Here is a 221,673-nt window from a genome sequence, read left to right on the forward strand (position 1 = left end):
TGGCGGAGACGGTTTCGGCCATCAGCAGCCAGCGCCCGTCATGCAGCTTGGCCTCGACGGTGCGGTAGGGGGTCTTGCCCCGGCGGGAGAAGGCCGATGTGAGCCAGACATCCATGTCCGGCGCGTCGATGACCAGGCCGCGCCCGGCCAGCGCATTCCGCCGCATCAGCTCGGCCCAGGTGGGGCTTTCCCCCTCCGCGACCGCATAGGCCTGCCGGTACGCCGGGTTGGCGTAGCGTAAGCGATCGGCGCCGTCGAAAACCGCCACAAGTAGCGGGCTCTCATCGTGGAGGTGACGCAGGTGGGCGGACAATTCATCCATGGTATCGAGGACCATAGCCGAGAACGTGGCGGTGCGGGAGCGGGAAGCGTGGCCGTGATGCGGCGATGCACTGCGACACGATGATCGGCATCGCGACCGCGCCACCCGCATGGCTGCCGTGGCCGCGCCGGGCTTGCATTCGCCGGCGAAGTCGCCCAAGAACCCCGGCCCTCGAGAAAGACGCGAACACACGCCCATGACTCCCAGCGGCGGCCCCTGCGGCCTGGATTTCGGCACCTCCAACACCACGCTGGGCACCCTGGCCCAGGGCGCGCCCGCCCTGTGCCCGCTGGAAGGGCGCCACGTGACCGTTCCGAGCGCCGTGTTCTTCGGCGCCGACGGCCTCACCCGCATCGGCCGCGCCGCCATCGACGCTTATGTGGAAGGGGTGGAGGGCCGGCTCATGCGCGGGCTCAAGTCCGTGCTCGGCAGCGCCCTCATCGACGAGACCACCCTGGTGGGCCGCGAGCGGGCGCCCTTCCGCAAGGTGATCACCGCCTTTCTGGCGGAGGTGAAACGCCGCGCCGAAGCCACCGCCGGCCGCCCGCTTGATGCCGTCGTGCACGGCCGCCCGGTGCATTTCGTGGATGCCGACCCCGAGGGCGACCGCAAGGCCGAGGACACCTTGCGCCAGATCGCCACCGAAGTGGGCTTCTCCCACATCGCGTTCCAATACGAGCCCATCGCCGCCGCCCTCGATTACGAGCAGCAGATCAGCCACGAGGAACTGGCGCTGATCGCCGACATCGGCGGTGGCACCTCCGACTTCTCCATCGTGCGCATCAGCCCCGAGCGGCGCCGGCAGGTGGAGCGGGCCGACGACATCCTGGCCAATGACGGCGTGCGCATCGGCGGCACCGATTTCGACCGGGTGCTGAGCCTGAAGACGCTGATGCCGCTGCTGGGCTTCGGCAGCCCCATGAAGCGCGCCAATCTGGACGTGCCCTCCTCCTATTTCCACGATCTCGCCAGCTGGCACTCCATCAACCGCATCTACGAGCCCAAGATCGCCCGCGAGATCCGTGAGGTGAAGCGGGAGGCGCGGGAGCCGGAGCGGCTGGAACGGCTGGAACAGGTGATCGAGGAGCGGCGCGGCCATGCTCTGGCCGGGGCGGTGGAGGCGGCCAAGATCGGCCTCGCCGAGACCCCTCATGTGGAGATCCCGCTGGACTGGATGGAGGCGGGCCGGGCCCTGGGGGTGAGCCAGGCCGAGCTCACCGGCACCACCGCCGAGCTGGCGCACCGCATCGCCGCACGCATCGATTCCCTCTTGAAGACCGCCAGCCTTGGCCGCGAGCGCATCGACGCCCTGTTCCTCACCGGCGGCTCCACCCGCCTCGCCCATGTGCGCGCGGCCATCACCGCGGCCCTGCCCGGCGCCCGGGTGGTGGAGGGCGACACCTTCGGCTCGGTGGGCATCGGCCTCACCATCGAGGCCGGTCGGCGCTTTGGCGCGGGCCAAAATTGAAATCGCAAAAGAAAAGGCGCGCGCCGAAGTGCGGCACGCGCCAGAAAAATAGGGAACCTTTTGGCGCTCAGTGCGCGGTGATCGCGGCGTAGGTCGAAGCCGGGATGCGGAAGAAGCCGCGGCCGTTGGACAGCGCCTGGTAATAGGTGGAAGCGCCGGCCAGCAGGCGCTCGTACCACGCCTTCGGGCTCACGCCGTCCGGGCAGCTGTCGATGGTCCACACTTCCGCGTTGGGCTGGAAGCGCACGTGAATGAGAACGCTCTCGGCGGTCTGGGCAACTTCGGACATGGAAAGCTCCTTGATGAACAAAGGGGCCGCCAGGGGCAGGCCGGATCAAAGAAGGCCCGCCTTCGGTGCGGTTCCGGCCACGCAATCGGCGCCGCGCGGAGGGCGGAGATCCTCCGTTTTCGAGACTAGACGCAGGCCATCGCCCAAACCTTGATCACGATCAAAAACCGCGCATCGCCCCATGCCAAGGGACTCGCCCCCCTTTGCCGGCAGGCTGGAAACCCCGCTACAATGGCGCGTCCGCCTGCCGTGAGGCCTGCATGCGCCCGTTCCCCAAAGCCCGCGTGGATGCCCTGTGCGACGGCATCTTCGCCTTTGCCATGACCCTGCTGGTGGTGGACATCCGCCTGCCGGAGGGGCTCGCCGTCACCACCTCCGCCGAGCTGGCGCAGCAGCTCACCCGCCTCACGCCCCAGGCGGTGGCCTATGTGATCTCGTTCTTCGTGCTGGCGGCGGAATGGCGCGCCACCATCGCCATCCGCCACGATACCGAGGCGGTCTCCGGGCGGGCGCTGCAGGTGTGGCTGTGGTTCCTGCTGTTCGTCACCATGGTGCCGTTCTCATCGGCACTGGTGGGACGCTATGGGCACCTGCCCCTTGCGGTCTGGGTCTATGCCTTCAACATGGCGGGCCTCGGCCTGCTTTCGCTGCCCCTGCATCGCATGGAAGTGCCCGCCGCCGTGCGCACGCAGGGCAGTGCCGGCCAGCGGCGCACCTTCCTGTTCATCGGCTCGGCGGTGGCCTCGGTGCTGGTGAGCCTGTGGGCGCCGAACTATGCCATGTACGCCTATCTGCTGAACGCCCTCGGCCGGGTGCCGCCGTTCCGCTGACCCCTCAGCGCCGCCGGGCGCGGGGTTTCGGGTTGGCCGGCCCCTTCGCCGGGCCTTTGGCCCCCTTCGGCCAGCGCACCGGCCAGGTGGCGAGGTGGTCCACCAGCTCGAACAGGCCGAACTCATCCTCCAGCCCCGCCACCTTGCCGGCCACCGAAATGCCCGCCGCCCGCACGCTGTCCGGATCACCGGACACCAGAGGGTGCCAGAACGGCAGGTCCTTGCCCTCGTCCAGCAGCCGATAGGCGCAGGTGGGCGGCAGCCAGGAGAGGCTCGCCACCGCTTCCGGCGTCAGCCGCACGCAATCGGCCACCTGTTCGGAGCGGTGGGCATAATCGGCGCAGCGGCAGCTGTCCCTGTCGAACAGGCGGCAGGCCACATCCGTATAAGCGATGGCGCCGGAATCCTCGTCCTCGAGCTTCACCAGGCAGCAGCGGCCGCAGCCGTCGCACAGGCTCTCCCATTGCTCGGTGCTCATGGCCGCCAGAGGCGTGGTGCGCCAGAACGGTTTCCCCGTCTCGGGCGCGGCATCGGGTGGCGGAGCGGCTGGCGCAGCGGCTGGCGTCTGGGCGGGCGATCGGCTCATGGCTCCCTCTAAAGCATTTTCGAGCGCGCTGGCCACCGGTTCGCGTGAAGAAAATGCGGGAGGTCCATCAGCGAGAACCATCCCGCTGCGGAAGACCTCCCCGTGGACGCGCTACGGGGAGGGCAGATGACGCGCGGCGCCTCAGCCCAGATAGCCGCCAGCCTTGAGATAGGCGATGATCTGGTCGGCCATGGCCTCGGGCGCGGTGGCGCCGGCCTCCAGGCGGATCTCGGCGGCCTCGGGCGCCTCATAGGGGCTGTCGATGCCGGTGAAATTCTTGATCTGCCCGGCCCGCGCCCGCTTGTAGAGCCCCTTCACGTCGCGGCTTTCGGCCACCGCCAGGGGGGTATCCATGAAGATCTCGACGAACTCGCCCGCGCCCATCAGCTCGCGGGCCATCTGACGCTCGGCGCGGAACGGCGAGATGAACGAGACCAGAGTGATGAGGCCGGCATCCACGAACAGGCGGGCCACTTCCGCCACCCGGCGGATGTTCTCCACCCGGTCGGCGTCGGTGAAGCCGAGGTCGCGGTTGAGGCCGTGGCGCACATTGTCGCCATCCAGCATGTAGGTATGCCGGCCCTCGGCATTGAGCTTCTTCTCGACCAGGTTCGCCACCGTGGACTTGCCGGCACCGGAGAGGCCGGTGAACCACAGCACCACGGGCTTCTGCCCCTTCATGGCGGCGCGGCTGTCCTTGGAGACGTTGAGCGCCTGCCAATGCACGTTGGTGGCGCGCCTCAAGCCGAAATCCACCATGCCGGCGCCGACCGTGAGGTTGCTCATGCGGTCGATGACGATGAAGGCGCCGGTCTCCGGCACGTCGGCGAACGGATCGAAGGCGATGGGATCGTGGGTAGCGATATTCACCACCGCCACCTCGTTGAGGCCGAGGGTCTTGGCGGCAAGGCGCTGGAAGGTGTTCACGTCCAGCTTGTGCTTGATCTCGGTGATCTGCGCGCCCACCGTGCGGGTGCCCATCTTGATGAGATAGGGCCGGCCCGGCAGCAGCGGCTCGTCATGCATCCAGATGAGGTGGGCGGCAAACTGGTCCGACACCTCCGGCCGGTCGGCGGCGGCCGCCAGCACGTCGCCGCGGGAGACGTCCACCTCATCGGTGAGGGTCAGGGTCACCGCCTCGCCGGCGCCGGCCTCCGCGAGGTCCCCGTCCTTGGTGACGATGGATCGGATGCGGCTGGTGGCGCCCGAGCCGGCCACCACCACCGCATCCCCCGGCCGCACCAGGCCCGACACGATGGTGCCGGAGAAGCCGCGGAAATCGAGGTTCGGCCGGTTCACCCACTGCACCGGCATGCGGAACGGGCGCGCCAACGCGTTGCTCGCCACCTCCACCGCCTCCAGATGCTCCAGCAGGCTGGGGCCGGAATACCAGGGCGTGTTGGCGCTGCGGGTGATGACATTGTCGCCGAAGCGGGCGGAGAGCGGAATGGGGACCAGGGTCTCGAAGCCGAAATCGGCCGCGAATGCGGCATACTCGGCCACGATGGCGTCGAACCGCTCCTGCGAGAAATCGACGAGGTCGATCTTGTTGACCGCCAGCACCACGTGCTTCAGGCCCAGCAGCTTGACGATATAGGAGTGGCGCCGGGTCTGGGTGAGGATGCCCTGGCGGGCATCCACCAGGATCACCGCCAGATCGGAGTTGGAGGCCCCCGTCGCCATGTTGCGGGTGTACTGCTCGTGCCCGGGCGTGTCGGCGACGATGAATTTGCGCTTATCGGTGGCGAAGAAGCGATAGGCCACGTCGATGGTGATGCCCTGCTCGCGCTCGGCGGCGAGGCCATCCACCAGCAGAGCGAAATCGAGGTCGTCCCCCACCGTGCCGTGCTTGCGGGAATCCGAGGAGAGGGTGGCGAGCTGGTCCTCGAACAACAGCTTGGTGTCGTAGAGCAGCCGGCCGATGAGGGTGCTCTTGCCATCATCCACGCTACCGCAGGTGAGGAAGCGCAGCAGGCTCTTGTGCTCCTGGGCGGTGAGATAGGCGGAAAAATCGGCCTGGATATCGGGCTGAATATCGGGCTTGGCGGTCATCAGAAATAGCCCTCCCGCTTCTTCTTCTCCATGGAGGCGGCCTCGTCATGGTCGATGAGCCGGCCGGCGCGCTCGGAGGTGCGGGCGGTGAGCATCTCGCGCACGATCTTTTCCAGGGTGTCGGCGTCGCTCTCCACCGCCGCGGTGAGCGGGTAGCAGCCCAGCGTGCGGAAGCGGATGTGCTTCATCTGCGGCTGTTCGCCGGGGGCGAGCGGCAGGCGCTCGTCATCCACCATGATGAGCTGGCCGCCCCGCTCCACCACTGGCCGATCGGCGGCGAAATACAGCGGCACGATGGGGATGCGCTCGGCCAGGATATATTGCCAGATGTCGAGCTCGGTCCAGTTGGAGAGCGGGAACACGCGGATGCTCTCGCCGCCCTTCACCCGGGTGTTGTAGAGGTTCCACAGTTCCGGCCGCTGGGTCTTGGGGTCCCAACCGTGGTTGGCGGTGCGGAAGGAGAACACGCGCTCCTTGGCGCGGCTCTTCTCCTCGTCGCGGCGGGCGCCGCCGAAGGCCGCATCGAAGCCGTGGGCGGTGAGCGCCTCCTTCAGGGCCTCGGTCTTCATCACATGGGTATAAAGGGAGGAGCCGTGCTCGAACGGGTTGATGCCCTGCTTGAGCCCCTCCTGATTGGTGTGGACGATCAGCTCGAAGCCCAGTTCCTTGGCCATGCGATCGCGAAAGGCGATCATCTCGCGGAACTTCCAGGTGGTGTCGATGTGCATCAGCGGGAACGGCGGGCGCGAGGGATAGAAGGCCTTCACCGCCAGATGCAGCATCACCGCCGAATCCTTGCCGATGGAATAGAGCATCACCGGATTGCGGAACTCGGACGCCACCTCCCGCATGATGAAGATGGACTCGGCCTCCAGACGCTTCAGATGCGTCATACGCTCGGACGACATCGACCCGGTTGCTCCTTCATGCCGCGACCCACCCCGCCGCGATTTCACTTGACCTACACGCCCATCCCGGCAAAATCCACACAAAATCGGCATGTAGAAATATATTACAGAATATTTCTGATTTTTAGAAGCTCAGCGCGTGAAGCCGGCCACCAGCTCCACATGGGGCGAAAAGCGGAACTGGTCCACCGGCATCACCGGCCCCAGCCGCCAGCCGCCAGCCGCCCGCCACCAGGGTGCGGGCATCGCGGGCGAAGGTGGCCACGTTGCAGGAAACATAGACCAGCCGCTCCAGCTTGGACGCGGGCGTGCGGTGGGCCAACTCATGAGCCTGGGCCTCCGCCCCCTGGCGCGGCGGATCGATCACCACCGCCTCGAAGGCCGCCAGCTCCTGCGCCATCAAAGGGCGGCGGAACAGGTCCCGGGCCTCGCCGCTCACCGTCTTCAGGCCGGGGGCATGGCTCGCCTGCATCATCGCCGCCACCGCCGCGGCATTGCTCTCCACCCCATGCACCCGGGCGCGATCCGCCAGCCTGAGCGCGAAAGTGCCGACGCCGCAGAACAGATCCGCCACCGTGCGGGCACCTTCGGTGGCCTTCACCACGGCGGCGCTGAGCACCGCCTCGCCCTCGGCGGTGGCCTGCAGGAAGGCGGCGGGCGGCAGCGCCACCCGGGCCGCGCCCATGGCCAGCACCGGCGCCGCCCGCTGGAGAACCAGCTCGCCATGGCGGGTGAGCCGGGCGAGATTGAAGCGCTCCGCCAGCTCCGCCACCGCGCCCAGCAGCGCCGGCGGCAGCGGGCCCGAGCCGCGCACATCCATGTCGAGGCCGGTGTCGGTGGCGATCACCTGCAGATCCAGCGGCTTCTTGCGCGGGGCCAAGGCCGCCGCCACCGCCTGCGCCGCAGGCAGCGCCCGGGCGAGGCTCGGCGCCAGCACCGGGCAGGCATCGAGCGCCACCATGGCGTGGGACTTGCGCTCGGCGAAGCCCACCACGGTGCGCGTGCCATATTGGCGGGCATGGAAGATCACCCGCCGCCGGCCGGCGCCATGGGCATCCACCACCGGCAGAATGTCCGCCTCCAGCCCCTCGCGCTTCAGCGCCTCCTCCACCAGGGTGCGCTTCCAGGCGAGGTAGGGGGCGAGCGACCAGTGCTGCAGCAGGCAGCCGCCGCAGCGGCCGAAATGGGTGCATTCCGCCTCCACCCGCTCCGGGCTCGGCTGCATCAGCGCGACGATGCGGCCGCGCTCGCCCGCCACCTCGGCCCGCACCCGATCCCCGGGCAGGCCATAGGGCACGAACACCGGGCCGGACGGCCCCTCCGCGACGCCATCGCCCTGGGCGCCCACGCGCCGCACGTCCAGTTCCAGCACCGCGTCACTCACGCTCGTTCCGCTCCCAACAGAAATTCCACATTGCCGTCACCGCCGGTGATGGGCGAGGCGATCCGCCCGGTGACGCGCCAGCCCAGCGCCGCCACCGTGGCTGCGATGTCCGTGCACACCTGCTCGCGCACCGCGTCGTCGCGCACGATGCCCTTTTTCAGCGCCTCGCGACCGGCCTCGAACTGCGGCTTCACCAGCGCCACCAGCCGCGCCCGCGGGGCGGCGAGCGCCAGCGCCGCCGGCAGCACCTGCTTCAGAGAGATGAAGGACACATCCACCACCACCAGATCCACCAGCCCGCCGATGGCCGCCGCATCGAGGCTGCGGATGTCGGTGCCCTCCATGAGGGTGACCGCCCCATGGCCGCGCAGGCGGGCGTGGAACTGGTCCCGTCCCACATCCACCGCCACCACATAAGCGGCACCGGCCCGCAGCAGCGCCTCGGTGAAGCCGCCGGTGGAGGCGCCCACATCGAGCGCCCGGAGGCCTGAGGGATCGAGGGCGAAGGCCTCCAGCGCCGCATTGAGCTTCAGCGCGCCGCGCGAGACATAATCATGCACCGGCGCCGCCTCGATCCGCGCCTGCGCGTCCACCTCTGCGGAGGCCTTGGCCACCACCACCCCGTCCACGCGCACCAGCCCGGCGGCCACGGCGGCCTGGGCCCGCGCCCGGCTCTCGAACAGCCCGCGTTCCACCAACAATCGATCGATGCGCATCACCCGCGCCTTCTGTGTCCCCGTCCGGCTCCCGTCCGCCGGCGCGGAAGCTGGGGCGCCCCCGCGACGTCAAGCCGTGCCACGGCGCGTCGCAAGCCGGCGAGGGCCGTGATATGCGAAGGTGTCGAGCGACGCAAATTGACAAGCGCTGCAGTTCCCGGCGGAATGCGCCCAGGTCGCGGCAAAGTTGTCTGCGCCGCGCGGACACGTCGTGGATGGCGGGCCGGGATGGGGAATGATGCAGCAGTCGATCGGGGCGCAGACCGGCAACCACACCACGCGACCATGCCGGCGCACCGCACCGGACCATCCTGCCGCGTCTCGAACGCCCATTCCGCCCGGCGGCGGCCGCGCCCGCGCGACCAGGACCATGGGCCTGCTGGCGGGGCTGGTCGCAGGCAGCCTCGGCCTCGGCGCTCTACCCGCCGGAGCGGCGCGGGAACCGGCGAGCCAACGCGCCACCACCCCCAAGGACAATCGCGTCTGGGTGCTGGCCCGGGCCGACGACACGCTGGTGCTGCGCTATGGTGCGCCCGGCGCGGCCGACCCCGTGTTCGCGGTGGCCTGCCAGCCCAGCGCCGGGCTGCTGCAGTTCACGGTGGAGGTGACATCCGCCAAGATTCGCTCCGGCGACGGGGTGGCGGTGGCGCTGCAGGTGGGCAAAAGGCGGCTGGAGCTGGCCGCGTCCGCCTTCCGTGGCGCCACCGACGGCCAGGTGGTGGCGGAGGCCGCGGTGGCCTTGGAAGACCGGGTGCTGGACCTGTTCGCCGATGGCGACATCCTCACCGTGCGCCTGCCCGGCTCCAACACCGCGTTTCCCTTGGCCGGCGCCAAGGCCAAGGTGGTGGATTTCCGCCGCGCCTGCCTCGGCCGCAAATGAACCGGCGGCGGCGCGCGACCTGCTGTTTCTGTCCCGCGCACCGGCCCTGATCGGCGCGGTCTCACTGGAGCCTGCATCCATGCGTCGCCCCTTCCACCCCCTTGCCTTGCGCGCTATTGCCTTGCGCCCACTTGCCCTGCGCCCACTTGCCCCCCGCCTGCGGCGCGCCGGCCGCGCCGCCGCCGGTGTCGCGCTGCTGATGGCCCTCACCCTGCCGGCCGCGGCGCAGGAGAAGATGACCTGGCACACCCAGGACGGCAGCGACCACGCCGCGCTGGTGTTCGGCGTGCCCGAGAGCGAGGAGGTCATGGTCTTCTTCCTCTGCAAGCCGGGCGCGGAGGGCGTGACCGTGCAGAGCATGATCGGCTCCAAGGGGCTGGAGCGGGAATCCGCCGCCCGCCTGGTACTGTCCGGCTCCGGCGTGAAGAAGACGTTCGCCGGCAAGGCCATCGGCCATGACGAGAACACCCATGTGGATGTGGAGGCGCCGGCCCGGATGGCCGACGTGAAGGCGCTGCTGAAAGGCAGCGGCCTGCTCACCATCGAGGTGAAAGGCGCCCGCCAGCAGGTCGCCCTCACCGGCGCCAAGGCGGCCCTCGCCCAGTTCGAGACGGCCTGCAAGGGCGAGCGCTGAACCGGCCAGACCGACACGCCCGGAGGCCGGGGCGCGTGGACCGCGCGCCCCGGCCTCAGCGGTGCGTGTGGCCGCAGCCCGGGCCATGCACATGCCCGGAATGCTCATGTTCGTGATGCTCATGCTTATGGCCATGATCATGCGCGTGGGCGTGATCATGAGCGTGCCCGCAGTCGGGCCCATGCACATGCTCCGGTGACGGCACATGCTCCGGTGACACCTTCACGGGAGCCGCCTCCGCAGCATGATGCGCGTGGCCGTGATGGCCATCCTCATGATGGTGATGGTCGTGGCCATGATGCGCGTGCTCATGGGCCGAGTGTTCATGGGCGGGGTGCTCATGGGCGGGGTGCTCATGGGCCGGGTGCTCATGGGCCGGGTGCTCATGCTCATGATGCTCATGCCCATGATGCTCGTGCCCATGGTGATGCCCGGCGCCGGCGGCCTCCAGGGTGGCCTTGTCGGGACGGAACGGGCGGGTCACCGGCGTCGCGCTCACGCCGAGGCCGCGCAGGGTCTCCATCAGGGCGCCGTCGGCGGGGACATAGAGCGCGGTCTCGGTGCTCTCCGTGGGCAGGTGCCGCTGGCCCAGCTGCCACGCCGCCTTCAGGAGCCGGGCCGGATTGGGGCTTGTCACCTCCATCAGCGCCTCGGCGGCGGCGCGCACGCGCACGAGCCGGCCATCCTCCAGCTTCACCGCATCGCCGTCATCGAGCGCCACCGCCTTCTCGAGCTCCAGCGCGATGGCGAGGCCACCCTCGGTGGTGAAGGCGAAGCGGCGGCCCTGGCGGGCGCGGTGATCGAGGGTGACCGCGTCCGCGACCTTTTCGTCGCGGACGGCGGGACGGCGGACAATGGCAGTGGCACGGATCATTCATTCAACTCCGGCGCCACCGGCCCGCCGGGTGCGGATCAGGCGGCGCTGCTGTCGCGATTCTGGTTCGTCTCGAACAGGAACCACAGACGCTTCTCGGCTTCGTCCACATATTGTTCGAGCAGGCCGGCGGTGGCAATGTCGTCGGCGGCATCGCACACCGCGTGGGCGGCGCGGATGGTCTTGATGACCGCCTTGTTGTCCGCCATCAGCTCCTCGAACATGGCTTGGGGCGTGGTGAAGCCGGCTTCGTTCTCCTTGAGCGAAGTGAGCTTCAGGATCTCCCCATAGGAATGGATCGTAGGCGCCCCCAGCTTGCGCACCCGCTCGGCCAGGGGATCGAAGGTGGCGGCGATGCTCTCCGCCTGTTCGTCGAGCATCAGATGATAGTCGCGGAAATGCTTGCCCGAGACGTGCCAGTGGAAATTCTTGGTCTTCAGATGCAGCACGAAGGCATCGGCCAGCACCTTGTTGAGAGCTTGTGCCACCTTGGCCACGTCAGCGGGGGCGAGATCCGTGGGGGTGGCAAGGGCGGGGGTCGCCTTCGTCAGCGAGCGCACGACAGCCATGGGAAAACCTCCTTCCAGAGATGAACGCAAGGGTCAGCGCCAAGGGGCACGCAGGACTGGAAACGCGGAACTGGAAACGCGGGACTGCGCGCCCGGATGAGCGCCTGCCCCTTCAACGCCCTTTGGACGGCAAGGTTCCGCGCTGCGGCATCAGATCGCCATCAGCCGGCGCACATCGTCACCATCGAGGCCGCGGCGGTCGCCCGCGGCCACCACCTCGCCGCGGTCCATCAGAATGAAGCTGTCGGCCAGCTCGCGGGCGAACTCGAAATACTGCTCCACCAGCACGATGGCCATGTCGCCCTTGTCGCGCAGATAGGAGATGGCGCGGCCGATGTCCTTGATGATGGAGGGCTGGATGCCCTCGGTGGGCTCGTCCAGAAGCAGCAGGCGGGGCCGCGTCACCAGCGCCCGGCCGATGGCGAGCTGCTGCTGCTGGCCGCCGGACAGATCGCCGCCGCGCCGCCTCAGCATGGAGTTCAGCACCGGAAACAGCTCGAACACCTCGTCGGGCACATATTTGTCCTTGGCCGCCAGGCGGGCATAGCCGGTTTCCAGATTCTCCTTCACCGACAATAGCGGAAACACCTCCCGCCCCTGCGGCACGAAGCCGATGCCCCGGGCCGCGCGATCCGGCGTGGAGAGGCGGGAGATTTCCTCGCCGCTGAGGGTGATGGAACCGGAGGCGATGGACCGTTGCCCCATGATGGCCCGCAGCAGCGAGGTCTTGCCCACCCCGTTGCGCCCCAGAACGCAGGTGACCTTCCCCGCCTCGGCGCTGAGCGACACCTTCTTCAAGGTGTAGGCGGCGCCATAATAGAGATCGAGATTCTCCACCTTCAGCATGCAACGCGCTCCCGGCGGGTATCGGATCCGAACATCAAAGCCGTCTCGCCCCTCCAGCCGCCGCGAGCGGGAGGGTGCGAGCCGGCGGCCCCTGCCACTGCAAATCGCCCCCGCGATCGCAGGCGGACCAGGCGGCCATCGCCACAGCCACCGCAAGCCCTCTCCCGCCTGCGGGGGAGGGTTGGGAGGGGGAAAGCAGCGCTTTCGGCCCGCCGCACCGGTCGGCCGGGAGCGCTGGCGCCCGAGCGCCAAGCTGCGCCTGAACCCACAGCGTCCAGCCCCCTCCCCGGCCCTCCCCCGCAAGCGGGAGAGGGAGGAACGGGGCAGATGGCCCCTGCCACTGCAAATCGCCCCCGCGATCGCAGGCGGACCAGGCGGCCATCGCCACAGCCACCGCAAGCCCTCTCCCGCCTGCGGGGGAGGGTTGGGAGGGGGAAAGCGGCGCTTTCGGACCGCCGCACCGGTCGGCCGGGAGCGCTGGCGCCCGAGTACCAAGCTGCGCCTGAACCCACAGCCTCCAGCCCCCTCCCCGGCCCTCCCCCGCAGGCGGGAGAGGGAGCGGCCGGGCGCAAGCGGAAACCGGCGGGATCGAGCGGGCCAAGCTGGCGACAGCAAACAGAGAGCGGCGCGACCATGGCTCACCGTCCCAGATAGACTTCGATAACGCGGGGATCGGCGCTCACCTGGTCGAGGGGGCCCTCGGCCAGGACGGAGCCTTCGTGCAGCACCGTCACCTTCACGTCGAGGTCGCGCACAAACTGCATGTCGTGCTCCACCACCACCACCGAGCGGGTCTTGGCGATCTCCTTCAGCAGCACCGCCGTATCCGCCGTTTCCTGGTCGGTCATGCCGGCGGCGGGCTCGTCCACCAGCAGCAGGCGCGGCTCCTGCGCCAGCAGCATGCCGATTTCCAGCCACTGCTTCTGCCCATGGGAGAGATCGCCGGCGCGGCGGAAGCGATGATCCTTCAGACGCACCCGCTCCAGAAGCTCGTCCACCCGCGCGCTCTCATGGGCGGTGCGATGCCAGCGGATGTTGGCGAGGGCGCGCCGGTCGGCCTTCACCGCCAACAGGATATTGTCTTCCACCGTGTGCATGTCGAACACGGTGGGGGTCTGGAACTTGCGGCCGATGCCGAGCTGGGCGATGGCCGCTTCGTCGAGGGTCGTCAGATCGTTGATGCCGGCGAACAAAGCGGTGCCCGTATTGGGCCGGGTCTTGCCGGTGATGACATCCATCATGGTGGTCTTGCCGGCGCCGTTGGGGCCGATGATGGCCCGCATCTCCCTGTCGCCGATCACCAGCGACAGAGCGTTGAGCGCGCGGAAACCGTCGAACGAGACGGTGATGGCATCGAGATAGAGCAGCGCCGAGGTGAGCGCCTGCGGATCGCGCACGGGATGATCGACGGCGAACACGGCATCGTCCACCTCCAGGGAGATGGCGCCGGGAGATTTCACCGCATCGGAGGCGATCTCACTCATGGCGTGCTCTCCACCGGCACGGGTGGCCGGCGCCGCAGCCGGCCGGAGATCTGGGCACCGAGGCCCAGAACCCCCTTGGGCAGGAACAAGGTGACCACCACGAACAGGGCGCCGAGGGCGAACAGCCAGGCATCGGGCAAAACGCCGGTGAACCAGGTCTTGCCCGCATTGACGATGAGCGCGCCGAGCGCCGCCCCCACCAGCGTGCCGCGCCCGCCCACCGCCACCCAGATCACCATTTCGATGGACTGGGCGGGGGCGAATTCCGACGGGTTGATAATGCCCACCTGCGGCACATAGAGCGCCCCGGCCACGCCGGCCAGCATGGCCGAGAGGGTCCAGGCGAGCAGCTTGTAATTCTCCACCCGGTAGCCGAGGAACCGCGTGCGGCTTTCCGCATCGCGCACCGCCACCAGCACCTTGCCGTATTTGGAGGTGACGAGCGCCCGGCAGGTCAGATAGCCCAGCGCCAAAGCCAGCGCCGAGGCCACGAACAGCACCAGCCGCGTCTGCGGCGCCTGGATGGAAAAGCCCAGGATGTCCTTGAAATCGGTGAGGCCGTTGTTGCCGCCGAAGCCCATGTCGTTGCGGAAAAAGGCCAGCATCAGCGCGAACGTCATGGCCTGGGTGATGATGGAGAGATAGACCCCCGTCACCCGCGAGCGGAAGGCGAACCAGCCGAACACGAAGGCGAGCAGCCCCGGCACCAGCAGCACCATGAGCGCGGCGAAGGGAAACCAGTCGAACCCCAGCCAGAACCAGGGCAGTTCCTTATAGTTCAGGAACACCATGAAATCCGGCAGAACGGGATTGCCATAGACCCCGCGCGGGCCGATCTGGCGCATCAGATACATGCCCATGGCATAGCCGCCGAGGGCGAAGAAGGCGCCGTGCCCCAGGGAGAGCACGCCGCAATAGCCCCACACCAGATCCACCGCCACCGCCAGCAAGGCGTAGCTGAGATATTTGCCCAGGAGCGGGATCATGTAATCCGGCACGTGCAGCGGATTTGTGGGCGACAGCAGCAGGTTGGAGGCCGGCACCAGCACCGCTGCCGCCAGCACGATGACGAGGAAGATGCCGCCGGTGCGGTCGATGATGCGGGTGCGGTTCACCGGCGGCCTCCCCCTGTGGCAGCGATGAACCCGCGCACGCCGCACAGCTCAAACCGCCCCGTCGCCCTCCGGCTTGACCGGAGGGCCCAGGCTTCGGCCCGACGCAGAGAGCCGAGGGCGCGCTGGGTGCTCCGGTCAAGCTGGAGCACGACGGCGGGTGGGGGGAGCGCGCTGTTCACTGCGGACACGCCGTCTCTCATGATTCCACCGCCCGGCCCTTGAGCGCGAACAGGCCGCGCGGGCGCTTCTGGATGAACAGGATGATGAAGACGAGCAGCGCGATCTTGCCCAGCACCGCCCCGGCGAACGGCTCCAGAAGCTTGTTGGCGACACCAAGGGTGAAGGCCCCCACCAAGGTGCCCCAGAGGTTCCCCACCCCGCCGAACACCACCACCATGAAGCTGTCGATGATGTAGCCCTGGCCGAGGTTGGGGCTCACATTGTCGATCTGCGAGAGCGCCACCCCGGCGATGCCGGCAATGCCCGAGCCGAGGCCGAAGGTGAGGGCATCGATGCGGCCGGTGCGGATGCCCATGGCCGCCGCCATGCGCCGGTTCTGCGTCACCGCCCGCACATAAAGGCCGAGCGAGGTGCGCTTCAGCACCAGCAGCAGGGCGACGAAGACCAGCAGCGAAAAGACGATGATCCACAGCCGGTTATAGGTGATGGACATCTGTCCCACCTGGAATGCGCCGGACATCCAGGAGGGGGCGCCCACCTCCTGGTTGGTGGGGCCGAAGATGGAGCGCACCGCCTGCTGCAGCATCAGGGAGACGCCCCAGGTGGCGAGCAGGGTTTCCAGCGGCCGGCCATAGAGGAAGCGGATCACCGTGCGCTCCAGCACCACGCCCACGAGGCCGGTAAACAGGAAGGCCGCCGGCAAGGCGATGGCCAGCGACCAGTCGAACAGATGGGGCGCGCTGGAGCGGATGACATCCTGCACCACGAAGGTGGTGTAGGCGCCCAGCATCACCATCTCCCCATGGGCCATGTTGATGACCCCCATCACCCCGAAGGTGATGGCGAGGCCGATGGCGGCGAGCAGCAGCACCGAGCCCAGCGAGAGGCCGTACCAGACGTTCTGCGCCACCGCCCAGAACTTCAGATCGCGCTCGATGGACACGATGCCGACCTGCGCGGCGCTCTTCACCGCCGCCGGCGCATCGGCCGGCACGGTGCGCAACAGGCCGAGCGCCTCCTGGTCGCCCCGGTCCACCAGAAGCTTCACCGCCGAGAGGCGCTCCGCCTCCGGCGCTGCGGGAGAATTGAGGAGGATGGCGGCGCGGGCCTCGGCGAGGGCGGCCTTCACCTGCGGCACGCCCTCCCGCGCCAAAGCGGCATCAAGGGTCGGCAGCACCGCCGGATCGCGCGACTTGAACACCGCGGCCGCCGCCTCGCGCCGGCGGTCGGCATCGGCATCGAGCAGCGACAGGGCCCCCATGGCCGCCTCGATGGCGCGCCGCACCCGGTTGTTGGCCCGCACCGGGCTGAGATCGACCGGCGGGCTCGCCACCGGGGCGCCGGTGGCGGCATCGCGGATCGCGCCGGCGGGGGTACGGATGAACACCGCCTTGCTGGCCCCGTCATAGAGCAGCCGCCCGTCCGCCAGCGCGTCCACCACCGCCGCCGCCTGCGGGCTGGGGCTGGTGGCGAGTTCCGCCAAAGCAGCGGCGGTGTCGGCATAGCGATCGGTGGAGAATTTCCCGAGGATGGCGGCAAAACCCGTGTCGGCGGTCACCGCAGGGGGCGCCCCGGACGTCACCGGCACCGCAGGGGTCACCGGCGCCTCGGGCGTGCCCTGGGCTCGGGCCGCTCCGGGGGCGGCCAGCAGCAGCGCCAGCAACAGCAACGGGCCCAGCCCCGATGCCAGGGCGGCAAGCCGCCCGCCGCGCATCGGCGAAAGGAAACGTCCGAAAAGGAGACTTCGCTCGGCAGAAACTGGCACCACGCGCTCGCTCCAGATCAGGCGCTCCGGACGGGGCGCGATGGGGGCATCCGGTGAGATCGAAACGCCGGGCGCCGGCGTCGCACCCGGCCGCCGCGACCCGCGCGCCACCGCTGGACTGCGGCGGGGAGCCGGCTGCGGCCGGGTGGCCGTTGTGCGCCCTCTCCCCGGGCAGGGGGGAGAGGGCTGGGTGAGAGACCACCGCCGCAGCCGAGAGCTTTGCCGCGGAAGCCGGTCCTTCGCCGTGCCCCGACACCCCCCACCGGGAGGGCCCCGGAACTCACCCCGGCGAACCCTGGGACGGCGCCACAAGGGCGCCCCCCGGTTCTGCTCCGCCCGTCCTGCGGCCACCGCACCCGGGTTCACGCCGGCTGCGGCGGCGCTTTGACAGCGCCTTATTTGGCGGCGCCCAGGCAGACGTTCTTCACGGTGTCGTAGTTGCCGCAATTATACTTCACCCAGTCGGCCACCAGGTTTTTGGAGCCATCCAGGTAACGCGACCAGGCTTCGCCGGGGATCAGGTCCTTGGTCTTCCACACCACGTCGAACTGGCCGTCGCCCTCGATCTCGCCGATGAAGACGGGCTTGGTGATGTGGTGGTTGGGCAGCATCTCGGAAATGCCACCGGTGAGGTTGGCCTGCTTGATGCCCGGCAGTGCCGCGATCACCTTGTCGGGATCGGTGGTGCCGGCCTTCTCCACCGCCTTCACCCACATGTTGAAGCCGATGTAATGGGCCTCCATGGGATCGTTGGTGACGCGCTTGGGATCCTTGGTGAAGGCGTGCCACTTCTCGATGAAGGCCTTGTTCTCCGGCGTGTCGATGGACATGAAGTAGTTCCACGCCGCGAGGTGGCCGAGCAGCGGCTTGGTGTCGATGCCCGCCAGCTCTTCCTCACCCACCGAGAACGCCACCACCGGAATGTCGGTGGCCTTGACGCCCTGGTTGGCCAGCTCCTTGTAGAACGGCACGTTGGCATCGCCATTGATGGTGGAGACCACCGCCGTCTTCTTGCCCTGGGAGCCGAACTTCTTGATGTCGGACACGATGGTCTGCCAATCGGCATGGCCGAACGGCGTGTAGTTGATCATGATGTCCTCGTCCTTCACCCCACGGGACTTGAGGTAGGCTTCGAGGATCTTGTTGGTGGTGCGGGGATAGACATAGTCGGTGCCGGCCAGAACCCAGCGCTGCACCCCTTCCTCGTTGGCGAGGTAGTCCACCGCCGGAATGGCCTGCTGGTTGGGTGCGGCGCCGGTATAGAACACGTTGCGCTCGCTCTCCTCCCCCTCGTACTGCACGGGGTAGAAGAGAATGTTGTTCAATTCCTTGAACACCGGCAGCACCGATTTGCGCGAGACCGAAGTCCAGCAGCCGAACACCGCCGCCACCTTGTCCTTGGTGATGAGCTCGCGGGCCTTCTCGGCGAACAGCGGCCAGTTGGAGGCGGGGTCCACCACCACCGCCTCGAGCTTCTTGCCCAGCACGCCGCCTTTCTTGTTCTGCTCCTCGATGAGCATCAGCATCACGTCTTTCAACGTGGTCTCGCTGATGGCCATGGTGCCCGACAGCGAATGCAGAATGCCCACCTTGATGGTGTCCTCGGCGCGTGCGGCACCGATGCTGCCCGCCACGGCAGCCACCGCCGCCAGCGCGCCCAGCCCCCGGGCTGCCCTCTTGAACATACCGAGCATGCGCGGTCTCCCTCGTCCGTTTCTGGCCTGACCCGCCCCTCCTGGCAGCAAGGGGTGTGCCAAAGAGCGTCGACGCAACGGCCTTCGGAGCAAGACGGTAAAGCTGAACCGGCATGGGCCCGGGACAGGCGCTGCAGGCCAGAAATCTGCCGGAAAACTGCCTGTAAGTAAGGCATATGCCCAATTCTTGACGAAATGCGCGTGCCCGCAGGGCCCCCGGCGGCGATGGATCTGTCTCGCGGTCGGGGACGGCGGGCCCGCTGGGGCGCCACGCGCCGCATGCCCCCTCTTGACGCGCGCCACCGGGCAGACTTCCGTGCGCCGGAACGATGAGAAGGAGCAAGGCCGTGGACGATCTGATTGCGGGGTACCAGCGCTTTCGGGAAGTGGCCTGGCCGGGTCGCAAACAACTGTTCGAGCAGCTCGCGGCCAAGGGTCAGAAGCCGGAAACCCTCGTCATCGCCTGCTCCGACAGCCGCGTCGACCCGCAGATGATCTTCGATGCCGGCCCGGGCGAGATGTTCATCGTGCGCAACGTGGCGAATCTCGTTCCGCCCTACCAGCCGGACGCCAATTATCACGGCACCTCGGCGGCCATCGAATTCGCGGTACGGGTGCTGAAAGTGAAGCATGTGGTGGTGATGGGCCACGCCCAGTGCGGCGGCGTGCATGCCCTCTTGGAGGGCGCCCCGCCCCAGGCCGGCGACTTCATCGCCGAATGGATGACCATCGCCGAGCCCGCGCGGCGGGAAACCGAGGCCTCCGGCCTGCCGGAACCGGAGCGGCATCGCTTCTGCGAGCAGTGCTGCGTCAAGCTCTCGCTCGGCAACCTTTCCAGCTTCCCCTGGGTGCGCGAGCGGGTGGCTGCCGGTGATCTCGCCCTGCACGGCGCCTATTTCGGCGTCGCCACCGGCAAGCTCGAGCTTTTACAGGATGACGGCGGCTTCAAAGCCGTCTAAGCCCACACCATCCCGCGACGGCGCCGCGCGCCGTCGCGGGATTGCGGCACACGCTGACTTTTTCGAGGCGCCCCCGTTTCGAGGCGCCCCCGTTTCGAGCCGCCCATTTCGAGCCGCTCCATGCGCATCCGTCTGGGCGCGGCGCAGCAGGTCGCGCACGGTGGTGATTTAATACTGTCACAAGCCCCAGGCTAGACAACTCCCGCCCGGCTCCCCGACCTCAGGGAACCGGGTCTCTTGCGCCGGCTGGGCCCGCCCACCGGAGCGCCGCCCATGGATCCTCCGCGCGGGGGTCCGTTGTCGAGATCTCGTGCGGATCGCGGGGGGCATCCCTGCGACAGGAGGCGTGAGGATGAACATGGACAAGGTCCGCACCGACACGGTCACCACCGCGGCCTCCGCCGCGCTCGCCAGCCGGCTCGGCCAGGAGCACGTGGCCGACATCGTCGAGCTCCTCAATTCCAAGCCCCCCGAGGAGGCCACCGAGCTGGTGGCGGCCATGCCCCTCACCTGGGCGGTGGAGGTGCTGGACCAGCCGCAGTTCCACGATGCCTGTGAGGTGATCGAGGCGCTGCCGCAGGAGAAGGCCGTGGCGCTTCTGGAAGGCATGTCGGCCGACCGGGCGGTGGATATGCTGCGCTGGGTGAGCGACGACGCCCGCACCCGCCTGCGCGAGGGCCTCACCCCCGAAACGCGCACCGCCATCGACCACCTGCTGACCTATCCCGAGGGCACCGCCGGTTCGTTGATGACCACCGAGTTCGTCAGCGTGCCCGGCGACTGGACGGTGCAGCAGACCCTGGACCACATCCGCGCGGTGGAAGGCAGCCGCGAAACCATCTACGCCATCTATGTGCTCGACCCCCTCACCCGCCGGCTGTTGGACATCGTCACCCTGCGGCGGCTGATCTCGGGGGCGCCGGATGCCAGCATCCGCAGCGTCGCCCAGCCCTACGCCCCCATCTCCGTCAGCGCCACCCTGCCGCGGGAGGAGGTGGCCCGCACCATCTCCAAATACGACCTTCTGGCCGCCCCGGTGGTGGACAGCACCGGCCACGTCATCGGCATCGTCACCGTCGACGACGTCATCGACGCCATGATCTCGGAGCAGACCGAGGACGTGCAGCGCATGGGCGGCATGGAAGCCATCGACGAGCCCTATCTCGACATCTCCTTTGCGCAGATGATCAAGAAGCGCGCCGGCTGGCTGTGCGTGCTGTTCCTGGCGGAAATGCTCACCGCCTCGGCCATGCAGGTGTTTTCCGACGAATTGGAGAAGGCCATCGTGCTCGCCCTCTTCATCCCGCTGGTGATGAGCTCGGGCGGCAATTCCGGCTCGCAGGCCACCTCCCTCATCATCCGCGCCCTGGCGCTGCAGGAGGTGAAGCTGAAAGACTGGTGGCGCGTGGCCCTGCGCGAGTTGCCCACCGGCATCGTGCTCGGCGCCATCCTCGGTGTCATCGGCATCATCCGCATCACCATCTGGCAGGAAACCGGCATCTTCGACTATGGCGAACACTGGACGCTGCTGGCGGTCACCATCGGCGCGGCGCTGGTGGGCATCGTCACCTTCGGCTCCATCACCGGCTCGCTGCTTCCCTTCATCGTCAAGCGCGTGGGGTTCGATCCGGCCTCCGCCTCGGCGCCGTTCGTCGCCACCCTGGTGGACGTGACCGGCATCGTCATCTACTTCTCGGTGGCCTGGGTGTTCCTGCACGGCACCATTTTGTAAGGCGGCGCCCGAAGCGGATGGAGGGCGAGATGGCGCAATCCGATCTGCCCGCCCTCGCGGTGGAAGCCCTGCGCAGGGCCCTGGCCGAGGCGGTGGCGGACATCGACCCGGCGGCGATGGTCGCCGTCAGCTCTCCCTGGCGCGCGCCCGAGAACGGGCTGTTCCTTCATCTTTACGATCTGGAGCCGTGGCGCGATCCCGCGCCGAAGCCACAGGCGCCCCTCCGCCCTGCCCCCTCCTGGCGGCTGCGGCTGCTGGCGGGGGCCTTCGGTCCCAGCGATCTCGCCATTCACCGGCTGATCGGCGCGACGACGGCGCAGCTGCTGGCCCAGCCCGTCATCGCCCCGGAGCAGCTGCAGGCGGCGGCCGTCGCCCTCGGCCTCGCCCCCGACGCGGCCGCCCGACGCGCCCACGTGCGCCTGCAGCCCCTCGACATCGCCGCCATGACCGCGTTGTGGCAGCGCTTCGCGCCCATGCGCTACAGCCTCTCCCTCGGGGTCGAGATCAGCATTCCCTGAGCCTGTCAGCCGGAATATTTTACCTTCTCAGAATACGATTGATGGTTGCCGCAACTTGCTGCAACCTGAAGGTAGCGCCCAGCGTATTGGGGCGGGATCGGTCGTTATCCCCCGGAGGCCTGCGAGACGGCCCCAGTTTCTGAGGAATGCTTCGTTATGATGACCGCCATCACTGCCATTCTCATCGTCGTGGCTCTGGTGTGGATGATGCGCGTGGAAGCGCGCCTGCGTGAGCTGTTCGACCGGCTGGAGCGCCAGCGTCCCGCCGAGCGCAGCCAGGAGCCGGTGAAGTTCTTCTGAACCACCGCGGCGACCAAGGCGGCCCGCCGCGGCCTGCCGATGCAACTCGGCGCCGCCGGCGCACCGACCGACACCACCACCCCAGTGCCCTGTCCCGCACCGCCTTCTGGCAACAGCGCGCCATCACGGGAGCCGGCGAATCGCACCATCCCGCATCCCCAAGCGTTCAGGTCTGGCGCAAGGGGCGGAGGCAAGGGGCGGGCGCAGTCGGGCGAGTGAGTCGGCCGGGGGCGTAGGGCCAGCCGCCGGCTGCTCGGCCTGGCTCCACACCCCGCTGCCAGCACGCCGATTCGCGCACGATTCGGCGCGTCTGCCGGCGATTCGCACTCACGGGCCTGAATGCCCGCGGGTGCGAGCGGGACCCGTGTCCGCGCGGATCTCCTGCCGGAACATTGCCGCGCAAAAGGCAGCCTTTGCTCGGCCTTGCGAAAGATGAAGAGAGAAATCGGGAAAGGCGAGGCTAGAAACCTCGATGCTGCCCGCGTGGGGAAGGCAGACTTTCCGCAGCCCCCATCGGGAGAAGACTGCGATAACTGGTCGGAGTGGCAGGATTTGAACCTGCGACCCCCACGTCCCGAACGTGGTGCGCTACTGCATATGGCTTGAAAAACAACGAAATTTTATCGATCTACGCCGACTAAATCGCATTTTGTTCACGGTGTTTCTGTCGGCAATCTGTCGGCGTTCACCTGTCGACGGAAGGGGGCGGAGACGATCACATTGGGCAGGGGTAGTGTCTCAGCTCGAAACACGCTCCAGGGCGCACTTGCATTTGTAAGTTTTTCTGTTGACGCCGGCGAGCGCATCACTTATAAAAATAAGTGTCGGGGGCGGGACGGCCCGCCCCTCCAGAGGGGAGACCTCAGATGACCACCTACATCGCGACCATCCGTCACCACTCGATTTCCCGGGCCCGGGAAATCACCATGACCTGCTCGCTGTCCGCCGCCAAGCGCCGCGCGACGATGGAATTCAGCGGCGAACAACTCGACTATGAAGTTGTCATCTTTGATGTTTCTCGTGACGAAATCGTGTCACGTCGCCGCATCCGTGACCGCAAGTGGCGGGACGCCATTTGACACTCCCCCGCCGCTCCCCTGCGGAGCGGCGGCCTAACCAAAGGGGCAACCATGCCTGCGGACAACCTCATTCGCGCCGCGCTCGACGTCACTGGCTGGTCACAGGCAGACCTTGCGCGAAGGCTCGGCGTCCATAAACAGACCGTGCAGGATTGGGTGCAAGGGCGGATGCAGCCAAGAGGCGGTGTCTATGTCGATCTGCACCGCGAGCTGATCCAGATGCAGGTTGAGATTGATGCTCTGCTGGACAAGCTCAACGCGCGCAGTGCGGAAAGCTGATGGCCCGTGCTGCAACCATCATCGGCCACACTGAGGATGTGTGGGGAGACCCATGGGCGGTGCGCGAGGCGCGGCCAACGGACCTCGGGTTTGACCTGCAACTGGGATGGCCGGCGCTGGCGCCGCGCGGGAAAAGCGGTGCTGGTGGCCCCCGGGTGATCATCACCCCAGCACTCGCCCGCCATATGGAGCAAATCCGGCAGGCCCCAGGCGTCCACCGCCTGCCCATCGGCAACACTGCAGTGAAACGGATTCGGCGCCTGCTTGGCCACCACCGGCACATGGACCGGGCAAAATGGTGGGAGGAGCGGGCCGACGATCTCGCCGACCTGACGATCGCCGATTTTGCCGCCCGCCACAACGTCTCGGCCGGGGCGATTGTGCACGCCCGCCACGCCCTGTTCGGCGCCACCCTCCGCCCCGCTTACTGGTGGCAAGCCGAGGACGTCGCAGCCATCATCCGGAGCGACACCCCGACCTCCGTGGTGGCCGATGCCCTTGGGCTATCCGCCGGCGCGATCCGCCGCCTGCGGGCTGCGCTGCGGGCCGCTACTCCCCAAACGCCCCGATGGAGCACGGCAGATCCCCGCGCCGGGCCGCCTCCCCCTGCCTTCTGGGCTCGACTACGCTCCACAGGTACGCCCCATCGGCCAGCAGCCGGGCCACGTCCGCCGTGGTGAGCTCGATGCGCTCCACGGGCTGATCCGGCCGGGCGATGGAGAGGTAGGCATGGTCGCCGGCCTCCCAGTTGAGGTGGACGGTGGTGCGGGTCATCGCGGCACCCACGCGAAGAGCGTGCCGAGCTTGGCGAGGAAGCCGCCGGCAGCGCCGATCAGCATCGCCACGCCCACCAGCAGCCACCGCGCGCCGCGAGCCTGCTGCAAAAGGGTGTGGAGCTCCTCCAGCTGGGTCGCCATCTTCTCGACGGTCTGGGACACATGCTTCAGATCCGCCTCCAGGCGGATCACGCGGTCGCGGGTGTCTGTTTCCGCTGGCGTCATCACTTCCACCCGCACAGCTTGCCGCCGACAGCGTTGTGCGCCTTCGCCTGCCGGATCGTCTCGTTGGTGTCGGCCTGTGACCACCGGATTGGTTCGGCGGACCGGCAGAACACGTCAGTCCCGCCGGAAGCCGTCGTCGTTACGCAGCCGCCCAGGGTCAGCGTTGCGGCGGTCAGCGTCAGCGCGAGCAGCGCTCGCCCGCTGGACATTACGGTCGGCATCGGCTTTCTCCTTGGCAGCTTGGGTAGCGGCTCCGGTGCGTTCACCGGAGCGCCGGGCAAAGACGAGGGCGCCGGCGGCAAGGGCCGCGAGCGCAGGCTTGAGGCCGAACGTCCGCCAGACGGCGACGAAACCGGCGAGCGTGGCAGCAGCGATCAGGGCGAGCCGCCAGTCGCCGTCGCACCAGCCGATCACGAGCCCGAGGAGGCCGGCCATCCCCGGGAGGATCCAGGCGGAGGCAAGCGCCGCCGCCCAACCACCGGAGAGGAGCGCAAGGAAGGCGGTGATCATGCTGCCGCTCCGCCCAGCCAGGACGGCAGCTTGTCGGCCGCCTTCATGCGGGAATAGATCGCGTAAAGCGCACCGATGAGGATCAGCGCACCGATGGCAACCCCGATAGCGGACCCGGCCGAGAAGTGGCCGTCCGCCTCATCGAGCTTGCGGGCGAGATCGTCGGCGGATGCCGCCAGCATGATGGCGCCGCCGCCGGCGGCAGTAGCCGAGCCCTGCATCACGCCGGACTTGCGCAGGGGCTCGTCTTCCACCGGCGCCTCAGGGATCACGTTGCCGGCGGGCTCGGGCGCGTCATCATCGCCGGCAGCTTTGGCGTCCGCCTTCTTCCATAGGTCCACCTCGGCCTGCCGTCGCCGCACGAGGCCGCGCAGGGTCTGCCCCTTGCTCTTGGTGTAGAGCATCATGCCAGCGGGAGCCGCAGAGTAATCCCCGGCGTTCAGCTTCTTCACAAAGGAGGCCGAGAAAATCGCGCCCGTGTTGAAGTCGAACGACACCAGGGCCGCGAACTGGTTGTCGGAGATGGGGACCTTCACGGCGCGGGAAACCCGATCCTCGCAGTCGTCCAGATCGACGTTCAAGATGTCGAGCGCCTCAGCCTCGGAAACCCGGAGGCCCTTCTTGATCTTGAGCGGGTGCTTGGCGCTGTTGGTGTGTCCATAGCCGATGGTCAGCGTGCCCTTGGGGGTACCGCCTTCCCACTCGGCATAGCCATACTTGCCCTTGGTCGGGCGCAGATCGTCATAAACGAACGGTACGAAGCTCTCGAAGCTCTTGATGAGATCGATGCCAGCGGCGTTGGTGTCCCGGTGAGCCATGGTTGGTCCTTTCAGGCAACAAAAAAGCCGCCCTGGTGGGGCGGCCGGTTGAGGTCAGGCGGTGAATGGGCGGGCTATTCCCCTGAGGGCGTGCCCCGTCATCGTCGAAGTCGGATCGCCCGCCTCTGGTCACTCGTTGGCGGGCCAAGCAGCCGCGTCGATCTGTTCTGTGGTGGTGATGGTTCCCGCTGCGATCTCCGCTGCAACAGTCGTGTAAGTGGAAAAACACGACGCGACATGGGCTCGGACGGTTGTCGCTATGGTGATCACCATTTCCGCGCCAAGCTCATGGGAGGTTCCGTCCTTCGCGATCCATGTCGTGGTGAAGGAGGTGTCCGCCTTAGCGGATGCCTCGGCCTCATAGATCAGGCTGCGGTCTTCGCGACTGCTCTTCACGACAAAGCCGAAGACAGGGACGCCTCCAGTTTCTTTCACAAACCTCATGGCTCCAGCATATCGGTAAAGATATTCGATCGTCGGGGAAGCAACTTTTCGTGTGAATACGCCATCAATCACCTCATCCCCGACCATGGAATCATCGGGAGCTATAACCCCATTTCCGAAGAGTTTCTCCCAACCAGAGTCGGCGATAATAATTTCTTCGACGACGCCATTTTTAATCAGGGCTACTCGGCTCATGCTCCAGCTCCTTACCATTCAATGACAATAATGATGCCGCTACCGCCGCCCCCGCCCTTCGTGGTGGACATTCCAATTCCGCCGCTTCCGCCGCCTCCACCGCCGCCGAACCGGCCACCATACCCATCTTCGTTGTAGAGCCCGCCGCTTCCTGCACCGCCGAACAGTCCAGCGGCACCAGCGCCCGTGCCGCCACCATTCACGGCGGCGCGATTTCCTGCATTGCCTGTCTGCCGATATTGGCCAACAGTGCCAGCGGTTGATCCACCCAAGGATGTTTGCCCGGACCCCTCTGTGAAGTCGTAGGTGTTGAAACCTCCTTCACCGGGGGCCGCTGTGACAAGCGTCCCGAATGACGTCATCCCGCTTCCAGCGCTGCCCGCATGACCATCTACGGGGACGCCGCCAGCCGCGATGGTGCACGTGACTGACGTCACCCCATCAAGGCTGATAAGGCTCGCGGAAAAGCTCCCAGCACCGCCACCACTGGCGACATTCGTTAGAGCGTTTGTACCACCTCCAGCCCCGCCCGCTCCCTGCACGAGGACGACCGCGTAAGTGGACCCGGGTCTCTTTGTCCACGTGCCGCTTGAGGTAATACACGTCATACGCGGGCTTGATGTAGCCACGGCCTCCGCCGGCACATCAACCGCGCCGACGAGCACCCAATTGTAGCCGTCTGAACAGACCGTATAGACGCCCCCTGCGGGGATGATCATATCCGCAGATAGGGATGCCCCCGGCCCCTGGAAGACCCCCGCATCCTGGGTCCTGATTTTCTGCGCGGAGACACTATTCGCCCAGAATGTGTAGTTCACGCCTCCGTTCCCGATGGGGGTCGGAAGGCGTGTCACGACTTGAGAGGCGGCAGTGATCTCGACGAACTTTCCAGAGTCAGCGGTCGTCAGGATCGTGCTCGCGGTCAGCGTTGTTGATGTGGTCTGGAGACCCGCCGGAGCCTTCAGGAGACCCGTCATTGTCCCGCCTGACTTCAGCAGGTACCCTGACAGATCCACCGTGTCCGGAAGGTTGTCCTCGATGATCTTCTTGAGGGCGAGTTCGTAGTTGGCGAGCAACGTGGTCTGGTCGCCATCGTCAAGAGCGTCGTATCCAGCAGCCGCGATAAAAGCGCCGATCATCGCGGCAATTGAACTGGTCTGTCTGAGTGGCTTATTCACCTGCTGGCTTAGAGCGACACCCGCCGCGAACCCGGTGAGGCGCGCCGCGAGAGAATTGTATGCGCTGGTAGAGATTGCATTCGCCCCGGTCGCCGTGCCGAAGGGCAGGTAGTCATTGGTTGCCATTGTTCACTCCGGCAAAGAAAAAGGCCGCCCTGCGGCGGCCCGGTCGGGTCAGAAAGGACATTTCGTTACGATGCGAACACGCAGCTCGGCGTCGCCGGCTCGATCGCGTAGGCGCTGAAATCCGGTGCGGTCACGCCGTCCGGCCAGAGCAGGTTGACCAGATCGCCAGAGGCGCCCGCGGAAACGCCCATGTCGGCCAGGAACGACAGGTGATACCGCGCCCCCTCATAGAGCCCGCTGGAATAGAGCTGCTTCCCGTCCTGGTCCTGCTCCGTGTCGAAGCCCAGCAACGAGCCAAGCGTGAAGATCGCCTCCGCCCGATCAGCAAAGCGCAGATAGATGGTGGTCATGTGTCCTCTCCGTAAACATGCGCCTGAGCCTGGATTGCAGCGGAGCTGCCCTTGACAGGCCAGACCACAATCTCGGCGATCCGATGCACGGCGCCCGCCGCATATCCGGTCAATCCGCCCAGATAGACAGCATCAATGGCGGCTCCAGATGCTCTTGTCCCGGATTGGACCGCACCGCCGTTGAGGGCCGTGACCGTGCCGCTCGCCCCCCAACCGGCCGCAATGCCGAACTCGCCGGGGTAGGATGCGACAAGACTGAGCGCATCGATGCCGGCGTCTGGCCGCGCCGGGGTGATGACCTGCATGGTCGCTGTTGAAGACATCCGAATGAATGCTTTTGTTACCCCGCCTCGCGCCCATGAGACGACATCCTGCAATAAGCTGTAGGTTCCGAGCGATCCACGCCAGACCAGACTGTTAGGCCCGACACCAGATCCGCCAAGTACGCTCGCCGCCGCGCTCGACCACGCGCGCACATCCGTGGTGCGGGTCCTCGCCGACGTGGTGGTCTCGATATAGCTCGAAGCAATTGCCCCCACCTCGATCTGCGCCATCGTCACGCTGCCGCTAAAGGACAAGGTCAGCGTCGCGGCCGTCGATGTAAACGTGTAGGTCGTGCGCACGTAAGCGCTGGTGCCGGCCACCGTCGCCGAATGAGCACCAGACAGGGTAACCGTGCCGCTCCCCCAAAAACTCAGCGTGTAGAGGATGGCCGTGGTCGACAGCAAGAAGTCGACAGTCGGCGCGGCGCTTGGGAAGAGCAGATTGACCGCCGGCCCCTCGCTCAGGTCCCGGCGCGCGCCGGTGGACCAGTCATAGGCCACCGCGTTGGCGGCCACGGCCAGCGGCCCGCCATCCGGCCCCACCACAATTTTGGCTTCACCCACGCGGGGGAAGAGCGCCGCATGGGTGGTCTCGCTCGAAGAGACGATGCTGCGGCCCGACACGGCGTCCGACCACAAGACCGGGGCTGTGCTGTCCAGCAATGCCGGCGTCCACATGTCGTGGACCAGCGTCGCGGCGGTGGCCGGGTAGTCGTTCCACACCTCCGCCACATCGTAGTCCACATAGCGCGCATGGGCCGAATAGGCGCTGGTCTGAGCCGCGGCGGTGAACGTGAGCGAGCCTGTTGTGCTGGTTGCCGTGACGTCCGTCGTGCTGAGAATGGAGCTGTCCGTGACCTTCCTGTTGGTGACGCGATAAGTCCGGCCGACAACCGCCGTCCATGTGAGGGCGATGTCATAGCTATCCTGCGTGGGCCAGGATGCAGCGAGGCCGGTCGGGGCAGAAGGACCGCCTGAAAGGGCCGACATGTTGACGCTATAGGCGGTGACAGGTCCCGGTTCCGTCCCCGAATAGGTCCGCTTGACCGAGATGCTCGCCCACCCTCCAGGGGCGCCATTCGCCGCGATCTGAGCAGCGCCTGTGAAGGTCCAAGACGCCGTAGGGCCGGAGGCCGTGACGGAATTGGTGCTCAGCACCGTATTGTCCGTCACGAGGTAGTTGATCACCTCATACGTGGCGCCGGCTTCCGCATTCCAGCTGAAGACCACGTCCCACCCTGTTCCACGAGCGGATGAGAGACCAGTCGGCGCAGTGGGGTAGCCGGAGAGCGCTGTCGGGTCGATGGTCAGGCTGGCTGAAAGACCGTGCACGCCACCAGACAAGACCTTGTAGACCACGACATAGGCGGAAACGCCATAATACTCATAGGCGTCCTCTTGTTCGGACGCTGTGAAAGTCCACGTCCCAACACCGCCCGAAACGACCACATCATTGACGCTGATGACCCCGTTGGTTTCGACATTGACGTTCACCACCTGATAGGTGTCGCCGTTCGTGCCTGGCCATGTCACGATCTCATCGTATCCATTGAGGCTCGGGGTCAGAACGGGAGCTGCGGTCTGCGTCCAGGTCGGGGGGCTGCCGATCCGATCAAGAGGGGTCGAGATGGCCTCGGCTAGTTGGGCCGCCGTCGCGTGATAGGTCGTCTCGTTGAAGTGCAGCCACTGGTATTGCGTCCCGCCGGCCGGCGTCGGGCCGCTATCCGGGGTGTAGCCCTCATAGGTCTCCGCACCTGGGCACCATGTCCCAACATAGGTGTAGGTCTGAGCCGAGGCGATTTCGAGCTGCTTGGCCCGCACCTCGGCATAGATGTCGCCAATCACCTCGGTCGGGTTCGTGTCTTCCTCATCCAGGCTCCAGAATGCCCGCATGATGGGCTGGAAATAGATGGGGAGGTTGGCGTTTCCTGAGGCGGTCCGGATCGCCGCGAAAATCGCCTCGGTCGCGGATTTGTAGCGCGCCGGGGTGGACGTTCTCCCCGTCCCGGTCGGGTCGCCCTGGTTGGCATTGTAGATCGCCGAGGCGTCGTTCTGCCCCTGGTCCCACACGAAATCATCGAGGGGGACGCCAAGCGCATCAATGATCGCAATCGCCTCGGTGAGGCGCGGGCCGGCGGTGGCGCCGTCCACGTCCCACCAGTAATTGACCCCGTCCACCGGGTCGTCATCGGCCAGCTTGTCGGCCGCCGCCGAGCCCCACGCCATCTGCACGGGGATCACCTGCACGTCCCTCAGGCCAAGGGCGCTCGCGATGTCCCGGCGCATCGCTCCGGCGGAGACAAGATCTCTCCGCCCACCAGCACCAGACAGGGTGGTGAAATGACCAAGAGCAAGAGACTGGCCGCCGATGCCGATCGCCTTCTCGACAATCGCCGCGTTGTCCAGGGTGGGGGCTCCACCACCGGAGATCATGTGATCGGTCGTGTCGGCATAGACGCGCCACGTCACATAAGAGGGAGGGAAGCCCCAATCCGGGCAACTGTCCTCGACCGGATAATCGACCGACACGCGGCCTGCAACAGGAGTGGGTCCCGTCAGGGTGTAGGTTCGCTTGACCGTGCTCCCGCTCATGATCTCCACCACATAGGTGTGAGCGGTTGGGTCCTCTTGCGTCGGGGCGAAGGAGATGACCACGTCCCCCCAGCTGTTTGAAAGCAGCTGGAGGTCAGCCGGGGCTTCCGGGTCGGAGGAGGCAGAAGACCTGTAGATCGTCGTGGGGCTTTGGACGCCTCCGGATGTCTGGTAGACGTCCAGTCTGACGGAAACGCCAGCGAACCCATAGAGGGCAGTCTGGTCCTCCGCCGAGAAGACGAAGCTCGCGCTATCCGTCGTTGCCGTGATCGTCGTGGTGCTGATCGTTTCGCCGGTCAGGACATTGATGTTTTCGACGACGTAGACATTCCCCGAAACGGCATCCCAAGTGACCGTGATGTTGGAGCTTTCGTCCAGGGCATAGGTGAACCCTGATGGCGCGTCGAGCAGCGTCCAGGCCGGCCGGTCTCCGATCCTGTCGAGGGGAGTGGCGATCGCCTCTCCAAGTTCCAGGGCCGCGGCGTGATAGACCGTGCTGGTGTAGTGGATCCAGCCGACATTATCCGTCTCTTGGACGTAGCCGGAGAGCAACTCAACGCCCGGCGTCCAAGTGCCGATCCGCACATTCGCGTCAGCGGCGGCAATCGCGACCTGCGCGTCACGAACGGCTTTGAAATAGGTCCCATTTACCTCATAGGTGTCTGGCTCATCGCCCCACCACCCACGGCCAATCGTCTGGAGCCAGATCGGCAGGGAGGGGTTGCCAGCGGCGGCGCGAAGGCCCGCGAAGATCGCCTCGGTCGCGGCCTTGTAACGGGCCTGGGACGATGTGCGCGGGGATGCGTCCGAAGACATCGCCGAAGCATCATTCTCACCCTGGGCCCACACGATCGCCGCGAGATCAACGCCAAGCGCGGAGATGATGGAGGCGGCCTCAGTCAGGCGCGGGCCAGCGGCATCCCCATCCAGGTTCCACCAATAATTCACGCCAGATGACGGGTCGTCATCGGCCAGCTTGTCCGCGGCACTGGAGCCCCAAGCTATTTCGACGGGGATCACCTCGACGGCACGAAGCCCAAGCCGCGATGCCACATCCCGCCGGAGCGCCCCAGCTGAAACGAGATCCTTGCGCGCGCCCGTCCCGCTCAAGGTCGTGAAATGAGCAAGCGCATTTGACTGTCCTGCGAAAGCGACCGCCTTCGTGACCAAGCCCACGTTATTGACGGTGATGCTGTCATTCAGGACCGTTTTCGCGGTCGATCCATCCACCCTCACCTGCCACTTGAGGTAGGTCGGCGGGAAGCCCCAATCCGGGCAACTGTCCTCGACAGGATAATCCACCACCACCCGGCCGCTCACCAGTTCCGGGCTCTCCACCGTGTAGGTGCGCTTGATCGTAGATCCGTCGAGGATTTCGATGGTGTAGCTGTGACCAGCCGTGTCCTGGCCGGGGGCGAAGGACAGGACCACGTCGCCCCAGCTGTTCGCGACCATCTCCAGATCGGTCGGGAATACCCACGTGATAGCGTCCGGCCCGGCATCGGCGCTATCACCCAGATCCCCTATGAGCTGGCCTGTCCGGGGGATCCACCCATCGCGCCAGACCTGAGGACGGGCCCACACGCATACCTCAGCGATGCCCCAGTCCAGCGCCTCATTGATCACCATGGTGATGCGCGGCCAGATTGTTGAGGCGGTGCTCGCCAGAAGGTTGAACCCCCCAAAATACTGGATCTTTCCGAGCGGATACCCCAGGGTGTCCGTCCCCGCAGTCAAAGTGCGGGCGTGGTTCTCCCAATCCGCATCGATGATCCAGTCATAGTCCTCCAGCTGGAGGACATCGAAGGCGGGATAAGACCATGACGAAACAGGGAGATTGAGCCGCGTGACAATCTCGCTGGTGGGAGACAGGATCTGCGGCGTGAACAACAGGATATAGGTCGTGGCGTCGGGATAGACCGCCTTGACTTCATCCCGCAGCCACAGAGTGGAATCCCCCAGCTTCCCCGACAGCCAGTCGAGATAGGGGCCGTGGGCACCGACATCTTCCGTGATGGATGTCAGGAGCGGCGTGGGGACCGCGAGCCCCGTCTCCGAGGTGTAGAGCGCCATCGTCGTAGCGTCATAGATGCAGGGGCCGCCATCGGTGTAAGAGCCGTCCCACCACCACGGCTCGCCGATCTGATAGCGGACCGAGCCCCCAGCGGCCTCCAGGGCGCTGCACATCCACAGGGCCACGGACTTGAGATAGTCCATAGCCTCAGTAACGGTGGGCGCGACAAGAGTGGACGGGGGTTCCCATCCCGTCCGCGCTCCGGCACCGGTGGAATCACGCTGCTGCCACGCCTCCGGGCACATCGCCGCGAAGATTTCGTAGCTCTGCGAGATAACCGGATCGTACCCGGCATCGACAAGCCTCTCGAACAGGTCCTGATACCACATGCGGACGGGCGTCGAGACAGGCTGGGCGGGGTCAACGAGGAAGGACCCGGCAGTTTCGTCCCAGGTCAGTTCATGGAGATGCGACGCCCCGATGTAAATGACGTACTGGCCGGAATATCCGGTCTGGGAAAGGCCGGTGACGATCCTTTCCGGGGTCAGGGGGTAGGCGTCATCACCACCATCACACATGCGCACCTGGTGCGATCCGATGATGAGGAGGCGTTGGATCATGCTCGTGTTTTCACCGGATACCTTCAGGTTGGTCACGGTGAAGACGACATCGATCTTCTCATCCAGGGGGTCTGAGCTGTCCTTGTCGAAGTCGCTCGGGGCAAAGCCGATGCTGAACTCGGAGATGCGGTGCCAGGGGATGACGACGCGCTGCGAGGCATCGTTCGGGTCGAACCCGCCAAGGACGGGAGCACCAGAGAAATCGAGCTTGATGTGTCCCGCGTTGATGGTCCCTGACGTGAGGTAGTTCGCGAGGCGGATGTAATAGACCGTGTCCGTGTCATCGGTCACGGTCATGGTGAGGCCGGCGGCTTCGGATTCGCTCCCGCTTGTCGCCCCGTCAATCCCCGTCAGAACGAAGTCGAAATCGAGGATGCACCCGGTGTAATTGGGAGAGGTGTAATACCCGAGCCCCCTGTGGCTCCATTTATCCTCGCTCTGCCACTTCAGGCCGACAAGATCGCTCTTCGCCCTCAGCGTGGCATAGAGCGTCATCCCCGCTGAGCTGGTGGAAATGAGCGACGCTGAAGCCGTCAAGGGGAGGTCGATAGTCCAATAGGCCGGGGCGAACCTCTGAAGGGTCGTTTCATATTCGTCGTCATCCGAGCACAGGACGCTGTCGGCATCGACCACCCATGAGCCTGTGTCGAAGCCGGCCACATATTCGCTGTCCGTGTCGAAGCCAAAGGCCGGGGTTCCTTCAATGGAGGGGACCACCGTGTGCATTGTCACGCCAGCCGGCTTGAACTCCACATATCGGCCAGCGAAAATGGAGAACATCACCATGATGGGCCGCTTGCCGGCGATGCAAACCACCATGCTCATGTCCTGGTTATCCAGGATGAAGGGGAAGCTCTCCGTGGTCCCGTAGAAATCCAGAATCGCGGCCCGCGCGGTCCCGATCGTCCCGTCCCAGGTGTTGACCTTGATCTTCAGCCGAATGAGGGCGCGATAGGTATCGTCATCCAGCTCATAGAGGCCCTTATCCGGGTCATAGGGCCCCTTCCAGATGCCCTGGTCAAACCCTAGCCCCTCGGTGTCGAAGGAAAACCAGACGCTGATCAGACACGTCGAGATGGTCCTGGAAACCCCGACCCAAGCGCCGACTGCGTCAAGTTGAACACCGACAGCGTCATCCAGATCGAACGCAGACGGAAGCTCTTTGAGGAAGGCCTGGGCGTTCGCAACCGGGTCAACCGTCGCCTCGATGGTCGAAACGAACTTCGGCTTCCCCCGGTGCTCCGACGTGATGAGGTCGGTATAATCCGAGGTCGTGAAGGGGGCGTCGGCCATCAGCTCACCGTGATCGTGATGTCAGGGGTGGTGCAGGTCGGCGCTTCAGCGAAGGCCATGGTGAGGTTCGACGTTCCCAATGCTCCCCCATCTCGGGAGATGGTCAGGGCCTCGACTTCAAAGGTTGAACCATCTGAATCGTTGGAGAGGTTGGCCGGCACATAGAGGCGGGTGATGTAGACCTCTGCCCCGAAGTCGAGGCCGGTCAGATAGGAGACGATCGCTTTCTTGATCTTGGTCTCAATGGCCGTCGAATATCCAGTGAGGGCCTTGATGGTCACGGCCACGGAAACGGTCACATAGGTCGGCCGCATGAAGCGGACCTTATGCGGCACGCCATAATCGTCGGTGACGGTTTCCTCTGTGGCCCCATAGGTGCCGCAGCCGGGCCCCTTCTTGGCATAAATGGTTTCCGCGATGGTCTGGGCGTCTCCACCTTCGACCACCAGGGCGATGGAATGCCCGGGGATGCCATTCTCGTCTTCGCCGTCCCCATCATTCTCGATCCCGCCACAACGGGAAACGCCATCGATGTCGGCCACGGCCCCGACGAGCCCCCGGAACACGGTCTGAGACGGGATCTCAGTGGAGGCCGCCTGCCTCCGGCGCAGCGCGGCATCGGTCTCCACCGGGTCGCCGCGGTCCGCCGCCGAAGGGTTGGTGACGGTCTGCCAACCTCTTGTCGGCGTGCCGATGTTCGTGATGGTTCCAGACAGGGCCGAAAGGTCCCCCTCTTCGGAGGCTGTGGCCGTTACGGTGATCTGCCCTGCTGACGGGATGGTCACGCTTTCGGGCAGCATCCACTTGGTGCCGGCATCATCCGTGGCATAGCCGCTGGTGATGGTGGTCCCGGCCGTTCCACCAAGCAGCAGGTCCACCGTCGAATAGGAGGCGGATTGGCGGGTGATGCCATTGATCTTCACCATCCGGCTCAGGCCTTCCCCCTGGGCTGAACCCGGCGGGAAAGCATTATAGGCCGACACGCACATGGCGTTCGCGTCGTGGAAAGCCGTCGCCAGGATGCCCAGCCACTGCCCGTCTTGAGAGTCGTTCTCGATATAGATGTCAGACCCGTAGATGGACTTGTATTGAGCGGCCAGCCACGCCTGGATTTCCGTCAATGTCGGGGCCGTAATGCCCGTCGAATCGATGGTGCATGTGATAGCCATCGTCGCTCCAAACGGAAACGGACCGGCGCGAGCCAGCCCGAAAATCTCAAGGATGTGTGGGGCGCCTTAGAGCGGCGCAGTCACCGTGATCGTCCCGTAGTCCGTGGTGACCGTCGCTGAGACGGTGAACTTCCGGGTGTCGGGATCGAATGTCGAAGAATAGGCGTCCAGGGAGGACACCCCCTCAGTTCCCATGATGCGCTCGCGGATGGCGGCGTCACGGGTTCCAGAGGTGTGCTTCCCGAGGATTTTGGTGTCGTAAGGCGTTCCATCGGATGTATCGAGGAACCATTCGCCAAGGCGGAGAAGGAGCCGGGTCTTGATCGCCTGTGCGGGGGCTTCCGGGACATCGCGCCAGAAATTCGAGGCGCTCCGGCCGAACGTCATGTCGCCCGAACTGTCGAGCTTCCTATATCTCAACGGAAGCCCTCCCCTCGCGATCATGAATTTCTGTAGTCATACCACCGCGAACACCTTAGTGGAAGGCCCAGCGACGGTTACGACAGGAGAACCCCCGTCGCCCCCAAGATTCACCCGGGCTTCCGTGACCTTCACCGTCATTTCGTTGTTCTTAAGGACGGCGAGCTGATCGGTGATGGTGACCGAAACATTCTCGACGGTGAGGGACGTCTGTCCATTCTTGAAATCGAAGACCGTCTTACCATCGTCTGAACGCAACTGCGTCGAATCCTCGGACGGATTGGACAATGCGTTCTTGTCGCTCCGGAAGCCAGGGATGCAGAAGGCGTTCGAAAGGTCATGCATCCGTGTGTCGATGATCTGCTGTTGGCCGCCATTCTGCTGCCACACGTCCGGGGAGCGCGAGGCCATGACCGCCAGCACCTCGTCGCCCTCCTTCAGCGGGAAGGTGAGCGAGAGCCCGCCGCCCGAGGGGAAATGGATCTTCACATCGGGGATGACCGGCTTAGACACCCATTCCATGGTGCCGTCGGGCTTGCGGATGGCGGCCTTCGTTGTGGGCTGTAGATGCGCCGTTTGCGTCTTCCAGTCCACCGAGACGATGGTACACGGCTCTGCGGTATGGACCTCAGCAAGGCGGGCTTCCACAATAGTTTCCACTGCCTCTCGGATGTCCTCATAGCGGGTCCTGGCATCCATGCTCTGCCTCAATTGGATGTATAAGCTGTTATATCAGCAACACTTTCCTGCGCAACTCTCTTGCTGACAAATTTTCCGTTCAGTGGGATACCGACGATGTCGGAATACCACTCCGTTCCTCTGGTATCTCCGACATGGGAAAGAAACACGATCTTGTAGAGCCCGTCAGCTGCGATGCTATTTTGGAGCCAGCTTGCATCGCGTATTTCCGTCTGGGTAGATGTCAGCGTCAGCTTTGTGCGCTGGATACTAGCCTCATCGATCTGCACACTGCCACCGACTTCCAGCCTGGGGTTGAGCAGGCACCGGGCTTCCACGCAGCCATCCATGGTCTGCACGGGCATCCCGATCATGCCTGTTCCCGAGTTCAAGACGACGGTGTTGCCCTCCAGCGCCTCAGTATATTTGACGATCTGGAGCTTCCCGCCCTTAATCCACCAATTCGCCCCGACTGTTTGGCAGATCGATCGGAGCTGATGACGGACCATTCCAAACATAGCCCGGCCGCGGGGCATCTTCACGGAGCCAAGGTCCGGGATATTGCCTGCGGTGATGCCGTATGGCTTGAGCGCTTCTAGGCATGCGTCGATCTGGTCCTTGAACGTGTGACCAGAGGCTAGGGTCTTAGACATCATTGCATAAGAGTATGCGGTCTGTTCGGTGCGGGCCTGGATGTTGAAATAGGTATCGACGGGCGTCTCACGCGCGGGTCCGCGCTTCTGAACGATCTGCCCGTCAAAGATCGTGGCGAAGTTCCCGTCATAGCCGGCCTCTAGGGTGAGCTTCGCGTATTCAGTTTTGCTGATCTTGTTCGCCGTCGCATTGGACAGATTCGAAATAGTTGCGTCCGCTCGCCATGGCGTCGATCGCGTCGCCATCTCGACGTTGAAGCGGATGCGAAGATCGGAAACGTCGATCGCCTCGCTGCCCGTGCCGACATAGAGCCGGCATTCCCTGATCCACTGCCGCGTCATGCGGGGATCCAGTACAGGTGGGACGTGTCGCCCAAGCTGGAGAAGGTCGGCACTGCATCCTGGTCCCCGTCAGTGGCCACATAGAGCGAGCCGCCAATCCCGAGATGCTTATAGGGGGCGAGGAGATCGGCGCCCGTCACCAACGAGATGCCAGCCACGAGGGCGGTCCCATCCTCAGATGCGATGTCGAGAACCCATCCCGCCTCATAGGCCGCCCTCCATTGGAGGGTCAGTTGATAGACGGTGTCGTTCAGTGTCACGGATAGCGTCTGGTTAGACGCTGGCGTGATGGGGATTTCATAGGTGGTGGCCATCGGTGCTCCAAAGGAACGGCCGCCCTGTAGCGGCATCCATCTTGCTATCATTTAATGCTTGCATAAAATTCAAGGCACGCTATCATGCTTGCATGAACAGCAAGCACCAGAAGACCCTATCCGCCGTCTTTGCTGAACCCGCTTCCGGCACCATCGAGTGGGCGGGGATCGAGAGGCTTCTGGTGGCTGTTGGCTGCAAGGTGATCGAGGGCTCAGGCTCTCGCATCAGGTTCGAGAAGGATGGGAAGGTCGCGTCCTTCCATCGCCCTCACCCTGAGAAAGAGGCCAAACGCTACCAAGTTCGCGATGCCCGCGCCTATCTGACGCTTCTAGGAGTCGCCCCATGAGCACAATGTCGTACAAGGGCTATCAGGCCCGGGTCGAGTTCGACGCCGACGACGAAATCTTCGTCGGCCACCTCGCCGGCATCAATGATATCATCGGCTTCCACGCTGACACGGTAGAGGGGCTCAAAGCCGCCTTCCACGAAGCCGTAGACGATTATGTCAAGACCTGCGCCAAGGTCGGTAAGGCCCCGCAGAAGCCCTACTCTGGGAAGGTGATGTTCCGCATCTCCCCCGAGGTGCATGCCAACGCGGCCCTCGCGGCTGAACTGGCGGGCAAGAGCCTCAACGAATGGGCGGAAGAAGCCCTCGCTGCTGCCGCGAGTAAGGCGGCGTGACCCATGGTGAAGGGCGGCCGAAGCCGCCCCGTCCTATTCAGGTGATCTTCGAGAGCGCATTGCGGATAATCTCTCCGTCAATGGTTTTCTCGACGGCCTCCCACCACGCGTCGATCTCAGCATTGTCCAGATCGCAGTATGCCGCCCAATAGATGGCGTCAGGCATGCCTGGGAATGTACGAGCAACCACGGCCATTTCAGGCTCGCCATTGGCGCGCGCCTGCTTGATGACCTCGATCACCTGGGCGAGCACCTGTTCATGAATTTCCTTGCGCGGGGCCATCACGCGGCCCTCGCCGCCGGGCTCATCAGCTTCGCCAGCTTGGCGAGGCCGCGCGGCGTCACCCGCACTTGCTCCACCACCTTCTCACTGCCATCCGCCTTGAGTACGGTCGTGACCTTATGCTCCAGGTCTCCGGCATTCACGCGGGACTGGTAGCCGACATCATGGGCAGTGCCGGGGCGCTTATAGACCCAGCCATGAGCGCGGAGGTAATCGAACAGATCCTTTGGCCGAACCTGTAGCGCCTTCGCCGCGTCAGTAATGCACAGCGAGCCATCCGCCGTGGCGATCCGGTCGAGTGCAGCGACCTTCTCGCCCTGCTCTTCCACCTTGGCCTCCAGCGCCAGCACCTTTTCCGAATAGGTGAGGAGGAGCCCGCGCATGGCCGCCGGGTCGTTCAGAACCTGGATGGGGTCAATGGGCTTCACCTCGCGGGCCACCCGCTCGCATTCGATGAAGTGGGCGCGGGCCTTCTTGCCCTGGTCGTTGCGCTCCACCATCGACAGCTCCTTCGCCATGTCGAGGGTGATGGCGTATTCCTTGGAGGGGCGGCCCCCGGAAGGGTTATTTCCCGTTTCGGAAAAAACCTCAAAGTCGCGCCCCTGCTCGAAACCGTACTGCGCAATGCGCTCGGTGATCCACGCGGCGAATACCTTCCCCACTTGGAGGAAGGCATGCAGTTCGCGGGCATCGACGGCGCGCACCTGCCGGCCGCCCAGCTCGAAATCGTGGACGCCGGGCTTGCTTTCCTCGGCGGGGGTGAGCAAATCGTTGGTTGTCATCTGCGGCACCTCATTTGCCGTTGGTGAAAATGCTGCCGCCTTGCAGGGCGGCGGTGTGATCGGCAGCGGCGGGGGCTTGGTTTACGAGGCCCTCCCCCGTCGCTGCTTCGGCGCCCAGGAGGGCGCGTTCGAGGTGAAAGATCGCCTCGGAATTCATTGAACGATTGCTGGCCTGAGCCACCACCTTCAGCCTGTCTCGGAGACCGGGGGGAAAGCGCAGCATGAACTGATCCGCTCCCCTGCTCGCCACTGTCATTTGCACCTCCGCAATAGGACTACGGACATACTGGTATGCCCGACATACGATTGCGTCAAGCGAAATCATATGTCGGTGCTACGTGCGCGACAGAATAGGACCGCAGATGACATCCCGCGTCCCCAGCCGGGGATCAGACCAATTCAACCTTCGCTTCCCGGATGGGATGCGGGACCGGATCAAGGAGGCCGCAGAAGCCAGCGGCCGCAGCATGAATGCCGAGATCATCGCACGCCTCGAAGCGAGCTTCGCCCCCAGGCAGCCCGGCGATGAGCAGATCGCGGCCCTAGGAGAGCGCCTCGACGACGTTATAAGGATGATGACGGAACGTGGGCTGATCCCGCCCAAGCCCGGCTCCACCTCAGATTGAACCTGGGGTATGGCGCACCACTAGTTACGGGGAGGCATCATATGCAGTCGCGGTTGTCCTGGGTCGCTCTCTCCTGCGCGCTCGCGCTGCCGTCCATTCCGGCGCGGGCGGCGGACAGGCCCATCCCACAATTCAGTGTCGAGGCGAATTGTGACGAAGCTGCCTTAAACCCTCGCAACGAAGGCGACTACAAGTCGATCTACTCCAAGTGCATCATGCGAGAGCAAGAACAGTATAATGCTGTGAAAATGATTTGGAACACGGTTGAAAATCGGGTCGTTGATTATTGCAATGGAGCCTACGGCAACATCGGTACAAGCCCAAATTTTAGGATCAAATTCTACGAGGTCTACCTAGCGTGCCTTCAGTATTTTGGGCCCGGATACTTCGAAGGCAAGGAGCAGCGCGAGCAGGTGCGGAAAGACTTCCAGTTCCAGCGGTAATCCCCACCCGCTCCCGACTCCATCTCCGATTGAAGCTTGGGCTATGGTGCCTGCCTCAGTTCTTCCCCAGCAGGGGCTGTGCCCACTCGGCTCGCTCGCGGTGGAGCGGCTGTCCCATGAGCACCCGGCCAAAGGCAGGGTCTCCACCATAGTGGCGGGTGACGATGTCGGAGAGCACGCCTTCCAGAGCCTTCCCGAAGTCGGGGGCAATCCCGCGCTCGACCCTCACATTCGCGGACACGATCGCCTGATAAAGCTCCGACGCCAGGGTCAAGTCGAACGGCAGCTTGGGGCTCTGCGGCAGGTCGGAACTGGACAGTGCCCCTCCCGGCTGCGGCAGTGCCCGCCGATGGGCCTTGACCTTCACCGGCTTCAGTTCGCCCTTCAGGTAGGCGTCGAACACCTCCACCATCTGGATAGTGACCTCGGTGGCGTCGGCCGTCTCGGACTTGGTGCAGAGGTAGAGGGCCTGCTTCTTGTTCAGCCAGTATGTCTTGCCGGGGCGGCCACCCTTGGGACCGGTTTCATCCACGGTGGATGAAACCCCACCGAACCGTTGCAGCGCCTCGATATGACGCTCCACCAGATGTTTCATCTTGATCTGCGCGCCGTACCCCAGCGCCTCGGCGAGACGCTGGTGCGCGATGCGCGGCTCGTGGTTCACCGTCGTGTTCAGATCGGCGAGGGTGAGAGCGGTTCCCATCACGCGATCTCCCTCACCTTGCGCGCCGCGCCGCCGGCCAGGATCGGGCGCTTCGGCTCGGTCTGGACGGGAGCCGCGCCGTGATCCGGTCCGAGGATTGCCGCCTTCAACAGCATCAGGGTGAAGGTCGCCGCGTCTTCGGGACGGCGGCGGGGTGTGGTAGAGGTGTGCGCAGCCTGTGCCATGGCTATCTCCCTTGGCTTGGGTCAGGGCCGGATGAGAGGTGGTGCTCTTGTCCGGCCCGTCTGTTTCTGACATTATAAACCTATTCGGAGGTTGTCAATGTCAGAAACAAAAAACCGAGGGGGGAGGCCGCGCATTGACGCTACGCCCATCACCGTACGTGTCCCTCCCGAACTGCTTTCCGCCCTTGACGCCTGGATCGCGGCGCAGCCAGACCCCAAGCCATCCCGTCCCGCCGCCATCCGCGCCTTCGTTGAGGCCGGGCTTCATATGCTGGGGAAGGATGACTCCACTCCCGATTGAGCTTGAGCTATCGTGCCTGCCCTATCGCTCGGGGGAGGCGACGTGAATGTCATATGCGCAGATCGCCGCTGCAATTTTCGTCGCGGCCATTCTGCTTGCAGCGCGCCTCCATATGCGGAGGCTTAGCCGCTCAAAGCAGAAGCCCATCAGCGATCTCAATCCAACGCCCTACGAATTGCGCCTCGCCAACCGACGCCCTATCCCACCCAAGAGGGCCGGACTGTCACCCCCGGAACAGGAGGCGGAGAAGGCGCGATTTGCCTATGAGATGCGGCTCCGAGGGAGTGTAGCGTTTGACCGGACGAAGAGCCGGGCGGAATACATCGGCAGCAAAGGTTACAGATGGAGGAGCGCCGGAGATAGCGATGTGTGCGACATCTGCGCCAAGAACAACGGAAAATTCTTCAAATGGAACGCTCCCCCACCCTGCGGGCCTCCGGGGACACACTCTCTCTGCCCGGATGGACATTGCAGGTGCTACGCAGAACCTGACATCCCAAACTGACGCATGCCGGAGCCGCCATGATGACCAAGAAAATGGTAATCGGTTATATCTTGGTGAGCATCGCCGCCGGAGGGGCATCAGCGGGTGAGCTGGCACCGGGGGCGGATGACCCAGGCATCATGGGGACTTGGTCCACGAATTGCCGCAAGCTTCCCGTCACAGAAACGTTTCATGTCGACATCGACAGCATCCAAATCGGAGATCGCCACTGCGTCTTCGTTGATTGGAAAAATACCGTTGTGGGCTGGTATTCGCCGCTTGCGTGTTCAACGGAAGGCAAAATAAACGCCGGTCATTTTCTCGTACAAAAGAAGTCTCCGGAACAAATTGCCGTCGATTTTGATGGGCTAAACGAAACGTTCTCCAGGTGCGACGTGCCATCTTCTCCCGCTGCCGCGGCGCCCAAGGATATCAGCGCTCGCCTTAATGGCGATTGGGCGCGCGACCGCAAAGCCTGTGCCCTCTATAAGTCGGGAGAATTCGATAAGCCCGGGCACGACACGGCGACGCTAAGCCGATTTGGCGTCGCCACTGTCGAGAACGGCAAGTTTGAAATGTGGGCCAGTCCAGTTAGGTGCCAAATATCCTTGAACGGCAGCCCGGACGGCGGGAAATACGACGTCTCGGCGCAGTGTCAGGTGAAGGACTATCCGACACGACCTGCAACCGGGTCTGTCACTTTCCGCCCATCGGGCGCCGCAAACCTAGAATTGCACGGCGCCGACTTCGGCCTCATCAAGCTCATCAAATGCGGTCAGGAATAGTGCCTCCTCACGCCACATTCGCGCCTGCCGTCACTCGTTCGACCAATTGGACAGGGTGTAGGACGATTCAGTTACCTGCTTCGTCCCGGTGTTCGTCGTCCCCGAAGTCCGCGCCGCATCGGACTGGGTGCTCGACGAATTCGTCGCCACCGTACTGGTGCTCACAATCAGCACCTCGCGCAGCAGCACCCTGGCAAAAAGCGCATATTGCGTGGCGGCCGACGTGCTCACCTCGATCCCGGTGATGAGCATGTTGGAGTAGGTGCGCTTGGAGGTGGTTGCCGTGAACGGCTCGCGCGCCGTTTGAAGGGTGAGCAGGCCCTCTTGGATCAGCCGGGAATAGCCCTGGTAGTTGCCAGAGTCCGACCACCCGCACCGGAGCTCCACCTCCTTCGGCATCATGAAGGCATGATCCGAGATGGCCGCGCCCTTCTCCACCGGATGGTTGGTGATGAAGAGGCTGTCGCGGCTCACCTCTTCCACCACCACGTCAGGGGTGATGCCGCCGATGGAAGCCCCGGCGGAGATGAGGATCTGCGCCGTCGTGTTCAGGACGGCTTCAACGATGTTCGCCATCAGGCCGCCGCCCTTTCCACCTGATCCGTCAGGCCCTTGTTCACGCGCATCTGGGCGGTGGCCACCTCAGCCGTGGTGCGTGTCGGATCGGGGTCCCCGTGCACGATGATCTCGGTTTCTTGGTCGGCTGCCAAGTCGAAGGTGTGCGATGTCGATCCGAGAGGCGGGGCATAGAGGCTCTGCTTGTCGGGGATGGCGGATGGCACGTCGATATTGATCTTCGGCCGCTCGGGCTCTTTCGCCTTCGTGCTGAGGTCGAACTCGCGCATACGCTTCGCCCATCCGACATCAGGCCCTTCGATGCCGAACCTCTCCCCGCCCGCGGAGAAGGTCCCTGGGCCCCCGGCAAACCCCACCGTGCCGCTCGCGTTGCCGGTGGCGTAATTCGAGATGTTGGACCCGCCCAACACCGCGCCCGTCATCCCCTTGTACTTTTCTCTGTACCGAGGGTCGACCATGAAGCGCTGAGCCTTGCTGTGGGTAATGCCGGGGAAATAGCTCCCCGATAGCGTCTCACGCAGCGTTTGCCCGCGCGCGGATGCCCGGTTCATGATCGATTCCATGAATGCCTGCTGTGCGGCCGCCCCTTGGCTCCCAACTTCGGCCTCGGTGTAGGCGGCGAGGCGCGCCGCGACATCCGGGTCTTCCAGCTCCTTGGCGAACCGCTTGCGGGCATCAGCCAGCGACATGGCGGGCTCGCTGGAAGCCGGCGTTGCGTCCGCCCCCGGCTGGCCCGATCCACCGCCCTCTCCTCCCTCACCGCCCCCGTAGCCGAACATGCGCCCGATGAAGGACTTCGCCCGGCTGAAGAAGCCTTGCTTCTGCGGAGCCGCCTGGCTGCCGCCGCCCTGTGCTGGGGCCGCCTCAGCCTTTCCAGGCGTGAGAGCCGCGATCAATGCGACAATGCCGGCGATGATCAGACCGATAGGCCCGAGCATCCCGGCCACCGTCGCGGCGAGCCAGCCCCCGCCGATGATCTCCACTGCCCGCAGGAAGCCATCTGCGCCGGTCATCCACTCGAGGAAATCCAGGAGCCCCTGCCCCGTCCCGAAAACAGCCTGCGACCATTCCTGCACCTTGGCGAAGAGGTCAGACATCGCCGCGACCAAGGCCAGACATACCGCGACAATTTTGTCCTGGTGCTTCTCAAGCCACGCCTTCAGGTCGTCAATGATCGGGATCAGAGCCGGGCCGATGGACAGTGCGATTTTGCCCAGCATCGCATCGAAGGTCATGAGCAGCCGGCGCCACCCAGTCATGATCAGTGTGGAGCTGATGCCCGCCTGCTTCCCATCCACGCCGAAGCGCTTCATCGCCTCCTTTTGTTCCTGCCGATACCGCTCAATCTTGTCGGCGTTGGACCGCAGGTTGAAATAGTCCTCCTCCGAGATCCCGAAGAGATCGGCCGTGCGGGCCGCGGTCGGGTAATCCTGGATCTTGTTGATGGCGGCCATGGTGTCGGCGAACACCGCGGCATTGTCGCGGAGCCTCCCGTTTTCCTTGGTCCTGACGCCGAGGTTGTTCAAGGTGCCGATGAGTGCCGGGAACCGCCGCAGGTGCGAGGCGAAGGTGTCGAGAATGTCCTCAGCCCGACCGCCGCTCACGCCGGTCTGCTTCAGCGCATAGGCGAGTGCCCGCACCTCCTCCACAGAGGTCCCCGCCCGACCAGCCATGGAATTCAGATGGTCGAGGCCAACGGTGGTCTCGACGAACACTTCCTTGGCCTTGCGCTCTAGCCGATCGAGGAATGCCCCGGCTTTGAGAACGGCGGCCTTCGCCTTCTCGACAGTCCGTTCCCAGGCCGATACGTCGCTCTCCTTCAGGTCGTACCCGAGAGAGACGAGGAATTCCTGGATGGTTTCCATGGGTCTCGCGCTATGCGTGGGGTGTTAACTCGAATTCTACCACCTGTTCGATAGAACCCACGCGGGAGGTGAAGCGGATCGAGCGGATTTCCGATCGAAATGCTTCAAGCACGTCCGTGGCGTCGAAGGAGGGTGAAGATGTCGTCTGAGCTTGATCGGAGCTTTGCGGATGGGGCGGGGATTGCGGCCCTTGCGGTGCTGAGGGCTGTCCTGCCGCTTCTGGTTCAGAACAACGTCGTGCAGGATCAGGAACTTCATGACGCTCTTGATGCGGCTTTGCTGCACCTCGAAGAGGCTCAGGCCGCCTTTGATAAATCCGGTACGCATAATCCATCTGCTCTAAAGTCCGCACGATTTCTTGTGCAGACATTGATAGTTCCGCAGCGCTTTCGATCAGCCGGCGATCCACCATCATGATCTTCCCAGGATCATCCATGTCCTTCTCCGTTAAACGAACGCGCTCTGCCCATTTCTGATGAGGTCGGAAGCCACCCGGCTCTGCGCCCCGCTGAGGTTCGCCGCGGTGCCGGCCGGATCGGATGACCCATAGACCGTGATCGATGTGCGATTGCTGATGGAGGCGAGGCGCGCCGAAGACGACCCAAGCGCGGGCGCGCCGAACAGTTCGGATTGCTTATCCCTCAGGCGTATAGCGTCGTCTTCCCAGTTCGGATTGCGCCCGCGCTTCTCCGCCCGCTCGACATGCCACGGCTCATTACCCATAGGAAACGTGAGCCCGTATTCCTTTGCGTGAGAGTGAACCCACGCACGGGCCTCAGGGCTTCCAAACCCTAGGTCAAGCGCCTCCCCGAAATTATGGTTCGACTTTCCGGGTGGGGCAACCCACTTCCGGGCCTCTGCCGGCCCATACTTCGCGACGGCCTCTCGATAGAGCTGCTCTTGTCTTGCGATGCTCCGATAACCCGAATTCACGCTGATCGCGCTCCGAACATTTTCCGGCGCATCGGCGAGCATCTTGTCATAGCGCCGCTTCAGCTCAGCGTTAACACCATCCACCTTCGCTCCGGCGTCGGCGCCGACCTGCGGACGCGCATTGCCCTTGTTGTCCACCTCCGGCATCCCCAGCCGGCGGCGCACCGCATTCTGTCCTCGTGTCCACCAGTTATCCGGATCAGACGCTTTGCCATTGATCGCGTCGTTCACATCCGATCCGACCTTGAGCTTTTGCTCATCGGTCATGAAGAGCATGTCATACCCCATGCCCATGGCGAGCATGAGCAGGCCAAAGCTGCGGCTCTTCACAATCTTGTCGAAGACCCCGAGCATCCCCAAAAGCCACTTCCCGACCATGAAGGCCAGGATCACTTCCAGGGCAACCTTGAGGCTGTTCTTCTCTCCCGTGAGAAGCTCCACCATTTCTGCGAATTTGTCGGCGACGGGTTCAAGCGCCTTAAGCAGCGACCCAAAATCCGTAATAAGCCCCTTCACCGCTTCGAGGATCTGGTTCAGGATGCGAACGATCTGTTCCTGATGTTCCTCAAACCATTTCGCGATGTCCGCCATCAGATGGTTCAGCTGGGGCTGGAGAGCGACGGTAATCTTCGTGAAGAGAGCATCCAGATCCATCTGGAGCGCTCGAAACGATGTCATCAGCTTGTTGGAACTCTCGGCGGCCTTGTCCGGGTCAACCCCGAACCTCGCCTGCGTCGCCTCGAACTCCTTCGCCCACTTGATGACCTGCGGCCACTGCTTCGCCGCCTTGTTGAAGGTCTCCTCACTGACGCCGACTACCTCAGCGAACTGATAGCCGAGGTATTGGGGCATCTTTCCGAACTTCTCGAAAATGTCAGAGAGGATGGCTTCGGTCTTCCTTCCCTCTGTCGCGATGCCTTGCGCGTTGAGCCACTTGGCTGTTCCGGGGTTTGTCCTCAACGCCTTGGAGAGCCCCTCAAGGGAGGACTGCGCCTCGGCCCCGGACGCTCCAATCTGAGAGAAAGCGTAGGACAGTGCCTTGATGCCAGCGACGGTCGAATTGGTCCGCTGAGCCGCGAAATAGAGGTTGTCGAAGCTCTTGGATACCGCCACCACCGTGGCCTGGATGGTGGCCGCTGCCGCAGTGAGCCCAGCAGCGAGTGCCGCAAAGGTCTTGCCTAAACTGTCGAGGGCGGAATTGAAACGCTGCTCTTGAGCCTTGTCCACCTTTAGGCCAAGGGAAATGATATAATCTTCAAGAGTTTGCGCCATGTCATGACCCCCGCTTCATGGCTGCCTGGACGCGCCTGGAATTTTCATCGTGGGACGCGATCGCCTCATTTATGAGCGCGATGTCGCAGAGATCGAGGGTGCCATCCTTCAGGCTCTCGTACTTGCACCAGCCACGCGCGACCGGCTGTAGCAGCCAATCCATCCCGTTGGGGAGGCTCACGAGTTCGCAGTCTGGAGCAGCCCCGCTCCGGTCGAACCGGAGAACAGGGCGCCGATAAAAGGCGCGAGATCCTTCTTCACGACATGGGCGACGATGGTCAGCATGGTGAAGAGGTCGATATCCTCAAACATGCACGCATCTGCGTTCTTGGACCACACCTGAGCCCAGCCCGTGCCCGCCGGGGTTTTGGTTCCCCGCTCCACATGGGACAGGCACCGGCCGATGATGGCCTTGGTGTCCTGTTCCGGAAGGCTGGAAATCCCCTGAGCCAGGGGCATCAGATCCGCAACATCCATCTTCAGGAGGGCGCCAGCCAAGGGCCCTCCCGATGCTTCCCGTGCGGCGGCCTGGATCACCGGGACCAAAGACGTGGCCAGAGGCGTGAGCTTCTGCACCAGGAAGAGCTGGTCCATGGCGCCGAGTTTGCGCGCCCGGTAGGTGATGCCGTTCAGGTCGAATTCCTCAGGAGTGTCCATTATCCGAGGGTCTCCGTGATGGAGATGCAGTCAAAAGACCATTCCAGGGTGTTGCCAACCTTCGCCCAGGCGTTGTCAGGCATCTTTTTGAACGCGCAGTTCTGTGCGACGACGACATCGCCACGGTTCGTGTCGCGGATCGAGATGGTGTTCGTCCCGTGATAGGCCGGGGAGGATGTCTGGTACTTGTAGAGATCGGCGAACAAGGCATTTGTCGCCGATGTCTTCAGGAGCCGCACGGTGATCGTGCCGGCCCGGCCCGCATGAAGAGAGTGCATGCCGCCGCCATCGGAGCCGATGGTCATGGTGTTCTTGTCTTCGAGGAAGGTGACAGAAATGCCGCCCTCATCATTGTCCGAGCCGTAGCCGAACGAGAACGAACCGCCTTCGCCCACGATTGAGCCAGTGACGGTGGAGAAGCTATAGACGCCCAATGGTATCTCCTGTGGCTCAGCGGTTGACTGCGACTGTTATATTTACGCTATGCACGGCACCCGCCATTTTGGCGGCGATCTGGAAGGAGACGGACTTTCGCGCCTCTCGATCGGCCTGCGATTGCGTCGAAATATCCGGGTGATAGACGTAGTATCCACTATCCAGATAGTCTCCATTCTCCAGGGCGCCGAACCCATCAGCGTTCCACTGACCCGGAGCCACAAGACCATTGGTCACTGCCTGCTGTAGGCAATTCTCGATCTTGGTTGCGATGAGCGCCATACCGGCATTCGTCTGAGGTATCTTTGTCTTCGATGTGTAAAGCAGGTTCCACACCTCGGTCTGAATGTAGTTTTCCAGCCAATCCAGCCCGTGCACTTCGTCGAAGAAATACCCATTTGCCATCACACCTTCTTGAATGATGGCTGTATCATTGTCGTAGTTCACGAAGACGTTGCAGTTCTTCGCCTTCAGAGTTTTCGCCTGCGTCTCGGTCAGCGTCTCCGCAGTGACACCCGGCTCCGTCTTGAATTTCATGGTGAGCGTGGTGTTGCTCCCCGTGAAATCCACGGTTGCAGCTCGCCCGAAGAAGGAGCAAACAGCATAATTCGTGGCAGAATACTGTGACCAAGTTCGCTTCAGGTTCGCCGCGCTGACAACCGAAGCAAGATCCGTGTCCAGCGTATTGTCCAGAACGGTTGTGGAAGAGATCGTTGTGCCGATGATGCGCTTCTTACCAAGCGCCTCGATATACTCAGCAGCAGCCAGGAACTCAGCATTGCTCACGGCCGGCAGGACCATGGCGGCGTACCAATCGCCCGACTTGTCAACGAATGCCTCGATAGCCTCCGTCAGGCTTTCCGCCGCAATGCCGACCACAGGCGTGCCAGCCAGGGCGGAGGTGAGCTTCAGCGTCGCGGAGATGTCAGTCCCAGATGTGGGTGCAACTGCATATCCTACTGTCGAACTGGTGCCGGTGGTATCAGACTTCACCACGAAGCGTCCCGAATTCGCATCCCATGTGACCGAACCACCAGACAGGCCAGCGTCGATCAGAGCGGCAATTCCCGGCATGTTCAGGGCGGAAGAAAAGTTCAGGCCGGTGACGGTCTTAGTGGTCCCGTCAATGTCGATTTTGAACGCGCCGTCAGTGATGGAGGTCCAAGCCGATGTGAGTTGCTCGCTGGCGGTGAGAACGCCACCACGCAGAGTGCCGTGGGTCGCGGTCTGCCCCCATCGGCCGATATAGACCAAAGACGGCTGAGGGTCCTGAGCGAAGAACCGCGTCGCGCCGATGTATTCCGGATCGGTCGAGCCGAAATCAGCCGCGACATCATCCATGTCCGAATAAGAGCGGATGCGCTCCCCAACATCAATGACATCCGTCGTGCCGATGATCAGGCCCGCCCCGAAATTCCGGGTGGCCGCGGCAGTCGGCGAGATCGTGACCGTGACGTTTACGACATCCGAGACTGCAAGTCCCTGAGCCATCAGGTATTCTCCGTGTTCCAGGTGTTGCTGTTGCCGGTGTCAGCGGTGATCGTGCCTTCGGCAGACAGAAGGTTGCGGACCGCATAGGTGCGGGACACCGCATGGGTGAGCTTGAATCGCAGGTCCTGGCGGCGGACCCATTGGTTGTTCACGAAATCCGGTGCGGCCCAGATGCGGGAGCATTCCAAGAAGCCGAAGCCTTGCGATCTCAACGCTTCCTGGTTCTGCGGGATGGAAAGGCCATCTCGCATCCGGGTGGCAAATCCATAGGCGTCAGGGCCATAGAAGGAGGCGAGAACCTCAATCTCTTCTTGCCTTGTGGCTTCGTCAGTCCCCTCATCTTCCGGATGGTGGACGATAGAGGGGAGCCAGTGCGCATCGCTCGCGACGATGCGATAAGCGCACCAGTTGATGTTCAGATCTTCCTTCGCTGGAGGGTCTGGCTGCCACACTGGACGCACCATTTTCCCCGGCAGCGCGGTGATCCCGACAATGGCGGCCTGAATCTGGTCTTCTAGCGCATTGTCAGCCGCCGGTGCCGTCGATATGGGCGCGAGATAGCCGCCCGTGCTGGAATCGGTCACGGGGGCGCCATTCCCTTCAGTTCAGCGGAGGCTTCGACGAACCCAGCTCCATACCTGGAGCAATCACCCACTGCGGTGATCACGTAGCGCTTGGAGTTCCAAGTGATTTCATCCGCGTCGTAGCCATCCATGGATGGGATCAAGCGGAATTGGGTCACGACCGTAATGGTCTCCGAGACATTGGAGCCTTCGGCCTGTCGCTGAAGTGTGCTCCATTGGTCTGGGGTGACGACTGCGATGGCAGAGGTCACCGTCTCCGCTCTTGTGGAGCGACCATCATCCCCGATGGTCACGGACTGTCGGTAGACAGTGATGGTGTCTGCGAAGTCGGGATCAAGAAGAACGTCTGACACGTCGAGAAGGGGCATCAGTCGTCACCCTTCTTGCGGACCACATAGGTCTGTGAATTCCTATAGGCTCCGGTGTCTATGAGAGGCTTCTCGCCAGTCCGCCCCTTGGCTTTGCGTTTTGCCAAGGTAAGCGGCGCCAGAGGCAAAAATGGTCCCTCTGTGATCTTGTTTCGCACCGCATTCTGACCGATCATCCCGGCTGTGTGCAGAGCTTTATCAGCAGCATCTGGCTTACCTGAAAGTACGCTGCGTACTCCAGACCCAAGAGCTTTTGCGAGATCACTCTTCGCCCCTTCTATCGCCGGCCGAAGATGGGAGCGGGCTGGGATATTCTTCCCGCCGAATTCCATCAAATAGCCTATCTCGGCATTATTGAGTGGAGGCTTTTCTTCACCCGGTTCCGGTTCACGTCCCGCATTTTCCGCGGGGATTCCGACCAGAGCTTCGTTGTGGGTCAGCCCCCTGAGGGCGGAGAGCAGCTTTGCCGATCCGCTCTTCTTGATCTCCACCGGCATCAGAAAATCCTGGGGCGCCGGTTGGCGACGTAAAATGGGCCGGTGTTCGCCCCCCTGAGAAGCTGGTAGAGCCGCGTCCCGTAGGTCGTGAGGTTCCAGGCCCCGGCGCCATCGATGGTGGATGATCCCGTGTCATAGGACACAGTGACCTTGTCCACCGTCTTGGAGGACGTGACACCAGAGGCGCCACCACTGACACCGCCGAATGCCGCCGCCTTCGCGTCCTTGGCGCTGAGCACCAGATTGTGGGCCGCATAGAGCATGACCGCGAGGTCGTAGTTCGCCCCAAGCCGCTCCGCATTGAGTTGGAGAGGAGCCTGCGCAAGCCAGAATTCCACCTGCACCTGCGGGTAAACAGAGGCGCTAGAGAACTCTGTGAAAACCGAGGTGAAGGTGGCGTAATCCATCACGCGGCCTTGGAGTCGGCCTTGGCAATGCCGCGCATGGGCTTATCAGGGTCGAGGGCTTCCAGGCCGCATTTGATCTCGGCTTGCTCCTTCGCCTGCTTCTGAACGCTGTCGATCCGCTCAGAGGCGAACACCAGGCCGTTCTTCACGACGGGGTGTTCTGCATTCTGTTCCAGCCAAGCCGCCCAGAAATCGGCATCCACGCCAGAGGTGATGGCATAGCCACCAGCAACAGGAGCATTCGGAGCCATTCCGAAGGGCGCCGCATAGCCCTTGAGGGTGACGGTGTCTCCCATCTGCGCCGCGGTCTCGATCTCTCGGTACGATCCGTCCTTCTGTTTCTCAATATGAGGAATCATTCGGAAAACGCGGAGTGCAAGGCCATTGGGCAGTTTGCACGCAACCGAAACAGATCCAGCCATGTGATCTCCATAAAAAAGGCCGGCGCGGGATAGCCCGGCCGGCCGTGTTGGGTGAGAAGGCTCAGATGCCGAGCATGGACACGATGGCGAAGGGCTGGCGAATGATCGCTCCCCAGGTGCCGCCAGTGCGCTTCTGCCGGAAGCTGGAGAGCTGGCGGATGATCGGATGCGAGCGCATCTTCTCATTGAACGCGCAATAGCCCGTTTCCTGGCCCTCGACCGAGGTCGCGATGAGCTGCATCAAGTTGCCGCCAGCAACACCCTGCGGGTTCGAAGCGGAGAGTACGGCATACTGTACTGCCGTCACAATCTTGATGTTGGGGTAGTTTTTCTGCAGGATATCCCTGGCGGTCAGGCCGAAAGAATTGGTGAAGCTGAGAGCGGCTTCGGATCCGGGCGACATCGCCAGAACCATGGGAGTTTCAGCGTCAACAAGACCACCGGTCTGCGCCACTAGAGCCGTGTATAGGGCCAAGATATCGTTGTAGACTTCGTTGGCCGTGCAGTTCGGGGCGCCCGAATTGAACCAGGTATTCCCCGTCGCCGGAGAGGCCTTGGTCGCCGGGCTCAGCGAAGCCGAGAGGTTCGGATCGTTGAGGAGGCCGTAGTTCTGGAGACCCGACACACCCTTGAAGTAGGTCAGGTTCTGGAACCGGTTCATGGTGGTCGCGGCAGCCGCGTCCAGCTCGCTCACATAGTTGATCTTCGCGAGGCCGGCCCGCTCCAGCTCCAGCTCACCGTATTCAACGATGGTCTGGTAGAGGTAGCTCTGGCGCTGAGGAAAGGCGGTATTTGCACCAGTGTGGCCATTCTCAGAATGGTCACCGTAGCTCGACACTTCACCCGTGTGTTCCACCACGGGGAACATAGCGGTCTGGTCAGTCCACGAGCCCTTGCGGACTTCACCGAGGATCTTCGCCGCGTTAGTGGGGGAGAACAGGATCTTGAAGACCTGCGGGTCCACCATAGTGGTCAGGAACGCGGGGATACCCGAGTTGGCGGAAGTCGAAAGGGTGGGAAGCGCGTCCATCGCGAGGGTGAAATCACGCTTCATGGGTTCGGTGGTGTAGGACACCACATCGGGGAAGACGACGCCAAGCTGCTCCAGAGTGAGGGAGTCAGCAGCCCAGGCGGCCTTCGCATCCTGGATCGTGTGGAAGGTCATGAACTGTGTCTCCTATCAGGGCAGACGGCTGATTTTGATGATCTCACCGGCCGCGCCGGCAGAGACCGCTTTCCAGGTGGTTTCGACGCTGCCGGACACGGTGGCGCCAGTCGCGGCGAAGGAGATGGTGCCGTCCGCCGTCTTGGCGAAGGCGACCATGCCCACGGTGACGGCAGAGGCCCCCGCGTTGGTCACCCACATGTCAGCCGCCGAAATGACGGTGACCGGGAATCCAGCGGGGATGAGGTTGCCGGCTTCCTGCAGGTAGGTGGTCATCAGCGCCTGCTGCTCACGCGGCACGATGCCCGCCGGAACACCGGAGCCGGTGTTGTTCACGAGAGCCGGGGCGCCATCAGCGTCCACGGTGCTCGAAGAGAGCCACGCGAAGAGGCCCACAGTGACACCAGAGGTGCCGGCGATGAGACCGCCCGGACCCGCCGGGACGGAATAGCGGGGATTGGTGGTGGCGAAATCGCCCGCGATGGCCGGAGCCTGGGCGACCTTGACCTGGGTCTGGAAATTGGCCATTCGGGATCTCCTCAGGCGATGCGGATGCGGCCGGCGTCAGCGAACCGGTCAGTGAAGCCCTTGGCGGACGCAGCGTCCTGGGCAATGGCAGGCTTGCGAGAGCCAGGCTTGGGCTGATGGGCGAGGAGCACCGGGAAAGCCGAGGGATGGACATTGGTCACATCCACACCGAGCATTTCGAGCGCGGTCTTATAGACATTGTCCGCGCTGTCCTGAGCGATGGCGAGTTCACCCACGTAGGGGCGGATCGCCTTCTCAGCTTCGCGGATGGCGCGCCCACGATCGTCTGCGGCCTTCACAGCGGCGGCAATCGCCGCGTCCATGGCGGGCTTGTCCACCTTCTCTTCCTCCTCAGTGTCTTCGTCGAGGGCCGGCGGGGCTTCAGCAGCCTCCGCCTTGGTCAGCTTGGAAACCGCCTCGATCAGCGCATCGACCTTCGCGGTGAGGGCGGAGATCGGGTCCACCGGATCGGCGTCCTTCGCCGGATCGATGAGAAGCGGGGCTTCCTCAGTCGGGTCCATGTTGTCCAGGCCGTCCAGGACACCCGGAAGGTCTTCAAGGTCAGCGTCCTGCGCCAGCTTCCCGGAGACGCGCTTGGTGATCTCGGAAATGATGGAGGGCTTCTTGGACAGGTAGTTCTTGGAAGTCACACCAGCAAATACCGGAGTGAGATCAATCTTCGCATCAGCCGCCAGCTTCGGCGCAAGGCACGCATGTGCGGCCCCCTGCAGTAGCACGGCTTTCCGCGACAGTACGGTCTTGGCCATATTCAGTTTCTCCTTGGAGTCGCCGACGACAACGTCCGGCCCGGCGCGGCCACTCGGAACCAAAGCGAGATGATTTCCCACGATGTCCCGCATTACACCGTCGAAATGCTCCCCATTTACTTCACCGGGGGTCATGTCGGCTCGGTATCGGTATCCACACGACAGCTCTTTCTGAGCATCGCTTTCGACGCCTTCGATGGCATCGCGGGCCCAGATGACGAGCGTGTTTTTGAGGTATGGTCCCTCAAAGACCGCATCAGTTCCTGTCGATCCAACCACCAGATCCGGCTGGTGATCATTCGCCGTCACAGGAACATGGCGCGTCAAAATCTGCAGATTATTGAATGTATCTGCGGCCTTCTCCAGCTCTTCCGGATCGCGGTAAAGCTGATAGATCTTGTTCGCATCCAGCCCGAGGCCTTCCCAATTCGGGATCTCATCACCTCGATATGGACAGATGTTGGCCTTGCTGATGGGCGTCAGATCCACATGCAAACGCCCATCGCGGTCATAATCGCGAATGGACGCCTTATCGAATGCGAGCATGGGAACCGCCATCATGATCAGCGGAACCGGCAGCCGCTGCCACGCAGGTGGGCTTCGAGCTTGGCGTAGGCGCCGCCCACTTCATTCAGGAAGGCCTCGACCTTCACGGTAAGGGCATCCACCTTGGCCGCCAATTCGGTGTTGGTCGGTTCAGTGGTCGCAGTTGTGCTTTCCGCAGTCTGGGCGGTTTCGTCAGCCATGATGTGCCTTTCAGGTGTTGAGGCGCGTGCGTTGCCGCGCTACCGTCTCCCCGGCGCGCGAGGAGGACGGATGCAGGACCCTAATGATGGATTGCCGGACCTACCGCCGGAGGACCTCATTGAATTGCTCAGAGAAGCCGCTCAAGAAGAGACAGACGATCTGAACGAAGGCATCCCAGAGACAGCCTTCAAGCTAGGCCTCGCGAGAAAGCACCGCATTGAAGATGCCCTGCAATGGGGCGCTGCGAACTGCATCGAGCGGCTCCTGAAGCGCATCGAGGAACTGAAAGCTGAAATCAGTCGCCTCCGTCAGGAATCAGCGACGGTAGGTGCGCGTCGTTTGCCTCTGGCCTGAAGTGGGTCAGATAAGGCTCTTTCTATAGTCCACCCCATTCGGATACGGGCATGAAGAGCGGCTAAAGATAGCCAATCAGGCCTTGGTATCAGGCTTATTGGGGTCTCTGTCCCGAGGTATTTTACAGAAACACTGACCCTTCTGTTGGCCATCTGATCCCGTGGCGTTGCCCATCGGCAATTCCCCGGCTCATATCCGCGAGAATTATCCAATCTATCTATTGAATATTCCGACCCCGGCCTCATCCCCATGTCGCGCAAAAACGACTGGAAACTATTTTTCCAATCGCTGCAAACGGTGATTCCGCGCGCTCCATAGTCCTTGTACCTAGGGTGCGACGCTCGATAGCATCGAGCGTTCATCCCAGACCAAACTCTATATTCCGCCGTACGCTGCCCCTTCCGGGCCGCCCCATGAGATACTTTCGCACGAGAAAGTTCGCGATTTAGGCATCCGCAACTTTCTGACGTTGCTCCGCGAAGTGCAGCGCACAGTACATCCCTCTGGACCCCGCACTCGCAGATACAGGGGGCTACGCGTCGTGGCTTCCCTGCCGTTGGGACAGATCGTGATGGGCCGACGACAGTCCACCGCCCAAACCTATCGCCAATATTAATATCGCCATGTAAGCTGTGCGCAGCCATTTCGATCCTCGCATGATCGTTGTGGTTAGAGCCGTCGCAGGTGTTACCAGCACCTCGGCGGCTCGTTCATTCTATCACTCTTCCGGCACGATTACATCGCAAAAGCACCGGCAATTCGGAAGCTGTCCTGCGTGACCTGTCATCCCATCCAGAGTCGGCGGGTTGTTCCAGGCAACAAACTGTCCGTTCATCTTCTGGTGGGAGTCTCGAACATCCGTGTCACCGGCTGTCCTCCACCAATAGCCCGGCGAGCCGATGTATTCCGCCCGCGCCCGCGTCAATTCGGTCGCCGTGCGGCTCACCTCAGTCCTGGCGATCAGCATCGCCCGGCTCTCCGCGACCTCACCTGACCGCATGATCTCCTTGGCGATCTGCGCCGGCCGAGTACCCTGAACAATCCCCTCCAGGGTGAGCTTGCGGACTCGCTCCGCGGCTTCCCTTGGGATGGACGTGATTAGGGCCGTCTGAGCTTCCAGGCGCTCGCGCATCACCTGTCCAGTGGGGGCCTCTGCTATTTCCTTGCGCAGAGCCCGACCCATTTTTCTCGAGACATCGAACCACGAGGATTCGTCCCGCGCCGCGACCTCCTTCACCATTCGGTCTGCAACAGCATACGACCAGTCATCCAACTGCTGGGCATAGCGGTTGAGGGCCGTCTCGATCTGTGCCGTCAGGCTGGGGTCGATCGGATCGTCAGGACTGGAGGGCGTAGGGTTGAAGGCGTCCACGATGGACTGGATGTGGACTGCGACCTTGCGGAGGACCTTCGCATAGCGCCTCTCCGCCGCCTTGGATCTCTTGAATGACTTCTGCTCTGCGGAGCGATTTGAGGCCTTATCGAAGGCAAGCATCAGGGCCTGAAGCGTCACGACGCCCTGACCTTTTTATATTGATCAAGATCCATAGCGACCGCCCCGTCTGGTGTAATCACCCCAGAGGCACTGGTCGCCCCGAGCAGCCACTCGACCCACTTGTCGTTGTCATACGCCGCAGCGCTATCAACAATATTCTCTGGGGCAAAGTTCTGAGAAACCTTCTCCCACGCCTCTTCCGGATCTTCCGGTAGCCATTCCTGATCCGGGAAATCACCATCATCAAATGATTCAATGAACTTTTCTTTCAGCGTCAACATGTCGTCTGTATCTGTTGACGTGAAATCAAGTATTCTTGCATCATCATTCGGCTTTATGTACCAAATGCTACCGTCTTTACCTGCATATTGACGGGCAACGTCTGTCGAATAAGACATCTGCGTAACATACCCAGTCGACAGCGAATCTGAGCGGCCACGGCCATGAATAGCCCATCCATCTGGGACCTCATTGTTGGCCAACGCGGCAGCAGCCTCCTCTTTTGAAGGAACCCCATCGCTCCACGACCTACTGGGTGTCCAGTTATGATCGATTATATCATCATCATTCTGCGCAGGCTCAGGTAGATCCCGGGGCGTCTCCTTAACTGAGATCCCAATGTTGGAATACCCGAGATCCGAAGCCCCCCTGATAACTGCTTCTGCTAGATCTGAGCGCTCTTTCACTATTTTCTGAGCAACTTCCTTTAGATTCTGCTCCCCACCCGCGTCTTCAGCATCGGCCAGCTTAAAGTAGACATCAGATGGCTTGAGATCCGCGTATTCCCCACCGACTCCCTGACCGGAGCCAGCGGCGAACTTCCCGTCATCATCGCGCGGATGGTCCTCTTCCTTGAAGCCCTCGTCTTGGGCGCCACCAAAGGGAAGATTGCCTTCTTCACCTCCAGGCACGGAATGGTCAGGCTCCGGCGGTTCGGGCGCGAGCTTCGCCTCGACCACATCAACTTCCGTGATTGACGTCCATACCCCCGTCGCCAGGCTGAGCTTGCGCAGCTCCTCCATCGCGATAGGAGTGTCCACCAACCCGGAGCCCTCAGCCTGGACGATCGCACCCGTGATCCCGGCGGCGATGGTCGCCTTTTCGACAGGTGTCAGGCGGTCACCTGGGGCGGCCTCCACATCGATGTTGTCATAGATCGAGTCGTCATCAGAGGCGATGCGCTGACGCTCTTCCTCAGGTGAAATGACCTTTCCGGCGATCAGCACCTGTCCGGTTTCGGCATTGGTCTTGCGGATCTGAGCGGCCTCAAGCTCGGACACATCGCCAAGCGGCTCCCAAGAAAACGTGATGGAGGTGTCAACCTCGCCAAAAAGAGACAGCTGGATAAACCCAAGCACCGTCCTCAGCGGCTCGCTGAGCATCTTTTCCTGGAGGGCATTGATCCAGGTGTAGAAGCACTCCAGTTCTCCCTCAGAACTCGCATTGAGCCCCGCCGGCTGAATACCCAGAAGCTTCACCAGTGGGATGCCACTTACAGACGCCATATGCTCTTGTGTCTGTGCCTGCAGGGCGTCCAGTGTTGCAAGACTGGTGGAGACGTTGGCGAAATCTTCCATCTCCTTGTCAGTGATCATCAGACCACGGTTGTCGCGGATGTTGTTGAAGAAGTCCGCCCGTTTGAAAAGCTGGTCTCCGTTCGGATCGACCTGCAGCTTCTCATCAAGATTCGTCTTCAGAACGAACACTGAGAAGGACGAGATCAGGTCAGCAACCGACTGTCTCGTTCTAAGCCAGTTGTCCACATACGGCTTCGCCATCTGCGACAGGGACAGGCCGCCGAATGAATAGGCCGGCTTCAGAAGGTCAGGCACTTCACGCCCAATGATGGTCAAAAGGCGAGTGGAGTGCACCTCCTTGCCCTGCACCAGCCACGTCGTGGGGTGGAACCAGTCCGGGCGGAGGGGATCGAAGGAATTATAATCGTTGGGGTAGCACCAAACCGCTTCAACAGATTTCAGGCGTCGGAAGGAGTTCCTTGGCACCTTCTGCTGGCTAGCGCTGTTCCACCCATCGCCAACAGACTGGCGAAGCTCTTCCCGATCATCTGTCACACCAAAGTCGAGATAGATGTGACCACGCCCGAAGAATCCATCCTGCTCAACTGCCTCACGGAACACGTCCCTCACATGGAGGCGGTCCATCGCGGTTTCGATGGCCTTGATCTTTTCGGACTTGTCGTCATCCCCATCGTGGGAGAGCTTCACCCACTTCCGGGTCATCTCCATCGCGAGGATCTCGGAGATGCGCCGATACTCAGGGCGTTGGGCAAGCTCAGAGAGGACAGGATACCCGAGGAACCCCGTGACACCAGTCTGTTGCGTCAGGCCACCAAGAGCCCATGCCATGGTATCGGAAAAAGAACTATCCATCGCCATCGCAGGCGCGACACTCTTCGGTGGCTTATACGGCTCGAAGATGTTCGGCACGCCCTGCGCCCGCTTCATGCGCGACCGGGCTAACGCTGCATCACCAATGACAGCGCGTCCCTGAGCCCTCTTCGCTTTTTGCTTCTCGTAATATCGGCGGTTCCGTTCCCGGCGCTTCTCTTGGGCCTCAGTCACAGGCGAAAGCCTCGCGACCGCTCAAGGGCGGCATCAGGAATGACCAGCTGTGGCGCACCACACATATCGGTGATTGCATCCATCATCGGGTCGCAATTGTGAACGAGGATGCCATTCGCATAAAACTCATGGCATCCATCGACTGTGAGATTATAGACTGGAACGCATATTCCTAGATCGTAGGCGCGCACCGCACTTACGAGAACATGTCTGTGCGCGAGATAAGCCGAGGAACTGAATTCCGCATTCCACGCAATGCTTCTGCTTTCGGTCTCGGCCTTCTTTCCTTTTGACAGTGGCGCGGCATTTCCCGGAACAGAAGCGCTTACCGTCCTGGCGCTGGCTACCGATCTTTTTTGATGTGAACCCGACACCACACTCACTACACGTGAAATCCATCGGGATACGGGAGCTCCAAGACTCTCTTGCCTGATTAGCGTGCCATTCTCTCCCCTCTTTGGTTGAGTGCCACGCAGCAGCAAGATCCCGTATTTCTGCCATGTGCTTATGTACGGCCGTAGAATTCCTCCACGTCCCTTCCGCAGCATGAATTCTTTTGTGCTCATCTCCGCTGATGCACTCCAGATTTTCAATGCTGTTATTGAGGGTGTCGCCGTCGATGTGGTGAATTTGGAACCCGCTAGATATGGGACCAAAATGTTGCTTCCAAATCTCTCGGTGAAGGGCCTCAACCCCTCCAGCAGCATCGCTCCCACCCGGCGTATAGTACCGCCTATGTGTTGCATGCTTAGATTTTGGATACCGGCGGAAAGTGACGCCGTTAAGGACGATTGACTCAACGTGGTCTGTTGGGAGTGTTCTTGGCATACGACAGCATATCCAGCCCCGACCAAGCTATCAAGACGAACAAACCCAGCGCCATCAACCCACACTGGGTGGGAATGCGTCCCAGTCAGGCTCCTGCCATCGGAGAATTCAACCCTCATGACCGGCGCGGATTGGTTCGTGATCCCAGACCAAAGAACCTTTCGATACCCGCTCCTGGTGAGCACAAGGTCGCCGACGCTTATGCGTTCAATAGGTACGTCCCCATTGGACGTTTTAACCACAGTTCCTGAAACGAGGCACTGGTCATCGTGTGAGCCATCAGGGAAGGACAGAACTTCACTCATGAAATCCTTCCTCCATGGGGCTGTTTTCGGAATGCTCACCAGCCCGGATGCAATAGACGGGACAACGTCCAGCGCGCGGGTGTACTTGTCTCTGTCTCGTTCGATCGGGGAGACGGGGATCGCCTTGCGCTTCAGCGCCTGGATCAAACCCGTTCCTGAAACCTTGTCCTCAATGCCCATCTTGCGGAGGTGACCCCAGCGGTCCCTATCCATTTTGGACGCCTCGCCCCACAATCGGATGGCCGTAGCCTCAAGCTCCGGGGCTTCGAACCGCCCCCGTGTCAGACCGAGCAGGTAGGCCTTCCCGTCAAATCCCTGTCCCCAATGCTCGAAGACGCTGTAGTCGTTCCGTTCCTTCGTCTTCTGAGCTGTGTCCACGTAGATGGCGCGCCACTTGATCCGCGGCGGCTCGTCGTGCTCCAGAAACCACTCGGACTTGAACAGATTGCCGCCGGCTACGATAGGGTTCTGCTGGTACAGCGCCTGCCAATTCGCCTCCGTCATCAACGCCTTGCGCTGAAGCAGAAACTCTCGGCTCTTGTGCTCCGGGAACAGGGGGTCTCCGGCCTTTCTGTTAGGCTCGTCTACCTCCGCTATTGCAGGATACCGAAGAACCTTAAGGCGGGGCTCCCGTTCAATCAGCCTCCCAATAGGGTCATCAATGTGCCAACGTGTCAGGATGACCAATAGCCCCGCATGCTCAGAGAAGCGCGTGAAGAAGTCGTCCATGAGCCAATCCCAGGTCTTGTCTCGGATCGTCTCGCTGTTTGCCTCTTCTCGCCCCTTGATCGGGTCATCAATGACCCCGAGATCCAGGCCTTCACCTGTGATCGCACCTCGAACCGTCGTGTTCCTGAAATATCCATCCCGGTCTACGAATTCCAGGATTTCACGATTTCTCAAGTGATGACCTGAAATGGTCACCACATTCGACGAATTGATTTTCGTCCCAGAAAATAACCGCTTGTACTTCTCACCATCGAATATCCGCTGAAGCCTCAGGTTGGCCCGGACTCCAAGGCGTTCTGAGAAGCTCGCATAAATGCACCGCAGGTCAGGATCGTGGCCAACCAGCCAGGAAATGAACTCCAGGACCTGGAACGACTTCCCGTGCTGAGGCGGGGCCTGAATGACCAGCATGGGCGACGTCCCGGACAGGAGATCGTCCTTGAACTGCTGCAAGTGCCCCGCGACCTCCCTCTGCCACCATCCAATCTTGATCTTCGGCGTCAGGTACTGCCGATAAGCCCAAAACTTTTGCCGCGCCTCATGAACAGCGAGCTGCTCAAGCAGGTCCAGGTCATTCGTCGAAAATTCGTGTAGGGAGGCCACGTTCCTTCAAGCGCTCCCGGATCTCGTCTGTGGTCATAGCGGCGACCTCGATCACACCACCAGATTTACCGGTGTGCTCGATCTTCACCGCTTCGTCGTCAAGGTTGTGGGCCTGTCGCTCCAATGGGATCAGGCGGGATGTGACGCGGGACAGCTTCTCCAGCAAATCCCCGGGGCTTTCTTTCTCGCCCATGAATGGGCCGTCCGGTTCCCCGCCATCAAGGTAAACTGCAAGCCGGCCAGAGATGATCCGCTTCAGCGCATGGAGCTGCTGGAGGTCTCTCCGATGGGACAGCTGGACCTCGACACCAACCCACTTCGCCGTCTCGACAATCTCGGCATCTGTCGCACGTTGCTCTTGCGAACTCGCTTGCGAACCTGTGGCGCGAACCACCTCCTCGCGCACCGCCTTGCGAACCTTTTCGGCAAGGTCTCGCTTCCAGCCTCTGGCCTTCGCTTCCTTCCGAATGGCCGTATCACTGACGCCGTGCTTCCGGCCTATCTCTCGAATGGAAAGCGAGCCAGCCCTATAGTCTCGCTCAATCGCTTCCCAGTCTGTCCTTTGCCGGCCTGTCATTCTGCCTTCGCCAATGCGCCCTTGATTTTCTCAGCCACTTCACCGGCAGCTGCCAGTGCATCTGATGCAGCCCGCTTCACATCGCCCTTCATCGCGGCTCTGGCGGCTTCAGAAAGCGCTCGTCTGGCTTTGATGCAGCGGAGGCAGGTCACTGGAATACCCCTGTCGGCTCCTCATCCTCATTCACAGTGAAAAGTTCCGGCGCCAGATCCATAGCCACTTCCATGAGCTGTGCCGAGAACTCTACATTGTTCAGGCTCATCACCTTCTGAGCCTGCGAGAGGAACGCCAGGAAGGCGGCACGGCGCTCAAGGTCATTGAGTTCGTTCACAGGTGGCCTCAGTGAGAGAGTGGCATTCTCGGCAGACGGGGATGAGGTTCTCTTCCAGGAACATCAGGGCCTCGTCCCCATTGTGAGCGATGTAGTGGTCCACCAAGGTCGCGGTGGCACCGCACTTGGCGCAGGTCCTATGGCTCATCAGGAACCGGTCCAGGGCCGGTACGTCCTTCCGCCGCTCAAGCACTGGTGAATCTACCCTTCGCATCTCGCTTCGGCTTCTTGGCCGCCGGGGCGCTCTCCTCAGGAGGAGACGGGACTATGGCGGGGCCCGGCTCCCAGCCCAACACCGCAGACATCAGCCCGACGCAGGTCACCCACGCGCCAATCCACATGAGCATCGGAATATGCCTTCTTGGTGCCGCCGGCAGGCATCGAACCCGCGACATCCGCATTACAGGTGCGGCGCTCTGCCATCTGAGCTACAGCGGCGAACTGGCGGAGAGAGTAGGATTCGAACCCACGGGCGGTTGCCCGCCTCCAGTTTTCAAGACTGGCGCCTTAAGCCGCTCGGCCACCTCTCCTACTTCCGCAGGTCCTTCGGGGCTGCATCAGCCCAGAATTGGCGCCCGTCCTTCGGGCCATTCCACCGGTTGCCGAAGCCTTTCGGGTGCGGCGGGTCCTGCCCTACACCTAGAGCGGCGCGGGTTGCCCTACGCTCTCTTCGGTGTTCGAACGCCTTGAACGCCCGCTCACTGACGGCAATCGCAATCCCGAAGATCGGCGTATGTCGAAATGAGCGTGACATAGTGGCACCTGTTCTCGCTGCGCCCTCCGGGTCGTTGCCACCTGCCGAGATGTTTGCGCGACCGCGAGCGGAGACGGTCCAGGGCACGTACCGCGAAATGGTTGCAGGGGCCCGAGTTGCACGGGCTATCTCCTGGGTATGAACCAGGCGAGATACTGTTTCTCCACCCTGCGAAATGGTCCCGGATGCTCAAGCGCCGGGTCGCCTGCGAAATCTGACCGTTCCGAGGGCATCCTCGATATGGTTGCGGAGGCGGGAATCGAACCCGCTCATCATACGGTTATGAGCCGTCAGCCGTCCCACTTGGCTACTCCGCGAAACTCGAGGTCGGCAAAGGTGGTATCAGCACCACCGGCTTGCACCGTCCGTCCCCAATCTCCGTAGCTTCCCGGAGTTCCATCGCGGGGCCACGCCGCGCCGTCTACTCATCCGCTCCACAAGCCCATATCGCGAGGCTGGCTTCAACACGAACTTTCGCTCAGGGATAACGCACCCAACAGGGCAATCCTACAACGGCGCAAAGCGCCTAGCTTCGATTTCTGTAGTACAGTCACCGAGCCTGCGTGTCAACGGGGATCACAAACAATTCCGCCAGCGCCTGCAGCCCGATCTTTAGGTTATCCACACTCCTCACAGGCTTATCCTCAATGCACACGTCACGCACCTCTCGGGCCACGCTCGTGCCTGCATCTGCCAATACTGTCCGTGACCGCATTTCAAGGTTGGAGATGCGCTTGACTCTGTCCGGGTCCGGCTCAGAGTGCAGAGAAAGCCCGTGCACTGCACCAAAGTCCATCGCCTTCGGGAATGGGCTGGGGAAGCCGAGAAGCCGCCGGTGGTCATGCACCAAGCGCATGTACTCGAACCCAGCCCGGTGAAGCTGTGGCGTGATCACCTGACGCAGGTACATGCGGCCCAGCTCGTATTCCGCTTCGGGCTGCATTGCGAGGCTCGGAGGCAAGAGCTTCTCACGCTGCGACCGAACAGTCGCAAGGATACTCACCACCGTTTCCCCGCGAGGATCTCGGCTAGAGTGCACCGGCTGCCCACTGGGATAGCGCTGCACTGCCTTTGCCTTCCGTCCAGGTCGCGCCATGCTGCCCCTCTATGCTCACGCCGCCTTTGCCTTCAACAGGCCGGTGTAGTAGCCCTGAGACTGTAGGGAAGAAAGCATCCTCCCCGCCTGTTTCTGCGCAGACCTCATGACTTTCTCTGACTCCGCCCCATGAGAGATCGATTCGACGAATGCCATGAGTGATTTGGCTATCGCGCTTCCCGCATTATAGACGAGACAGTCGCCGTCAACCAATGCCTGGACGACGAAAAAGACGATTAAGCCTATTTTCTCGACTTCAGCGCCATTGTGGATAACTCGGTCTAGAGTAAGACGGAGCATTCTTTCGACGCGGCGCTTGATCTTCACGCCACCATCTAGACCACCATGCAGGGCGATCACCTCATCCTCTGCGATGGATAGAAGGCGCATCGTCTCGATATACTCCGGCCCCTTGTCCTCTACTCCATCCCTGAGGACAGACATGATCGAGGCAATGGGCCATAGGAGTTCAGAGGCTTGGCGATCTGTGAGCGCAGTCACCCTTCCATCGAAGGGACTACCCGCATCGCCTCAATTCTCAAGCACTTGCGCAGCGTCTCCATATCCACAAGGGAGGTGTCCCACACCAGCACCCCGCCGCCTATTTCATCGCTCCAATAGCGGTGTCCACCGACACCATTCGGCTCACGGAAGATCGTATATCCGCACTCAGTTTTACCTACTTCATCCAAACGGATGCGGTCACACATCACTCACCTCCCTGTGTGGGGTGGAGGGCGGCGCGGGCCGCCGCCATTTTCTTATCAATGAACCTTCTGTAATCGTCGCCATAATATGGCATTAACTCCATAACGGCGCACTCAATTATTGCGTATGCTTTTCTAATTCTGTCGTTCTCCACTAGCATTCCAGATACTGCGGTGATAGTAGATGCATCTACCAGGGTCCGCATCCTCTCGTTCTCCGCCTTGAGCGCGTCACGCTCGCGCTCTGCGGCTTCGGCCCGCTCTTTCATCACCAAAACAACATCTCGGAATGCCCCGGACGGTAGTCCCAAAGCCTCAAGTGCAGATGCCCCCACATTCTCCTGCCTGAGCCTCTTGATCTCTTCCACCTGCACCTCAGCTCGCACGCGCTCTTCTGCCCATTTACGGTAATTGATCTCGCTCATGTCGCGCGCGATTTCAACCTCGCGCATAAGCTGCTTTGCAGCCGCTTCATGTTCCGCAGTCACATCGTCGATATAGGATGCCTGCGCTTCGAGCGTGGCAGCGGCGTCATCGCATTGCGCGTGGTTCATCGCCCGCAGCCGCTCCACAAGATCCCTTACGTCAGCGTTCATCGTTGGTCCCCTTCTCGCCATTGTTCTGATCCGGAAGCCCCACCCTATCCCGCTCTTTCACGAGGTATTGCAGGTGCTCTTTGATGTAGCTCTGTGGAATCGCTTCCAATTGGTCCACCGCATGAGCATCAACCCATCGCCCGTCATTTCCTCCGAATGGGAAATACCTGACGGTGTATCCATAGTCAGGTCTTGCACTGAGCACGATGCACGGATCCTGATCTCCGCCAGGGTAGGCATAAGACCACCACGCGATAGTGCCGGCTGGAAGAACTCCCGTCACCTCGTGCCGCTTCACCTTCCGTTCAGCAAGCGCTCTCGCATCTCGTTCGGCGGCATAAAGTTGTGTGAGCCCGTGCTTCTCCGCCTCCAACAAGGACACCCTTGCTTCCAGGCTCCGAATGCGGGCCTTCAGGGCAGCCTCAGAGTCGGTAGGCACGTGGGTCAGGATCGACATGCGATCTTCTCCCTCACCAAGAGCACCGCCGCAGCCGCGTAGACGATCACACCAAGCATCTCTCGTTCAGCTTCATGAAGCTGCCCTCTGTCCGCCATTCCGCAGGCCTCCTGAGCCTTCTTCATCACCTGCCCAGCGGGGAAGCCCAACCCAACCATGCGGCTCGTCTCCATGATGGGCTGCCGGTCAAATGGACGCCCGTTGGCATGGCGCTCCCTGCCCTTTCCGGAGGAGGCTTGATCGAAGGCCTGCCGAAGGATTTCCTCCAGTGAGGAATAGCCCAAATCCTTCACCTCACTCACCGGCGGTGAACCCATCGTCGAGAACGGCATTGACCAGATCTCCGTTGATTACGCATTCGAGGATTCTCGACCCCAGTACCTGAGGGGATAGCCCCCTCTCTTCGGCATCTGCCTCGAGAAGCACAGCAACATCAGGCGGCAGATCGAACCGCATTTTCGGCCAACGCATCACCGGCGGAATGCGCCCCTCCTTACGGAGTCTACTCAGTGTGACGGCCACAGAACCGACAGTTGATCGCCCATCCAGCCGGCGGGCGATCTCCCTATATCCAAGTCCGAACGAGGCGAGGCGCTCAATCTCCGCAGCGATCGTGCTCATTTTGCACCTTCAGGTCCGTCAGAACGGGATGAAATCGTCGAAATCATCAGATCGATTATGAGAGCCTGTAGAAGCCCGTTCTTCGCTCCGACCTTGCCGAGTAGCTTCACGACCACGATCGCCCGTCAGCGGCTCCCCCTGTCCATCTGACGCACTATCCCGCCCATCCAAGAGCACCAGCTCCCCACGGAACGGACGCAAGACGATCTCCGTCGAGTACACGTCCCGTCCATCCTTCTCGTACTTCCGGGTCTCCAACTGCCCTTCCAGGTAGACCTTGGAGCCCTTCTTCAGAAATCGCTCAGCAACGCCAACGAGGTTTTCGTTGTAGATCGTGACCGAGTGCCATTCAGTCCGTTCGCGCTTCTCGCCCGATGATTTTTCCCGCCACACCGAAGATGTAGCGACCGAAAGATTGGCGACCCTGCCACCATTCCCAAAAGACCTAACTTCCGGGTCTCGCCCCAGATTTCCGACGATAATCACTTTATTCACGGAAGCCATTTAGCTCTCCAATCGAAATCATGGTCGCCTTATTTGGACAGTTTTTTAGCCAATAAGCGACGGTCCCAGAGCCAAGCCCAAGTGCCCTTTCTGCGGCTTTCTGGCTTTCATATTCCACACCCAATACCCGGACCCTATTGGATTGTCTCGGGCGTGGATTTGGCTTTCCGTATTTCGGGCTATTGACCCCGGACGGCATCAATCCGCGGGCAGATGCCTCTTCCATATTTTCACGGTGCGTTCCCACCCTCAGATGATCTGGGTTTACACAGTTTTTGACATCGCAACTATGAAGGATCTCCATTCCCTCCGGAATCGGGCCCTTGTACAGCTCGTAAGCAAACCTATGCGCGGAGATCGTTCGCCCAAATGATTTTATGGCGCCATACCCGTTCGGGTATTTATGTCCAACCCAAAGCCAACACCCTGTTGCTTTGTCAACAACATATCCCCGCAGAAACCTTAAGAAGGGGGCTTCAGCAGTTGGCATAAGTACACCTCACAATCGTAGTTGTGGCAATACGCAGATTACACACTCTTCCTCCCGATTGGAAGCTGCGAACCTCAGGATCGCGGCCCAAATTTCCGATCAGCATTACACGGTTAACCGATCCAGCCATTGATTTCTCCTATGCGACAATTCGGGGTTTCGGACGGTACATGTCGATCCACTCTTGCGGGGCGAGGCACCCCGGGTCACCCGGTGGAGGCCCACACATCCAGTCCACCCACTCGCGGCAGCGGTAGAACGTCTCCACCTTCGGCTTCCACCAGCCCAAGTCGCGGGTTTCCGGGTCTGGCATTCCAAGGCGCTTCCGTTTTTCGGCGTGCGTCTCTCCCGGGGGCTCCTGGCGCACAACGAGCGGCTCTCCAGCGGCATGGCGAGCCTTCATCGCGTCTTGGATGGCCCCAACAAAAAAAGACCAGGACCTCGGCTTTGCTCCGGACCTCGCCCTTGCCCGGATGACCGGGAGGATATCCACCTCCAAGTCGGCGCCCGCATCCATGAGCCCCGTTATCGGCCCGATGACGGACAGATTTGGGGACGGGTCGTTTTCGAGTCCTGCGGCGGCACGCAGTCTGTCCTCCAACGCCAGCACCCAGGATCGGTCACGTTTCGGCGCAGCCGGGACAGCACCCGCGCCTGCGGAAGCTGCGCTAGCAGCTTCTTTCCCTTCCCTTCCCTTCCCTTCGGGGGCCTGTAACAGCTCTGTGACAGTCTCTGTGACAGTCTCTGTAACAGAATCGCTGCATTGATTTTTAACGGTTTTCTTCGCACGATCAGACCGCGCCTTGCGTGCGGCAGCGGTTCTCAGTTGTGCTACCTTGATCTTGTTCGCAGCTTCTGCGGCGACCTCCAAAATAACAGGATGATATAGCCTCCCGTCGTGCTCCTCCCATCCACACAGGACTTCCGACTTGACCGTAGCCCAATCATCGGGCGCGCACTCTGCGGCGTCGGCAAGCACATCGTCATCATTTTCGATGGAGCCCGCCGGAAGCTCATGCCACGCCCGCATCCACAAATTCATGAGATAAAACCCTAGCGCAGGATTTTTTTTGCATCTCAGCCAGGATCTTGATTTTTTAAGCCGTTCGACGTGCAGCGGCATGTATGGCACGCACCTGACGTCGAAGCACTCAGGTGTATCGCTCATTGCTTGGAATCCTTACCTCCGACGACCCTCAGAGAGGGAGGGGAACAAGGGGCGATTGGCGCGTGGCTTGCCGACACGCCTGGGCAATGGGCTCTAATCTCATGACCATGCACTAAGCGACGGATGATTTTCAGAGCGGATTTGATTTGTTTGTCCGTCAGCGCGCCACGATTCATTCTGTAAGAGAAAAGGGATGCGATAAAACCTATGTCACGATCATCTTGGTCCATCACCAAAATAGCCCATCGGAGCCACTCCGCCCAGTCGTCGGAGTCTGGTGGGCTAAACCCATCCTTTCTATCTGCGAATGCCACCCATTCCATGCTCACCTCCCGAGGTTACGAATGGCGTTGGCGCCGATGTCACAGAACACCGTGCAAATCTGGATCGGTCCCTGACGCTGCTTGGCGATGGCGATCTCCATCGTGTTGCGAACCGCGTCTAATCGGTTCAGCCTCTCACCTTCAGATGCGGCGTCGGTGCACTTCTTTCGATCCAGGTAATATTCTTCCCGATATACGAACATCACCACATCCGCGTCCTGCTCCAGGGCGCCTGAATCGCGGAGGTCGGAGAGCTGGGGCCGCTTGTCCTCGCGAGCCTCATTGCCTCTATTAAGCTGGCACATCACCATGACTGCAAGGTCGAGGTCCTTCGCCATGGCCTTTAATGCACCGGAAATCTCGGTCACTTCATTGACGCGGTTGCCGGCATAGCGGTCAGACGACGCAACGAGACCGACGTGATCTACGATCACCACATCAAGCGATTTCCCATCAGCCTCAAGACGAGACTTCAGCTTTCTGGATCTGGCTACGATCTGCCCGACTGTCAGCCCAGGCTGGGGGTCAATGTGCAGTGAAATCTCGTCCAAATGCAGCGCAGCTCTGCCGAGTTCTTCGCACTGTTCGTCAGAGACATTCCCTGCCTTGATGTCCATGTAGCTCAAGGGCCTACGGTTATCATAGGCCAACGATGCAAGAGCCCTGTCCGTCATCATGTCGGCGGACATTTCCAAAGCGAAAAAGGCGACCCCGTATCCCGCCTCTGCGGCGTTGAGAGCGAAAGCCACGCCGACTGCGCTCTTCCCCATGGACGGACGCCCACCGACCAGGATCATCTGGCCCTTCCACATGCCGAGCGTTGCATGGTCCAAATCCACCAGCCCATATGGGACACCCATCTGAGGTTTGCCCATGCGCTTCGCTTCCATCATCCGATCGAAGGAAATCTTCGCAGCCTCACCGGCCGACATGGATTGAGACGACCGTGAAGTGTTCACTGAGACGATCGCATCCAGCCGCTCAATGCATAGACGAGCCACCTCTTCAGGGGACGAAACCTCAGGACGCGCAACATGGTTGCGAATGTCATCGGCCACGTCAGCCATGCGCCGGAAGTCCGCAGACTGCCTCACTACAGAGGCATAATCCCGGCAATTGACGACAGTTGTCGCTTCGGCTGCGAGCTTCGCAACATATCGGCCAACCGTGAATTCAGGCAGTATCTCCACCTTGGCATCGGAGCCAAGCGCTGAAATTGCCAGCTTATAATCAAGCGCTTGACCATTCTGCCTGGCTTTAGAGAAAACCTCCCAAAGCCTCTGGTGAATCGGCTCCTTGAAGTCAGATGCCGCGACACGACCATCAACAGCATCAAATGCTGCGCTATTCATCAGCACCGCACCGATCAGGGATTGTTCAGCGACAATGGTCGGGTTATCCACCTCAGCGCTCCCCAAAGTCGCGGAAAATCACATTTGATTGGCGGGCTTCTGAGGAAAGAAAGAGGTCGTAGAATTCATTTTTCGCCCGGCCGGCGGCGATCCCATCTTGCAGGCGCTTTGTGCGCTGAAAAACGGCATCAAGCGCGAGAAACCGGCTATACCGATCCTGCATGATCTCATCAGCCACAGATTCCATATCGATGACATCCGCGCTCATTGCGCCTCCCTCCTCATGGTCAGCACAGTGGTGTTGATGTTGGTTCCGCTCTCGGAAAAGCTGCCCACCGGGAGGTCGTTCCAACTTCCATCCAAGAGGCCATGGTCATAGCGGGCCGTCACGGGGAGGACCGCCGTCAGCACCCCGCCAGGCTTCAAGAATCGCAACGCGTGTGCAACGTGTTTGGCATAGTGGCGACCGGCGAATGGCGGATTCATAACGACGCGGTCGAAGTCACCTGTGGGCTCGGTCTCGAGGAAGTTCGAGAGGAGCACGTTGTGGCCCTTGGCTCTGCACTGCGCCGCCCGGCCGGGATCGACTTCAATGCCGAAGGGTCGCGCTCCCAGCTCGCGCAAGGCATCCATAAACCGGCCACACCCGCAGGACGGTTCCAGCACCCGCTCCTCGGACTTGATGTAGAGATCCCCCAGCACGCGCTCCACCACAGCGAGGGGCGTCGGATAATACTGCAGGTCCTTGGCGACCGCGGTCCCGGCCCGCGGCGCGGCCGGGCGCTCTTCAGCAGCGTCGGGGAGCACATCGCCGTAGAACTCAGCTAATGCCCGGTTCACGTCGCGCATAGCCTCCGGACCGAAGAATAGGTGCCCGCGCCCGTTCTTGTAGGTCTTCAGCCAGACTCCGCGGCCGATCACCTGGGCCTCAGCCTCATATTTGCTCGCCGGCAAGATGCCGTCTGTCACCAGGGCATTGCCATCCTTCAGGAGCCCAGACAATTCACGATGAGTCAGAAGAGGTTTGCCCTGGAATGCGGCGAGAGCGTTCAGGATGTCGCGCACGCGCTCCAGTCCGTAGCAATGCGTGTATTCGCTGAAGCCCCCGATGATGACACGCTTTGGCAGCCCTGATACACCTATCTTGACCTTCTCATGAGATTTGAAAGCTGGGTCTAGGTCCGCGAATTGCTCAGCAAGGCCGCGCAGAATAGAGCCCCACGGGTCCATGATGTAGGAGCCGAACCGGTCGCGGATGTTGTCGACCGTGAACGCTGGTGGGTCCTCGAACATCTGCTCAATGCGTTTCTTGTCCGCGGCAGATGCAAAGTTCTCCAAGGCATAGAGCTTATAGGTGTGTCGCCATGCCGACCGGAGTAGCATTGCCTGCATGTCACGCCCATCCAATCGCCCGGCGTCAAATGGCCTGTTTCCCCAAGTCCCGCCGATGGTACTGGCCATCTTCACCTCTTCTTGCGCGACCTGGAATGCTGCGAGCGCCGCCGGCATAGCTGCGACCTTGGCATCGTATTCAGCGACCAGATCAGAGGGCTTGCGCCTGCCTGTTGTCACCTCTCCGCCAGTGAGGATATGAGCAGTCATTCCGCCGCCTCCGCCCGCCGCGCTTCGTCTTTCTCCGCCACTCGGTATAGTGTCGTCGCCGCATCCTTCAGGACAGCAAGACGGGCCTCCCTGCGCTTGATCTCCACAGGGTCTAAGCCGCCCTTTCCGATCTCCTTATTCGAGAGGATTGCGAGATGGTCCCGGCGCTCCATAAAGGACAGCTCCACTTCTTCTGCTTGGTGGCGATAGGTGCTCATATCTCCCCCCGCAATTCGCGCTCAATGGAGTAAGCCGCTTTCCGAAGGTCCTCGTCTGAATCGATCAGCCGACCGATTTTCTTCAATCCATGTAGTATTGTTGTGTGGTCTCTATGAGCAAACGCCCTTCCAATTTCTGGTATTGATTTTGTCGTCAACTTTCTCGCGAGGTGGTAGGCAACTTGTCGAGCAACGACGATTTCCCGCTCTCGCCTCTGACTGAGGATGTCCTCCACAGAGACCATGGTGTAGTTCGATGTCTCTGCGATTATTCGCGAGATCGACACGCCGCATGACGTGGCGAGCCATTGGCGCCTACCATCATTCAATTCAAGGACATCTAGGTCCAGCGGGAACACGATGTTGATATGCCGTATCCACGCCTTCACATGTTCCCCGGCTGGGTCGACAGCGTAGAAAACCGCGTTCCGGCATCTTTCGTACATATCGACATGCGCCCTCATGTCCTCTGTTATGCGACACCTGGATCTCAGTGTTCCTTGGGGTTGGTCTATTCCGAGGCGAATCCGCCGATCTCTTACGGAATCAATGTATGAAGAGTTCATCTCCGGTCCTCAAAAGTGAGAGCCAGTGACAGAGAACGGAATAGCGCCGGTCATCCGCATTGGGACAGACCGATCATGTTGTGAAGGGCGAACGCTTTCGATGCCTTGATGGTGCTTCCTAAGAGCCTCTGCAAGAGGATCGGAAATGACCTTGATCGTCTTCACACCATCCAGGTCGTCATAGGCGCCGATGCGCTCAGCTCGGCTGCTGCATGAGGATGGGCTGCGGACGTAACCAGCATCCGCGACCGCCTTCGACATATCTGTCGGGCCAAGTCGCTGTAACACGCAGGTGATAAGGATCTGGTCAAGCTCTGGTGTCCACATGCCAGAACGATTGCGTCGCTCATACAAGAGCCGAAGAGAGGATCGTCGGCTAGAGACGCTACCCATGGTCCTAGAGAACCCGGCATCGTTTAAGGACCGGGCGATCTCTCGGTCAGAAAGACCGACCTTGAATCCCTTCGTCACGATCTGGTCTTCATCAACCGTCCACAGTTCAGACATCACACGGCTCCATAGATGGTGATGATCAATGCCGGTGCCTCGTGGTATATCTTGCTCACAACGGCCTTGATCACTTGCTTGTCGTCAACGAAAACCACCTGATTTAGGGCATCCGTGGTCTTCATGATGTTGTCCAGGTCCGGCTTCTTCGTCGGCTTCAACTCACCCGACAGGGCCTGCTCACGGCGTTTCTTCGACCAGGACTCGGGGATTGGAACCCTGGCCTCTATCTCCATCACCACCGGTCCATCCATGGGCTTCCTGCGCCCCATGGCGTCCATCGCAGCAATACGCAGAGCAGCCTCGTAGTTCTGTGTCTTCGCATCCGTGTAGGTGCGGCCATTTCCAAAGCGTGGGCGGCCTTTGCCGCGTGGCTCTCCGGACAGGGTGATGGTGATGGCATCCATCACGACCACCTGCTATTCGCTCGGTCCATCGTCGCGACACCTGCGCCTGTCTCATTGATGAAGGCATCAGCGACAGCTTTCGCCCCAGCCGTGTACAGAGATGACTTGAGCCACTCCCATTCTGACGGGGGGCACCACTCAGCCAGACGCGATGCGATGTTCCGCGCCGCCTCAATCTTCAGCTCGCGGTCAATGCCAGATGGACCAGCTGCGTCGTATTCCCGGACAGACCGGATCTCACCCGACTTCACTTTCGAGATCGCATCAGCCCGCTTGTCTGGGTCCAGCCTCACGAGGGCGTCGAGTTCAACACCCTTATCCAAGGATGTCCCAGCGATGTCCTTTAAGGTCTCTCCCAGCGCTTCGCCGCGAGCGGCATCTCGCTGGATTGTGCGTTTGTTTAGGCCAGTTGCCTGTGCGGTCGCGTCAGAAAATGCAGACGACAAATTGTCGTCTGCATTCCAGCGACCGATGGCACCCGCGACGCCATGCCTCGCCTCCGGGTGCAGCGCCTCATAGATCTCCTTGCGCCGCGCGACCTGATAGGATTTCTGCGCTGGGCTGAGCTCAGCCCGACACAGGTTCTCGTCGATCATGACAAGCTCTGCCCGCAGATCGTCATCGTTTCGGACGACACAAGGAATGGTGTCCCACTGGAGGACGGTTGAACATGCCTCGTATCGGTGGTTGCCTGCGAGGATTTCCCACGCCTCGATTTCCCTGCCCATCCTCATCTTCATCGCGCGCCGGACGATGATGGGGTTGAGAAGGCCGATGCTTTCCACGCTCGCGGCGATGGCTTCCACCTTCTTCTGATCAACTGGTCGGGATTCGACATGCGGATAGATCTCCGCGATAGGCAGGTCGATGACTTCGGACATCAGCTCTTCTTTCCGATGGGAGTTCCCGCAATGCGGAAGTTGGCCTGAATTCCAGGCCGGATCGCCGTCAGATCTCGCCCCGCATAGAAGGCGTTCCAGCAGATCGCCGCCGGCCACGCAGTGGAGGTAGCATCGCCGCTCTTCACAGAATATTCGACCAGGGATCGAACGTAGCTGTGGCGCGGGTCACCTTTGGACAGACCGTCATTATTGGCGACACTGCGCCAGAACTTGTCCGCAAGGACGGGGTGATACCGGAAGGCCGTCAGCGCCACGGCGCAGGCGCCTTGAGCCCGCAGGCGCTTCTTGATCAAGAGGGAACCGCCGGAGATGGCGTCTTCCCAGGCGATGACTTCGCGTTGGTAGGCCTTGCAGGCTTCCATGCGCCGGTCGATCACCCGCGTGAAGAGCACATCACGCGCGCTACCATTGAAATCGAAATTGGAGATTAGGAGCGGAACGGCACGCCACAACGCTTCAGCAGCGGTGGGCTTAACGCCAATCAGCGCAGCGAGGTCGGAGGCGCCAAGGATATTGGCATTCGACCGCACCCTTAGGTTCGTGTCGAAGGTGTAATAGAATTCGGCCACTTCTTCAGCCGTCTGACAGACGTGGACGACGATGGTCCATTCGATGGGAACATTCGCCAGCGCCTGAGCCGTGAGCCGGTGGTGTCCATTGAGGATGATGTATTTGCCATCGAAAAGGGCGAAGTCGATCTTGTCCTTTTCCCGCCACTGGCGCCGCTTCATCAGATCGGCCAGGACACGGATGTGCTCCTTGCCGCCAGCGGTGAGGTCCCGCTTTTGATGCTCATAGCGGCACATCTTGATCAGCGCAGCCGCTTGCGATGCCGTGAGGGTCACGAATCCATTGCAGAGCACTGAAGCAGGATGAAATTCCTTTTCAGTGAACAGGCCCGCCAGAGAGGTAAGAGACCTCTTTTTATTCTGCTTAGCTTCGTTTACATTCAACATCGTGGTGCCTCCAGCGGCCTCGTCTTGCGGTTACATGCAGGCGGGGCCGCATCCGCCGGCCGCATTAGTCGGTCAGCTTAGCCTTCGCCGCTTCCACCAAAGCCGTAGCCTCCAGTAGATCAGCGTCAGAAGTCCCGGCGATCGCTTCGGTGATTGCGATTTCGTGCTCAAGGCGCGCCACCTGCCGCTTGCATTCATTGAGGTACGCTTCACGCATCTGCTCATAGATCCCGCGAATACGCTGCGGGCACTTGGGGCGACGCCACTTCAATGCGAAAAATGTGCTGTACGGGACGCCGTTGCGCTGCGCCACGCGGTGCCGTGCGTTGTCCGTGTCCCCAGGGCCGCGTGACTCCCGCGAGACCATCCACTCCGCCCATCCGGCGGCACGCTCAAGGTACGCGTCGCTCATTCCTTCACGCTCCGCAGAGGATTTCTTCAGCATCGCAGAGGCCACCTGTGTTCATCTGTCGATGTTCACAGGGTGACTTCGGAGACAGTCATGTTGCAGATCACGGACGACTTAGGTGGATGCGCCGTGATGCTGCTGGATAGAGGCGCAGCCCAGGGTGGAACCTGGGGCCGCGAAGTTGGCCGGGAGGAAGCCGGCGGGGAGAACTGGCAGCCGTTGGGCGCCCTGGCAGGCGCTGCCATCGACAGACTGAGGATCAAACGGATGGAACTGAAGGCGCTCACAGCCTTTGTTGAAGGCCGCGTCTATGCCGATGCGTACCGACAGCTGGTCATGCTCGTGCTGGCACGCGAGCCCCATCTGAAAGGGACGATCCAAGAGATTGAGCAGGATGCGCTGGCACGCGTCGCCGCTCTCTCGTCCATGCCCATTGAAGGGGCTGGGGAGATTGAGAACATCATGGAAACCGTGCGCAGCAATGTCGCTGCGACGTGGAATGTCTCGGTGCGCACTGTTGCCCCGCGCACTGAGGCTGTAGCCCCTGGCGGCGTCACCAACGTCGCGCCTGTACGCCGCCGGGGGCGCCCTTCTCTCGCTGCGGAGTGAGCCCATTAGGCGCTCCACACGATGCGGCCGGACATGTCCAGCACAGACACAAATGTGCCCGTGGCGTCAGCGATCTGCTTCGCATGCACGTCATTGAAGCAGTGGAAGTAGATCGTGCTTCCGTCAGCACGGATGAAGGTGTACCGGGGCATGTTCATGCTGCGCCTCCATCAATGATGGTGAAGCTCTGCTTGGCAGGATGACCACACAGTCGCGCATGGCTAGGGATAGTGCCGTGAAGGCGGCAATATAGGCGCGCACACATCACGCCACCTCGCCTTGAGCGGCCGGGGCGGGTCTCCGAATGTCATTCGGCCACGGAATGTCTTCCGGCCAATTGACCGCGAACCACCCCATCACCTCGTCATAGGTCCGCGCTGTGAAGCTCTTCCCCTCGACGATCCGGTCGAAGAAACGCCAGTCTCCGGCTGCGAGCCGGCCAACTGTCGATATCTTGATGTTCCGCGCCTCTGCATACGCTTCGGCGCATGATCTCAGGTCGTATCGAAGCTCATTCTCCATGCGTCGGAAAATAGTCGGATTTTTCCTGCTCTGTCAATCGGAATTATCCGTCTGGATTCCTGTTGGCATTTCGTCGGATAAATCCGCATGCCCGCGCTGAAAGAAGTAGCCGAAACACGCCTCGCCGAACTCAACCGCAATCCGTTCGAAGCCGCTCGGATCGGCGAGCTTGAGCGCAACTTCCTCAACGATATCCTGACGGACAAAAAGCGCTCCGTGCGCGGCGACAATTTCGCCAAGCTAGCCAGAGCCCTAGACCTGAGCGTGGAAGACCTAACCTCGCGGCTACACGGCGGCGCAACCTCACCCCAACTGCCGTCCGGAAAAACTAAAGGGTTCAAGCCCGAGATCGTCCCTGGCTCCGAACTTGTGGGTGCAAAGGACTTCCCCATATACGCAGCGGCGGCTGGCGGCTCAGGGCACCTGCTCGTGAACTTCGAGCCGATCGAATGGGCCAAGCGGCCCGCGATCCTTGAAGGGGTGCCACACGCATATGGGCTACTGGTCTACGGCGACTCCATGTTCCCGGCCTATCGCCACGGAGACATGGCCTTGGTTCATCCTGGCCTAGGGCCGGCCGCGGATGAGGACGTAGTGCTCTACGATCATCCCCCGAATGGCGATGCCGAGGCTATCATTAAGCACCTGGTGAGCTGGACCGAGGAGGAGTGGCGCCTGGAGCAATACAATCCTCCGGACAAGTGGACCGAGTTGCGGGCTGACTGGCCCACCTGCCACCGCGTGGTCGGCAAGTACGGGCGAAGGCGGTGAGGGAGTGGGCGCCGGCGCGGTACGATCACCATGCTGTGAGCCCCGCTTTCACGGTTGACAAAAGTACGTATTTTACGTACTAATGCGACATGCACAGCGTCTCGCAAACCCATGCATTCGTGAAGGCTGCCGAGGATTCCGGGATGACGGAATCCGAGGTTGACGACTTGGTGGATTACCTCGCCCGCCATCCGACCGCCGGAGACGAAATAGTTGGCACTGGTGGGTGCCGCAAACTCCGTTGGGCCGGCAAGGGCAAGGGAAAAAGAGGCGCATTCCGCACCATCACATTTTATAGTGGCGAGCATATTCCAGTTTATTTGATCACCGTGTTCGCGAAGGGCGATAGGGTGGATTTATCAAAGGCTGAACGAAATGGTTTGGCGGTTTTAACGAAAGAGATCGTTCGGGAATACGCCCGACGAGTCGTCTCTGTTGGAGAACGAGGATGAGCAAGAAGGCGTTTGACAAGATCGCAGAGGGGCTCCGCGAAGCCGCCGCGATTGCTCGCGGCGACGCTACGCCGGCCAAACTCTTCGTGCCCGCTGAAATAGACGTGCGCGGCATCCGGGTGAAGCTCGGCGTTTCGCAGGAGGATTTCTCTGCTGCATTTGGCTTTACCGTCCACCAAATTCGGCAGTGGGAACAAGGACGAGCCCGCCCTACTGGAGCAGCGCGCGCTTACCTGATGATCATTGACGAAAACCCAGGAGCCGTGCGCGAGATGCTGCGATCTGCGACCGCGAGGGCGCTTCGGGCGGCGTGAGCAGTGACGCTCCAATGCCGAAAATATCAAGCCCGCCCTACCCGGCGGGCTTTTTTGTGCCTCACCCCATCTCCATCGCTTCATCCGGCACCCGCCCATAGCTCGCAATGAGCACCGGCGGCTCGGCATCATCCGAATCCGGATCCACCTCCCGTGAGAAGGCGATGGCGCCGGCCCCCATGACAGCCAAACGCTGAGCCATCCGCTCCGCATCGGACGCATTCCGTGCCTCGCGCGCCTGGCCGGACTTCAGCGCCCCGCGCTTCCCCAGCACGTAGGGCTGCACCACGTAGAACGTCTTCCTCGTCATCGGTCGCTCCCTGAAGCTCCCCGCCTCCCCTTGAGGCTGCGACAGCCTGACTCAGGCGATGCGAACAAATCAAGAACATATTGGCGCGAGCGGACTGTCGGATTTTTCCGTTTTTCCGATTGACAGTCGGAAACATCCGACTTATTGTCTCCTCATCGAACAGGGAGACACCAGATGACCAAGCCCAAGCGCAAATACCCGGTGATGGGGACCAGCCCGGCCAAGGAAGTCGCCATCCGGCAGATGCAGGAGCACCAGGCCAAACTCGAGGCCAAGTACCCCACCAAGGTCGGCTGATCCAACGGGGCGGGCTCCGGCCCGCCTCTCCAACGTGGAGAGGGGATATGGAACAGGAAAAGCTGCCTCTCATGGTCGTCACCCGCAACGTGAAGACGGGGGTGACCGAGAGCCGCAAGAAGATCGATCACAATAATCGTGATGATCGCGTGTGGCTCGGCAAGCATTGCTTTTGGGCATTCAGGAATAGCCGTTCGGTCGAGACTTTCGCCGTGGGTGATGAGCCATCCCGGGGCCGCCCCGGATCTGGGGCTTCCGATTGACCGCATTGGGCGGGCTCCGGCCCGCTCCTCTAGATGGAGGGGATCATGTTCGGCATCCACTGCCCGCCTGCGGATCTTGAGCGCTTCATTCGGCACATCGCCGCGGAGGCGGGCCAGGGTGTCGATGCGATCTCCCTTGAAGACGCTCTCGCCGCTCACGCAGCGCACCGCCCGGTCTACTGGTCGACCCGCAGCTATCATGATGCTCAGGCGACCGAGTTTCTCGACCTCGCCAATCGCCTCGGCTTGGTGCCGGCCCTCGCCGAAATGGTGCGCCGGAATCCCGGGCACCCTGAGGCCACGCCCGAGCGGATGCTCGCCAAGCTGATCCCCGTCACCAACCGCGCCGTCCGGGAGCATGCCGAAGCATGCGCCGCGGTGGCCCGATCTGCCCATAGGAGGGCAGCATGACGAACCCTGATTTTTGCACCCCGCCTCTGGAGCGCAGCCCGACCACGGAGGGTTATGTCGACCGGATCGCCGGAATGCGCTTTTCGACCCGCGCCAGAAATGGCCGGCATCAGCGCACATGCACCATGACCATCATGACAGACGCCGGTGAGGTGCATCGGCACCTCAATTATGAGGACATGGTCGCGATCCGGGATTGGTGCGACCGCGCCATCGATGCGCAGACCCGCGCGCTCTACCCGGACGAGTATCAGGAGGCCGCGGAATGATCGCCCTCCTCCTTTTTGCCTGGGCCTGCTTTCGGGTCTGGATCCGCTCCCCCGCACTCGATTTCATGGGATGGTGACCATGGCTGAGATCTTTAATCACCTGTTCGGCGGCTGGAATAATGCCGAGGCGCGCCGGTGGAAGAACCCGGACGGCTCCGAGGGCGGCATTGTCGCCGTCTCCGCCAACGTCGATCCGGCCGTGACCATCCCCGCCGATGTCGTCGTGTGGCCCAACGCCACGATCCACAAGGATGTGGCGAGCATCGGCTACCGGGCGAGCATCGGCAGCGGGGCGAGCATCGGCGACGGGGCGAGCATCGGCATCGGGGCGAGCATCGGCATCGGGGCGAGCATCGGCGACGGGGCGAGCATCGGCATCGGGGCGAGCATCGGCGACGGGGCGAGCATCGGCTACCGGGCGAGCATCGGCAGCGGGGCGAGCATCGGCTACCGGGCGAGCATCGGCGACGGGGCGAGCTATGAGGACGGCGACTGGCTATTCGTTGCTGGCCCGCAGGGCTCCCGGAATGCCTGGGCCACCGCTACCTGGTCGCCGAAGCATGGCCTTCGCTGGTGGGTCGGGTGCCAGCACGGGATCACGACTGAGGCACTCCGCGATCGGGTCACCCGCGACCATGCCGGTACGGACCACGAGGCCGACTATCTGCACCTGATCGATGCGGTAGAGCGCCATCCGGGCCTTGTTCGCGCGATGGCCGGCGTAGCCAAGCAGGCCGCGGAATAACCGTGTCCGCTGTCATCATCGAATTCCGACGCGACCGGGCAGATCCTGCATCTCACCCCGCGCTAGAGCCGGCGCCCACACCTCCCTGTTCAGGGCGCCGGCTCACCTCTTCGGCATCTCTATCTATCTCGCGCTCACGCCAGCCCGTGTGTGGTCGGCAGCGCTCAGCCCTTGGAGGATCTGATGACTTTCCTCTCTGACATCATCGCCCGAATGGCGATTGCTTTGTGCTTGGGTGCCGTCGATTTGGACGCGGAAGAAGACGTTACTGCCTTCCTGCGGTCCTGTGGGTTCTCACCTGATGAGGTTGCCGCCGGGTGGGAAGAGGCCCGCGCCGACGCCCTCGAAATCGGACAACTCACAGATGCAGTCTCTGGGATGGAGGCCGCGTGATGCCGGACATTCTGACTGCATCCATCATCGTCATTGGGCTTCTTCTGTTCGCCTGGGTCGTCGGGACTTTGGTCATCATGTGGATGATGGCGCGCGGGGCGATCCGTCAGATGAAGATGACCCGCACGAAATTCCCGCGCACGGACATCTATGGAGATCCGAAATGAAGAGCATCGAAGAAATCCAGGCTAAGATGTTCGCCGACGCGATCTTCACGCAGAGTGAGGTCATGGCCGGCCGCGCCCACGGAGCAGCAGAGTGCCTGCGTGAAATGATCGCTACGCACCGGTCAACGTTTCTGTCTTTGTCCTCCACCGCTTTCGAGACGAAGGATGAAGCGACATTGGCCAGAGCCATCGCAGACATCCGACACACGGCTGATCTCATTGAAAGCGTGGTCATTGCCATTCGTGCCGCTCGCAAGCCGATCGGCCAGTACATGGAGGCGGCTGAATAGCCATGGAAACCACCTTGCACCCGCTTGTTGAAGAAGCTCTCCTGGGCCACAACAACCCGCCTGAGCCGACCCCGTTCGAGTTGTCCAAGCAGGAAATCGAAGACCTGTGCTTCGAGGCCAAGCACTGGCTTGATGGGGAAGAGATCACCCTTCCTGAAGTCGCAGCCCAGGTGGATGCGCTCAAGGTCATGATCCGCGATGCGGTGAAGCTGGCAGATGAACGGCGCAAGGATGAGGCTCGCCCCCATGATGAGGCGAAGGCGGAAATCCAGGAACGCTACAACGCCCTGATCGGTGACACCAAGAAGAGTGGGAAGGGCATCGCTATCACCGCCTTGGAGGCGTGCGACCAAGCCCTTGTTCCGTACCTCACGAAGGTGCGCCGGGAGAAGGAAGAGGCTGAGAAGAAGGCCTTCGAGGAGGCAGAGGCCAAGCGCAGGGCGGCGGATGAAGCCGTTCGTGCTGCACAGATGCAGGATCTCGCAGCCAAAGAAGAGGCTGAAGCCCTGTTGCGAGATGCCAAGAAATCCGAGGCCGCAGCGAAGAAGGTGTCACGCCAGACGACCGGTCTCAATACCCATCTGCGCCGATCATGGAAGCCGGTAATGGTGGACGCGCGGGAAGCCGCCCGGTGGGCTTGGTCGTTCAAGCGGCAGGATCTGGAAGCCTTCCTACTGGACCTCGCCCGGTCTGAGGTGCGGGGAGGATCGCGGGCTATTCAGGGGTTCGATGTGGTCGAAGATCTGGGGGTGGCGTGACGTGTCCGAAGATATCTTCCAGGCGCTGTTCGCGCCCTTCCCGGTGGACCTCGTGTCGTGGCGCGTGGGGAGCACGAACAAAGACAAGACGAAGGGCATGGCCCTCGCGTTTATCGACGCCAGGGATGTGATGGATCGCCTAGACAATGTCCTCGGGCCAGGACATTGGCAGTGCTCCTATCCGCACGCCAATGGGAAGACCGTGTGCCGCATTGAACTGCGGATCAATGGTGAGTGGGTGGGGAAAGAGGATGGTGCTGGGGACACTGACGTAGAGGCGGAGAAGGGGGCGCTTTCCGATGCATTCAAGCGCGCCGCTGTGCGCTGGGGGATCGGGCGTTACCTCTATGATCTGCCGAGCCCATGGGTGGCTCTAGAAGCCTACGGGAACCCCAATAAGCCATCGTACAAGATCGCGGATAGCGAATATCAGAAGTTGCGCGGTCTTCTCGCGAAGGACGCGAAGCAGCATCAGCCTGCACCGCGAGCTTCTGAGAAGCCACAGAACGACGATACGCCATTCGATGAGCCGGTCATGGAACCCCGCGCCCGTCTGGTGATCGAATGGGCACACCGGATCGACAAGGAGACGGATGCACAGCGCCTCCTGTCCTGGTGGACGAGTGAACAGCGAGAAAAGACGGCGGCCGATATTGGGCTCACTCAGGATGACCGGGTGAAGCTGCGCAATCTCGTCATCGACAAGAAGGCGAAGCTGGAAGGGAGGGTAGCGGCATGAGCAGCCCAGCAGCGATCCAGGCCACATACACAGACATGAAGCTGGTGCGCACACGCTCTGTCGCTCAGCTTGTGTTTGAGATCCCGATTGAACGTGCAGCGGAATTCATCGAGGCATTCGGCGTCCCTGTTCCTGGCAAAGAAGTGTGGTGCGCTATCGCTCGGCTCAACGCAGAGCAGCCGAAAGCTGAGAAGCCTGCAAAGCGATGGGAGGACCTGTCTCCAGCTCAGCAGGCCGGGATGCGGTGCAATGAGATGTCCTTCCGCCGGTTCCTGGATGAAGAAGGGCACTACCAGCCCTGCGAGACAGTGGACGACGCCGCCGAGGCTATTCGCGTCCATTGTGGTGTTCGGTCACGGTCGGACATTGGGAAAACCAGCGCCAGTCTTTCCGAGTGGCAGAAGCTGGATCGCGACTACCAGATGTGGCTGAGGACCTGCTTGTAATGGCGCGGATCGTCCCCGATTGCGGATACGTCTTCCCCCTCCCAAAGGGCGGATCGTATTCGCGGGAGAGCAAGCCAAAGCGGCAGGCCCCGAAAGAGCGAGGGCGGAAGCGTGATGAAGCTCACCTTGCTCTGGTGCGTCAGCTGCCCTGTATCTCGACGGGGCGCATGGATCACGTTGAGGCGGCGCACCTGCGGTTTTCTGAGGATGCATTCGGGAAGGTCGGGCCTGGGCAGGCCAAACCATCTGACGAATGGGTACTTCCGCTCACCCATGAAGAGCACATGCGGCAGCACGATATGGGAGAGCGTGAGTTTTGGGCTGAACTAGGGATTGAACCCCTGAAGATCGCACAGCAGATCTACGGGATTTCATCAGCCCTCAGAGCATCACGGGAGCCGGAAGAAGAGATCGTCCGGCATATGGCGAACATCATCATGAAGGCACGGAGCTGATATGGCTGACCACCCAATACTTTTCAACGGTAGCATGATCCGCGCTTTGCTGCGTGAGATCGAAGCACCCGGTATGGGCAAGACCCAGACGCGTAGGATCATCAAGCCGCAGCCCGAACTTGCTGCCCCCGGTCAGTGGGATGTCTTCTGCGCGGCCGGTGGCTGGATCGGCGTGGCTGAAGAGGATGTGCCAAAGCGATCCTCGGATCTCATCCGGGTACAGTCCGGCGACCGCCTGTGGGTGAGAGAGACTGGAAACTGGCGCGGCCCGATGAAGGATCATATCGGAGGCGGTGATATTGGCTTTACATTCTATGCCGCCGATAGCAAGCGGGGGAGATCCGAGTTCTTCGACGACAAAAACCGCCCCGGCATGCACATGCCACGCTGGGCATCCCGTCTCTCCCTCTACGTGACAGAGGTGAGGGTACAGCGGCTGCAAGAAATCAGCGAGGCGGGTGCGATCGCCGAGGGCATCCTCCACCAAAACGTCATCCTCGATGTCAAGTGCTACGGCGGACAGCCGATCGAGATCACCGCCGACCGCTACTGGAACGGGACGGAGCCTGATGAATTCGAAGGCTTCGAGAGCGCGTCAGAAGCCTATGCCGACCTATGGGACCAGATCAACGGCACCGGAGCCTGGGCGCAGAATCCATGGGTTGCGCGCTACTCGTTCAAGCCCGTCCTTGGCAACATCGACGCCCTGCCGGCTACCCTTCAGGAGGAAGCATGAACACCGAGACCGACAAGAAAGCGCTCGCGCTGCGGTTCGCAACAGCTATCACGGCTCAAGCAGATTTGGCGGAGATGATTGAGGCTCCGCGGTTCCCGCCGCCGGACCTCCATATATCCGAGGCCCGCGCCCTTGCATCCATCCTGCGCGAGTACGCTGAGGGTGGGTGGAGAGACATCAGCACAGCGCCGAAGGATGGGACGGTCATCCTTCTTTTCTGCCCGAAGGGGGACGGCTCTCCTGGCAGCACATATCGAGTGACCGCAGGCAATTGGGAGAGTGATCCAGGCGGCATCACGGAGCACCGCGACCTTGAAGGCCGCTATATCGGCCAAGATGAAAGAGACGGCTGGGAGGGATGGATATCATGGGACGGCGGGTTCAGCGAAGACACGATGATGCCTACCCACTGGATGCCCATCCCCTCTCCACCCAAGGAACTGGGGTAGGGTCTAGTCCTTTGGCTTCTTCTCTCGGCGCTTAAGCTCGGCTTCGATCGCCTCACGGATGAAATCAGACTGCGTCTCATCCTTCGCAACCACGGATTTTATCCGAAGAAGCGTTCCAGAAGCGAAGTTTGTTCGTGCCCACTCCTTGTATCCCAGGTCTTTGTTTTTCCCGGTAATTGGAGGGACCATGGAGAAGTTATCATGGGCTTCAAGGGCTCCTGGCGAAAGAGCATGACGAACGGCAGCCTCGGCCTCCTCCTGCGTGACATTGAACCATTCTTTTTGAAGGTGCTTGTCTCGCAGAAGCCAATGAACATAGCGCTCGGCAGCCTGAGCGATTCTAGCGCCAACCGGCCACGCGCCGACCATGAATATTCCGGCGTGTCCACTTCGGACGTGATCTTTCATTCTCTTGCTTGGGTTGTACCCATATCCGATCTTAAACGGGCCGCCATCGTATCCACATACGTACAGGTATGCCTGAAGTTCGCTGATAGAAGACATTTACTTCTCCGCGCTCAACGCATTCTCCACCAAGATACGAATAGCCTCCGACCGGCTGGGGATCTTCGGCTGTTTCCGCCGCCATTCGTCGACAAGCTCGATCCACGATGCCGGAGCGACGATCTGCACGCGCTCGGTGGTTACCCCATCTTGAAGCTTCGGCGGCATTGCCAGGCTCATTCCTTGTTTCGTTCCGATCTTCATATCAGCCCCTTGTGTGTTATGCGATGATGTGTAAGATACACATAACACGCATGATGAGCAAGATGGAGGCTATGAATGGACCACGGGTGGAATGGAATTCTGGCCCGGCACAAGGATGGACGGGAAGGTGTGATCCGAGAAAACTCGGGCTGGTGCTGGGTTGACCTCCACATCGAGCGAGACGGCCAGAATATTGGCTTCGTGCAGCTCGCCTGCGACGGGCCAGACCGGGGCGATGAGGGATGGGAGTGGCTTTCGGATCAGGGACCCGGCGATGCCGTTTGGCTCCCGCTGGGAGAATTCGACCGAGCCCCTGAGCCTGTCAGCCAGCATATCCGGGACCGGCACGCAGAACTCTTCGGCCCCAAGCCGCGGATGCGCGTTGACGGCCTTCACGACGGGGTATCCAACTGAGGGAGGTTCTCTTGTCGTTCAAACTTCGCCGCGTTCAGCAATGTGCAAAATGTCCTTGGAAGGTCTCGACCGGCACCTATGAAACCTCGGACGGCTACAGCGTGGATCGACACCGCGCGATCGCGCAAACGCTCGCGGAGCCAAGCACCCCGCTCCCCGCAATGAGCAAGGCTGCGCTTCCCGTCCTGTGCGACGAGCATGCCGGCGGCGATGAGGAGTATTGTGTGGGATGGCTCATGTACCAGCTCGGGCCGGGCAACAATATCGCCCTCCGGATCGCCATACGGGACTGCCAGAATTTCCAGCATGTGCATCTCGATGGCCCTCAGCAAACATGTTTCGAGAGCCCTCCTTCTGGGTGCCCAACTGGGGGACGACACGATGACCAGTGAGCTGCAAGAGCGTATCGCGAAGGCGATGTTTATTCGGTGGATTGAGGTAAGTGGACGCTATCCATGTGATTTTTCAGATCTGGATCCTGAAGCTATGGACGAATGGCGCCATCTCGCCCTTGCCGCGATGAAGGCAGCCCGTGAGCCGACAAGCGTCATGGTGGAGGGTGGCTGGAATTCCGGAGTCGGGGTTGAGGCCATATACATGGCCATGATCGACGCAGAAATCGCTGCCGCAGAAGGGGATGGAGTTGATGAATGAAGATTTAAATATCACGATCCATGTCGGGACTATTTTAATCATAGAAACAGGGGAATATAGCGACAAGATGTGGCAGGGGCCTGTTCGTGTGACCCGCGCATTCAGAAAGCGAGTGGTGGCGGATGCCTATCGAGCAGCATGGAAGCCTGACCCAACCTCTCCCTGGATAGAAGAGCCTGACCCTGATGGGTTCTTGCCGTGGCTCGTGAAAGAGAAATACGTCGAGGACATTTCTAGTGTCGCGGCGTGGCATGTCGGGAGCTATTCGAGGTTTGAGCCATGACTGATCACGACAAGACCGAGCGGGAGCGCTTCGAGGCGTGGTGGCCAACATCAAGAGCCTGCCGAACCGGAGCGTCCGAAGATCACGGCCGAGACATTTGGCAAGCCCGCGCCGCTCTCGACACGGGAACGGTGCCGGAATGGCGGTCGGTGCTGCGCGATCTGCTGGATTATACAGAGCGGAATGAGTGCACCCATGAGGAGACGCATCGCGGAGGCGTCCTTTGGACGATCTGCGATTGCTGTGGGAGAAAGTGGGCCGATGACGAAGGAGGGTTTACCCCATACGTCGAGCCTCATCAGATCACTGCCGCTCGTGAGCTGATCGCCGCCGCCCCGCAGCCTCCGGCCTCTGCCAGCGCCGATGAGGTGATGTCGGTTGATGATGCATGGCGTGATCTCACCGAAAAGGATGATCGCACCAGCCCCGACGACCGCCCAGACATGGCGCTCATTACTCGCGAAGAGCGTGCCGACTACATGGCTTCTTCCAACGCCGGAAAGGCGAAGCCGGTGGCGGTGAGCGTGAAGCCGCTTCCGATGGAAGAGGCGCCAAAGGATGGAACGTGGATCGCGCTCTTGATCGCTTACGGGGATGAAGACTGCAGTTTCCCTCTTGAAGACAGCAACGACCCGCAGTGGACACTTGGCTCAAACAACTTCGAGAATGACGAAATAGACGAGTGGTACTGGATGGGCTGGGACTGGTGCCACGACTGTATTTGCGAGACACGCACCGGAACTCCCATTGGGTGGATGCCATTTCCGAATATGGCGGCCCATTCAGACGCCTACCGCCAGGGGGCGGAGGAGATGCCCGCTGCGTGGCATGACGTACTCGCTGAGCGCCGTCGGCAGGTCTCCGTAGAGGAGTGGACGCCAGATCATGATGATGAATACGAAAGTGGCGAGCTGGCGCTTGCTGCGGCTGCCTACGCCGAGAATACAGCGAGTGGATATGACGGAGAAACTTGCGGTGAAGACCCGCCATACGCATGGCCGTGGGCGGATAAGTGGTGGAAGCCGACGACGCGCCGCCGTGACCTCGTGAAGGCTGGTGCACTCATCCTCGCAGAGATCGAGCGCCTTGACCGCGCCATCGCGCTCCCTGGCGACAAGGAGGGGTGAGCATGTCCGCGTCAAGATCTAGGGTCAGAGACCAGAACCGCGCCGCAGTGCGAGCCCTACTCGTGTCATGCCCAGGCATTCTTCAGAAGGAAATCGCTGTGGTTCTTGGTCTGAGCCCGTTGGCAGTAAGCAAACACGTTAAAAAGATCCGCGCTGGATGGGAAGCTGACACCCGGCCTGTGGCGCCTCGCCGCCACGCGGCTCTGTCCGCACAGGAGAAGACCGATGGCGAGTGAACCCACCACAACCGCGCTCCCGCCGCCTCCCGGCTCAGACGCCGCGCTCGCTATCGGGTGTAGCTGCCCGGCAATCGATAACGGGCATGGGCGCGGCTACATGGGGCGGCCCGGCATGTTCGTGTTCAGCGCCGGATGCCCTGTGCATTGTGATGTTTTCGATAGGACGCGTGAGCAGAAGGAGCCCGCCGATGATCACTGACGTAAAGGATCTGGTGGCGCGGCTGCGGGATACTGACTATGCCGGGCCTATGCAGCACTTGCGAGGCTGGTCTGATCTTGACCGGATACACGCCGAAGCTGCCACCGCGCTCGAAGCACAGGCGGAAGAGATCGCTCAGCTGGTGAAGGAGCGCGACGGGCGCAATGCGGATGCCGTCCGCCGCGCCGGTGAAAAGGCGGTGGCGATCGTCCGCGTCGAAGCCGCAGAACGTGAGCGTGACGCGCTCAAGCTCAATGTGCAGCAGCTTGAGGAGTTCATCGGCCGGAGAGAGGATGACATCCTGTCCATTGCCCGCGAGCGTAACGCGCTCAGGGCGGAGGTGGATAGGCTGAGGGCGTCGCTAGAGCTGGCTGCTAATCGGCTTGACCGGCTGGCGCTGGAAGACATGCCTCTCAAGGCTGATGCCACAGATTGGGGGATCTCTGCCCGCGCCGCCCTCCACCCCACACAGGGAGGTGAGTGATGGGTGATCGCAATAATCGCACATGGGGTGAAGTGAAGTCCGATCCTGGGCTGTTGCAGGTGCTCCAGCGCCTGAAAGACCATGAAATGACGCCTGAGGAAATCGATGCTCAGCGGCGCTCATGGGTGCGTGGTGAGATGATGATCGATCACCCGGAAATGACCCTCGAAGAGGCCGACGCAGTGGTGCGTAAAGTCGCTGGTCCGCCGCTATCGGAGATCCTATCCACCGCCCGCGCAGAGGCGCGAAGGGAAGCGCTGGAAGAGGCCGTGAAGATTTTTGACAAACAGCGTCCGGAGTGGGTGACGAAAAAGCAAGGGGAATACTGGGACGGATATCGTGATGCAATTGAAGATGCCATCGATGAGATCCGTGGTGTTTCCACCATTACTAAACACCGCCGCGCCGCCGCACTGAGCGAGCTTGCCGCGCAGGATGCCGAGCTGATCGAAGAGCCAGACCCCGACCTTCTCCGCGATGATGCTCATGAGCGGCGCCGGATGATGAAGGAGTATCCCGATGAAGAATGATGGTGGACCGGCATTTCCCGTTCCCGATGAGGGGCAGGGATGGGGCTCTGCGGGCATAACCATGCGCGACTACTTCGCGGCGCAGATCGCCTCCGGCATGGCTGCCTACTCCGGCACATCTGGCGTGAGCTACGGACCGAGCGAAATCGCCGGGCGATCATACCAAGTGGCGGATGCGATGATTAAGGCTCGGGAGGCATCCGATGAAATCGGCTGAGCGGGCCATCATCGACAAATCAGGTGAAGGCGTCCGCGTTCATGACATGACCAGCGGCTGGCGTGTCGTCGTCGCCAAGCATGGAGAGCATCACGCCACTTGGTATTACCACATCAATGACGATGAACGCATTGGCGTCGCACTGGAGCGTGAAGCACATCGGCGCCTTGCCGTGTGGAAGCATGCCGAGATGATCGGGGTGGATGGGAAGGAGGGTGGGTGATGCGTGATCCTCGCACCATGACCGTGGCCGAGCGCAAAGCAGAAGAGCAACGACAGGTCCAAGCGCTCGCCGAAGCGATCCAGACCGCCATTCAGCAGGTCGCGGCCGGCTTCGACCCGCCGATGCTCAACGCCATCGCGGGCGCACTCGTCACCGTGGAGGCCCGCATGCTCGCAGCGTGTGATGCCGCCGGACGGAAGGCATTGCGCAAGGCGATGGAGGCCAGCCGCCCCGGCGCCCTGGCGGAGGCGCTTACCCGCGCCAAGACGTGCCGCGTCGCGACCGTGGAAGTTCGGAGGAATGATGCATGACCATGCACGCCATCCGCTGGAAGCTGTTCAAGCTCCTATCCCGTGTTGGCTGGTGGGTGTGCCCAGAGCCGGACAAAAGCAACCTGGCTTCGGTGATGCCGACGTGGGACGACTGGGACGAATTTCGCCGGACCAGGGCGTTTCTAGAGAAGGAGGGCGGGTGATGGCGCGCACGATCCCTCGCCGCGATCAGGTCACAGACACGCAGCCCCTGCGCCTAGACGTGGCTGCCTCCCTGGCCTTTCCTGATGGGAGCATGGGGGCCTCTGGGCTCAAGGGGGAGGCAGCCAAGGGGCGCCTTGCCGTCGAGAGGATCGCCGGGAAATATTACACCACCCTACGCGCAATTGAGGAAATGAGAGAACTATGCCGCGTCCCGCAAAAGGCTCACGCCTATGGCTCGAACCCGAGCGCCGGGATGCAGCAGGGAACGTCCGTGCTCGCTCAGTCTGGGTCATCCGAGACGGAGCACACAAGGTCAGCACTGGCTGCGCTCCTAGTGACCGCGCGGGTGCCGAGCAAGCCCTCGCGGTCTATATCGCGGGAAAATACCAAGTCTCGCGCGAGCGCGGGCGTCATCCCTCAGAGATCGCAATCGCCGACGTCCTGACCATTTACCTCACTGATGTCGCGCCGCAGCAGGCCCGAGAGAGTGAGGTCAAACAGCGCGTCCTCAAGCTGGCAGAATGGTGGGGGTTAAAGACCCTATCCGAGGTGAATGGTCGGGCATGCCGGGACTATGTGCAATGGAGAATTGCCCAGCCAATAAAGGCCGCGAAGCCGGAAAAAACTGGGACTCCCGCGCGTCTCGTGACCCCCGCCGCTGCACGGCGTGAGCTTGAGGACCTTCGAGCGGCCATCAACCATCACCGCAAAGAAGGGCTTTGCTCCGAGGTGGTAGAGGTCGTTCTCCCCGAGAAATCAGCCCCACGGGAGAGGTGGCTGACCCGGTCCGAGGCCGCGCGCCTGCTTTGGGCGGCTTGGCGATTCCGCGAGATGCAGAAGGGAGTAGAGACGAAGCGCTACAGCCGCCGGCACATCGCGCGATTCATCCTGGTTGGGCTCTACACCGGCACCCGGTCTTCCGCGATCTGCGCCGCGTCATTCTCGCCAGAGGAAGGGCGCGGATGGGTCGATCTTGAACGGGGCGTCTTCTACCGTCGCGGGGAGGGCGTGAAGCAGACCAAGAAGCGACAGCCGCCTGTTCGCCTCCCATCTCGTCTGCTTGCCCACATGCGCCGGTGGAGGCTCGTGCATCAACGTTATGTCGTAGAGTTCAACCAAGAGCCGGTATCATCGATTCGCAAGGCCTTCGCACGATGCGTCGAATCGGCCGGGCTGGGGCCGGATGTCACTCCACATATCCTGCGCCACACCTGCGCGACATGGATGATGCAAAATGGCGTCGATCTATGGGAGGCGGCCAGCTTTCTGGGGATGACCGTGCAGCAGCTGGAAGCCACCTATGGGCACCACCACCCAGACTATCAGTCGTCGGCTGCTGAGGCTGTCACAGGCAAGGGCCGGGTGCAGGCGCGAGGGCGGGGCAACATCGCTTCGCTTTAGCAATCTGTCGGCGTATCTGTCGGCGTGGTTTCTGTCTGAATCATGAAACCGTTGGAGCCACTGGTCGGAGTGGCAGGATTTGAACCTGCGACCCCCACGTCCCGAACGTGGTGCGCTACCAGACTGCGCTACACTCCGTGGCCAGGGCGATGCCTCTAACATGCTCCGCTGCGCAGATGCAAGGGGTGTTGTGCACCTTGCTCGCTTGAACGGTGGATGGCCCCATGCCATAGGATGCCGGCCCGCGGGGTCTCTCCGTGTGGCTGTAATGATTTTGACAATGTGGAGTACGGGCAAATGGCGACGGACGGTTTCGCGAGCGGTCTTCTGAAGGGCAAGCGCGGGCTGATTCTCGGTGTCGCCAACAACCGATCCATCGGCTACGGCATCGCCAAGGCGGCCCGCGCCCAGGGCGCGGAGATTGGCCTGACCTACCAGGGCGAGGCCCTGAGGAAGCGGGTGGAGCCCCTCGCCAACGAGCTGGGCGCCCAGGTGGTGGGTCATTGCGACGTGACCGAGCCGGAGACCCTGGACGCGGTGTTCGCGGAGGCGGCCCGGCTCTATGGCAAGCTCGACTTCGTGGTGCACGCCATCGCCTTCTCCAACAAGGACGAGCTCGATGGCCGCTATGTGGACACCACGGCGGACAATTTCACCAAGACCATGTTCATCTCCTGCTACTCGTTCACCGCCATCGCCCAGCGGGCCGAGAAGCTGATGACCGAGGGCGGCTCGCTGCTCACCCTCACCTATTACGGCGCCGAGAAGTGGATGCCCCATTACAACGTGATGGGCGTGGCCAAGGCGGCGCTGGAAGCCTCGGTGCGCTATCTGGCCGCCGACCTCGGCCCCAAGGCGATTCGCGTGAACGCCGTTTCCGCCGGCCCCATCAAGACCCTGGCGGCCTCCGGCATCGGTGATTTCCGCTACATCCTGAAGTGGAACGAGCTGAATTCGCCGCTGCGCCGCACCGTCACCACCGACGAGGTGGGCGACACCAGCGTGTATCTCCTCTCCGATTTGTCACGCGGTGTGACCGGCGAAGTGCACCATGTGGACGCCGGATATCATATCGTCGGCATGAAGCACCCGGACGCCCCCGACCTCGCTCTGGCGCAGGACTGAGGGCCTCGGGCGCACGCACAGGAGACTGATGATGCGGACAGCTCTGCGGATGGTCGTGGCCGTCGCCCTCCTCGGTGGCGCGCCGGCGTTCTGCGGCGGCGCGGTCGCCCAGACCCTGCCGACCTTCCAGCAATATCCGCTGCGCGACCGCGTCTTCGGCCCGGGCGGCGCGCTGTTTCCCGATTATTCCAACCCCAGCGAGGGCGGCACGTCCTATATGACCGGCGTCGGCTCGGCCAAGGGCGCCATCTTCGCGGCGGGCACCACCGACTTCAACTGCCAGCAGACCCAGGTGCCCACCATCAAGGTGCTGTCGGCCCCGGCCGGCGCCAAGATCGGCATCGGCTTCGGCCGCTTCGTCGCCACCGGCATCGATGGCGGCGCCCTCGGCCTGAATGGCGGCGCCACCACCAAATGCGTGGGCCAGACCCTCAAGGGCACGGTGGTGACCTACAAGGGGCCGCGCCGGCCGGGCGAAACCGTTTCCCTGCGCGTGACCTATCCGGTGACCGGGGCCTGGTACGATCACGTCGTGCCGGTGCCGGCCCGTTGAGCACCGCCCCCGGCGACACCGCCGGCATGGACCCCGCCCGCCGCACCGAAGAGGGCGCCGCGCCGCCGCCGGGCGGGCGCCGCCTGTTCCTGGTGCGCCATGGCGAGACCGATTGGAACGTCGCCGGGCGCCTGCAGGGGCGCCGCGATGTGCCGCTCAATGCCCTGGGGCGCATTCAGGCGGGCAGCGTCGGCCGGGTGCTGCACCGCCTCGCCGGCCCACCGCACACCCTGTCCTTCGTCTGCAGTCCGCTGGTGCGCGCCACCGAGACCATGCGCATCCTGCGCACCAGCCTCGATCTGCCGGCGCACGATTTCGCCACCGACATCCGCTTCGCCGAGCTCTCTTTCGGCCGCTGGGAAGGCCAGACCTGGCCGGAGCTGCGGCGGCGCAATTACGACGCGGTGCGCAAGCGCGATCGCGACCCCTGGCATTTCACCCCGCCGGAGGGCGAGAACTACGTTCAGCTCAGCCACCGGGTGGCCGCCGCCATCAACGAGCTGCCCGGGGATGCGGTGGTGGTGACCCATGGCGGCGTCATCCGCGCGGCGCTGCACGTGCTCGCCGGCATGCCGGTGGCGGAGGCCTCCGGCCTGCCGGTGCGGCAAGGCGCGGTCTATGTGGTCTCCGGCGGCCGCTTCGCCGTCGCTGACTGAGTCCCACCCCTTCCCTGGCATTGTTCTTGCTGCGTTTTCTCCGCGGCGCGCCGCATCGCGTCCCCGTGTCGTGAAGCCGACGCGGCGGCGTCGCGTCGCCTTCACGCGCCATTTTTCACGGCGTCCTTTGCCTCATTGTCCCATTGCCCCGGGGGTTTCCATGACCGATATGGCCGAGTTGCAGAAGCGCAAGATGCCCCTCAACCTGGCCATCGTGCATGTGGACCCCGACGCCTTCATCACCCATTACGTGCCGTGGCTGGAGATCACCGCCTACATCATGGCCCAGCGCGCCGGCGAGCCGGTGGCCCCGGTGGACGGCAAGACGCCAACCCTGACGCCCCAGCAGCTGGCCACCGGCGGCGTCCACACGGTGGGCAACGACACCCTGTTCGCCTTCGCCATGACCGCCGCGCTCAAGGGCGACAAGGCCGCCGTGGACAAAGTGGAAGAGGCGCTCGTCGCCGCCATGGGCAAGGAATATCCCGGCAATTTCGCCCTCTGGCACTTCCGCGCCCAGATCGACGCGCCGGTGACGCTGGATGATTTCGTCGGCCAGGCGGGCAAGAAGATGCTGCTCGGCGACATTCCGCCGCCGCCGCTGCGGGCCAAGGAGAATTGGAGCGCCGGCCTGCGCTTCTTTGAAAAGGCCCGCAAATCTAACTTCGTGCACGAGATCATGTATCCGCTGGCCCTGTGGCACCGCGCCAAGTGGACCGAAACCCTGGAGAAGGGAATCGCCTTCCTCAAGCACATCGAGGACACGGTGCCGGTGCTGCGCGACACCCTGGACGACCCGCGCAACGACCAGGCCTTCATCGCCAACCTTCTCCTGAAGAATGCGTTCGGCGTGGATATGGAGCTGACCGAGGAATACGAAGGCTTCCTGCGCTCACTCGCACGACGGGATTAAGGCCGCGGGCCGGAGCCGCCACACATGGCGGAGGGCGCGCGCTAAAGCCCTCTCCCGCCTGCGGGGGAGGGTTGGGAGGGGGCACGCCCCGCAGCCGCGCGCACCTCATCCGCCAATGGGCGGGAGCCAAACTCCAAGCGCCGGCGCAGACCCGGAGCGTTGCGCCTTTCCCCTCCCCAGCCCTCCCCCGCAGGCGGGAGAGGGAGCGAACGAGCGGACGGCGCGGCTACGGACGACAAAGGGCTGCTTCGGCGCGCAGCCCGCGCCCGCCCCTCACTCCCCGCCGGCGACCTTCTGGCGGTGGAGGACGTGGGGGCGGGAGACCAGGAGCTTGTCGATGCGGCGCCCGTCCATGTCGACGATCTCGAACCGCCAGCCGAGGTCGTGGAACACCGCGCCCTCCTCCGGCAGTTCCTTGATGCGCGAGAGGGCGAAGCCCGCCACCGTGTGGTAGCCCTCGTCCACCGGCAGGTCGACGGCCAAAAGCTCCATGAGCTCGTCGATGGGCGTATCGCCGGCCACCAGATAGGAGCCGTCCTGCCGCTCCACGATATTGCGCTCGCCGGGCTCGCCCTGCTCGTCCACCGGCACGGTGCTGGTGATGGCGTCGAGAAGGTCGTAGCCGGTCACCACGCCGGCCATGTCCCCATATTCATCCACCACGATGCCCATGGGCACCGAGGCGCCGCGCAGGATGCGCATGGCTTCCAGCGCGCCCACGCTCTCCACCAGGAACGGCACCTGCTGCACGAAATCGCGCGGGTCCGGATTTTCGCCCTTCAGATAGGCGTCGAGCACCCGTTTCGCCTGGATCACGCCCACCGTCTCCTCGGGCGAGCCCTCGCAGGCGGGCAGGCGGGAATGGGGCGTGTCCAAAAGGGCGGCGCGCACCTCGTCCGGGCTCTTGGAGATATCCACCCACTCCACGTCCGGGCGCGGCGTCATGATGGCGGTGACCGGCCGGTCGGCGAGGCGCATCACCCCCGAGATCATGCGCCGCTCCGCCGGATCGATGACGCCGGCGGTCTCCGCCTCGGTGATGATGGCGCGGATTTCCTCGTCGGTCACCGCGTTGCGGCCATCGTCGCCGGCGCCCAGCAGGCGCAGCATGATGCGGGTGGAGCCATCCAGCAGCCACACCGCCGGGGCAGAGACCTTGGACAACGCCACCATGATGGGCGCCACCAGGCAGGCGAGCTTCTCCGGATTCTGCAGCGCCATGCGCTTGGGGATCAATTCGCCGATCACCAGCGAGACATAAGTGATGGCCGCCACCACCGTGGCATAGCCCACCGGCCCGGCGAAGCCGGCCGGCATGCCGGCATCGCGCAGCACATCGCCCAGCTGGGCGCCGAGGCTGGCGCCCGAGAAGGCGCCGGCCAGAATGCCGATGAGCGTGATGCCGATCTGCACCGTGGAGAGGAAGCGGCCGGGCTCGGCCCCCAGCATGAGCGCCGCCCGGGCGCCACGCTGGCCGCGCTCCGCCATGGGCTTCAGCCGCGCGGGGCGGGACGAGACGATGGACAATTCGCCGGCGGCGAGGACCGCATTGAGCAGCACCAGGACCAGGACGATGATGATTTCAAGGAAAGGCATGGCGGGAAATAGGGCTCCGTCGGCTCCTCCTTAGCACATCTGCCGCCGATTGGGGCAGCTGCCGAACGGCGCCGCGTTGCCGCGCCCAGCCGCCGCACCCGAGAACGCATCAGAGAGGGCATCGCGCGCCCGATCGGGCCCTCGATGCGGCGCGCCGCCGTTTGCATCGCGGCCGGGCTCGTCTATTGAGCACAGCAGAGGCAACAAGGTCGCGCCATGTCGTTCAACACTTTCGGGCATCTGTTCCGCGTCACCACCTTCGGCGAGAGCCACGGGCCGGCCATCGGCTGCGTGGTGGACGGCTGCCCGCCGAACCTGCGCTTCACCCTGGAAGAGGTGCAGGCGGCGCTCGATCGGCGCCGGCCGGGCCAGTCGCGCTTCACCACCCAGCGCCGGGAGCCCGATGCGGTGGAGGTGCTGTCGGGCACCCTGCCCCACCCGGACGGCGGGCTCGTCACCACCGGCACCCCCATCGCCCTCCTGATCCAGAATGTGGACCAGCGCTCCAAGGATTATGCCGACATCGCCGGCGCCTACCGGCCGGGCCACGCCGATTTCACCTATGACATCAAATACGGCATCCGCGACCATCGCGGCGGCGGCCGTTCCTCGGCGCGGGAAACCGCCACCCGGGTGGCGGCGGGGGCCATCGCCGCCAAGGTGCTGCCGGGCGTGGTGGTGCGCGGCGCCCTCGTGCAGATCGGCGACATCGCCATCGACCGCAGCCGCTGGGACTGGGCGGAAGTGGACAACAACCCCTTCTTCTGCCCCGATCCCGGCACCGTGCCGGCCTGGACCGACTATCTCGATGCCATCCGCAAGAAAGGCTCGTCCATCGGCGCGGTGGTGGAGCTGGTGGCGGAAGGGGTGCCGGCGGGCCTCGGCGCACCGCTCTATGGCAAGCTCGACGGCGATCTCGCCAGCGCCCTCATGGGCATCAATGCGGTGAAGGGGGTGGAGATCGGCGAGGGCTTCAACGCCGCCCGCCTCACCGGCGAGGAGAATGCCGATGAGATGCGGCGCGGCAATGAGGGCCACCCCCACTTCCTCGCCAACCACGCCGGCGGCATTCTGGGCGGCATCTCCACCGGCGCGCCCATCGTCGCGCGGTTCGCGGTGAAGCCCACCTCCTCCATCCTCACCCCGCGCCAGACCGTCGATAAGTTCGGCGAAGAGACGGAGCTATTCACCAAGGGCCGCCACGACCCCTGCGTGGGCATTCGCGCGGTGCCGGTGGGCGAAGCCATGATGGCCTGCGTGCTCGCCGATCACCTGCTGCGCCATCGCGGCCAGGTGGGGGACGGTACACACTGGCCGTTTCCCCGCTGACGGCAAATTTCAGTGATAGCGAAATTTCGCGTTTTTCATTGTCACTGAAATTCGCGGCGTTATGGTGGGGCCATGAAGCTCGCGGAATGGCTTTCCAGCACCGGCACCAAGCGCAGCGCGTTCGCGCGGCAGGTGGGCTTGTCGCCCGCCAGCGTCACCGCGCTGTGCAACGATGACAGGGCCTGGATCTCCCGCGAGACGGCCGAGAGGATCGCAGAGGCCACCGGCCACGAGGTGACGCCCAACGACTTCCTCGGTCTTCCTCCGCTCAGCGTGCGAGAATTGCCCGTGACCGATACCACCCAGGCCCGCGTCCAAGCCGCCATCGAAGCCTTCGCCCGCGGCGAGATCATTGTCGTCACTGACGACGATGACCGTGAGAATGAAGGCGATCTCATCGTTGCCGCCTCGCTGGCGACGCCGGAGAAGATGGCCTTCATCATCCGCAACACCTCCGGCATCGTCTGCGCGCCGCTGCCCCCCTCCGAGGCGAAGCGCCTGCGGCTCGACCCCATGGTGTCGGCCAACGACGCGCCGCTCGGCACCGCCTTCACCATCTCCATCGACGTGAAGCACGGCACCACCACCGGCATCTCGGCGGAAGAGCGCACCAACACCGTGCGCGCGCTCGCCAATCCCAACATGGGGGCCGCCGATTTCGTGCGGCCCGGCCACGTGTTCCCGCTCATCGCCAAGGAAGGCGGCGTGCTCATGCGCTCCGGCCATACCGAGGCGGCGGTGGACCTGTGCCGCCTCGCCGGCCTGCCGCCGGTGGGCGTCATCTCCGAGCTGGTGAATGACGATGGCACCGTGAAGCGCGGCGCCCAGGTGGCCGAGTTCGCCGATACCCACAAACTCACCCGCATCTCGGTGGCCGATCTCATCGCCTATCGCCAGTCGCGCGAGAAGCTGGTGACCCGGGCCGCCGAATTCCCGGTGCCCACCTGCGTGGGCGAGCTGCAGGGCTATTCCTATACCACCCCCTTCGACTCGGTGAACCATCTGGCCCTCGTGAAGGGCCGCATCGGTGATGGCGAGAAGGTGCTGGTGCGCCTGCACCGGGCCGACCCCATCGCCGACGCCTTCGCCGGTGGGCGGACCATCCAGAAGGCGCTGGAGCGCATCGACGCGGAGGGCCGCGGCGTGCTGGTCTATCTGCGCGACGGCACCGCCGGCGTGCCGCCGGCGGCCATGGGCGCCGGCGAGATGACCCCGAGCGAGGCCGAGCGCGACCGCCATTGGCGCGAGGTGGGCCTCGGCGCCCAGATCCTGCGGGATCTCGGCATCGTCTCCATCCGCCTTTTGGCCTCCAAGACCCGCACCTATGTGGGGCTCGGCGGTTTTGGCATCGAGATCGTCGATACGGAGACCGTCGACCAGTAGCCCCCACTTCAAGGGGAAAACAGGCGGCTCAGCTCTTTTGCCCCCGACCGGAAGGTGTCAGCATCATCGCGACGCAATGTCGCGGTGGACACCGCCCGTCGGGGAGTGACACAGCATGAGCACGCGCACGTCTTGGCGGGAACAATGGGGGTGGATCTGGCACGCCGGCCTGCGGGGCGCCGGCCTCGCCCTGCTGCTGGCGCCGGGCGCTGCGGCGGCCGATGCCGGCGGGCGGCCAGTGGACCTCGAGCTGGTGCTGGCGGTGGACGTGTCCTACTCCATGGACACGGAAGAGCAGACCCTGCAGCGCCAGGGTTATGTGAGCGCCATCACCTCCGCCGAATTCCTGCAGGCGCTGCGGGAAGGCCCCCAGGGCCGCATCGCCGTCATCTATGTGGAATGGGCCGGCGAGCATGAGCAACGGGTGGTGGTGGACTGGCAGCTGATCGACGGGCCGCAGAGCGCCCGCGCCTTTGCCGACGCCATCGCCACGGCGCCGCAGCACCGGGTCTACCGCACCTCCATTTCCAGCGCCCTTCTGTTCAGCGCCGACCTGTTCGACCAGAATGATTTCAAGGGCCTGCGCCGGGTCATCGACGTCTCGGGCGACGGGGTGAACAACCAGGGGCCGCCGGTTCACCTGGTGCGCGACGCGGTGGTGCAGCGGGGCATCACCATCAACGGCCTGCCCCTGGTGCTGAAGCGGGGCAGCTCGGCCGCCATCGATGTGCCGGAGATCGACGTCTATTACGAAGACTGCGTCATCGGCGGGCCGGGCGCGTTCGTGATCCCGGTGGAGCGGACCAGCGAATTCGCCCGCGCCATCAAGACCAAGCTGGTGCTGGAGGTGGCCGGCGTGGCGCCGCCGCCGGGCCCGGGTCTCGTGGTGCCCACGGCCGCCGGCGCCCCGCGCATCTCCTGCACCATCGGCGAGCGCATGTGGATCGACCACTGGTCCAATTGAGGACGGGCCGGCCCCCTCACTCCACCGCCAGCCGCTCCGCCAGCTCGCTCACGTCCTCCCAGCTGAGGTGGTGGGGCCCCGCGGGGGTTTCCACATGGACGCCGCCGGCGTCGACCGCGGCGGAAAATGCATCATCGCTCCCCACCGGGCTCAGATAGAGCGCGTCGGTGCGGCGAAAATCGTGGGCCACCGCGGTGAAGGCCCGCGACAGGGTGTGCCCCTCCTCCAGGGTGAGGTCGAAAGACACCGTCTCGCTCAGTTTCATGCGCAGCATGTCGCCCAACAGGCGATGGGGAACGCGCGTCACACACGGATAGATCATGCCCCCTCCGCCCCTAGACGGTCCGCACCTCGGCGGGCGTGGCGATGAACGCCATGCGGTCGGCGGCGTCGAAATCGGCGAGCGGCAGCGCGAACACGAAGCGGTTGGCGTACCAGAAACTGGCATAGGGCAGGAACAGATCGCTGGAGGCGACGGTGGCCAGCACCCGCTCCCCGGCGAAGAAGGTGGCCTCGAACGTGCCCGCCGGGCCGACCGCCGCCGTGTTGTCGCCGAACACCTCGAACTGCACGAACACCGTGGCGCCGGCGAGCCCCGCCTCGGTGGTCTTGATGGCGATGACCTTCAGATCCTGGAACCGCCGGCCGATGGCGCCTTCCGCCAAAAGCTGATGGAACTCGTGCACGCGGCCCTTCTTCACCACGGTGGCGTCATCGAGCGGCACCCCGAGATCGGCCAGGCCAACCGGCTTGGCGGGCGCGAGGGCAACGCTGACGCGGGTTTCCTGCAATACGGGCAAGATCGGCTCCTGTCGGGTTCTGCGTCGTAAACCCGACCAAACCGCCGGGCCCGCACCCCCGCAGGCATATTGCGCGCCAGTTGGGGGGCGACCGGAGAGAGGGCCGGAGGGGGGCCACTTTTTGTCAGAGCCGTTTCGAGTGCGAATATTTCGATATCTGCCGCCTAGCGCATGCTGCAGCACCAATGTTCAACTCAACCCGATATATGAGCGAGCTTAGCGTCGCGTCTTGCTGTAAAACGCCTGAGCCACTTCAATGTCCTTCACGGCCTTATCCCTCTCTTCTTCTGTGAAATAGGCAGTATCATCATAGAGCCTTTTCGCATCTGTGAATTGACCGACATCTGCCAGATATTGCGCCTTCGTCTCTAGGAATATCCGATAGTTAGATCGCCTATCATATACTTCTCTGTCTTCCATCATTCTTTCCATCATTTTGATTGCTTGATTTGCTCTGCTCTGATTTCCAGCTTTCAGATATATTTCCGCTTGCAGTCTCCGTACTTCAAATATCGTCGGGGTTTTTTCCGCAGCTTTGTCAATGAGATCCGCCGCCCGCTTATTGTCTCCCCACAGATATTCGTATTCTGCTCTACGTGTCGTATAAAATGACCGACCGTCCTCCTCCCCTACTTTTTCGAGAACAGCGAACAAGTCTTCAATCTCGCTCGTTACCGATCCATGCGTGCGTCTTCGAATTAAAATAGTGAGTAACATATCAACTAAGTAAGCGTTAGATCGGGCATAGCCATGCGCTTCACGAGCCAGACCCTCCGCCTTGTCTAGATGGCCTCTAGCTAGGACGTGGCCCCATAAATTTGCGTGTCTGGTTGTGTCGTGATTCAAGCTGCCAAACTGGGAGCTTGAGAGATGCGCCGGCACGAGCTGACGGATGAGGAATGGTCGATCATCGGGCCGCTTTTGCCGAACAAGGTGCGCGGCGTGGCGCGGGTGGATGACCGTCGGGTGATCAACGGCATCCTCTGGCGGTTCCGCACCGGGGCGCCGTGGCGGGACGTGCCGGAACGCTATGGCCCGCGCACAACCCTCTACAACCGCTTTGTGCGCTGGCGGGCCGCCGGGGTCTGGGACCGGCTGCTGGAGGCGGTCTCGGCCACCTATGACGGCGACATCGTGATGATCGATAGCTCCTGCGTTCGGGTGCACCAGCATGGTGCCGCGATCAAAAAGGGGGCCAAGGAAACGATCCCGATCGTTGCATGGGACGCTCCCGGGGTGGTCTGACCACCAAGATCCACGCCGTGGTCGATGCCGAAGGACGGCCGATCCACCTCACCCTGACCGCCGGCCAGGCCGGCGACGCTCCAGCGGGACGCGAACTGCTGGCCCGTCTCGCGCCCGGGGGCATTCTCCTGGCCGACAAGGCCTACGACACCGACGCCATCCGTGCCGAGGCTGCCGGGCGCGGCACGTTCGCGAATGTGCCGCCGCGAGTCATCCGCAAGCGCACCTTCGCCTTCAGCTCGTGGCTCTACCGCCAGAGGAACCGCGTCGAGCGCTTCTTCAACCGCATCAAGCAGATGCGCGGCCTTGCCACGCGATACGATCGCCGGCCGGACAACTTCCTCGCGGCCCTCAAGCTCGCAGCCGCCCGCATCTGGATCAATGCGTTATGAGTCCGCAGCCTAGCGCGATTGCCGCAAGCTCACGCATCGCCGATATGTTGCCGTGATGGAAGTCGTAGGCTTTTTGAAAAAGCTCCTGAGCTGCGGGCAGCCGACCTCGCATACGGTGCCTGAAACCCTCAAGATAGTAGACGTTGCTGCGCGCCCAGTCGTCGCCAGCACGGGTCCTTAGCTTTGCTATTGCGTTATCGAAAATTGCGTCCGCCCCAGTACGCGCCGCCGCAAGGCATAGGAAACGGCAAGCGGCAACCAAGCCGTTGGTCGATAGGCGATCCTCGCCCTTGAGCGCTTCTGAACTGAACCGGATGCTTTCAGTCCATTGATGTTGATCGTAGCGCAGCTTGGCCAGCCAAACGTAGTGCGAAGGCAACAGGAAAGCAGCCGACAATGTGGTCGCCACGCTGCCGCTTTCGACCGTTGCTAACACGGCCGCGTCTACTAAAGACACCGGCGCGGTGCCCTCTTCGAGGCGGAGACTCAGTGTCCGCGCCACTACTGCGGTCGCCTCCGCTTGGCGCTCGGCTGGCATTTTAACGCGAGGATCGCGCTCCACTGCGATACGAACCGCGGGCGAAATGCGAAAGCGATCTCCATCTGACTCTAGAACATGCTGCAAAACAAGCCTTTGCAGATTCTCGACAAGCGGCGCGGCGTCGATCGAAAGCGCTTCGCAGATAGTGTCGAAGTCGAGCTCTCGAATGTTCCTAAGTAATGAAAGCACGCCTACATCATTGTCGTCCAGCTTAATCTGCGAAAAATACTCCGACGACTGCCTATGCTTCCATTCGATGAAGTCCGATGGATTGGACAAGAATAGCTTCACCCCTTTTTCAACAACCTCTTCCACAACGCGATATATGTTGTACGGGTGCGCGTCGGATAAATTCGCAAGATGCTGAAGTTGCTCAGTGTCAACATCAATTTTGTGTCGCTTGAGCAAGGTCGACATAAGTCTCAGCGACGCTTCCCAGGTTAGCGCGCCAACCGCTAGGAAGGCGATCTCGGGCCGGGCTGCGCGATACCGATGCGGCATCATTCTTCCCGAAATAAATGCCACCGGAGGGTGTGGGTGCGCCTCCAATTCATCGATTATCTTTCTAATTTCGGGGCTGAAATCAGCTGATTGAGTGAGCATCCCGCCTTCATCCAAAATAATTGCAGCTTCATTGCTAGGCAAGAGTGAATTAAGCAACTGCGCCGACATGCGTATTCTTTGATCTGGATTGACCAAGCTGAAGCTGCTCATGCGGTCCCGCAGCTCTCGTGCGGTCATCGTGGGGCGCAGTTCCGACAAGATGTTTCGATAAAATTCCTCGGGTCCGTCGTAATGGGAGAGCCTTATTTTCGGGAACACTTTACCAACATGAGGAAAATGATTGGCGTAAAAGGCTCCGGCGAGCGTACGCCTTCCAGTGCCAGCATTCCCAGACAGATAAATGCCTTTTATGCTCGGCCTATTGTGATCCGAGACCTGATCATCTAAGGCCTTCAACTCTTCTTCACGGCCTATAAACGGATGGGAAAAGCTTTGCGCCTTGCTGCTTGCCGATACAAGCTGCCCTTGTATCAACCGCGCAGCCGACTCTGGCGAGAGAGATTTACGGACTATATTGTAAAATTTTACATTCTCACTAGCCAAATTGAACGCCACGTCGTCCAGGCATATAGCTAGAAATCTAGAAATATTTCCGCGAGCGAGGAATTCGATTCCTAGCAACGTCTCGAATTCTACGTACGTCGAACGTGCAGACGACTCCGAGAGAAAGAGACAAAATAGGTCAGATCGCTGCAATGCCTTTCGTATAGCCTCTGAGTTAACTAGTCCGGCATCGAATGTGATCGAGTCTAACTCATATGTGCCCGGCCGCAGCGTCTCGGCGACACGCTCCACGAAATATTTATCGACGGACGAATGAGAAAGAAACGCTCGCAACTTCCCCTCCCGAATGTGTTCCCAGGTTGAAGACGTGACCTAATGCATAGCATAGCGCGAATCTGTTTTCAGCGCAGGCATGATCTGAATGGATCGCAGTTTTTAGAATGACCGACATCCATCCTGAATGGCTGAAATGGCGGCAAAGCCGACGGCGCAGAAAGGGCAGTCGAGAGACCGCTATGGGTCAAGACGCCTCTATCCCGAGACATTAAAAGCCCTCTTCCCTCCCCCCACACCAACAAAAAAGCCGGAGCCGGGGCATCAGGCCCCAACTCCGGCTTTTCTCATCTGAGGACAGCCGGCGGCCGCGCCGCCGGCGGCTGCTTGTCGGTCAGCCGCCGAACAGTTTGCGCTGCCACCAGCCCGAGCGGGGCTTGGCGGGCGGGGTGTCCGGGTCGGTCGGAGCCGGCTCGGCGGAGGCCTCGGCGGGCGGCGGCTCCGAGGGGGTGCTTTCGCTGGGCGCGGCCTCCGGGGTCTCTGCCTCCCGGGTCTCGGCCGAGGCCGGCTCCAGGGGGGCCTCGGCGGGCTCGGCCTCAGGCGTCGCGGCAGGCGCGTCGACCGGTTCCACCGGCGCGCCGGCGGCCACCGCCGGTGCCTTCTCGCGCACCGTGGAACGGCGACGGCGCGGCGGCCGCGCGGCCGGCTCTTCCACCGCTTCGGCAACCGGTTCCGGCGCGCTCACCGATGCCGCGCCTTCGGCGGGCGCCTCGGTGACGGCGGCAGTCGCGGCGGCGGTCGCGTCGTCCGCGCCGGCGACCGGCTCGGTCGCCGGGCTCTTGTCCTCGGTCTCGGCGCCGGTCACCGTGTCCTGGCTGGCCGTCTCCTGGCTGGCCGTGCCCCCGGTGGCCGCATCTTCACTCGCCATGTCCCCGGTGGCGGCATCATCGGCGGTGTCGTCGGACGCCGTCTCGTCGCCCTCTCCATCGCGCTCCCGGCGATTGCGGCGGCCACCGCGACGACCGCGCCGGCGACGGCGGCGATCGGCGGCGTCGTCATCGCCGCGCTCCTCATCGGATTGGGCGTCGTCCTCGCCCTCGCTGTCGTCGGCGGCAGCGGCGGCTTCGTCCTCATCCTCGCCCTCGGCGGCGTCCTCGCGGCTCTCCTCCCGCTCATCGGGCCGCCGGCGACGGCGACGGCGGCGGCGACGGCGGCCGTTCTCGTCTCCCTTGTCCCCGGCGTCCTCGCCCTGGGCGTCGGTCTCGGCGGAGGCCTCCTCCAGATCGTCCTCTTCCTCATCCAGGAACGCCTCTTCCGGGGCGATGGAATCGGGGTGCACCACCGGGGCGGCGCGGGGCGGCGGCGGCGGCGGGGCGGCCAGATCGCCCTTGTCGATGATGAAGGGCTGATGGCCGGTCACCGTATCGTCGGCCGCCACCGAGAGGGTGACGTTGAAGCGCTCTTCCAGGTCGCGCAGATGGGCGCGCTTCTGGTTCAGCACATAGAGCGCCACCTCGGTGCGCGTGCGGGCGACGAGATTGTGGGTGACCGAGCGCAGCAGCTGCTCTTCCAGCGCCCGCAGCAGCTGCAGCGCCACCGAGGCCGCCGAGCGCACGTGGCCGGTGCCGCCGCAATGGGGGCAGACCTCGATGGAGCTTTCCAGCACGCCGGTGCGGATGCGCTGGCGCGACATTTCCAGGAGGCCGAAATGGGAGATGCGGCCGATCTGGATGCGCGCCCGGTCGTTCTTGAGGCAATCCTTGAGCTTGCGCTCCACCGCCCGGTTGTTGCGCTTCTCCTCCATATCGATGAAGTCGACCACGATCAGGCCGGCAAGATCGCGCAGGCGCAGCTGGCGGGCGATCTCCTCGGCCGCCTCCAGATTGGTCTTGAGCGCCGTGTCCTCGATATGGTGCTCGCGGGTGGCGCGGCCCGAGTTCACGTCGATGGAGACCAGCGCCTCGGTGGGGTCGATGACGATGTAGCCACCGCTCTTCAGCTGCACCACCGGGGAGAACATGGCGTCCAGCTGCTGCTCCACCCCGAACCGGGCGAAGATGGGCTGGGGCTCGCGATAGGGCAGCACCGCCTTGGCATGGCTCGGCATGAGCATGCGCATGAAGTCCTTGGCTTCCTTGTAGCCCTCCTCGCCGGCCACCTGGATATCGTCAATGTCCTTGTTATAAAGGTCGCGGATGGCCCGCTTGATCAGCGAGCCCTCCTCATAGACCAGGCTCGGCGCGGCGGACGACAGGGTGAGCTCGCGCACCGTCTCCCACAGCCGCAGCAGATATTCGAAGTCGCGCTTGATCTCGGTCTTGGTGCGGTTGGCGCCTGCAGTGCGCAGGATGACGCCCATCCCCTCCGGCACCTCCAGGTCCTGCACCACTTCCTTGAGACGCTTGCGATCGGTGGTGTTGGTGATCTTGCGGGAGATGCCGCCGCCCCGGGCGGTGTTGGGCATCAGCACCGAATAGCGGCCGGCCAGGGAGAGGTAAGTGGTGAGGGCAGCGCCCTTGTTGCCGCGCTCCTCCTTCACCACCTGCACCAGCATCACCTGGCGGCGGCGGATCACCTCCTGGATCTTATAGGTGCGGGCGCGACGCTGTGGGGCGCGCTCGGGCACCTCTTCCAGGGCGTCCTCATCGGCGCCGAGGTGCTCGATCTCCTCGTCCTCGTCGATCTGGTGGATGTCGCCGTCGTCCTCGTCCTCGTCGTCCTCCTCGGCGCGACGGGCTTCCACCGGAGCCTCGGCGGAGACCTCGTCACCGGCCTCGTCGTCCTCGGGCAGGATCGGCGCGGGATGGGATTCGCCGGCTTCCGCCTCCTGGCGGCGGGCGCGCGCGTCGTCGAGCTCCTGCTCGACCGGCGCCGGCAGGGCGGAACCCAGCACGGCGTCGGCCGCCGCCTCCACCAGCTCCTCGCTGGCCGCAGCCGCTTCGGCCGGAATCAGCAGCTCGCTGACGGTATCCACATGGCGGATCGGATGATCCTCGGCCGCCGGCACATCCTCCGGCGCCTCGGCCGGTTCGGTCACCTCGTCGGAGGGGGCCTCTTCCGGCGCAGTGATCTCGGCGGGCTCCACGGCAGCGGGGGCGGCCTCTCCCACGGCCGCCTCGACGGCGGCGGCCTCGGCTTCAAGCGAGGCAGCTTCGGGGGCGGCTTCGGCCCCCTCGGCGGACTGCGGCTCCACCTCTGCGGCGACGGGCTCCTCGGCCTCTTCGCTCACGCTGGCATCGGCGCGCGCCTTCTTCGAGCGACCGCGCTCGCGACGCTTCTCGCGCATGTCGGCCTCGTCCTCGGCGAGGCGGGCGGCGCGCTCTTCTTCCTCGATCAGCGCCAGCCGGTCGGCCACCGGGATCTGGTAATAGTCCGGATGGATCTCGCTGAAGGCGAGGAAGCCGTGGCGGTTGCCGCCGTATTCGATGAACGCCGCCTGGAGCGAGGGCTCCACCCGCGTCACCTTGGCGAGATAGATGTTGCCCCGCAACTGCTTGCGGGATGCGGATTCATAGTCGAACTCTTCGACCCGGTTCCCGCGCACGACAACCACCCGGGTCTCCTCCGGATGGGTCGCATCGATAAGCATCTTGTTGGCCATGGAATTCTCTCTTCACGGCGCCGGAGCCAAGGCTCCGCCACAAGCCCCGGGCGCGGATCTCCAAAAGACCCGCCCGGGCGCCGCAAGAACGCCGGATGTGATGACGTAAAGAGTCGGAGGCTCGGTCGCGCCGCGGGGTGTCGTTCACACCCGCGGCGTCGGGGCACACGGTGGCGCGGCGAACGCGCCTGTCGTGCGGAGAAAAATCCATGCCCTCGGCTACCCGATCCTCAATGAAGGGTCCCACTGGATCCGAAGCGGAAAGCCCCGACCCAGCACGGCACACGCCCGCCCGATTCCCCAAATCGTCCCTCGAAGGCGTGCTTCGGAAGGCTGATCGAAACCGCCGCGCAAGGCACCCGGACAATGCCGCGACGGAGCCGCGAGCCCGGGAAACCACCTGCGAAAGGGCGAGGACACCGGCCGGAACACGGGACCCGCAAAGGATCCCCGTGGATTTCCCGGCCGCGACCAACACCCGCGGCAGCCGCGGCAGCCGGGGGGCCGAAGAGCCTGGTCCGGAACGCGAACTGTGTACCGCCCATTTTTACGCGCGCGACTTCGTCCTTGGCAAGGTTTATGCGTGTGCTCATGATCCATCGGCGCACCAAAACGCGCCGCGCGGCCCCTCATATCCCAAGGGAGCATGCCCTACTGCGGGCCGCGCTTCCGCCGTCAACCTTCAGTTAACGGACGCGCTCCTATCCCTTGTGGGAGAGGGACGCCGGCGAACACGGGATGCGCATGGACCATACGCCCGAGCACATCGCAGCTTCGGTTGCCGCCGCAAGCGGCAGCGGAATACTGCCGCCCCGGCACCTTTCCGCCCCCCGCTGGCGGGTGGCCCTGGCCGCGGCGGTGCTGGGGTGCGGCCTTTTCGGCTTATCCACACCCTCGCCCGCCGGCACCGACGTCGCTCCGGCCGCCCACGCCCCATCCCCGGCCACGACAGCCCAACCGGTGGTCGCCCACGACCTTCTCCTGGCGGGCGACGCCCAGCGCACCCGGCTGGTGGTGGATCTCAACCGCGCGGTGGAAGTGCGGACCTTCACCCTGGCCGATCCGTACCGCGTGGTGGTGGACCTCACCGACACGGTCTTCGCCATGTCCGGCGAGGCGGGCCCGCAGCGGCGCGGCCTGGTTTCCGCGTATCGCTACGGTGTCTTCGCCGCCGGCAAGGCGCGCATGGTGCTGGATGCCACCGGGCCGGTGCGCATCGACAAGGCGTTCGTGCTCGATCCGGTGGATGATCAGCCGGCGCGGCTGGTGGTGGACCTCGTGCCGACCGATGCCGAGACGTTCCGCCGCACGGTGGCGCGCGCCACCGCGGCGGCCCAGGCAACCACAGCGGCGGCCCAGGCGACCACAGCGGCACCGGCGCCGGAGACGGCAACCGATGCGCGACCGGTGATCGTGCTCGACCCCGGCCATGGCGGCATCGATTCCGGCACCACCGGCTACAGCCGCTTCGCCGAAAAGAACATCGTGCTCGAAGCCGCCCTGACCCTGCGTGACAAGCTGGAGAAGACCGGCCATTACCGCGTGGTGCTGACCCGCTCCACAGATACCTTCATCGCCCTGGGCGAGCGGGTGCGCATCGCCCGGAAAAGCCGCGCGGCCCTGTTCATCTCCCTGCATGCGGACGCCCTCGCCCGTAACGACGGACAGGCCCGTGGCGCCAGCGTCTATACCCTCTCCGACACCGCCAGCGATGCCGATGCCGCCCACCTGGCGGAGCAGGAGAACAAGGCGGACCTGATCGCCGGCGTCGACCTCAGCGACGAGCCGGACGAGGTCGCCGGCATCCTCGTCGACCTGGCCCAGCGGGAGACCCGCAGCTTCTCCGCCCACTTCGCCCGCGATCTGGTGCAGGAGCTGAAACGCACTGTGCGCACCCATCGCACGCCGTTGAAATCCGCCGGGTTCCGGGTGCTGCGGGCGCATGATGTGCCCTCGGTTCTGGTGGAGCTCGGCTACATGTCGAGCGCCGAGGACCTGAAGCAGCTGACCTCCAGCGAATGGCGGGACCGTGTCACCGATGCCATGGCGGAGGCCGTCGACGCCTTCTTCGCCACCCGAGCCGGTGGCCCCTGGCGTGCCGCCCGGGCGGAGCAAAGGCCTGCGAACTGAGGCCCGCGGGCAACGTACCGGCGCCCCGTCGCGAAGCGGCCATGTTTGGCCCTCATAGCAGGCGCAGCAGCGCCACCTCGATGGTGACGATGGGCTTTCGGCCGCCCCGTGGCCACCGTCCCGTCGCACCGGGGGCTTCGCGCGGATGTGATGGGGCAGTTGCGGCCGATGGGCGCCGCACGCACACATGGCACTTCGCAGCGGAGCCGAGTCGCGGTAAGGCGATGTCGCCCCTGTCTGTCCGCGCGGTGAACCGGTGCGGTTTGGGGCAGATGGTGCGTGCGGCGCGCCCTTTCTGTTGCGGAGGAACCCGGCGAGATGCGTGTGTTGATGCGGTTTCTGGGCTTCGTGTTCGCGCTCTGCACCCTCGTCCTGCTGGTGGGGGCCGCCGGCGCCACCTATATGGTCTGGAAATATTCCAAGGACCTGCCCGATTACACCCAGCTGCAGAATTACGAGCCGCCGGTGATGACCCGCGTGCACGCGGCCGATGGCGCGCTGGTCGCTGAATATGCCAAGCAGCGCCGCCTCTACATCCCCATCGAGTCGGTGCCCAAGCTGGTGATCGAGGCGTTCCTCTCCGCCGAGGACAAGAATTTCTACGAGCACGGCGGCGTCGACCCCACCGGCATTTTCCGCGCCGCGTCCTTCTATCTGCAGAACTACGGCAAGAACGTCCGCCCCCAGGGCGCTTCCACCATCACCCAGCAGGTGGCGAAGAACTTCCTTCTCACCAATGAGGTGTCCATCGACCGCAAGATCAAGGAAGCGTTGCTGGCCCTGCGCATCGAGCGCGCCTATTCCAAGGATCGCATCCTCGAGCTCTATCTCAACGAGATCTATCTCGGCATGGGGGCCTATGGCATCGCCGCCGCGGCACTGGTCTATTTCGACAAGTCGGTGGACGAGCTGAACGTTCAGGAAGTGGCCTATCTCGCCGCTTTGCCGAAGGCGCCGTCCACCTATAACCCCTTCCGCGAGCGCGCCCGCGCCACCGATCGCCGCAACTGGGTGATCGATCGCATGGTGGAGAACGGCTTCGTCACCCCCGCCGAAGGCGAGGCCGCCAAGAACGCCCCCCTCGACGTGGTGAACCGCACGTCCGGTGCGCAGATCTTCGCCTCCGAATATTATGCTGAGGAGGTGCGCCGGCAGATCTACGAGCGCTATGGCGAGAGCAAGCTCTATGAGGGCGGGCTTTCGGTGCGCACCCCCCTCGATCCCAAGCTGCAGGCGCTGTCGAAGAAGACCCTGGCCGACGGCCTGATCCGCTTCGACGAGCAGCGCGGCTGGCGCAAGCCCGTTACCACCATCGACATTTCTGCCGCCGATTGGGGCGTGAAGCTGGGCGAGGTGAAGGAGCTGAATGACATTCCCTGGCGCCTCGCCGTGGTTTTGGATGTCAACAAGGACGCCGCCCGCATCGGCCTGCAGCCGCCGCGCACCAAGTCCGGCGCCCGCTCCACCGAGCGCGAGGTGGGCCTCATCACGCCCGACGGCGCCAAATGGACCCGCCGGCCCCTGACCAGCGTCCTCAAGCCCGGCGACGTGGTCTATGTGGAAGCCCTGCCCAACCGCCAGGGACAGTTCCGCCTGCACCAGCTGCCGGCGGTGGAAGGCGCCATGGTGGTCATGGAACCCACCACCGGCCGCGTGCTGGCGCTCACCGGCGGCTTCTCCTTCGACGAGAGCCAGTTCAACCGCGCCACCCAGGCCATGCGGCAGCCCGGCTCCTCCTTCAAGCCCATCGTCTATGCCACCGCGCTCGACAATGGCTACACCCCCTCGTCCATCGTCATGGATGCGCCGTTCGAGCTGGAGCAGACCGGCCAGGCCACCTGGCGGCCGGAGAACTATTCCGGCAAGTTCTATGGGCCCCAGACCCTGCGCTTCGGCCTGACCAATTCGCGCAACGTGATGACGGTGCGGCTCGCCAACGACATCGGCATGCCCATCATCGCCGAATATGCCAAGCGCTTCGGCGTCTATGACGAGATGCCGCCGCTCCTGTCCATGTCGCTCGGCGCCGGCGAGACCACGCTGATGCGCATGGTGGGCGCCTACGCCATGATCGCCAATGGCGGGCACAAGGTGACCCCCTCGCTCATCGACCGCATCCAGGACCGCTACGGCCACACCATCTATCGCCACGACGAGCGCGAATGCCGCGACTGCGAGGCCGCGAAGTGGGAAAACCAGCCGGAACCCACCCTGATTGATCGGCGGCCGGTGGTGCTCGACCCCATGACCGCCTACCAGATCACCTCCATGATGGAAGGCGTCGTGCAGTACGGCACCGGCACCGCGCTGAAGGATCTGGGCAAGCCCATCGCCGGCAAGACCGGCACCACCAATGATGAGAAGGACGCCTGGTTCATCGGCTTCACGCCGGAAATGGTGGTGGGCGTCTACCTCGGCTACGATCGGCCCAAGCCCATGGGCAAGGGTTCCACCGGCGGCCTCATCTCCGCGCCCATCGTGCGCGACTTCATGAAGACCGCCCTGGCGGACCGGCCGGCCATCCCCTTCCCGGTTCCCGCCGGCATCAAGCTGGTGCGGGTCGATCGCAAGAGCGGCCAGCGCACCGGCCCCGGCGGCTACGCCATCCTCGAGGCGTTCAAGCCCGGCACCGCCCCGCCGGACAGCTATTCGGTGTCGGACTACTCCGGGCCGTCCAGCGGCGGACCTTCGGCGGCCACACCGGCCGCCACCGGCGGGCTCTACTGAAGATTGCCAGCGGGCCGTCCTTGGGACGGCCCGCTGCGCTTCAGCATAGGCTACTCCGCGCAACACAACCGGCAGTTGGATTTTACAACCCGCCGTGAAAACCGCGCGTCAAGCTGTACAACGTTGAGGAATTTGCTAACTTTAACAAAGGAGTGGGCGAAGTCGGCGGATCGGCACGCTCGCCGTGCGTGCAGTCAGAGCCATTCCCGCCCCGCGGGGCGGCGGGGGGATGGGCATGGGCACAGAAGGGCTGATGGAACTCAATTTCGCGGCCCTCACCCAGTGCCTGGATGCCGTCGTCTTCATCGACGACAAGAACGACATCGTCTTCTTCAATGCCGCCGCCGAACGCCTCTGGGGCGTCTCCGCCGACACCGTCCTGCATAAGAACGTCCGCTGCCTGGTACCGCCGGAGCTGCGCGCCCATCACGACGACTTCATCGCGCGCCATCGCACCAGCGGCGTCAATCGCATCGTGGGCTCGAGCCGGGAGATGCCAATCGAGCGCTGCGACGGCAGCCGCGTCTGGGGCCAGTTGGCGCTCACCGCCATCGAGCTCAACGACGCCAGCTATTACGCCGCCTTCGTGCGGGACGTAACCGAAGACGTGAGCCGGCGCGAGCAATTGCGCATCTTGTCCCTGGTGGCCGAAACCACGGGCCGGATTGTGCTCGTCACGGATTCTCACGCCAGGATTGTCTACGTTAACCACGCCTTCACAGAGATGTTCGGCTATGCCCTTCCGGACGTGGCCGGGACGTTGCCTTTCGACCGTCTCTCGAAGGATCATGAACACCGGGAGCTGAGTGAAGGGCTGGTGGAGCGCCTGACGACGACCACCGGCTTCACCGAAGAGGTTCTTCTGCACGACAGCTCGGGAAAGGGCGTCTGGGTGTCTGCCACCTTCAACCGCGTTCAGGATGATGCGACCGGCGAGCTGCGCAACATCGTGGCGGTGCTGGCGGACATCACCCAGACGAAGCAGATCGAGGAGCTGCAGCGCGACGTGCTGGCCGCCATCGTCTCCGACGAGCCGCTCGCCGACGTGGCCGACCTCATCTGCACCAAGGTTGAAGCCATCGCCCCCGGCGTATTGTGCTCGCTCATCAGCGTCACCGACGACGGCCAGCTGCAACCCTTGGCCGGCCGCAGCCTGCCGCCCAGCTTCACCGCCGCGGTCACCGGCCTCACCATCGGTCCGAAGGTGGGCACCTGCGGCACCGCCGCCTTCCTGGGTGAGCCGGTGCTGGTGGAAGACATCGCCACCAGCCCGTTGTGGGACGATTTTCGCTGGCTGCCGCTGCCTCCCGAGCTGTTGGCGTGCTGGTCCATTCCGGTGAAGCTGCGCTGTGGCAAGGTGGCCGGCACATTCGCCTTTTATTTCACCGATCGGCGCACCCCCTCCCCCTGGCACCAGCAGATCGTCAACGCCTGCGCCGGCCTGTCGGCGCTCGCCATGGAGCGGCAGGATTCCAAGCGCCATATCGACCGGCTGGCGACCATGGACACGCTCACCGGCCTGCCCAACCGCAGCGAGCTGCTGCGTGTCATGGGCAAGGAGATCCTGCGGGCGGAGGCCCTGCAGCTGCCGCTGACCTTCCTGTTCCTCGATCTCGATCACTTCAAGGATGTGAACGACACCCTCGGCCATTCCACTGGCGATCAATTGCTGGTGGAAATGGCCCGCCGCCTGAAGGCCCAGCTGCGCACCGGCGACATGGTGGCCCGCATCGGCGGCGACGAATTCGTCATCCTCATCCACAATTGCCGCGGCGACGAGGCGAGCCGCATAGCGAGCCGGCTGCTGGAATACCTCGCGGCGCCCTTCAATGTGGAGGCACTCACCCTTGCCATGTCGGTGAGCATCGGCATCGCCCTCTACCCGGACCACGGGGTGGATGCCGAAACCCTGCTGAAGCACGCGGACACCGCCATGTACGAGGCGAAGCGGGAGGGGCGCGGCAAGTTCCGCTTCTTCACCGAGGACCTCAACCAGCGGGTCCAGAGCCGCCTCGTGCTCAGCGTCGCCCTGCGCAAGGCGATCCAGAGCCGCGCGCTAAAGCAATACTACCAGCCCCAGGTGCGCATCGACACCGGCACGCTGCACGGCGTGGAAGCGCTGACGCGCTGGCACGACCCGGTGCATGGCGATGTGCCCGCGCCGCGCTTCATCGCCCTGGCGGAAGAATATGGCCTCATCTCCGGCATCGACCAGTGGGGAGTGGAAACCGCCTGCGCGCAGATGGCCAAGTGGCGGGCGGAGGGGCGGCCCGTGCCCCAACATTTCCGTCAACCTGTCGCCGGTCAGTTTCCGTTCCGATGCCATCGTCGACGTCATTGTCGAGGAGCTCCGCCGCCATCAGCTCACCCCCTCGGATCTGCGGGTGGAGATCACCGAGCGGGTGATGATGGATCAGCACCCCAACTCGCTGGCCACCGCCCGCGCCATCGAGGCCCTGGGCGTGCGCCTGGCCATGGACGATTTCGGCACCGGCTATTCCAGCCTGTCCGCCCTCGCCCGCCTGCCCATCGCCGAGCTGAAGATCGACCGCTCCTTCATGCTGAGCCTGGAGCGCGACCAGCATGCCCAGGCTCTGGCCACAGCGGTCATCCGCATCGGCCAGAGCCTGGGCATGACGGTGGTGGCCGAAGGCGTGGAGACGGACAAGCAGATGCGGCTGCTACAGGAGCTGGATTGCGACGCCGCGCAGGGCTATCTGTTCGCCCGCGCGCTCGCGCCCGCCGATTTCGAAGGCTGGCTCGAGGGGCGCCTCGCCCGCGGCTGCGGACCTGGCGCCGCGACCGGCGTCGAGCCCGCGTCCCTGACCTGACCCACCATGATGGGGGCGCCGTAGCGGTGCAGCGAAGCCCGCCATTGCGAGAGACCCATGCGGGCCCCGTTTACACCGGTGCCGCCCGCCGCTATTTTCCGCCGCCCTACCCGGAGATGATGAAGCCATGCGTGCGGAACTCGCCGCGAAAGTCGACGAGATCAAACAGTCGTTGGATCTGCTGCGGTCCCACATCGACGTGGACCGTTCCCGTCGGCGCCTGGACGAGCTCAATGCCATGGTGGAAGACCCCACCTTGTGGGACGAGCCCGAGCGCGCCCAGAAGATCATGCAGGAGCGCACCACCCTGGAAGATGCGCTGGGCGCCATCGACCGGGTGAGCCAGGACCTCGCCGACAATGTGGAGCTCATCGAGCTCGGCGAGGCGGAGGGTGATGAAGGGGTGGTGGGTGAAGCCAGCATGGCTCTCGACACCCTCAAGGCCGAGCTCGCCCGGCGCGAATTGGAATCCCTGCTCTCGGGCGAGGCCGATTCGAACGACACCTATCTCGAAGTCCATGCGGGCGCCGGCGGCACCGACAGCCAGGACTGGGCCGAGATGCTGCTGCGCATGTATACGCGCTGGGCGGAACGGCACGGCTTCAAGGTGGAGCTGATGGACGAATCGCAGGGTGAGCAGGCCGGCCTGAAGTCAGCCACCATCCAGGTGAAGGGGCACAATGCCTATGGCTGGCTGAAAACCGAGGCCGGCGTGCACCGGCTCGTGCGCATCTCCCCCTTCGATTCCAACGCCCGTCGTCAGACCTCCTTCTCCTCCGTCGACGTCTACCCGGTGGTGGACGACCGCATCGTGGTGGACATCAAAGAGGCGGACGTGCGGGTGGACACCATGCGCTCCGGCGGCGCTGGCGGCCAGCACGTGAACAAGACCGAATCGGCGGTGCGCCTCACCCATATTCCCACCGGCATTGCGGTGGTGAGCGAGGGCGACCGCTCCCAGCACAAGAATCGCGCCACCGCCTGGAACATGCTGCGCGCCAAGCTCTATGACCTTGAACTGAAGAAGCGGGAGGCGGAAGCCGCCGCCGAGCAGGCCGCCAAGACCGACATCGGCTGGGGTCACCAGATCCGTTCCTACGTGCTGCAGCCCTATCAGTTGGTCAAGGACCTGCGCACCGGCGTCACCTCCGGCACCCCGCAGGAGGTGCTCGACGGCGATCTCGACGCTTTCATGCAGGCCGCGCTCGCCCAGCGCGCCTACGGTGGCGGACCGGAGCAGGTCGAAGACGTGGATTGACGCGGGATATGGATTGACCACGGCCGGACACGGGCCGCCCTTTCCTCCTGAAGTAAGACAAAGGCCGCGGCGCGAGACCGCGGCCTTTGCCTATCCCGCCCTCAATCCCAGGCCAGGGCGCCACCGTTCTGGTATTCGATGACCCGTGTCTCGAAGAAGTTCTTTTCCTTCTTCAGGTCCATGGCCTCGCTCATCCAGGGAAAGGGGTTCTCCGCCTCGGCAAACACCGGGGCGAGGCCGAGCTGCGCGCAACGGCGGTTGGCGATGATGTGCATATATTGCGCGCACAGCCCTGCGTTCAGGCCCAGCAGGCCGCGGGGCATGGTGTCGCGCCCATAGGCCACCTCCAGTTCCGCCGCATCCTTGAGCATGCCGCGCACCTCGTCTTGAAACGCAGGCGTCCACAGATGCGGGTTTTCCGCCTTGATCTGGTTGATGACATCGATGCCGAAATTCAGGTGAATGCTCTCATCCCGCAAGATGTACTGATACTGCTCGGCAATACCCACCATCTTGTTGCGCCGCCCCAGCGAGAGGATCTGCGCAAAGCCGGTGTAGAACCACATGCCCTCGAAGACGACGTAGAAGGCGACCAGATCGCGCAAAAAGGCTTGGTCCGCCTCGGCGGTGCCCGTGGCGAACAGCGGGTCTGCGAGGTTCTGCGTATAAGCGAGGGCCCAGGCGGCCTTGTCGGTGATGGAGGGCTCCTCGCGATACATGTTGAACAGCTCGCCCTCATCGAGGCCCAGGCTTTCGACAATATATTGGAAGGTGTGGGTGTGAACCGCCTCCTCGAACGCCTGGCGCAGCAGATATTGCCGGCATTCTGGATTGGTGAGATGGCGATAGATGGCGAGCACGATATTGTTCGCCACCAGGCTCTCCGAGGCGGCGAAGAAGCCGAGATTGCGCTTCACCATGCGCCGCTCGTCCTCGGTCAGCCCGTCCCTCGACTTCCACAAGGCGATGTCCGCCTGCATGGAGACCTCGGTGGGCATCCAATGATTGTTGCAGGCCGACAGATACTTCTCCCATGCCCACTTATATTTCATGGGCAGGATCTGGTTCACATCCGCCCGCGCATTGATCATGCGCTTTTCATCCACGCTGACCCGGCCACCGGAACGATCGATGGCACCAAGGCCGGTGGCATCCGCCGGCACCTCGGCCCGCCGCCCGGATGCCGGCGGGCGCACCGGCGCATCGGAGAAGGGAGGAGCCGCGGGCTCCGACCAATCGAGCATGTCCATATCTCCTTGCCCGTTCACTGGCAGGCTTCGCAGGTGGGATCGGTGATGGCGCAGGCGCGCGGCACCTCCACCAGGATGGGCGCGGCACCGACGGCATTGAGCTTGCCGTCTGTGCCCTTCAGGGTGGACTTCTCCACATGGGTGGCGGAGCGGGCGCGCAGATAATAAGTGGTCTTCAACCCCTGTCGCCAGGCGAAGCGATAGGCCTCGTCCAGCTTCCGGCCCGAGGGTTCGGCCATGTAGAGATTGAGCGACTGGCTCTGATCGATCCATTTCTGGCGCCGCGCGGCGGCGCGGATCAGCCATTCCGGCGCAATCTCGAACGCGGTGGCATAAAGCGCCTTCAGATCTTCCGGCACCCGATCAATCGCGCTCACCATGCCATCATAATATTTGAGATCGGACACCATCACCTCGTCCCACAGGCCTCGGGCCTTGAGGTCGCGCACCAGATGGGCGTTCACCACCGTGAAGTCGCCGGACATGTTCGCCTTCACATAAAGCTGACTATAGGCCGGCTCGATGGATTGGGAGACGCCAACGATGTTGGAGATGGTGGCGGTGGGCGCAATGGCCAGCACATTGGAATTGCGCATGCCCACCTCGATCACCCGGGCGCGCAGGGCCGCCCAGTCCTGGGTCGCGGAGTGGTCCAGTTCCACATGGCCACGCCGGGCCTCGGCCAGAAGATCGAGGCTGTCCAGGGGCAAGATGCCCTTGGACCATAACGAGCCCTCGAACGAGGCATAGCGCCCGCGCTCGGCGGCAAGGTCCACCGACGCGGAAATGGCGAAATAGCTCAGCGCCTCCATGGAGGTGTCGGCGAACGCCACCGCCCCCTCCGAGGCGGTGGGCAGGCCGAGTTTCTCCAGCGCATCCTGATAGCCCATCAGCCCCAGGCCCACCGGACGGTGGCGCAGGTTCGAGCGGCGCGCCTGCGGGATGGTGTAGAAATTGATGTCCACCACATTATCCAGCATACGCATGGCGGTGGAGACGGTGCGGCGCAGCCGCTCGAGATCGAGCCCCTCGGCCGCCACGTGCGCGGCGAGATTGACCGAGCCGAGATTGCACACCGCCACTTCGTCGGCACAGGTGTTGAGGGTGATCTCGGTGCACAGGTTCGAGGAATGCACCACCCCCACATGGCGCTGCGGCGAGCGCAGGTTGCAGGGATCCTTGAAGGTGATCCAGGGATGGCCGGTCTCGAACAGAAGAGTGAGCATGCGCCGCCACAGCTCCACCGCCTTCACGGTGCGGAACACCTTGATCTCGCCCCGCGCCGCCTGCGCCTCATAGGCTTCGTAAGCGGCCTTGAAGGGCGCGCCATAGAGGTCGTGCAGGTCGCTCACTTCATCGGGTGAAAACAGGGTCCAATCGGCGCCGGCCTCCACCCGCTCCATGAACAGGTCCGGGATCCAATTGGCGGTGTTCATGTCATGGGTGCGGCGGCGGTCGTCGCCGGTGTTCTTGCGCAGGTCGAGGAATTCCTCGATGTCCACATGCCAGGTTTCGAGATAGGCGCACACGGCACCCTTGCGCTTGCCGCCCTGGTTGACGGCGATGGCCGTGTCGTTGGCCACCTTCAGGAACGGCACCACCCCTTGGCTTTCGCCATTTGTGCCCTTGATGTGGGCGCCAAGGCCCCGCACCGGCGTCCAGTCATTGCCGAGGCCGCCGGAATATTTGGCGAGCAGCGCATTGTCGCGGATGGCCTTGAAGATGCCGTCGAGATCATCGGGCACGGTGGTGAGGAAGCAGGAGGACAATTGCGGGCGCAGGGTGCCGGCGTTGAACAAAGTGGGGGTCGAGGCCATGAAATCGAAAGACGAGAGCAGGTCATAGAATTCGATCGCCCGCGCCTCCCGATCGATCTCGCGCAGCGCCAGGCCCATGGCCACCCGCATGAAGAAGGCCTGCGGCAGCTCGAAGCGGGTGCCGGAGACGTGCAGGAAATAGCGATCATAAAGGGTCTGGAGCCCGAGATAATCGAACTGCAGGTCCCGCTCCGGCTTCAGCGCGGCGGCAAGGCGCGGCAGGTCGAAGCGGGCGAGCTCGGGGTCCAGGAGCTCGGCTGCGACACCGGCGGCGATGAAGGCGGGGAAATAATCGCCATAGCGCGCCGCCATCTCTGTCTGCGTCGCCGCCTCCGGCCGGTGGAACACGAAGCTCAGCGCCTCGCGCCGCAGGGTGTCGGTGAGCAGGCGGGCGGAAACCTTGGAATAATTGGGCTCGGTCTCAATCAGAGTGCGGGCGGCGAGAATGGGTGCCAGCGCCAACTCCTCCTGGGAGATGCCGTCATAGAGATTGCGCCGCGTCTCGGCGAGGATGGGTTCTGCCGTCGTGCCATCGAGGCCGGCGCAGGCCTCGCGCACCAGCGCATCCAGCCGCGCGTCGTCGAACGGCACGAGGGCTCCATCGGCGGCGCGCATGTGAAGGCGCGGAGCCTGCGTCTGCGCGACAGGTGCGCGCGCCGCGGCCCGCTCCCGCGCCCGTTCCTCGCGATAGAGCACATAGGCGCGGGCCACCTTGTGGTGCTCGCCGCGCATCAGCGCCAGTTCCACCTGGTCCTGCACATCCTCGATATGGAAGGTGCGCCCCGCCTCCACCCGGCGGGTCAGGTTGGCGACCACCTGGGCGGTGAGATCGACAACGATGTCGTGCACCCGGCGCGAGGCTGCGGCCGAGCCGCCTTCCACCGCCAGGAACGCCTTGGTAAGCGCCACCGCGATCTTGGCCGGATCGAACGGCGTCACCGCCCCGTTGCGCCGGATCACCTGATAGGCGGGGTCCGCCCCCCGGAGGGCGGGCGGCGGCGCGAGGGGCGCGGACTGCGGGCGCGCGGAGAGAATTTCGAGGGACATTCGGCTCAAACCCCATGCTCTGGGGGCAAAGGCCGAGCGGACGCAAAGCGGCCAAGCGCACGCGCCCCGAGCCGGACCTGCGATCCACCGGGACACCCCGCCCGAGGACGATTGCGGTGTCACGGCAGGTCTCCTGGCTCGCGGGTCGTCGCGTCGGGTCCGTCTTCCCAGGCTTGCGCCCAGTGACAGGATTGGACCTTGGCTTGCCGCTGACAGTTGCGGGGGCAGCACCGGCTTCACACCGGTTTCCCTCTTCGCCCCTGGCCTTTCGACTCAGGGGACCGTGACCACTAAATGTAGGCCAACCATCCCCGCCTATGTCAATATTTAGACGACCGGAAAAGCACCCGGCGCGGGCCACGCCGCGCCGGGTCGGGACTCAGGCCGATAGCGCGCGCAGCGCGCGGGCGGCGGCCACCATGTTGATGAGCGCCGGCTTCACCTCGTCCCATTTGCGGGTCTTCAGGCCGCAATCGGGGTTGATCCAGATCTGGGCGTCATCCAGCCGCTGACGGGCGAGGCCGATCAGCGCCGCCATCTCCTCGGTGCCCGGCACCCGGGGCGAATGGATGTCATAGACGCCCGGGCCGATCTCGTTGGGATATTTGTAGGTCTTGAAGGCATCCAGCAACTCCATCTTCGAGCGCGAGGTCTCGATGGAGATCACGTCCGCATCCATAGCGGCGATGGCGGCAATGATGTCGTTGAATTCCGAATAGCACATGTGGGTGTGGATCTGAGTTTCGTCCGCGACGCCCGATGCGCACAGGCGGAAGCACGCCACCGCCCAGTCGAGATAGGCGCCCCATTCGCCATGGCGCAGGGGCAGGCCCTCACGCAACGCCGCCTCGTCGATCTGGATCATGGCGGCGCCGGCCCGCTCCAGATCGTGCACCTCATCGCGGATGGCGAGGGCGATCTGGCGGCAGGCGGCGCTGCGCGGGATGTCGTCACGCACAAACGACCAGTTGAGGATGGTCACCGGCCCCGTGAGCATGCCCTTCACCGGCTTGTCGGTGAGGGACTGGGCATGGCGCCACCACGCCACCGTCATGGGCGCCGGGCGCGCGACATCGCCGAACAGGATGGGCGGGCGCACATAGCGCGAGCCGTAGCTCTGCACCCAGCCATGCCTGGTGAAAGCGAAGCCGGAGAGCTGCTCGCCGAAATACTGCACCATGTCGTTGCGCTCGAACTCGCCATGCACCAGCACGTCGAGGCCGATCTCTTCCTGCCAGCGGATGGTGCGGGCCGTCTCCGCCTTCAGGAAGGCCGCGTAGGCCTCATCGTCCAGTGCCCCCTTGGCATGGGCCGCTCGCGCCTGCCGCACCTCGGCGGTCTGCGGGAACGAGCCGATGGTGGTGGTGGGAAAAGCCGGCAGAGCGAACCGCCGGCGCTGCACCTCCGCCCGCACCGCGAACGGATGGGCGCGGCGGCCCATGGCGGGGGTGACAGCGGCGGCCCGCGCCTCCACCGCCGCAGTGTGCACCTTGGGCGAGGTGCGACGGGCGGCAGCGGCCGACGCGGAGGCCGCGAGCGCCGGCTGAACCTCCTCCGCCCGTCCGGCCAGGGCCGCCGCCAGCACCGCCAGCTCGTCCATCTTCTGCACGGAGAAGGCGAGCCAGGACGTCAGGTCCGGATCGAGATCGGTCTCCTGCTCCAGATCGATGGGCACATGCAGCAGCGAGCAGGAGGGCGCGAGCTCGACATGGTCGGTGCCCCGCTTTGCCACCACGGGCTTCAGGCGCTCAACCTGGGCCGGCAGATCGGCGCGCCAGATGTTGCGCCCGTCGATGATCCCGAGAGACAGCACCAGCCCCAGGGGTGCGCGCCCGGCCACCTGTTCAAGCTGCTCCGGCGCGCGACAAAGATCGAGGTGGAGCCCCGCCACCGGCAAGGCCAGGGCCGTGTCGAGATTGTCGCCGAGGGCGCCGAAATAGGGGGTGAGCATGATCTTGAGATCGGGCAAGGCACGGGCAAAGGTGCCATAGGCACGGCGGAAGGCGGCCCGCTCCGCGTCGGTCAGGTCGAGCACCAGGGCCGGCTCGTCCATCTGCACCCATTGCGCCCCATTGGCCGCCAGCCGGCGCAGGATATCCGTGTAGACCGGCAGCAGGTTGCTCAGCAGCGACAGCGGATCGAACCCCTCGACCTTGGACTTGCCGAGCTTGAGGAAGGTCACCGGCCCCAGCAGCACGGGGCGCGTGTCAAAACCGAGGGCCTTCGCCTCGCGATACTCATCGACGACTTTGAGGCTGGCCACCTCGAAGCGTTGTTCTGGCGCGAATTCAGGCACCATATAGTGGTAATTGGTGTCAAACCACTTGGTCATTTCCTGCGCCGGTACGCCCGACGCCCCATGAGCATGCCCACAGGCCGCCTCTTGCGCACCGATACTGCCGCGCGCCATGGCGAAATAGATCGGCAGCGGCACCTTGCCGCCGCTCCAGCCGTAGATCTGCGGAATCGCCCCCACCATCACCGAGGTGTCGAGCACGTGGTCGTAAAGGGAGAAATCGTTGGAGGGGATGATGGTGACCCCACGCGCCCGCTGCCGGGCCCAATTGGCGGCGCGCAGGCTGGCGGCGGTGGCCAGGAGCTCCGCCTGCGTGGTCCTGCCGGCCCAGAAACTTTCCAGCGCATGCTTCAGTTCGCGACGGGGGCCGATGCGCGGGGTACCGAGGGTGGCTACCGCGATGGAGGATTGAGAAAACGTGGTCACGGCGTTGAGGCCCTATGATTGGGGGCAAGGCCGTGGCGGCAAGCGACAAGGACCCGGCACGGCGCAGCCGGCGGAGCCAAAGCGCACCACCGGGACACCCCGCCCGAGGACGTGTTGTGTCACGGCAGGTCTCCTGGCTCACGGATCATCGCTTCAGGTCCGCCTTCCCGGGCTTGCGCCCAGTGACATGAATGGACCCTGGCTCACCGCTCACAGTTGCGGGGGCAGCGCCGGCCTTGCACCGGCTTCCCTCTTAGCTCCGGTGCCCAAGGACCCCGGAGAACCACGACAAACGCGATCTGAGCCGAGCCGCCCGCCCCTGTCAAGAAGGATATAAGGACATCTTTATGTCGTGATTTCTGCACAGCCGTCCCTCAGCCCGCGGCATAGGGCGTGAAGACGCTGCGGTTCTCATCCACCGCCAGGGTTCGGCCGATCATCGGGAAGGCCCGCTGCGGGCAGGCCGGCCGCTCACACACCTTGCAGCCGGCGCCGATCGGAATCGCGGCGGTGGGGTCGTCTACGGCGAGGCCCTTGGAATACACCAGCCGCCCGGAGTGGCGGATGTCGCAGCCCAGGCCGATGGCGAAGGTCTTGCCCGGCTCCCCATAGCCCCCCGCGCCATGATGCACGGTGCGGGCGATCCACAGATAGGTGCGCCCATCGGGCATCTGCGCCACCTGGGTCAGGATGCGGCCGGGCTGGGCAAAAGCCTCGTAGACATTCCACAGCGGGCAGGTGCCGCCCACCCGGGAGAAGTGGAAATCAGTGGCCGACTGGCGCTTGGAGATGTTGCCGGCACGATCCACCCGGATGAAGAAGAACGGCACTCCCACCGCCCCCGGCCGCTGCAGGGAACTGAGGCGGTGGCAGATGGTCTCGAAGCCCACGCCAAAGCGGGCGCCAAGGCGCTCGATATCGTAGCGCTCCGCCTCCGCCGCGGCGAGGAAGGCGCCATAGGGCATCAACAGGGCGCCGGCGAAATAATTGGCGAGGCCGATGCGCGCCAAGGCATGGGTCTCCCGCGCCCCCTGAGCCGCGGCGGCGGCCAACGCTTCGATCAGGCCGCCCTGCTCCAGGAAGGCGAGCTGGGTGGCGATCTGGAAGGCCCGCTGGCCATCATCCAGCCGTGCCGCCAGCCGCAGCACCCGCTCGGCCGGCAGAAACCGGCGCAGCCCCTCGCCGGCGCTTTCCCCGTCCGCTTCCGCCGATGCGCGCACCACCCGCACGCCGTGGCGCGTCTCCAGGTGGCGGGCGAGCCCCTCCGCCAGGTCTCCGGGCGCAAGATGGGCAGCATCTGCCAGTTGCTCCGCAGCGACATCGAGCTCGGTAAAGTAATTGTGGTGGGCATAGAAGAAATCACGCACCTGCTCATAGGGCATGGGCGCGGTCAGGGTGGTGCGACCGCCGGAACCGAGGCCCAGTTCCCCGGCCATGGCATCGGCCCGCTCCAAAGCGTGGCGCCAGCGCCGGTGCAGCGCCACCACGGCGCGACCGAGAGCCGGCATGGCGGTGGCCACTTCCTTCAGCTCGGCGAGGCTCACCTGCTCGCCGCCGGCCGGGTCGTTCATGGGATCGGCGAACACCTCCCGCAGGTCCGCCATCAGCCGGCCTTCCTCACCCTCCGAGAACAGCTGCACATCGACGCCGAAGACCTCGTTCAGCTTCAGCAGCACCGGCACGGTGAGCGGCCGCTGGTTCTTCTCCAGCTGGTTGAGGTAGCTGGCCGACAGGCCCAGCGCCTGGGCCAGCGCCAGCTGGGTCAGCCCGCGCTCTTCCCGGAGCCGCTTCAGCCGCACCCCAACGAAGCTCTTCTTCACCGCACGCCCCCCGCACCTGAATTTGCAACATTCGCAAATCCGCGCCAAACGCTTCGCAAAACCACACATTTTCAGTCATTTCGCGATTTTTCAGCCGCGAATATTGTGAGGAAACAGTCCGGCCGCAAGCGCTTTTTCCCGCGCCCCGGACCCCACGCCAACAGATGCGAAACAGGAAGGACCACCCATGGGGGCGCGCAAGAGCTATGGCGAACTCAGCACCGAACTGCACTCCCGCTTTCCCGGAGGCGTCGCGCCAGGGGGCGTGAGCGTGGACGACATCATTCAGCTGCGGGCGCAGAACACCTTCGACACCCATCTCGACATCGCCCGGGCCATGGCCAAGGTGATGCGGGCCGACATGGCGGTCTATGATGCCGATCCCTCCCGCTTCACCCAGTCGCTGGGCTGCTGGTCTGGCTTCCACGCGCAGCAGATGATCAAGTCGGTGAAGCACCTGCGCGGCAGCGCCAAGGGCGCCTATGTCTATCTTTCCGGCTGGATGGTGGCGGGCCTGCGCAACCGCTTCGGCCACCTGCCCGACCAGTCCATGCACGAGAAGACCGCCGTGGTGGACCTGATCGAGGAAATCTACATTTCCCTGCGCCAGGCCGACGAAGTGGCGCTCAACGACCTGTTCAAGGTCCTCAAGGCTGCCCGCGCCAAGGGCGATGCCGCCGCCGAGCGCGAAGCCATCGCCGCCATCGACGGCTTCGAAACCCATGTGGTGCCGATCATCGCCGACATCGACGCCGGCTTCGGCAATGAGCACGCCACCTACCTGCTCGCCAAGGAGATGATCAAGGCGGGCGCCTGCTGCCTGCAGATCGAGAACCAGGTGTCCGATGCCAAGCAGTGCGGGCACCAGGACGGCAAGGTGACGGTGCCGCGCGAGGACTTCATCGAGAAGCTCCGCGCCTGCCGTCTCGCCTTCGAGGAACTGGGCGTGCCCGATGGGGTCATCGTCGCCCGCACCGACAGCCTCGGCGCCGGCCTCACCCAGAAGATCCCGGTGAGCCAGCAGCCCGGCGACCTCGCCAGCCAGTACACCAAGTGGCTGAAGACCGAGCCCGTCACCCCCACCCATCCGCTGCGCGAGGGCGAACTGGGCCTCATGCAGGATGGCACGCTGGTGCGCCCCGCGCGCCTCGCCAACGGCCTGTTCGCCTTCAAGGACGGATCCGGCCGGGCGCGGGTGATCGAGGACTGCATCGCCGCCCTCACCCTCGGCGGGGCCGACCTGTTGTGGATCGAAACCGACACCCCCAACGTGGCGGACATCGCGAGCATGGTGAAGGAGATCCGCGCCGCCGCGCCCAACGCCAAGCTCGCCTACAACAATTCCCCGTCGTTCAACTGGACCTTGAACATTCGCAGGCAGGTGCGGGCCGAGTGGATCGCCTCCGGCCGGGCCGGCGCCGAGAGCTATCCCGATGGCGCGCTGCTCATGTCCGCCAAGCTGGACGACGACGAGCTGGGCCGGGAAGCGGATGCGCGCCTTGCCCGCTTCCAGGAGGACATCGCCCGGGAGGCCGGCGTGTTCCACAACCTCATCACCCTGCCTACCTTCCACCTCACCGCCAAGAGCATGGACGAGCTGAGCCACGGCTATTTCGGCCCGGACCGCATGAAGGCCTATGTGAACACCGTGCAGCGCGAGGAGATCCGGCGCGGCGTCTCGGCGGTCAAGCACCAGCACGAGGTGGGCTCCGATCTCGGCGATGCCTTCAAGGAAATGGTGGGCGGCGCGCGGGCCCTGAAGGCCGGCGGCGCCGCCAACACCATGAACCAGTTCGCGGCCGAATAGCGACCCGACGCCCCGAAGCCGCGACCTCCGGCTTCGACCCCCACCGTCCGGGCGCGCGACCCCGGGCGGTGGGGCCCCTTTCAGACATCCGCCCGCACACACCCCGAGGAGGGTTCCCATGAGCGTCGAGTTCAAGGCCGTGGCCGCGCAGGAGCTGCCCGAGCAGGATCGGGCCATCAATCGCGTGGCCGACGCGGTGCACCGCGTGAATGAGGCGATCCAGCGCGCGGTGGCGGCGGGGGTCTCGGTGGAGCTGGTGCGAGTGTCGCGCCACCACGACGGCGCCGGCGCCTGGGGCGACCAGATGATCCCGCTGGTGCGCGCACCGGCAACCTCCGGGGCGGCCTGAGATGCCCGCGCCCGCACCGAGCCGCGCCAGCCCCGCGCCGGCCACCGGCGGCCCCGCCGAGACGGCGTTCGTGGAGATGGTGTTTCCCGACCAGGCCAACCATTACGGCACCCTGTTCGGCGGCAACGCGCTCTCGCTCATGGGCAAGGCGGCGTTCGTCGCCGCCAGCCGCCGGGCCCGTGCGCCGGTGGTCATGGCGAGCGCGGAAAAGACTGAATTCCACGTGCCCGTTCAGGTGGGGGAGATCGTCGAGCTCAATGCCCGCGTCACCCGCATCGGCCGCACCTCCATGACCGTGGTGGTGGAGATGACCGCCGAGGCCCTGCTCTCCGGCGCCCGCCGGCTCGCCGTGCGCGGCGCCTTCGAGATGGTGGCGGTGGATGCCACCGGACGCCCCGTGCCGGTGCCACCCCCGGGCGCCCCCACCCTTTGCCCCAACACCGAGGATCCAACCCCGTGAAGCAGCATCATGTTCGCACCCACACGTCTGCCGAAAACCTGCCCCGCGCCGAGCAGCTCGCCTGGCAGATCGCCGAAGTCGCCACCGATCCCGTGCCGGTGGATGGCGATGTGGTGGAGATGATCGGCAACCGCATCATCGACAATGCGGCGGTGGCCGCCGCCTCCCTCACCCGCCGCCCGGTGGCAAGCGCCCGGGCGCAGGCGCTGGCCCATCCCTACCAGCCCGGCGCCACCGTGTTCGGCCTCTCTGCCCACCGGCGCGTCTCGCCCGAATGGGCAGCCTGGGCCAATGGCGTGGCGGTGCGGGAGCTCGATTTCCACGACACCTTCCTCGCCGCGGAATACTCCCACCCCGGCGACAACATCCCGCCGGTGCTGGCCGTGGCCCAGCATTGCGGGCTCGATGGCGCCGCATTGGTGCGCGGCATTGCGACCGGCTACGAGATCCAGGTGGACCTCGTGAAGGGCATGTGCCTGCACGCCCACAAGATCGACCATATCGCCCATCTCGGCCCGTCCGCCGCCGCGGGCATCGGCGCCGCCCTGGGCCTTTCCACCGAGACCGTCTACCAGGCGGTGCAGCAGGCACTGCATGTGACCACCACCACCCGCCAGTCACGCAAGGGCGAGATTTCATCCTGGAAGGCCTATGCCCCCGCCTTCGCCGGCAAGATGGCGGTGGAAGCGGTGGACCGGGTGATGCGCGGCGAAGGCGCCCCCTCCCCCGCGTGGGAAGGCGAGGATGGCTTCATCGCCTGGATGCTGGGCGGTCCGAAGGCGGAATACATCGTGCCGCTGCCGGAGAACGGCGAAGCCAAGCGCGCCATCATGGACACCTACACCAAGGCGCATTCGGCCGAATACCAGAGCCAGGCGCTGATCGACCTCGCCCGGCGGCTGCGCGACAAGATCAGCGATCTGTCGCAGGTGGAACACATCGTCATCCACACCTCCCACCACACCCATTATGTGATCGGCACCGGCGCCAACGATCCGCAGAAGATGGACCCCACGGCGAGCCGGGAAACCCTCGACCATTCCATCATGTACATTTTCGCAGTGGCCCTGGAGGACGGCGCCTGGCACCACGCGCGCTCCTATGCGCCGGAGCGGGCCGGCCGGCCTTCCACGGTGGCGCTGTGGCACAAGATCTCCACGGTGGAGGACCCGGTCTGGACCCGCCGCTACCACAGCCCCGATCCGGCGGAGAAGGCGTTCGGCGGCCGCGTGGTGGTGACGCTGAAGGGCGGCCGGGTGATCGAGGACGAGCTGGCCGTGGCCGATGCCCATCCCCTCGGCGCCCATCCCTTCGGCCGCGCCGAATATATCGCCAAGTTCCGCAGCCTCGCCGAGGGCGTCATCGCCCCCGCCGAGCAGGAGCGCTTCCTCGGCACGGTGGAGCGCCTGGCGAAGCTCACGGCCGATGATCTCGGCGGCCTCACCTTCCAGGTGGACCCCGCCCTGCTGGGCGCTGTGCGCCCCACTGGCATCTTCGACTGGCGCGCCCGTCCCGCCCCCGAACTCGCCGTCGTCTCGGCCTGAAGCGGCCATCCCCCTCTCCCCTCGCGGGAGAGGGTCCCTCGCCATCCGCCAAAGCGGCGGGGGAAACTCAAGTCCTTATGTCCCATGGCCACGGCGCCATGCCCATTCGGTCATCCAGGAGGAGCCCATGTCCGAAACCATGTCCGAGGATCAGGCGAGCGCGGCCAAGCCCGCGCCCAAGAAGTCGGTGGCGCTGTCCGGCGTGGTGGCCGGCAACACCGCCCTGTGCACCGTCGGCCGCTCCGGCAACGACCTGCACTACCGTGGCTATGACATTCTCGACGTGGCCGAGACCTGCACCTTCGAGGAGATCGCCCACCTTCTGGTGCACGGCACCCTGCCCACCAGCGCCGAACTCGCCGCCTATCAGGCCAAGCTGAAGGGGCTGCGCGGCCTGCCGGAGGCGGTGCGCCGCAGCCTGGAGCAACTGCCCGCGGCCGCGCACCCCATGGATGTGATGCGCTCCGGCGTCTCCGCGCTCGGCTGCGTGCTGCCGGAGGCGGCCGACCACAACACCCCCGGCGCCCGCGATATCGCCGACCGGTTGATGGCGTCACTCGGCTCCATGCTGCTTTACTGGTATCAATTCTCGCAGAACGGCCGACGCATTGAGGTGGAGACCGACGACGACAGTATCGGCGGCCACTTCCTCCATCTTCTGCACGGGCGGGCGCCGAGCGCGAGCCAAGTGCGGGCCATGCACACCTCGCTGATCCTTTATGCGGAGCACGAGTTCAACGCCTCCACCTTCACCGCCCGCTCCATCGCCGGCACTGGAGCGGACTTTTGCTCCGCCATCACCGGCGCTATCGGCGCCCTGCGCGGCCCCAAGCACGGCGGCGCCAATGAGGTGGCCTTCGAGATCCAGAAGCGCTACGCCACGCCCGACGAGGCGGAAGACGACATCCGCCGCCGCGTGGCCGCCAAAGAGGTGGTGATCGGCTTCGGCCATCCGGTCTACACGGTTGCGGACCCGCGCAATGTGGTGATCAAGGAGGTGGCCCGGCGCCTCTCCCTGGAGGCGGGATCGACGAAGATGTTCGACATCGCCAGCCGCATCGAGGCGGTCATGGGCGAGGCCAAGAAGATGTTCCCCAATCTCGACTGGTTCAGCGCCGTCTCCTACCACATGATGGGGGTGCCGACGGCTCTGTTCACCCCGCTGTTCGTCATCGCCCGCACCTCCGGCTGGAGCGCGCACATCATCGAGCAGCGGCTCGATAACAAGATCATCCGCCCCTCGGCCAATTATGTGGGACCGGAGAAGCAGACGTTCGTGCCGCTGGAAGCGCGGGGCCGCGCGAACGTGCGCGCCGCGTGAGGAGTTGAAGATGCCGTATCTCGTCGCTTCCGACCTGCCCAACGAAGCCGCCGGCGCCCGTTTCCGGGCGTTGGTGGAACAGGGGGGCATCGCGCGCCTGCCCGGCGCCCACAACGGCATGGCCGCGCTCCAGGCGCGCGCCGCCGGCTTCTCCGGCCTCTACCTCTCGGGGGCGGCCATGACCGCTTCCATGGGGCTGCCGGATCTCGGCATCATCACCGTGGACGAAGTGGCCTTCTTCATCCGCCAGATCGCCCGTGCCAGCGGCCTGCCGCTGCTGGTGGATGGCGACACCGGCTATGGCGAGGCGCTCAATGTGATGCACATGGTGCGCACCTTCGAGGAAGCCGGCGCCGGCGCGGTGCACATCGAGGACCAGCTCCTGCCGAAAAAATGCGGCCACCTCAACGACAAGAAGCTGGCTGACGCCCACGACATGGCAGCAAAGGTCGCCGCCGCCGCCAAAGCCCGGCGCCACCTCTACCTCATCGCCCGCACGGACGCCGCGGCGAGCGAAGGCATCGACGGGGCGGTGGCCCGCGCCAAGCTCTATGTGGAGGCCGGCGCCGACGCCATCTTCCCCGAGGCGCTCACCACGCCCGAGATGTTCCGGGCCTTCGCCGCGCGCCTGCCCGGCGTGCCATTGCTCGCCAACATGACCGAATTCGGCCGCACCCCCTTCTTCACCGCTGATGAGTTCGAGGCCATGGGCTATCGCATGGTGATCTGGCCCGTCTCCTCCCTGCGCGTTGCCAACAAGGCGCAGGAGAAGCTCTATGCGACGCTGGCCCGCGACGGTTCCACCAAGGCCATGGTGGGCGAGATGCAGACCCGGGCGGAACTCTACGACACCATCGGCCTGAAGGATTTCGAGGCCCTCGATGCCTCCATCGTCGCCACCATCGTGCCGCCGGCGGCCGCCCAATAGGCGAACCTCCGCGGGCGGGCGACAGCCCCTCCCTACGTCCCCATCCCTCCGGCCGCCCGCACACCCCGCGGGCGGCCGTTTGTTTTGCGGACCGCAGGGGCGCCGTCCGGGCGAGATCGCCATTGCCATTTAATAGGATTGTCTGGCAATAATATCAAAACACGGGAGGAAGCATATGCGGGATAAGACGGCACTGGTGACAGGCTCCACCGGCGGGCTGGGGCTCGCCATCGGCACGCGGCTGGTGGAAGCCGGCTGCCGGGTGATGCTGCATGGGCTGGAGCCTGCCTCCGCCATGGCCGAACCCTTGGCCCGCCTCAACGCCGCAGGCCCCGGCACGGCCGCCTATCACGCCGGCGACATCGCCGATGCCGCCGGCGTCGCCGACCTCATCGCCGCCACCACCACCCGCTTCGGCGCCATCGACGTGATGGTGAACAATGCCGTGGTGCGCCACTTCGCGACGGTGGAGGACTATGACCCGGCGCGCTGGGAAGAGGCGCTGGCGGTCAATCTCTCCGCCCCCTTCCATGCAATCCGCGCGGTGCTGCCGGCCATGCGCGAGCGGGGCTATGGCCGCATCATCAATCTCGGCTCGGTCTACAGCCTGTTCGCCAGCGCCAGCCGCATCGACTACGTGACCACCAAGACCGGCCTGCTCGGCCTCACGCGGGTGGTGGCGCTGGAAGTGGCCGGCACCGACATTTCGTGCAATCTCGTCTGCCCCGGCGCTCTGCCCACGCCCACCATGTCGGCGCGCATCGAGACCCTGGCCGCCCAAGAGAGCATCACCCTCGCCGAGGCCACCCGCCGCTTCCTCGCCACCAAGCAGCCGGGCGGGCGCTTCATCGATCCGGCGGCGGTGAGCGGCCTCATCCTGTTCCTGCTGACGCCGGAAGCGCGCGACATCAACGGCGCGGCGCTGCCGGTGGATGCCGGTTGGAGCGCGTGCTGAGATCGCCGCGCATTATTGTCGTACAATCAGTTTACAAGAGAGGCCAGCGGTGCCACACTGCCGGTCCAAATCAAAGGGATGGCGGCACGCTGAGGCTGCCGCGACAGGGAGTTCAAGGATGGCCGTGCGCGTCGAGGACAAGGGCAATGGCGTGACCCTGCTGACCCTGGTGGGTCAAAGCGACAGGAACTATCTCGACACCGACGCGCTGCTGGAGCTGGCCGACACCGCCGGCGCCCTCGCCACCCGCCCCGGCCTGCGGGCGCTGGTGGTCACCGGCGCCGGCGACACCTTCTGCGGCGGGCGCAAGGGCAAGACCGGCCTCACCCAGGCCTCGGACGTGGCGGACGATCTCAACGCCATCCTCAAGGTCAACAGCGCGTTCGCGGCCCTGCCGGTGCCCACCGTGCTGGCGGTGGAAGGCGCGGCCTTCGGCTGGGGCTTCGGCATGTCGGCCCAGGCGGATTACGTCGTGGCGGCGGAGGACGCGGTGTTCGCCCTGCCGGAAATGTCCCACGGCATGCCGCCGCTGATCGTGCTCTCCTATCTGTTCCGCTTCGTCTCCTACAAGCGCGGCTTCGAGCTCTCCCTCACCAGCCGCGAGATCTCCGCCGCTGATGCCGAGCGCTACGGCATCATCACGCAGGTGGTGCCCAAGGGCACGACCCTGGCCGCAGCTCTGAAGGTGGCCGAGTTCATCGCCGCCCAGGATGCCAAGTCCATCTCCCTGCTGCGCAAATTCGGCCGCGAGGCGGCCCAGCTCGCTGATCCCGCGCGCAGCGAATATGCGGTCTCGCTCATGAGCGTGCTGCTGGCCGAGCGGGCCCAGGCGGCCCAGCAGAACCCCAACGCGACGCAGCACTAGGCAGCCGGCCATGGCGCTCCGCCTCATCCCCCCTCCGGCGCAGGAGCCTTGCCCATGCGGGTGCTGGTGACTGGCGGCTCCGGTTTCCTCGGCAGCCATGTGGCGGCGGCGCTCGCCGCCACCGGGCACGCGCCCCTGAGCTTCGACATGGCGCCGCCCGGCCCGGAGGCGAAAGCCATCCTCGGCGACGCCATCGTGCCCCACGCGGCCGGCCAGATCACCGATCTCGCCCGGCTGATGGATGTGTGTCGCGCCGAAGCCATCGAGGCCATCGTCCACAGTGCCGGCATGGTGGGGCTGGAAACCTCCCTCGCGCAACCGGCCGCCACCTATGCCACCAATGTCATGGGTCTGGTGAATGTGTGTGAGGTGGCCCGCCAGCTGGATCTCAGGCGCCTCGTGCACCTCTCCAGCAACGCGGCCTATCACGGTGGCGATGGGCGGCCGCTGCGCGAAAGCGATCCCGTTTTTTCGGTGGCCCAGGCCAATCCGGCGGCCCATTACGGCACCTCGAAAATGGCGGGGGAGGCCATCGCCCTCGCCTATGCGGGTTTCCACGGGCTTGATCTCCTGGTGCTGCGCATCACCGCCATCTACGGCTTCGGCATGCGCACCCCCATGTTCATCAAGCCCATGGTGGAACAGTCGGTTCTCGGCCGGCCGGTGCGCTTCGCCACCGGCGGGCCCATGAAGCGCGATTACACCTATGTGCCCGATTGCGCGGCGGCCATCGTCAAGGCCCTCGCCATCGCCCCCCTGGCCGAAGGCGCGCAGCGGGTGTTCAACGTCTCCGCCGGTGCCGCCCGCGCGGCGTCAGAAGTCGCGCAGATCGTGCGCCACGTGGTGCCCGGCGCCGACATCGAAATCGGCGATACGCTCACCCCCCTCGAGGCGGTGAACGCCCGCATGCGGGCGAGCCTCGACATTTCCGCCGCTGCCACGGCGCTGAACTGGCGTCCGGCCTTCAGCCTGGAGCAGGGCATCGCCGATTATGCCGCCCGTTTCCGTGCCAGCATCGCCGCGCCGGAGGTCGTTTCATGAGCGCCTCGCCCTATACCGTCTACGCCCTCCAATATGCGAGCCGCGCCGGCCGGCGGGCCGACAATTTCATCGGCGGCGACCCGCACGACGGGCCCATGCCGCTCGCCTATTATGTCTGGGCGGTGGTGGGCCCCGAGCGCACCTTCGTGGTGGATACCGGCTTCACCGCCGAGGTGGCGGCACGGCGCCAACGCGACTTCCTGCGCTGCCCGGTGGAGGCCCTGCGCCTTGTCGGCATCGCCCCGGAAGAGGTCACCGACGTCATCCTCACCCACCTGCATTATGACCACGTGGGCAATTTCGACCGGTTCCCGAAGGCCACTTTTCACCTGCACGAAGCCGAGATGCACTATGCGGTGGGCCGCTATATGCGCTACCAAAAGTTGCGACATTCCTATGAGGTGGAGGACGTGGTGGGCATGGTGCGGGCCAATTACGCCGGCCGGGTGCGCTTCTACAACGGCCCGGCGGAGCTTGCCCCGGGCGTCGACATCCAGCCGGCGCCGGGCCATTCGGCCGGCCTTCAGTTCGTGCGCGTCGCCACCCGGCGCGGCACCGTGGTGCTCGCCTCCGATGTCTCCCATTTTTATGAGAACATGGAGCGGGAGAAGCCTTATGTCACCGCCTTCCACGTGGGGGGCATGCTGGAGGGGTTCGATCTGCTGCGCGCCGCCGCCCCCTCGCCCGACCACATCATTCCCGGGCACGACCCGCTGGTGATGCAGCTTTATCCGGCACCGCGGCCGGAGCTCGCCGGCATCGTCGCGCAGCTCGACGTGCCGCCCCGCAGATAGAGGCGCCGGCCCCGGCCGGTTCAGGACAGCTTGAGGACAGGACCCATGACCACGCCAGCCAGCCTTACGGCCATGCACCAGGCGGCATCGCTCAAGAAGCAGGTCATCGACGCGCTGCGGACCGCCATTCTCGACGGCCGCTTCCAATCGGGCGACCGGCTGATCGAGCGAGAGATCTGCGAGATGTTCCAGGTCAGCCGCACGCTTCTGCGCGAGGCCCTGAGCCAGCTCGCGGCCGAAGGGGTGGTGCAGATCATCCCCCATCGCGGGCCCATCGTGGCGGTCTATTCGGTGGAGGATGCCCGCGCCATCTATGAGCTGCGCGCCACCCTGGAGGAGATGGCCGGCCGCTGCTTCGCCGAGCGGGCCAGCGCCGCCGAGCTGAAGGCCCTTGAAAACGCCTTCGCCGCCCTCAAGCGCGCCTGCCGGGGCAAGCCGGACAAAGACTTCTTGGCCATGAAGGCGAGCTTCTACACCGCCCTCACCGCCGGCGCGCACAATCCCGTGTTGGAGGACATGCTGCGCATGATCCACTGGCGGGTCACCATGCTGCGCGCCCACACCCTCTCCCAGCCCGGCCGCCTCGCCAAGAGCATGGAGGAGATCGGCGCGGTGATGGACGCCTTGAGCCGGCGCGATGCCGATGCGGCGGGCCTCGCCTGCCGCCGCCATGTGACCAACGCCGCCGCCATCGCCACCGCCATCCTCACCGCCCAAGCGGAAGAAAAGGCGGAAGAGAAGGCTGCCGTGAAGGGCGCCGCCAAAACGACACCGACCACCGCCGCCAAGGCCCGAGGCGGCGCACGGCTCGCCCGGGTCTAGGCCGCCCGCAATCCCGCATCGGCGGCGGAGGTCCGATCCCCCGCTGCCGGCCCGCGCGGCATCCCGCGCCGCATCTTTCACCCCACCACCTGGATCACCCTGATCCCGGATCGCGCGCGCATGTCTGCACGCCGAAGTGCCGGCCGCACCAAGAACAACTGGAGGAAGCCATGTCCGCCCCGTCCATTCCCGCCCTCAACCAGATCCGCACCGGTGTGCGCGGCGCGCCGCTGGTGGTGCTGGTCCATGCGGTGGGTCTCGATCTCACCTATTGGGATCGCCAGATCGAGGCGCTGGCGGAGCGCTTCGACGTCATCGCCTACGACCTTGCCGGCCATGGCGCCTCGGCGCGGCCGGAGCTGCCCCTGTCCTTCGCGGCGGCGGCCGCCGATCTCGCGGCGGTCATAACCGGGGCCGAGGCCGGTCCCGCCTGCGTGGTGGGCCTTTCGGTGGGCGGCATGATCGCCCAGAACCTCGCCGCCACCCGGCCCGAGCTGGTGCGCGCCCTCGCCCTCATCGACACCGTGAGCACCTTTTCCGATGCCGGACGCGCCGCCGTGCGCGGTCGTGGCGATATGGTGCGCACGGGGGGCATGGATGCCATCCTCACCCCCACGCTGGAGCGCTGGTTCACCCCCGCCTTCGCCGCCCGCCGACCGGATGTGCTCGACCGCGTTGCCAAGACCCTACGCGCCGCCGATCCGCAGGTGCACGCCGCCATGTGGCAGATGATCTCCACCCTCGACGTGGCGCCGCATCTGCCGGCCTTCGCCATGCCCACCCTGGTGATGGTGGGGGCGCTCGATCCCACCACGCCGGTGGCGGCAGCCGAGGCCATCGCCGCGGGCATTCCCGGCGCCCGGCTCGAGATCCTGCCCGACGTCTCGCACATCTCCCCGGTGGAAGCCCCGGCGCTGGTGAACCGCGTGCTTCTCGCCTTCCTCGAAACCGTCTGAAGCGCATCCCCATCGGGAGGACCCGGCATGGACCACGCGACGTTCGACCCCTCGCAGCCCCTCGGCCTCATCGGCCTCGGCGCCATGGGCGGCCCGCTGGCGCGGCGTCTGCTGGCGGCCGGGCAGCCGCTGGTGATCCACACTCGTCAACGGGCGGCGGCGACGGCGTTCGAGGCGCTGGGCGCCCAATGGGTCGAGAGCCCGTCGACCGTCGCCAGCCGCGCCCGCACCGTGCTCACCGTGCTGCCGAGTCCCCGGGAGGTGGAAGCGGTGGTGTTCGGTCCCTCCGGCCTGGCGGAGGGCTTCACCGCCGGCGCCACGCTCATCGACATGACCACCGGCGCGCCATCGGCCACACGGGCCCTCGGCGCCCACCTTGCCGAGCGTGGCGTGACACTGCTCGATGCCCCCGTCAGCGGCGGCCCGAAGGGCGCGGCGAGCGGCAAGCTCGCCGTGTGGGTGAGCGGAGACGAAGCTGCCTTCACCGCCCACGCTCCCCTGTTCGCGCGCCTGGGCGACCGGGTGATGTATCTCGGCGCGCTCGGCGCCGCCACCACCGCCAAGCTCGCCCACAATTGCGCGAACTACGGCATCCAGATGGTGCTGGCGGAGGTGTTCACCATTGGCGTGAAGGCCGGCCTGCCGCCGGAGACCCTGTTCGCCGCCCTGCGCCAGGGCTCGCTGGGGCGGCAGAACATCGTCGATCGGCTGGCCGATCAGTTCCTGCCGGGGGATTTCGACCAGGTGGCGTTCGCCCTCGACCTCGCCTTCAAGGACGTGTCGCTCGCCGCCGACCTCGCCCGCGAAGCCGGCGTGCCGGCCCGCATGGCGCAGATGACCCTCGCCGACATGACCGAGGCCCGCAACCGGGGCTGGGGACAGAAGGACTCCCGCGTCGCCATGCGGGTGCAGGAAGAGCGCGCCGGCGTCGACATCCAGGTGCCGCGCGAGACCCTCGCGCGGATCCTAGAGAACGATAAATAAAGGGCTTTTCTCTCAGCGCGAAGATCGCCCCTGAATCGCTTCCGGCGGTTGACATCCAATCATATCGGATTATTGTCGTACAATAATATGAGATGCACGGACCGCAAAATGGTCCTGTGGCAGCCAAGCCAGAACAAGCATCACCACACGGGAGGAAAAGATGGCGCGTTTTTCGCGAATCCTGGTTGCTGGCCTGCTGGGCCTTGCGGCCTTGCCGACCACGGCCCGGGCCGCCGAGCTGGAAAAGCCGAGCATCTCCATCGCCGTCGGCGGCTCCATCAGCCAGATGAACAAGATTGCCTATTTCGTCGCGCTCAATAAGAAGTTCTTCGAGGATGAAGGCCTGAAGGTGAATTCCACCGCCTTCAACTCCGGCACCGCGGCGCTGCAGGCAGTGGTGGCCGGCGGGGCCGATGTGGGCGAAGGCGCCTTCGAGCACATGCTGCGCCTGCAGTCCAAGGGCGTGGACCTCACCTGCATCACGGTGTTCGGCCGCTATCCCGGCAATGTGCTGGCGGTGCGCAGTTCCAAGGCGGACAGCATCAAGAGTGTGGCGGATCTCAAGGGCAAGAAGATCGGCATCTCGGCGCCCGGCGCCTCCACCCAGAATTTCGTCGCCCAATTGCTGCAGCGGGCCGGCGTGAGCTGGAAGGATGCCAGCTACATCTCCATCGGCACCGGGGCGAGCGCGGTGGCGGCCATCCGCACCGGCACCGAGCTCGACGCCATCGTCAATCTCGACCCCGCCATCACCTCCCTCACCGACGCCAAGGAAGTGGTGGTTCTGGTGGACAGCCGCAATGCGGAAGGTTCCCAGATCGCCTTCGGCGGCCCCTACCTCGCCGATTGCCTTTACGCCAAGACCGACTTCGTCAAGGACAATCCCAAGACCGCACAGGCGGTGTCCAACGCGCTGGTGCGGGCCATGCAATGGCTGAAGACCGCCAGCGTCGACGACATCATCGCCGCCATTCCGGCCGATTACTACAAGGGCGACGAGGAACTCTATCGCAAGTCGCTGGAGCAAAACATCTCGGCCTTCACCTGGGACGGCATCGTCACCCCCGAGGCGGCGCAGAACGTGCTGAACACCATCTCGGTGATGGACCCCGGCCTGAAGTCCGCCAACCTCGACATTCCGCGCACCTACAACAACACCCTGGTCGAAAACGCCCTGAAGAAATACGGGCCGAAGAAGTAAAGCGCGCGACGCTTGAAGCAACGCCTGACCGGAATGGCCGGCGCGGATGCTCCCGCGCCGGGCCCCACCGGAGCCTGACCCCAGCGGAGCCTGACCTCATGACCCTCGCGACCCATCCGGGCGCCCACCCGGGCGCCTTGCGACCCGCCATGCCCGCCACCGACCACGGCGCCGGCAGCGCCGCAGCCCCGCCGCCAGCGCTGCTGTTCGATCATGTCACCGTGCGCTTCGGCGCCTACACCGCGGTGAGTGATGCGCACCTGCAGGTGGCCGATGGCGAGTTCGTCTCCATCGTCGGCCCCACCGGGTGCGGCAAGTCCACCTTGCTCAATGTGGCGGCGGGCCTGCTGGAGCCCACGGAAGGTGACATCTGCGTCTATGGCCGGTCGCTGGCCGGCCTCAACCGCGCCGCCGGCTACCTGTTCCAGGCGGATGCGCTGATGCCCTGGCGCACCGCTTTGCGCAACGTCATCACCGGCCTTGAATATGCCGGCACCGCCCGCGCCGAAGCGGAGCGGCTGGGCAATGAATGGCTCGCCCGGGTGGGCCTCTCCGGCCATGGGGAGCGCTTTCCCCATGAGATGTCCGGCGGCATGCGCAAGCGCGTCGCGCTGGCCCAGACCCTCATCCGCGATCCCAGGATCGTGCTGATGGACGAGCCTTTCAGCGCCCTCGACGTGCAAACCCGCGTGCTGATGGAAAACGAGCTGCTGCAGCTGTGGACCACCTATCGCAAGTCGGTGCTGTTCATCACCCATGATCTCGAAGAGGCCATCTCCCTCTCTGACCGGGTGATCATCCTTTCCGCCGGCCCGTCCACCCATCCCATCGCCGAGTTCAAGATCGACCTGGAACGCCCGCGTGACGTGGCCGAGATCCGCATGACGCCGCGGTTCGTCGAGCTTTATCACCTCATCTGGGACGCCATGAAAGAAGAGGTCCTGAAAGCCTATGAGCGAAATCAGCGCAAACTTGCGGACTGACGCCATGATCGCCAATTCCGCCCTCGCCAAATCCGCTCCCTCCCGCCCGGCGCGCCGCCCCCGGCGCAAGGGCATGCCCGGCCCGCTGGTGATGACCACCCTGCAGGCGGGCCTGCTGCTGGTGCTGCTGGCCGCCTGGTATGTGCTCGTCACCGCCAAGATCTTCCCGGTCTTCTTCTTCGGAAATCCGGTTCAGGTGTTCGAGCAGATCTTCACCTGGTTCGCCACCGGCGAGATCTTCGTCCACCTCGCCACCACCCTCATCGAGACCCTGCTGGCCTTCGTCATCGGCGTGCTGAGCGGCATTGGTGCCGGCCTGTGGCTGGGCCTGTCACCGCTGACGGCGGCCCTGTTCGATCCGTATATCAAGGCGCTCAACGCCATGCCGCGGGTCATCCTCGGCCCCATCTTCATCGTTTGGTTCGGGCTCGGCATCGGCTCCAAGGTCGCGCTGGGCGTCACGCTGGTCTTCTTCGTGGTGTTCTTCAACGTCTTCCAGGGGGTGCGGGAAGTAAACCCGGTCATCCTCGCCAATGCCCGCATGCTCGGCGCCAATCGCCGGCAGCTGCTCAGCACCGTCTACATTCCCTCGGCGCTCAGCTGGGTGTTCTCCAGCCTGCACATGTCGGTGGGCATGGCATTCGTGGGTGCCGTGGTGGGCGAATATCTCGGCTCGGCGCGGGGCGTCGGCTACCTGATCCTGCAGGCGGAAGCCACGTTCGACGTCAACGCCGTGTTCGCCGGCATCATCGTCTTGACCGCCTTCGCGCTGGTGCTCGACTTCGCGGTCACGGTGATCGAGAAGCGCCTCATCGTCGGCAAGCCCAAGTAGAGCCTCTTCAGAACTTCATCGCACCCATTATTTCAAGGACACGACGATGACGGAACAAAACGATCCGCGCCCGCTGCTGGAAAAGGGCATGGGCATCCGCCGCGAGGTGCTGGGCGCCGCCCATGTGGAGCGCTCCATGGCCAATGTGGACGGGTTCTCCCGCCCGCTGCAGGAACTGGTGACCGAATATTGCTGGGGCGCCATCTGGGGCCGGCCGGGCCTGGAACGCAAGGTGCGCAGCCTGCTCAACATCGCCATGCTCTCCGCCCTCAACCGCCCGCACGAGCTGAAGCTGCACGTGCGCGGCGCCCTCACCAACGGCGTGACGCGCGAGGAGATCCAGGAGGCGGTGCTGCAGATCGGCATCTATTGCGGCGTGCCGGTGGCGCTGGAAACCTCCCGCATCGCCCAGGAGGTGTTCAAGGATCTGGATGCGCAGGCGGCCGGCGGCTGACCCCCTCCCCCTCACGACAACGGGCCGCCCGGTCCTGCCGGGCGGCCCGTTCTATTTGGACGAAGAGCCCGCGTCAGGCTGGAAAGCCGAACAGGCGCGCCGGATTCTCCACCAGGATCTTGACGCGCTCCGCCTCGCTCAGGGTGTAGCTGTAGAGCAGTTCCAGCAGGTCCGCGTCATTGGGGGGCTGCTTCACCGACACGGGATGGGGCCAGTCGCTGCCCCAGATCACCCGGTCGGGCGCGGCCTCGATATAGGTGCGGGCCAGCGGGATCATGTCGGCCCACGGCGGCCCCGCCTTCGAGGTCTTCTCCCCCAGCGACAGCATCACATAGAAATTGCCGCGGGTGAGCAGGTCCAACACCTTCTGACAGGAGGGATCCTCCCGCCCCTTGGTGAGGTCGGGGCGGCCCATGTGGTCGATCACCACCGGCACCTCCAGCGCTTCGAACGGCGCGACCTGGGCCGCGACGCCCGCCGCCTCCGGCTGGATCTTCACATACCAGCCCAGCGCCTTCACCTGCTCCAGAGCGCGCTTGAACTCCGCATCCGAAAGGCTCACACCCAGCCCCTGGCGGGAAAAGCGCGCACCACGGATGCCGGCGGCGTGGAGATCCGCCAGGTCTTCATCGCTCGCGGAGGCGAACACCGCCGCGTTGGCGCAGCCGCGATAATTGGGGCCGGCGACCTTCAGCGCATCCACCACCACCCGGTGGTCGGCGCCATAGGTGGTGGCCTGCACGATCACGCCCCGGGTGAAGCCCAGAGCCTTGTGCATGCGCAGCCCCGCCTCGATGGTCGCGCTCGGCATCTCATAAACCGCCCCTTCCCGCACCGGGTAAATCGCGGGGTCGCCGAACACGTGGAACTGGCTGTCGCAGGCGTTGGCCGGCGGTAGCAGTGCCGGCGTGCGGGGATTGGGGTCGAAGGGGAAATACTGGGGCACGTGGGGCCTCCCTGAAGAAAGTACCGCGCCTCAGGCGCCGATCACCGCGAGAAAATCGAGCTGGATGAGCATGCCGGCGCCGAGCGCCTCGGCCTGGATGGCCTGGCGCGCCGGGCGATCTTCCGCATCGGGGAACATGGCGAGCCATTCCGCATTGAGCGGCGCGCGCTGGCTGCGGTCCGCCATCCACACCGTGACCTTCACGATGTCATCCACGGTGCCGCCGCCGGCCTCGACGATGGCCCGCATGTGCTTGAACATGAAGGCGCATTGCTCTTCCAGGGTCGGCGCCACCTTGCCGGTGGCGGGATCGAGCCCATAGACAATGCCTGAAGTGAGGATGTTGCCCACCCGGCAGGCCACCGGAATGGGATTGGCGTGGCCGAAGGCGTCCAGATAGATGGATGTGCGTTTTGCCATGGCAGCCTCACGCGAAATGGCAGGTCACCGAGCCGAGCGGCCCGAGATCGGCATGGATGGTGTCGCCCTTGCGGATATCCACGGGGCGGATGAAGGAGCCCGCCAGCACCACGTGCCCGGCCTCCAGGGTGACGCCATGGGGCGCGAGACGGTTGGCGAGCCAGGCGACGCCATGGGCCGGATGGTTGAGCACACCGGCGGAGACGCCAGTCTCCTCGATCTCGCCGTTGCGATAGAGCAGGCCCGCCACCCAGCGCAGGTCCACGTCGAGCGGCCGCACCGGGCGCCCGCCGGTGACGATGCCGCAATTGGCGGCGTTGTCGGCGATGGTGTCACGCACGGTACGGGTGGCGCCGGTCTGAGGGTCCACCCGCTCGATGCGGGCATCGAGGATCTCGATGGCCGGCACCACGAAATCGGTGGCGTTGAGCACGTCATAAATGGTGCAACCGACGCCCGGCAACGCGCGCTTCAGCACGAAGGCGAGCTCCATCTCCACCCGAGGCTGGATCAGCTGGTCGAACGCGACGGTTCCACCCTCGGGCACGAACATGTCGTCCAGCAGGACGCCATAATCGGGCTCGTTGATCTTTACCGCCATCTGCATGGCCTTGGAGGTGAGGCCGATCTTATGGCCCTTTACCACCCGGCCTTCGGCCGCCTTCAGCGCCATCCAGGCATGCTGGATGGCGTAGGAATCGGCGAGGGTCATCTGCGGCCAGTCAAGGCTCAGCTGGCGGATCTGCACCCGGGTCTTTTCCGCCGTGTTCAGGCGCTGGGCGGCATCGGCCAGGGCCGCGGCGGGCAGGGTCAGAGCGGGCTTGGCGATGCCGAACTTTGCGATGCCGAACTTGGCGATGCTCATGGCCGCACCTCATCCACCACGCCATTGCGCAACACACCGATGCCCGGCACCTCGACTTCCACCACGTCCCCCGGCACGAGCCAGCGCGGCGGATCAAAGCGCACACCGGCGCCGGTGGGCGTGCCGGTCAGCACGATGTCGCCGGGCATGAGGGTGGCGAAAGTGGACAGATAGGCGATGATGGCGTCGAAGGGGAACATCAGCCGCGCCGTGGTGTCGTGCTGGCGCACCTCGCCATTGACCCGCGTGGTCAGCTCCAATTCGGAGAAGGGATCGAGCGCATCGGCGGTGACGATCCAGGGGCCGATCGCGCCGGAGCGATCGAAATTCTTGCCCTGGGTCACGTTGAACTTGCCGTGGCGCAGCCAGTCGCGCACCGTGCCTTCATTGGCCAAAGTGAGGCCGAAGATATGTTTTGCCGCATCCTCCCGCGCGATGTGGCGCCCCGCCTTACCGACAACGAAGGCGATCTCGCCCTCGTAATCGAGCTGGGTGGAAACGAAGGGCCGCTCCACAGGCTGATCGTGGCCGACGAAGGAGGTCGCGCAACGGCAGAATAGGCTCGGATACTTGGGCGTATCCGATCCGTCCTTGTATTCGGCATTGCGATCGGCGTAATTCACGCCAATGCACCAGATTTTCTGCGGCGCGATCACAGGCGGCAGCAGATCCACATCGCCGAGGGCGAAGTCCGGGGCCGCATCGGCCACCACGGCCCGCGCGGCGGCGAGCCCATCACCGGCGATGAAGGCGAGCAGCGTGGGGAAGGACGGGAGCCGGGAGGACAGATCGATCACCCGATCGTCCACGACGGCGCCATAGCCGGGCACGCCGGCCTTCAGATAGCTTGCGAGTTTCATGTCGGATCCTTTTGCGAAGGGGCTGCGCCGGAGGCAGCGAGCGGCAACTGGCGCGGCGCGCGTCAGGATTTCGGGGTCTGGGCAATGGCCGTCAGGGTCACCACCTCGCCCAGGGTCGCGTAGTTCGGACCGCCCAGGCGGCAGATGGGGTTGAGCTCCAGCGTATCGATCTTGCCGTTGCGGGCGAGGCCGTCGCGCACGTGGAACATCAGCACCTCGCCGACGATCAGCCGCGAACGCGTCTCGCCGAACTCGATGCAGCTGCGGAAGCGGCATTCCATCGCCACCGGAGGCGCGGCGAGGCGCGGCGGCGCCACCTTCTCGCTGGCGATGGTCTCAAGCCCCAGAACCTCCGCCTCGCTCACGTCCGGCGGATATTCCACGGCGCTGCCATGGACCGCCTGGATGAGGGGCTGATCGGCGATATGGACCACATATTCTTCGGAACGCAGGATATTCTGCGCGGTGTCCTTATACACACCGGCCTTGTGGCCGATGCTGACCGCCACCATGGGCGGCTTGGGGGACACGAAGGTGAACGCGCTGAACGGCGCGACATTGACAGAGCCGGTGGCCGACAAGGTGGTGATCCAGGCGATGGGCCGCGGCACCACCATTCCGGTCAACAGCTTGTACGCTTCCTCCGCTCCGAGCTCTTCTGGCCGGATTTGCATGGAACGACCCATAGGCAGGTTCATCGTGCCTTTTCGCTTAAAGCGCGGGCCCGCCGCACGGCAAGCCCGCCCCGTCGGAATTTCCATCATATGGAAAAGCGACAACCGCGCCTGCGTCAGCTCACCGCCTTTTCGCAGGCCCTGGCGAAAATCTCCGCACAGATTTCCACCATATGGAAATTCAACCGAGGGACCGTTGTCCCCCTCGAAACGAGCCCGTATCTCGAAGCCAAAACGCGCAAACTCGCATCGCGACGCGGGGCGCCACGGCGACCCCTCCGCGACCCAAGGGAGGAAGACCATGTTTCAACATCTGTTGCGCGCCGGCGCCGTGCTGGGCCTTGCCGCCGCGTTGATCAGCCCCGCCGCCGCCCAGTCCTGGCCCGACAAGACCGTGCGCCTGGTGGTGCCCTATCCGCCCGGCGGCAATGTGGACAGCGCCGCGCGCATCGTCGCCGCCAAGCTGCAGGAGCAGTTCGGCAAGCCGTTCGTGGTGGAAAACAAGCCCGGTGCCGGCGGCATGATCGCCGGCGAGACGGTGGCCCGCGCGGCGCCCGATGGCTACACCCTGTTCGTCGCCGCTAACGGCCCGCTGATCTTCAGCCCCATCATCTTCGGCCGCACCCCCTACCAGTGGCAGAAGGACTTCGAGCCCATCAGCTCCATCTCCTTCACGCCGCTGGTGCTGCAGGTGAACCCGGCGGTGGCGGCGAAGACGGCGCAGGACTTCCTTGCCCTCGCCAAGACCGCCAATCCGCCGCTCATCATGGCCTCGCCCGGCGCCGGCACCACCAACCACCTCACCAGCGAGCTGCTGCAGCAGCTGAGCGGCGCCAAGTGGACCACCGTGCACTACAAGGGCAACGCCCCCGCCACCACGGACGTTCTGGCCGGCCGCGCCCAGTTCAACTTCGATCAGATCTCGGTGGCCCTGCCCTATGTGAAGGACGGCAAGACCCGCGCCCTCGCCGTCACTTCGGCGCAGCGCCTGCCCCAGCTGCCGGACGTGCCGACCCTTCAGGAAGTCGGCTTTGCCGATTTCGAGGCCTCCACCTTCACCGGCCTGTTCGCCCCCGCCAAGACCCCGAAGCCCGTGGTGGACACCTTGAGCGCCGCGCTGCAGAAGGTCCTCGCCGAGCCGGAGGTGAAGGAGCGCTTCGCGGCCATGGGGGCCGAGGCCCGCGGCATGGCCCCCGACGCCTTCGCCGCCTATGTGGCCAAGGTGGATGCCCGTTGGACGCCGGTCATCAAGCAGGCCAACATCACCGCCAACTGAGGCGGCTCTTCCCGCAAGACCGAAATCCGCCCGGCCGGCACCTGTCTGGCCGGGCGCCTTTTCCTGACACCGACGGACGCGGCACCCCTGCGGCGGCACCGCGCCCCCGCCTTCGCGACGATGGAGGACGCACACAATGATCGCGAACAAGAGGGATGTCCTCGCCGGCCTGATGTTCGTCGGCATCGGCATCTTTGTCTTCATCTTCGCGCAGGACTACGGCATCGGCACCGCCGCCCATCTCGGGCCGGGCGTTTTCCCGATGCTGCTGTCCGCCCTGCTGACCCTGCTCGGCCTCGCCATCACCGTCGTCGCCCTGCGCGACCACACCCGGACCCACGTCACCCTGTCCTGGCGGCCGCTGCTCGTCATCTCGGCGGCGCTGCTGCTGTTCGGCTTCGGCCTCGACAGCCTCGGCCTGTTCATGGTGGTGGCGCTTCTGGTGGTCATCAGCCGCTTTGCCCGGGCAGGCGAGAACATCATCGAGAGCGTCATCCTGGCGCTGGTGGTGGCTGCCGTCGCGAGCCTCGTCTTCGTCGTCGCGCTGGGCCTGCCGGTCCCCCTGTGGCCCACCTTCTGAGGACCCGCGCCCATGAGCTTCCTCGACAATCTTTCGCTGGGCTTCTCCGTCGCGCTTAGCCTCCACAATCTCGCCTACTGCTTCCTGGGCACCCTGCTCGGCACCGCCATCGGCGTGCTGCCGGGGCTTGGTCCGGTCGCCACCATCTCCATGCTGCTGCCCATCACTTTCGGGCTCGACCCCACGACGGCGCTGATCCTGCTGGCGGGCATCTATTACGGCGCGCAGTACGGCGGCTCCACCACCGCCATCCTGGTCAACCTGCCGGGCGAGACCTCCTCCGTGGTCACCGCCATCGACGGCTACCAGATGGCCCGCCAGGGCCGCGCCCGCGAGGCGCTGATGGTGGCGGCGCTGGGCTCGTTCTTCGCCGGCACCGTGGGCACATTGCTGATCGCCGCTTTTGCCCCGGGCCTGTCGGAGCTTGCTCTGGGCTTCGGCGCGCCGGAATACTTCTCGCTGATGGTGCTCGGCCTCATCGCCGCGGTGGTGCTGGCCCACGGCTCGCTGCTGAAGGCCATCGCCATGGTGGTGCTGGGGTTGGTGCTGGGCCTTGTGGGTACCGACGTGAACAGCGGCGCCCTGCGCTTCACCTTCGGGCTGCCGGACCTGTTCGACGGCATCGATTTCGTGGCGGTGGCCATGGGCCTGTTCGGCATTGCCGAGGTGATCTCCAACCTGGAGCGCGCTGATGCTGCCCGCGGCACCGTCAGCCTCGGCAAGACCGGGGGCTTCTTCCTCTCCCGCGCCGATTTCCGCGCGGCCTGGCCGGCAGCGGTGCGCGGCACCGGCATCGGCGCCATTCTAGGCATCCTGCCGGGCGGCGGCGCCATCCTCGGCTCGTTCGCCAGCTACATGCTGGAAAAGCGCATCGCCCGGGATCCAAGCCGCTTCGGCAAGGGCGCCATCGAGGGTGTGGCCGGGCCGGAATCCGCCAACAACGCGGGGGCCCAGACCTCCTTCATTCCCATGCTCACCCTCGGCCTGCCGTCCAATGCGGTGATGGCCATGATGATCGGCGCGCTGATCATCCACAACATCCAGCCCGGACCGCAGGTCATGACCTCCAATCCGACGCTGTTCTGGGGCCTCATCGCCTCCATGTGGATCGGCAATGCGTTGCTGGTGATTTTGAACCTGCCGCTGATCGGGGTCTGGGTGAGCATGCTGAAGATCCCTTATCGCATGCTCTATCCGGCCATCCTGGTGCTGTGCGCCATCGGCGTCTATTCGGTCAGCAACTCCACCGCGCTCATCTATGTGATGACCATCTTCGGCATCGCCGGCTATGTGCTGATGAAGCTGCAGTGCGAGCCGGCGCCGCTGCTGCTCGGCTTCGTGCTCGGCCCCATGATGGAGGAGAACCTGCGGCGGGCGCTCACCATGTCGCAGGGCAATGCGGCGGTGTTCTTCACCCAGCCGGTGTCCCTCATCCTGCTGCTGGTGGCTGCCGCCCTGCTGGTGGTGATGGCGGTGCCCCGGGCCGCCAAGGTGCGCGGCGAGGCGTTCGAGGAAGAGGCATCCTGACATCCCCCGCGGCGGGACGCCTCCGGCGTCAGCCGCGGGGCCTTGGCCGATCGGCCTTGGCGCTGTCCTGCAGGGCGCTGGAGAGCTCCGCCGTCGACCGCTGGAACGAGCTGACGAGCCCCGCGATACGGCTCACCGGAAGCCGCTGGCGGATGGTGATGGTGCTCACCGCCGCCACCGGATTGCCTGCGAGATCAAAGACCGGAAAGGCGAGCGCGCGGGTCGAGCGGACGATGGCGGGATCGGCATAGACGTAGCCGGCCTCCCGCGACTTCACGAGCCGCGCCGTCAGCGCCTCCAGCGTCACCTGATAGGGCGCGAAACGGGGGGCGTTGGCTTTGAGAATGGCGCTCGCCTTGGCCGGCGGCAGCGCCGACAGGATGGCCATGCCGCCCACGCTCACCCCAAGCGGGCGCCGCGAGCCCACGCCGATGGACAGCACCTGCACCGGATAGGCCCCGATCCGCCGATCGGCGCAGACGGAATCGTAGCCACTGCGCACGGTGAGGAAGATGGCGTCGCCCACCTCCTGCGACAGGCGCGTGAGAATGGGCTCGGCCACCTCGGTGAGGCCCGGACGGGCGCGGGTGGAGAGGCCCAGCAGCGCCACTTCCGCGCCGATCACATAGCGCCGGCCCGAGGGCAGGCGCTCCACCGCGCCCTCCTCCATCAGCACCTGCAGCATGCGATAGACGGTGGGGGGCGGCAGGCCGATATCCTCGGCAATCTCTGTGAGCCGCAGGCCACCGGAGCCATTGTTGGCGAGCAGCCGCAGCACCGCGAAAGCGCGATGGATGCTGCGCGCCCCGGTCACCGTATTGTTGGGGGCACGGCCGGCGTTGCGCGGCTCGCGCTCCACCCCGCCGGGCGTGTGGGCGACCGCCCTGTGGGCGCTGCGTTCTTCCATGATATGGAAGTTGCCGTGATCCGCCCTTGTCCGCAAGGGACCGAACGCCGATACCGCCAGCAAAAGCGTCAGGAGGGAGAGAACCATGGATCTGCCGGTCAACAGCTTCAAGCACGCGATCGCCGCCGGGCGACCCCAGATCGGTCTGTGGTGCACCCTCTCCAACGCCTATGCGGCCGAGATCGTCGCCGGTTCCGGCTTCGACTGGCTGCTGCTGGATACCGAGCATTCCCCCAACGAGATCGACACGGTGCTCGGGCAATTGCAGGCGGTGGGCGCCTACCCCACCACGCCCATCGTGCGGCCGGCCTGGAACGACCCGGTGCTCATCAAACGGTTCCTGGACATCGGGGCGCAGACGCTGCTGCTGCCCTATATCCAGAGCGTCAGCGAAGCCGAGCGTGCGGTGGCCTCCATGCGGTATCCGCCGCACGGCTTCCGTGGCGTGGGTGGAACCACCCGGGCCACCCGTTTCGGGCGCGTGAAAGACTATGCCGCCCGCTGCGAGAGCGAGCTCTGCCTGCTGCTGCAGGTGGAGACCAAGACGGCGCTGGAGCAGTTGGAGTCCATCGCCGGCGTGGAAGGGGTGGACGGCATCTTCATCGGCCCGGCCGATCTGTCCGCAAGCCTGGGTTTCGGCGGCAATGCCAGCCATCCGGAGGTGGTGAAAGTGGTGGGCGATGCCCTCCGGCGCATCCGCGCCACCGGCCGCGCCGCCGGTGTGCTGGCCACCGACCCGGCGCTCGTGGACCACTATCTGGAATGCGGCGCCACCTTCGTCGCGGTCGGTGTCGACATGGGCATTCTGGCCCGCGAAACCACCCAGCTGGCGGCCCGCTTCAAGCGCTAGCGCATCCCAGCCTCGCACCGCAGCCAGCACCCGCCGGCCACCACATCCTTGCGATCGCACGGCCCCGCGTCGAGATGGCTCGCCACGGCGCCTTCGGTGTTGGGGCCCGTCCTGCCCAGCGGAGCCATGGCGCCCTCTACCGTCCATGACCCCGATGCGGTGGAACACAGGCCACGGGGCTCCGCTCCGTACAGCGCAGGATCCTGAGGCGCTTCGACCCGCCCACGCGCGCCGCCTGACCCGCCGCGCCGGAGGGTTCAGCGGGCACCACGGGCGGGGATGATCTGCAGCTCCTGCCGCATGCGATCGGCGGAAATGCCGAAGATGCGGGTCATCAGATCCCGCATCCAGATCAACCCGGGGTCGTTCTGAAAATTCAGGTGCAGGTGAACTTGCACCTCGATACTGGGTACCTCGAAGGGCAGTTCCAGCAGGCTGAATTCGCCGCACCGGGCGACGCGGGACGACGCCGAAAAGGGGAAGATCGCCGCCAGATGGGTCTGGCGCACCAGCTCCGGCACCACCATGAAATGCTCGATCCGGGTGGTCGCGGTCCAACGCACGCCGATCTCGTTGATGAGATCGCGCACCCGCTTGTAACCGGTGGCATGCACTGACACATCCACGAAATTCAGCCGCGCGAAAGCATCGAGATCAAGCGGCTGGCCGGCCAGGGGATGGGAACGGCTCACCAGGCAAAGGAAGTTGTCTTCCAGCAGAAAGCTCGATGCGATGTCGGCATCCCGCAAGGTCGGCAGATAGCCCAGGGCGAGGTCCACCTGCCCGGTGCGCAGGGCGGCCGCCACGGTGCCCGCATCCAACTGCGCCGAGCGCACCCGCACCGAAGGCGCAGCGGTCTCCAGCGCGGCCAGAAGCTGCGGCAGCAGATAGAATTCCGAAATGTCCGACATGGCGATGGTGAAGGCGCGTTCGGACAATTCCGGCACGAACGCATCATGGCTGAGGATGGTCTGCTGGATCACCCGCAGCGCCCGATTGAACGGTTCATGAAGCCGAAACGCCGCCTCGGTGGGCTCCATGCGTGGGCCCACCCGCACGAACAGCGGATCGGAAAACTGCTCACGCAGCCGTTTGAGCGAGTGGCTGACGGCCGGCTGGGTGAGCCCCAGCCGATCGGCCGCCGCCGTGACGCTGCGCAGGTCCCAGATGGCCAGGAACACCCGCACGAGGTTCAGGTCGAAGGTGTTCGCATTCATCTGGCTCATGGAGGAAGATAAGCCAATCCATGGGCTGCATTGCAAGCGCGAAGCGCGGCGAACCTCAAGGCTTCATCAGCACCGAAGCCGAGGGGAAATCGGACGCCCAGCCGGCCGGCAGCGGCGCCACGAACACGTTCTCCGTGCGGGTGCGGGTCACCTTCCAGGCGCCATCGGGCTCCTTGCGGAAGGCGTTGTTGAGCCGCGAGGAGCGCAGCAGCGCTTTGCCGTCCGAGAAGATCCAGGGCTGCATGTGCACCCACTGCCCGGTGGCCGTCTCCCCGGTCACATGGATCTGCTCGGAGGTGAGATAGTGGCAGTTCAGCAGCAGCGCCGGGTCCTTTTTCTGGCCCCAGAAGCCCTCGAAATGCCGGCGGATGGCCGCCGCGCCCTCAGCCCGGCCGAACTGCCCATTGTAGTATTCACCGACCCCTTCCCACACCGCGTCCTCGGTGTAGAGCGCCATAATGAGGTCGATGCGCGCGGCGTCGCTGGTCGCCCCATATTCGGGAAGGGGCGTGTCGCACAGAAACATGTAGCGCGCCTGCAGCCGGCGGATCTCCGCCTCGGCCTCCAGCACCGCGATGCGGTTGGCGAGATGCTCCACCTTCTTCTCAAGATCATCCATGTCGTGAACCCTGCTGTGCGGAAAGACGCGGTGCGCACCGCTCACAGATAGCGGCGCAACAGGCTGTTGCTGGCCACCCGCAGCACCCGATCGAAGATGTAGCCGAGGATGCCGAGGGCGATGATGCCCACGAACACCCAATCGGTGCGCGCGAAATTGCGGGCGGTCCAGATCATCGCCCCGAGCCCGGTCTGGGCCGAGACGATCTCCGCCGACACCACGGTCAGGAACGAATTGCCCATGGCGATGCGCGCGCCGGTGACCATGAACGGCACCGTGGACGGCAGGATCACCGTGGTCAGCTCGCTGAACGCATTGGCGCCGAGACTGCGCGCCGCCTGCAGCCGCAACGGATTGACCGCCTTCACCCCGGCTATGGTGTTCAAGGTGACGATGAACACAGTGGTGTAGAAAATGAGGGCGATCTTCGTGACCTCGCCCGGCCCCAGCCAGATCACCGCCAGGGTGACGAAGGCGATGGGCGGGATGAAGCGGAAGAACTCGATATAGGGATCCACCATCAGGCGGATCACCGGAAAGCGCCCCATGAAGACGCCGAGCGGCACCCCCACCGCCACGCCCACCGCCCAGCCGGCAGCGATCCGCCAGGCGGACGCGCCGACGGATTCCAACAGCGAGCCATCGGCCAGCATCTCCAACGCCGTGTGCCACACCGTCAGCGGCGAGGGCAGGAACAAAGGCGAGGTGTAGATCGAGGCCACATGCCAGAGGATGAGGCCGCCGAGAACCGACAGCGGCCCCACGCACACCTTGGTGGCCATGCCGCTGAGGCGCAACTTGCCCCACGGCAGGCGCAGGCCCGGGCTCTGGGTGGTATCGGTCATGCTTCGACCTGCTCCCGGTTCAGCCCCTGCTGACGCAGGGCTTGCTTCACTTCCGCACCGATGTCGTCCCTGAGCTTGCGGAACAGGGCGAGGCATTCGGCGCTGCCCTGGTCCCGCGGGTGGGGCAGATCGATGCGCTCCACGGTCTTGATGGAGGCGCGCGGCCCGGCGGTCATCACCACCACCCGGTCCGCCAGCAGCAGGGCCTCCCAGATGTCGTGGGTGACGAACACGATGGTGCAGCCGGTGTCGCGCCAGATGCGGTCGAGCTCCACCTGCAGCACCTCGCGGGTCTGCGCGTCGAGCGCGCCGAACGGCTCGTCCATGAGCACCACATGGGGCTCATTGATGAGCACCCGGGCGATCTGCGCGCGCTGGCGCATGCCGCCCGAAAGCTGGGCCGGGAACTTGTCGGCGGCGTGGACGAGACCGACCAGCCCCAGAAAATGGTCGGCCTTCTCCCGCCGCACCGCCGTGGGTACACCCTTGAGGCGCAGCCCGTATTCCACATTCTCCCGGATGGTGAGCCAGGGGAACAGCACCTCCGAGGACTGGAACACCACGCCGCGATCGAGCCCCGGCCCCGCCACCGGGCGCCCGTTGACGGCGATGCGGCCATTCACCGGCAGAAAGCCGGCGATGGCGTTGAGCAGCGTGGACTTGCCACAGCCGCTGGGCCCGAGCAGGCAGACGAACTCGCCCGGGCGGATCTCGAGAGTGACGTTCGAGACGATGTGCGCATCGCCGAACGAGATCCCCACATGATCCAAGGTGATGGAGGCGCCGCGCGTCATGGCTCAGCCCTTGTAGAAGCCGGCCTGGAGCGCCTCACGATACGGCACCAGCCCCTTGGTCACATTGTGGTCGGCCAGGAATTTGGCGATGCCGTCATAGCTCTTGAAATCCGCCTCGGTGAAATCGCGCACGATGGGCGTCATGTCCTTGAAGGCCTTCAGGCTGGTGGCGACGGGAATGCGCGTGACCGCCTTCACCGCGGCCGCCGCCCGCTCGGGATCGGCCCGGGCGATGTCGGAGGCCTTGGCGAGCGCCTTGAGCACCTTCTGCAAGCTCTCCGGATCGCTCTTCAGGATCGCCGCGCTGGCGGTGAGCCAGATGGTGTCCACATAGCCCACGTCCTTGCTGGTGAGCGCGACCTTGCCGCCATTGGCGACAGCGTTCGCCGGCCAGGGCTCCCAGGCGAAAAAAGCGTCGATGTCGCCACGGGCGAGCAGCGCCGGCAGCTCAGGCGGGCCCGAGGGCACCATCTTCACGGATGCCGGATCAAGCCCCTCGGCGGCCAGCGTCAAGCCGGCGCAATATTCGGAGATGGAGCCGGGCACGATGCCGAAGCGCTTGATATCCTTGGGGCTTGCCACCTTGGGCCCGAGCACCAGCTTCACATAACGGCCGGACTGGTAGACCACCGCCAGCGGGCGCAGTTCAGCCCGGCCAAGGCGGACCATATTGGTGGGTTCGGCGGCCGCCGCCACATCCACCTGCTGGGCGACCAGCGCGTTCATGGCCTCGCCGCCATCGGCATAGAGCTGCAGCACCGCATCCACGCCCTCGGCGGCGAACAGCTTCTCATGGGCGGCGAGATAGAAGGCGACGAACACCGGATCGGAGCCGACGCCGATGCGGATCGGCCCTGCCGCCCGCGCCGCCGTGCCCATCAGCCCGGCGGCGGCGACCCCGGCGGAGGCCAGAAGAAGCCCGCGACGAGAAAGATGAAAGGTCTTCATGTGTCTTGTCCCGCTGGAAGGTTGTTGAATTTATTGACATTGGGGCGTGGCGAAGCTGGCGCCGAACCCAGAACAACTAACGCGTGATGACAAAGCGGCAGGCGCCGCCGCCATGGACGGCGGCACACCGGATCTCGCGCGCCACGGCGCCCTCGCCGACGACCAGCGGGGCGATGGCGGTGAGCATGCCGGCGATGGGCGCGCAGCACGGCGCGTCCACCGGCCCGGATGCGGCAAGCCCTTCGGCGAAGGGGGAATTTTCCACCTGCACCTCGACCGCACCGCCGGGCTGCGGCGTGAAGCGCCAGCGGCCCCAGCCGAGCGCCGCCGAGGTCGTGACGATGGTGTCCATCATCACCTCGGGATCATCCGCTCCGGCGGCCCGATAGGCGGCCACGGAGCGACCGCCGAACGCGGTCACCGAGGCACCGAGCGCCTCAAGCGCCACCGGGCGCAGGGCCGGACCGAGGCGCGCGAACAGGCCCATCAGAACATCCGGCCGCATCATCAGGTAGCGGATCGTCCCATCCCGGAGGGCGCCGTGGGCGACATCATGGGTCAGCCTGCCGTGAAAGGTCTGCGCGAGATCCATGGGGCTGGCCTCACGGATAGCCGGCTGGGGCCGGCAGACCGGCCAGCACGGTGCCGGCGCTCTCCAGCGTGGCATCGTTCAGCGCCGCGTGCTGGGTCACCACCAGGCAGTCGCGCAGGATGCGCTGCATGCGATGCGTGCTACCGATGCCGGCCATGCCGACGATGCGGAAACATTGCAGGATGCTATCGGCGGCGGCGCGCGAGGCGTGGCTGGCGCTGAGCCGGAGCAGATTGTTCAGCGCCAAAGAAATCTCATCGCCGCGCTGGAGCACGTCCCACGCCTCTTCGGCGGTTTCGTAATAGAAGGCCCGCGCCGCCCGCAGCCGCGCCTCCGCTTCGGCGATGCCGGTACGGAAATAGGCCCGGTTCGCCAGCACCGGCGCCCCGGGCATCAGCTTTGCGGCGCCGGACATCTCCACCGCGAGATCGAGCGCCCCCCGGGCGAGCCCGAGATTGACCGCCGCATGCACCTCAGCCTGAAAGGCGAGCGGCGGATAGCGGAAGATGGTGTCGTCATAGATGCCTGGCGCGCCGCGATCGCAGGTCCATAGATCGGCGTAGAATTTGTTCTCCACCCTTGTGTCGTGGCTGCCGGTGCCCTGCATGCCCATGACGTCCCAGGTCTCGATGATCTCGACCTCAGTGGCGGGGCACACTGCCATCTTGACCACCGACCCGCCGGCGCCGTCATCGGCGAGCAGGCCGACGCCGATCCAGTCGGCGCCCATGCAGCCGGACGCGAACTTCCACTGTCCGCTGACCCGCCACCCACCGGGCTCGCGGGTGGCGCGCTGCGCCGGATAAAGGCCGCCGGCATAGACCTGATCCGGACCCGAGGCATAGATCTCCGCCTGGGCTTCTTCGGGCAATGCCGCGATGTAGGTATTGGCCGAACCGAAGGCCGCCACCCAGGCGGCAGAACCATCCACCGCGCCGATGGCTTCCACCATGGGCAGGAAATGGTGGGGGGCGAGGCCGTCGCCGCCGAACTTGGCCGGAGTGGAAGAGCGGAAAATACGCGCCGCCTTCATCAGCGCGATCACGTCGCGGGGCACATGCCGCAGCCGCTGAAACTCCTCGCGGCGGGCGCGGACCGCATCCAACAGCCGCGCGAAGTCCGGTGTCTGGGTGAGCCGCGCCGCATCGAACGAGGGCACAGGCGCGCCGCCCTGTGGGCCGGCCGACTTCAGAGCCAATTGAGTCATCCGAACTTCACTCCGCTTTTGATCAGGATCAAAGCAGACGCGACATCAATTCGTCCAATGTATTGTTCTAATTATAACTATAAATTTCGCGCATACGCATAATTAAAGAGCAGAATAGGCTCAAATAAAATGCACCCTCCGCCATCCGAGGCTTCCGGCGGCGGAAGGTGCCTATTTTGCTGTCGCACGCACCGCGACGCCGATCATATGTCCAGCACCAGCTTGGCGCTGCGCGCGCGCGAGCAGCAGATCAGCATCTGGTCGCCTGCCTCACGCTCTTCGTCGGTGAGGAACTTGTCGCGATGGTCCGGAATGCCCTCCAGCACATCCACGAGACAGGTGCCACACACCCCGGATTCACACGACAGATTAACGGCGACGCCAGCGGCCTTGAGGGCGGCGGCGATGGAGACGCCCTCGGCCACATGGACGCGGACACCCGACCGTGCCGCCTCCACCTCGAAGCCGGCGCCACTCTCATCCACCTCGGCGTTGAAATATTCGCGGTGGATCCGCTCCGCCCCATAGCCCAGGCTCAAAGCGGAGGAGATCACGAAGTCCATGAAGCCGGACGGACCACAGGTGTAGAGGTGCGCTCCGTCCGAGGCCGACGGCAGATCCCGCTCGGGCACCAGGGGCCCTTCATCGTCGAAGTGCAGCACAATCTTGTCACGGAACGCCAGGCCCTCGATCTCGTCGAGAAAGGCGGTGCGCGCCCGCGTGCGGGTGCAGTAATGCAGGGTGAAGTGGCGGCCCTGCCCATGTAGCGCATGGGCCATGGCCAGCAGCGGCGTCACGCCGATGCCGCCCCCCACCAGCACCGTCTCGGGCGCCTGCGCATCGAGGCCGAACAGGTTGCGCGGCGTGCCGACCGTCAGCCGCGTGCCCACCTGCGCCAGCCGGTGCAGGGCGCGGGAGCCGCCGCGCGACTGCGGATCATCGAGAATGCCCAGCCGGTAGCGGCTGCGGTCCGCAGGATCGCCACACAGGGAATACTGGCGCACCAGGTGCACCTCCCCATCATCCACATGGACATCCACGTGGATGTCCATGTGGGCGCCCGCCTCGAACGGCGGCAGATCGGCGCCATCGGGAGCCACGAGGTCGAGGCGCATGATGTCGCCGCGGTCGTCCACGCGGCGATCCACCACGAGGGTCATGAGATCCGCCGGCGGCGCGGCGGTGGAGGCCAGGGGCTGATCGGTCATCGGGGCATTCTGCATGGTGGGAATGAAGGCCCCGGCGGCGCGCGCCGAGGCCGCGGCGTCACAGCAGGTAGCTGAGGCTGCCGAGGGCATCTCCGGCATTGATCAGCCGCACCACCTTTTCATCGAGCTTGAGCACGCCGTTCTCGCGCACCAGCCGATAGCTGACGTCGGCGGCATAGAGGCGCTGGCGCTCGAACTTGTATTCCACCAGGTGCTGGGCGCAGCGCACGACGCAGAAGTCGGCGCCGCTCTCCATCACCCGGAAGCGGCTCAGCGTGCGCACGGAGCGCGCAGCCGGCGTGGAGGAGATGGCGTGCCCCCCCACCAGACGATCCACCCGCATGCGACGCATGGCGGCGTCGTCATAGGCGTAGTTGAGCTGCGCCTCGAAATCCGGCGTCTCGCGATCCACCGGGATCACATAGTGGCCACCGGCGGTCCAGAGGGCGAGCCAGGCCTCATAGTCCCGGCAATCCAGGAGATCAGCCTCGAGCCAGATGGCCTCCATCGCCTCGTCCAGGGCGATGACGCTGTTCGTGAGGGGGGCGGTCATCGCGCTCATGCCGACATCATCCTCTTCCACATCTGATAGGCGGCGCGCATACCGGTCTCGGCGCTCACGTCCCCCTTCGGCAGCCCGCTTTCGGCGGGGGTCTCCTGGCCCAAGCCGCGGTTGACCATGAGCGGAAGGTCCGGCCCGCCCTGCACGCCCCGCTGCACCCGTTCCCAGGCTTCCGCATCGTCGGGGCTGCCGAAGCCCATGGGGCCCTGAAAATGCTCGTGCAGACGCAGCCGCGCGCGGTTGCCCGCCTCCGGCCCGCCATCCATGCCGATGGCGATGTGCCGGACCTCGGTCTCATTCACCGAGATGGGCCGCAGAATGCGGAAGAAGGCCATCGAGCAGGCGGCATTGGGGAACAGGTTCACGTTGAAGCCGGAGCCGCCCACCGCACGCACGATGCGTCGCACCTCCTGCGGGGTGTGGGTCTTGGCGAGCTCGGTGGCGAGCGGCGCGAAGCGATCGGGGATCGGCGCATCGAGATTGGCCTCGAGGTCGATCAGCTCGGGGATCATGACCATCACCGAATGGCCATTGCCCAGATCCTCCACGAAACCCGAACCACCGAGGAAGGTGAAGGTTTCTTCCGCCTGCTTGTCGAGGGACTCGATGAAGGGGCGATGGACGATGGGGAAATGGTAGGCGTCGGTGGTGTTCTCCAGCTGGATCTTCCAATTGCCGGGGAAGCGGAAGCGATGCTCGCCATTGGTCTTCACCGGATAGCCCGCGCCCTGCTTCATGAACAGGTCGATCCAGGGCTTGGCATGGCCGAGATAATCGGAGAGCGATTCCATCTCATCGTTGAAGGTCGCGAACACCAGGCCCTGGTATTCTTCGACCCGCAGCGACTTGAGGCCCAGACCCTTCTTGTCGAAATCCGCGTTGTAGCCTTCCGGATAGGGCACGCCGCGCAGCATGCCATCCTGGCCATAGCTCCAGCCGTGATAGGGGCAGACCAGGCTCGGGGCGTTGCCCTTGCGATGCTCGCACACGGTGGCACCGCGATGGCGGCAGCGGTTCACCAGCACATGAAGCTGGCCCTTGCGGTCACGGGTGACCACCACCGGCTGCAGCCCCACATAGGAGGTGACGAAATCGCCGGGATTGGGCACCTCGCTGGTGTGGGCCACCCAGACCCAGGTGCGGGAGAAGATCTGCTCCATCTCGGCGGCGAAGATGGCGGGATCCGTATACATGGCCGTTTCGACCCGATCCGGCAGAACGAGATCGGACATGGGGCGGCCTGAGGCGAGCCTCGGCGCGGTCATTGGTCAATCCTCCTTCAGGTATGTCTGGGTCCGCAGGCCGGGGCCCGGAATGCGGTCTGAGGGCAGATGGGCGGCGAGCCATTCGGCGATGGCGCACAGCCGCGCGTCGTCGCCCTTGCGCCCCACCAGCTGGATGCCGGCGGGCAGGCCCTCGGCGGTCAGCACCGGCACGGTGAGCGCCGGATGGCCGGTGAGATTGAAGGCGCGGACAAAGCGTGTGATGGCGATGGCCCCCCGCGCATCCCCCGCATCCACGAGGCGCGGGGGCACGTCGGGCATGGTGGGCAACACCAGCGCATCCACGCCCGCCAGCGCCGCATCCACCGCATCGGAGACCTGTGCGCGCACGACATTGGCGGCCGCGACCATTTCAGCCGTGGTCTCGCCCGCGGCGATGATGCGCTGGCGCACGTCCGGCCCCATGGCCTCGGACTGGGTCAGCGGCCCGAAGGCGGCCCAGTTCTCGGCATTGATGATGGTGAGCCCCGCGTCATAGGCGGCATCGAGGCCCACCACGGCGGCGGAAATCTGTTCGACCCCGGCATCGGCAAGCGCCGCCTCCACCGCCCGCGCGACGGAGGGCGACGCTTCCACCGCAAGCACACCGAGGCGCGGCGCGTGATCGAGCGACAGGGGCGTGAAGGTCGGATCGATGATCGCCATGGCGCGGGTCAGCGTCGGCGCATCGGCGGCGAAGGGGCCGACGCAATCCAGAGAAGAGCGCTCCGGCGCCACGCCCGCCCGGCTCACCCGGCCGAAGGTCGGCTTCAGGCCGAACACGCCGCAGCAGCAGGCCGGAATGCGTACCGAACCGCCGGTGTCGGTACCCAAAGCGAAGTCGGCGAGCCCCGCCGCCACCGACGCCGCCGAGCCCGAGGAGGAACCGCCCGGCACCCGATCCGGGAACAGCGGGTTGAGCGCAGTTCCGGTGTGGGGATTGACGCCCGTCACGCCAAAGGCGAGCTCGTGCAGATTGGCCTTGCCGATGATGTGGCAGCCAGCCGCGAGCGCCCGCTCCACCACCGCGGCGTTCACCGCCGCTGCTGGCGCATCCGCGAACACCGGGCTGCCGGCGCGGGTGGGCCAGCCGGCAATGTCGATGGTGTCCTTGACCGCCACCCGCAGGCCACCCCCGCCAAGATCGAGGGGCATGACCAGGATGTGGTTGGCCACCGCATCGGCAAGGGAGATCGGCGGCGAGGAAACGGAAAGGCTCATGGGGGCGCTCATGATCGGGCAGTCGCGGGCTCAGGCGGGCACGGCGGTTGGAAGGGCGTGATAGCGGCGGTCGAAATAGATCAGCCCGCCACTCGGGCCACCGAGCCGCACCGCCTTCACCTCGGCGAAGAACACGGTGTGGCTGCCCACCTCGTGCATGTCGGCGATGGCGCAATCGAAGGCCGCGACGGCACCGGCCAGCACCGGGCTGTCGGTGGCCAGGGTCTCCCACGCCCCTCGGGCGTAGCGCGCCTCCATATCCAGCGCACGATCGGCAAAGGCGGCGGACAGGTCCTGCTGCTGCGCACCCAGGACATTGACGCACAACACCTTGTTCTCACGAAAGAAACGATGCGAGAACGACGACCGGTTCTGGCACACGAGCAAGGTGGGCGGCTGGTCGGTCACGCTCGACACGGCGGTGGCGGTGAAGCCTGCCCGCCCCGCCGAGCCATCGGTGGTGATGACGCTCACGGCGCTGCCGAGAAGCGCCATGCCGTCGCGAAAGTGCTGAATTTCGATCATCATCGCCCTCCGCCACTCAGCGCATGAAGATGCCGCCGTTGATGTCCCAGGCCGCGCCGGTGACGAACGAGGCTTCCGGCGCCGCCAGCTTCACCACGATGTCGGCCACATAGACCGGGTCACCGAGCCGCTTCACAGGAATGGTGTCGACGATCCTGGCGAGCCGCTCCGCCGGCACCGCGGCGTGCACCGAGGGCAGATCCATGGGGCCCGGCGCCACCGCATTCACCGTGACGTTGGACGCCCCAAGCTCGCGGGCGAAGATCTTGGTGAGGGTCAGGATGCCGGACTTCGAGGAAGCATAATGCGCGCCCGAAGCGGTGCCGCCGTTCTGTCCGGCGAGGGAGGCGAGATTGACGATGCGGCCATAGCCGCAGCTTGCGAAATAGGCCCCGAACACCTGGCAGCCCAGAAACGCGCCGCGCAGATTGACGGTGATGACCTGATCGAATTCTTCCGGCGTGATTTGCATCACCGGTGTCGTGGGGGTGATGGCGGCATTGTTCACCGCCACCTGCAGCCCGCCCCACTTGGCCCGCACCGCTGCGAGCGCCGCCTCGAAATCGGCCTTGCGCGTCACGTCCAGCGCGAGGGCCACGGAGGTTTCGCCCGTGGGGTCGAGCTCAGCCGCCACCGTGGCTACCGCATCGGCCATGCGATCGGTGACCGCCACCGCGTAACCGGCGGCATGCAGCCGGCCGGCGATCACCCGACCAAGCCCCTGTGCCGCTCCGGTCACAAGCGCAACCTGCTTCATCGTGCACCCCTGAGGAAGATGAGAACTGCTCATGGCCGCCCGGCCCCGCTTGACCGGGCTGGGCTTTGACGCCGCGCGGACACCGCGCCGCCGCCTTTGGCGTTCTGCTTTTGATGGAGATCAAAGCAGAGCCGCATTTAATTCGTCCAATTTATTTTTATAATTATCACTATGAATTTTGCGCATTCACATGCGCGCACCGCGCCCCTGGCGACCCCTGTGCCGTCAGGCCGGAACCACCAGTTCGCGCCCGATGCGTGCCTGAATCCGGCAGTATTTCCAGAGCTTGTAGGTGCCATCGCCCACCGGCGTGGTGCGCACCAGATTGCAGGCCGCAACCACCGCCTCATAATCCGGCATGTCGGCCATCAGATAGGTGGTCCATGGCCAGGATTCGGAGGGGCCGACCATGGTCTGATCATCGTCCAGATTGCCGATGATGATCGCTCCGGGGATGCCGGCGATGCCGTTCCACATCTCGCTGAAGGCACGCCATACGTCCTTGGCCTCAGCCATATCGGCATTGAAGAAATTCTGGCCAATCCCGAAGCAGAACAGGGTCCGCAGGGGTTTCTTCTCGCTCATCACAATCTCCGTGGGCTGAATTCAAAGGTAGCCAGGGGTCGGGGCGTGGCCGAACAGCATGGCGCCCGCGTTCTGGTAGGTGATCTCGCCCATGAAGGCGTGCTGAGTGACCATCTGCGCATCGCGCACCTGCATGGCGATGGGGCTCGCCTCGTAGACGCCCGTCATGCCCGCCACCATCTGCGCCCGGCGCGTCACCTCCGCCGCCACACGGGTGGCGTGGGTGGAGGACAGGCGCAGCATGCTGATGGCGTCGTCGGAAGCGCTCTCGGCATGGTCGAGCGCCTCCCAGGCGATGGCGATGGCCTCATAGAACCAGGCACGCGCGGCGCGCAGATCAGCCTCCGCCTTGGCCATCTCCAACTGCACATAGACCCGGTCACCCAGGGTCGGCGCTCCGGTCACAGAGGCGCGCCCCCTGGCGAGGTTCACCACCTCATCCAGCGCCGCCCGCGCCACGCCGAGCCCCACCACGGAAAGCACCTGCGCGGCAAATGCCAGCGCCGGGTAGCGATAGAGCTTCTCGTCGAGGGATGACTTGCCGCCGCGCACGAAAGTCCACTCCTCCGGCACCACCACATCCTCGACAATGAGATCGTGGCTGCCTGTGCCGGCGAGGCCCGCCACCTCCCAATTGGGCTCGATGCGGGCTTTGGCCCGGTCCATCACCGCCATGCGCGGCAGTTCCTGGGTGTCGCCGGAGCTGGGCAGGATGCCCACCCCCACCACATCGGCTCCCATGCAGCCGCTGGCAAAGCTCCAGCGCCCCGAAACCTTGAGCCCGCCCGGCACCCGCTGCGCCGGACGCGGCGGGAAGATGCCGCCGGCGAACACCAGATCCACCGAGCGGGCGTAGAGCGCCTTCAAGGTCTCCAGCGGCAAGGCGGAAAGATAGACGCCGCCGATACCGAAGCTTGCCACCCAACCGGCGGAGCCATCCGCATGGGCGATGCTCTCGATGAGCTGGCAGAATTGCGCCGGTGAAAGCTCGGAGCCACCGAAGCGGCGCGCCACCAGGGCGCGATAGATGCCGCGCTGGCGAAAGCCTTCGACGACATCTTGCGAAATGAATTTCTGGCGCTCGAATTCTTTGCGCCGGCTGCGGATCTGCGCGAGGAACTCCGGCCACGCGGGCGCGCCGGCATCCTGCATCCTCTGCTCTGGAAGGACGATCTTGCTCATTCTACTGAAAACCCCACCTCTCGCCCGATCCCGGCAAGACCATGACGCGCATGGGCTTTGCCAGCCGGGCGGACAGGCCTCGTGAAGTGAGCTGACGGCAGGGCGCAGCCACGCGAGCGCAACGGCGTGCGCACCACGTGTGGAGAGCCATTCGGCAGTTCGTCTTCGGGATGTCCTGACGTCCGGGAGGAAGCGCGTTGCCCCGCGCCACCCGGCCGCCTCGGGTTCAAAACTATGCGGAAAAAACTTCCATAGTCAAATGATTACGGAAGTTCTTTCTGGCGGCATTTGCACCAATTTTCGGCAGGAATTGATCCACATCAACCCCCACCAGCGACCGGGCGCGCCACGCGAAATATCAGAAAAATTATTACAATACAATTTGTTATGAATTCTCTCTTCTACCCAGACAGATCTCCGGCGTGGCTCCGCCGGCGGCAGGAAGCAGGCAGAGCGCTGAAATTGTCGGCGTCGAACAGCTATAAAATGCGCACCCACATTGTGGCGTAACCGTTGCCGCCCGCAGTCGAATAGGCATTAATAAAAGTCCACACGGTTCCGGGAGAGGGATGTCGGGTCGGCGTCCCTCGCAGCGTTCCGCCACACCCGACCATCGGCCTCCCGGCCCGCTGGCAGGGTCCGGCAGCGGCGCCTCCCGGGCCGGGAGCAGAGTGACTTTTCTCAACGTTTCCAGGGGTATCGGCTCAAGCGTCGCAGGGTGCGAACACCGGTGGATCGTGTCGCAGGTAGGCCCGTCAACGGACCCGCCGCCGACACCCTCCCCACCGCGCCTGTCGTGACGTCCCTCGCCGGCCCAGTATTTGGTCAAGGAGAATCAAGGTGTCTGCGAAGCGGTTGATGCTTTCGGTCGTATTCGGCATGGCTTGCCTCACCTCAGCGCAGGCTCAGGTGAAGGTGGGCGTGGTGACGTCTTCCACCGGACCGGTGGCCCTGGTGGGCATTCCCCAGAAGAATACGGTGGCCTTGCTGCCCACTACGGCCGGCGGCCAGACCATCGAATACATCTCCCTGGATGACGGCAGTGACCCGAGCGCCGCCGTGTCAGCTTTCCGCAAGCTCATCAGCGAGGACAAGGTCGACGCCATTATTGGCCCCTCCGGCACCGCCTCGGCGGTGGCGGCCCTCGGCTTTGCCGCCGAGGCCGGCGTGCCCATGCTGGCTCCGGTGGGGAGCACCGCGGTCATCCTGCCCATGGATGACAAGAAGAAATGGGTGTTCAAGACCACCCAGAACGACGAGATCGTCTCGGCAGCCCTCGTCAGGCAGATGGTGAAGGACGGAGTGAAGACCGTCGGCTTCGTGGGCCCCACCGATCCGTTCGGCGACAACTGGCTGAAGGTGTTTTCCGCCGACGCGCAGAAGTCCGGCATCAAGATTGTCGCCACCGAACGGTTCCAGCGCCAGGACACGTCCTTCACCGCCCAGGGCCTGAAGATCCTCTCCAGCCGGCCGGACGCGGTTCTGATCGCCGCGCCCGGCTCGTCTTCGGTGATGCCGCAGACCACGCTCTATGATCTCGGCTATCGCGGGAAATACTACCAGACCCACGGCGCCGCCCTTGCCGATTACCTGCGCCTCGGCGGCAAGAAGGTGGAAGGCACCACGGTCGCGGGTTCGATCATGTTGGTGATGGATCAGGCCTCTGACTCCAATCCGTCCAAGAAAGTGGCGGCCGAATACATGGGCGCCTATGAGAAGAAGTACGGCTCCAAACCCGCCACCTTCGGGGCCAACGTCTATGACGCAGGCCTGTTGCTGGAGCAGGTGATCCCGGTGGCCCTGAAGGCCGGCGCCCCCGGCACCCCGGCCTTCCGCGCCGCCTTGCGCGACGCGCTGGAGCAGGTGAAGAACCTGCCGGGCGCCCAGGGCATCTACAATCTCTCGCCCACCGACCACAGCGGCTTTGACGAGCGCGGCATCGAACTGCTCACCGTCAAGAACGGCCAGTGGGCCCCGCTGAACTGACGCGATTGATCTCGCGACTTGCGGGAGGCTGCCCGTGGGCGGCCTCCTCCTGACCGACACAGCAAGGTGCAGGGCCGGATCAAGTCATGGGCGCGGCAGCCCCGGCCGATCGGCCACAGGAGCAGGCACATGATGGATTTCGAGCGGGCTGGCCCCGCCACGGGCGTGCCATGCCCGGATGCGGCCGGATGCAGGGAGGCCCGCGCGGCATGACCACCCAGATCGCTCTTCTCCTGGGCCAGGACGGCGTCATCAACGGCGCCATCTACGCGCTGCTGGCCCTGTCCATCCTGCTCGTGTTCTCGGTGACGCGGGTGCTGCTCATCCCCCTTGGCGAGTTCGTGTCCTTCGCGGCCCTCACTATGGCCGCCATGCAGGCCGGCAAGCCGACGCTGCTGGGCTTCCTGCTGCTGGCGCTGACCCTCACCGGCCTGGTCATGGACCTCATCGACGCGACCCGTGGCGGCACGCGGCGGCTCCGCTTCGGCATGCTGGCGATGCCGGCCTATGTGGGCGTGGTGACGGCACTCAGCCTCGCGCTGCCGCTGAAGGACATGGGGATGGCGGTGCAGGCGCTGATGACCATCGCCTTGGTGCTACCCCTCGGCCCCCTGCTCTATCGCGTGCTGTTCCAGCCCATTGCCAGTGCGAGCGCTTTGGTGCTCCTCATCGTCGCCATCGCCGCCCACGTGGCGCTGGTGAGCGTCGGGCTGCTGATCTTCGGCCCCGAAGGCGCCCGCACCGAACCGTTCTCCGACAGCGTCTTCATGCTCGGCGAAGCGGTCATCCAGAGCCAGACCCTGTGGGTCATCGGCCTGTCGCTCCTGCTCATCGTGCTGCTCTATCTGTTCTTCGAGCGGAACCTTTACGGCAAGGCCCTGCGGGCCACCGCGGTGGACCGGCTCGGCGCCCAGCTCATGGGCATTTCGCCGGAACTCGCCGGCAAGGTGAGCTTCGGCCTCGCCGCCTTCATCTCCGGCCTGTCCGGCGTGCTCATCGCCCCCATCACCACCATCTATTTCGACTCCGGCTTCGTCATCAGCCTCAAGGGCTTCGTGGGCGCCATCATCGGCGGCCTCGCCAGCTATCCGGTGGCCGCCCTGGGCGCGGTCGCCCTCGGCCTGGTGGAAGCCTTCTCCACCTTCTACGCCAGCAGCTACAAGGAGGTGATCGTCTTCACCCTGCTGTTGCCCGTGCTGCTGTGGCGCTCGCTGGCCCAGAAGGGCGTGGAGGACGAGAAATGAGCGCGCTCTTCCGCTCCCGCCTTCTGTGGGTCCTCATCGCCGCCGTCGTGGTCATTGCCGCAGCGCCGCAGCTCTTGCCACCCTATCAGGTGGTGGTGCTCAACACGGTGGGCATCTTCGCGCTGGTCACGCTCGGCATCGTGCTGCTCACCGGTGTCGGCGGCATGACCAGCTTCGGCCAGGCCGCCTTCGTTGGCATCAGCGCCTATGCCACGGCTTATCTCGCCACCACGGCGGAGTTGCCCGCCGCGCTCGCCTGGCTCGGCGGCAACCCCTGGGGCGGTCTTCTGGCCGGCGTGGTGCTGACGCTGATCGTCGCCACCGTGCTGGGTGGTGTCACCTTGAAGCTGTCCGGCCATTATCTGCCGCTCGGCACCATCGCCTGGGGCATCGCCCTCTATTATCTGTTCGGCACCCTCGATTTCCTCGGCGGGTTCACCGGCATCACCGGCATTCCCCCGCTGCATCTGTTCGGCATCGCATTCGACAGCAGCCCTGCTCTGTTCGTGCTGATCTGGGGCGTGGTGCTGCTGGGTGTGGTGGCCACCTTGAACCTGCTCGATTCCCGCCAGGGCCGGGCGATCCGCGCCCTCAACGGCGGCCAGCTCATGGCCGAATCCATGGGCGTGAACACCTTCCGCACCAAGATGGTGGCATTCCTGGTGGCCGCCGCCCTCGCCGCCCTCGCCGGCTGGCTCTATGCCTATACCCAACGGTTCGTGGCGCCCACGCCGTTCAGCCTGCAGGCGGGCATCGAATACATGTTCATGGCGCTCATCGGCGGCGCCAGCCTGGTGTGGGGCGCCATCATCGGCGCCGGTGCCGTGGTCTATCTGAAGGAGGCCCTGCAGGATGTGCTGCCCCACCTGCTGGGCAAGGGCGGCAATTACGAGGCCATGGTGTTCGGCCTGCTCGTCATCGTGCTGATGCAGAAGATGCCCCTGGGCATCGCCGGCGCCCTGGCCCGCCGCGTCACCGCCCTGCGCCCGCACCGGGGCGCCGCGACCACGCAGATCGCGCAGGCCCCGCCGCTGGCACGGCGCCCGGCGCCCGCCCCCGCCGAATCCATCCTGGAGGCCCGCGGGGTGACGCGGCGGTTCGGCGGGCTGGTGGCCAACCACGATCTGTCCTTCTCGGTGAAGACGGGGGAGATCCTGGCGGTGATCGGCCCCAATGGCGCCGGCAAGAGCACGCTGTTCAACCAGCTCTCCTGCGTCGACACGCCGACATCCGGCGAAATCTTCTTCCGCGGCCACAAGATCAACGGTCGCAGCGCCCGCGACATGGCCGGCGCCGGCCTCGCCCGCACCTTCCAGCATGTGAAGCTGCTGCCCACCATGAGCGTGCTGGAGAATGTGGCCATCGGCGCCCATCTGCGCGGCCGCAAGGGCGTGTTCTCGTCCATCCTCCGGCTCGACCGGCGTGAAGAGGCGCAACTGCTCAAGGAGGCCGAGCAGCAGCTCATCCGCGTAGGCCTCGGCGCCCAGCTCAACGCCGAGGCGGGCAGCCTCGCCCTGGGCCAGCAGCGCGTTCTGGAGATTGCCCGCGCCCTGTGCGCCGATCCCTGCCTGCTGCTGCTGGACGAGCCCGCCGCCGGGCTGCGGCTGAAGGAGAAGGAAGGCCTCTCCCAATTGCTGTCGAAGCTGCGCGGCCAAGGCATCGCCGTGGTGCTGGTGGAGCACGACATGGACTTCGTGATGGGCCTCGCCGACCGGGTGATGGTGATGGATTTCGGCGAGAAGATCGCCGAGGGCCTGCCCGATGAGGTCCAGGCCAATCCGGTGGTGCTCGAAGCCTATCTGGGAGGCGCCGAATGACGACGACCGGAAGCGGCGCGCCCCTGCTGCAGGTGGATGACCTCAGCGTGGCCTACGGCAAGATCGAGGCGGTCACCGGCGTCAACCTCAAGGTGGGCGAAGGGCAGATCGTCACCGTCATCGGGCCCAACGGCGCCGGCAAGACCACCCTGCTCTCCGCCATCATGGGCCTCTTGCCGGCCACCGGCGCCATCGGCTTCGCCGGCACCGCGCTCAACGGCACACCGATCAAGGATCGCATCGGCCAGGGGCTGGCCCTGGTGCCGGAAACCCGCGCCCTGTTCTCCTCCATGAGCGTGGAGAACAATCTGGAACTCGGCGCCTTCCGCTTCCACCATCGTCCGGCACGGGAGCGCCAGGCCACCATGGCGGAGATGTACGCCCTGTTCCCACGGCTGAAGGAGCGGCGCGCCCAGCGCGCCAGCACCCTCTCCGGCGGCGAGCGGCAGATGCTGGCCCTGGCGCGGGCGCTGATGGGCAAGCCGCGCCTGCTCATGCTGGACGAGCCGAGCCTCGGCCTCGCCCCGCTGATTGTCCGCGAGGTGTTCCGCATCATTTCCGCCCTGCGCGATAGCGGCGTCTCCATCCTGCTGGTGGAGCAGAACGCCCGCGCCGCCCTGAAGGTGGCGGATTATGCCTATGTGCTGGAACTGGGGCGGGTCGCCGCGGAAGGGCCGGCGGCGGAAGTCGCCACCGATCCGCGCGTGATTGCCGCCTATCTGGGGATGAACAGCAAGCATCAGGAGCGGCTCGCCCAATGAGCACGCCCGCCGCTCTGCAGGCAGCCCCAGCACGGATCTGCGTTGCCGGGGCGGGCGCCATCGGTATCGTTATCGCCGCGCGGCTGGCGCTGGCCGGTCACGACGTCACCGTGCTCGCCCGCGGCGGCACGCTGGCGGCCATCCGCGCCCACGGGCTGGAACTGACCGATCGCACCGGCGTCCACCGGGTGGCCGTGCGGGCCGTGGACCATCTGACCGGGCCGCAGGTCGGCCCGCAGGATGTGGTCTTCCTCTCCTCCAAGGCGCAGGATCTCGCGCCCCTCGCCACTCTGGTGCAGCCCGCCATCGGCGACGACACGCTGATCGTGCCCACGGTGAACGGCATTCCCTGGTGGTATTTCGAGGGGCACGGCGGGCCCGATGACGGCCGCGCGGTGGAAGCGGTGGACCCCGGCGGCGCGCTCAAGCGCCTGTTGCCGGCGGCGCAATTGGTGGGCGCCGTCACCTACATCACCTCGGAGCGCACCGCGCCCCATGCGGCGCGCACCCATAATCCCCTGCGCATGGTGGTGGGCACCGTCACCCCCGCCGCCCACACGGGCACGGCGCGGATCGCCGCTGTGCTGGAGGCTGCCGGCATCACCACCGAACGAACCGACGACATCCGCGCTGCGGTCTGGGCCAAGGCCATCAACAATTTGTGCACCAATCCCCTGTCGGTGGTGACCGGCGCGACGCTGCGCGAAATCTTCGGCGATCCGCTGCTCGCCAGCGTCGCCCAGGCGACGGTGGATGAGGCGCGGGCGGTGGCCGCCGCCTATGGCGCCACAGTGACCCTCGATCCCGGCGAGATCGTCAAGCTCGGCGATGTGCGCACCTCCATGCTGCAGGATTATGAGAGCGGCCGGCCGCTGGAGCTGTCCGCCATCGGCGATGCGGTGCTGGAGCTGGCCCGCCTCAAGGGCCTCGGCATGGCGCGCACCGGCGACATCCTCGCCCTTGCCCGTTTCAAGATGCGCAAGGCTCGCGCCACATAGATCTGCCCTCTGCCCACCCGTGAACAGGAGTATCCCTGATGAGCGCGCTGTTGAATCGTCCGATCGAAGGTCCCGTCGCCTGGAAGGGCCCCGAGCTGATCGACGACATGTCCTGGCGCTACGACCTGAGCGCCGCCGACATCGCAGCGCTGGAAGGAGGCCTGCGCGAGGTCAAGGCGCGCGGGCGCGCCTTCCCGAACTTCACCGCCGAGGACTTTCCTCTCGCCGACGACGTCAAGACCCGGCTGGCGGCCATTTCCGACGAATTGGAGAACGGCAAGGGCTTTTTCCTGCTGCGCGGCCTGCCGGTGGCGCGCTACAGCGACGAGGAGCTGAGCATCCTCTTCTACGGCATCGGCCTGCACATGGGCCTGCCGGTGAGCCAGAACCGCAAGGGCGACATGCTGGGCGTGGTGCAGAATGTCGGCGACCTCTCCGACAAGAACACCCGCGTCTACGAGACCAGCCGCTACCTGCCCTACCACACCGACCTGTCGGACATGGTGGGCCTTCTCTCCGTGCGGCGGGCAAAGCAGGGCGGCCTCTCCAGCCTGGTCAGCGCCGCCACCGTGTTCAACGAGATCCTCGCCACCTACCCCCAATATATGGGGCTCTATTATCGGCCCATGCATTGTTCGCACCTGGGCGAGGACGTACCGGGGATGACGCCCATCTTCAGCTTCTTCAACAACAAGCTGAGCTGCCGCTACCTGCGCCAATATCTGGAGCTGGGCCACGATCTGCGCGGCGTGCCGCTGTCGCAGGTGGAGAAGGAGGCGCTCGACATCTTCGACAGCGTCATCCAGGACCCGCGGCTGCGGCTCGACATGATGCTGGAGCCCGGCGACATCCAGTTCGCCAACAATTACGCGGTGATGCACTCACGCACGGAATTCGAGGACTTTCCGGAGCTGGAGCGTCGCCGCCGGCTGCTGCGGCTGTGGGTCAAAATGCCCAACGCCCGCGCCCTCGCCCCCGAATTTCCCGGCCGCAACGGCATCCAGGCGGCCTGACCGTCGCCCCCGCCCCACGCCATCAGAGGAGCGCTTCGCTCATGACCATGCCCGCCGTTTCGAGCCCGCAACCGGCGTCCGCCGGCAGCCTCGTGCGCCCCGCCCATATCAGCGAAGCGGAATGGGCGCTGCGCTGTGACCTTGCCGCCTGCTACCACCTCATCGACTACATGGGCTGGACCGAAACCATCTTCAACCACATCTCCGCGCGCCTGCCCGGCCCGGCCCACCATTATCTGGTGAACCCGTTCGGCCTGCTCTACACGGAGGTGACGCCGGCCAACCTCCTGAAGGTGGACCTCGACGGCCACAAGCTGGAGCCGTCCAATTTCGACGCCAACCCGGCCGGCTTCGCTTTGCACAGCGCCATCCACGGGGCGCGGGGCGACATCCATTGCGTCATCCACACCCACACCACGCAGGTCTCGGCCATCGCCCAGAAGAAGGCTGGCTTCTCCCACAACGATTTCTATGGCGCGCAGCTGTTCGGCCGCGTCGGCTACCACGTGTTCGAGGGCATCACCCTGTTCGCCGATGAGAAGGCGCGCATGCTGGAGAGCCTGGGCGAGCGGCACATCCTGGTGCTGCGCAACCACGGCATCGCGGTCGGCGAGCACTCCATCGCCGCCACCTTCTTCCTTCTGTGGACCGTGCAGCGGGCGGCGGAGATCCAGTGCCTGGCGGACTCCATGCGCGGCGAGGACACCCCGCTGCCCGACCCTATCCGCCAGAAATGCGCCGACCTCACCGCCATGCTGAACCGGGAAGACGGCTTCGCCGACAAATTCTTCGACGCCATGGTGCGCAAGATGCGCGCCGAGCGCGGCCCCTCCTGGTAACGCCAAGCCCACGGGCGGGCTTGACCGGCCATGCCCGTGTGGCAGAAAGAGCGATCGGCCCGTCCCGGCCGATGTCCGACCATCCTGTTCGAGGCCCAGGCACTTTCCATGGTCATTGCCAAACAGATGCGCCGCTACATCCCCTCGAGCAGCGACTTCTATTATCAGGACTTCCCCTATTACTGGCTGGCGCGGGTTCAGGGCCTCTATCAGCAGCAGATGGAACGGGCTCTGAAGCGGGTGGGCACGGACATTCCCACCTGGCGTGTGCTGTTCATCCTCAAGGTGCACGGCAAGTGCACCATGACCGAGGTGGCCACCCACGCGGTGCTGAAGCTGCCGACGCTCACCCGCATCATCCAGCGCATGAAGGCCGAGGGGCTGGTGGAAACCAATACCCACGCGGAGGATGGCCGGGTGACGGAAGTCAGCGTCACCGCCGCCGGACAGGCCCTGATCGGCCGCATCGAGGAGGCCACCGAGCGCCTGTTCGCCCGCAGTTTCCGCCAGCTCACCCCGGTGCAGATCTCCCGCCTCAACGCCACCCTGGCGCAGCTCTACGACAACCTTTCGGAAGAATAGGCCAGCACCTTGCCCGGGTTCATGAGCCCGAGAGGATCGAACGCCGCCTTCAGCGCCCGCATCATCTCCAGCTCCACCGGCGCCTTGTAATGCTCCGCCTCGCGCACCCGCAGCTGGCCGAGGCCGTGCTCGGCGCTGATGGAGCCGTCGAGCCGGGCCACCACATCATGGACGATGCGGTTGATCTCCGGCGCCTTCCGAGCCCGTTCCTCAACCGACCAATGGGCCGGCATGATCGGATTGTAGTGCAGGTTGCCATCCCCCACATGGCCGAAGGTGAAGGGCACGATGCCGGGGAAAGCGGCGGCCAAGGCTGCATCGGCGGCGGCGAGGAAATCGGGAATGGCCCGCACCGGCACGGAAATATCATGCTTCACCCCCGGGCCCGCGTGCTTCTGCGCCTCCGCCTGAGCCTCCCGCAGCGCCCACAAGCGTTGGCGCTGGGCGCCGGATGCCGCCACCACGCCATCTTCCACCAGCCCCGCGCCGAACGCCTGCTCCAGGAACGCCTCCATCGTGGTGCGCAGGCCTGCCCCGGTCTCCTGTCCGCTCGCCTCCACCAGCACGTACCAGGCATGCGCCGCGGCGAAAGGCGAGCTGAGCCCCGGCACAGCGGCGACGGCATGGACAAGGCTCGGCGCGCGCATCAGCTCGAAGGCCGTCAGCTGGTCGCCCATCAGGCCCCGCGCCAGGGTCAGCAATCGCACCGCATCCGCCACGTCGGCGAGCGCCAGCATGGCGGTCTCCACGGCACGGGGGCGTGGAAACAGGCGCAGGGTAGCGGCGGTGATGAAGCCCAGCGTGCCTTCCGAGCCGATGAAGACGTGCTTGAGATCATAGCCCGCATTGTCCTTGCGCAGCCCGCGCAGGCCGTTCCAGATGCGGCCATCGGGCAGCACCACCTCCAGCCCCAGGGTCAGGGCCCGCATGTTGCCGTAGCGCAGAACCTGGGTGCCGCCGGCATTGGTGGCGAGATTGCCGCCGATGCGGCAGGAGCCTTCCGACGCCAGCGAGAGGGGGAACAGCCGGTCGATGCGCTCGGCCGCCGCCTGCACCTCGGCCAGGGTCACCCCGGCCTCGACGGTGAGCGTGTCGTTCGCGCCATCCACCGCGCGCACCTGCCGCATGCGGTCGAGACTGACGATGACTGCCGTGCCCGATGCATCGGGCTGGGCACCACCGGCAAGGCCAGTGTTCCCACCCTGGGGCACCATGGGCACCCGCGCCGCGCTGCACAGGCCGGCGATGGCCGATACCTCGGCGGTTGATGCGGGGCGCAGCACCAGCGGGGTCTCGCCCTGGAAAGTGCCGCCGAAACTGGTGCGGAAGGGGGCGGTGTCATCGGCGGCCTCCAGGAAGCCGGCCGGGCCCACCACAGCCTTCAGGCGATCGAGAATGCCATCGGCGCGCGTCATCAGGCTGACGGCGGTCATCGGAGCGTCCCTTCTTCCGCGAAGACGACGGCCCCGGCATGTCGCCGCATCACCTGCGCCAAGGCGCCGAGATCGGCGGCGCCGAGCTGTCCCATGGCCACCTGCAATTCCTCGGTCAGAAGCTCGGCCACGTAATCGGCGCCCCCATCGCCGATGCCGGCGAGGCCGATGAGGAACGCCCGGCCGCAGAAGGTGCCCGCGGCGCCCAGGGCCACCGCCCGCGCCACATCCAGCCCGGAGCGGATGCCGCTGTCGAACAGCACGGTGGCGCGGCCCGCCACCGCGGCGACGATGGCCGGCAGGACATCAATGGCCGCCGGCGCCGCATCCAGCTGCCGGCCACCATGGTTCGAGACGAGGATGCCGTCGACGCCGATGGAGATCGCGCGCTCGGCATCGGCGGGATGCAGCACACCCTTGACCACGAGCGCGCGCGGCCAGGCGTCGCGCAGGCGCTTCACCGCCTCCCAGGAGAACGTGCCCTTGATCTCGCTCTGCACGAAGCCGGCGGTGCTCGCGAGGGTCGCCGGCGCCGCCACATAGGGGGTCATGTTGGCGAATTCGGGGGTTCCCGCCCGCGCCAGGGCGAGCGCCCAGGGCCAGGCGAGCGCCACGTCGCGGACCGTGCGAAGCGACGTGCGGAAGGGCACCACGAGGCCATTGGCGAGATCCCGCGGGCGCTTCGAGCGCACTGGCGCATCCAGCGTCGCCACCAGTACCCGGGCCCCGGCCGCCTCCGCCCGGCGCACCAGATCGAAGGTGACGCGATGATCCTGGCGCGGCAGGCCATAGAGCTGGAACCAGGTGCTGTCACCGGCCAGCGCCGCCACCTCCTCGATGGAGGCGCCGGCGAGGGTGCCCACGATATAGGGAATGCGCGCGCGGGCGGCGGCTTTCGCGAACAGCCGGGTGGCGCCGGGCCATACCAGCCCATCCACCCCCACCGGCGAGATGCCGATGGGCGCGGCGTATCGGGTGCCGAACAGCTCCACCTCGGTGTGCGCGGGCGTCGGCGCGCCATAGCGTGGCACCAGTTCCAGCGCGTCGAGCGCTGCCCGATTGCGCCGCACGCCGAGATCCGCGCCGGTGCCCCCCTCCAGAAAATCGAAGGCAAAGCGGGGGATCCGCCGGCGCGCCGCACGCTCCAGATAATCGAGGGTCGGCATCTTCTGCTTGAGCCGGGCGGCGGCGCTGGTGCCGGAACCAGCCCCCCAGGCCTGCGCCGGTGGAGACCCGACAGCGGCCTGCGGATGCGCGGGCGAGCCCGCATCCAATGGCATGCGCGACATGGCGCGTTTCCTCGTTTGTATTTTCGTTATTGCTCTTGGTACAGGCCTCGCGCTCATCAGCGCAAATAATTAGACCTTATCGCCGCGATCAATTTTTATGATTTCGCAGTCTTTCCCCGCCGCCGCCGGCCGCCCGTCCCCGCGGCGGGCGCCTCCTCTCCCGCGGGGTGCACGAAGCGGGCGGCGGACGAGGCGGCGGCGACCAGATCCTGCCGGATCACCTCCACCACCGCATTGGCGGCGGCGGACACCGACCGGCGCGGATGATGCACCACGGCGATGGAGCGGGTGAGGCTCGGCGCCGCGAAGTGATAGGCCCGCACCCGCCCCGCCGCCAGCGCCTGGTGCAAGGCGATGGTGGGCAGCACGGTGACAAGATCGGTGGTGGCCACCACCTCGCAGATGGCCGACAGGGTATCGATTTCGAGACGCGGATTGAGCTCAATGCCCGCTTCCGCCGCCTGTTCCTCGAGGATCATCCGCAGGCCATGCCGCTTGGAGGGCATCACCAAATCGAACCCCGCGAGATCGGCGAAAGTGAGACGGGCCGGCGCCGGATACGGCGCGCCCTGCCGGCAGGCGAACACCATCTCCTCATCGAGGATATGCTGGGCGTTGAGCCCGCGGCGCTGCTTCGGCGCGTTGATGATAGCAAGATCGAGCTGGCCGGTGGTCACCCAGTCCATCAGCGTCTGCGTGTAACCCTCACAGGCCGACAAGGCGACATCGGGATATTCTGCGGCGATGCGCGCGGAAGAGCTCGCCAGCGTGCTCTGCGCCACCGATGTGATGAGCCCGGCCACCACCCGCCCCGACACGCGCCCATCGAACCGCGCCATCTCCTGCCGGGCATGTTCCACATCGCGCACAATGGGTGTCAGCAGCCGCGCCAGCGCCTCCCCCGCCACCGTGGTGGCCACCCCATGAGCGGTGCGATCGAACAGCCGCTGGCCGAATTCCGCCTCCAGCTTGGCGATCTGCATGCTGAGCGCGGGTTGCACAATATTGAGCTGGCGCGCGGCACGGGTGACATTCCCCACCTCCGCGAGGCAGAGGAAATACTGCATCTGTTTCAGATCCATAGCGTTTTTCCTCCCGCCGCCCGGCAGGGAGCCGGCGGCGCCGCATAATCATTGTAATTGATAATGACGATAAACATTCATTATTTGAAGTGATTATCTTTGCTGTCTATGAATCGATCAACGGCATCATGCAGGTGCCGGCTCGCCGCAAGGCAACCCACGCCCGAGCTCCGGGCGGAGAGAGTTGTCCACGGCACGGGAGGAGACGGTGAGGAGTGACGGAACGTGCTGCGTTCCGCTCCTTTTTGCACGCTCCAAATGTCGAACAGGCTCTGCCCGCGGGCAGAAAGGGCGTCGCCATGCTGGATCAAAAGCGGCTCATCATTGGCATTTCCGGTGCGTCCGGCGTCATGTACGGCGTGCGCATGCTCCAGCTTCTGCGCAACGCCGGGGTGGAAACCCACCTTGTCATGTCGCGCACCGCCGAGATCACCCTCGCCTACGAAAGCCAGATGAAAGTAGCGGACGTGAAGGCCCTGGCCAGCGTCTGCCACGCCCAGGACGACATGGCGGCGGCCATCTCCTCCGGCTCGTTCCGCACCATGGGCATGGTGGTGGCGCCCTGCTCCATGCGTTCCATGTCCGAGATCGCCTCCGGTGTCACCACGGGCCTGCTCACCCGCGCCGCCGACGTGGTGCTGAAGGAGCGCCGCCGGCTGGTGCTGATGGCGCGCGAGACACCCCTGCACACCGGCCACCTGCGCACCATGACCGCGGTCTCGGAGATGGGCGCCATCATCGCCCCTCCGGTACCGGCCTTCTACGCCAAGCCCGAGAGCGTCGAAGACCTCATCGACCACACGGTGGGGCGCGTGCTCGACCTGTTCGACATCGAGCTCGGCGTGGTCCGTCGCTGGGGAGAGGACACGCGCCTGAAGCGCCGCGCGCCGCCCCTGCGGCAGATCAAAGCCTGAGCGCTGTCGCTCCCCAGCCCCCTCCTTGCCCATGCCGATCGAGAGACACGAAATGTCCAGCGAACCCCGCCTCCGCCCCGCCGATGCCCCTGCCGACCTTCGGGCCTGGCTCGCAGCGCTCGCTGCGCGCGGCGCGCTGGCCGTGGCGCGGGACAATCTCTCGCTTATCGACGAGCTCGCCGCCGTGGCCAAGCGCACCGAACGCGACAAGGCGGTGCTGTTCCCCCGCCCCAGCGGCCACGATATTCCCGTGGTGGTGAACCTGTTCACCCAGCGCGAATGGGTAGCCGATGCGCTGGGCGTGAGCGATGATGCTCTGCTGCCCCACGTGCTGGCGGCGGCGCAGGATCCGCTCCCCTGGGTCGAGGTCACCAGCGGCGCCGCCCAGGAGGTGGTGCACACCGAGGTGGACCTGCTGAAGCAGCTGCCCATTCCCAAGCACAATGAGCTGGACAGCGGGCCCTACATCACCGCTGGCCTGCTCATTTCGCGCAATCCGCGCACCGGCGTCCAGAACGTCGCCATCCACCGCTGCCAGATCTCGGGGCCGAACCGCATCGGCGTGCTGCTGCTGCCCCGCCACACCCTCGCCTATTACCGCATGGCCGAAGAGGCCGGAGAGCCGCTCGAAATCGCCATCGCCATCGGCGTGCATCCGGCTCTGCTGCTGGCCTCCCAGGCCATCTGCGCGCTGGACGAGGACGAGATGGGCATCGCCGGCGCGCTGCTCGGCCGTCCGGTCGAAATGGTGAAGTGCAAAACCAACGGCGTGCGCGTTCCGGCCCATGCGGAAATCGTGGTGGAAGGCCGCATCCTGCCGAAGGTGCGCGAGCCGGAAGGCCCGTTCGGCGAATTCCCACAATATTATGGGCCGCGCGCTGCCCGCGAGGTGATCGCGGTGGATGCCGTCACCCATCGGCGCCATCCCATCTTCCACACCATCGTCGGCGGCTCGTTCGAGCATCTGGTGCTGGGCGGCGTGCCGCGGGAGGCAACGCTGCTGCAGCACCTCAAGCGCTCGTTCCCGAACGTTCTCGATGTGCGCCTGACCCGGGGCGGCACCTGCCGCTATCACCTGGTGGTGAAGATCGACAAGACCAGCAACGGTGAGCCCAAGAACATCATTCTGGGCGCCTTCGGCGGCCATTATGACGTCAAGCAGGTGGTGGTGGTCGACAAGGACGTGGACATTTCCAGCGCCGACGAGATCGAATGGGCGATCGCCACCCGTTTCCAGGCGGACCGCGACATGGTGGTGGTGGGCGGCGCACAGGGCTCGCGATTGGACCCCTCCACCGACGACGGCATCGGCGCCAAGCTGGGCCTCGACGCCACCGCCCCCCTCACCGACGATCCTCTGGCCTTCCGCCGCATCCACGTGAAAGGCGAAGAAGAAGTCGATCTTTCCACCGCTCTGGTGAAGGACCCCAATGCCGCCTTCGCCCGCCTGGTGGCCCAATTGTCCTAAGTCGAGAAGCGTGATCCAGGCCTCTTGACCACCTTGGGAGCACACGGGGACCGCCAAGTCCCATCATCACATCACAGAAGCCGGGCGCATAGACGCACCGGACAGATAAGATCGGGAGGAATTGAGCTGATGACCACCAGAAGGCGCTTCCTTGCCGCCGGCGCCCTTGCCGCGGCCCTCTTCACCACCGTTTCCGCCCAGGCGGCGGACAAGGTCCGCGTGGGGATCAACAACGTCGTCTCCGACGTGGTGTTCCACCTGGCGCAGGAGCGGGGCTTCTTCAAGGATGAAGGCCTCGACGTGGAGCTGGTGGTGTTTGATTCCGGCCCGAAGATGATCGCCCCGCTGGGCGCCGGCCAGATCGACGTAGGCGCCGGTGCCTCCTCAGCCGGCCTCTACAATGCGGTGGCCCGCGGCATCGACATCAAGGTGGTGGCCGACAAAGGTTCCACCCCACCCGGCTATGATTACATGCCGCTGATGGTGCGCAAGGACCTGGTGGCCAGCGGCAAGGTGAAGACCGTCGCCGACCTCAAGGGCATGAAGGTGGGCGCGGTGGGCCCCGGCGCCGCCACCAACGCCAAGCTGGCGCATATCCTGGGGAGCGCGGGCCTCACCTACAAGGACGTGCAGCACAATTATATCGGCTACCCGCAGCAGATCGCTGCGTTCACCACCGGGGCCATCGACGCGGCCATCACCACCGAGCCTTCGGTGACCCAGGCGCTGGACAACGACGTCGCGGTCCGCTTCGTGGTGGATGGCTATCCCAACCAGCAGGTGGCGGTGCTGCTCTACGGCGGCGACTTCATCGCCAAGCACCGCGACGTGGCGCAGCGCTTCATGAACGCCTACGTGCGATCGGCCCGGCTGTTCAACGATGCCACCGCCGGCGGCAAGTTCACCGGCAAGGGTGCGGACGCGGTCATCAAGACCATCATGCACACCACCGGCCTCAAGGACCCCACGCTGTTCACCAAGATGATTCCGAACGGCATCAATCCCGATGGGCAGGTGGATGTCGCCTCCATGGCGCAGGACCTCAAGTTCTTCACCGACAACGGCTATCTCGAAAAGCCGGCGAAGGTCGAGGACGTGCTCGACCCCTCCTTCGCCAAGGCGACCGTGCAGGCGCTGGGCCCCTACAAGGCCGCCCAGAACTGACACCCCCCGGGTGCCGGCCCGCCGGCACCCCTCACAACTCATCCTCAATGAGAAGGCCGCGGCCGAGCGCATCACCACGCACAGGTCCAGGGGCCCCATGACGGACCGGGAGGATCCACACGATGGCTGTCGTGAGCATGTTGAGCCCGAAGCCGAGCACGGCCGCCGACACGGTGCCGGTTCAGATCTCGATGCGCGGTGTGCGCAAGTATTTTGGAAACTCCGGCTTCGTGGCGGTGGACGGGATCGATCTCGACATCCCGCAGGGCCAGTTCTTCGTCATCGTCGGCCCCTCCGGCTGTGGCAAGACCACGCTGCTGCGCATGCTCGCCGGCCTGGAGAACATCAGCGAAGGCACCATGAAGGTGAACCGGACCGACCCCAGCCGGCCCGAAAACTCCATGGTGTTCCAGGGTGACAGCCTTTTTCCCTGGATGACCGTCTATGACAACGCCGCCTATGGCTTGCGCATGCGCGGCGTACCGGAGAAGGACGTTTCCGAGAGCGTCAAGCTGTGGCTGGAACGCATCGGCCTTTATCGCTTCCGCGACCGCTACCCGAACCAATTGTCCGGCGGCATGCGTCAGCGGGTCTCCATCGTGCGCGCCTTCGCCAACGATCCCGAGATCCTGCTCATGGACGAGCCGTTCTCCGCCCTCGACGAGCAGAACAAGATGATGCTGCATGAAGAATTGCTGCGCATCTGGGAAGCCACCAAGAAGACCGTGGTGTTCATCACCCATTCCGTGGACGAAGCCGTCACCCTCGGCGATCGCATCATGATCATGACCGCCAATCCGGGGCGGGAGAAGGCCATTCTCGACGTGCCCTTCGCGCGGCCCCGCAACGTCATCGAGCTGCGCCACGAAGCCGCCTATGGCGAGCTGGTGTTCCACATCTGGGAGCAGCTGCGCGAGGAGGTTCAGCGCGCCCGCATGAACGCCGAGGGGGGCAAGTGATGGCTCAGAAGAAAGTCTTCCGCTTCGGCGATCGCTTCATCGGCTTCCTCACCCCCCTGGTGCTGCTGGGCCTGTGGGAAGCGGCGGCACGGCTCGGCCTCATCGACGCCCGCTTCTTTCCGCCCCCGTCGAGCATCGTACACACGTTCGGCGCGCTGATCGCCTCCGGCGAATTGTGGACCAACCTGGTGGCCAGCCTGCGCCGGCTGATGCTGGGCATGCTGGTGGGCGGGGTCCCGGCGCTGTTCCTAGGCCTCGCCATGGGTATTTCCAAGCCCCTGCGAGCGGCCATCGACCCCTTGATCTCCGCCACCTACCCGATCCCGAAAAGCGCCATCCTGCCGCTGGTGCTGCTCATTTTCGGCCTGGGCGAGATGTCGAAGGTGGTGATGGTGGCTCTGGGCGCCTTCTACCCCATCCTCATCAATACGGTGATGGGTGTCGCCAATATCGACAAGATCTATCTCGATGTCGGCCACAACTTCCGCGCCAGCCGGTGGCAGGTGTTCCGCACCATCGCCTTGCCCGGCGCCCTGCCCTCCATCATGGCCGGGGTGAAGCTGGCCATGGGCATGGGCCTCATCCTGATCGCCATCTCCGAGATGGTCGCCGCCTCCGACGGCATCGGCTACATGATCTGGAACGCATGGCAGGTGCTCACCGTTGATACCATGTATGTGGGCCTGCTGGTGATCGCACTGCTCGGCTTCATGTTCTCGACCATCCTGGACGAAATCGAGCGGCTGCTGATCCCCTGGAAGGCGCGGGCCTGAGCATGGCGAGGCCGCAATGTCCAACGCCTTGAGGATCGCGCACGGCGCGTTCGGTCGGGTGGCGCTCCTCGACATGGATCGCCCCCTGGTCCGCCATGCCCATCCGCACTGTCACGTGCTGCTGAAGGTGGAAGGCGCGGACACCGCCTTCACGGTCGGTGAGGGGCTCGCCCCCCTCACCGACCGCACGTGCGTTCTGGTGAACGGCTGGGAACCCCATGCCTATGTGCACCAGCCGGAGCAGCCGCAGACGCTGATCCTGGCGCTCTATATCGAGCCGGATTGGCTGAAGGCCTTCCGGCCCGGCTGGGGCGCTTCCGGCGTGCCCGGCTTCTTCGAACAGCCGTGCGGAGAGGTCTCGCCGCGCATCCACCGCCTCACCCACGACCTGGCCGAAGAGATGATGGCGCGGCCGGATGCGGCAGCGGTGCACGAGGCGCTGCTGGCGGATCTCATGATCGCGGTGGTGGAGCGCTTCACCCCGTGGCGCTCCTTCTCCACCATCCGCGCGCTGGAGACCCAGCGCCGCATGGACTGGCGCATCCGCCGCGTGGTGGAGGGCCTGCGCGCCAACCTCGCAGAGGACGTGGACACCACCGCCATGGCGCGGGAGGCGGGGCTGTCACGGGCCCATTTCTTCCGCCTGTTCGAGGCGTCCACCAACGTCCCGCCGCGCATCTATCTCAACGCCATGCGCGTGGAAGCCGCCGTGTCGGCGGTGACCGCGGAAGACGGCAACCTCTCCGACATTGCCGAGCGGCTGGGCTTTGTCGCGCCCTCCCATTTCACGCGTTTTTTCCGCGACCATACGGGCGTGACGCCAAGCGCCTTCCGCACCATCTCCCGCATGGCCCTCTGACCCCCGTTTCGCCGCCACGGCGTCCCGGTCCCTCCACTGCGCGCGGCCCCCGGCTTCTGCTGGGGCCGCGCGTTTTTTATTTTGGATCAGGCCATTGCAGGCACACGCGCCAGATGCGGCACCGCCTTCCGATGCCGCGCTGCAAAACGGCAAATGAGACCCCACGGTAAATCGTGAGACGGCTCGGCATGGTCCGCGCCTCCCCCTGCCGCCACCTTCCCCCGCACGGCGCACCCGCTGCGCCGCGCGCCACCCGAGGGAAGGAATGCCGGGGATGTTGGATGTCACCCGCGAGACAGGCTGGGTCGGCCGCGCCATTGAGCGCGTGGAGGATGCCGCCCTCCTCTCCGGCAGCGGGCGCTACCTGGACGACCTCGGGGTCCGGCCGGGCACGCTCCACATGGCCATCCTGCGCGCGCCCCACGCCCATGCGGATATCCGCGCCATCGATACGGCGTCCGCGCGCGCCGTCGCCGGCGTCGTCGCCGTGCTCACCGGCGCCGATGTCGCCCGTCTGACCGCGCCGCTGGTGGTGGGGGTGAAGGCGCCGGTGGAATGCTGGCCCATGGCGGTGGACCGCGTGCGCTATGTGGGCGAGCCGGTCGCCCTGGTGGTGGCGCAGGACCGCTACCTGGCCGAGGACGCCCTCGACCTCATCGAGGTGAGCTACGAGACGCGCCCGGCCGTCGTCGATCCTCTCGACGCATTGGCGGAGGGCGCGCCCCTGCTGCATGACGGCTTTCCGCGCAATCTCGCCTCCGACCGCCGCTTTCGCTATGGCGACCCCGAGCAGGCGTTCGCCCAGGCGGATCGCACCGTCTCCATTTCCGTCAGCTATCCGCGCAACTCCTGCACGCCCATCGAAACCTATGGGCTCGTCGCCGAATACGATCCGCATGAGGACGCCTATGACGTTCTCGCCAATTTCCAGGGCCCCTTTTCCATCCATGCGGTGATCTCGCGGGCGCTGAAGGTACCCGGCAATCGCCTGCGCCTGCGCACCCCGCGCGACAGCGGCGGCTCGTTCGGCGTCAAGCAGGGCATCTTCCCTTACATCGTGCTGGGGGCCGTGGCCGCCCGCGCCACCGGCCATCCGGTCAAGTGGATCGAGGATCGCCTTGAGCACCTGATGGCCTCGGTCTCCGCCACCAACCGCGCCACCACCCTGCGCGCGGCGGTGACCGCAGATGGCCGGGTCACCGCCCTCGATTATGACCAGGTGGAGGATTGCGGCGCCCACCTGCGCGCGCCGGAACCGGCCACCCTCTATCGCATGCATGGCAACCTCACCGGGGCCTATGCCATTGCCAACGTGGCGGTGCGCAACCGCGTGGTGGTGACCAATAAATGCCCCACCGGCCTCAACCGGGGCTTCGGCGGTCCCCAGGTCTATTTTGCCCTGGAACGGCTGATGCAGCGGATCGCGATCGAGCTCGGCCTCGATCCGCTGGAGGTGATCCGCCGCAACCTCATCCCGGCGGATGCCTTCCCCTATCGCACCGCGCCCGGCGCGCTCCTCGATTCCGGCAACTACCAGGCGACCCTCGCCAAGGGGGTGGCGGAAGGCGGCCTTGCCGCGCTGCGGGCCCGCCGGGATGCGGCCCGCGCCGAGGGCCGGCTCTATGGTATCGGCTTTGCCGCCGTGGTGGAGCCGTCGGTCTCCAACATGGGCTATATCGCCACCGTCCTCACCCCGGCGGAGCGGCGCAAGGCCGGGCCGAAGAATGGCGCCCAGGCCACCGCGACGGTGGCCATCGACCCGGTGGGGGCGGTGAGCGTGCACGTGGCCTCCGTGCCGCAGGGCCAGGGCCATCGCACGGTGCTGGCGCAGGTGGTGGCGGACGTGCTCGGTCTCACCCCCCGCGACATCCGGGTGAATGCGGAAATGGACACGGCCAAGGATGCCTGGTCCATCGCCTCCGGCAATTATTCGAGCCGCTTTGCCGCCGCCGTCGCCGGTGCCGCCAAGATCGCCGCCGATCGCATCGCCCAGCGTCTCGCCCGCATCGCCGCGGCCCAGCTCAACGTTCCGGTGGAGGAGGTGGTGTTCGAGGGCGGCAAGCTCCGGGCCCGCTCCAATGCCGCCAACGCCCTCGCCTTCTCGCGGGTGGCCGCGCTCTCCCACTGGTCACCGGCGCAACTGCCGGAAGGCACCGCCCCTACCATCCGCGAAACCGCGTTCTGGACCCCGCCGGAGCTCACCGCGGCGGATGAAGCCGACCACATCAATTCCTCGCTCTGCCACGGCTTCATCTTCGACTACTGCGGCATCGAGATTGACCGCGACACCGCCGAGATCCGCATCGACCGCTACGTGACTGCCCATGACTGCGGCACCATCCTCCACCCGGGCATGGTGGACGGCCAGATCCGCGGCGGCTTCGCCCACGCTCTGGGCGCCGCTTTGCTGGAGGAGTTCGCCTATGGGCCGGATGGCAGCTTCCTGACCGGCACGCTGGCCGATTATCTGGTGCCGACCGCCATGGAGGTGCCGGAGCCCGTCATCCTCCATACCGAGACGCCATCGCCCTTCACCCCGCTCGGGGCCAAGGGTGTGGGCGAGGGCAATTGCATGTCCACGCCGGCCTGCCTCGCCAATGCGGTGGCCGACGCCCTGGGCGTGGCGGACCTGCGCCTGCCGCTCTCCCCCTCCAGCCTGGCGCCGCTGATCCACGGCGCCGAGCCGGCGGCCCCGGCGGGCATTGCTGCGCCCACGCCGGCGCCCAGCGGGGGCAAGGGCGAGCGGCTCATGCGGGGCGAGGGCAAGGCCCATGTGCGCGCCGCGCCGGAAGCCATCTGGGCCATGCTGCTGGACCCGGACACCCTCGCCGCCATCATCCCCGGCGCCCATGGCGTCAGCCGGGTGTCCGACACCGCCTTCCGCGCCGACGTCACCCTCGGCATCGGCCCGGTGAAGGGCCGCTACAAGGCCGAGGTCTCCCTCTCCGATCTGGAGCCGCCACGCGCAGTGACCCTGCGCGGGCGGGTGGAGGGCAACCTCGGCTTCGGCGGTGGCTCGGGCGCCATCACCCTGACCCCCGACGATACCGGCGGCACCCATCTGGCCTACCGCTACGAAGCGTTCGTGGGCGGCAAGGTGGCGAGCGTGGGCGGGCGCCTGCTGGATGGCGCGGCCAAGGTCATCATCGGCCAGTTCTTCGCCGCGCTGGCCCGCAAGGCGGCTGGCGGCAGCGCCCCCGCCCCAAGCCTGCTGTCCCGCATTCTCGCCCCCCTCACCTCCCTGTTCCGCAGGCGCGCGCCATGAAGCCGGCTCCCTTCGATTACGTTCGCGCGGACAGCCTGCCCGAAGCCCTGGCGGTGCTGAAGGCGGAAGGCAGCGATGCCCGCATCCTCGCTGGCGGCATGTCCTTCATGGCCATGCTCAACATGCGTCTCGCCCGGCCCAAGGTGCTGGTGGACATCATGCGGCTCGAGGCCCTCGCCACGATCGAGCTGCGCAAGGGCGAGGTGGTGGTGGGCGCCGGCGTGCGGCAGGCGCGGCTGTTGGCGTGGGAGGGGCTCACCGGGCACCTGCCGCTGATCGCCAAGGCCCTGCCCTTCACCGGCCATGCCCAGACCCGCAGCCGCGGCACCGTGTGCGGCTCCATCGCCCATGCGGACCCCAGCGCCGAGCTGCCCCTGTGCCTGATGGCCCTTGGGGGCCAGGTGCATCTGGCCAGCGCCGCCGGCCGCCGCAAGGTGCCGGCCGAAGCCTTCATCACCGGCATGATGGCCACCGCCAAGGCCGATGACGAGATGATCGAAGCGGTGTCCTTCCCCGTGGTCCAGGGCGAGGGCACGGCCTTCCGCGAGATCGCGCGGCGCCACGGGGATTTCGCCATCGTCGCCTGCGGCGCGCGGGTGAGCGCCAGGGGCATCCGACTCACCGTGGGCGGCGTCGCCGACATGCCGGTGGCCCGCGACCTGCCGCCCCTGGAGGGTACGGCACTGGACGATGCGCTCAACGCCCTCGCCTTCGAGCTCGACGCCCGTGACGACGTGCATGCGAGCGCCCGCTATCGCCGCGAGCTGGTGCGTCGCATCGGCCGCGCCACCATTGAGGAGGCCCGCCGATGCCGCGCCTGAGCGCCGACCAGCGCCACGAGGTCCGCTTCACGCTCAACGGCCACCCCGTCTGCGGCCGCGCCGGCCCGCGCCTGCTGCTGTCCGATTTCCTACGACATGAGATCGGCGCCACCGGAACCCATGTGGGGTGCGAGCATGGGGTGTGCGGCGCCTGCACGGTGCAGGTGGACGGCATGCTCACCCGCGCCTGCCTCACTTTGGCGGTGCAGGTGGAGGGCGCCAGCGTGCGCACGGTGGAAGGGCTGGCGCCGGAGCCCGACCGGCTCAGCGCGCTGCAGGCCGCCTTCCGCCGCAACCACGCCCTGCAATGCGGCTTCTGTTCCGCCGGCATTCTCATGTCGCTGGACGCCTTCCTGAAGGCCCATCCGGAGCCGGACGAGGCGGAGATCCGCGATCTGCTGTCCGGCCACCTGTGCCGCTGCACCGGCTACACGCCCATCGTCCGCGCCGCCCTGGAGGCCGCCGCGGAGATCCAGAACAGCCAAAGGGAACTCACCCAAGGGGAAACCGCCCATGCTTGACCTCGGCACCAGCTTTCTCGCCAGTGTGGCGCGGGATCCGCAGGCGCTCGCCATCGTCGACGCAGACCTGCGCCTCACCTATCGCGAATGGCTGGCCAAGATCTCCGCGCTGGTCGACGCCTTCGATCAGCTGGGGCTGCGGCCGGGTGACCATATCGTCAGCGTCCTGCAAAACCGCTGGGAGGCGGCGACGCTGCACTGGGCCTGCCAGTTCGCCGGCCTCGTCATCACCCCCATCAACTGGCGGGCGAAGGGCGACGAGATCGATTTCTGCCTGGAGAATTCCGAGGCCAAGGCGCTGGTGTTCGAGCCGGTCTCGGCGGCCGCCGCCGGCGCGGCGCAGCGTGCCGCCGGCCTGGTGCGGATCGCGGTGGGCGACACCGACACCGACGGCCTGCGGTTCGCCGATCTGGTGGCCGGCTCGGGCGCGACCCCGGTGGCGCGGGTGGGCGCAGATGCCTGGTCCATCATGCTCTACACCTCGGGCACCACCTCGCGGCCGAAGGGCGTGCCCCGCCGCCACCGCGCCGAGCGCGCCGCCGGCGTCGCCCACGTGGCGCAAAACCTCTATCGCCGGGGCGAGGTGACCCTCGGCGTCATGCCGCTCTACCACACCATGGGGGTGCGTTCGCTGATCGCCATGTCGCTCATCGGCGGCACCTTCGTCTGCCTGCCGCGCTACGACACCCGCGTGGCGCTGGAGCTGATCGCCCGCGAGCGCATCACCAATCTCTATCTGGTGCCCACCCTCTATCACGATCTGGTGCACGATCCCGCCTTCGCCGGCACCGACGTCTCAAGCGTGCGCAAGCTCGGCTTCGCCGGCGCCTCCATGACCGACGGGCTCTTGAAGAAGCTGGAAGATGCGTTCGCCCCCGAGCTGTTCGTGAACCATTACGGCTCTTCGGAAATCTACACCTTCAGCATCGACCAGAAGGCGGCGCTGAAGCCGGGATCGGCCGGCCGGGCGGGCATCAACCAGATGGTGCGGGTGGTGCGCTTTGCCGCCCAGACGCCGGACGACCTCGCCCCCGTGGGAGAGGAAGGCGAGATCATCGCGCTGCTCGCTGGCGACGAGGCCTTCGAGGGCTACTGGCGGCGCCCCGAGGCCGACGCCAAGGCCCTGCGGGACGGCTGGTATTTCACCGGCGACACCGGCTTCCTGGATGCTGACGGCGACCTGTTCGTCACCGGCCGGGTGGACGACATGATCATCACCGGTGGCGAGAACGTCTCGCCGGTGGAGATCGAAAGCTGTCTGTCGCTGCATCCGGCGGTGTCGGAAGTGGCGGTGGTGGGCCTGCCCGACGAGAAGTGGGGAAAGATCGTCGTCGCCTTCCTGAAGCGCAAGGCGCCGGTGGACACCGAGGAGCTGGACCGCTGGTGCCGCGACAGCGGCCTGTCCAACTTCAAGCGCCCGCGCCGCTTCGTGTTCGTCCAGGACATTCCCAAGTCACCGGTGGGCAAGCTGCTGCGCCGCCAGTTGGTGGCCGGTGAATACGCCGCCGAGACCGGCTCCAGCCGCGGCGCCGCCTGATCCCCTTTTTCCGTTCAACGCTCACTCCCAAGGAGAAGACCATGCCGGTTGCCTACACCTTCGCCGATCCGCGCCTTGCGGCCCTCGACGGCTTCCACGTCGAGATCGACGAGGCCAGCGCGCGCGCCGACATCATCCTGGATCGCCCGCCCTTCAACATCGTCTCCATGCCGGAGCGCGACCAGCTGCGGCTGGTGTTCGAGACCCTGGACGCGGATGACCGGGTGCGCGTCATCGTCGTGCGCGCCATCGGCGAGCATTTCTCCTCCGGCGGCAACATCAAGGGCTTCATGGAAGCCTCGCCCGAGCACGTCTCCAAGCTTGCCTGGAACATCGCCGCCCCGACCCGCGCCGCCAAGCCGGTGATCGCCGCCAACCGCGGCTATTGCTTCGGCGTCGGCTTCGAATTGTCCCTGGCCTGCGATTTCCGCATCATCACCGACACCACCCAATATGCCCTGCCCGAGCAGAAGCTCGGCCAGATTCCCGGCTCCGGCGGCTCGGCCCGCCTGCAGAAGATGGTGGGCATCACCCGCACCAAAGACATCGTGATGCGGTCCAAGCGCATCAATGCCGATCAGGCCCTGGCCTGGGGCATCGCCACCGAGAAGGTGGCCGATGCGGACCTGGAAAAGGCCACCGATGCGCTGGTGGCCGAGCTCGTCTCCTTCTCGCCCATCGCCCAGCGCACCGCCAAGAAGCTGCTCAACGACACCGAGGACAGCCCGCTCACCATCGCCATCGAGCTGGAAGGCCATTGCTACAGCCGGCTGCGCCAGTCCCACGATTTCAAGGAAGGCGTCGAGGCCTTCCACGCCAAGCGCAAGCCCGCCTTCACGGGCTGCTGACGGGTCTGAGAACCCACGGGAGGAAACAACAATGTCCGCGCCAGATACGTCCCTCTCCCCCACCGCTATGGCGGTGGGGAACCGCCAGCGCAACAGCGCCATCGTCGCCTCGGTGCTCGGCTGGTCCCTCGATCTGTTCGACCTGTTCATCCTGCTCTATGTGGCCCCGGTGGTGGGGCAATTGTTCTTCCCCTCCACCCACCCCACGTGGTCGCTGGCGGCGGTCTACGCCTCGTTCGCGGTGACGCTGCTGATGCGGCCCATCGGCTCGGCGATCTTCGGCCATTATGCCGATGCCTACGGCCGCAAGGGGGCCATGCTGGTGGCCATCATCGGCGTCGGCCTTTCCACGGCGGCGTTCGGCCTTCTGCCCACCATCCACCAGGTGGGCGCCATCGCCCCGGTCATCTTCATCCTGCTCCGGCTGGTCCAGGGCGTGTTCGTCGGCGGCGTGGTGGCCTCCACCCACACCATCGGCACGGAATCCGTGCCGGCCAACTGGCGCGGCCTGATGTCCGGGCTGGTGGGCGGCGGTGGCGCCGGCATCGGCGCGCTTCTGGCCTCCGTGGTGTTCCTCGTCACCTCCACCCTGTTTCCCGGCGATGCATTCGCGGAAACGGGCTGGCGCGTGATGTTCTTCTCCGGCCTGCTGTCGTCCTTCCTCGGCTGGTTCATCTTCCGGAACCTGGAAGAATCTCCCTATTGGAAGGAGATGCAGCAGCAGAAGGCGGAAAAGAGCGCCCGTGGCGAGGCCAACCATGCGCCGTTGAAGACGCTGTTTGCCGACGGCTACCGCAACGTTCTGCTGATCAACCTGTTGATCACCATCGGCGGCGGAGCGGGATATTATCTCACGTCCGGCTACATGCCGACCTTCCTGAAGCTCATCAACCAGCTGCCCAACCAGACCTCATCCTACATCCTGATGGCGAGCTCCATCTCGGCGCTGGTGGCGGCGGTGCTGGTGGGTGCCCTCAGCGACATGATCGGCCGCAAGAAGACCTTCCTGCTGGTGGGTGTCGCGGCCATCATCCTGCTGCCGACCTTCTACATGGGCCTTGCGGGCGCCAGCAGCATGACGACCATCGTGCTCTATGCCCTGGGCATCGCCTTCATCGGCAATGCGGGTTATGCGCCGGTGCTGATCTTCCTGAACGAGCGCTTCCCCACCGCCATGCGCGCCACCGGAACCGGCCTGTCGTGGAACATTGGCTTCGCCATCGGCGGCATGATGCCGACCTTCGTCTCGCTGGCGAGCCCCACTCCGGCGGACCTGCCGCTGGCGCTCTCGATCTTCGCCGGTGCGGTGTTCGTGCTGTACCTCGTGGGCGCGCTCATCGTACCGGAAACCAAGGGCAACTTCCGCTAGCATCAACGCCCGCGCCGGCCGCACGGTCGGCGCGGGACCCGGCCGCCCGACCGCAGCGGGGTCATGCACAGGGGACCCCGCCAGAAACCGAGCCGCAGGCCCCGCAGAGCCAAGAACGAGCCTCACCATGCAGCATTCCGCGTTCTCCCGCACCGGTGGCCAGATCCTCGTGGACGCGCTGAAGATCCACGGCGTCGATACGGTCTATTGCCTGCCCGGCGAGAGCTTCCTGGCCGCCATCGACGCCCTCGCCGGCGCCAGCGATGCCATCCGCACCATCGTGACCCGCCACGAGGCAGCGGCGGCCAACATGGCCGAGGCCTATGGCAAGCTCACCGGCCGCCCCGGCGTGTGCTTCGTCACCCGCGGCCCCGGCGCCAGCCATGCTGCCATCGGGATCCACACCGCATCGCAGGATTCCACCCCACTGGTGCTGTTCGTCGGCCAGGTGGCCGCCACCATGCGCCATCGCGAGGCGTGGCAGGAGGTGGACTACCCGGCCATGTTCGGCGGCATGGCCAAATGGGTGGTGGAGATCGATCGACCGGAGCGCATTCCCGAGCTGGTGGCGCGGGCCTTCCAGGTGGCCGTCTCCGGCCGGCCCGGCCCGGTGGTGGTGGCGCTGCCGGAAGACGTGCTGGCAACGCCCGCCACGGTGCGCGACGCGGAAGCCTATCGGCGCGTCGCGGCCCATCCCGGCACCGCCGACATGGCCCGGCTGCGCGCCATGATCGAGGCCAGCACCCAGCCGCTGGTGATCGTCGGTGGCGGCGGCTGGAGCGCCCAGGCCAGCCGCGATTTCCAGCATTTCGTCGAGGCCTTCGACCTGCCCGTGGCGGCGGCCTTCCGCCGGCAGGACCTGCTCGACAACCACCACCCCAATTACATTGGCCATGCCGGCCTCGGCCCCAGCGCCAAGCTGGTGGCCCGCATCCGCGCGGCGGACCTGCTGCTGGCGGTGGGGCCCCGCCTCGGCGAGACCACCACAGACGGCTACACACTGCTCGATCTGCCCCGGCCGGCCCAGCGCTTCGTCCATGTCCATGCCGATCCGCAGGAGCTCGGCCGTGTCTATCAGGCCGACCTCTTCATCAATGCCGGCATGGGCGAATTCGCGGCGGCGGCCGCTGCCTTGAAAGGCAAGGGGCCGGCCGGCTGGCGCTCGCCCATGCCCTGGAGCAGTGCGGTGCGGGCGGCGCGGGCCGAATATCTCGCCGACCAGACGCCCGGCGCCATGCCCGGCCCGCTCGACCTTGGCGCAGTGATGCTGCATCTGCGGGAAACGCTGCCGCTCTCCGCCATCATCACCAACGGCGCCGGCAACTATGCCATCTGGGTGCATCGCTTCCATCGCTACGGCGGCTTCCGCACCCAGCTTGCGCCCACATCCGGCGCCATGGGCTATGGCCTGCCCGCCGCCATCGCCGCCAAGCTCCACAACCCCGCACGGGATGTGATCTGCTTTGCCGGCGACGGCTGCTTCCTCATGAGTGGACAGGAGCTGATCACCGCCCGGCAGCACGGCGCCGGGGTGGTGGTGATCGTGGTGAACAACGGCATGTTCGGCTCCATCCGCATGCACCAGGAGCGGGAATATCCCGGCCGGGTGTACGCCACCAGCCTGGATAATCCCGACTTTCCCGCCCTGGCCCAGGCCTATGGCTGCTTCGGCGAGCGGGTGGAGGCGACGGCCGATTTCGCTGACGCCTTCGCCCGCGCCCGCGCCTTCGCCGCCGCCGAGAAGCGCCCGGCCCTGCTGGAGCTGGTCATTGATCCGGAGGCCATCACCCCGTCGGCGACGCTGACGGGCCTGCGCGAGGCCGCGCTGAAGGCAGGCCACGGACAGGGCTGAATTTGGCGCCGCCCAAGGCGGCGTCGCCCAGAACCATGGGAGGATCATCATGAACGCCATCACGTCCCTCAATCACGTGGGGGGCGCCTGGCAGGTGGCGCTCTCCGGCGCCACCGCGCCGAGCCTTGATCCCGCCACCGGCGCCGTGCTGGGCCATTTCGCCGCCGGCGGGCGGGCCGATGCCGACGCCGCCATCGCCGCCGCCCGGCAGGCCTTCGAGCGTCCGGATTGGGCCCAGGCGCCGCGCCTGCGGCAACTGGTGATGTTGCGCTGGGCCGATGCCATGGAGCGCCGCGCCGACGCCCTCGCCCGGCTTCTCACCGCCGAGAACGGCAAGCCCCTGGCCCAGTCGCGGGGCGAGATCGCCGGCTCCATCTCGGAGATCCGCTATTATGCGGGCCTCACCCGCTTCATCCCCGGCCACGTGTTCGAGGTGGAGCCCGGCGCCTTCTCCACCCTCATCAAAGAGCCGGCCGGGGTCGCCGGCCTCATCATTCCGTGGAACGCGCCCGCGGTGCTGCTGATCCGCGCGGTGACACCGGCACTGGCGGCGGGCTGCACCATCGTGGTGAAGCCGGCGCCGCAGACCGCCCTCATCACCGCCGAGATCCTGCGCACCCTGGTGGAGGTGGACGGCCTGCCGCCGGGTGTCGTCAATCTGGTGATGGAGACCGGCCACGAGGTGGCGCAGGCGCTGGTGACCTCGCCGGAGGTGGACGTGATCTCCTTCACCGGCTCCAACGCCACTGGCGCCAGCATCATGGCCGATGCCGCCCCCACCATGAAGAAGCTCTCCCTGGAGCTGGGCGGCAAATCCTGCTGCCTGGTGTTCGAGGATGCGGACATTGCCTCCGTGGCCCCCAAGCTGGCGGCGGCGGCCACCATCATTTCCGGCCAGCAATGCACTGCCGCCCGCCGCGTGCTGGTGCACGAGAGCCGCTATGAGGAGATGAAAACCGCGCTGAAGGCGGCCCTCGCGGCCCTGAAGGTGGCGCCGGGAGACGCCGCCGGCGCCGAGATCGGCCCTCTGATCGACGATGCCGCCCGCACGGCGGTGGAACAGCGCACGGCGCAGGCCATGGACCTCGCCGACGAGGTGGTGCTGGCGGGCGGCCGCCCGGCCGGTGGGCTCGATGCGGGCGCCTTCCTCACCCCCACCCTCATCGCCCATGCGGACACCGGCGCCTTCTTCGTGCAGGAGGAGATCTTCGGGCCACTGGTGGTGATCGAGCGCTTCCACGACGAAAAGGATGCGGTGCGCCGGGCCAACCACACCCAATATGGCCTGTCCGCCAGCGTCTGGACCCGTGACGGCGCCCGGGCGCTCAGGGTGGCGCGGGCGCTGCGCAACGGCACGGTGTGGATCAATGACCACAACAAGCTGTTCGCCGAGGCGGAGACCGGCGGCTATCGCCGCAGCGGCCTCGGCCGCCTGCACGGCTATGACGCGCTGATCGACTTCATGGAGATCAAGCACATCTACCAGGACGCCGGCGTCGTCTGATTGCCCTTCCCTCACCCGCAGCGCCCCGCACGGGGCCGCAGGAGCCGGCGCGCCATGGCGTCTTCCAATCTTCCCAGTTTCGATACGGTCATCATCGGCGGCGGTTCCGCCGGCTGTGTGCTGGCGCACCGCCTCTCCGCCGACATCCGCCACCGGGTGCTGCTGGTGGAAGCCGGGGAGGACACCCCGCCCGATGCGGTGCCGGCGCCCATCGCCGACAGCTATCCCATGGGTCTGTTCCATGGGGATCGCTTTATCTGGCCGGGCCTCTCCGCCTTCACCACCCGCCGCCCGGACGGCAGCCGCGCCAGCCGGGCCTATGAGCAGGGCCGGGTGATGGGGGGCGGCTCGTCCATCAATGTGCAATCGGCCAACCGGGGGCTGCCGCGGGATTACGACGAATGGGCCGCGCTGGGTGCCACCGGCTGGGGCTGGGACGAGGTGCTGCCCTTCTTCCGCAAGCTCGAACGGGACATGGATTGCGACGGCCCGCTGCATGGAAGCGACGGCCCCCTACCCATCCGCCGCATCCTGCCGCCCGAATGGCCCCCGTTCGCGCAAGCCGCCACGCAGGCGTTGGCCGGCAGCGGCCTGCCCTGGCGGGAGGACCAGAACGGCATGTTCGAGGACGGCGTGTTCCCGCCCGCCTTCAACAATGAGAACGACCGGCGGGTGTCCGCCGCCGTCGCCTATCTCGATGCCGCCACCCGCGCCCGCCCCAACCTCGCCATCTGGCCGCGCACGCGCCTGCAGACGCTGGCGATGGAGGGCCCGCGGGCGCGGCGCCTCGAACTGGAGCGCGAGGGCGCGGCAGTGACGGTCGAGGCGGCGCGGGTGGTGGTGACCGCCGGCGCGCTGCAGACGCCGGCCATCCTGATGCGCGCCGGCATCGGGCCGGGGCAGGCGCTGAGCGCGCTCGGCATTCCCGTGCAGGTGGAGCGGCGCGGGGTGGGCCAGAACCTGCGTGATCACCCCACCCTGACCTTCTGCCAATATCTGCCGCCCCGCCTGCGGCTGCCCATGAGCTACCGCCGCGCCGCCTTCGCCGCCCTGCGCTTCTCCTCCGGCCTCACCGGCGGCGAAGCGTCCGACATGTATGCCACCGCCTCGGCGCGGGCCGGCTGGCACGGCCTCGGACGCCGGCTCGGCCTCTATTTCCTGTGGTGCAACCGGCCGAAATCCAGCGGCACGGTGCGGCTGCTCTCGCCCGATCCGGCGCACTATCCGCAGGCCGACCTCAACCTGTTGAGCCATCCCGATGATCTGGCGCGGATGATGGCGGGGGTGCGCCGGCTGGTGCCGCTGCTGCTGTCGCCGGCGCTCAATCCCGATCCCGGCGATCTGTTCCCTGCCGCCTTCTCCCCGTTCGTGAAACGGTTGAGCCGGGTGTCGCCGGTCAATGCGCTCGCCACCGAGCTCATCGGCGCCCTGCTGGATGCGCCGGCGGTGCTGCGGCAGGCCGCCATCCGCCGCTTCATGTCCGCCGGCGGCACCCTCGCGACGCTGATGGCCGACGATGACCGGCTCGCCGCCTTCGTGCGCGGTGCCGCCTTCGGCGTGTGGCACGCCAGCGGCACCTGCCGCCTGGGCGCGCCGGATGATCCCGATGCGGTGCTCGATCCCACGGGGCGGGTGATCGGCACGGACAACCTGTATGTGGCCGACGCTTCCGCCATGCCGCGGCTACCCACCGCCAACACCAATATTCCGGTGATCATGATGGCCGAGAAGATCGCCGCCGGCCTGTGCGCAGGCGGCTGACCCCTATTGGGGCAGCGAGGCGGAAATGCGCTGGGCGGCGTCGAGCAGCTCCGGCAGGAAGCGCGTCTTCATGACCTCCAGGGAGCTGCGCCCCTCATGGGTGCTGACGTTCAGCGCCGCCAGCACCTCCGAGCGCCGGTTGCGCACCGGCACGGCGATGGACCGCAGCCCCATTTCCAATTCCTGGTCCACCAGCGCCCAGCCCTGCCGGCGCGTGGTGTCGATGGCATCCTTGAGGGCGACCATGGTGGCGACAGTGCGCTCGGTGCGCCGCTCCAGCTTGACGCGATCGAAGAACACCGCCAGCTCCGCCGGCGGCAGGCCCGCCAGCAGCACCCGGCCCATGGAACTGCAGAAGGCCGGCAGGCGGCTGCCGATGGACAGGCCGATGGTCATCACCCGTTCGGTGGGCACCCGCGCCACATAGACGATGTCCTGCCCGTCCAGCACCGAGAGGGAGCAGGATTCATGCAGCGCATTCACCACATCGCGCATGATCGGCTGGGCCACCTCCCACATGGGCAAAGAGGAGAGATAAGAGAAGCCGAGGTCCAGCACCTTCGGCCGCAGGGAGAAATACTTGCCGTCGGTCTCCGCATAGCCCTCCCGCACCAGCGTGAGCAGGAAACGGCGGGCCGCCGCGCGGGTGAGGCCGGCATGCTGGGCCACCTCGCTCAGGGTCATCCGCGGCTTGTACTGGCTGAAGGTGCGGATGACCTCCAGGCCCCGCACGAGGGATTGGACATAGTCCTTGTCCTCGCCGGCCTCCTCGCTCCTCATGCGCCCTCCGCGGAATCATCCCCGGCGGCATTATAGGAGTCCGGCACCCCCTGCCCAGCCGCCCGCGCCGCCATCAGCCGCGCATCACGCCAGGCCACCCGCTCGTCCCACTGGTCGAGGGGCAGGAGCGCCCGGCGTTCGGCGGTGGCGCGGGCCACCAGCGCGTCGTCCCATACATCCGGCTGGCCGCGCGCCGCCCCCATCTCGCGATAGCGCTCGCCCATGCGGCGGGCATGCTCCGCGATGCCACCGCGATAATTGAGATCGGCGGTCTCGAACGGCCCCACCACCGACCAGCGCAGGCCGAGCCCGGCGGTCATCACCGCATCGATGCCGGCCACGTCGGCGATGCCTTCCTTGAGCAGCCAATAGGCCTCGCGCAGCACCGCCCCCTGCAGGCGATTGTAGATGAAGCCATCCACCTCCCTGCGCAGCACCACCGGCACCTGACCGGCCCGCGCCATGCGCGCCCGTGTGCGCGCCACCACCTCCGGCGCGGTGAATGGCGCCGGCACCAGTTCCACCACCGGCAGCAGGAACGGCGGATTGGCCGGGTGGGCGACGAGGCAGCGCGCCCGACCGGCGAGCGTGTCCGCGAACGCCGAGGCCGGCAGGGAGGAGGTGGAGCTCGCGAGCACCGCATCGGCCGGGGCCAACGCATCAAGCCGGCGGAACAGCTCCAGCTTCAGCTCCAGCTGCTCCGGCACATTTTCCTGCACATGCTGCACACCCGCCAAAGCGGCATCGAGATCGCAGGTAGGGGTAATGCGCGCCATCACCTGCTGCGGCGGCTCGTTCAACAGCCCGTGGGCGGCCAAAGCGTCCAGCCGCGCGGCGATGGCCGGCCGCGCTGCGTCCAGCACCTGCGGCGCCGCATCGAACAGGCGCACCTCGGCACCGGCGCGGGCGAACACGATCGCCCATCCCTGCCCCATGCTGCCCGCACCGACCATCGCAACCGGACCCAGCAGCGTGTCATCCATGGCGCCCTCTTGTGCGATTAACGAAACAAAAGTTCGATATGCGCACAAAACGCCATCGCCAGACGCTTGTCAAGTCGACTGCACTATCCAGATCCACAAGGGCACATCAACTTCAATAGCAACGCATTCTGCAGTTTTTGCTTTGCAGCATCGCACACGCAGCATGCATTCCTGTTGACGAGACGCCGGATGCGTCGCTACCCATGACGCCTAAAATGTTCGTTATACGCACAAATCTGGAGCTGTCATGGGTGACGCTTTCATTTGCGATGCCGTCCGCACGCCCATCGGCCGCTATGGCGGCGCCCTGGCCGGCGTACGGCCGGATGATCTCGCAGGGCTGGTGATCCGGGCGTTGACCGAGCGCCAAAGCGGTGACCCCACGGCCCTCGCCAGCCGGATCGACGATGTGATCTTCGGCTGCGCCAACCAGGCGGGTGAGGACAATCGCAACGTCGCCCGCATGGGGGCGCTGCTGTCGGGCCTGCCCATCGAGGTGCCGGGCGCCACCATCAACCGCCTGTGCGGATCCGGCATGGATGCGGTGGGCAGTGCCGCCCGCGCCATTCGCGCCGGCGATGCCGATCTGCTCATCGCCGGCGGGGTCGAGAGCATGACCCGCGCGCCGTTCGTGATGGGCAAGGCGGAGAGCGCCTTCTCGCGTGCGGCCAAGGTGGAGGACACCACCATCGGCTGGCGTTTCGTCAACCCGCGCATGAAGGCGATGCACGGCGTGGATTCCATGCCGGAGACGGCGGAGAACGTCGCCGACGACTTCCAGATCTCCCGGCAGCGGCAGGATGCGTTCGCTTTGGAAAGTCAGCGCCGCACCGCCGCCGCCCAGGCCGCCGGCCGCTTCGCCGACGAGATCGTTCCGGTGCTGGTGCCCCAGCGCAAGGGCGACCCGAAGCCCTTCGCCCAGGATGAACACCCCCGGCCCGACACCACCCTGGCGGACCTGACCCGCCTCAAGGGCGTGGTGCGGCCCGACGGCTCCGTGACCGCCGGCAACGCCTCGGGCGTCAATGACGGGGCCGCCGCGCTGCTCATCGCCTCGGCAGCGGCAGTGGAGCGCCACGGGCTGACCCCCAAGGCGCGGGTGCTCGGCATGGCCACCGCCGGCGTGCCGCCGCGCATCATGGGCATGGGCCCCGCCCCCGCCACCCGCAAGGTGTTGGAACGGGTGGGCCTGAAGCTCTCCGACATGGATGTGATCGAGCTCAACGAGGCGTTCGCGGCGCAGGCCTGCGCGGTATTGGCGGAGCTGGGGCTTCCCGATGATGCGGCCCACGTCAATCCCAACGGCGGCGCCATCGCCCTGGGCCATCCCCTGGGCATGTCCGGAGCGCGGCTGGTGGGCACGGCCGTGCATCACCTGCAGCGCACCGGCGGCCGCTATGGCCTCGCCACCATGTGCATCGGCGTCGGCCAGGGCATCGCCCTCGTCATCGAACGGGTGTGACCCCACCACATAACGACCAAGGAGGAGGAAACGTGAAGACCAAACTCGCCACCACCCTCGCTGCCGCGCTGCTCGCCAGCGCCGCCCTGATCGCCCCCGCCGCCGCGCAATATGCCGGTGATGGCGTCAAGATCGGCGTGTTGACCGACATGTCCGGCGCCTATTCGGACCTCGCTGGCCAGGGCTCGGTCGAGGCCGCCAAGATGGCCATCGAGGATTTCGGCAAGCCCATCAATGGCAAGCCGGTGGAGCTCGTGTCCGCCGACCACCAGAACAAGGCGGATATCGCCTCCGCCACCGCGCGGCGCTGGTACGACACGGAGAATGTGGACGCCATCTTCGATATCAACGGCTCGGTGGCCGCCCTCGCCGTGCGTGAGGTGGCGAAAGAGAAGGGCAAGGTCGACATCAATTCCGGCGCCGCCTCCATGGCGCTCACCAACAAGGCCTGCTCCCCCACCGGCCTGCACTGGACCTACGACGTCTATTCGCTGGCCGCCGGCACCGGCAATGCTTTGGCCAACGAGGGCTACAAGACCTGGTACTTCATCACCGCCGACTATACCTTCGGCCATGACCTGGAAAAGCAGGTGGCCAAGATCGTGAAGGAGAAGGGCGGCACCGTGAAGGGCTCGGTAAGCCATCCGTTCGGCTCCACCGATCTCTCCTCCTTCCTGCTGCAGGCGCAGGCGTCCGGCGCGCAGATCATCGGCATGGCCAATGCCGGCGCCGACACCATCAACACCATCAAACAGGCGCGCGAGTTCGGCATCACCCAGAGCGGGCAGACCCTGGCCGCCCTGCTGCTGTTCCTCACCGACATCAATTCGGTGGGCCTCGATGCCGCGCAAGGCATGGTGCTGACCACCGGCTTCTATTGGGACCACGACGACGACACCCGCGCCTTCTCCAAGCGCTTCGCAGCCCGCATGGGCGGCAAGATGCCCACCATGGTGCATGCCGGCGTCTATTCCTCGGTGCTGCACTATCTCCGGGCCGCCGAGGCCGCCGGCACCGACGAGGGCGCCAAGGTGGTGGCCAAGATGCGCGAATTGCCCATCAACGACATGTTCGCCAAGAACGGCAAGATCCGCGAGGATGGCCGCATGGTCCATGACATGTTCCTGGCCAAGGTGAAGACCCCCGCCGCCTCCAAGGGCCCCTGGGACTTCTATGACATCGTCCGCGTCATCCCCGGCGATGAAGCCTTCCAGCCCCTCAGCGAAAGCACCTGCGCGCTGGTGAAGAAGTAAGCCGACATTGCCGGCCACGGCGGACGTGGCCGGCCCCGTTTTGAGAAAGCGAAGAGGCACAGAGCATGCTGTTCCACGTGGAAATGGAGGTGCGCATTCCCCACGACCTCCCGGCGGCCGAGGCGGACGCCATCAAGGCGCGCGAAAAGGCCTATGCGCAGGACCTGCAGCGGCAGGGCAAGTGGGTGCATCTGTGGCGGGTCGCCGGCCGCTACGCCAACATCTCCGTCTTCGACGTGGAGAGCGTGGACGAGCTGCACACGATCCTCTCGTCACTGCCCCTGTTCCCCTTCATGGATATCCGCGTGACCGCTTTGGCGCGCCATCCCTCCGCCATTTGAGGAGCGGCGCCGCCATGATCGACAAGACCCGAGCCGATACCGCGAGCTGCGTGACCGACATTGCCGATGGCGCCACCATCCTGGTGGGTGGGTTCGGCGGGGCGGGCATGCCCCATGAGCTGATTGACGCGCTGATCGCCAAGGCGCCGCGCGACCTCACCATCGTGTCCAACAACGCCGGCAACGGCACCAAGGGCCTCGCCGCTCTGCTCGCCGCCGGGCTGGTGCGCAAGATGGTCTGCTCCTTCCCCCGCCAGGCCGACTCGTTCGTGTTCGATGAGCTCTACCGCTCGGGCAAGGTGGAGCTGGAGCTGGTGCCCCAGGGCAATCTGGTGGAACGGCTGCGGGCGGGCGGCGCCGGCATCGGCGCCTTCTTCACCCCCACCGGCTTCGGCACCCCCATTGCCGCCGGTAAGGAGACGCGGGAGATCGACGGGCGCCAGTATGTGCTCGAATATCCCATCCGCGCCGACTACGCCCTCATCAAGGCCCATCAGGGCGATCGCTGGGGCAACCTCGTGTATCGCAAGACCGCGCGCAATTTCGGCCCGGTAATGGCCACCGCCGCGCGGATCACCATCGCCCAGGTGGAAGACATCGTCCCCCTCGGCAGCCTGGATCCGGAAGCCATCGTCACCCCCGGCGCCTTCGTGGACCGCGTGGTCGCCATCGGCACGGGAGCCGCCCAATGAGCAGCGCAGCAACGGACTTCAAGCCCTGGACGCGCATCGAAATGGCCCAACGCATCGCCGCCGACATCCCGGAAGGAGCGGTGGTGAACATCGGCATCGGCATGCCCGAGCTGGTGGCCGACTGCCTGCCCGAGGACAAGGAAATCCTGCTGCAGAGCGAGAACGGCCTCATCGGCATGGGGCCGAAGCCCGGGCCCAACGCCATCGACTGGGACCTCATCAACGCCGGCAAGCAGCCGGTGACGCTGCTGCCCGGCGGCGCCATTTTCGATCACGTCACCTCCTTCACCATGATGCGCGGCGGCCATCTCGACATCGCCATTCTCGGCGCCTTCCAGGTGGCGGAAAACGGCGACCTCGCCAATTGGGCCACCAATGACCCCAACGCCATCCCCGCCGTGGGCGGCGCCATGGATCTGGCGGTGGGCGCGCGGCAGGTGTTCGTGATGATGGAGATGCTCACCAAGACCGGCGTGTCCAAGCTGGTGCAGCGCTGCTCCTATCCCCTGACGGGCCTTGGCTGCGTCTCCCGCGTCTATACCGACCATGCGGTGCTGGACGTGACCGAGGCGGGCTTCAGCCTCCGCCAACTGGCGCCGGGCCTCGATCTCGACACCCTACGCCAGCGCGCCGGCATCGCGATCCAGGCGCCATGAGGACCACCTGATGCCCTACATGATCGAGACCTTCGACCGCCCCGACACCCTGGACCTGCGGGCCGCCACCCGCGACGCCCACCTCGCCTTCCTCGACGCCCACAAGCATCTGCTGATCGCCTGCGGCGCCAAGCTGGACGAGGCGGGCAACGCCGCCGGCGGCGGGCTCTATGTGGTGGCGCTGGAGCGCCGCGCCGAGGCCGAAGCGTTCATCGCCGCCGACCCATTCCATCAGGCCGGCCTGTTCGAGCGGGTGGTGATCCACCGCTGGCGCAAGGCCTATGTGGATGGCGTCTGCCACTTGAACGAAGCCCCGCCGCAGGTGACGCCATGAGCGCTGAACGCACCCTCGTGACAGGCGGTGCCGGCGGCATCGGCCTCGCCGTGGCCACGCGGGAGATCGCCGCCGGGCGCACGGTGATCGTGCTCGATCGGGCGCCGCCACCGGCGGACCTCGCCGCCCGTTTCATCGCCGTGGACATGATGGACGAGGCCGCCACCGCCGGCGCCCTGGCGGAAGCGCTGGGGGATGGCCCCATCACCCGCCTCGTCAACAACGTGGGCATGGTGCGCCCGGCGCTCCTCGACGACACCACCAGCGCCGATTTCACCGCCGTCATGCGGCTCAATCTGGGCACCGCCATCCAGTGCACGCAGGCGCTGCTGCCGGGCATGCGCGCGTCGGGCTTCGGCCGCATCGTCAACGTGTCGAGCCGGGCCGCCTACGGCAAGGAACTGCGCACCGCCTATGCCGCCAGCAAGGCCGGGCTGCTGGGCGCCACCCGCACCTGGGCGCTGGAGCTGGGAGCGGACGGCATCACCGTGAACGCGGTGGCCCCCGGGCCCATCGCTACCCCCCTGTTCACCGCCGCCAACCCACCCGATGCGCCGCGCACCCGCGCCATCATCGCCGCCGTTCCGGTGGGCCGCATGGGCACGCCGGAGGATGTGGCGGAAGCGGTCTCCTTTTTCCTCGGCGCGACGGCGGGCTTTATCACCGGGCAGACGCTGCCCGTGTGCGGTGGCATCACCGTCGGCAAAGGTACCGTGTGAAGGCATCGAAGGGTCGAGCAAGGGTGGAAATATGATGGCGTCCAATCCCCGCTGGGCTCAGCGGCCGGCAGGGTCCAACTGGGGTGATTTCGGCCCCGACGACCAGCTCGGCCGGCTCAATCTCCTCACCCCGGAAAAGGTGCTGCAGGGCATCGCCGAGGTACGCGAAGGGCGCACCTTCTGCCTCAGCCTGCCCCTCGACCGGCCCGGCGGCAAGGCCCTCAACCCGCGGCGGGGGCCGCCCGTGCGCTCACCCACCGGCCCCGCCGACAAGCCACGCTGGAACCAGTGCCTGTGCCACGACGAGGCCGGGCTGCTCGACGTGGTGTGCGACGACAAGGTGGAGATCGCCCTGCAATATTCCACCCAGTGGGATGCGCTGGTGCATGTGGGCGCCATGTTCGACGCCGACGGCGATGGCGTGCCCGAGCCGGTCTATTACAACGGCTTCCGCGCCGGCACCGACATTCTGAGCCCGCGCGAGGCGGCCGCCCGCGGCCTCACCTTCGGCGCCGGCCGACTCGGCATCGAGACCAGCGCGGAGCACGGCGTTCAGGGCCGCGCGGTGCTGGTGGATCTCGCCCATCATTTCGGCGAGGCGCGGCGGCTGGTGGGTCTTGCCGACCTCCAGGCGGTGCTGGCGGCCGATGGCGTGGTGGTGGAGCGCGGCGACATCCTGTGCCTGCGCACCGGCTTCGCCGAGGTGGTGATGCGCATGGATGGCGCACCAGACCCGGAAGCGCTGGCCCGCGCCTGCTGCGTGCTGGACGGCCGGGATGCCGGGCTGCTCCAATGGATCACCGACAGTGGCATCGCCGCCATTGCCGCCGACAATTACGCGGTGGAGGCGCTGCCCGCGCGCCCCGCCGTAGATGCGGAACACGCGGTGATGCCGCTGCATCACCACTGCCTCTTCAAGCTCGGCCTGCCGCTGGGCGAATTGTGGTGGTTCCAGGATCTGGCCGCCCACCTGCGCCAGAACGGACGCAGCCGCTTCCTGCTCACGGCACCCCCCTTGCGCCTGCCGGGGGCGGCGGGTTCTCCTGTGACGCCCATCGCCACCGTCTGATTGCTTTCCCTCGGAGCCCTCGGGATGCCCTTTCTCCTCACCGGTGACTTCACCACCCATTATGCCCTGGACGGCGACGCCACCGCGCCGACGCTGCTGCTCGCCAACTCGCTGGGCACCAGCCTTGCCGTGTGGGATCCGGTGATGCCCGCCCTCACCCGGCACTTCCGCGTGCTGCGCTATGACAAACGCGGACACGGCCTCTCCGATGCCACCGCCCTGCCGGGCGACAGCGCCGGCTACACCGTCGCCGAACTGGCCGGTGATGCGCTGGCGCTGCTCGATGGCCTGGGCATCGAAAAGGCCCATGTGTGCGGCCTGTCCATCGGCGGGATGATCGCCCAGCATCTGGCGGCGACGGCCGCGCCGCGGGTGGATCGCCTGGTGCTGTGCGACACCGCCGCGGTGATCGGGCCGGCCTCGGTGTGGAACGAGCGGATCGTCGCCATCCGCCGGGACGGCATGGCCGCCATCGCCCCCGGGGTCATGGCCCGGTGGTTCACCGATGGCTTCCGGGCGCGGGTGCCGCAGGTGGTGCGCGGCTATGTGAACATGGTGGCCCGCACCAGCCTGGAGGGCTATCTCGGCTGCGCCATGGCCGTGCGCGACGCCGACCTCGCCGCCGGCGACCGCAACATTCGCGCCCCCACTCTGGTGGTGGTGGGCGAACAGGACCCCTCCACCCCACCGGCCGCCGCCGAGGCCCTGGCCGCGCTCATTCCCGGCGCCCGCGTCGCGCGCATCCCCGATGCCTCCCACATCCCCTGCGTGGAGCAGCCGGAGGCCCTGGCCCACCACATCCTCACCCACCTGCGCGGCTGATCCGGCGAAACACGCGGCAAGATTTCAAACGCAGAAAGGCCCGCTGCAACGCTGCAGCGGGCCTTTCCATTTCATGCCCCTGTCACGCCGGCCCGGACTGGGATCCGGGCCGAAGCGCCCTCGCTCAGCTGCAGCCGGTGGTGGCGCCGCAGGTGTCGCACTTCAGGCAGGTGCCGTTGCGCACCAGGGTGAAGTTCATGCACTCGGGGCAGGCCTCGCCTTCATACCCCTTGGCTCGGGCTTCGGCGCGGGCCTCGGCCTTGCGGGCCGCCGGACTCCACGACAGGGTGGTCTCGATGCCGATCTCGGCCACCGGCGCATCGTCCTCGTCGTCCTGAACCTCCGGCGCCTTGAGCTCGGCGGTCTCCGACTTCAGCGCGGTCGCGCCCTCGCTGCGGGCCCGCAGCACGGTGACATTGTCTGTGGACGCCCGCGGCTCGCCGATGATGGCCTGGGCCGCCGCCAGCAGGTTCACGGTCTTGCCGCGCACCAGCCCCTTGGAGACGATACGCGCCGCCGGGTTGGTCGGCGCCTTGCCTTCGTCCGCACCCTTGCCCAGGGCGTCGAAACCGGTGTCGTGAGGGTCCACATGGCCGAGGTCGTTGCGGCCGAGGTAGGACACCGCCAGCTCGCGGAACACATAGTCCAGGATCGAGGTGGCATATTTGATGGTGTCATTGCCCTGCACGGGACCGGCCGGCTCGAACCGGGTGAAGGTGAAGGCATCCACATATTCGTCGAGCGGCACGCCATACTGAAGGCCGAGCGAGATGGCGATGGCGAAATTGTTCAGCAACGACCGGAGGGCAGCGCCCTCCTTGTGCATGTCGATGAAGATCTCGCCGAGCCGCCCGTCGTCATATTCGCCGGTCCGCAGATAGACCTTGTGGCCGCCCACCAGCGCCTTCTGGGTGTAGCCCTTGCGGCGGTCAGGCATCTTGTCGCGCGCATGGACCGGGCGCTCGACGATGCGCTCCACCACCCGCTCGACGATCTTTTCCGCCACCGCGGTGGCCCGCGCCGCCGCCGGCTGCGCCAGCACCGCCTCCACCGCGTCGTCCTCGTCCTCGTCATCCGCCACCAGCTGGGCGTTGAGGGGCTGGGAGAGCTTGGAGCCGTCGCGATACAGCGCGTTGGCCTTCAGCGCGAGGCGCCAGGAGAGCAGGTAGGCCGCCTTGCAGTCCTCCACGCTCGCCTCGTTGGGCATGTTGATGGTCTTGGAGATGGCGCCAGAAATGAACGGCTGCGCCGCGGCCATCATGCGGATGTGGCTTTCCACCGACAGATAGCGCTTGCCGAGGCGGCCGCACGGAGAGGCGCAATCGAACACCGGCAGATGGTCCACCTTCAGGTGCGGGGCACCCTCCAGGGTCATGGCGCCGCACACATGGATGTTGGCGGCGTCCATATCGGCCTTGGAGAAGCCGAGGAAGGTCAACAGGTCGAACTTGGGGTCCGCCAGCTGCGCCGCCGGCACCTTCAGCACGTCCTTCAGGAACTCCTCGCCGAAGGTCCAGCGGTTGAAGGCGAACTTGATGTCGAAGGCGGTCTTCACCGCCGCTTCCACCTTGGTGATGGCCGCGTCGTCGAAGCCCTTGGCGCGCAGGGTCGAATGGTTGATGGCCGGGGCCTGGGCCAGCGAGCCGTGACCCACCGCATAGGCCTCGATCTCGGCGATCTCCGCCTCGCCATAGCCGAGCGCCCGCAGCGCTTCCGGCACCGCACGGTTGATGATCTTGAAGTAGCCGCCGCCGGCCAGCTTCTTGAACTTCACCAGTGCGAAGTCGGGCTCGATGCCGGTGGTGTCGCAATCCATCACCAGGCCGATGGTGCCGGTGGGGGCGATCACCGAGACCTGCGCATTGCGGTAGCCGTGGCGCTCGCCCAGCTCCAGGGCGCGATCCCAGGCCGCCGCCGCATGGGCGACGAGGCGCTGGTCCGTGCAGGAGGCGCGATCGAGCGGCACCGGGCTGACGGCGAGGCCCTCATAGCCTTCCGCCTCGCCATAGGCGGCGCGGCGGTGGTTGCGGATCACCCGCAGCATGGCCTCCGCATTGGCGCCATAGGCCGGGAACGGGCCCAGCTGCTTGGCCATTTCGGCGGAGGTGGCATAGCACACGCCGGTCATGATGGCGGTGAGCGCGCCGCAGATGGCCCGGCCCTCGGCCGAGTCATAGGGAATGCCGCCCGACATCAGAAGGCCGCCGATATTGGCATAGCCGAGGCCGAGGGTGCGGTACTCATAGGACAGCGCGGCGATCTGGCGAGACGGGAACTGCGCCATCAGCACCGAGATTTCGAGCACGATGGTCCACAGCCGCACCGCATGCTCATAGCTCGCCACATCGAACTGCTTGGCCGCATCGCGGAACTGCAGGAGGTTGAGCGAAGCCAGATTGCAGGCCGTGTCGTCCAGGAACATGTATTCCGAGCACGGATTGGACGCGCGGATGTCGCCGCCGGCCGGGCAGGTGTGCCAGTCGTTGATGGTGGTGTGGAACTGGATGCCGGGATCGGCGCAATGCCAGGCGGCGGAGCCGATCTTCTCCCACAGGTCGCGGGCCTTGATGGTCTTGGCCACCTTGCCGTCGGTGCGGCGGATCAGATCCCAGTCGCCGTCAGCCTCCACCGCGCGCAGGAAGCCGTCGGTGACGCGCACGGAATTGTTGGAGTTCTGGCCGGCCACCGTCAGATAGGCCTCGCCATCCCAATCGGTATCGTAGATGGCGACGTCGATGTCCTTGTAGCCCTGGCGGGCGAACTGGATCACCCGGCGGATGGCGGCATCGGCGATGGCCGACTTGCGGGCCGCCTTGATCTCGCGCTTGAGGGCCGGGTTCTTCTCCGGATCATAGCAGCTGTCGCCCACGCCCTCGCAGTTCACGCAGGCCTTGAGGATGGCCTTGAGGTGTTTGGCGTTGAGCTTGGAGCCGGTGACGAGGGCAGACACCTTCTGCTCCTCGCGCACCTTCCATTCCACATAGTTCTCGATATCCGGATGGTCGGCGTCCACCACCACCATCTTGGCGGCACGGCGGGTGGTGCCGCCGGACTTGATGGCGCCCGCCGCGCGGTCGCCGATCTTGAGGAAGCTCATGAGGCCGGACGAGCGGCCACCGCCGGACAGGCGCTCGCCCTCGCCGCGCAGGGACGAGAAATTGGTGCCGGTGCCGGAGCCATACTTGAACAGGCGCGCCTCGCGGACCCACAGGTCCATGATGCCGCCCTCGTTCACAAGGTCGTCGCCCACCGACTGGATGAAGCAGGCGTGGGGCTGGGGATGCTCATAGGCCGAGGTGGAGGACTTCAGCTCGCCGGTCTCGAAATCCACATAGAAGTGGCCCTGGCCCGGCCCATCGATGCCGTAAGCCCAGAACAGGCCGGTGTTGAACCACTGGGGCGAATTGGGCGCGGCCATCTGCATGGCGAGCATGTAGCGGTGCTCGTCGAAGAACGCCTGGGCGTCGGCCTCGGTGTCGAAATAGCCGCCCTTCCAGCCCCAATAGGTCCAGGTGCCAGCCAGACGATCGAACACTTGGCGGGCCGAGGTCTCGCCGATATAGCGCGCCTTTTCCGGCAGAGCGGCGAGGGCGGCGTCATCGGCCACCGAGCGCCACAGGAAGGCGGGAACGGTATTCTCTTCCACCTTCTTCAGCCGCGCCGGCACGCCGGCCTTGCGGAAATACTTCTGCGCGAGGATGTCGCTCGCCACCTGCGAGAACTGCGCGGGAACCTCGATGCCGTCCTGGCGGAACACCACGGAACCATCGGGATTCTTGATCTCGCTCACGGTCGCGCGGAACTCAATATCCGCGTAAGGGGAACGGCCCTCCTGCGTGTAGCGACGTTCAACGCGCATGACCGGTGCTCCTTCGCTCGGTCCCAGCCCGGACCGAAGATTATATCATCTAGATGTAGCAGCCGTGACTCAACGACGTGCCCGACGCGGCGGCGCGGACCCGGACTTTGGACTGCTCGATGGAGGATGACGCCGACCCGTCCATCCGATCTCACGATCGCCTGGATTGCTCGCCGCTCAGGGGAGGGACGCTAGTGCGAGTCCCCCCAGACGTCAAACACGTTCTCGCCTTAATCTGGTAGCGCAATCATCCTTCGCCACAACATATGGTGCCTGTAGCCCGTTAAGAAAACCTTAAAACCCCAGTCCTGGAGCGATTTTCGCGGCTTCAACGGTCCTTTGCCGGCGCCAGACGATCTTCACCGTCATCCACAGCATGAGACAGCGCACCGCCGACTGTGGCCGCAGCGCATCACGCTCACCATGCCACTAGATCTAGTGAGGTTTGATGCCGGTGATCGGACATCACCATTCAGATCGCGGCGCTGGCGAGCCGCCGCGGCCCGCGTCCCGACGTCCGCAGTGGACGGGGACCGGGGCCCGTTAGGTGTGTGGCCCCTTGGATAACCGTGCTACGAAACGAGGGTGGCGGCGATGGCCGGCGTCGCCAGCACATGGGCGCGCATGGCGGCTTCCGCCTCGGCCCGGTCGCCGCGCAGGATGGCGGTCAGCACCCGGTCGTGCTCGCGGTAGGATTCGGCGAGCCGCTCCAGGGAGCGGTATTTCGCCCGCAGGAAGGGGCGCAGGCGCACCCGGGTCGCGGTGGCGAGCTCGGCCAGATACTCGTTGTGGCAGCCGGCATTGACGGTGGCGTGAAAGCGCTCGTCGAAGGCGTTGCACGGCTCCTCGTCGCCGGCATGGATCGCGCTGGCAAGGTCGTCATGCAACCGTACCAGGGCGGCCCGCTCCACCGGTGTCGCCTGCACGGCGGCCAGGCCGGCGCACATGGCTTCCAGCTGGGCCATCACGTCGAACATGCCACGCAGCCGTTCCATCGAGGGGTGTGCCACCAAAGCGCTGCGATGGGGCCGCGCTTCCACCAGCCCGGCGGCCGCCAGATTGCGCAGCGCCTCGCGCACCGGAGTGCGCGAAACGCCGTAGCGCTTGGCGATCTCCACCTCTTCCAGCGCCGTGCCGGGCACCAGCCGACCGCTGGTGATGTCCTCGGCGATCTGCAGCCGCAGTTCCTCCGTGCGCGTGGTGGCGCGGGCGGCGGGCGCGCGACGGCGGACACGAGCGGGTGCCACGGCGCCTTCGGGCTGGATGTCGGTCGCGTTCAACATGACGCGATCAAACTACCGTGAGTCCGGCGCCCGCCGGAATCCGGGATAGTCCGTAGCGCCGGACCGCCTCCGCCCGCCCCTCAGCCCTGGCCGGCGGGGGGCGCGCTCTCGGCAGCGGCCAGCTCCGCCCGGTGGGCCGCCATCAGGCGACGGTAGCGGATGGTGGAGATGGGCAGCAGGCTCAGATAGATGATGGAGCACACCGCCAGCACGATCCACGGATAGCTGGCCAGAAGGGCAAAGAAGATGGCCACAACCACCAGCAGCGGCAGCACCATGTCGCGGCGGATGCGGCGGCCGATGGTCTTGCCCGACCACGCCGGCACCGTGGAGATCATGAGAAAGCCGATGATGAGGCAGTAGATGAGCGCCAGAGGTGCGCTGATGCCGCCATGGGGCACGCCGATCAGCTCCAGATACACCGGCAACAGCACGGTGATGGCACCGGCGGGCGCCGGGATGCCGGTGAAGAAGTCGGCGGCGAAGGCCGGCTTGTCGGGGTCATCCAGCATCACGTTGAAGCGGGCGAGGCGCAGGGCCGCGCAGATGGCATAGACCAGCGCCGCAATCCAGCCGAATGAGCCGGCCTCGTTCAGCCCCCAGAAATAGAGCATCAGCGCCGGCACGCAGCCGAAATTCACGAAATCGGCGAGGCTGTCGAGCTCCGCCCCAAAGCGCGAGGTGCCCTTCAGCGCCCGGGCGAGGCGGCCATCGATGCCGTCCAGCAGTGCCGCGAACACGATGGCGGCCAGCGCCAGCTCGATGCGCTCCTCAATGGCGAGGCGCACGGCGGTGAGGCCCGAGCACAAAGCCAGAAGGGTCACGAGATTGGGCAGGATGACCCGCAGCGGCACCTTGCCGATGCGCACGAAACGGGGCCGCAGGCCCCCCTCGGGATCCAGCGGGGGAAACAGCGGCGCCATCAGCTCACCCGATAGGCGGTCTCGCGCGGCGCGGGGGCGGCGAGATCACAGATGAGGGTTTCCCCGGCGGTGGTGAGCTGGCCCTCGGACACCTGAACCTTGGTGCCCGGCGGCAGATAGATATCCACCCGCGAGCCGAAGCGGATGAGGCCGAACCGCTCGCCGGCGCCGATCTCCTCGCCCTCGCGCACGAAACACACGATGCGTCGGGCGATCAGCCCGGCAATCTGCACGATGCCCACCGGCACGGTCTGCGTGCCCACCCGGGTTTCCAGCACCAGGCCGTTGCGCTCATTGTCCTCGCTGGCCTTGTCGAGATCGGCATTGAGGAAGATGCCGGGCTTGTAGGCGACGCGCAGAATGCGGCCGGTCACCGCCGCCCGGTTCACATGCACGTTGAACACGTTCATGAAGATGGAGACGCGCAGCAGCGGCTCGTCGGAAAGGTCCAGCTCCCGCGGTGGGCGGGCGAGGCCGATCTGCGAGATGCGGCCATCGGCGGGGGCGATCACGAGGCCCTCGCGCACCGGCGTCACCCGTGGCGGATCGCGAAAGAACAACGCGGTCCAGATGGCGAGCCCCACGGCGATCATGCCGAAGAAGGTCGAAACCGACAGCAGCCCGAGGGCGATCACCACCGCGATGGCGATGAAGGGGTACCCCTCGCGATGGATGGGCACCAGGGACTGGCGGATGCTGGCGACGATGGACAATGGGGCCTCCGAAGGACGCCGCGCCGCGTGCGGCACGAACGGCAGAGGTAGTGAGCGCGAGCCGCCGCGTCAAATCTGACAACGCCGCAGGTGGGGAACGGCCCGGTGGAGTTAGCACGCCAGAGCGGTCCCCTCGTCCGCGTCGGCCCGATCCGCACCGACCGGCCGACGCCGGCGCGGCCCGGCCCGGCTACGTGCCAACACCGGACGTTCCGGCCCCCTCCCCGGCCCCCTCCCCGGCCCTCCCCCGCAAGCGGGAGAGGGAGTGCGGCGCGGCGAGGGTGCGGTAATCCTCCCACACCGGGGTTCAGCGCCGGCGTCGCCGCCCACACCACCGCCCAAGGCCCTCTCCCGCTTGCGGGGGAAGGTTGGGAGGGGGAAACGCGATCCGACAACTCCACCCTCGGCACGAACACGCCCCGGCCCGCCTCACGCCCCGCCACGGCACCAACACCGGACGCTCCTGCCCCCTCCCCCGGCCCTCCCCCGCAAGCGGGAGAGGGAGCGCGGCGCAGCGAGTGGGCGGAGGTCCCCCCCGGCCGGGGTTCAGCGCCAACGTCGCCGCCCATAGCACCGCTCAAGCCCTCTCCCGCTTGCGGGGGAGGGTTGGGAGGGGGAAACGCGATCCGACAACTCCACCCTCAGCACGAACACGGCCCGGCCCGCCTCACGCCCCGCCACGGCACCAACACCGGACGTTCCGGCCCCCTCCCCGGCCCCCCCCGCAAGCGGGAGAGGGAGCGCGGCGCGAAGAGCGCGTGGAGATCTTCCCGGGCCGGGGTTCCACGACTGCGCCGGCAACCCACCGCGAAACCCACCGGCCTCACCCGGCCCGCGCATCGCGGCGGTAGGCGCCGGGGCTTTTGCCGGTCCATTTGCGGAAGGCGCGGTGAAAGGCGCTCGGCTCGGAAAAGCCGAGATGCACCGCCAGCTCCGCCACGTCGCGGTCGCCGTGCCGCAATTCCTCCACCGCCATGGCCCGGCGCAGGTCGTCCTTGATCTCGCGATAGGTCTGTCCCTCGCCGCTCAGGCGGCGGCGCAGGGTGGGTTCCGGCAGGCGCAGCTGGCGGGCGAGGGTGGCGAAGCTCGGCCAGGCGGCGGGCGGGCTCGCCCGCAGGCGGGCGCGCACCTTGGCCACCAGGCCGGCATCATGGCGGTAGCGCACCAGGATGTTGGCGGGCGCCCGGCGCAGGAAATCGCGCAACGCCCGCTCGTTGCGGATCGCCGGCAGGCGCAGGAAATCCGCGTCGAAGGCAAGCACGCTCTCCGCCTGCCCGAACCGCACCGGCGCGCCGAAGAACAGACCGTAATCCGCCCCATGGGCCGGCGGACCGCAGCGGAAATCCACCCGTCGCAATGGGATGCGCCGGCCCACCAGCCAGCAGGTGATGCCGTGCACGATGATCCAGAAGGTCCGGTAAGCGAAGGCGGAGCGGGGCGCGCCCGCATCCTTCAGCACGATCTGCGCAAGGCCATCAGTCACCACCAGTTCCCCATAGGGATCGTCCATGACCAGGCGCAGGAAGCGAAGGGCCCGCTTCAGCGCCTGTTCCAGCGTCGCCGCCGACAGGATGGCGTGGCACAGAAGGGTGAAGCTGCCCGAGCGCATAGGCCGCGCCCCCTCGCCGAAGAATTCGTCGTCGATGGTGGCGGCAATGGCGAGCCACAGCGCCCCATAACGCTCCGCCGACACCGGCTCGCGCACCACCGCGGGCAGGCCGGCGCGAGCCAGCAGCGGAGCTTCGTCGATACCGCGGCGGCGCAGGCATTGCAGCGCATCATCGACGAAGCCCGGCGAGATCATGCGCCGTTCCACGACACGCCTCACGAAACATTGCAAAAACGATCACAGATTTAGTCCAATTTGGTCATCGTATGCCACCCGGCTTCGTCGCTAGATCGCCGAAACGCACAAGGGTCCCCGCCCCATGGGCAGAACCGGGACCAACGGAGGAGCATGATGGCCGACACTCCCAACGCCACCCCCAGCCATGCCGAAGCCGTCCGCGACTTCCGCTTTGAAGATGTCGCCGCCCTCCTCGACGGGGATCTGGACACCGGCATCAACGCCTGCATCGAGTGCTGCGATCGCCATGCAGCCTCCGGCGGCACCATTCTCGACTGGGAAAGCGCCGATGGCCGGCGAGCGAGCTACACCTTCGCCCAGATGAAGGCGCTTTCGGCCCGCTTTGCGAACCTTCTCACCGCCCAGGGCATCGGGCCCGGCGACGTGGTGGCGGGCCTGTTGCCGCGCACGCCGGAACTGCTCATCACCATTCTCGGCACCTGGCGGGCGGGGGCGGTCTACCAGCCGTTGTTCACCGCCTTCGGCCCCAAGGCCATCGAGCACCGGCTGAAGACCTCCGAGGCCAAGCTGGTGGTCACCGACAGCCACAATCGCCCGAAGCTGGACGATCTGGAGAAGGCCCCGAAGGTCGCCCTCGTCACCCGCCCGGGTGATGCCGCCCCGCGCCTCGACGACATCGACTTCCATGCCGAGCTCGCCCGCCAGAGCGCGGATTTCGCGCCGGTGCTGCGCAAGGGCTCGGACCTGTTCCTCATGATGTCCACCTCGGGCACCACCGGCCTGCCCAAGGGCGTGCCGGTGCCCCTCAAGGCGCTGCTCGCCTTCACCATCTACATGCGGGACGCGGTGGACCTGCGGCCTGACGACAAGTTCTGGAACATCGCCGATCCCGGCTGGGCGTATGGGCTCTATTACGCGGTCACCGGGCCGCTGCTGCTGGGCCATGCCACCACCTTCTATGATGGCCCCTTCACCGCCGCGACCACCTATGACGTCATCAAGCGACACGGCATCACCAACCTTGCCGGCGCCCCCACCGCCTATCGGCTGCTGATCGCCGCCGGGCCGGAAATGGCGGCGAAGGTGAAGGGTCAGCTGCGCGTGGTCTCCAGCGCCGGCGAGCCGCTGAACCCGGAAGTCATCCGCTGGTTCGCCGAGCATCTCGATGCGCCCATCCATGACCATTACGGCCAGACCGAGCTGGGCATGGTGGTGAACAACCACCACCGCCTGAAGCATGCGGTGCATCCCGGCTCTGCCGGCCATGCCATGCCGGGCTACCGGGTGGCGGTACTGAACGAAGCCGACGAGGAGCTGCCGCCCAACGTGCCCGGCGTGCTGGCGGTGGACATCGCCCATTCGCCGCTGCTGTGGTTCACCGGCTATTACAAGCAGGAGACCCCGGCCATCGCCGGCGGCTACTACCGCACCGGCGACACGGTGGAGCTGGAGGAGGACGGCCGCATCAGCTTCGTCGGCCGGGCCGATGACGTCATCACCTCGTCCGGCTACCGCATCGGCCCGTTCGATGTGGAAAGCGCCCTCATCGAGCATCCGGCGGTGATCGAGGCGGCGGTGATCGGCAAGCCCGATCCCGAGCGCACCGAGCTGGTGAAGGCCTTTGTCATCCTGAGGCCGGGCACCGAGCCCACCGCTGCGCTGGCGGAGGAACTCCAGCAATATGTGAAGCGGCGGCTCTCGGCCCATGCCTATCCGCGCGAGATCGCTTTCGTGGAAGAATTGCCGAAAACGCCGAGCGGCAAGCTGCAGCGCTTCATGCTGCGCAACCAGGAAGCCGCCAAGTTCAAGGACAGCGCCGCCTGAAGCGACGCGACATTTCGGGGGGACCCATGCAGATTCAAGATCGCGTCTTTCTCGTCACCGGCGCCGGCTCCGGCCTCGGCGCCGCCGTCTCCCGCATGCTGGTGGGCGAAGGCGCCAAGGTGGTGGGGCTCGACATCAATGCCGAGGCCGGCGCCACGGTGGCCGCCGAGCTGGGGGACGCCTTCCGCTTCCAGAAGGCGGACGTGACCAGCGAGGCCGATGGCCTCGCCGCGGTGGCGCTGGCGAAAGAGGTGTTCGGCGCCGTGCACGGCCTCGTCAATTGCGCCGGCGTGGCGCCGGGCGAGAAGGTGGTGGGCCGCGAGGGTCCGCACCGGCTGGAGAGCTTCGCCCGCGCCGTCACCATCAACCTCATCGGCACCTTCAACATGCTGCGGCTGGCTGCCGATGCCATCACCAAGGCCGAGCCGGGACCGGATGGCGAGCGGGGCGTGATCATCAACACCGCCTCCATCGCCGCCTTCGACGGGCAGATCGGCCAGTGCGCCTATGCCGCCTCCAAGGGCGGGGTCGCCGCCCTCACCCTGCCGGCGGCGCGGGAGCTGGCGCGGTTCGGGGTGCGGGTGGTGACCATCGCCCCCGGCATTTTCGAGACCCCCATGATGGCCGGCATGCCCCCGGAGGTGCAGGACGCCCTCGGCAAGGGCGTGCCGTTCCCGCCCCGGCTCGGCCGGCCGCCGGAATATGCGGCGCTGGTGAAGCACATCATCGAGAACATCATGCTCAACGGCGAGGTCATCCGCCTCGACGGCGCGCTGCGCATGCCGCCGCGCTGAACCCGCAACAGGGAGGAACACCCCATGACAGCTGCTGATCCCATCGTCATCGTCGGCTCTGCCCGCACCCCCATGGGCGGCTTTCAGGGCGACTTCAAGGATGTCACCGCCTCCGCCCTCGGCGCCGCCGCCATCGCCGCCGCTCTGGCGCGCGCCGGCCTCGCGCCCGACCAGGTGGAGGAAGTGGTGTTCGGCTGCGTGCTGCCGGCGGGCCAGGGCCAGGCCCCGGCGCGACAGGCCGGCCTCGGCGCCGGGCTGCCCCTCTCGGCGGGGGCCACCACCGTCAACAAGATGTGCGGCTCCGGCATGAAGGCGGCCATGTTCGCCCACGACCTGCTCACCGCCGGCTCGGCCAGCGTGGCGGTGGCCGGCGGCATGGAGAGCATGACCAACGCCCCCTATCTGCTCGACCGCGCCCGCGCCGGCTATCGCATGGGCCACGGCCGGGTGATGGACCACATGTTCCTCGACGGCCTGGAAGACGCCTATGACAAGGGCCGGCTGATGGGCACCTTCGCGGAGGATTGCGCGGAAGCCTACCAGTTCACCCGCGAAGCCCAGGACGCCTTCGCCATCGCCTCCCTCACCAAGGCGCAGAAGGCGATCACCGACGGCTCCTTCGCCGCCGAGGTCACCCCGGTGACGGTGAAGGCCGGCAAGGTGGAGAAGGTCATCGCCAGCGACGAGCAGCCGCCCAAGGCCAAGCTGGACAAGATTCCCACCCTGAAGCCCGCGTTCCGCGAGGGCGGCACGGTGACGGCGGCCAATTCCTCCTCCATCTCCGATGGCGCGGCAGCGCTCGTGCTGATGCGCCGCTCGGAGGCGGAGAAGCGCGGGCTCACCCCGCTCGCCGCCATCGTCGGCCACGCCACCCACGCCCAGGCGCCGAACCTGTTCACCACCGCCCCGGTGGGCGCCATCGAGAAGCTCGCCGGCAAGACCGGCTGGGACCTGAAGGACGTGGACCTGTTCGAGGTGAACGAGGCGTTCGCGGTGGTGCCCATGGTGGCCATCAAGGATCTCGGCCTGCCGGAGGACAAGGTGAACGTGCACGGCGGCGCCTGTGCCCTTGGCCATCCCATCGGCGCCTCGGGCGCGCGGGTGATGGTGACGCTGTTGGCGGCGCTGCAGAAGTATGGCCTGAAGCGCGGCATCGCCTCCCTCTGCATCGGCGGCGGCGAGGCCACGGCGGTCGCCATCGAACGCCTGAGCTGAGCGCGCGCCTCTCCCCCCGGGTGGGAGGGGGAAAGCGACGCCGATGCCCGCACCACCGCCGGAGCGCTCTGCCCCGGCCGGCAGCCCCCTCCCCGGTCCTCCCCCGCAAGCGGGAGAGGGGGAGCGGCGGCGTTTCAACGCCGATCCCGGCGCCTTCAGAACGCGCGCAAGACCAACAAGACCTTTCGAGGAAACCGCCATGCTGCTGCACGACACCCAGACCGAGATCCGTGACGCGGTCCGCGCCTTCGCCCAGGAGCGGCTGGCCCCCGGCGCCGCCGCCCGCGATCGCGCCCATGCCTTCCCCGGGGCGGAGCTCGCCGAGATGGGGGCGCTGGGCTTCCTCGGCATGCTGGTGCCGGAGGCGTATGGCGGCGCCGACACCGATCTCATCTCCTATGCGCTGGCGCTGGAGGAGATCGCGGCGGC

General features: G+C 65.3%; 236 protein-coding genes, 4 tRNA genes, 5 pseudogenes and 2 riboswitches (2 of these 247 running past the window's edge). Of the genes and pseudogenes, 116 read left to right on the forward strand and 129 right to left on the reverse strand.

The features are described 5' to 3' along the window. Positions 1–322: the beginning of a diguanylate cyclase gene (locus ACU4E7_RS01040; RefSeq protein ID WP_447021695.1), read on the reverse strand. It extends 629 nt beyond the left edge of the window; the window shows 322 of its 951 coding nt (coding positions 1–322); the start codon lies at positions 320–322; its stop codon lies off the left edge, out of view. Positions 323–518: 196 nt separating this feature from the next. Between ACU4E7_RS01040 and ACU4E7_RS01045 the strand changes: the two genes are divergently transcribed. Next, on the forward strand, positions 519–1,790 hold the full coding sequence (locus tag ACU4E7_RS01045; RefSeq protein ID WP_447020314.1) for an Hsp70 family protein: 1,272 nt from the start codon (positions 519–521) through the stop codon (positions 1,788–1,790). A 67-nt stretch (positions 1,791–1,857) separates the two neighbouring features. On the opposite strand, the gene ACU4E7_RS01050 is transcribed toward ACU4E7_RS01045, so the two are convergent. Further along, a complete protein-coding gene (locus ACU4E7_RS01050) occupies positions 1,858–2,079 on the reverse strand; it encodes a hypothetical protein (RefSeq protein WP_447020315.1) in 222 nt (73 codons plus the stop codon). A 260-nt stretch (positions 2,080–2,339) separates the two neighbouring features. On the opposite strand from ACU4E7_RS01050, the gene ACU4E7_RS01055 reads away from it, so the two are divergent. Next, positions 2,340–2,909, forward strand: a complete 570-nt coding sequence (locus ACU4E7_RS01055; protein WP_238120779.1) for a TMEM175 family protein — start codon at positions 2,340–2,342, stop codon at positions 2,907–2,909. A gap of 4 nt (positions 2,910–2,913) precedes the next feature. Here the strand turns inward: ACU4E7_RS01055 and ACU4E7_RS01060 are convergent, their stop codons facing one another. From ACU4E7_RS01060 to ACU4E7_RS01080, 5 genes and pseudogenes are all read right to left on the reverse strand, one after another. Beyond that, entirely contained in the window at positions 2,914–3,495 is a 582-nt protein-coding gene (locus tag ACU4E7_RS01060; protein ID WP_443266098.1) for a YcgN family cysteine cluster protein, read from the reverse strand. Positions 3,496–3,636: 141 nt separating this feature from the next. Next, positions 3,637–5,547: a sulfate adenylyltransferase subunit CysN gene (gene cysN, locus ACU4E7_RS01065; RefSeq protein ID WP_447020316.1), complete on the reverse strand. Its 1,911-nt coding sequence runs from the start codon at positions 5,545–5,547 to the stop codon at positions 3,637–3,639. Then, the gene (gene cysD, locus ACU4E7_RS01070; protein ID WP_238120777.1) at positions 5,547–6,455 is read right to left on the reverse strand and encodes a sulfate adenylyltransferase subunit CysD; all 909 of its coding nucleotides are present in this window, start codon (positions 6,453–6,455) and stop codon (positions 5,547–5,549) included. Before cysD ends, cysN begins: the two co-directional genes overlap by 1 nt. A gap of 132 nt (positions 6,456–6,587) precedes the next feature. Next, a pseudogene (locus tag ACU4E7_RS01075) lies at positions 6,588–7,863 on the reverse strand (class I SAM-dependent RNA methyltransferase). After that, on the reverse strand, positions 7,836–8,555 hold the full coding sequence (locus ACU4E7_RS01080) for a TlyA family RNA methyltransferase (RefSeq protein ID WP_447020317.1): 720 nt from the start codon (positions 8,553–8,555) through the stop codon (positions 7,836–7,838). The pseudogene ACU4E7_RS01075 and the gene ACU4E7_RS01080 overlap by 28 nt, the downstream one beginning before the upstream one ends. 235 nt (positions 8,556–8,790) lie before the next feature. Here ACU4E7_RS01080 and ACU4E7_RS01085 point away from each other — a divergent pair, with 235 nt between their 5' ends. Both ACU4E7_RS01085 and ACU4E7_RS01090 read left to right on the forward strand, forming a co-directional pair. Then, positions 8,791–9,435 carry a hypothetical protein gene (locus ACU4E7_RS01085; RefSeq protein WP_447020318.1) on the forward strand — a complete coding sequence of 215 codons (645 nt, stop codon included), beginning with the start codon at positions 8,791–8,793 and terminating at the stop codon, positions 9,433–9,435. A gap of 79 nt (positions 9,436–9,514) precedes the next feature. Continuing rightward, positions 9,515–10,069 (forward strand): hypothetical protein, encoded by a 555-nt coding sequence (locus tag ACU4E7_RS01090; RefSeq protein WP_447020319.1) that lies wholly within the window; start codon positions 9,515–9,517, stop codon positions 10,067–10,069. A 55-nt stretch (positions 10,070–10,124) separates the two neighbouring features. Here the strand turns inward: ACU4E7_RS01090 and ACU4E7_RS01095 are convergent, their stop codons facing one another. From ACU4E7_RS01095 to urtA, 7 genes are all read right to left on the reverse strand, one after another. Further along, entirely contained in the window at positions 10,125–10,943 is an 819-nt protein-coding gene (locus ACU4E7_RS01095) for an urease accessory protein UreE (protein ID WP_447020320.1), read from the reverse strand. A 38-nt stretch (positions 10,944–10,981) separates the two neighbouring features. Next, on the reverse strand, positions 10,982–11,512 hold the full coding sequence (locus tag ACU4E7_RS01100; protein WP_238120772.1) for a Dps family protein: 531 nt from the start codon (positions 11,510–11,512) through the stop codon (positions 10,982–10,984). A 150-nt stretch (positions 11,513–11,662) separates the two neighbouring features. Beyond that, positions 11,663–12,358 carry an urea ABC transporter ATP-binding subunit UrtE gene (gene urtE / locus ACU4E7_RS01105; protein WP_447020321.1) on the reverse strand — a complete coding sequence of 232 codons (696 nt, stop codon included), beginning with the start codon at positions 12,356–12,358 and terminating at the stop codon, positions 11,663–11,665. Positions 12,359–12,996: 638 nt separating this feature from the next. After that, on the reverse strand, positions 12,997–13,842 hold the full coding sequence (gene urtD / locus ACU4E7_RS01110) for an urea ABC transporter ATP-binding protein UrtD (protein ID WP_447020322.1): 846 nt from the start codon (positions 13,840–13,842) through the stop codon (positions 12,997–12,999). Then, the gene (gene urtC, locus ACU4E7_RS01115; protein WP_447020323.1) at positions 13,839–14,957 is read right to left on the reverse strand and encodes an urea ABC transporter permease subunit UrtC; all 1,119 of its coding nucleotides are present in this window, start codon (positions 14,955–14,957) and stop codon (positions 13,839–13,841) included. The genes urtD and urtC overlap by 4 nt, the downstream gene beginning before the upstream one ends. Positions 14,958–15,153: 196 nt before the next feature. After that, on the reverse strand, positions 15,154–16,851 hold the full coding sequence (gene urtB / locus ACU4E7_RS01120; RefSeq protein WP_238120910.1) for an urea ABC transporter permease subunit UrtB: 1,698 nt from the start codon (positions 16,849–16,851) through the stop codon (positions 15,154–15,156). A 446-nt stretch (positions 16,852–17,297) separates the two neighbouring features. Continuing rightward, on the reverse strand, positions 17,298–18,587 hold the full coding sequence (gene urtA, locus ACU4E7_RS01125; protein WP_447021696.1) for an urea ABC transporter substrate-binding protein: 1,290 nt from the start codon (positions 18,585–18,587) through the stop codon (positions 17,298–17,300). Between the two features lie 356 nt (positions 18,588–18,943). Between urtA and ACU4E7_RS01130 the strand changes: the two genes are divergently transcribed. The 6 genes from ACU4E7_RS01130 (at position 18,944) to ACU4E7_RS01155 (ending at position 23,463) form a co-directional block, all read left to right on the forward strand. Next, a complete protein-coding gene (locus tag ACU4E7_RS01130) occupies positions 18,944–19,555 on the forward strand; it encodes a carbonic anhydrase (protein WP_447020324.1) in 612 nt (203 codons plus the stop codon). A 352-nt stretch (positions 19,556–19,907) separates the two neighbouring features. After that, positions 19,908–21,287: a magnesium transporter gene (gene mgtE, locus ACU4E7_RS01135; RefSeq protein ID WP_447020325.1), complete on the forward strand. Its 1,380-nt coding sequence runs from the start codon at positions 19,908–19,910 to the stop codon at positions 21,285–21,287. Between the two features lie 29 nt (positions 21,288–21,316). Further along, entirely contained in the window at positions 21,317–21,805 is a 489-nt protein-coding gene (locus tag ACU4E7_RS01140) for a Pvc16 family protein (RefSeq protein WP_447020326.1), read from the forward strand. A 156-nt stretch (positions 21,806–21,961) separates the two neighbouring features. Next, a complete protein-coding gene (locus ACU4E7_RS01145; protein WP_238120766.1) occupies positions 21,962–22,105 on the forward strand; it encodes a hypothetical protein in 144 nt (47 codons plus the stop codon). Positions 22,106–22,971: 866 nt separating this feature from the next. Further along, entirely contained in the window at positions 22,972–23,184 is a 213-nt protein-coding gene (locus ACU4E7_RS01150; protein WP_447020327.1) for a hypothetical protein, read from the forward strand. A 51-nt stretch (positions 23,185–23,235) separates the two neighbouring features. Further along, complete coding sequence (locus tag ACU4E7_RS01155; protein WP_447020328.1) at positions 23,236–23,463, forward strand: helix-turn-helix domain-containing protein; 228 nt, start codon at positions 23,236–23,238, stop codon at positions 23,461–23,463. Between the two features lie 549 nt (positions 23,464–24,012). Here ACU4E7_RS01155 and ACU4E7_RS01160 read toward each other — a convergent pair. The 13 genes from ACU4E7_RS01160 to ACU4E7_RS01220 all read right to left on the reverse strand — a co-directional run bounded on the left by ACU4E7_RS01160 (position 24,013) and on the right by ACU4E7_RS01220 (position 38,503). Continuing rightward, on the reverse strand, positions 24,013–24,237 hold the full coding sequence (locus ACU4E7_RS01160) for a hypothetical protein (protein WP_447020329.1): 225 nt from the start codon (positions 24,235–24,237) through the stop codon (positions 24,013–24,015). Continuing rightward, a complete protein-coding gene (locus ACU4E7_RS01165) occupies positions 24,234–24,464 on the reverse strand; it encodes a hypothetical protein (protein ID WP_447020330.1) in 231 nt (76 codons plus the stop codon). Before ACU4E7_RS01165 ends, ACU4E7_RS01160 begins: the two co-directional genes overlap by 4 nt. Positions 24,465–24,578: 114 nt before the next feature. Further along, the gene (locus ACU4E7_RS01170; protein ID WP_447020331.1) at positions 24,579–24,974 is read right to left on the reverse strand and encodes a hypothetical protein; all 396 of its coding nucleotides are present in this window, start codon (positions 24,972–24,974) and stop codon (positions 24,579–24,581) included. Continuing rightward, complete coding sequence (locus ACU4E7_RS01175; RefSeq protein WP_447020332.1) at positions 24,971–25,792, reverse strand: lysozyme; 822 nt, start codon at positions 25,790–25,792, stop codon at positions 24,971–24,973. The genes ACU4E7_RS01170 and ACU4E7_RS01175 overlap by 4 nt, the downstream gene beginning before the upstream one ends. A gap of 129 nt (positions 25,793–25,921) precedes the next feature. Then, complete coding sequence (locus ACU4E7_RS01180; protein WP_447020333.1) at positions 25,922–26,431, reverse strand: DUF4376 domain-containing protein; 510 nt, start codon at positions 26,429–26,431, stop codon at positions 25,922–25,924. Between the two features lie 11 nt (positions 26,432–26,442). Next, a complete protein-coding gene (locus ACU4E7_RS01185; RefSeq protein WP_447020334.1) occupies positions 26,443–27,735 on the reverse strand; it encodes a glycine-rich domain-containing protein in 1,293 nt (430 codons plus the stop codon). A 65-nt stretch (positions 27,736–27,800) separates the two neighbouring features. Then, entirely contained in the window at positions 27,801–28,085 is a 285-nt protein-coding gene (locus ACU4E7_RS01190) for a hypothetical protein (RefSeq protein WP_447020335.1), read from the reverse strand. Continuing rightward, a complete protein-coding gene (locus tag ACU4E7_RS01195) occupies positions 28,082–34,927 on the reverse strand; it encodes a non-contractile tail sheath protein (RefSeq protein ID WP_447020336.1) in 6,846 nt (2,281 codons plus the stop codon). Before ACU4E7_RS01195 ends, ACU4E7_RS01190 begins: the two co-directional genes overlap by 4 nt. Next, positions 34,927–36,048 carry a baseplate J/gp47 family protein gene (locus ACU4E7_RS01200; RefSeq protein WP_447020337.1) on the reverse strand — a complete coding sequence of 374 codons (1,122 nt, stop codon included), beginning with the start codon at positions 36,046–36,048 and terminating at the stop codon, positions 34,927–34,929. The genes ACU4E7_RS01195 and ACU4E7_RS01200 overlap by 1 nt, the downstream gene beginning before the upstream one ends. Before the next feature lie 114 nt (positions 36,049–36,162). Beyond that, a complete protein-coding gene (locus ACU4E7_RS01205) occupies positions 36,163–36,516 on the reverse strand; it encodes a hypothetical protein (RefSeq protein ID WP_447020338.1) in 354 nt (117 codons plus the stop codon). Between the two features lie 36 nt (positions 36,517–36,552). Continuing rightward, complete coding sequence (locus ACU4E7_RS01210; RefSeq protein ID WP_447020339.1) at positions 36,553–37,215, reverse strand: Gp138 family membrane-puncturing spike protein; 663 nt, start codon at positions 37,213–37,215, stop codon at positions 36,553–36,555. A gap of 8 nt (positions 37,216–37,223) precedes the next feature. After that, positions 37,224–38,189 (reverse strand): phage protein, encoded by a 966-nt coding sequence (locus ACU4E7_RS01215; protein WP_447020340.1) that lies wholly within the window; start codon positions 38,187–38,189, stop codon positions 37,224–37,226. Then, positions 38,186–38,503, reverse strand: coding sequence for a phage baseplate plug family protein (locus ACU4E7_RS01220; RefSeq protein ID WP_447020341.1), 318 nt, complete (start codon positions 38,501–38,503; stop codon positions 38,186–38,188). The genes ACU4E7_RS01215 and ACU4E7_RS01220 overlap by 4 nt, the downstream gene beginning before the upstream one ends. A 92-nt stretch (positions 38,504–38,595) precedes the next feature. Between ACU4E7_RS01220 and ACU4E7_RS01225 the strand changes: the two genes are divergently transcribed. Further along, a complete protein-coding gene (locus tag ACU4E7_RS01225; protein ID WP_447020342.1) occupies positions 38,596–38,850 on the forward strand; it encodes a type II toxin-antitoxin system HicA family toxin in 255 nt (84 codons plus the stop codon). Next, on the forward strand, positions 38,847–39,185 hold the full coding sequence (locus ACU4E7_RS01230; RefSeq protein ID WP_447020343.1) for a type II toxin-antitoxin system HicB family antitoxin: 339 nt from the start codon (positions 38,847–38,849) through the stop codon (positions 39,183–39,185). The genes ACU4E7_RS01225 and ACU4E7_RS01230 overlap by 4 nt, the downstream gene beginning before the upstream one ends. 37 nt (positions 39,186–39,222) lie before the next feature. Here the strand turns inward: ACU4E7_RS01230 and ACU4E7_RS01235 are convergent, their stop codons facing one another. The 3 genes from ACU4E7_RS01235 to ACU4E7_RS01245 are packed head-to-tail and all read right to left on the reverse strand — an operon-like array spanning position 39,223 to position 40,506. Next, positions 39,223–39,468 (reverse strand): hypothetical protein, encoded by a 246-nt coding sequence (locus ACU4E7_RS01235; protein ID WP_447020344.1) that lies wholly within the window; start codon positions 39,466–39,468, stop codon positions 39,223–39,225. Beyond that, positions 39,468–40,250, reverse strand: coding sequence for an antA/AntB antirepressor family protein (locus ACU4E7_RS01240; RefSeq protein WP_447020345.1), 783 nt, complete (start codon positions 40,248–40,250; stop codon positions 39,468–39,470). The genes ACU4E7_RS01235 and ACU4E7_RS01240 overlap by 1 nt, the downstream gene beginning before the upstream one ends. Positions 40,251–40,260: 10 nt before the next feature. Further along, complete coding sequence (locus ACU4E7_RS01245; protein ID WP_447020346.1) at positions 40,261–40,506, reverse strand: Arc family DNA-binding protein; 246 nt, start codon at positions 40,504–40,506, stop codon at positions 40,261–40,263. A 106-nt stretch (positions 40,507–40,612) separates the two neighbouring features. Here ACU4E7_RS01245 and ACU4E7_RS01250 point away from each other — a divergent pair, with 106 nt between their 5' ends. Continuing rightward, positions 40,613–40,876 carry an Arc family DNA-binding protein gene (locus ACU4E7_RS01250; RefSeq protein WP_447020347.1) on the forward strand — a complete coding sequence of 88 codons (264 nt, stop codon included), beginning with the start codon at positions 40,613–40,615 and terminating at the stop codon, positions 40,874–40,876. A 41-nt stretch (positions 40,877–40,917) separates the two neighbouring features. Beyond that, the gene (locus ACU4E7_RS01255) at positions 40,918–41,319 is read left to right on the forward strand and encodes a hypothetical protein (protein ID WP_447020348.1); all 402 of its coding nucleotides are present in this window, start codon (positions 40,918–40,920) and stop codon (positions 41,317–41,319) included. Between the two features lie 55 nt (positions 41,320–41,374). Here the strand turns inward: ACU4E7_RS01255 and ACU4E7_RS01260 are convergent, their stop codons facing one another. Together ACU4E7_RS01260 and ACU4E7_RS01265 are read right to left on the reverse strand one after the other, a co-directional pair. Continuing rightward, positions 41,375–42,025 (reverse strand): hypothetical protein, encoded by a 651-nt coding sequence (locus ACU4E7_RS01260; RefSeq protein ID WP_447020349.1) that lies wholly within the window; start codon positions 42,023–42,025, stop codon positions 41,375–41,377. Beyond that, positions 42,022–42,207: a hypothetical protein gene (locus tag ACU4E7_RS01265; protein WP_447020350.1), complete on the reverse strand. Its 186-nt coding sequence runs from the start codon at positions 42,205–42,207 to the stop codon at positions 42,022–42,024. The genes ACU4E7_RS01260 and ACU4E7_RS01265 overlap by 4 nt, the downstream gene beginning before the upstream one ends. 569 nt (positions 42,208–42,776) lie before the next feature. On the opposite strand from ACU4E7_RS01265, the gene ACU4E7_RS01270 reads away from it, so the two are divergent. Further along, positions 42,777–43,013, forward strand: coding sequence for a phage minor head protein (locus ACU4E7_RS01270; RefSeq protein WP_447021697.1), 237 nt, complete (start codon positions 42,777–42,779; stop codon positions 43,011–43,013). A gap of 17 nt (positions 43,014–43,030) precedes the next feature. After that, positions 43,031–43,777, forward strand: a complete 747-nt coding sequence (locus tag ACU4E7_RS01275; protein ID WP_447020351.1) for a hypothetical protein — start codon at positions 43,031–43,033, stop codon at positions 43,775–43,777. Between the two features lie 30 nt (positions 43,778–43,807). On the opposite strand, the gene ACU4E7_RS01280 is transcribed toward ACU4E7_RS01275, so the two are convergent. Both ACU4E7_RS01280 and ACU4E7_RS01285 read right to left on the reverse strand, forming a co-directional pair. Next, a complete protein-coding gene (locus ACU4E7_RS01280) occupies positions 43,808–44,353 on the reverse strand; it encodes a phage baseplate protein (protein WP_447020352.1) in 546 nt (181 codons plus the stop codon). Next, entirely contained in the window at positions 44,353–46,218 is a 1,866-nt protein-coding gene (locus ACU4E7_RS01285) for a hypothetical protein (protein WP_447020353.1), read from the reverse strand. Before ACU4E7_RS01285 ends, ACU4E7_RS01280 begins: the two co-directional genes overlap by 1 nt. A gap of 138 nt (positions 46,219–46,356) precedes the next feature. Between ACU4E7_RS01285 and ACU4E7_RS01290 the strand changes: the two genes are divergently transcribed. After that, positions 46,357–46,635: a hypothetical protein gene (locus ACU4E7_RS01290; protein WP_447020354.1), complete on the forward strand. Its 279-nt coding sequence runs from the start codon at positions 46,357–46,359 to the stop codon at positions 46,633–46,635. A gap of 30 nt (positions 46,636–46,665) precedes the next feature. Here the strand turns inward: ACU4E7_RS01290 and ACU4E7_RS01295 are convergent, their stop codons facing one another. The 14 genes from ACU4E7_RS01295 to ACU4E7_RS01360 form a co-directional block, all read right to left on the reverse strand. Next, entirely contained in the window at positions 46,666–48,423 is a 1,758-nt protein-coding gene (locus ACU4E7_RS01295; RefSeq protein ID WP_447020355.1) for a M15 family metallopeptidase, read from the reverse strand. A 1-nt stretch (position 48,424) separates the two neighbouring features. Continuing rightward, a complete protein-coding gene (locus ACU4E7_RS01300; protein WP_447020356.1) occupies positions 48,425–48,586 on the reverse strand; it encodes a DUF6889 family protein in 162 nt (53 codons plus the stop codon). 14 nt (positions 48,587–48,600) lie between these two features. Further along, positions 48,601–49,080 (reverse strand): phage tail assembly chaperone, encoded by a 480-nt coding sequence (locus ACU4E7_RS01305; protein ID WP_447020357.1) that lies wholly within the window; start codon positions 49,078–49,080, stop codon positions 48,601–48,603. Next, positions 49,080–49,514, reverse strand: coding sequence for a phage protein (locus tag ACU4E7_RS01310; protein ID WP_447020358.1), 435 nt, complete (start codon positions 49,512–49,514; stop codon positions 49,080–49,082). The genes ACU4E7_RS01305 and ACU4E7_RS01310 overlap by 1 nt, the downstream gene beginning before the upstream one ends. Positions 49,515–49,530: 16 nt before the next feature. Beyond that, a complete protein-coding gene (locus tag ACU4E7_RS01315) occupies positions 49,531–51,006 on the reverse strand; it encodes a DUF3383 domain-containing protein (RefSeq protein WP_447020359.1) in 1,476 nt (491 codons plus the stop codon). Next, positions 51,006–51,590 (reverse strand): phage neck terminator protein, encoded by a 585-nt coding sequence (locus ACU4E7_RS01320; RefSeq protein ID WP_447020360.1) that lies wholly within the window; start codon positions 51,588–51,590, stop codon positions 51,006–51,008. Before ACU4E7_RS01320 ends, ACU4E7_RS01315 begins: the two co-directional genes overlap by 1 nt. Continuing rightward, positions 51,587–51,958, reverse strand: coding sequence for a hypothetical protein (locus ACU4E7_RS01325; protein WP_447020361.1), 372 nt, complete (start codon positions 51,956–51,958; stop codon positions 51,587–51,589). Before ACU4E7_RS01325 ends, ACU4E7_RS01320 begins: the two co-directional genes overlap by 4 nt. Then, a complete protein-coding gene (locus ACU4E7_RS01330) occupies positions 51,958–52,455 on the reverse strand; it encodes a hypothetical protein (RefSeq protein ID WP_447020362.1) in 498 nt (165 codons plus the stop codon). The genes ACU4E7_RS01325 and ACU4E7_RS01330 overlap by 1 nt, the downstream gene beginning before the upstream one ends. Next, positions 52,455–52,862: a DUF4054 domain-containing protein gene (locus tag ACU4E7_RS01335; RefSeq protein WP_447020363.1), complete on the reverse strand. Its 408-nt coding sequence runs from the start codon at positions 52,860–52,862 to the stop codon at positions 52,455–52,457. Before ACU4E7_RS01335 ends, ACU4E7_RS01330 begins: the two co-directional genes overlap by 1 nt. Beyond that, entirely contained in the window at positions 52,862–53,284 is a 423-nt protein-coding gene (locus ACU4E7_RS01340) for a hypothetical protein (RefSeq protein ID WP_447020364.1), read from the reverse strand. The genes ACU4E7_RS01335 and ACU4E7_RS01340 overlap by 1 nt, the downstream gene beginning before the upstream one ends. Positions 53,285–53,345: 61 nt before the next feature. Then, complete coding sequence (locus ACU4E7_RS01345; protein WP_447020365.1) at positions 53,346–54,449, reverse strand: hypothetical protein; 1,104 nt, start codon at positions 54,447–54,449, stop codon at positions 53,346–53,348. A gap of 15 nt (positions 54,450–54,464) precedes the next feature. Next, entirely contained in the window at positions 54,465–54,977 is a 513-nt protein-coding gene (locus ACU4E7_RS01350) for a structural cement protein Gp24 (protein WP_447020366.1), read from the reverse strand. An 11-nt stretch (positions 54,978–54,988) separates the two neighbouring features. After that, positions 54,989–56,290 carry a DUF2213 domain-containing protein gene (locus ACU4E7_RS01355; RefSeq protein WP_447020367.1) on the reverse strand — a complete coding sequence of 434 codons (1,302 nt, stop codon included), beginning with the start codon at positions 56,288–56,290 and terminating at the stop codon, positions 54,989–54,991. A 17-nt stretch (positions 56,291–56,307) separates the two neighbouring features. Next, positions 56,308–56,490 (reverse strand): hypothetical protein, encoded by a 183-nt coding sequence (locus ACU4E7_RS01360; RefSeq protein WP_447020368.1) that lies wholly within the window; start codon positions 56,488–56,490, stop codon positions 56,308–56,310. Between the two features lie 70 nt (positions 56,491–56,560). Here ACU4E7_RS01360 and ACU4E7_RS01365 point away from each other — a divergent pair, with 70 nt between their 5' ends. After that, positions 56,561–56,845: a hypothetical protein gene (locus ACU4E7_RS01365; RefSeq protein ID WP_447020369.1), complete on the forward strand. Its 285-nt coding sequence runs from the start codon at positions 56,561–56,563 to the stop codon at positions 56,843–56,845. A gap of 718 nt (positions 56,846–57,563) precedes the next feature. On the opposite strand, the gene ACU4E7_RS01370 is transcribed toward ACU4E7_RS01365, so the two are convergent. From ACU4E7_RS01370 to ACU4E7_RS01520, 31 genes and pseudogenes are all read right to left on the reverse strand, one after another. After that, entirely contained in the window at positions 57,564–58,358 is a 795-nt protein-coding gene (locus ACU4E7_RS01370; RefSeq protein ID WP_447020370.1) for a phage head morphogenesis protein, read from the reverse strand. Further along, positions 58,355–60,922 (reverse strand): DUF1073 domain-containing protein, encoded by a 2,568-nt coding sequence (locus ACU4E7_RS01375; RefSeq protein ID WP_447020371.1) that lies wholly within the window; start codon positions 60,920–60,922, stop codon positions 58,355–58,357. The genes ACU4E7_RS01370 and ACU4E7_RS01375 overlap by 4 nt, the downstream gene beginning before the upstream one ends. Beyond that, positions 60,919–61,113: a hypothetical protein gene (locus ACU4E7_RS01380; RefSeq protein WP_447021698.1), complete on the reverse strand. Its 195-nt coding sequence runs from the start codon at positions 61,111–61,113 to the stop codon at positions 60,919–60,921. The genes ACU4E7_RS01375 and ACU4E7_RS01380 overlap by 4 nt, the downstream gene beginning before the upstream one ends. Then, positions 61,073–61,750 (reverse strand): HNH endonuclease signature motif containing protein, encoded by a 678-nt coding sequence (locus tag ACU4E7_RS01385; protein WP_447021699.1) that lies wholly within the window; start codon positions 61,748–61,750, stop codon positions 61,073–61,075. Before ACU4E7_RS01385 ends, ACU4E7_RS01380 begins: the two co-directional genes overlap by 41 nt. Before the next feature lie 140 nt (positions 61,751–61,890). Beyond that, positions 61,891–63,195: pseudogene (gene terL, locus ACU4E7_RS01390) on the reverse strand (phage terminase large subunit); the annotation flags it as partial. Positions 63,196–63,355: 160 nt separating this feature from the next. Beyond that, positions 63,356–63,964 (reverse strand): hypothetical protein, encoded by a 609-nt coding sequence (locus ACU4E7_RS01395; RefSeq protein ID WP_447020372.1) that lies wholly within the window; start codon positions 63,962–63,964, stop codon positions 63,356–63,358. Positions 63,965–64,112: 148 nt separating this feature from the next. Beyond that, positions 64,113–64,295 (reverse strand): hypothetical protein, encoded by a 183-nt coding sequence (locus ACU4E7_RS01400; RefSeq protein WP_447020373.1) that lies wholly within the window; start codon positions 64,293–64,295, stop codon positions 64,113–64,115. 362 nt (positions 64,296–64,657) lie between these two features. Beyond that, positions 64,658–64,733: transfer RNA gene (locus ACU4E7_RS01405), tRNA-Thr, on the reverse strand. A gap of 4 nt (positions 64,734–64,737) precedes the next feature. Then, a tRNA-Ser gene (locus ACU4E7_RS01410) sits at positions 64,738–64,825 on the reverse strand. Between the two features lie 465 nt (positions 64,826–65,290). Continuing rightward, positions 65,291–65,366: transfer RNA gene (locus ACU4E7_RS01415), tRNA-Ile, on the reverse strand. Positions 65,367–65,599: 233 nt separating this feature from the next. Continuing rightward, positions 65,600–65,992, reverse strand: coding sequence for a hypothetical protein (locus ACU4E7_RS01420; RefSeq protein ID WP_447020374.1), 393 nt, complete (start codon positions 65,990–65,992; stop codon positions 65,600–65,602). 168 nt (positions 65,993–66,160) lie between these two features. Further along, positions 66,161–66,646, reverse strand: coding sequence for a hypothetical protein (locus ACU4E7_RS01425; protein ID WP_447020375.1), 486 nt, complete (start codon positions 66,644–66,646; stop codon positions 66,161–66,163). After that, positions 66,643–66,855 (reverse strand): hypothetical protein, encoded by a 213-nt coding sequence (locus tag ACU4E7_RS01430; protein WP_447020376.1) that lies wholly within the window; start codon positions 66,853–66,855, stop codon positions 66,643–66,645. Before ACU4E7_RS01430 ends, ACU4E7_RS01425 begins: the two co-directional genes overlap by 4 nt. Next, a complete protein-coding gene (locus ACU4E7_RS01435) occupies positions 66,855–67,448 on the reverse strand; it encodes a hypothetical protein (protein WP_447020377.1) in 594 nt (197 codons plus the stop codon). Before ACU4E7_RS01435 ends, ACU4E7_RS01430 begins: the two co-directional genes overlap by 1 nt. Further along, entirely contained in the window at positions 67,438–67,905 is a 468-nt protein-coding gene (locus ACU4E7_RS01440) for a hypothetical protein (protein WP_447020378.1), read from the reverse strand. Before ACU4E7_RS01440 ends, ACU4E7_RS01435 begins: the two co-directional genes overlap by 11 nt. Then, positions 67,893–68,237, reverse strand: a complete 345-nt coding sequence (locus ACU4E7_RS01445) for a hypothetical protein (protein ID WP_447020379.1) — start codon at positions 68,235–68,237, stop codon at positions 67,893–67,895. The genes ACU4E7_RS01440 and ACU4E7_RS01445 overlap by 13 nt, the downstream gene beginning before the upstream one ends. Continuing rightward, positions 68,200–68,526 carry a hypothetical protein gene (locus ACU4E7_RS01450; protein WP_447020380.1) on the reverse strand — a complete coding sequence of 109 codons (327 nt, stop codon included), beginning with the start codon at positions 68,524–68,526 and terminating at the stop codon, positions 68,200–68,202. Before ACU4E7_RS01450 ends, ACU4E7_RS01445 begins: the two co-directional genes overlap by 38 nt. An 18-nt stretch (positions 68,527–68,544) precedes the next feature. Next, entirely contained in the window at positions 68,545–69,030 is a 486-nt protein-coding gene (gene ssb, locus ACU4E7_RS01455) for a single-stranded DNA-binding protein (protein WP_447020381.1), read from the reverse strand. Then, positions 69,014–69,520: an HNH endonuclease signature motif containing protein gene (locus ACU4E7_RS01460; protein WP_447020382.1), complete on the reverse strand. Its 507-nt coding sequence runs from the start codon at positions 69,518–69,520 to the stop codon at positions 69,014–69,016. Before ACU4E7_RS01460 ends, ssb begins: the two co-directional genes overlap by 17 nt. A 19-nt stretch (positions 69,521–69,539) precedes the next feature. Beyond that, a pseudogene (locus ACU4E7_RS01465) lies at positions 69,540–69,650 on the reverse strand (single-stranded DNA-binding protein); the annotation flags it as partial. A 9-nt stretch (positions 69,651–69,659) separates the two neighbouring features. Further along, positions 69,660–70,688: a DUF1376 domain-containing protein gene (locus tag ACU4E7_RS01470; protein WP_447020383.1), complete on the reverse strand. Its 1,029-nt coding sequence runs from the start codon at positions 70,686–70,688 to the stop codon at positions 69,660–69,662. Positions 70,689–71,013: 325 nt separating this feature from the next. Continuing rightward, positions 71,014–72,414: a replicative DNA helicase gene (locus tag ACU4E7_RS01475; protein WP_447020384.1), complete on the reverse strand. Its 1,401-nt coding sequence runs from the start codon at positions 72,412–72,414 to the stop codon at positions 71,014–71,016. A 1-nt stretch (position 72,415) separates the two neighbouring features. Continuing rightward, positions 72,416–72,631: a hypothetical protein gene (locus ACU4E7_RS01480; protein ID WP_447020385.1), complete on the reverse strand. Its 216-nt coding sequence runs from the start codon at positions 72,629–72,631 to the stop codon at positions 72,416–72,418. Continuing rightward, entirely contained in the window at positions 72,628–73,965 is a 1,338-nt protein-coding gene (locus tag ACU4E7_RS01485; RefSeq protein ID WP_447020386.1) for a DUF4942 domain-containing protein, read from the reverse strand. The genes ACU4E7_RS01480 and ACU4E7_RS01485 overlap by 4 nt, the downstream gene beginning before the upstream one ends. Continuing rightward, a complete protein-coding gene (locus tag ACU4E7_RS01490) occupies positions 73,962–74,183 on the reverse strand; it encodes a hypothetical protein (RefSeq protein ID WP_447020387.1) in 222 nt (73 codons plus the stop codon). The genes ACU4E7_RS01485 and ACU4E7_RS01490 overlap by 4 nt, the downstream gene beginning before the upstream one ends. Continuing rightward, on the reverse strand, positions 74,180–74,647 hold the full coding sequence (locus tag ACU4E7_RS01495; RefSeq protein ID WP_447020388.1) for a helix-turn-helix domain-containing protein: 468 nt from the start codon (positions 74,645–74,647) through the stop codon (positions 74,180–74,182). Before ACU4E7_RS01495 ends, ACU4E7_RS01490 begins: the two co-directional genes overlap by 4 nt. Before the next feature lie 111 nt (positions 74,648–74,758). Further along, positions 74,759–75,256, reverse strand: a complete 498-nt coding sequence (locus tag ACU4E7_RS01500; protein ID WP_447020389.1) for a hypothetical protein — start codon at positions 75,254–75,256, stop codon at positions 74,759–74,761. After that, positions 75,256–75,663 (reverse strand): RusA family crossover junction endodeoxyribonuclease, encoded by a 408-nt coding sequence (locus ACU4E7_RS01505; RefSeq protein WP_447020390.1) that lies wholly within the window; start codon positions 75,661–75,663, stop codon positions 75,256–75,258. The genes ACU4E7_RS01500 and ACU4E7_RS01505 overlap by 1 nt, the downstream gene beginning before the upstream one ends. Next, positions 75,663–76,544 carry a ParB/RepB/Spo0J family partition protein gene (locus ACU4E7_RS01510; protein WP_447020391.1) on the reverse strand — a complete coding sequence of 294 codons (882 nt, stop codon included), beginning with the start codon at positions 76,542–76,544 and terminating at the stop codon, positions 75,663–75,665. The genes ACU4E7_RS01505 and ACU4E7_RS01510 overlap by 1 nt, the downstream gene beginning before the upstream one ends. Beyond that, positions 76,544–77,521: a hypothetical protein gene (locus tag ACU4E7_RS01515; protein WP_447020392.1), complete on the reverse strand. Its 978-nt coding sequence runs from the start codon at positions 77,519–77,521 to the stop codon at positions 76,544–76,546. Before ACU4E7_RS01515 ends, ACU4E7_RS01510 begins: the two co-directional genes overlap by 1 nt. Positions 77,522–77,585: 64 nt before the next feature. Continuing rightward, the gene (locus ACU4E7_RS01520; protein WP_447020393.1) at positions 77,586–77,966 is read right to left on the reverse strand and encodes a hypothetical protein; all 381 of its coding nucleotides are present in this window, start codon (positions 77,964–77,966) and stop codon (positions 77,586–77,588) included. A 57-nt stretch (positions 77,967–78,023) separates the two neighbouring features. On the opposite strand from ACU4E7_RS01520, the gene ACU4E7_RS01525 reads away from it, so the two are divergent. Beyond that, complete coding sequence (locus ACU4E7_RS01525) at positions 78,024–78,539, forward strand: hypothetical protein (RefSeq protein WP_447020394.1); 516 nt, start codon at positions 78,024–78,026, stop codon at positions 78,537–78,539. Positions 78,540–78,544: 5 nt separating this feature from the next. Here the strand turns inward: ACU4E7_RS01525 and ACU4E7_RS01530 are convergent, their stop codons facing one another. Together ACU4E7_RS01530 and ACU4E7_RS01535 are read right to left on the reverse strand one after the other, a co-directional pair. After that, complete coding sequence (locus ACU4E7_RS01530) at positions 78,545–78,697, reverse strand: hypothetical protein (RefSeq protein WP_447020395.1); 153 nt, start codon at positions 78,695–78,697, stop codon at positions 78,545–78,547. Positions 78,698–78,803: 106 nt separating this feature from the next. Next, entirely contained in the window at positions 78,804–79,061 is a 258-nt protein-coding gene (locus ACU4E7_RS01535) for a hypothetical protein (RefSeq protein ID WP_447020396.1), read from the reverse strand. 87 nt (positions 79,062–79,148) lie between these two features. Between ACU4E7_RS01535 and ACU4E7_RS01540 the strand changes: the two genes are divergently transcribed. From ACU4E7_RS01540 to ACU4E7_RS01550, 3 genes are all read left to right on the forward strand, one after another. Then, on the forward strand, positions 79,149–79,832 hold the full coding sequence (locus tag ACU4E7_RS01540) for a S24 family peptidase (protein ID WP_447020397.1): 684 nt from the start codon (positions 79,149–79,151) through the stop codon (positions 79,830–79,832). An 89-nt stretch (positions 79,833–79,921) separates the two neighbouring features. Continuing rightward, positions 79,922–80,284: a type II toxin-antitoxin system RelE/ParE family toxin gene (locus ACU4E7_RS01545; protein WP_447020398.1), complete on the forward strand. Its 363-nt coding sequence runs from the start codon at positions 79,922–79,924 to the stop codon at positions 80,282–80,284. Next, the gene (locus tag ACU4E7_RS01550) at positions 80,281–80,598 is read left to right on the forward strand and encodes a helix-turn-helix domain-containing protein (protein ID WP_447020399.1); all 318 of its coding nucleotides are present in this window, start codon (positions 80,281–80,283) and stop codon (positions 80,596–80,598) included. The genes ACU4E7_RS01545 and ACU4E7_RS01550 overlap by 4 nt, the downstream gene beginning before the upstream one ends. Positions 80,599–80,659: 61 nt before the next feature. Here ACU4E7_RS01550 and ACU4E7_RS01555 read toward each other — a convergent pair whose 3' ends face one another. Beyond that, positions 80,660–80,908, reverse strand: a complete 249-nt coding sequence (locus ACU4E7_RS01555; protein ID WP_447020400.1) for a hypothetical protein — start codon at positions 80,906–80,908, stop codon at positions 80,660–80,662. A 174-nt stretch (positions 80,909–81,082) separates the two neighbouring features. Between ACU4E7_RS01555 and ACU4E7_RS01560 the strand changes: the two genes are divergently transcribed. The 14 genes from ACU4E7_RS01560 to ACU4E7_RS01625 all read left to right on the forward strand — a co-directional run bounded on the left by ACU4E7_RS01560 (position 81,083) and on the right by ACU4E7_RS01625 (position 87,326). Then, on the forward strand, positions 81,083–81,205 hold the full coding sequence (locus ACU4E7_RS01560; protein WP_447020401.1) for a hypothetical protein: 123 nt from the start codon (positions 81,083–81,085) through the stop codon (positions 81,203–81,205). Between the two features lie 47 nt (positions 81,206–81,252). Beyond that, the gene (locus tag ACU4E7_RS01565; RefSeq protein WP_447020402.1) at positions 81,253–81,468 is read left to right on the forward strand and encodes a hypothetical protein; all 216 of its coding nucleotides are present in this window, start codon (positions 81,253–81,255) and stop codon (positions 81,466–81,468) included. Positions 81,469–81,513: 45 nt separating this feature from the next. Next, a complete protein-coding gene (locus ACU4E7_RS01570) occupies positions 81,514–81,879 on the forward strand; it encodes a hypothetical protein (RefSeq protein ID WP_447020403.1) in 366 nt (121 codons plus the stop codon). Beyond that, complete coding sequence (locus ACU4E7_RS01575) at positions 81,876–82,148, forward strand: hypothetical protein (protein WP_447020404.1); 273 nt, start codon at positions 81,876–81,878, stop codon at positions 82,146–82,148. The genes ACU4E7_RS01570 and ACU4E7_RS01575 overlap by 4 nt, the downstream gene beginning before the upstream one ends. Positions 82,149–82,227: 79 nt before the next feature. After that, positions 82,228–82,893 carry a hypothetical protein gene (locus ACU4E7_RS01580; RefSeq protein ID WP_447020405.1) on the forward strand — a complete coding sequence of 222 codons (666 nt, stop codon included), beginning with the start codon at positions 82,228–82,230 and terminating at the stop codon, positions 82,891–82,893. Positions 82,894–83,076: 183 nt separating this feature from the next. Then, positions 83,077–83,286, forward strand: a complete 210-nt coding sequence (locus ACU4E7_RS01585) for a hypothetical protein (protein WP_447020406.1) — start codon at positions 83,077–83,079, stop codon at positions 83,284–83,286. After that, a complete protein-coding gene (locus ACU4E7_RS01590; RefSeq protein WP_447020407.1) occupies positions 83,286–83,453 on the forward strand; it encodes a hypothetical protein in 168 nt (55 codons plus the stop codon). Before ACU4E7_RS01585 ends, ACU4E7_RS01590 begins: the two co-directional genes overlap by 1 nt. Beyond that, positions 83,450–83,743, forward strand: a complete 294-nt coding sequence (locus tag ACU4E7_RS01595) for a hypothetical protein (protein WP_447020408.1) — start codon at positions 83,450–83,452, stop codon at positions 83,741–83,743. Before ACU4E7_RS01590 ends, ACU4E7_RS01595 begins: the two co-directional genes overlap by 4 nt. Positions 83,744–83,745: 2 nt before the next feature. Beyond that, positions 83,746–84,501: a hypothetical protein gene (locus ACU4E7_RS01600; protein ID WP_447020409.1), complete on the forward strand. Its 756-nt coding sequence runs from the start codon at positions 83,746–83,748 to the stop codon at positions 84,499–84,501. A gap of 1 nt (position 84,502) precedes the next feature. Further along, positions 84,503–85,240: a Rad52/Rad22 family DNA repair protein gene (locus tag ACU4E7_RS01605; RefSeq protein WP_447020410.1), complete on the forward strand. Its 738-nt coding sequence runs from the start codon at positions 84,503–84,505 to the stop codon at positions 85,238–85,240. Then, a complete protein-coding gene (locus tag ACU4E7_RS01610) occupies positions 85,237–85,686 on the forward strand; it encodes a hypothetical protein (RefSeq protein ID WP_447020411.1) in 450 nt (149 codons plus the stop codon). Before ACU4E7_RS01605 ends, ACU4E7_RS01610 begins: the two co-directional genes overlap by 4 nt. Before the next feature lie 167 nt (positions 85,687–85,853). After that, entirely contained in the window at positions 85,854–86,141 is a 288-nt protein-coding gene (locus ACU4E7_RS01615; protein WP_447020412.1) for a hypothetical protein, read from the forward strand. A gap of 1 nt (position 86,142) precedes the next feature. Beyond that, complete coding sequence (locus ACU4E7_RS01620) at positions 86,143–86,877, forward strand: hypothetical protein (RefSeq protein WP_447020413.1); 735 nt, start codon at positions 86,143–86,145, stop codon at positions 86,875–86,877. Then, the gene (locus ACU4E7_RS01625) at positions 86,874–87,326 is read left to right on the forward strand and encodes a hypothetical protein (RefSeq protein WP_447020414.1); all 453 of its coding nucleotides are present in this window, start codon (positions 86,874–86,876) and stop codon (positions 87,324–87,326) included. Before ACU4E7_RS01620 ends, ACU4E7_RS01625 begins: the two co-directional genes overlap by 4 nt. A gap of 3 nt (positions 87,327–87,329) precedes the next feature. On the opposite strand, the gene ACU4E7_RS01630 is transcribed toward ACU4E7_RS01625, so the two are convergent. The 4 genes from ACU4E7_RS01630 to ACU4E7_RS01645 form a co-directional block, all read right to left on the reverse strand. Further along, the gene (locus ACU4E7_RS01630) at positions 87,330–87,830 is read right to left on the reverse strand and encodes a GIY-YIG nuclease family protein (protein WP_447020415.1); all 501 of its coding nucleotides are present in this window, start codon (positions 87,828–87,830) and stop codon (positions 87,330–87,332) included. Continuing rightward, the gene (locus ACU4E7_RS01635) at positions 87,831–88,034 is read right to left on the reverse strand and encodes a hypothetical protein (protein WP_447020416.1); all 204 of its coding nucleotides are present in this window, start codon (positions 88,032–88,034) and stop codon (positions 87,831–87,833) included. It abuts the gene before it with no gap. A 69-nt stretch (positions 88,035–88,103) separates the two neighbouring features. Then, the gene (locus ACU4E7_RS01640; protein ID WP_447020417.1) at positions 88,104–88,430 is read right to left on the reverse strand and encodes a hypothetical protein; all 327 of its coding nucleotides are present in this window, start codon (positions 88,428–88,430) and stop codon (positions 88,104–88,106) included. After that, positions 88,427–88,756, reverse strand: a complete 330-nt coding sequence (locus ACU4E7_RS01645; RefSeq protein ID WP_447020418.1) for a hypothetical protein — start codon at positions 88,754–88,756, stop codon at positions 88,427–88,429. Before ACU4E7_RS01645 ends, ACU4E7_RS01640 begins: the two co-directional genes overlap by 4 nt. Before the next feature lie 73 nt (positions 88,757–88,829). Here ACU4E7_RS01645 and ACU4E7_RS01650 point away from each other — a divergent pair, with 73 nt between their 5' ends. The 10 genes from ACU4E7_RS01650 (at position 88,830) to ACU4E7_RS01695 (ending at position 94,281) form a co-directional block, all read left to right on the forward strand. Further along, a complete protein-coding gene (locus tag ACU4E7_RS01650) occupies positions 88,830–89,102 on the forward strand; it encodes a hypothetical protein (RefSeq protein ID WP_447020419.1) in 273 nt (90 codons plus the stop codon). Further along, a complete protein-coding gene (locus ACU4E7_RS01655) occupies positions 89,095–89,385 on the forward strand; it encodes a hypothetical protein (protein WP_447020420.1) in 291 nt (96 codons plus the stop codon). The genes ACU4E7_RS01650 and ACU4E7_RS01655 overlap by 8 nt, the downstream gene beginning before the upstream one ends. Continuing rightward, on the forward strand, positions 89,382–90,512 hold the full coding sequence (locus ACU4E7_RS01660; protein ID WP_447020421.1) for a hypothetical protein: 1,131 nt from the start codon (positions 89,382–89,384) through the stop codon (positions 90,510–90,512). The genes ACU4E7_RS01655 and ACU4E7_RS01660 overlap by 4 nt, the downstream gene beginning before the upstream one ends. Before the next feature lie 427 nt (positions 90,513–90,939). Continuing rightward, positions 90,940–91,434, forward strand: coding sequence for a hypothetical protein (locus ACU4E7_RS01665; RefSeq protein ID WP_447020422.1), 495 nt, complete (start codon positions 90,940–90,942; stop codon positions 91,432–91,434). After that, positions 91,434–91,964 carry a hypothetical protein gene (locus ACU4E7_RS01670; protein ID WP_447020423.1) on the forward strand — a complete coding sequence of 177 codons (531 nt, stop codon included), beginning with the start codon at positions 91,434–91,436 and terminating at the stop codon, positions 91,962–91,964. Before ACU4E7_RS01665 ends, ACU4E7_RS01670 begins: the two co-directional genes overlap by 1 nt. Then, positions 91,954–92,181 carry a hypothetical protein gene (locus ACU4E7_RS01675; protein WP_447020424.1) on the forward strand — a complete coding sequence of 76 codons (228 nt, stop codon included), beginning with the start codon at positions 91,954–91,956 and terminating at the stop codon, positions 92,179–92,181. The genes ACU4E7_RS01670 and ACU4E7_RS01675 overlap by 11 nt, the downstream gene beginning before the upstream one ends. Beyond that, the gene (locus tag ACU4E7_RS01680; protein ID WP_447020425.1) at positions 92,168–92,404 is read left to right on the forward strand and encodes a hypothetical protein; all 237 of its coding nucleotides are present in this window, start codon (positions 92,168–92,170) and stop codon (positions 92,402–92,404) included. The genes ACU4E7_RS01675 and ACU4E7_RS01680 overlap by 14 nt, the downstream gene beginning before the upstream one ends. Beyond that, a complete protein-coding gene (locus tag ACU4E7_RS01685; protein WP_447020426.1) occupies positions 92,404–92,715 on the forward strand; it encodes a hypothetical protein in 312 nt (103 codons plus the stop codon). The genes ACU4E7_RS01680 and ACU4E7_RS01685 overlap by 1 nt, the downstream gene beginning before the upstream one ends. Next, a complete protein-coding gene (locus tag ACU4E7_RS01690) occupies positions 92,712–92,879 on the forward strand; it encodes a hypothetical protein (protein ID WP_447020427.1) in 168 nt (55 codons plus the stop codon). Before ACU4E7_RS01685 ends, ACU4E7_RS01690 begins: the two co-directional genes overlap by 4 nt. 202 nt (positions 92,880–93,081) lie before the next feature. Continuing rightward, on the forward strand, positions 93,082–94,281 hold the full coding sequence (locus ACU4E7_RS01695; protein WP_447020428.1) for a site-specific integrase: 1,200 nt from the start codon (positions 93,082–93,084) through the stop codon (positions 94,279–94,281). Positions 94,282–94,342: 61 nt separating this feature from the next. Here the strand turns inward: ACU4E7_RS01695 and ACU4E7_RS01700 are convergent. Then, positions 94,343–94,419 (reverse strand) — tRNA-Pro (locus ACU4E7_RS01700). A 159-nt stretch (positions 94,420–94,578) separates the two neighbouring features. On the opposite strand from ACU4E7_RS01700, the gene fabI reads away from it, so the two are divergent. From fabI to ACU4E7_RS01720, 4 genes are all read left to right on the forward strand, one after another. Further along, positions 94,579–95,406 (forward strand): enoyl-ACP reductase FabI, encoded by an 828-nt coding sequence (fabI, locus tag ACU4E7_RS01705; protein WP_238120765.1) that lies wholly within the window; start codon positions 94,579–94,581, stop codon positions 95,404–95,406. A 28-nt stretch (positions 95,407–95,434) separates the two neighbouring features. Next, the gene (locus tag ACU4E7_RS01710) at positions 95,435–95,959 is read left to right on the forward strand and encodes a hypothetical protein (RefSeq protein ID WP_238120764.1); all 525 of its coding nucleotides are present in this window, start codon (positions 95,435–95,437) and stop codon (positions 95,957–95,959) included. Next, complete coding sequence (locus ACU4E7_RS01715) at positions 95,956–96,615, forward strand: histidine phosphatase family protein (protein WP_447020429.1); 660 nt, start codon at positions 95,956–95,958, stop codon at positions 96,613–96,615. Before ACU4E7_RS01710 ends, ACU4E7_RS01715 begins: the two co-directional genes overlap by 4 nt. 160 nt (positions 96,616–96,775) lie before the next feature. Beyond that, positions 96,776–97,528, forward strand: coding sequence for a hypothetical protein (locus ACU4E7_RS01720; protein WP_447020430.1), 753 nt, complete (start codon positions 96,776–96,778; stop codon positions 97,526–97,528). 273 nt (positions 97,529–97,801) lie between these two features. Here ACU4E7_RS01720 and ACU4E7_RS01725 read toward each other — a convergent pair whose 3' ends face one another. Next, positions 97,802–99,124 carry a hemolysin family protein gene (locus ACU4E7_RS01725; RefSeq protein ID WP_238120761.1) on the reverse strand — a complete coding sequence of 441 codons (1,323 nt, stop codon included), beginning with the start codon at positions 99,122–99,124 and terminating at the stop codon, positions 97,802–97,804. 216 nt (positions 99,125–99,340) lie between these two features. On the opposite strand from ACU4E7_RS01725, the gene aroC reads away from it, so the two are divergent. The 3 genes from aroC to ACU4E7_RS01740 all read left to right on the forward strand — a co-directional run bounded on the left by aroC (position 99,341) and on the right by ACU4E7_RS01740 (position 102,800). Continuing rightward, positions 99,341–100,453, forward strand: a complete 1,113-nt coding sequence (aroC, locus tag ACU4E7_RS01730) for a chorismate synthase (protein ID WP_447020431.1) — start codon at positions 99,341–99,343, stop codon at positions 100,451–100,453. A gap of 72 nt (positions 100,454–100,525) precedes the next feature. After that, positions 100,526–101,836, forward strand: a complete 1,311-nt coding sequence (gene ribB / locus ACU4E7_RS01735) for a 3,4-dihydroxy-2-butanone-4-phosphate synthase (RefSeq protein ID WP_238120759.1) — start codon at positions 100,526–100,528, stop codon at positions 101,834–101,836. A 115-nt stretch (positions 101,837–101,951) separates the two neighbouring features. Beyond that, positions 101,952–102,800, forward strand: a complete 849-nt coding sequence (locus ACU4E7_RS01740) for a DUF1194 domain-containing protein (protein WP_447020432.1) — start codon at positions 101,952–101,954, stop codon at positions 102,798–102,800. 16 nt (positions 102,801–102,816) lie between these two features. Here ACU4E7_RS01740 and ACU4E7_RS01745 read toward each other — a convergent pair whose 3' ends face one another. The 3 genes from ACU4E7_RS01745 to ACU4E7_RS01755 form a co-directional block, all read right to left on the reverse strand. Next, positions 102,817–103,122, reverse strand: coding sequence for a hypothetical protein (locus tag ACU4E7_RS01745; RefSeq protein WP_447020433.1), 306 nt, complete (start codon positions 103,120–103,122; stop codon positions 102,817–102,819). Between the two features lie 13 nt (positions 103,123–103,135). Beyond that, the gene (locus ACU4E7_RS01750) at positions 103,136–103,600 is read right to left on the reverse strand and encodes a hypothetical protein (protein ID WP_447020434.1); all 465 of its coding nucleotides are present in this window, start codon (positions 103,598–103,600) and stop codon (positions 103,136–103,138) included. Between the two features lie 216 nt (positions 103,601–103,816). Then, positions 103,817–104,254, reverse strand: coding sequence for a hypothetical protein (locus ACU4E7_RS01755; RefSeq protein ID WP_447020435.1), 438 nt, complete (start codon positions 104,252–104,254; stop codon positions 103,817–103,819). Between the two features lie 216 nt (positions 104,255–104,470). On the opposite strand from ACU4E7_RS01755, the gene ACU4E7_RS01760 reads away from it, so the two are divergent. Beyond that, positions 104,471–105,237 (forward strand): IS5 family transposase gene (locus ACU4E7_RS01760; RefSeq protein WP_447020197.1). Its coding sequence is split into 2 segments (ribosomal slippage): positions 104,471–104,791 and positions 104,794–105,237, totalling 765 coding nucleotides; the frame shifts between segments, so codons are not numbered across the junction. Here ACU4E7_RS01760 and ACU4E7_RS01765 read toward each other — a convergent pair. From ACU4E7_RS01765 to ACU4E7_RS01775, 3 genes and pseudogenes are all read right to left on the reverse strand, one after another. Continuing rightward, positions 105,224–106,897 (reverse strand): ATP-binding protein, encoded by a 1,674-nt coding sequence (locus ACU4E7_RS01765; RefSeq protein WP_447021703.1) that lies wholly within the window; start codon positions 106,895–106,897, stop codon positions 105,224–105,226. The two genes, ACU4E7_RS01760 and ACU4E7_RS01765, sit on opposite strands and share 14 nt — an antisense overlap. Before the next feature lie 12 nt (positions 106,898–106,909). Further along, a pseudogene (locus tag ACU4E7_RS01770) lies at positions 106,910–107,179 on the reverse strand (toll/interleukin-1 receptor domain-containing protein); the annotation flags it as partial. A gap of 334 nt (positions 107,180–107,513) precedes the next feature. Then, positions 107,514–110,720, reverse strand: a complete 3,207-nt coding sequence (locus ACU4E7_RS01775) for an Rne/Rng family ribonuclease (RefSeq protein WP_447020436.1) — start codon at positions 110,718–110,720, stop codon at positions 107,514–107,516. Between the two features lie 744 nt (positions 110,721–111,464). Here ACU4E7_RS01775 and ACU4E7_RS01780 point away from each other — a divergent pair. From ACU4E7_RS01780 to prfB, 5 genes and pseudogenes are all read left to right on the forward strand, one after another. Next, positions 111,465–112,850, forward strand: a complete 1,386-nt coding sequence (locus ACU4E7_RS01780; protein WP_447020437.1) for an N-acetylmuramoyl-L-alanine amidase — start codon at positions 111,465–111,467, stop codon at positions 112,848–112,850. A gap of 318 nt (positions 112,851–113,168) precedes the next feature. Then, positions 113,169–115,577, forward strand: coding sequence for a penicillin-binding protein 1A (locus ACU4E7_RS01785; protein ID WP_447020438.1), 2,409 nt, complete (start codon positions 113,169–113,171; stop codon positions 115,575–115,577). Between the two features lie 253 nt (positions 115,578–115,830). Next, positions 115,831–117,786 (forward strand): annotated as a pseudogene (locus tag ACU4E7_RS01790) (diguanylate cyclase domain-containing protein); the annotation flags it as partial. After that, a complete protein-coding gene (locus ACU4E7_RS01795; RefSeq protein ID WP_447020439.1) occupies positions 117,767–118,408 on the forward strand; it encodes an EAL domain-containing protein in 642 nt (213 codons plus the stop codon). The pseudogene ACU4E7_RS01790 and the gene ACU4E7_RS01795, both read left to right, overlap by 20 nt. 127 nt (positions 118,409–118,535) lie before the next feature. Continuing rightward, on the forward strand, positions 118,536–119,666 hold the full coding sequence (gene prfB / locus ACU4E7_RS01800) for a peptide chain release factor 2 (protein WP_238120750.1): 1,131 nt from the start codon (positions 118,536–118,538) through the stop codon (positions 119,664–119,666). Positions 119,667–119,767: 101 nt separating this feature from the next. Here the strand turns inward: prfB and ACU4E7_RS01805 are convergent, their stop codons facing one another. From ACU4E7_RS01805 to ACU4E7_RS01820, 4 genes are all read right to left on the reverse strand, one after another. Beyond that, entirely contained in the window at positions 119,768–120,910 is a 1,143-nt protein-coding gene (locus tag ACU4E7_RS01805) for a ribonucleotide-diphosphate reductase subunit beta (RefSeq protein WP_447020440.1), read from the reverse strand. Positions 120,911–120,930: 20 nt separating this feature from the next. Further along, complete coding sequence (locus tag ACU4E7_RS01810; protein WP_447020441.1) at positions 120,931–123,780, reverse strand: ribonucleoside-diphosphate reductase subunit alpha; 2,850 nt, start codon at positions 123,778–123,780, stop codon at positions 120,931–120,933. Between the two features lie 106 nt (positions 123,781–123,886). After that, positions 123,887–124,081, reverse strand: a riboswitch (cobalamin riboswitch). Positions 124,082–124,159: 78 nt separating this feature from the next. Next, entirely contained in the window at positions 124,160–126,502 is a 2,343-nt protein-coding gene (gene metE, locus ACU4E7_RS01815; RefSeq protein ID WP_447020442.1) for a 5-methyltetrahydropteroyltriglutamate--homocysteine S-methyltransferase, read from the reverse strand. A gap of 106 nt (positions 126,503–126,608) precedes the next feature. Further along, positions 126,609–126,805: riboswitch (cobalamin riboswitch) on the reverse strand. Between the two features lie 71 nt (positions 126,806–126,876). Next, the gene (locus ACU4E7_RS01820; RefSeq protein WP_447020443.1) at positions 126,877–128,322 is read right to left on the reverse strand and encodes a short-chain fatty acyl-CoA regulator family protein; all 1,446 of its coding nucleotides are present in this window, start codon (positions 128,320–128,322) and stop codon (positions 126,877–126,879) included. A gap of 187 nt (positions 128,323–128,509) precedes the next feature. Here ACU4E7_RS01820 and ACU4E7_RS01825 point away from each other — a divergent pair, with 187 nt between their 5' ends. From ACU4E7_RS01825 to ACU4E7_RS01905, 17 genes are all read left to right on the forward strand, one after another. Further along, the gene (locus ACU4E7_RS01825; protein WP_447020444.1) at positions 128,510–130,129 is read left to right on the forward strand and encodes an isocitrate lyase; all 1,620 of its coding nucleotides are present in this window, start codon (positions 128,510–128,512) and stop codon (positions 130,127–130,129) included. Between the two features lie 118 nt (positions 130,130–130,247). Beyond that, the gene (locus ACU4E7_RS01830; protein WP_238120746.1) at positions 130,248–130,478 is read left to right on the forward strand and encodes a hypothetical protein; all 231 of its coding nucleotides are present in this window, start codon (positions 130,248–130,250) and stop codon (positions 130,476–130,478) included. Between the two features lies 1 nt (position 130,479). Beyond that, positions 130,480–130,938, forward strand: coding sequence for an acyl-CoA thioesterase (locus ACU4E7_RS01835; RefSeq protein ID WP_447020445.1), 459 nt, complete (start codon positions 130,480–130,482; stop codon positions 130,936–130,938). Then, complete coding sequence (locus tag ACU4E7_RS01840) at positions 130,935–132,482, forward strand: MmgE/PrpD family protein (RefSeq protein WP_447020446.1); 1,548 nt, start codon at positions 130,935–130,937, stop codon at positions 132,480–132,482. Before ACU4E7_RS01835 ends, ACU4E7_RS01840 begins: the two co-directional genes overlap by 4 nt. Before the next feature lie 127 nt (positions 132,483–132,609). Next, the gene (prpC, locus tag ACU4E7_RS01845; protein ID WP_447020447.1) at positions 132,610–133,803 is read left to right on the forward strand and encodes a bifunctional 2-methylcitrate synthase/citrate synthase; all 1,194 of its coding nucleotides are present in this window, start codon (positions 132,610–132,612) and stop codon (positions 133,801–133,803) included. A 10-nt stretch (positions 133,804–133,813) separates the two neighbouring features. Further along, positions 133,814–134,731 (forward strand): methylisocitrate lyase, encoded by a 918-nt coding sequence (gene prpB / locus ACU4E7_RS01850; protein ID WP_447020448.1) that lies wholly within the window; start codon positions 133,814–133,816, stop codon positions 134,729–134,731. A 175-nt stretch (positions 134,732–134,906) separates the two neighbouring features. After that, positions 134,907–135,686 (forward strand): SDR family NAD(P)-dependent oxidoreductase, encoded by a 780-nt coding sequence (locus ACU4E7_RS01855; RefSeq protein ID WP_447020449.1) that lies wholly within the window; start codon positions 134,907–134,909, stop codon positions 135,684–135,686. Positions 135,687–135,804: 118 nt separating this feature from the next. Next, positions 135,805–136,551, forward strand: coding sequence for an enoyl-CoA hydratase/isomerase family protein (locus ACU4E7_RS01860; protein ID WP_447020450.1), 747 nt, complete (start codon positions 135,805–135,807; stop codon positions 136,549–136,551). A 54-nt stretch (positions 136,552–136,605) separates the two neighbouring features. Next, entirely contained in the window at positions 136,606–137,592 is a 987-nt protein-coding gene (locus ACU4E7_RS01865) for an NAD-dependent epimerase/dehydratase family protein (RefSeq protein WP_447020451.1), read from the forward strand. Next, a complete protein-coding gene (locus tag ACU4E7_RS01870) occupies positions 137,589–138,386 on the forward strand; it encodes an N-acyl homoserine lactonase family protein (RefSeq protein ID WP_447020452.1) in 798 nt (265 codons plus the stop codon). The genes ACU4E7_RS01865 and ACU4E7_RS01870 overlap by 4 nt, the downstream gene beginning before the upstream one ends. 45 nt (positions 138,387–138,431) lie before the next feature. Then, positions 138,432–139,208: a GntR family transcriptional regulator gene (locus ACU4E7_RS01875; protein WP_447020453.1), complete on the forward strand. Its 777-nt coding sequence runs from the start codon at positions 138,432–138,434 to the stop codon at positions 139,206–139,208. Between the two features lie 170 nt (positions 139,209–139,378). Next, a complete protein-coding gene (locus tag ACU4E7_RS01880) occupies positions 139,379–140,164 on the forward strand; it encodes an alpha/beta fold hydrolase (RefSeq protein WP_447020454.1) in 786 nt (261 codons plus the stop codon). Between the two features lie 27 nt (positions 140,165–140,191). Continuing rightward, on the forward strand, positions 140,192–141,148 hold the full coding sequence (locus ACU4E7_RS01885) for an NAD(P)-dependent oxidoreductase (protein WP_447020455.1): 957 nt from the start codon (positions 140,192–140,194) through the stop codon (positions 141,146–141,148). A 160-nt stretch (positions 141,149–141,308) separates the two neighbouring features. Further along, positions 141,309–142,349 carry an ABC transporter substrate-binding protein gene (locus ACU4E7_RS01890; RefSeq protein ID WP_238120735.1) on the forward strand — a complete coding sequence of 347 codons (1,041 nt, stop codon included), beginning with the start codon at positions 141,309–141,311 and terminating at the stop codon, positions 142,347–142,349. Between the two features lie 149 nt (positions 142,350–142,498). After that, positions 142,499–143,332, forward strand: coding sequence for an ABC transporter ATP-binding protein (locus ACU4E7_RS01895; RefSeq protein WP_443266372.1), 834 nt, complete (start codon positions 142,499–142,501; stop codon positions 143,330–143,332). 73 nt (positions 143,333–143,405) lie between these two features. Beyond that, complete coding sequence (locus tag ACU4E7_RS01900; protein ID WP_447021575.1) at positions 143,406–144,164, forward strand: ABC transporter permease; 759 nt, start codon at positions 143,406–143,408, stop codon at positions 144,162–144,164. A gap of 46 nt (positions 144,165–144,210) precedes the next feature. Then, positions 144,211–144,618 carry a carboxymuconolactone decarboxylase family protein gene (locus tag ACU4E7_RS01905; RefSeq protein WP_238120733.1) on the forward strand — a complete coding sequence of 136 codons (408 nt, stop codon included), beginning with the start codon at positions 144,211–144,213 and terminating at the stop codon, positions 144,616–144,618. A gap of 73 nt (positions 144,619–144,691) precedes the next feature. Here ACU4E7_RS01905 and ACU4E7_RS01910 read toward each other — a convergent pair whose 3' ends face one another. The 5 genes from ACU4E7_RS01910 to ACU4E7_RS01930 form a co-directional block, all read right to left on the reverse strand. Continuing rightward, complete coding sequence (locus tag ACU4E7_RS01910; protein ID WP_447020456.1) at positions 144,692–145,564, reverse strand: amidohydrolase family protein; 873 nt, start codon at positions 145,562–145,564, stop codon at positions 144,692–144,694. Positions 145,565–145,594: 30 nt separating this feature from the next. Beyond that, entirely contained in the window at positions 145,595–145,984 is a 390-nt protein-coding gene (locus ACU4E7_RS01915; RefSeq protein WP_447020457.1) for a RidA family protein, read from the reverse strand. Positions 145,985–145,991: 7 nt separating this feature from the next. Then, the gene (hpaH, locus tag ACU4E7_RS01920; protein WP_447020458.1) at positions 145,992–146,849 is read right to left on the reverse strand and encodes a 2-oxo-hept-4-ene-1,7-dioate hydratase; all 858 of its coding nucleotides are present in this window, start codon (positions 146,847–146,849) and stop codon (positions 145,992–145,994) included. Then, positions 146,846–147,709, reverse strand: coding sequence for a fumarylacetoacetate hydrolase family protein (locus ACU4E7_RS01925; protein WP_447020459.1), 864 nt, complete (start codon positions 147,707–147,709; stop codon positions 146,846–146,848). Before ACU4E7_RS01925 ends, hpaH begins: the two co-directional genes overlap by 4 nt. A gap of 62 nt (positions 147,710–147,771) precedes the next feature. Further along, entirely contained in the window at positions 147,772–148,383 is a 612-nt protein-coding gene (locus tag ACU4E7_RS01930; protein WP_447020460.1) for a flavin reductase family protein, read from the reverse strand. A 301-nt stretch (positions 148,384–148,684) separates the two neighbouring features. Here ACU4E7_RS01930 and ACU4E7_RS01935 point away from each other — a divergent pair, with 301 nt between their 5' ends. The 3 genes from ACU4E7_RS01935 (at position 148,685) to ACU4E7_RS01945 (ending at position 151,766) form a co-directional block, all read left to right on the forward strand. After that, a complete protein-coding gene (locus tag ACU4E7_RS01935; protein WP_447020461.1) occupies positions 148,685–149,659 on the forward strand; it encodes a Bug family tripartite tricarboxylate transporter substrate binding protein in 975 nt (324 codons plus the stop codon). Between the two features lie 136 nt (positions 149,660–149,795). Next, positions 149,796–150,239: a tripartite tricarboxylate transporter TctB family protein gene (locus ACU4E7_RS01940; RefSeq protein WP_447020462.1), complete on the forward strand. Its 444-nt coding sequence runs from the start codon at positions 149,796–149,798 to the stop codon at positions 150,237–150,239. Between the two features lie 12 nt (positions 150,240–150,251). Further along, positions 150,252–151,766, forward strand: coding sequence for a tripartite tricarboxylate transporter permease (locus ACU4E7_RS01945; protein WP_238120726.1), 1,515 nt, complete (start codon positions 150,252–150,254; stop codon positions 151,764–151,766). 28 nt (positions 151,767–151,794) lie between these two features. Here the strand turns inward: ACU4E7_RS01945 and ACU4E7_RS01950 are convergent, their stop codons facing one another. After that, entirely contained in the window at positions 151,795–152,760 is a 966-nt protein-coding gene (locus ACU4E7_RS01950) for an IclR family transcriptional regulator (protein WP_447020463.1), read from the reverse strand. Between ACU4E7_RS01950 and ACU4E7_RS01955 the strand changes: the two genes are divergently transcribed. Next, on the forward strand, positions 152,759–153,523 hold the full coding sequence (locus tag ACU4E7_RS01955) for an aldolase/citrate lyase family protein (RefSeq protein WP_447020464.1): 765 nt from the start codon (positions 152,759–152,761) through the stop codon (positions 153,521–153,523). The genes ACU4E7_RS01950 and ACU4E7_RS01955 overlap by 2 nt on opposite strands. A gap of 257 nt (positions 153,524–153,780) precedes the next feature. Here the strand turns inward: ACU4E7_RS01955 and ACU4E7_RS01960 are convergent, their stop codons facing one another. From ACU4E7_RS01960 to ACU4E7_RS02030, 15 genes are all read right to left on the reverse strand, one after another. After that, positions 153,781–154,740, reverse strand: a complete 960-nt coding sequence (locus ACU4E7_RS01960) for a LysR family transcriptional regulator (RefSeq protein WP_447020465.1) — start codon at positions 154,738–154,740, stop codon at positions 153,781–153,783. Between the two features lie 64 nt (positions 154,741–154,804). Beyond that, positions 154,805–155,368: a nuclear transport factor 2 family protein gene (locus ACU4E7_RS01965; protein ID WP_238120722.1), complete on the reverse strand. Its 564-nt coding sequence runs from the start codon at positions 155,366–155,368 to the stop codon at positions 154,805–154,807. A 41-nt stretch (positions 155,369–155,409) separates the two neighbouring features. Then, positions 155,410–156,213 (reverse strand): ABC transporter permease, encoded by an 804-nt coding sequence (locus ACU4E7_RS01970; RefSeq protein WP_447020466.1) that lies wholly within the window; start codon positions 156,211–156,213, stop codon positions 155,410–155,412. Continuing rightward, a complete protein-coding gene (locus tag ACU4E7_RS01975) occupies positions 156,210–157,007 on the reverse strand; it encodes an ABC transporter ATP-binding protein (protein ID WP_238120720.1) in 798 nt (265 codons plus the stop codon). The genes ACU4E7_RS01970 and ACU4E7_RS01975 overlap by 4 nt, the downstream gene beginning before the upstream one ends. Positions 157,008–157,010: 3 nt before the next feature. Continuing rightward, on the reverse strand, positions 157,011–157,955 hold the full coding sequence (locus ACU4E7_RS01980) for an ABC transporter substrate-binding protein (RefSeq protein WP_238120719.1): 945 nt from the start codon (positions 157,953–157,955) through the stop codon (positions 157,011–157,013). Positions 157,956–158,031: 76 nt separating this feature from the next. Then, positions 158,032–158,547, reverse strand: a complete 516-nt coding sequence (locus ACU4E7_RS01985) for a V4R domain-containing protein (RefSeq protein WP_447020467.1) — start codon at positions 158,545–158,547, stop codon at positions 158,032–158,034. A 10-nt stretch (positions 158,548–158,557) separates the two neighbouring features. Next, the gene (locus tag ACU4E7_RS01990; RefSeq protein ID WP_447020468.1) at positions 158,558–159,754 is read right to left on the reverse strand and encodes an acyl-CoA dehydrogenase family protein; all 1,197 of its coding nucleotides are present in this window, start codon (positions 159,752–159,754) and stop codon (positions 158,558–158,560) included. Positions 159,755–159,957: 203 nt separating this feature from the next. Then, complete coding sequence (locus tag ACU4E7_RS01995; RefSeq protein WP_447020469.1) at positions 159,958–160,962, reverse strand: PDR/VanB family oxidoreductase; 1,005 nt, start codon at positions 160,960–160,962, stop codon at positions 159,958–159,960. Positions 160,963–161,020: 58 nt separating this feature from the next. Then, positions 161,021–161,524, reverse strand: coding sequence for an aromatic-ring-hydroxylating dioxygenase subunit beta (locus tag ACU4E7_RS02000; RefSeq protein WP_238120715.1), 504 nt, complete (start codon positions 161,522–161,524; stop codon positions 161,021–161,023). Continuing rightward, on the reverse strand, positions 161,521–162,789 hold the full coding sequence (locus ACU4E7_RS02005) for an aromatic ring-hydroxylating oxygenase subunit alpha (protein WP_447020470.1): 1,269 nt from the start codon (positions 162,787–162,789) through the stop codon (positions 161,521–161,523). The genes ACU4E7_RS02000 and ACU4E7_RS02005 overlap by 4 nt, the downstream gene beginning before the upstream one ends. Positions 162,790–162,792: 3 nt before the next feature. Beyond that, a complete protein-coding gene (locus ACU4E7_RS02010) occupies positions 162,793–164,007 on the reverse strand; it encodes an amidase (protein ID WP_447020471.1) in 1,215 nt (404 codons plus the stop codon). Between the two features lie 30 nt (positions 164,008–164,037). Next, positions 164,038–164,535, reverse strand: coding sequence for a flavin reductase (locus ACU4E7_RS02015; RefSeq protein WP_447020472.1), 498 nt, complete (start codon positions 164,533–164,535; stop codon positions 164,038–164,040). Between the two features lie 13 nt (positions 164,536–164,548). Continuing rightward, complete coding sequence (locus tag ACU4E7_RS02020) at positions 164,549–165,289, reverse strand: SDR family NAD(P)-dependent oxidoreductase (RefSeq protein WP_447020473.1); 741 nt, start codon at positions 165,287–165,289, stop codon at positions 164,549–164,551. 225 nt (positions 165,290–165,514) lie between these two features. Continuing rightward, positions 165,515–165,874, reverse strand: a complete 360-nt coding sequence (locus tag ACU4E7_RS02025) for a hypothetical protein (RefSeq protein ID WP_447020474.1) — start codon at positions 165,872–165,874, stop codon at positions 165,515–165,517. Between the two features lie 21 nt (positions 165,875–165,895). After that, positions 165,896–167,056: an acyl-CoA dehydrogenase family protein gene (locus tag ACU4E7_RS02030; protein WP_447020475.1), complete on the reverse strand. Its 1,161-nt coding sequence runs from the start codon at positions 167,054–167,056 to the stop codon at positions 165,896–165,898. A gap of 858 nt (positions 167,057–167,914) precedes the next feature. On the opposite strand from ACU4E7_RS02030, the gene ACU4E7_RS02035 reads away from it, so the two are divergent. The 8 genes from ACU4E7_RS02035 (at position 167,915) to ACU4E7_RS02070 (ending at position 176,296) form a co-directional block, all read left to right on the forward strand. Further along, positions 167,915–169,042 (forward strand): ABC transporter substrate-binding protein, encoded by a 1,128-nt coding sequence (locus ACU4E7_RS02035; RefSeq protein ID WP_447020476.1) that lies wholly within the window; start codon positions 167,915–167,917, stop codon positions 169,040–169,042. 209 nt (positions 169,043–169,251) lie between these two features. Further along, entirely contained in the window at positions 169,252–170,286 is a 1,035-nt protein-coding gene (locus ACU4E7_RS02040) for a branched-chain amino acid ABC transporter permease (RefSeq protein WP_447020477.1), read from the forward strand. Beyond that, positions 170,283–172,103, forward strand: coding sequence for a branched-chain amino acid ABC transporter ATP-binding protein/permease (locus tag ACU4E7_RS02045; protein ID WP_447020478.1), 1,821 nt, complete (start codon positions 170,283–170,285; stop codon positions 172,101–172,103). The genes ACU4E7_RS02040 and ACU4E7_RS02045 overlap by 4 nt, the downstream gene beginning before the upstream one ends. Next, positions 172,100–172,864 carry an ABC transporter ATP-binding protein gene (locus ACU4E7_RS02050; RefSeq protein WP_447020479.1) on the forward strand — a complete coding sequence of 255 codons (765 nt, stop codon included), beginning with the start codon at positions 172,100–172,102 and terminating at the stop codon, positions 172,862–172,864. The genes ACU4E7_RS02045 and ACU4E7_RS02050 overlap by 4 nt, the downstream gene beginning before the upstream one ends. Beyond that, on the forward strand, positions 172,861–173,862 hold the full coding sequence (locus tag ACU4E7_RS02055; protein ID WP_447020480.1) for a ketopantoate reductase family protein: 1,002 nt from the start codon (positions 172,861–172,863) through the stop codon (positions 173,860–173,862). The genes ACU4E7_RS02050 and ACU4E7_RS02055 overlap by 4 nt, the downstream gene beginning before the upstream one ends. A 38-nt stretch (positions 173,863–173,900) precedes the next feature. Then, positions 173,901–174,875, forward strand: coding sequence for a TauD/TfdA family dioxygenase (locus ACU4E7_RS02060; protein ID WP_447020481.1), 975 nt, complete (start codon positions 173,901–173,903; stop codon positions 174,873–174,875). 41 nt (positions 174,876–174,916) lie between these two features. Further along, entirely contained in the window at positions 174,917–175,714 is a 798-nt protein-coding gene (locus ACU4E7_RS02065) for a class II aldolase/adducin family protein (protein WP_447020482.1), read from the forward strand. A 108-nt stretch (positions 175,715–175,822) separates the two neighbouring features. Next, positions 175,823–176,296 (forward strand): MarR family winged helix-turn-helix transcriptional regulator, encoded by a 474-nt coding sequence (locus ACU4E7_RS02070; protein WP_238120702.1) that lies wholly within the window; start codon positions 175,823–175,825, stop codon positions 176,294–176,296. Here ACU4E7_RS02070 and ACU4E7_RS02075 read toward each other — a convergent pair. The 3 genes from ACU4E7_RS02075 to ACU4E7_RS02085 all read right to left on the reverse strand — a co-directional run bounded on the left by ACU4E7_RS02075 (position 176,272) and on the right by ACU4E7_RS02085 (position 180,100). After that, entirely contained in the window at positions 176,272–177,729 is a 1,458-nt protein-coding gene (locus tag ACU4E7_RS02075; protein ID WP_447020483.1) for an FAD-binding oxidoreductase, read from the reverse strand. The genes ACU4E7_RS02070 and ACU4E7_RS02075 overlap by 25 nt on opposite strands. Next, positions 177,726–179,018 (reverse strand): alpha-hydroxy acid oxidase, encoded by a 1,293-nt coding sequence (locus ACU4E7_RS02080; protein WP_447020484.1) that lies wholly within the window; start codon positions 179,016–179,018, stop codon positions 177,726–177,728. Before ACU4E7_RS02080 ends, ACU4E7_RS02075 begins: the two co-directional genes overlap by 4 nt. Positions 179,019–179,113: 95 nt before the next feature. After that, positions 179,114–180,100: a LysR family transcriptional regulator gene (locus ACU4E7_RS02085; RefSeq protein ID WP_447020485.1), complete on the reverse strand. Its 987-nt coding sequence runs from the start codon at positions 180,098–180,100 to the stop codon at positions 179,114–179,116. A 350-nt stretch (positions 180,101–180,450) separates the two neighbouring features. Between ACU4E7_RS02085 and ACU4E7_RS02090 the strand changes: the two genes are divergently transcribed. The 15 genes from ACU4E7_RS02090 to ACU4E7_RS02160 all read left to right on the forward strand — a co-directional run bounded on the left by ACU4E7_RS02090 (position 180,451) and on the right by ACU4E7_RS02160 (position 199,715). Continuing rightward, positions 180,451–181,014: a UbiX family flavin prenyltransferase gene (locus ACU4E7_RS02090; protein ID WP_443266135.1), complete on the forward strand. Its 564-nt coding sequence runs from the start codon at positions 180,451–180,453 to the stop codon at positions 181,012–181,014. Between the two features lie 52 nt (positions 181,015–181,066). Then, a complete protein-coding gene (locus tag ACU4E7_RS02095; RefSeq protein WP_238120697.1) occupies positions 181,067–182,482 on the forward strand; it encodes a UbiD family decarboxylase in 1,416 nt (471 codons plus the stop codon). A 129-nt stretch (positions 182,483–182,611) separates the two neighbouring features. Then, a complete protein-coding gene (locus ACU4E7_RS02100; RefSeq protein ID WP_447020486.1) occupies positions 182,612–183,646 on the forward strand; it encodes an ABC transporter substrate-binding protein in 1,035 nt (344 codons plus the stop codon). A 122-nt stretch (positions 183,647–183,768) separates the two neighbouring features. Continuing rightward, positions 183,769–184,605, forward strand: coding sequence for an ABC transporter ATP-binding protein (locus tag ACU4E7_RS02105; RefSeq protein ID WP_447020487.1), 837 nt, complete (start codon positions 183,769–183,771; stop codon positions 184,603–184,605). Next, a complete protein-coding gene (locus ACU4E7_RS02110; RefSeq protein WP_238120694.1) occupies positions 184,605–185,378 on the forward strand; it encodes an ABC transporter permease in 774 nt (257 codons plus the stop codon). Before ACU4E7_RS02105 ends, ACU4E7_RS02110 begins: the two co-directional genes overlap by 1 nt. A 16-nt stretch (positions 185,379–185,394) precedes the next feature. Then, positions 185,395–186,237, forward strand: a complete 843-nt coding sequence (locus ACU4E7_RS02115; protein ID WP_238120693.1) for a helix-turn-helix domain-containing protein — start codon at positions 185,395–185,397, stop codon at positions 186,235–186,237. A gap of 274 nt (positions 186,238–186,511) precedes the next feature. After that, positions 186,512–189,502: a xanthine dehydrogenase family protein molybdopterin-binding subunit gene (locus ACU4E7_RS02120; protein ID WP_447020488.1), complete on the forward strand. Its 2,991-nt coding sequence runs from the start codon at positions 186,512–186,514 to the stop codon at positions 189,500–189,502. Further along, entirely contained in the window at positions 189,499–190,323 is an 825-nt protein-coding gene (locus ACU4E7_RS02125) for an FAD binding domain-containing protein (protein WP_238120691.1), read from the forward strand. The genes ACU4E7_RS02120 and ACU4E7_RS02125 overlap by 4 nt, the downstream gene beginning before the upstream one ends. After that, positions 190,311–190,844, forward strand: a complete 534-nt coding sequence (locus tag ACU4E7_RS02130; RefSeq protein ID WP_238120690.1) for a (2Fe-2S)-binding protein — start codon at positions 190,311–190,313, stop codon at positions 190,842–190,844. Before ACU4E7_RS02125 ends, ACU4E7_RS02130 begins: the two co-directional genes overlap by 13 nt. Beyond that, positions 190,837–192,381 carry an AMP-binding protein gene (locus tag ACU4E7_RS02135; RefSeq protein WP_238120689.1) on the forward strand — a complete coding sequence of 515 codons (1,545 nt, stop codon included), beginning with the start codon at positions 190,837–190,839 and terminating at the stop codon, positions 192,379–192,381. Before ACU4E7_RS02130 ends, ACU4E7_RS02135 begins: the two co-directional genes overlap by 8 nt. 41 nt (positions 192,382–192,422) lie before the next feature. Next, the gene (locus tag ACU4E7_RS02140; protein ID WP_447020489.1) at positions 192,423–193,229 is read left to right on the forward strand and encodes an enoyl-CoA hydratase/isomerase family protein; all 807 of its coding nucleotides are present in this window, start codon (positions 192,423–192,425) and stop codon (positions 193,227–193,229) included. A gap of 31 nt (positions 193,230–193,260) precedes the next feature. Next, the gene (locus ACU4E7_RS02145) at positions 193,261–194,598 is read left to right on the forward strand and encodes an MFS transporter (RefSeq protein WP_447020490.1); all 1,338 of its coding nucleotides are present in this window, start codon (positions 193,261–193,263) and stop codon (positions 194,596–194,598) included. Positions 194,599–194,725: 127 nt separating this feature from the next. Then, entirely contained in the window at positions 194,726–196,450 is a 1,725-nt protein-coding gene (locus ACU4E7_RS02150) for a thiamine pyrophosphate-binding protein (protein ID WP_447020491.1), read from the forward strand. Between the two features lie 49 nt (positions 196,451–196,499). Then, positions 196,500–197,954 carry an aldehyde dehydrogenase family protein gene (locus ACU4E7_RS02155; protein WP_447020492.1) on the forward strand — a complete coding sequence of 485 codons (1,455 nt, stop codon included), beginning with the start codon at positions 196,500–196,502 and terminating at the stop codon, positions 197,952–197,954. Positions 197,955–198,008: 54 nt separating this feature from the next. Further along, the gene (locus ACU4E7_RS02160; RefSeq protein ID WP_447020493.1) at positions 198,009–199,715 is read left to right on the forward strand and encodes a GMC family oxidoreductase; all 1,707 of its coding nucleotides are present in this window, start codon (positions 198,009–198,011) and stop codon (positions 199,713–199,715) included. A gap of 3 nt (positions 199,716–199,718) precedes the next feature. Here ACU4E7_RS02160 and ACU4E7_RS02165 read toward each other — a convergent pair whose 3' ends face one another. Then, complete coding sequence (locus ACU4E7_RS02165; RefSeq protein ID WP_447020494.1) at positions 199,719–200,495, reverse strand: IclR family transcriptional regulator; 777 nt, start codon at positions 200,493–200,495, stop codon at positions 199,719–199,721. Continuing rightward, entirely contained in the window at positions 200,492–201,478 is a 987-nt protein-coding gene (locus tag ACU4E7_RS02170; RefSeq protein ID WP_447020495.1) for a 3-hydroxyacyl-CoA dehydrogenase, read from the reverse strand. The genes ACU4E7_RS02165 and ACU4E7_RS02170 overlap by 4 nt, the downstream gene beginning before the upstream one ends. Positions 201,479–201,725: 247 nt before the next feature. Between ACU4E7_RS02170 and pcaF the strand changes: the two genes are divergently transcribed. The 9 genes from pcaF (at position 201,726) to pcaD (ending at position 208,826) form a co-directional block, all read left to right on the forward strand. Further along, positions 201,726–202,940: a 3-oxoadipyl-CoA thiolase gene (pcaF, locus tag ACU4E7_RS02175; protein ID WP_447020496.1), complete on the forward strand. Its 1,215-nt coding sequence runs from the start codon at positions 201,726–201,728 to the stop codon at positions 202,938–202,940. A 32-nt stretch (positions 202,941–202,972) separates the two neighbouring features. Further along, a complete protein-coding gene (locus ACU4E7_RS02180; RefSeq protein WP_447020497.1) occupies positions 202,973–204,193 on the forward strand; it encodes an ABC transporter substrate-binding protein in 1,221 nt (406 codons plus the stop codon). Between the two features lie 65 nt (positions 204,194–204,258). Further along, entirely contained in the window at positions 204,259–204,534 is a 276-nt protein-coding gene (gene catC, locus ACU4E7_RS02185) for a muconolactone Delta-isomerase (protein ID WP_238120679.1), read from the forward strand. Positions 204,535–204,551: 17 nt separating this feature from the next. After that, positions 204,552–205,226, forward strand: a complete 675-nt coding sequence (locus ACU4E7_RS02190; RefSeq protein WP_443266378.1) for a 3-oxoacid CoA-transferase subunit A — start codon at positions 204,552–204,554, stop codon at positions 205,224–205,226. After that, positions 205,223–205,882 (forward strand): 3-oxoacid CoA-transferase subunit B, encoded by a 660-nt coding sequence (locus ACU4E7_RS02195; protein ID WP_238120677.1) that lies wholly within the window; start codon positions 205,223–205,225, stop codon positions 205,880–205,882. The genes ACU4E7_RS02190 and ACU4E7_RS02195 overlap by 4 nt, the downstream gene beginning before the upstream one ends. 10 nt (positions 205,883–205,892) lie before the next feature. Beyond that, a complete protein-coding gene (locus tag ACU4E7_RS02200; protein ID WP_238120676.1) occupies positions 205,893–206,216 on the forward strand; it encodes a YciI family protein in 324 nt (107 codons plus the stop codon). Next, positions 206,213–206,935, forward strand: a complete 723-nt coding sequence (locus ACU4E7_RS02205) for an SDR family oxidoreductase (protein WP_447020498.1) — start codon at positions 206,213–206,215, stop codon at positions 206,933–206,935. Before ACU4E7_RS02200 ends, ACU4E7_RS02205 begins: the two co-directional genes overlap by 4 nt. Positions 206,936–206,966: 31 nt before the next feature. After that, the gene (locus ACU4E7_RS02210; protein ID WP_238120674.1) at positions 206,967–208,004 is read left to right on the forward strand and encodes a cyclase family protein; all 1,038 of its coding nucleotides are present in this window, start codon (positions 206,967–206,969) and stop codon (positions 208,002–208,004) included. Between the two features lie 24 nt (positions 208,005–208,028). Further along, on the forward strand, positions 208,029–208,826 hold the full coding sequence (gene pcaD, locus ACU4E7_RS02215; RefSeq protein WP_238120673.1) for a 3-oxoadipate enol-lactonase: 798 nt from the start codon (positions 208,029–208,031) through the stop codon (positions 208,824–208,826). Positions 208,827–208,950: 124 nt separating this feature from the next. On the opposite strand, the gene ACU4E7_RS02220 is transcribed toward pcaD, so the two are convergent. The 5 genes from ACU4E7_RS02220 to ACU4E7_RS02240 form a co-directional block, all read right to left on the reverse strand. Next, positions 208,951–212,685, reverse strand: coding sequence for a vitamin B12-dependent ribonucleotide reductase (locus ACU4E7_RS02220; RefSeq protein ID WP_447020499.1), 3,735 nt, complete (start codon positions 212,683–212,685; stop codon positions 208,951–208,953). 572 nt (positions 212,686–213,257) lie between these two features. After that, positions 213,258–213,968: a GntR family transcriptional regulator gene (locus ACU4E7_RS02225; RefSeq protein ID WP_447020500.1), complete on the reverse strand. Its 711-nt coding sequence runs from the start codon at positions 213,966–213,968 to the stop codon at positions 213,258–213,260. Positions 213,969–214,048: 80 nt separating this feature from the next. Next, complete coding sequence (gene pssA, locus ACU4E7_RS02230; protein ID WP_447020501.1) at positions 214,049–214,891, reverse strand: CDP-diacylglycerol--serine O-phosphatidyltransferase; 843 nt, start codon at positions 214,889–214,891, stop codon at positions 214,049–214,051. Beyond that, positions 214,891–215,604, reverse strand: coding sequence for a phosphatidylserine decarboxylase (locus tag ACU4E7_RS02235; protein WP_238120668.1), 714 nt, complete (start codon positions 215,602–215,604; stop codon positions 214,891–214,893). The genes pssA and ACU4E7_RS02235 overlap by 1 nt, the downstream gene beginning before the upstream one ends. 823 nt (positions 215,605–216,427) lie before the next feature. After that, positions 216,428–217,420 (reverse strand): AraC family transcriptional regulator, encoded by a 993-nt coding sequence (locus ACU4E7_RS02240; protein WP_447020502.1) that lies wholly within the window; start codon positions 217,418–217,420, stop codon positions 216,428–216,430. A gap of 141 nt (positions 217,421–217,561) precedes the next feature. On the opposite strand from ACU4E7_RS02240, the gene ACU4E7_RS02245 reads away from it, so the two are divergent. The 4 genes from ACU4E7_RS02245 to ACU4E7_RS02260 all read left to right on the forward strand — a co-directional run. Next, on the forward strand, positions 217,562–219,235 hold the full coding sequence (locus ACU4E7_RS02245; protein WP_447020503.1) for an acyl-CoA synthetase: 1,674 nt from the start codon (positions 217,562–217,564) through the stop codon (positions 219,233–219,235). Positions 219,236–219,261: 26 nt separating this feature from the next. Continuing rightward, positions 219,262–220,029: a 3-hydroxyacyl-CoA dehydrogenase gene (locus ACU4E7_RS02250; RefSeq protein ID WP_447020504.1), complete on the forward strand. Its 768-nt coding sequence runs from the start codon at positions 219,262–219,264 to the stop codon at positions 220,027–220,029. Positions 220,030–220,053: 24 nt separating this feature from the next. Continuing rightward, positions 220,054–221,244, forward strand: a complete 1,191-nt coding sequence (locus ACU4E7_RS02255; protein ID WP_447020505.1) for an acetyl-CoA C-acyltransferase — start codon at positions 220,054–220,056, stop codon at positions 221,242–221,244. A gap of 199 nt (positions 221,245–221,443) precedes the next feature. Next, a protein-coding gene (locus ACU4E7_RS02260) for an acyl-CoA dehydrogenase family protein (protein WP_447020506.1) crosses the window boundary here: on the forward strand, positions 221,444–221,673 show its 5' portion. The gene runs 898 nt beyond the window's last position; 230 of the gene's 1,128 nt are visible here — the first part of the coding sequence; it begins with the start codon at positions 221,444–221,446; its stop codon lies beyond the right edge, outside the window.

The organism is Xanthobacter sp. ZOL 2024, assembly GCF_052932325.1.

Bases quoted from the DNA above. Each gene is read 5' to 3' on its own strand.
- ACU4E7_RS01955 (WP_447020464.1), top strand. From the start codon at position 152,759: ATGGATCTGCCGGTCAACAGCTTCAAGCACGCGATCGCCGCCGGGCGA.
- ACU4E7_RS02105 (WP_447020487.1), top strand. From the start codon at position 183,769: ATGGCTGTCGTGAGCATGTTGAGCCCGAAGCCGAGCACGGCCGCCGAC.
- ACU4E7_RS02015 (WP_447020472.1), bottom strand. From the start codon at position 164,535: ATGATGATCGAAATTCAGCACTTTCGCGACGGCATGGCGCTTCTCGGC.
- ACU4E7_RS01095 (WP_447020320.1), bottom strand. From the start codon at position 10,943: ATGATCCGTGCCACTGCCATTGTCCGCCGTCCCGCCGTCCGCGACGAA.
- ssb (WP_447020381.1), bottom strand. From the start codon at position 69,030: ATGGCTTCCGTGAATAAAGTGATTATCGTCGGAAATCTGGGGCGAGAC.
- ACU4E7_RS01895 (WP_443266372.1), top strand. From the start codon at position 142,499: ATGCCCGCCACCGACCACGGCGCCGGCAGCGCCGCAGCCCCGCCGCCA.
- ACU4E7_RS01230 (WP_447020343.1), top strand. From the start codon at position 38,847: ATGAGCACAATGTCGTACAAGGGCTATCAGGCCCGGGTCGAGTTCGAC.
- ACU4E7_RS02120 (WP_447020488.1), top strand. From the start codon at position 186,512: ATGTTGGATGTCACCCGCGAGACAGGCTGGGTCGGCCGCGCCATTGAG.
- ACU4E7_RS01720 (WP_447020430.1), top strand. From the start codon at position 96,776: ATGACCGATATGGCCGAGTTGCAGAAGCGCAAGATGCCCCTCAACCTG.
- ACU4E7_RS01210 (WP_447020339.1), bottom strand. From the start codon at position 37,215: ATGGATGCCAGGACCCGCTATGAGGACATCCGAGAGGCAGTGGAAACT.
- ACU4E7_RS01635 (WP_447020416.1), bottom strand. From the start codon at position 88,034: ATGAAGATCGGAACGAAACAAGGAATGAGCCTGGCAATGCCGCCGAAG.
- ACU4E7_RS01505 (WP_447020390.1), bottom strand. From the start codon at position 75,663: ATGGATGCCATCACCATCACCCTGTCCGGAGAGCCACGCGGCAAAGGC.
- ACU4E7_RS01525 (WP_447020394.1), top strand. From the start codon at position 78,024: ATGTTGCAGATCACGGACGACTTAGGTGGATGCGCCGTGATGCTGCTG.
- ACU4E7_RS01830 (WP_238120746.1), top strand. From the start codon at position 130,248: ATGAGCGTCGAGTTCAAGGCCGTGGCCGCGCAGGAGCTGCCCGAGCAG.
- ACU4E7_RS02140 (WP_447020489.1), top strand. From the start codon at position 192,423: ATGCCGGTTGCCTACACCTTCGCCGATCCGCGCCTTGCGGCCCTCGAC.
- ACU4E7_RS01625 (WP_447020414.1), top strand. From the start codon at position 86,874: ATGAACACCGAGACCGACAAGAAAGCGCTCGCGCTGCGGTTCGCAACA.
- ACU4E7_RS01600 (WP_447020409.1), top strand. From the start codon at position 83,746: ATGGAAACCACCTTGCACCCGCTTGTTGAAGAAGCTCTCCTGGGCCAC.
- ACU4E7_RS01540 (WP_447020397.1), top strand. From the start codon at position 79,149: ATGCCCGCGCTGAAAGAAGTAGCCGAAACACGCCTCGCCGAACTCAAC.
- ACU4E7_RS01585 (WP_447020406.1), top strand. From the start codon at position 83,077: ATGACTTTCCTCTCTGACATCATCGCCCGAATGGCGATTGCTTTGTGC.
- ACU4E7_RS01250 (WP_447020347.1), top strand. From the start codon at position 40,613: ATGACATCCCGCGTCCCCAGCCGGGGATCAGACCAATTCAACCTTCGC.
- ACU4E7_RS01570 (WP_447020403.1), top strand. From the start codon at position 81,514: ATGTTCGGCATCCACTGCCCGCCTGCGGATCTTGAGCGCTTCATTCGG.
- ACU4E7_RS01530 (WP_447020395.1), bottom strand. From the start codon at position 78,697: ATGAACATGCCCCGGTACACCTTCATCCGTGCTGACGGAAGCACGATC.
- ACU4E7_RS02145 (WP_447020490.1), top strand. From the start codon at position 193,261: ATGTCCGCGCCAGATACGTCCCTCTCCCCCACCGCTATGGCGGTGGGG.
- ACU4E7_RS02005 (WP_447020470.1), bottom strand. From the start codon at position 162,789: ATGACCGCGCCGAGGCTCGCCTCAGGCCGCCCCATGTCCGATCTCGTT.
- ACU4E7_RS01650 (WP_447020419.1), top strand. From the start codon at position 88,830: ATGACCAGTGAGCTGCAAGAGCGTATCGCGAAGGCGATGTTTATTCGG.
- ACU4E7_RS01550 (WP_447020399.1), top strand. From the start codon at position 80,281: ATGAGCAAGAAGGCGTTTGACAAGATCGCAGAGGGGCTCCGCGAAGCC.
- ACU4E7_RS01665 (WP_447020422.1), top strand. From the start codon at position 90,940: ATGATCACTGACGTAAAGGATCTGGTGGCGCGGCTGCGGGATACTGAC.
- ACU4E7_RS01225 (WP_447020342.1), top strand. From the start codon at position 38,596: ATGAACAGCAAGCACCAGAAGACCCTATCCGCCGTCTTTGCTGAACCC.
- ACU4E7_RS01435 (WP_447020377.1), bottom strand. From the start codon at position 67,448: ATGAACGCTGACGTAAGGGATCTTGTGGAGCGGCTGCGGGCGATGAAC.
- ACU4E7_RS01670 (WP_447020423.1), top strand. From the start codon at position 91,434: ATGGGTGATCGCAATAATCGCACATGGGGTGAAGTGAAGTCCGATCCT.
- ACU4E7_RS01330 (WP_447020362.1), bottom strand. From the start codon at position 52,455: ATGCCGGTGGAGATCAAGAAGAGCGGATCGGCAAAGCTGCTCTCCGCC.
- ACU4E7_RS01285 (WP_447020353.1), bottom strand. From the start codon at position 46,218: ATGGAAACCATCCAGGAATTCCTCGTCTCTCTCGGGTACGACCTGAAG.
- ACU4E7_RS01045 (WP_447020314.1), top strand. From the start codon at position 519: ATGACTCCCAGCGGCGGCCCCTGCGGCCTGGATTTCGGCACCTCCAAC.
- ACU4E7_RS01395 (WP_447020372.1), bottom strand. From the start codon at position 63,964: ATGACAGGCCGGCAAAGGACAGACTGGGAAGCGATTGAGCGAGACTAT.
- catC (WP_238120679.1), top strand. From the start codon at position 204,259: ATGCTGTTCCACGTGGAAATGGAGGTGCGCATTCCCCACGACCTCCCG.
- ACU4E7_RS02150 (WP_447020491.1), top strand. From the start codon at position 194,726: ATGCAGCATTCCGCGTTCTCCCGCACCGGTGGCCAGATCCTCGTGGAC.
- ACU4E7_RS02055 (WP_447020480.1), top strand. From the start codon at position 172,861: ATGAGCACGCCCGCCGCTCTGCAGGCAGCCCCAGCACGGATCTGCGTT.
- ACU4E7_RS02135 (WP_238120689.1), top strand. From the start codon at position 190,837: ATGCTTGACCTCGGCACCAGCTTTCTCGCCAGTGTGGCGCGGGATCCG.
- mgtE (WP_447020325.1), top strand. From the start codon at position 19,908: ATGAACATGGACAAGGTCCGCACCGACACGGTCACCACCGCGGCCTCC.
- ACU4E7_RS01355 (WP_447020367.1), bottom strand. From the start codon at position 56,290: ATGCTCGCATTCGATAAGGCGTCCATTCGCGATTATGACCGCGATGGG.
- ACU4E7_RS01050 (WP_447020315.1), bottom strand. From the start codon at position 2,079: ATGTCCGAAGTTGCCCAGACCGCCGAGAGCGTTCTCATTCACGTGCGC.
- ACU4E7_RS01440 (WP_447020378.1), bottom strand. From the start codon at position 67,905: ATGTCGATCCTGACCCACGTGCCTACCGACTCTGAGGCTGCCCTGAAG.
- pcaD (WP_238120673.1), top strand. From the start codon at position 208,029: ATGCCCTTTCTCCTCACCGGTGACTTCACCACCCATTATGCCCTGGAC.
- ACU4E7_RS01220 (WP_447020341.1), bottom strand. From the start codon at position 38,503: ATGGCCACCACCTATGAAATCCCCATCACGCCAGCGTCTAACCAGACG.
- ACU4E7_RS01710 (WP_238120764.1), top strand. From the start codon at position 95,435: ATGATGCGGACAGCTCTGCGGATGGTCGTGGCCGTCGCCCTCCTCGGT.
- ACU4E7_RS01995 (WP_447020469.1), bottom strand. From the start codon at position 160,962: ATGACCGATCAGCCCCTGGCCTCCACCGCCGCGCCGCCGGCGGATCTC.
- ACU4E7_RS01345 (WP_447020365.1), bottom strand. From the start codon at position 54,449: ATGACCTTCCACACGATCCAGGATGCGAAGGCCGCCTGGGCTGCTGAC.
- ACU4E7_RS01170 (WP_447020331.1), bottom strand. From the start codon at position 24,974: ATGATCACCGCCTTCCTTGCGCTCCTCTCCGGTGGTTGGGCGGCGGCG.
- ACU4E7_RS01255 (WP_447020348.1), top strand. From the start codon at position 40,918: ATGCAGTCGCGGTTGTCCTGGGTCGCTCTCTCCTGCGCGCTCGCGCTG.
- ACU4E7_RS02195 (WP_238120677.1), top strand. From the start codon at position 205,223: ATGAGCAGCGCAGCAACGGACTTCAAGCCCTGGACGCGCATCGAAATG.
- ACU4E7_RS01880 (WP_447020454.1), top strand. From the start codon at position 139,379: ATGTCCGCCCCGTCCATTCCCGCCCTCAACCAGATCCGCACCGGTGTG.
- ribB (WP_238120759.1), top strand. From the start codon at position 100,526: ATGAAGCTCGCGGAATGGCTTTCCAGCACCGGCACCAAGCGCAGCGCG.
- ACU4E7_RS01240 (WP_447020345.1), bottom strand. From the start codon at position 40,250: ATGACAACCAACGATTTGCTCACCCCCGCCGAGGAAAGCAAGCCCGGC.
- ACU4E7_RS01245 (WP_447020346.1), bottom strand. From the start codon at position 40,506: ATGACAGTGGCGAGCAGGGGAGCGGATCAGTTCATGCTGCGCTTTCCC.
- ACU4E7_RS01235 (WP_447020344.1), bottom strand. From the start codon at position 39,468: ATGGCCCCGCGCAAGGAAATTCATGAACAGGTGCTCGCCCAGGTGATC.
- ACU4E7_RS01690 (WP_447020427.1), top strand. From the start codon at position 92,712: ATGACCATGCACGCCATCCGCTGGAAGCTGTTCAAGCTCCTATCCCGT.
- ACU4E7_RS01960 (WP_447020465.1), bottom strand. From the start codon at position 154,740: ATGAATGCGAACACCTTCGACCTGAACCTCGTGCGGGTGTTCCTGGCC.
- prpC (WP_447020447.1), top strand. From the start codon at position 132,610: ATGTCCGAAACCATGTCCGAGGATCAGGCGAGCGCGGCCAAGCCCGCG.
- ACU4E7_RS02095 (WP_238120697.1), top strand. From the start codon at position 181,067: ATGTCCAGCGAACCCCGCCTCCGCCCCGCCGATGCCCCTGCCGACCTT.
- ACU4E7_RS01270 (WP_447021697.1), top strand. From the start codon at position 42,777: ATGCGGCTCCGAGGGAGTGTAGCGTTTGACCGGACGAAGAGCCGGGCG.
- ACU4E7_RS01335 (WP_447020363.1), bottom strand. From the start codon at position 52,862: ATGGATTACGCCACCTTCACCTCGGTTTTCACAGAGTTCTCTAGCGCC.
- ACU4E7_RS02000 (WP_238120715.1), bottom strand. From the start codon at position 161,524: ATGAGCGCGATGACCGCCCCCCTCACGAACAGCGTCATCGCCCTGGAC.
- ACU4E7_RS01695 (WP_447020428.1), top strand. From the start codon at position 93,082: ATGCCGCGTCCCGCAAAAGGCTCACGCCTATGGCTCGAACCCGAGCGC.
- ACU4E7_RS01160 (WP_447020329.1), bottom strand. From the start codon at position 24,237: ATGACCCGCACCACCGTCCACCTCAACTGGGAGGCCGGCGACCATGCC.
- ACU4E7_RS01915 (WP_447020457.1), bottom strand. From the start codon at position 145,984: ATGGCAAAACGCACATCCATCTATCTGGACGCCTTCGGCCACGCCAAT.
- ACU4E7_RS01430 (WP_447020376.1), bottom strand. From the start codon at position 66,855: ATGTGTGACCGCATCCGTTTGGATGAAGTAGGTAAAACTGAGTGCGGA.
- ACU4E7_RS02045 (WP_447020478.1), top strand. From the start codon at position 170,283: ATGAGCGCGCTCTTCCGCTCCCGCCTTCTGTGGGTCCTCATCGCCGCC.
- ACU4E7_RS02070 (WP_238120702.1), top strand. From the start codon at position 175,823: ATGGTCATTGCCAAACAGATGCGCCGCTACATCCCCTCGAGCAGCGAC.
- ACU4E7_RS01290 (WP_447020354.1), top strand. From the start codon at position 46,357: ATGTCGTCTGAGCTTGATCGGAGCTTTGCGGATGGGGCGGGGATTGCG.
- ACU4E7_RS01385 (WP_447021699.1), bottom strand. From the start codon at position 61,750: ATGCCAAGAACACTCCCAACAGACCACGTTGAGTCAATCGTCCTTAAC.
- ACU4E7_RS01825 (WP_447020444.1), top strand. From the start codon at position 128,510: ATGGGGGCGCGCAAGAGCTATGGCGAACTCAGCACCGAACTGCACTCC.
- ACU4E7_RS01870 (WP_447020452.1), top strand. From the start codon at position 137,589: ATGAGCGCCTCGCCCTATACCGTCTACGCCCTCCAATATGCGAGCCGC.
- ACU4E7_RS01560 (WP_447020401.1), top strand. From the start codon at position 81,083: ATGACCAAGCCCAAGCGCAAATACCCGGTGATGGGGACCAGCCCGGCC.
- ACU4E7_RS01835 (WP_447020445.1), top strand. From the start codon at position 130,480: ATGCCCGCGCCCGCACCGAGCCGCGCCAGCCCCGCGCCGGCCACCGGC.
- ACU4E7_RS02110 (WP_238120694.1), top strand. From the start codon at position 184,605: ATGGCTCAGAAGAAAGTCTTCCGCTTCGGCGATCGCTTCATCGGCTTC.
- aroC (WP_447020431.1), top strand. From the start codon at position 99,341: ATGTCGTTCAACACTTTCGGGCATCTGTTCCGCGTCACCACCTTCGGC.
- urtD (WP_447020322.1), bottom strand. From the start codon at position 13,842: ATGAGTGAGATCGCCTCCGATGCGGTGAAATCTCCCGGCGCCATCTCC.
- hpaH (WP_447020458.1), bottom strand. From the start codon at position 146,849: ATGAGCATCGCCAAGTTCGGCATCGCAAAGTTCGGCATCGCCAAGCCC.
- ACU4E7_RS02225 (WP_447020500.1), bottom strand. From the start codon at position 213,968: ATGTTGAACGCGACCGACATCCAGCCCGAAGGCGCCGTGGCACCCGCT.
- ACU4E7_RS01945 (WP_238120726.1), top strand. From the start codon at position 150,252: ATGAGCTTCCTCGACAATCTTTCGCTGGGCTTCTCCGTCGCGCTTAGC.
- ACU4E7_RS01420 (WP_447020374.1), bottom strand. From the start codon at position 65,992: ATGCAGCCCGAAGCGGAATACGAGCTGGGCCGCATGTACCTGCGTCAG.
- ACU4E7_RS01460 (WP_447020382.1), bottom strand. From the start codon at position 69,520: ATGCCAACTGCTGAAGCCCCCTTCTTAAGGTTTCTGCGGGGATATGTT.
- ACU4E7_RS01365 (WP_447020369.1), top strand. From the start codon at position 56,561: ATGCAGGACCCTAATGATGGATTGCCGGACCTACCGCCGGAGGACCTC.
- ACU4E7_RS02200 (WP_238120676.1), top strand. From the start codon at position 205,893: ATGCCCTACATGATCGAGACCTTCGACCGCCCCGACACCCTGGACCTG.
- cysD (WP_238120777.1), bottom strand. From the start codon at position 6,455: ATGTCGTCCGAGCGTATGACGCATCTGAAGCGTCTGGAGGCCGAGTCC.
- ACU4E7_RS01510 (WP_447020391.1), bottom strand. From the start codon at position 76,544: ATGTCCGAAGTCATCGACCTGCCTATCGCGGAGATCTATCCGCATGTC.
- ACU4E7_RS01740 (WP_447020432.1), top strand. From the start codon at position 101,952: ATGAGCACGCGCACGTCTTGGCGGGAACAATGGGGGTGGATCTGGCAC.
- ACU4E7_RS01055 (WP_238120779.1), top strand. From the start codon at position 2,340: ATGCGCCCGTTCCCCAAAGCCCGCGTGGATGCCCTGTGCGACGGCATC.
- ACU4E7_RS01780 (WP_447020437.1), top strand. From the start codon at position 111,465: ATGGACCATACGCCCGAGCACATCGCAGCTTCGGTTGCCGCCGCAAGC.
- ACU4E7_RS01155 (WP_447020328.1), top strand. From the start codon at position 23,236: ATGCCTGCGGACAACCTCATTCGCGCCGCGCTCGACGTCACTGGCTGG.
- ACU4E7_RS01275 (WP_447020351.1), top strand. From the start codon at position 43,031: ATGATGACCAAGAAAATGGTAATCGGTTATATCTTGGTGAGCATCGCC.
- ACU4E7_RS02155 (WP_447020492.1), top strand. From the start codon at position 196,500: ATGAACGCCATCACGTCCCTCAATCACGTGGGGGGCGCCTGGCAGGTG.
- urtA (WP_447021696.1), bottom strand. From the start codon at position 18,587: ATGTTCAAGAGGGCAGCCCGGGGGCTGGGCGCGCTGGCGGCGGTGGCT.
- ACU4E7_RS01860 (WP_447020450.1), top strand. From the start codon at position 135,805: ATGGCCGTGCGCGTCGAGGACAAGGGCAATGGCGTGACCCTGCTGACC.
- ACU4E7_RS01675 (WP_447020424.1), top strand. From the start codon at position 91,954: ATGAAGAATGATGGTGGACCGGCATTTCCCGTTCCCGATGAGGGGCAG.
- ACU4E7_RS01520 (WP_447020393.1), bottom strand. From the start codon at position 77,966: ATGCTGAAGAAATCCTCTGCGGAGCGTGAAGGAATGAGCGACGCGTAC.
- ACU4E7_RS01925 (WP_447020459.1), bottom strand. From the start codon at position 147,709: ATGAAACTCGCAAGCTATCTGAAGGCCGGCGTGCCCGGCTATGGCGCC.
- ACU4E7_RS01545 (WP_447020398.1), top strand. From the start codon at position 79,922: ATGCACAGCGTCTCGCAAACCCATGCATTCGTGAAGGCTGCCGAGGAT.
- ACU4E7_RS01140 (WP_447020326.1), top strand. From the start codon at position 21,317: ATGGCGCAATCCGATCTGCCCGCCCTCGCGGTGGAAGCCCTGCGCAGG.
- ACU4E7_RS01990 (WP_447020468.1), bottom strand. From the start codon at position 159,754: ATGACTCAATTGGCTCTGAAGTCGGCCGGCCCACAGGGCGGCGCGCCT.
- cysN (WP_447020316.1), bottom strand. From the start codon at position 5,547: ATGACCGCCAAGCCCGATATTCAGCCCGATATCCAGGCCGATTTTTCC.
- ACU4E7_RS01295 (WP_447020355.1), bottom strand. From the start codon at position 48,423: ATGGCGCAAACTCTTGAAGATTATATCATTTCCCTTGGCCTAAAGGTG.
- ACU4E7_RS02060 (WP_447020481.1), top strand. From the start codon at position 173,901: ATGAGCGCGCTGTTGAATCGTCCGATCGAAGGTCCCGTCGCCTGGAAG.
- ACU4E7_RS01555 (WP_447020400.1), bottom strand. From the start codon at position 80,908: ATGACGAGGAAGACGTTCTACGTGGTGCAGCCCTACGTGCTGGGGAAG.
- ACU4E7_RS01590 (WP_447020407.1), top strand. From the start codon at position 83,286: ATGCCGGACATTCTGACTGCATCCATCATCGTCATTGGGCTTCTTCTG.
- prpB (WP_447020448.1), top strand. From the start codon at position 133,814: ATGCCGTATCTCGTCGCTTCCGACCTGCCCAACGAAGCCGCCGGCGCC.
- ACU4E7_RS01965 (WP_238120722.1), bottom strand. From the start codon at position 155,368: ATGGATGATCTTGAGAAGAAGGTGGAGCATCTCGCCAACCGCATCGCG.
- ACU4E7_RS02160 (WP_447020493.1), top strand. From the start codon at position 198,009: ATGGCGTCTTCCAATCTTCCCAGTTTCGATACGGTCATCATCGGCGGC.
- ACU4E7_RS01360 (WP_447020368.1), bottom strand. From the start codon at position 56,490: ATGGCTGACGAAACCGCCCAGACTGCGGAAAGCACAACTGCGACCACT.
- ACU4E7_RS01810 (WP_447020441.1), bottom strand. From the start codon at position 123,780: ATGTCCCTCGAAATTCTCTCCGCGCGCCCGCAGTCCGCGCCCCTCGCG.
- ACU4E7_RS02080 (WP_447020484.1), bottom strand. From the start codon at position 179,018: ATGTCGCGCATGCCATTGGATGCGGGCTCGCCCGCGCATCCGCAGGCC.
- ACU4E7_RS01900 (WP_447021575.1), top strand. From the start codon at position 143,406: ATGCCCGGCCCGCTGGTGATGACCACCCTGCAGGCGGGCCTGCTGCTG.
- ACU4E7_RS01090 (WP_447020319.1), top strand. From the start codon at position 9,515: ATGCGTCGCCCCTTCCACCCCCTTGCCTTGCGCGCTATTGCCTTGCGC.
- ACU4E7_RS01875 (WP_447020453.1), top strand. From the start codon at position 138,432: ATGACCACGCCAGCCAGCCTTACGGCCATGCACCAGGCGGCATCGCTC.
- ACU4E7_RS01745 (WP_447020433.1), bottom strand. From the start codon at position 103,122: ATGATCTATCCGTGTGTGACGCGCGTTCCCCATCGCCTGTTGGGCGAC.
- ACU4E7_RS01785 (WP_447020438.1), top strand. From the start codon at position 113,169: ATGCGTGTGTTGATGCGGTTTCTGGGCTTCGTGTTCGCGCTCTGCACC.
- ACU4E7_RS01470 (WP_447020383.1), bottom strand. From the start codon at position 70,688: ATGAGCGATACACCTGAGTGCTTCGACGTCAGGTGCGTGCCATACATG.
- ACU4E7_RS01655 (WP_447020420.1), top strand. From the start codon at position 89,095: ATGAATGAAGATTTAAATATCACGATCCATGTCGGGACTATTTTAATC.
- ACU4E7_RS01145 (WP_238120766.1), top strand. From the start codon at position 21,962: ATGATGACCGCCATCACTGCCATTCTCATCGTCGTGGCTCTGGTGTGG.
- ACU4E7_RS01795 (WP_447020439.1), top strand. From the start codon at position 117,767: ATGGCCTCATCTCCGGCATCGACCAGTGGGGAGTGGAAACCGCCTGCG.
- ACU4E7_RS01165 (WP_447020330.1), bottom strand. From the start codon at position 24,464: ATGACGCCAGCGGAAACAGACACCCGCGACCGCGTGATCCGCCTGGAG.
- ACU4E7_RS01300 (WP_447020356.1), bottom strand. From the start codon at position 48,586: ATGGATTGGCTGCTACAGCCGGTCGCGCGTGGCTGGTGCAAGTACGAG.
- ACU4E7_RS02100 (WP_447020486.1), top strand. From the start codon at position 182,612: ATGACCACCAGAAGGCGCTTCCTTGCCGCCGGCGCCCTTGCCGCGGCC.
- ACU4E7_RS01215 (WP_447020340.1), bottom strand. From the start codon at position 38,189: ATGACGCGGCAGTGGATCAGGGAATGCCGGCTCTATGTCGGCACGGGC.
- ACU4E7_RS01575 (WP_447020404.1), top strand. From the start codon at position 81,876: ATGACGAACCCTGATTTTTGCACCCCGCCTCTGGAGCGCAGCCCGACC.
- ACU4E7_RS01725 (WP_238120761.1), bottom strand. From the start codon at position 99,124: ATGCCTTTCCTTGAAATCATCATCGTCCTGGTCCTGGTGCTGCTCAAT.
- urtB (WP_238120910.1), bottom strand. From the start codon at position 16,851: ATGCGCGGCGGGCGGCTTGCCGCCCTGGCATCGGGGCTGGGCCCGTTG.
- ACU4E7_RS01500 (WP_447020389.1), bottom strand. From the start codon at position 75,256: ATGTCTGAACTGTGGACGGTTGATGAAGACCAGATCGTGACGAAGGGA.
- ACU4E7_RS01885 (WP_447020455.1), top strand. From the start codon at position 140,192: ATGGACCACGCGACGTTCGACCCCTCGCAGCCCCTCGGCCTCATCGGC.
- ACU4E7_RS02210 (WP_238120674.1), top strand. From the start codon at position 206,967: ATGATGGCGTCCAATCCCCGCTGGGCTCAGCGGCCGGCAGGGTCCAAC.
- ACU4E7_RS01085 (WP_447020318.1), top strand. From the start codon at position 8,791: ATGATGCAGCAGTCGATCGGGGCGCAGACCGGCAACCACACCACGCGA.
- ACU4E7_RS01980 (WP_238120719.1), bottom strand. From the start codon at position 157,955: ATGAAGACCTTTCATCTTTCTCGTCGCGGGCTTCTTCTGGCCTCCGCC.
- ACU4E7_RS02030 (WP_447020475.1), bottom strand. From the start codon at position 167,056: ATGAGCAAGATCGTCCTTCCAGAGCAGAGGATGCAGGATGCCGGCGCG.
- ACU4E7_RS01970 (WP_447020466.1), bottom strand. From the start codon at position 156,213: ATGACCGATACCACCCAGAGCCCGGGCCTGCGCCTGCCGTGGGGCAAG.
- ACU4E7_RS01775 (WP_447020436.1), bottom strand. From the start codon at position 110,720: ATGGCCAACAAGATGCTTATCGATGCGACCCATCCGGAGGAGACCCGG.
- ACU4E7_RS01855 (WP_447020449.1), top strand. From the start codon at position 134,907: ATGCGGGATAAGACGGCACTGGTGACAGGCTCCACCGGCGGGCTGGGG.
- ACU4E7_RS01490 (WP_447020387.1), bottom strand. From the start codon at position 74,183: ATGAGCACCTATCGCCACCAAGCAGAAGAAGTGGAGCTGTCCTTTATG.
- ACU4E7_RS02040 (WP_447020477.1), top strand. From the start codon at position 169,252: ATGACCACCCAGATCGCTCTTCTCCTGGGCCAGGACGGCGTCATCAAC.
- ACU4E7_RS01580 (WP_447020405.1), top strand. From the start codon at position 82,228: ATGGCTGAGATCTTTAATCACCTGTTCGGCGGCTGGAATAATGCCGAG.
- ACU4E7_RS01930 (WP_447020460.1), bottom strand. From the start codon at position 148,383: ATGCAAATCCGGCCAGAAGAGCTCGGAGCGGAGGAAGCGTACAAGCTG.
- ACU4E7_RS01610 (WP_447020411.1), top strand. From the start codon at position 85,237: ATGAGCAGCCCAGCAGCGATCCAGGCCACATACACAGACATGAAGCTG.
- ACU4E7_RS01315 (WP_447020359.1), bottom strand. From the start codon at position 51,006: ATGGCTCAGGGACTTGCAGTCTCGGATGTCGTAAACGTCACGGTCACG.
- ACU4E7_RS02025 (WP_447020474.1), bottom strand. From the start codon at position 165,874: ATGAGCGAGAAGAAACCCCTGCGGACCCTGTTCTGCTTCGGGATTGGC.
- ACU4E7_RS01535 (WP_447020396.1), bottom strand. From the start codon at position 79,061: ATGGAGAATGAGCTTCGATACGACCTGAGATCATGCGCCGAAGCGTAT.
- ACU4E7_RS01950 (WP_447020463.1), bottom strand. From the start codon at position 152,760: ATGGTTCTCTCCCTCCTGACGCTTTTGCTGGCGGTATCGGCGTTCGGT.
- ACU4E7_RS01060 (WP_443266098.1), bottom strand. From the start codon at position 3,495: ATGAGCCGATCGCCCGCCCAGACGCCAGCCGCTGCGCCAGCCGCTCCG.
- ACU4E7_RS01935 (WP_447020461.1), top strand. From the start codon at position 148,685: ATGTTTCAACATCTGTTGCGCGCCGGCGCCGTGCTGGGCCTTGCCGCC.
- urtE (WP_447020321.1), bottom strand. From the start codon at position 12,358: ATGCTGAAGGTGGAGAATCTCGATCTCTATTATGGCGCCGCCTACACC.
- ACU4E7_RS02255 (WP_447020505.1), top strand. From the start codon at position 220,054: ATGACAGCTGCTGATCCCATCGTCATCGTCGGCTCTGCCCGCACCCCC.
- ACU4E7_RS02035 (WP_447020476.1), top strand. From the start codon at position 167,915: ATGCTTTCGGTCGTATTCGGCATGGCTTGCCTCACCTCAGCGCAGGCT.
- ACU4E7_RS01975 (WP_238120720.1), bottom strand. From the start codon at position 157,007: ATGACGCGCGGCGCCTCCATCACCTTGGATCATGTGGGGATCTCGTTC.
- ACU4E7_RS02020 (WP_447020473.1), bottom strand. From the start codon at position 165,289: ATGAAGCAGGTTGCGCTTGTGACCGGAGCGGCACAGGGGCTTGGTCGG.
- ACU4E7_RS02220 (WP_447020499.1), bottom strand. From the start codon at position 212,685: ATGCGCGTTGAACGTCGCTACACGCAGGAGGGCCGTTCCCCTTACGCG.
- ACU4E7_RS01100 (WP_238120772.1), bottom strand. From the start codon at position 11,512: ATGGCTGTCGTGCGCTCGCTGACGAAGGCGACCCCCGCCCTTGCCACC.
- ACU4E7_RS01680 (WP_447020425.1), top strand. From the start codon at position 92,168: ATGAAATCGGCTGAGCGGGCCATCATCGACAAATCAGGTGAAGGCGTC.
- ACU4E7_RS02205 (WP_447020498.1), top strand. From the start codon at position 206,213: ATGAGCGCTGAACGCACCCTCGTGACAGGCGGTGCCGGCGGCATCGGC.
- fabI (WP_238120765.1), top strand. From the start codon at position 94,579: ATGGCGACGGACGGTTTCGCGAGCGGTCTTCTGAAGGGCAAGCGCGGG.
- ACU4E7_RS02010 (WP_447020471.1), bottom strand. From the start codon at position 164,007: ATGAGCCTTTCCGTTTCCTCGCCGCCGATCTCCCTTGCCGATGCGGTG.
- ACU4E7_RS02115 (WP_238120693.1), top strand. From the start codon at position 185,395: ATGTCCAACGCCTTGAGGATCGCGCACGGCGCGTTCGGTCGGGTGGCG.
- ACU4E7_RS02050 (WP_447020479.1), top strand. From the start codon at position 172,100: ATGACGACGACCGGAAGCGGCGCGCCCCTGCTGCAGGTGGATGACCTC.
- ACU4E7_RS01080 (WP_447020317.1), bottom strand. From the start codon at position 8,555: ATGCGCATCGATCGATTGTTGGTGGAACGCGGGCTGTTCGAGAGCCGG.
- ACU4E7_RS01645 (WP_447020418.1), bottom strand. From the start codon at position 88,756: ATGCTGGAAATTCTGGCAGTCCCGTATGGCGATCCGGAGGGCGATATT.
- ACU4E7_RS01620 (WP_447020413.1), top strand. From the start codon at position 86,143: ATGGCTGACCACCCAATACTTTTCAACGGTAGCATGATCCGCGCTTTG.
- ACU4E7_RS01485 (WP_447020386.1), bottom strand. From the start codon at position 73,965: ATGACTGCTCATATCCTCACTGGCGGAGAGGTGACAACAGGCAGGCGC.
- ACU4E7_RS02085 (WP_447020485.1), bottom strand. From the start codon at position 180,100: ATGGATCTGAAACAGATGCAGTATTTCCTCTGCCTCGCGGAGGTGGGG.
- ACU4E7_RS01150 (WP_447020327.1), top strand. From the start codon at position 22,972: ATGACCACCTACATCGCGACCATCCGTCACCACTCGATTTCCCGGGCC.
- ACU4E7_RS01340 (WP_447020364.1), bottom strand. From the start codon at position 53,284: ATGGCTGGATCTGTTTCGGTTGCGTGCAAACTGCCCAATGGCCTTGCA.
- ACU4E7_RS01890 (WP_238120735.1), top strand. From the start codon at position 141,309: ATGGCGCGTTTTTCGCGAATCCTGGTTGCTGGCCTGCTGGGCCTTGCG.
- ACU4E7_RS01185 (WP_447020334.1), bottom strand. From the start codon at position 27,735: ATGGCAACCAATGACTACCTGCCCTTCGGCACGGCGACCGGGGCGAAT.
- ACU4E7_RS02170 (WP_447020495.1), bottom strand. From the start codon at position 201,478: ATGGATGACACGCTGCTGGGTCCGGTTGCGATGGTCGGTGCGGGCAGC.
- ACU4E7_RS01940 (WP_447020462.1), top strand. From the start codon at position 149,796: ATGATCGCGAACAAGAGGGATGTCCTCGCCGGCCTGATGTTCGTCGGC.
- ACU4E7_RS01480 (WP_447020385.1), bottom strand. From the start codon at position 72,631: ATGAGCGCGGATGTCATCGATATGGAATCTGTGGCTGATGAGATCATG.
- pssA (WP_447020501.1), bottom strand. From the start codon at position 214,891: ATGGCGCCGCTGTTTCCCCCGCTGGATCCCGAGGGGGGCCTGCGGCCC.
- ACU4E7_RS01685 (WP_447020426.1), top strand. From the start codon at position 92,404: ATGCGTGATCCTCGCACCATGACCGTGGCCGAGCGCAAAGCAGAAGAG.
- ACU4E7_RS01905 (WP_238120733.1), top strand. From the start codon at position 144,211: ATGACGGAACAAAACGATCCGCGCCCGCTGCTGGAAAAGGGCATGGGC.
- ACU4E7_RS01515 (WP_447020392.1), bottom strand. From the start codon at position 77,521: ATGTTGAATGTAAACGAAGCTAAGCAGAATAAAAAGAGGTCTCTTACC.
- ACU4E7_RS01985 (WP_447020467.1), bottom strand. From the start codon at position 158,547: ATGGATCTCGCGCAGACCTTTCACGGCAGGCTGACCCATGATGTCGCC.
- ACU4E7_RS01350 (WP_447020366.1), bottom strand. From the start codon at position 54,977: ATGGCCAATTTCCAGACCCAGGTCAAGGTCGCCCAGGCTCCGGCCATC.
- ACU4E7_RS02065 (WP_447020482.1), top strand. From the start codon at position 174,917: ATGACCATGCCCGCCGTTTCGAGCCCGCAACCGGCGTCCGCCGGCAGC.
- prfB (WP_238120750.1), top strand. From the start codon at position 118,536: ATGCGTGCGGAACTCGCCGCGAAAGTCGACGAGATCAAACAGTCGTTG.
- ACU4E7_RS02125 (WP_238120691.1), top strand. From the start codon at position 189,499: ATGAAGCCGGCTCCCTTCGATTACGTTCGCGCGGACAGCCTGCCCGAA.
- ACU4E7_RS02090 (WP_443266135.1), top strand. From the start codon at position 180,451: ATGTACGGCGTGCGCATGCTCCAGCTTCTGCGCAACGCCGGGGTGGAA.
- ACU4E7_RS01445 (WP_447020379.1), bottom strand. From the start codon at position 68,237: ATGCCGTTCTCGACGATGGGTTCACCGCCGGTGAGTGAGGTGAAGGAT.
- ACU4E7_RS01180 (WP_447020333.1), bottom strand. From the start codon at position 26,431: ATGAGCCGAGTAGCCCTGATTAAAAATGGCGTCGTCGAAGAAATTATT.
- ACU4E7_RS01805 (WP_447020440.1), bottom strand. From the start codon at position 120,910: ATGCTCGATTGGTCGGAGCCCGCGGCTCCTCCCTTCTCCGATGCGCCG.
- ACU4E7_RS01660 (WP_447020421.1), top strand. From the start codon at position 89,382: ATGACTGATCACGACAAGACCGAGCGGGAGCGCTTCGAGGCGTGGTGG.
- ACU4E7_RS02075 (WP_447020483.1), bottom strand. From the start codon at position 177,729: ATGACCGCCGTCAGCCTGATGACGCGCGCCGATGGCATTCTCGATCGC.
- ACU4E7_RS01265 (WP_447020350.1), bottom strand. From the start codon at position 42,207: ATGGCACAGGCTGCGCACACCTCTACCACACCCCGCCGCCGTCCCGAA.
- ACU4E7_RS01450 (WP_447020380.1), bottom strand. From the start codon at position 68,526: ATGAGCACGATCGCTGCGGAGATTGAGCGCCTCGCCTCGTTCGGACTT.
- ACU4E7_RS01325 (WP_447020361.1), bottom strand. From the start codon at position 51,958: ATGCCCCTTCTCGACGTGTCAGACGTTCTTCTTGATCCCGACTTCGCA.
- ACU4E7_RS01280 (WP_447020352.1), bottom strand. From the start codon at position 44,353: ATGGCGAACATCGTTGAAGCCGTCCTGAACACGACGGCGCAGATCCTC.
- ACU4E7_RS02245 (WP_447020503.1), top strand. From the start codon at position 217,562: ATGATGGCCGACACTCCCAACGCCACCCCCAGCCATGCCGAAGCCGTC.
- ACU4E7_RS01865 (WP_447020451.1), top strand. From the start codon at position 136,606: ATGCGGGTGCTGGTGACTGGCGGCTCCGGTTTCCTCGGCAGCCATGTG.
- ACU4E7_RS01305 (WP_447020357.1), bottom strand. From the start codon at position 49,080: ATGGACACTCCTGAGGAATTCGACCTGAACGGCATCACCTACCGGGCG.
- ACU4E7_RS01615 (WP_447020412.1), top strand. From the start codon at position 85,854: ATGGATCACGTTGAGGCGGCGCACCTGCGGTTTTCTGAGGATGCATTC.
- ACU4E7_RS01630 (WP_447020415.1), bottom strand. From the start codon at position 87,830: ATGTCTTCTATCAGCGAACTTCAGGCATACCTGTACGTATGTGGATAC.
- ACU4E7_RS02130 (WP_238120690.1), top strand. From the start codon at position 190,311: ATGCCGCGCCTGAGCGCCGACCAGCGCCACGAGGTCCGCTTCACGCTC.
- ACU4E7_RS01190 (WP_447020335.1), bottom strand. From the start codon at position 28,085: ATGACCACCATCTATCTGCGCTTTGCTGATCGGGCGGAGGCGATCTTC.
- ACU4E7_RS01175 (WP_447020332.1), bottom strand. From the start codon at position 25,792: ATGGCTCACCGGGACACCAACGCCGCTGGCATCGATCTCATCAAGAGC.
- ACU4E7_RS01495 (WP_447020388.1), bottom strand. From the start codon at position 74,647: ATGAGGGCGCATGTCGATATGTACGAAAGATGCCGGAACGCGGTTTTC.
- ACU4E7_RS01595 (WP_447020408.1), top strand. From the start codon at position 83,450: ATGAAGAGCATCGAAGAAATCCAGGCTAAGATGTTCGCCGACGCGATC.
- ACU4E7_RS02165 (WP_447020494.1), bottom strand. From the start codon at position 200,495: ATGAGGAGCGAGGAGGCCGGCGAGGACAAGGACTATGTCCAATCCCTC.
- ACU4E7_RS01195 (WP_447020336.1), bottom strand. From the start codon at position 34,927: ATGGCCGACGCCCCCTTCACGACCTCGGATTATACCGACCTCATCACG.
- ACU4E7_RS01565 (WP_447020402.1), top strand. From the start codon at position 81,253: ATGGAACAGGAAAAGCTGCCTCTCATGGTCGTCACCCGCAACGTGAAG.
- ACU4E7_RS02250 (WP_447020504.1), top strand. From the start codon at position 219,262: ATGCAGATTCAAGATCGCGTCTTTCTCGTCACCGGCGCCGGCTCCGGC.
- pcaF (WP_447020496.1), top strand. From the start codon at position 201,726: ATGGGTGACGCTTTCATTTGCGATGCCGTCCGCACGCCCATCGGCCGC.